This is a genomic window from Streptomyces sp. CB02261 (assembly GCF_001905665.1).
In the GTDB taxonomy this organism is placed as follows: domain Bacteria; phylum Actinomycetota; class Actinomycetes; order Streptomycetales; family Streptomycetaceae; genus Streptomyces.
The window spans coordinates 114331-345016 of the sequence record NZ_LIVX01000006.1; the positions used below are offsets into that span (position 1 = coordinate 114331).

The window sequence follows — 230686 nt, forward strand, 5'->3', positions numbered from 1 at the left end:
ACAGCCCCAGGGCCAGCCCGTTACCGACCTGGTAGAAGACGATGCCGTCCAGATCGAGCAGGGGAACCCAGCCCAGGCCCTGGCTGTAGAACTGGCGGCTGACCTTCAAATCGCCGACACCCAATGTCACCAGGTTCACCTGCTGGCTCATGCATCGCCCCACCGGTAGGAGAACGCCATCTGGCCACAACGCTACCGCCAGGACAGGGCGAACGTTGCCTGATGCGGCACTAGCTAGGTCGAAACCTCATGTCGATCGGGGTTACGGCGGGGCAGCACGGGGACTCGCCGCAGTTCGAACCCGTGTCGGCAGAGGTTCGCGTGCCCCGCCTCGGGCCGAAGCTGCCACGCGTCCGCTTCCGGATCGCGGGCGCAGGCGAAGGCGGAGGCGGAGGCGGAGGCGGACAGCGCGTACGCCTCTCGCGAGAATTGCGCCCACCTGCGCCGCCGCAGGGGGTCACCGCGCTGTCGCTACGCGCCTCGGCGAACTCGCCGTCCGCTACGGGGCGATCGTCCTTGTCGCCGCCATCGACGAGTGCCTCTGCTCCTCGGGCGTCACGCGGGGGGATCCACGTTCCACGCCGCGGGCAGATCGCTGCCGCAGAAGACACAGACGAAGTCGTCCTCACGCACGATGTTGTGCTCCTGGCAGTCGGGGCACCGTCGGAACACCACCTGGTGCGTGAAGCCGGAAGGCCGCCGGAGTTCTACGGCGTCGAGAGAACGGGCGACCTCCGACCAGGAGCTGACATCCGGGCAGTACCGGGTGGACTGGTTGCTGACCTCGCTCACGGTCCACCGGTCTGCCTCGTGCGCGAAGCTGATCTCGCCTGCGCTCAGAACCATGCCTCCGGCGGCGCAGGCCACGTGCTCGCTGCGCCGTGGCGCCAAGCGAAGCACACCGTCCGTACCGACCACGAAGGCGAACGGTTCGGTCAGGTCCGCCGCCGATTGCTCCGCGATCCAGCCACCGAAGTCACTCGCCGAGGCGATCCGACGCCCGCCGTCACCAGACCGGACAGCAGCCTTCAGCTCGACCGGTCCTACATATCGATAACTCCGTCCCCACCCAGTCACGTCAGCCAATCTAGAGCGCCTCCGACATGCGCAGCGGGGGGACGGCCGACCTGGCGGCTTCCCCGGCAGCCCACGCCGCCGGGGAAGCTAAGGGGCCCCATTGCCGTCGGCGCGGCAAAGGCGCCGCGCCGACGCCGACTCTGAGGGCGGTGGTGATAGCGGCCCGCTGGTGGCGTCGGACCGTCCGGAGCGGGTTCACGGATGGTCCCCTGGAGAGGACGGTTCGGTCAGGCGAGGCTGGAGTAGGCGGTGCCCTCGCCCGGGCCGTCGTAGAGCCGCGTGCTCACTCGGGTGAAGGGCGTCTCCCAGCCGCCGGTCGCGCGGTAGAGGTAGGTGCCCTCGGCGCCGTAGCCGATCAGGTCGGGGCGGCCGTCGCCGTCCACGTCGCCGGCGCCGACGAGCTGGCTGAACATGTTCCAGCCGCCGCCGATGCGAGTGCGCGGTGCGAAGGTCCCGTCACCCTTGCCGAGGTGCAGCCACAGCACGCCGGAGGTGTCGCGGGCGACGAGGTCGCCGGCGGCGCCGCCGGCGATGTTCCCCACGGCGGTGATCTGGTTGTAGACGCCCCAGCCGCCCCCGAGACTCACCCGGGTGGCGTAGGGCTTTGCCCAGTCGCCGGTGCCCTTGTAGAGCCACGCGGTCCCGCTGCCGTCGGTCGCGACCAGGTCGGGCCTGCCGTCGCCGGTGAGATCGGAGCCACCCGTGATCTTGTTGTAGACCTGCCAGCCGTAGCCGACCTTCGTCCGGGGCGCGAAGGTGCCGTCGCCCTTGGCCAGGTGGCTCCACAGGTCGCCGTTGGCGTCGAGCCCGACGACGTCGCCGTGCGCGGCGCCGCCGATGTTGCCGACCGCCTCGATGTGCTTGTACGTCTGCCAGCCACCGCCGACAGCCGACCGGCCGGCCGACTTGTACTGCCCGTCCACCGGCCCGTCGAACAGGTCATCCCGCCACAGCGTGCCCGAGGAGTCCCGCGCGAGCAGGTCGGTCGATCCGTTGTCGTTGTAGTCGTGCGGGTTGGCCTGCCGGGTGACCTGGAACGTGCCGGAGGCGCGCGCGGCGCTGCCGATGCCGCCCGGGATGGCGACGAAGTGCCAGGTGTAGGCGCCGTTCGGAGCGCCGACGCCGTCGATGACGCCGTTCCACTCCATGACCGGATTCAGGGGGCGGTCGTCCGGGCCGGGCAAGGTGATCTTCTTGCCGGTGGCCACGTGCGTCAGCGTCACCATCGCGAAGGCCGAGCGCGAGATCGTCCACTCCCACCGCACCTTGGTACCCGGCTGCTGGAGGTCCACCGTCGTGGGAACCTTCGAGTCCAGGACGGTGACAGCGAAGTTGCGGCCCGTGCTCGCGACCTCGGTCACCACGGGGACGCTGCCCTGGACGCCGTCGAACAGCCGGTCCGGCGGCGAGGTCGTACCAGCCCTGGACGGCGAGGGCGTTGACGGGTGGGAAGTCGACGGTGACGACGGCGACGCCCTCGTCGGGGACGGAGGTGGAGACACCCATGAGGAGATCAGCTACCTTTCCACCAAACGTTACAGGCCATCGATGTCGTTCTTGACGCCACGCACGTGCACAGCGCCGTCCGGGGCGTGGGCGACGCTGGAGAAGCGCTCCAGCAACTTGTACGGCTGGGAGTCGGTCTTGTAGAGGTCCACGGCGTACAGCGGGTTGATCGAGTTGTCGGCCGCCTGGCCCGGGTCGCCGTACAGCAGCACGTCACCGACGATGCCGACGATCACGGCCTTCTGGCTGGAACTGTCGAGCCGGATCTCCTTGGGGAGCTTGCCGACCCTGTCGACGATGATCCTGTTGCCCTCGGCACGGGCCTCGACCCGGGCGATGTAGTCGTGGGTGAGGGCGCCGGAACCGTCCGTCACCAGCTTGCCGGTGTCCGTCTCGTGCTGGAGAGGCAGGCCATGGACGAAGTCGGCCAGCGCCAGCGAGTCCTGGTTGCGGAAGGTCACTCCCGACTCGTACCGGGTGGTGACCAGGACGAGCGCCTTGTTGCCTGCGGACGCGACGACCTTGAAGCTCAGGTGGTTGCCGGCCCCGGAGAGCTTGATCTTCCTGGTCTGCTCGCCGTTCGGGGTGTACAGCCACAGGTCGTGGTAGTTCCCTGCTCCAGGGACCTGTACGAACAGGTCCCTGCCGATCACACCGACCAGCTTGGCCCCGGCGGCGAACTCGGTGGCGAGGTCGACCGTGACGGGCGAGGCGGCGGGGGCCGTCATGTCCCGGACGGTGACCGCGCTGCCGCCTTCGCCCGTGACGACGAAGTCGGACGTGCTGTCGTAGCCGACACTGGCGCCGCTGACCGGCTCCACCGACCCGTCTGCCTTCCGCCACTCCAGGACGGTCTTGCCGTCGGAGTCCTCGCGGGACGTGAGATAGCCGGTGTCACCGACGCTGATGATGTCGGTGTCGACCGGCAGCGTCGCCACGTCGGCGGCCTCGGCACCGGGCGCGGGCACGGCGGCGACGGCCGGGACGGTGACGAGGGTCCCCGTCACGGCCGTGACCGTGGACAGGGTGAGAACCGCCGCGGCGAGCCGTCGGCCCGAGATGTGGTGCTTCACGTGTGCAGTGACCTTCCGAAGGTTGTTTCCTGAGGGAGCGGACGCGGGGGGGGCGTCCGCGCACACGGATGTGCGTGCGGCCGCTGGGTGTCCCCGCGCCGGGCAGAGCGTGCCCTTTCCTGCCACGTGCTTCGGAGTGCGCGTCCGTGAGGGCGCGGCACGGCAGGTCTCACGCGCTGTCGCCGACGTCGCCGTCTGCGACCACGCGAGTCCGCCGGAGGCGGCAGGAACGGTACGCCTGCCCGTGCGCACCGCCCGGTACGACTCCCCAGCCGCGCGGACGGTTTGTACGGGAAATCGAATCGTCTTCTGGTCGGCTTTCCCGCACCTCTTCAAGGGGGCGTTCCTGCGCGCAGAACTTGCTGCCCTCGTGGTCGGTGCATCGGTCGGTGCATCGGGACGCCCGGCTCGTCCGGTGTACGGCCCGCTCCGGGGCTACGAGCGACCGCGCACCTTCCGGAGGATCTCCTCGCGGAGCCTCGCGCGATCTGAGTCCCTTCGGAAGCGCATGCCTTTCTGCCTCTCCACTGTTTCAGCCAGCCTCCTGGCCTGACCCTGGTCGAGTTGGTCGGCCATCTGCACCGCGAGCAGCATGGCGTGGTACTGCTCGAAGGGGGTGCGCGGGTGCCTGATGGAGGCGAGGGTGGCTTCGAAGTTCCGGAGTTCAGGCCTGGCCTGCATCATGGCCAAGGCCGTGATGCGCTCCTCGTCCGTACCTTCCCGCAGCCAGCGCGCGACCTCGGCCGACTCGAAGGACTTCTCCTGCGCCAAGCTGCGCGCACGGGCGATCACCTCTTCCAGAGCCCGGGTGCGTGCGGCACCGGGGGGCATCGATCCGCGCACTGAGCCGTAGTCGGTGGCGATGGGTCCCGCAGCGTCCAGCAGTGTCCTCGCCTCCGCACGCAACTGATGCGCCGTGGCGATGTCGCCCAGACGTTCGGACTCCTCCGCCAGTGCGAACCTCTCCGCCGCGACGGCGCGAAGCCTCAGGGTGGCCCCTCCGAACTCAAGGCTCTCGACAAGACTGCCCAGGAGGGCGAGGAGAAGAAGGACGCCTCCGAAGACGATCAATGCGGCCGCACCGGTGCCGTTCTGGGTCGCGAAGACCGCAAAGGTCCCCAGTCCGAATGACCCCGCGCCGATAAGAGCGGTGAGCATGCGCAACGCCGGTGTGAACCAGACGGTCGCGGCTCTCGCCTTCACGGCCTCTCCACTTCTCTCTGGGGTGATGGGTCTGAAACTATCTGCGAACCAGGGCATACCAGGCACTCGGGGCTTCGTGTTGGGGTGAAGCGCAACCTGGACGGGCGCTCGTGCCGGCTTCTGACTGCAGGGCTTCCTGCGAGTGGGAAGCCCAGGGCGGGTGCCTCCCGTTCCACGGTCCATGCCACGCTGACGCGGCCCGCTCGGCGCTCGCTTGCTTGTCAGAGCTCGTAGCGGTGTCCGCAGCTCGGGGCCATGGTCTTGCCCCGGCCGGTGTGTAGCGGGTGCCGGGGCTGGCACAGGTGACGCTGGGGTCGTCGAACTCGGCCCACCACTTCTCGTCACCTGGAGGAGGCGTGGCGATTGCGCTTTCGACGCCCGTATCCGTACAGGGGGGTACGACCAAGGCTCAGCCTTCTGCGAGCCCCTGGAGAGACGGGGACCCCGCCTGCTCACGCATGGCTCCGTCGCCCTTCAGGACGGTTCATCACTGTCGACGGGTACGCCGAGTCGGGCGGCGATGCCGGTGAGGGCTGGGCCCAGCGGGAGTGCGACCCGGGTGAGGGCGTGCCGGTCGCCACGCGTCGGGTCCCGGTTGATGATCAGTACGGGGGTTCGGTCCTGGGCTGCCTGACGGACGAATCGGAGCCCTGACATCACCGTCAGGGAAGAACCCAGGACCAGCAGCGAGGTCGCGGCCCGGACCAGCTGGCGGCAGTCCTCGACCCTTTGTGGTGGGACGGCTTCGCCGAAGAACACCACGTCCGGTTTGAGGATGCCGCCGCAGAGCGCGCAGGGCACCACACGAAAGTCTCCGACCTGTTCGTCGCTGAGGTCGGCGTCACCGTCCGGATTGATCTCCGCCGGCATCGGCTCGAAGCCCGTGTTGGCCTCCTGGAGGCGACGGGCCAGTTCGCGGCGCGGGGTGAAGGCGCCGCAGGAGAGGCAGACGACGCGGGCCAGACTCCCGTGGAGTTCCACCACGTGTTCGCTCCCGGCGGCCTGGTGCAGGCCGTCGACGTTCTGGGTGATCACGCCTGACAGCAGACCGTGGCGCTCGAAGGCGGCCACGGCCCGGTGTCCGGCGTTGGGCAGCGCGCGGCCGAAGGTCCGCCAGCCGAGGTGGCTACGCGCCCAGTAACGCCGACGGGCCTGAACACTGCTGGTGAATTCCTGGTAGGTCATGGGGGTGTGCCGACTGAGGCTCCCGCCCTCACCACGGTAGTCGGGGATGCCCGACTCCGTGGAGATGCCCGCACCACTGAGCACCAGCACACCGCCGGCGCTCAAGGCATCGACGACTGGTTCCGGGTCCGTGGTGCCCGGCTCCGGGTCCTCGGCGGAACTCCAGCTCAAGGTGGGACGCATGCGCATGGTGCCAGGGTACGGAAACGGGGACGAATACCTTCGGCCCTTCGAGGCGGTCCCGCCCCGCTGTCCGATGCCTCGTGCAGCAGCCCCACGCCCCGCCGGGACGGCCATGACGTTGTGACGCTCACAACCGACTGCAGACAGCACAAGGCCACGAACGCACTCATGGACCTGGCGCAGACCCCCCGACCTGATCACGCTCTACAACGGGCGCGGCGGAGCGGTCATCGCGAGCCTGGGGTGGGCGGCCCGATGGCTCGAGGGAGAGCCGGCCTTCGATGCTCGTGGGCTCACTGGCGAGAATATTCGAACACATGCTCTAATCGAATGTATGAGGCATGCACGATTCCCCGACGACCTCGTCAGCGCCCAGGCGGCATGGACGCGAACGTACGAGGAGCTCGCCCGCCCCCGTGCCCCTGGGAGCGCGGGCATCACCACCCTGCGCAGGCGGCTCATCCGGCTCTCCGCACGGGTGTATTGCCACCCCTACTGGACGCGGTCGCAGCCGGGTGCCGGACGGGCCGACCTGCTCCGCGCCGTTCGACACGAACACGAGGAGGCGGCCTGACCGACGTGGGCGAGGACAGCGCGATCGGGCGCGTCCGATGCCTTCCCGACACCACCCCGGAGGGGTATCGCCCCGTCCCGGACCTGTTCGGCACCTTCGCCGCCGCGATGGAGCCGCCCGGCCCATCGAGCCCTCGCTCAGCTGCGGGGCGCCGGTACGTCCGGACGACCCGGCCCAAGGGGACACCCTGGTCAGCGAAGCCCGGTCCGCCAAGGCGAGTGGGAGGGCCCTCGCCGACGCGTGGCAGGCGTCGCGCCCCTACCTCAGGAAGCTCAACCGCACCTGGCGGTGGGCGTTGTCCTTGTTCGTGTCCACCAGGCAAACCGACTGCCAGGTACCAAGGGCCAGTTCGCCGTTGATCACGGGCAGTGTCGCGTGGGGTGGGACGATGGCCGGCAGCACGTGGTCGCGGCCGTGGCCTCGGCTTCCATGGCGGTGCTGCCAGCGTTCGTCGGCGGGGAGCAGGTGGTGAAGGGCTGTCAGCAGGTCGCCGTCGCTCCCCGCTCCTGTTTCGATGAGCGCGACACCCATGGTCGCGTGTGGCGCGAAGACGTTCAGGAGGCCGTCACCGCCCTCCGCCACGTCCGCCAGAAAGGACGCACACTCCTGGGTCAGGTCGTAGACCGTCTCTGAGACTCCGGTGGTGATGTCCAGGGTGCGGGTGGTGAATCCGTGGCTCATGCCTCCATGATGACCGACGCCGCAGGAGCCTTCCACATGATGGTGAGTCGGTGGGCGGACGGACGACGCGGCATACGCCGGCGGGACTGGTTGAGCCAGGCGCCGAAGCGATCTTCCAGTCGGTCGAGTCGACGCACCCCGTAGCGGGCGACAAGGCATCCAGCTCTCGGTGCAACCGAAAGCACATCGTGTTCCCCCCGCATGCGCTCATTCAAGCCGCGCAACGGCTGTGCCAGGCGTTCCAGTGCGGTGTGCACGTGTCGCGCGCCGTCCTCCAGGGCGAGGTCCGTGGCGAGCCGGCGGGCGCGGGTACCCAGCTCCGGGGTGCGCGTCGCGGTGACGATGGCTTCGGACAGCCGTTGCGCGGTCAGACGCTGGTAGCGCAGCGGGGGCGGGGACACACCCAGGGCGTGGAGGCGCGCCGCCCAGAAGTGCTGGTCGAGCTGGACCGGGACCGCGATGGCGGGGACTCCGGCGCGGATCCCGGCCGCGGTGGTTCCGGCGCCGGCGTGGTGGACGACGGCGGCGGCTTTTGTGAACAGCCAGGCGTGCGGCACCTCTTGTACGGTGATCAGGTCGTCCCCCTCGCCCCGGAGGCCGCTCCAGCCGGACTGAATGATGCCGCGTACCCTCGCGCGCCGGAAGGCGTCGGCGAGGAGGGTGCTGAGCCGTTCGGCGTCCGCGGCGACGAAGCTGCCGAAGCCGGCGAAGACCGGGGGCGGACCTGCGGCGAGGATTCGCCGTGCTCGCCGTGGCTCTGACGACGGGAGTGTTGCCCTGGTGGCGCACCTGGTGGACGACCTCACGCGATCGACCCACCGTCTCTCCGACGACGTCACCCTCGTCGTACTCACCCGAACCTGCCCCCCGCGGCCCGAGCGAGACGCGTCGAGCCGGGAGGACCGGCCCGTGCTCCGCGCGGACCGCCCGGCCCGCGCGAGGCGACGGGCCGCTACACCGTACGGGCCGCTACACCGTACGGAAGAGGATCTTGTTCCTGCCGGAGAAGAGGGGGTCGGCCCGGATGAGTTTGGCCTGGACGCACGCGCCGAGTTCGAGCTTGGCGCCGGACGTGATCCTGCCCATCACGGCGGGTTCGGCCAGGTGCACCGTGCCCTCCTTCGGCTTGCCGTCCTCCGCGTCGGTGTTGATGACCGTGCCGCCGAAGACCTCGTCCACCCGGTTGCCCAGCACCGCGGCCTCCACGAGGTCCACCGCCCGCCGATCCGCCAGCTTTCCCTTCCCCCGCGCCATGTCGCACGGCAGGCAGTACAGGGCGTCGAGCACCCAGGGCGGCGGGTCCTGGCCGGCGCACGCGGCCACGCACAGCTCACCGGTGTACCGGTCGATCAAGCGCCGCAACGGGGCCGTGCAGTAGGCGTACGGGGCCGCGATCGCCGCGTGGCCCGTGTGCTCCGGGATCTGGTGGTCGCGGAAGGTGGTGTACTCCGCCTTGAGCAACATGGCGATGGCCTCGCTGAGGAAGGCCATGTGCTTCTGGTCCGCCGGATTGAGGGAGTTGACGAGCGTGGCGTACGGGACTCCGGGCTTCCATTCGATGCCCAGGAGCTTCGCGATGTCGTGCACGCGCCGAACCACGTTCTGGTCGGCCTGCTCCTTCTGGGTCCTGAGGATGCCGGTACCGCTCTCCAGCATGATCTGGGCCGCGGCCATACCGGTCATGAGGGAGATCTGCTCGTTCCAGCCCTCCACGGGCAGTGCCGCCACGTAGCTCAGCCGGAACAGTCCGTCCTTCAGGGTGACCTCTTGGTCCGGCAGGTTCACCGAAACCCCACCGCGCGCGGCTTCGACCGCTTCCCGCAGCGTGCCGATCTCGCGCAGCAGGGCGACGGACTCCTCGGCCGTCCCGGCCTCGATGTCCTGCTGGACCCCCGCGTAGTTGAGCTTGGCCAGGCTGCGGACCCTGGCCCGGCTGACGGTCGAGTCGATCACGTTGCCGTCGGCGTCGAGGTCGTGCTGCCACAGCAGAGCGGGGACGACCTGGTTGGGCAGCAGGCTGGCCGGTCCCTCGGAGATCGAGGGCGGGTGCAGGGGCACCTTGAGGTCGGGGAAGTACAGCGTCTCGATCCGGTCGTGGGCCTCAGCGTCCAGCGGGCCACCAGGCTTGACGAAGGCCGCCACGTCGGCGATCGCGTAGTGCACGCGGTATCCGCCACCGGGCCGCCGCTCCAGGTGCATGGCCTGGTCGAGGTCCTTCGAGGTCGGTGGGTCGATCGTGAACAACGGCAGGTGGGTGGCGTCCTTGTGGGGCAGCTGGACCTCGTCCACGGCGTCCTCGGCCGCTTGGAGCACATGCGCGGGAAACTCCGTGGGGGCCTTCAGCTCCGCCCGGAGCTGCTGCAGGGCCTCGCGCAAGTGGTCCTGGGCGTCGCGGGACATGTGCATCTGGCGGCGTCGCATGTCCCGAGCGTAGGACGGCGACCACGGAGCGGCGCGGGGAGTGGTCCGGGCGGGGGAAGGGAGCAGCGACCGGAGGCAGCCATGTCCCCGGGACGCGGGGCAGTACGTCCCGGCCTCGGCCGGGGTGCATCCGAAGGCCTCCCCGCCCGGGCGGGGAGCGAGCCGCTCGCAGTGTCCGCGCGCCCCACCGGCGCGAGCCGACCGCCGTTGTTCCGACGTGCTGTTGTTCTTGCGTGCTCACCGCACCGGGTGATCACCGAGCCGTCGTCGCAGAAGCCGCGCCACCGCCCTGAACCGTCGAGACAACCATGGCGCTGGACAGGCCTAGCGGCGCCATATCCTTCCCGCCCCTCGGCTCGGCTCGCGCTGCTCGGCCGGGTCGAGGGTGAGTTCCCACCGGTGCCTGCTCTTGTCGATGGTGACCAGGAGGGGGCCGCTGGGGAGGGCGACCTTCTCCCGGACCCGGCGACCGTTCCACTCGTACACGAGGCGCTTGGCAGGACGCCGCAGGTCACTGGGGGTGTCGCCCCAGTGGTAGTGCATTTGGAACCAGCCCTTGTGGGGGTCGTCCGCCCGTACCTTCAGCTCGGCCGCGGGGCCGGTGCGGACGAAGACTTCCCGGCCGCTGCCCTCGATGGTGCCGAAATCCAGCGGCAAGGCCGCCGACAAGGGCAGGACGGTGAGCTGCCACGCCCCGGAGTTGCGTACCTTCAGCGTCACAGGGCCGCCCTTGCGGTTGGGCACCATCAGGGTTCGGCCGTAGTGATCGGGCAGGTCGGACATGAAGAGGTCGTCCTCGCGGCCGGGCATCTTGACGGAGATGTAGTTGTACTCCTCCGTCCGCGCCTCCAGGATCACCGGCTCCCCGTTCGGCGGAAACGGCAGGTCCACCGTGATCGTCTTCGCGCCCTTGCCACGGTAGACGCGCGGCTCGAACGCGAAGAAGTCGGCCGCCCAGGACGGGGCCTCGGAGGAGGTGCCGTCGGCCGGCGACCCGGCGGCGTACGCGGGCACGGACCCGGCGGGCGCGGGAACGGGCGATGCGGCTGCGGTGGAGTACGTCGCGGGTACGCCCGCCGGGCCGGGCCCGAGCGACGCCCCGTCCGCCCTGTACGCATCCGGCCCCGGCACCGACAGCGCCCCGGGAGCCACCGCCCCGGAGTCCGTCTTCGCCACTCCGGCAAGCGGCGCCGGACCTGACCCCGAGGACACGGCCGACGCCGGGGGGACCACCAGCTCCGGTCCGGACACCGCCGTCACCGCCCCCGCGCCGCCGACGTCCTGCGCCAGGCCTGCGAGCCCGGACTCGTAGCCCTGCCCCACCGCGCGGAACCGCCACGCCCCGTCTCGCCGGTACAGCTCACCGAGGACGAACGCGGTCTCGGCGGTGGCGTCCGTGACCGCGTAGTGGGCGACGATGGTTCCGTCGGGCGTGCTCAACTGGGCGTAGAGACCGTGGACCTGACCGAAGGTCCCGTCCGTGCAGGATCCGGCTATCAGTACGCGCTGGACGTCGGGTTCGACGCGGGGCAGGTCCAGCTCCAGCCATTCGGCGAGCTGTCCGGCGCCCTCCCCGGTGCCGACGTGCCGTACGGCGGCCGACGGGTGGACAGGCCGGTGGTGAAAGACGACGTCGGCGTCGCCGCGCACCGCGCCGGCCGCGTCCAGCAGTAGGGCAGCGGCTGACACCGTAGGCGCCCCCGGCACCCACTGCCGCCCCACGGCGACACGCAGCGGGACGGCGGGAACGGGCGTGTTCGCGCCCTTGATCATGTGCGTCATACGGCACATGGTGACAGCGGAGAAGACACCCGGTGAAGATCTCCGGCACGGAACATGAGGTTCCATCAAGGAAGTTCGTCACAGCGACCTTCCGACGCGGCGACCGGTCCCCGTAGGCAGCGCTCCTGCCCTCTCCGCCACCGTGTTGGCCCCGTGGTTACCGCGTCGCACAGCAGTCCCTATCCGCCGCCCGCAACACCACTGTCCCGCCCAGCCCGAGGCTTCACGTGGAGCTTCCAGACATCCAGTGGTCCAGCTGAGGCGTACCTGCACCCGGACGGCACGTGCCTCTACATCGATGCCGCCCTCGCCGAAGCTGCCCACGTCGCTTGTCTGTTCCGGGGCCATGTGCCTGATTCGATCGAAGTGATCTTCTGCGATGAGGAGTATTGCCGGGCCCGTCAAGCGATCACCGTCGATCCGTGGTGCTGGATCCGTCGAGCGATTCCCTGATGATGTCCGCGTGCCCTGCGTGCTGGGCGGTCTCCCTGATCAGATGCAGCAGGATCCGGCGCGCCGACCAGTGGACCGTCTCCGGCGGGGACCACGGCGTGCTGGGGAGCGGCACGCTTCGGTCCAGGTCCCGCAGGTCGGACACGGCCTGTGCGGTCGTCCGTGCCGCGGCCACGTACTGTTCGAGAAGCCCGGCGAGCGTGTCGCCGTCGGCCATACGGTACTGCCCCATGTCCAGCATGCCCTCGGGCAGCTTCCCATTCCCCGTGGTCATGATCTGCATCCACACCTGCTCGCCGCGCGTGAGGTGCTTGACGATGCCCCCGAGGGTGAGGTCGCTCGCGGTTGCACGCTGCGCGGCCTGGGCGTCGGTGATGCCGCGGACCGTGATCAGCAGCAACTCCCGCTGCTCCGAGAGCGCATGCAGCGGCTCACCGCGTTCGCCTTGAAGGACGGGGGTCGGGTCTTGCGTCGCGTCCGTCATGAGCAGACCGTAGAAGGCATATAGGCCAGTAGGTGTCCTCGATCACTCGGCATCGCCGCCTCACAGTCGAAGAGCGGCGGGCGGGGTGGGCGGCTGCCGTGGGCCGCGCCCCGCGGCCTTGATCGACCCAGCGACCGCGCGTTTGACGCTCCCACCGACGCCGGGCGATTCTGGCGTCGGTGGGGCGTTGACCAGTACGGGACCGCCGGCGCCGTTCGTCCGGATCGTCGGGCGAACGGCACCTGCTCAGATTTCGATGACGATCTTCCCTGCGGTATGGCCCTCCTGGCTGAGCTCGAAGGCCGCTCCGAGTTCGGAGAGCGGGAACGTCGCCGCGACATCGACCGAGAGCCGGCCTTCGTCCGACAGCCGGCCCAGAGCCTCGAGGTCCTCCCCCGACGGCCTGACCCACATCCACTGACCGCCCGCACCGAGCACGGCGTGGTCGGCGATGGACGCATGCCGCCCACCCTCGGCCAGGACGGCCAGTGTGGTCTCGAGGACCCCGCCCACGAAGTCGGCGACGACGGTGACTCCGTCCGGAGCCAGCGCACGGACCCGTTCTGTCAGCCCGTCCCCGTACGTGACGGGCTCGCAGCCGAGGCCGCGCAACCGGTCGTGGTTCCGCGGGGAGGCGGTGCCGATCACCCGCGCGCCGAGGGCGTGGGCGAGCTGGACGCCGAAGGACCCCACACCGCCGGCCGCGCCGTGCACGAGGACGGTGTCGTCGGCGGAGGTGTCCAGACGCGTGAGGAGTTGGTGAGCGGTGAGGCCTGCCAGCGGCAGTCCGGCGGCCTGCGCCCAGTTCAACGAGGCGGGCTTGGCGGCGAGAGCGCGTACGGGCACGCTCACGTACTCCGCGAAGGTGCCGCCGTGCACGTAGTCCTTGCGGGCGTAGGCCATCACCTCGTCACCGACCGCGAACTCGGGCACGTCGATGCCGAGCCGCTCGACGGTGCCGCTGACGTCCCAGCCCGGGACCGCCGGGTAGACAACGTCCATCAGGCTGTCGAGCCCGCCCGCCATGATCTTCCAGTCGACCGGGTTGACCGCCGCGCACCGGACCTTGACGAGGACCTCCCCAGGAGCGACCTTCGGCAGCGGCAGCCGGGTCTCGCGGAGCACCTCTGTGCCCCCGTAGGTTTCGTACGCCATGGCCCTCATGGTGTCCTCGGGCATCCCTGCAACCTTTCCCTGTGCCGTTCGCTCGCCGCCCCATCTGAGCACAGCGCAGCCCGGGCACTCCGAACGACTCGCGCGTGGAACACGGCCAAGGCCAGAACGTGATGGCGGCCCTGTTCGCAGGGCGGGCGGTCCGCGCCGCTCGACGGCCCAGCCCGTGCCCGGCCGGACGGCCGAGCGTGACGGTCAGGCCGGGGGCGCATGACCCGGGCCCGGCAGGTAACACGGCGGCAATGACGAACCCACTCGCGGCGGGGACCAGACCGGGCCGCCTGCTTCTGCTGCTGCCCGTGCAGACGGCTGTGGTCGCCGTGTTGGGGCTGCTGGTGACCGGGCCCCTCGCGCACCGCTGGCCGTTGTCGGCGGAGGAAGGCGTCAACCGCGCCGTCGCCGCCCGCCGTACCCCCTTCGGCACCGCGCTCACCGACAGGGCGTCCCTGCTGGCCGACACGCAGAGCGTGATCGCCCTGACCCTCATCTGTACGGCCGTCCTGCTCCTGATACCCCGTGTGCCGCGCTGGCGGGAGGCGACCTTCCTCGCCGTCTCGGTGGCCGCGCAGTCCACCGTCTTCCTGCTCGTCACCCTCGTCGTGAACCGCGAACGCCCTGACGTGCACCAGCTGGACCCGGCGCCGCCGACGTCCAGCTTTCCCTCCGGCCACGTCGGGGCCTCCGTCGCCCTCTTCGGGGGGCTCGCGGTCCTCGCGTCGCGGCGTCTGCGCGGTGTTCAGCGATACCTGGTGGTGGGACTGCTCCTCGCGGTCCCGCTGTTCGTGGCGTTCTCCCGCGTGTACCGAGGCATGCACCACCCCTCCGACGTGGTGGCAGGGCTGCTGAACGGCGCATGCACGCTGGCCCTCGTGGCGGCCGCTCTGCTGCCGCGCCCCCGTGAGGAGGCCGCACCGCCCGCTCCGGGCGCATCCGCCCTCAGCGCGCGGCGGGTCGTGGTGGTGCGCCACCCGCGCGCGTGCGACCACGGGACCGCCGATCGGGTACGGGGTCTGCTGCGCGACCACGGCTACACGGAGCAGCGGTGGACGGAGACGACACCCGAGGATCCGTCCGGTGCCCTGGCCTCGCGCCTCAGCGGGACGGACACCGATCTGGTCGTCGTCTGCGGCGGGGACGGCACCGTGCGCGCCTGCGTGGACGTGGTGGCCGGGACCGGGGTCCCCCTGGCGATCGTTCCCTGCGGTACCGGGAACCTCCTGGCCCGTAACCTGCGGTTGCCGACCGACCCCGTGGCCGCTCTGCGGGAGGCGCTCGGCGGGGAGGCCGTCGGGCTCGACGTGGGTCGGATACGGGGCGACGGGATCGCGCCGACCCGGTTCGCGGTCATGGCGGGGGCGGGGTTCGACGCCGCCATGGTCCGGGACGCCTCGGCGCGGTTGAAGGAGAGCCTGGGCTGGGCCGCGTACGTGGTCTCGGCCGTACGGCACCTGGGGGACGCCCGGATGCGGCTGACGATCCGGCTCGACGGGGGCGCCCCGCTGGAGCGGCGGGCCCGCATGGTCGTCATCGGCAACGTCGGGGCCCTCCAGGGCGGGCTGCCGCTCTTGCCGGATGCCCGGCCCGACAGCGGGCGGCTGGATGTCGTGCTGCTCGACCCGCGCGGGGTGACCGGGTGGCTCGCCGCCGCCGGATACCTCGCCTCGCGGGTACCGGGCGGGCGTCGGCCGAGCGCACCCGGTACGGGGGAACGGTCGCTCGCGCACGGCGCGCTGGAGTACTTCGGCGCGACGCGGATCGACCTCCGCTTCGCGCGGCCCCAGCCGCGCGAGCTCGACGGCGACGTCTACCCCGCGGGCGTACGGCTGATCGCGGAGGTCGAACCGGGGGCGCTGCGGGTGTGCCTGCCGGCGCCGGCCCGTGCGGGCGCTCCCACCGGGGCCGGAGAGGAAGGAGGGGTCCATGGGCACCGCGACGCGCGTACCGCAGCGCAGTGAGGTCGAGGCCGTGGAGGCCGAGCTGCGTCTGCAGGGGGACACCCTCTCGGGCGAGGAGGCCTGGGCCGCGCTCCGCCACTACGGGGGCTGGGCCCTCGTACGGGACTCCTTCGTACGCTTCCGCTACGCCGACGGGTTCAGTCACTCCCGGGCCCTCGCCCTGCAGACGGTCCTGGCGATCGTCCCGCTGGCCATCGCCGTCATCGGGCTGTCGGGAGCGCTGCACACCGAGGACATCGGGCGGATCGCCGAGCTGACGATCCGCCGGATCAGCGGTCCGAGTCAGGACGTGGTGGACGACGCCCTGCGCGAGAGCCGCCGGCACGCCGGGGACGGCGGTACCGCGGCTCTCTGGCTCGGCCTGCTGTTCTCCGTCGCCAACGTCACCACGGCCATGTGCCAGGTCGAGCGCGGCGCGAACCGCATATACGGCGTGGAGCGCGACCGGCCGTTTCTCCACAAGTACGTTCGTGGTCTGGTGATGGCGGTGCTGGCCGGTGTCCCCCTCGGGCTGAGCTTCTGCGTCACCGTTCTCGGCTCCGACCTGAACCGGGCCCTGATCGAGGTCTACGACCTGGGTCCGGCCACGTCCCGCGCGTGGGACCTGCTGCGCTGGCCCGTGGGGATCCTGCTGGCGGTGATCGCCACCAGCGCCGTCTTCCGCCGCTCGCCGCGGCGCGCCCAACCGGGTTACACCTGGCTCGCGTTCGGTGCCACCGTCCATCTGCTGCTGTGGCTGGGGGCGACGGGGGCGCTGAGCCTGTACGTCGGTTCCGGAGGTTCGTTCACCAGTATGTACGGGCCGCTGAGCGCGTTCGTGGCGCTGCTGCTGTGGTCGTACCTCACCTCGCTCTCGCTGTTCCTGGGCCTTTCCTTCGCCGCCCAGCTGGAGGCCGTACGGGCAGGGGTGACGGCACCGGTCACCGAGGACCCCGGAGTCTGAGCCGGCAACACCTCCCGGCTTCCCGAACGGAAAGGAACCGTACCGACCATGCCTGAGCGTTCCCCCCGTCCCTGGCGGCACCGTCTCGGACGGCTCGTGACCGGCCACGGCGGGCCCGACACGCGGTTCGGCGCGCGGTTGGTGGCGGGCACGGCCCTCACCGCCGTGGCGGCCGTGCCGTTCTCCCTCGCACTGGTGCTGGTGGAGTCGCACTGGGCCCCCTTGCACCGTCTCGACCAGGACGTGGCCGAGCGGCTGCACCGTTCGGCGCTCGGCAGCCCCGCCTGGGTGCGGGTGCTCGACTTCCTCACGCACGTCGCGTGGGGGCCGCTGACCATGCGGCTCCTGGTGGCCGGGGTGGTGGTGTGGCTCCTGTGGCGGCGGGCGTACCGTCTCGCCGCTTGGGCGGCCGTCACCGCGACCGCGGGCGGGCTGGTGGGACTGTTGGTCAAGAACGTGGTCGAGCGTGCCCGGCCGCATCTGCCGGATCCCGTCGCCGACGCGCCCGGCTTCTCCTTTCCCTCCGGGCACGCCATGACGGCCACCACCTCCTGCGCCGTACTGCTGTTGGTCCTGCTCCCCCTGGTCCCCCGTGCCTGGCGGCCCCTGCCGTGGGTCCTGGCGGTGGTCGCGGTGCTCGGTGTGAGCTACACGCGGGTCGCGCTCGGGGTCCACTGGGTGAGTGACGTGGTCGGAGGCTGCCTGCTGGGACTCGCGGTGGTGACCGCGACCACGCTGGCCTTCGAGGCGTGGCGCGGCGACATCGGCCGCTCCCGTACCAGCCCCGCCGAGGGCCTGGAGCCGGAGATCATGTCGGACACCCCGGAGCCGGTGGGGCGGCCCGGCTCGCGGTGACGCGGGGGGCGCTGGTGCCGTCGGTGCCGTCGGTGCCGTCGGCATCTTGGCGTCTCCGTATCAGAACTGTGGGCTCCGTCCTAGCCCTTGAGGTCGTTCACTGATGAGGTCGGCGGGTGATGATCCTCGCCCTCCTCATCGTCGCGGCCCTCGTATGCTTCGGGCTCGCCGGATACGGCTTCGGCCGGCTCGGGCAGATCGGGGTACGCCGGGCCGACCGGCAGACCCGGCTGCGGTGCGCGGCCGCGCTGGCGGGCGCGGCTGCCGTGGCCGTCTACGCGTGGGGCCTGCTGAACCTCGGACTGGCGGTGCTCACCACGGACGACAGCGGCACCGATGCCTTCCCGGTCCGGCCCTGCCGGACGGCGGACGCGCCGGAAGCGGCGGCGGACGTCGTGGGCCAGCGTGTCGAGTACCTGCCGCCCCGGTACGTCTGCCTGCGCCACGGCGGCGGGAACTACGTGACCGACGTCGTACCCGGCTTCGTAGGTCCAGGCGCTGCAGGCCTCGCGGCGACCGCGGCCGTCTGCGTCCTCCTCGCCGGTACGACACCGCCGACCTCGGGCCGAACGCCCCTCACGCGGTGACCCGGCTCGGCAGCCCGGCCGCGGTCATCAGCGGCCTCCCGGGGGAGCTGAATGAACTGGCTCCGAGGACCGCTCAGTCCTGCTCCCCCGCGAGGAGTACGAAGTCGGCGTTCGACGGGTCCAGGCAGACGGCGAGGCGGCCGACGCCTTCCACGTCCTCCGGGCCCATCTGTACGGTGCCGCCGTGCTCGACCACCTTGGCTGCCGCCGCGTCGCAGTCGGTGACGGCGAAGACGGGGTGCCAGTACGGACGGCCGCCGGTGAGGGTGAGGTCCTTCTCGGCCATCCCCATCAGGCCGCCGTGCATGCGGTCCTCGGGGAGTCCGGCCGGGGTGATGACGCTGTACGTACCTCCGCCACCGGGCATGTCCATGTCGCTGTACCACCAGCCGAGGACTCCGCCGTAGAACTCCTTCGCGGCCGCGGCGTCCGTCGTGTACAGCTCGGTCCAGGACAGCGAGCCCGGCTCGTCCACCAGGTCGACGCCCTTGTTCGTGCCCGGCTGCCAGACGGCGAACTGGCCACCCAGCGGGTCGGTGTACTGGGCCATCCGGCCCCATTCGTCGAGTTCCATGGGCGCGACGCGGACCGTGCCGCCCGCCTGCTCCACGGCCCGCGTCGTGGCGTCCGCGTCGGTGACGCTGTAATAGATCATCCAGGCGGAACGGGCGCCCTCCTCGGTGAGCTTCCCCAGCCCGCCGACGATCTTCCCGTCCTTCTTGAACATCCCGCCTTCCATGTCCTCGCTCTCGCCCATGGACTCGTACTCCCACCCGAGCACGGCGCCGTAGAAGTCGGCGGCGGCCGGGACGTCGGGGGCGCCGAGGTCGAGCCAGCAGGGGGAGCCGGGTACGTAGTCGGTGGTGATCATGGCTGTGGCCTTTCGCAGTTCAGGTACGTCTCAGCCTTGCACCGGAGACCGCCCCTCGCCCGTCGGCCGTGGCGGGGACGCCCGGGAGCCGGCGGGGCCGAGCGCCGACAGCGGGACGCGGTGCCGGGCGACGGAACTCGGCCTCGTGGCCGGGAGTCGGCGGCACGGACGGCGTTCGGCCGGTTCCCGGTGAGCCGTGGTCTGATGCGTACGCGCCAATAGCTCGGCCGCGCTCCGGGAGTCCGCCCGGTGCCGGTCCGGGCAACCCGCTCACCCGCCGCACCTGCCTCAGCGTGCACGGATGCACACCCACGGCTACCGTCACACTTCCCCCGCATCGCCTTCACGGGACACACATTTTCGGCCGTCGGTCGGTTCGGGCCTTCCCTCCGAGGCAGACGCCCGACCGACCCGGTACCTAGCCTCCCGGCCATGCGATCACAGTCAACGAGACGCCTGGGTCTCACCGCCGTCCTGGCCCTGCTCCTCACGCTCTTCGGCCTGGCCCCGTCCGCGAGTGCCGCCGACCCGGCCCCCGCCCAGCTGACGTTCACCACCGACGCCGCGACCACCACCCCCGGCGGCACGGTGAACCTGTCGATGACGCTGACGAACAACCGGACCTACGACGTCTGGTTCGTCTACCAGACGATCGACCCCACCTGGCTGACCACCCAGCGCCCGGACCTGAAGTACACGTTCGCCGGCTGCTCCCTCACCGGCCCCGGCAGCAGCACCCCCTGCTCCGGCACCGGCCCCGCCAACCTCGGCGCCAACTACGGAGCCACCATCCCGCCCGGCCAGAGCCGGACGGTGACCCTGACGCTCCAGATCGCCCCGGACTCCGGCTGCAACGGGAACATCGGCTTCTACTCGTACTTCTACGCCGAGTTCAGCGACAGCGCGAGCGTCAGCGGCGGCCCGGTCTACACGCCGGAGACCCGCGTCCTCTGCTCCTGACGGGCGAGCGCCGGACGGAGCACGGCCGGAAACCGGCCCCGGGCCCGTCCGCCGACCGGTCTGAACCAATGACACTTCCCTGACACCTCCACCGGCGGGCTCACGAGTCCGCCGGTGGACCTCGTCCCCCTTCCACCTGCGCGTCACCCCTGTGACACGCGGGGCGGGACGGCGGCGGGAGGGAACCGGGAAGACCCGCCGGGCTGCTCTTCGCGCCGGGACGAACGGTCCCGCGCGCCCGCGTTTTTCCGTCACCTTTCGCGGCGGCGCCACAGAAGCTCCACGGATACCCCACCATTTGACGCGACGGATGCGTGGACGACCGGCCTTCGAGGGGGATGCCGGCGTCGCACGAGGGGGTGCGTCCGCTCCTCGGAGCTGTACTCACCCCTGCTCCGGGAGGGACACATCACCGCATGAAGCGGATACTGGGCACCACCCCGCTGACCACGGGGCTCACCACGGGCGCGCTTCTCGCCGCCCTCGTCCTGCCGGGCACGGCGGCCCGCGCCGACGACGCGGCTCCACGCGTCGACCTGCGGGTGCTCGTCGTGACCGACGGCGGCCCCGCCACCGATGCCATCGCGGCCGAACTGGACGCCGCGGGAACGCCGTACACGGAGATCGACCTGACCCGGGCGGACCGGCCGGTGATCGACGCCGGGTACCTCGCGGACACCGTCGACGGCCGGAACCGGGCCAAGTTCCAGGCCGTCGTCCTGCCGAACGACAACCCGTTCCCCGTCAACTCCCCGGAGATGACGGCGCTCGCGCAGTACGAGCGGACCTTCGACATCCCGCAGGTCGACGCGTACACCTACGCCCGGCCCGAAGCGGGTCTCCAGTACCCGATCTACGGCGGCTACTCCGGGAGCGTCGACGGAACCCTGGCCCAGGTGACCTCCGCCGGCCGCTCGGGGCCGTTCGGCTATCTGGACGGAGCTGTTCCGTTCGAGGACAACTCAGCCTCCGTAGGCGAGAGTTACGCGTATCTCTCGACCCCGGCGGCGGGCGCGGACTTCACCCCGTACGTCGACGCCGCGATACCCGGGACGACCAAGCGCGGGTCCCTCGTAGGCGAGTACCGCCACGACGGGCGACGCGAACTGGTCGTCACCTTCGTCTACAACCAGTACCAGCAGCAGTTCCGCCTGCTGGCCCGGGGCATCGTCGCGTGGATGACCGGCGGGGTGCACCTCGGTGCCTCCCGGAACTACTTCGCCGTCCACGTCGACGACGTACTCGCGGCGGACGACCGCTGGAACTCCACGCTCAACTGCACGCCCGGCGACGTGGACTGCACCGACCCCCACGCCACGCCCGACCCCATCCGCATGACGTCCGCGGACGTGGACCACGCCGTCGCCTGGCAGGACACCCGCGGTTTCACCCTCGACCTCGCCTACAACGCGGCGGGCAGCGTCGACTTCCGCGAGGACAACAACGGCGCCGACCCGCTCGCGGACCGGCTCGTCGCCACCCGCGACGAGTTCCGCTGGATCAACCACACCTACACGCACGCCTTCCTCGGCTGCGAGCAGGACACCACCGTGGTCCCCTGGCGCTGCGCCACCCTCCCGGACGGCTCCGTCAAGTGGGTCTCCCGGCAGGCCGTCTCCGACGAGATCGCCCTCAACCGCGTGTGGGGACAGACGGCGGGACTGCCGCTGGCCGACGACGAACTCGTCACCGGTGAGCACTCCGGGCTGCGCGTCCTGCCCCAGCAGTCCGCCGACAACCCCCACCTGGGTCCGGCCCTCGCCGACAACGGCATCACCTGGCTGGCCTCGGACAACTCCCGCGAGCCCGGTCAGCGGCAGGTCGGTCCGGCCACGACGGTCCCCCGCTACCCCATGAACGTCTTCTACAACGCGGGACGGGCGGCCGAACAGGTCGACGAGTACAACTGGATCTACACCAGCCGCGCCCAGGGCGGCAGCGGGATCTGCGAGGACAACCCGGCCACCACGACGTGCCTGCCGGCCCCGCTCGACCCCGCCACCGGCTACGCGCAGCACATCGTGCCCCTGGAGCGGCAGATCGCCCTCGGTCACGTCCTCGCCAACGACCCGAAGCCGCACTTCATCCACCAGTCCAACCTGGCCGAGGACCGCATCGCCTACCCGGTCCTGGACGGCGTGCTCGACGGCTACGACGCCCTCTTCGCCGCGAACACCCCCGTGGTCAACCTCCGGATGAAGGCCATCGGTCAGGAGCTCCGGCAGCGGGCCGCGTGGCGCGCGGCCGTCCAGGGCGGCCTGATCACGGCGTACCGCGTCGGCGGGACCGTGACGATCGAGGGTCCGGGCGGACTGGCGGTCCCCGCGACCGCGCCCGAGGGAACCCTGCGGGCCGGCTCCGCCTTCGGCGAGTCGTACGCGGGCGTGCGGTCCGGCTGGACGTCCCTCACGGGCGCCGCGCTGACCCTGGCCCTGCCCTCCGCCGCCGTCCCTGCCACCGGCACGGGCGGCTCCGCCCCGGCCCCGGTCTCGGCCCCGGCCCCGGCCCCGGCCCCGGCAGCCCGTGTGCCCGGGGGCGTGGCCGACGCGGTCCCGCCCGGTTCGGGCGGCTGACCCCCGTACCGGCAGCGAGGTCCCGGCCGTCCAGCGACGGCCGGGACCGGCACCACCCCCACCACGGCCGCGGAGCACACATCGATGCACGTTCACCACGGCGCGCGGCGCCACGGCGCCCCGCGCGTCACCCTCCTGACCGAAGGCACCTACCCGCACAGCCACGGTGGTGTGAGCGTCTGGTGCGACCAGCTCGTCACCGGCATGCCGGACATCGACTTCGACGTCGTCGCCGTGACCGGCACCGGGCGGGAGCCGCTCGCCTGGGATCTGCCGGCCCATGTTTCCAGCGTCCTCTCCGTGCCCATGTGGGGTCCCGCACCGGTCGGTCGCCCGCCGCGCGGCAGATCCGGCCGACGGCTCGCCGAGGCGTACGAGACGTTCCTGACGGCGCTGCTCGACCCGGCCGCCGAGGGCGGTTTCGCTCCCGGCCTGCACGCGCTCGCGCGGGCCGCGGGGGACGGTCTGCTGGGACCGTTCCTGCGCGACGACACGGCGATCGCGGTACTCACCGCCGTGTGGCGGCGGCCGGGACTCGCCGTGCGTGAGGCGCGGCCGACCCTGCACGACGCGCTCACCGCGACGGCCCTGCTCGAACACGCCCTGCGTCCCCTGTCGGCGCCGCCGCCGGAGCACGGGGTCGCTCACGCGGTCAGCGGCGGGGTGGCCGTCCTGCCGGGCCTCGCGGCCCTCGAACGGCACGGCGTGCCGCTCCTGTTGACCGAGCACGGGGTGTACCTGCGCGAGCGGTACCTCGGCTACCGCACGGCTCCGTACCGCTGGCCGGTCAAGGCGGTGATCCTGGGCTTCTTCCGGCTCCTCGCGGAGGAGAGCTACCGCCGGGCCGCACTGATCACGCCGGGCAACCGCTACAACCGCCTGTGGGAGGAGCAGGGCGGCGCCGATCCGGCGTCGATCCGCACGGTCTACAACGGCGTCGACCCCGATGCCTTCCCGCACGCCGGGCCCGAACCGGAGGCCCTCACGCTCAGCTGGGCCGGCCGGGTGGACCCGATCAAGGACCTGGAGACGCTGATACGTGCCTTCGCACTGGTCAGGGAACGGCTGCCCGACGTCCGATTACGTCTCTTCGGGGGCACGCCCCGGGGCGGCGAGGCGTACCGGGACCGCTGCGAGGCCCTGGCGGCCGAGCTCGGAGCGGGCGGCGCGGTGACCTTCGAGGGGCGCGTCGACGACATCAAGGACGCCTACGCGGCCGGCAACGTCGTCATGCTGTCCAGCATCAGCGAGGGGTTCCCGTTCACCCTGATCGAGGCGATGTCGTGCGGGCGGGCGACCGTCTCCACCGACGTCGGGGGCGTACGGGAGGCCGTGGGCGACACCGGTCTGGTGGTGCCGCCGCGCGATCCGTCCGCGATGGCCGCCGCCGCGCTCGCCCTGCTCGGCGACCCCGGACGGCGCCGGGCGATGGGGGCGGCGGCCCGGCTGCGGGTGATCGAGCAGTTCACGCTCCGGCAGACCATCGACACCTTCCGCGCCATCTACCACGAACTGGCCTCGGGCGTGGGGCAGTCGCAGGTCCGAATCGTGCTGCCCGCCCCGGCGGTCAGCGGCACGGGAAGCCTCACCGGATGAGCGGCCCGATGTCCCTCGAACCCGGCGGGGCGGAGCAGGACACGCTCGCGATCCGGCTGGCCGCGCCGCGCCCCCGGCGTCGGTTCTCGGACGACCCCACCCTCATGATCCGGCGGCCGGCGGGCGCTTTCGCGCAGAGGTTCCCGCGGTCGCGTACGGCGCCCGACGAGGAGGCGGTCAGCGCGCTCGCCGCCGAGCTCGCCGAGAGTGTCGGCGCGGCCGTCCACCCGTACGAGGTGGCCGCACTCCTGGAGGCGGACGGTCTCTCCGCCGCCCTCATCAAGGAGCGGTACGGGTACCCCGACCTGTTCTCCCTGGCGGCGGCGCTGTACGAGCGCGTGCCCCGGGCGTTCCCCGAACCCGCCGCGCCCGCTGACCCCTGGCGGCCCGACACGGTGCGCTGCCTGCTGCGCGGCCTGCTGTTCGCTCTGCCGGCCCTGGCCTATCTGCTCACCGCCCCGCTGTGGCGGATCGACCGGCACGCCCCCGTCCTGATCGTGGCGGGTGTCGTCTCCTGGGCCTGGGGGCAGGGGCTGGGCCACCGTGCGCACCTGCGGCTCGTGACGGGCCGCCGGGAGGCGACACGCACCCTGTTGGCCGGCTCGGTGCTCGGGGCCGCCCTGGCCACGGGCCTCGCCGCGGTCCCCGCCGGTGGCGGCCCGGTCACCGCGGTGGCCGCGGCCCAGTCCCTCTATCTGGGGGCGGCGGGCATCCTCCTGGTGCTCGGCCGGGAGCGGCTGCTGCTCGCCGCGCTCAGCCCGCTGATCGCCGGCGCGGCGGTCCTGCCCTGGTGGGAACCCGGCGCTCAGCTGCGGCTCGCCCTGCCACTGCTCGCGCTGTGCGCCACTGTGGCCGCCGCGGCGCGGGCGCTGGGAGCGGGATTCGCCGTACCGGCCGCCGGTGGTCCGCGGCCGCGCGTGGCGCAGTCCGTGCCGTACGGCCTGTTCGGGCTGGCCGCGGCGGTGCTCGTGATGCTGGAGGGTCGACAGGACCCGTACGCGGTCATCGCGCTGACGCTGAGCATGGGCCCGGCCGAGTGGCTGCTCTACCGCTACCGGGGCTGGTCGGTCGCCGCGCTGCGGGCCAGCGCGACGCCCCGGGCGTTCCGGTTCCGCTCGGCCGGCGTCCTCGCGCTCTGCCTCTCCGGCTACCTGCTGCTCCTGCTTCCCCCGGCGCTCCTCACCGACTCCGACCCGGTCGCGCTGCTGGCCCTGGCGGCGGCGCTGTGGACGGCCCTCCTCCTCCAGGCCTTCGGTGTGGCCTGGCCGCCGGCCGCGATCTGTCTCACGGCGGCGGGCGCCGTGAGTGCGGTCGCCCTGGCGGCCCCCTCTCCAGCGCCCCCGCCGCTGCTGCCCGCCGTCCTCGGCGTGGCGGCGGTCTGTCTCGCGGCCTGTGCCGTCGCCGTCCTCGGCCGGCCGTCACCGCACGTCTGACCGGCCCGCTTGCCCGACGGGCCGCCGGCGCACGGCCGCCCCGTCGCCGTGACGCGGCGGGCCCTCGGCGCCACCGTCCGACCACCCGAACGTCCGCCGCCTCGATGCCGACCGCTTGATCGTCCGCCCCACTCGACGTCCACCGCCTCACCGCTTGACCCCCGTACCGCCGCACCGCCACACCGACACACCGACGAAAGGAACCAGAGAGTTGACCTCCGCACCGCTCGCCGCCGTCACCGGAGCAGAAGGCTTCATCGGCTCGCACCTCACGGAGGCGCTCGTCGCCTCCGGCCACCGGGTCAGGGCCATGGCCCAGTACAACTCGTTCTCCTCCTACGGGTGGCTGGAGACCCTCTCCCCCGACGTCCTCGACCATGTGGAGATCGTCCTCGGCGACGTCCGCGACCCCGGCTCCGTCCGTGGCCTGCTGGAGGGCGCCGACTGCGCCTACCACCTCGCCGCGCTCATCGCGATCCCGTACTCGTACCAGGCGCCGCACAGCTATGTGGACACCAACGTCACCGGCACCCTCAACGTCCTCGAAGCGGTCCGCGCGCTGGGGACGCCCCGGCTCGTCCACACCTCGACCAGCGAGACGTACGGCACCGCGCAGACCGTGCCGATCACCGAGGACCACCCCATCAACACCCAGTCGCCGTATGCCGCTTCGAAGGCGGGCGGCGACCGGCTCGCCGACAGCTACCACGCCAGCTTCGGCACCCCCGTGGTGACCCTGCGGCCCTTCAACACCTTCGGCCCCCGGCAGTCCATGCGGGCCGTCATCCCCACCGTGATCGGCCAGGTCGCGGCCGGGGAGCGCACCCTCACCCTCGGCGACCTGCGACCGACCCGGGACTTCACCTTCGTCGAGGACACCGCGCAGGCCTTCCTCGCCGTGGGAACGGCCCCGGCCGAGCAGGTCGTGGGCCGCACCTTCAACGCGGGGACGGGCGGCGAGATCTCCGTCGGCGACCTGGTCGCACTCATCGGGAAGGTCATGGACGCCCCGCTCGACGTCCGCGAGGACCCCGATCGGCTGCGGCCCGCCAACTCCGAGGTGATGCGCCTCGTCGCCGACGCGTCCCGGCTGACCGCCGCGACGGGCTGGCGCCCCGGCCACTCCCTGGAGGAGGGCCTCGCACGGACCGCCGAGTGGTTCGTCGACCCCGCCCATCTGTCCCGCTACAAGACCGGCATCTACAACATCTGACCCATCGGCACGTACCGCAGGAGGTTTGCCATGCACGCTGTGATCCTGGCCGGTGGTAAGGGCGTCCGGCTCCGGCCGTACACCACCGCCCTGCCCAAGCCGCTCGTCCCCATCGGCGACCAGCACGCCATCCTGGAGATCGTGCTGCGCCAGCTGGCCACCGCCGGCTTCACCCACTGCACCCTCGCCATCGGCCACCTCGGCGAGATCATCCGCGCCTACGTCGGCGACGGCTCGCAGTGGGGCATGTCCATCGACTACGCCACGGAGGAGAGCCCGCTCGGCACCATGGGCCCGCTGCTCAACCTCCGCGACCGGCTGCCGGAGCACTTCCTGGTCATGAACGGCGACGTGCTCACCGACCTCGACTACGCCGACGTGCTGCGCCGGCACGAGCTGTCGGCCGCACCCCTGACGATCGCGACCTACGCGCGCAAGGTGCACATCGACTTCGGCGTGCTCACCACGGACGCCAGCCGGGTGGTCGCCTTCACCGAGAAGCCCAGCATCGACTACCGGGTCTCCATGGGCGTCTACGGCGTCTCGCGGAGCACGCTCGACGCCTATACGCCCGGCCTTCCGCTCGGCTTCGACGAGCTGGTGCTCGACCTGCTCGCGGCCGAGACACCGCCGCACGCCTACGAGTTCGAGGGCTACTGGCTGGACATCGGCCGTCCTGACGACTACGACCGGGCCAACGCGGAGTTCACCAGCCGCAAGTCCCTGCTGCTCAAGGGAGCCTGAGTACCGATGCGGATCCTCGTCCTCGGCGCCGGCGGATACCTGGGCGGCCACGTCACCGAGCGGCTGCGCGCGCTGCCGGGCACGCGGGTGCTCGTCGGCGGCCGTTCCCCGGCGGCCGACGTCACCCTCGACCTCGCCTCCGACCGCCCGAACGTCCTGGCCGGGGTACTCGCGCGCGCCAGGCCGGATGCCGTCGTCAACTGCGCGGGCGCGACCGGCGGCGACGCCGTCACCCTCGCGGAGGTGAACGCGCGCGGGCCCGCCGCGCTGTGCGCGGCGCTCCGCGAGGCCGCTCCCACGGCCCGCCTGGTCCATCTTGGCTCGGCCGCCGAATACGGACCCGGCACACCCGGCCTGCGGGTGACGGAGACGGAGGCGTGCCTCCCGGCCGGGCCGTACGGCGCCACCAAGCTGGCGGGCACGGTGGCGGTGACGGCGTCGGGCCTGGACGCGGTCGTGCTGAGGGTGGGGAATCCGGTGGGCGCCGGGGCGCCGCCCACCGGCCTGCCCGGCCGGGTCGCCGCGCTGCTCGCGGAGGCCGAGGACGAGGCCGCGGGCGCTTTCGCGTCGGGGGGCGGGGCTGGACCACCCTGGGCCGGTCCGGGCGCGGGGACTGGCGGCGGTCCGGACGGCAGATCTGGCGGCGGACCGGGCGGCAGTCCGGGCGGCGACCCAGACGGCAGTCCGGGCGGCGGACCGGGCGCGGGGCCCGAGCTGCGGCTCGGGGATCTGTCCGCGTACCGCGACTTCGTGGACGTCCGTGATGTGGCGCGCGCGGTGGAGCTCGCGGTCACGGCCTCGGCGGCGCTGCCGCCCGTACTGAACGTGGGCGGAGGGCAAGCCGTACCCGTACGGGAGTTGGTACGCGGGCTCGCGGACGCGGCCGGGTTCCGCGGCCGGATCGTCGAGGCGGACGGCAGCGGATCGGAGCGGTCCGCGCAGGTGTCGTGGCAGTGCTCCGACATCGGCGCGGCCCGCCTCGCCCTCGGGTGGCGGCCGTCGTACTCCCTCGACGCCTCGTTGGAGGCCCTGTGGGCGGCGCGCCCCGTCCGGGTGGCGGCGCCGTGAGTCTGCTGATCCCGCTCTACGTCCATCCGGCCGAAGACCCGGACGCGTGGCGCCGGCTGATCGCCGGCGCGGCGCACACGTACGCCGTGGTGATCAACCCGGCCAGCGGACCGGGCGACGCTCCGGATCCGGCGTTCGCCGCGGCCGCCCGCGCTCTGCGGGCGGCGGGGGCCCGGCTGCTCGGCTACGTGGACACGGACTACGGCATGCGCGACCCGGATCGGATCGCGGCCGAAGCACTGCGGCACCGGGAGTGGTACGCGGTGGACGGCTGCTTCCTCGACCGGACGACGGCGGGGAGGGACGGGCTGCCGGAATGCCGACGGCTGGTGCGCGCGCTGCGCAGGGCGGGGGCCTCCACCGTGGTCCTCAACCCGGGGGTGCATCCCGCCCCCGGGTACGCCCGCCTCGCCGATGTGACGGTCACCTTCGAGGGCCACTGGTCGACGTACGTCTCGACGTTCAGCCGACCGTCGTGGTCGACCCGGCTGGCACCCGAACGGTTCTGCCATCTGGTGTACGGGGTGCCGGGTCCGCTCGTGCGGCTCGCCGTGCGCACCGCGCGCGAGCGGGGCGCGGGGGTGTGCGGGCCGGTGACGGGAGAACCGCCCAACCCCTGGTCCGTGCTGACCCCGGCACTGGCGGAGGCCGAGCGGTGAGGCGGCGCCGTCGGGCGTACCCCGCGGCCGCGCTGCTCCTGCCGATCCTCCTCGCCGCGTGCACCTCCGCCCCGGACCGGCGGGCCGACGGGCCGGCTCCCGGCGCGACCGGGCCCACGACCCCGCCCTCGGCCGGACCGGCCCGTACGCCCGACGCCACCACCGGACCGACCGCCGGGCCGACCGTCTCAGGGCCGACCGGCGCCGGGCCGACCTCCGAGGGGCCGGGGGCAAGGCCGACCACCGCCCGGCCGACCGGCGCCGCGACCGGCACCCCGGCCGGCCGGCGGTGGCAGCCGCGGCCGGGTCTGGCCTGGCAGTGGCAGCTCGACGGCACGGTGGACCCGTCCGTCGACGTCCCCGTCTACGACATCGACGGCTTCGAGAACAGCGCCGCCACCGTGGCGCGGCTCCACCGGGACGGCCGCAAGGTGATCTGCTACATCAACGTCGGTGCCTGGGAGGACTACCGCCCCGACCGGGACTCCTTTCCCCGTTCCCTCCTCGGCGGACCCAACGGCTGGCACGGTGAACGCTGGCTGGACATCCGCCGCGTCGACCTCCTGCGCCCCCTGATGGAACGCCGCTTCGACATGTGCCGGGACAAGGGGTTCGACGCGGTGGAACCCGACCTGATGGAGGGATACGCGGCCGACACGGGCTTTCCGCTGACGGCCGACGACCAACTCCGGTACAACCGGATGATCGCCGCCATCGCGCACGAACGCGGTCTGGCCGTGGGCCTCAAGAACGACCTCGGCCAGATCCCCGAACTGGTGCGGCACTTCGACTTCGCGGTCAACGAGGAGTGCGCGCAGTTCGACGAGTGCGCCCTGCTCGAACCGTTCGTCGCGGCGGGGAAGGCGGTCTTCCACGTGGAGTACGAGGAGCCCAAGGCCTCCTTCTGTCCGCACTCCCGTGCCCTGCGGCTGTCGTCGATGCGGAAGGGGTTGGAGCTGGGCGTCTGGCGCAGCCCCTGCTGAACCTCCTGCCGTTGTCGACCCGGACGGCACCTTCGACCGGGCCCCTATTCCGTCGGTTCCCAGGCTGCCGCGCACAGGGAGTCGGCCACGGCGGCCGTGTAGCGGGCGGATGCGAGCCAGTGGGTGGCGAAGCCGTCGGTGTCGGCGGGGAGGAGGCGCCCGAAGAGGTCGCGATCGCGTTGGGCCGCCGACGCGCACAGGGCGGTGAGGAGTGCGGCGGCCGTGGGGAGTCCCGCTCGGCGGATGCGGCGGGTCTCGGCGGTGACGTCGCCGAGCATGCCGAGCGCGGCGCGGCCGGCCAGCACCGTCTGTTCGACCCGGCGCTCCAGGAGGTACAGGGGCGCGCCGGACCCGTCGGGCTGTGGCGGGGCGGGGTGCACGGAGGCGGTCGGGTCCGGGAGGTCGGCGCGGCGCAGGCGGTCGAAGCCCAGGTCGATCGTGCCCTCGCCGGTGGGGTGCGAACAGGCGAGGAGGGTGAGCCGGGGGTGAGGGGCGGGCACCATGCGGCCGATGATCCTCAGCCGTGTCCCCGGCGCCGTGGCCAGCAGCATCAGGTTGTCGCGGTGGGCCAGCGCGGGGTCGTCGTCGACGACGGTGAGGCGGACGGAGATGCCTCCGTCGCACAGCGCGAGCAGGCAGGTGCCGCCCGGCTCCCTCACGGCGCCGAGGAGTTCGACGTCCAGGAAGAGCAGGTCGCTGCCGCCGCCGTCCGGGTCCGCGTAGCGGAAGGTGGACCGCAGGGCGCGGGCGGCCTGTTCGGACGGCGGTGTCTCCCACAGGGCGGCGAGGGGCGGCTCCGTCCACGCCGCGCCCTTGGCGGTGACGGCCTTGACGCCCTTCCCCGCGCCCAGTCTGCCGTCCGGCGAGACCGTCGCGCCCGAGACCGCGAGACCGGCCCGGCCCAGCTCCCGGTGGGTCAGCGCGCTGTCTCCGAGACGTACGGCGCGGTCGGCCACGCCCAGCGCGCGCCCGACGCCGCCCGGTGCGACGTCGCCGACCGTGCAGAGGCGGCCGTCGGGTCCGGCGACCCAGGTGCGGACGCCGCCGTGTCCCGAGTCGGTGACCACGGGTTCGGTGAACAGGCCGTACAGGCGCAGTGAGCCGTCCGGGCTGTAGGGGCGGCGCGCGCGGCCCCGTACGGCGGCCAGCTCCGCGCCGGAGGCCGTGCCCACTCGGTGTGCCGTGCCCAGGAGTTCGGCCAGGGCCGTGACGAGGTCGGCGGTGCGGTAGGACGGGTCGCCTGCGCGGGCCGCGCGCAGCAGGGTGACGACAGACAGCGCGGCGCCCGCGGCGCGCGGTAGCTGCCGGAGCCGGGCGGTGTGGGCGGCGCGGAGAAGGGCCGACTGGGTGACGGCGCCGGCGCCGTCGACGCCGGACTCCAGCACGGCGGCGCCCGCCGACCACAGGGCGTCGGCCGCGGCGCGCTGGGCCGGGCTCGCCACCTCGGGTGAGGAGGCGGATTCGTCGGGGGTGGCGTCCGAAGGGCAGGCCGGTTCGGGGACCGCCGGGGTGGGCTGGTCGGCGGGTTCCGGTGGGGGGTCCGCCGTGGGGGCGGCGCAGGCGGCGGCCGCGCGGTGGACGCATGCCGGGGCCAGGAGGCAGCCGCAGGTGATGGCGTCCGCCGTGGTCACCGCGCCGCCCGGGGCGTGCAGGCGCAACTCGGTCTCGTCGTCGACGTCGATCGTCACCGTGTCACCGTCGCGATGCGTCGGGCGGGCGCCGAGCTTGGTGACCGCCGCGTCCAGCCGCTTGCGCAGCCGGGGTGAGAGGTCCTCCACCAACGTGGCCGTGACATCCGGCGCGACGGGTGGCAACTGGGCGGCGGTCATGCGGTCTTCTCCCCTATCCAGCGGGCCAGTTCGAGTGGGCTGAGGGCCGCCACGGGCATTCCGGCGGCCACGAGCTGCCCGGCGACGCCCGTCGAGTAGCGGGGCCGGCCGGCGTCGTCGAGACTCGCGCACCCGAGGACGTGGCAGCCGGTGGACACCAGGGACCGCACCTCCGCCAGCAGTCCGCCGAGCGGCGCGCCCTCCTCGAAGTCGCTGATGACGACGACGAGGGTGCGGGCGGGCACGGTGATCAGGCTGCGGGCGTGCCGCAGCCCGGCGGCGATGTGCGTGCCGCCGCCCACACTCACCTCCAGGAGGAGGGAGAGGGGATCGTGCACATGGCCGGTGAGGTCGACGACCTGCGTGGAGAAGGCCAGGAAGTGGGTGCTGAGGGTCGGCACCCCGGCGAGTACGGAGGCGGTCAGCGCGGACCAGATCGTCGACGCCTCCATGGAGCCTGAGACGTCGGTGACCAGGATCAGGCGCCAGTCGGCCGACCGGCGGGCGCGGCTGCGGAACACCGGTTTCTCGGGGATGACCTGGACCGCTCCGTCGGCCGTCCTGCGGGCGGTGGCCAGGTTGGCGCGCAGCGTGCGCGGCAGGTCCAGGCGCCCGCCGGGGCGGCGGGTCGGCCGGGCCAGCATGGTGCCGGTGAGGGCGGGCCGCAGCCGGGTGGCGAGCTGCCGGGTCAGTTCGTCGACCAGGCGGCGGACCAGGGGCCGGAGCGCGGCGAGGCGCGCTTCGGGGAGACCGCCGGCGTACCGGAGGACCGTCCGGAGCAGTTCGACGGAGGGGGTGGCGGCGGCCGGGTCGATCTCGGCGAGGACGTCCTGCCGGCCGGTCGCGGCCGCGGCGGCGAGGACCTCCTCGCGGACGCCGGGGCCGAACAGCGCGGCCAGTTCCTCGGACCACTCGCGGACACCGGGGAACGACGGTTCCCGGCCGCCGCGCGGTCCGGAGCCGGGCAGGCCGCCGCGGGACCCCTCGCCGCGTCCCGCGCCGTAGAGCTCGTCGAGGGCGGTCGCCAGGCGTCCGGCACCGGACGGCAGTTGATCGGGCCGCCTGCCGAGCACGAGCCGCCACCGGTCGGCGGGCGCGAGGGTCCGCGCGGGTGCGGCCTCGGCGGAGGGCGCGGTGGCCGGTGGGCCGGTGGGGCGGGTCGCGGCGGGGTGGCCGGACGATGATGGGAGCAGGTCGTCGTGCGGGGGTGCCGGGACGGGCAGGCCGAGGGCGGTCAGGAGCTCGCGGGCCGCGAGGTCGGCGGCCGTACGGCGGGCCAGGTCGACCGGGTCGTCCGCGTCGAGCGTGCCCACCCGTTCGCCCAGCCTCTCCTCGACGGTGGCCAGCAGCCGGTCCCGGGCGGCCGGGCTGAGGGTGTCGAAGCCGCCGCGCAGGGCGGGCAGCCGGACCAGGAACGCGGTGTCGTCCAGCTCGACGACCCGGTGCAGCAACGGGTCGAGGGCGTCGACGCCGACGGTCAGGAGCGGGCCCGCCACGGTCAGGACGCCGGTGAGACGGGCGGTGAGCGCGGTTCGGGAGGTGCTGTCCACGGCTCCGTCCACCCAGGAGGCGACGCGTACCCCGAAGCTCTCGGCCTTTTCGTGGCCGGTGAGCACCCTGACCGCTCCGGCGGCCGCGGCGATCAGCGGGGTGCCGTCGGTGGCCAGCCGGGCGAGGGCGTCGGTGAGCCGGATGCCGCCCACCCGGTCGGCGCGCTGGGCCAGTTCGAGCAGCGCCCGGGCGTCCTCGGGATCCTCGGAGCCGGTGAGGCCGTCGACCTGGCGGACGGCAGCCGAGGTCAGGAGTTCGGCCGCGTGCGCGGTGCGGGCGGCAAGGGCGGAGGCGGTGGTGGCGGCGGTGGCGGTGGCGGTGGCATCCGGGGCTTTGGTGGCCGACGGCTCGTCGGATGCGGCGGCGGTGGCCTCGGGGGCGGAGAGGGCCGAGGGGTCGTCGGCTGCGGCCAGGCCCGGCAGGTGGCCGGCGTCGATGCGGTCCAGCAGGTCGAGCCCGGTGAGGAGTTCGGGAAGGGTGCCGCTGGCGGGGAGCACGGCCGCCAGTTCCGTCAGCCGTTCGTCGGCCGGGGCGGGGAGCCCGCACTCGGCGGCCTCCGTGAGGCCCCGGACGACCTGGGCTGCCGTCGGGCCGCCCTCCGCGCGCTCGGCCGCGTGCCGCTGGCGCAGCACGCCTTCGGCGGCCTGGGCCGGGGTGACGCCGCGGGCCCCGGCGGCGGTGAGCATCGCGGCCGTCGCCGGGGTCCACCGCACCTGCCAGCGTGTCGTGAGTCCCTCCGTGCCCGCCGCGCCGGTCACCCCCTGCTCCTGCGCGTACGGGATGCCGCACACCGTCAGCCTGCGCAGCAGCAGCTCGCGGCGCCGGTCCAGCGTGGAGCGGGCAGGGTCGAGCCGGAGGTCGCGCGGTGCCTTCTCGTGGGCGTCCTCCGGGCCGGGGAGGGAGAGCGCCGCCGCCTCGGCCTCGACTGCGGGGCCCAGTCCGCTGCGAGGAGTGGCGGGCGCGGGCCGTCCGGTGCGGGCTCCTACGAGTACACGTTCGAGGGCCTGGGCGACGGCGCGGCCCGTGCCGTAGGTCTCGCCGCGTCCGAGCACCGTCTGCACGGCCTCCAGGAGTTCGCCGCGGCCGGGGGCGGGCAGGTCGCGCAGGCGGGCCAGGTCGCCGGCGACCCGGACGACCTCCCGGCCGTCCGCCGGGCCGTAGGGGTGTCCCTGTTCGCGCAGGGCGGCGCAGACGCGGACCACGGTGCGGATCAGCGCCTCGTGCAGCGAGCCCGGATCCCCGGCGGCGTCCAGGACGGTGTGCTGCCACTCCGGATCCCTGATGCCGGCGGGGTAGCCGGACCGTGAGTCGAGCAGCGGGTACGTGTACGGGATCAGGGAGACGGTGCACGGTGGCGTCCCGGGAGCGCTGTTCCCGCGGTTGCCCGCGCCCGACGCGGGCGCGGCACCAGGATCGGACGCGGCACCCGGCACGGGCGCGTCACCCGGCGCAGGCGCGGCATCCCGCTCGTACGCGAGACCTGGCGCGGACACCGCGGCCGGAGAGGGCGCGGCGGTCTGCTCGGGCACTTCGTCCGGGCCGTACCCGGCGCCCGACGTCTCCAGCGCAGGGCTTCCGACGGCCCCCGCCGTGGACGGCAGCAGCGCCGGGGTGTGGAAGGCTCCCACCACCACGGCGGGTCGCCGCCCGCTCGCCAGGGCCTCGGCGACATGGGCGCGCATGCATGCCTCGCGCACCAGGTCCGTGCCGTCCACCCCGCCCCGCGCCTCGGCCTCGTACCGCAGCGCCCAGCCGGTGAGCAGGGCGGCACGGCGCAGCGCCTCGGGTGTCGAACCGGGGGCGGGGGCCTCCACCAGCCGGTCCCACAGGTCGTCCCCGTCTCGGCCGGTGAGCCGGGCCCGGAGCGCGGCGGACAGCCCGTGCCCCTCCCCCGGCACGGGTGCGGATGCGGCGCCGGGAGCGGGGACGGGGGTGTCCGGGCCACCCCGCGACCACGCCCGGTCGGCCAGCGGCAGATCGCAGGCCACGGCCGGGACCCCGTTCCGTGCTGCCCAGCGCAGGGCGACCAGTTCGGGCGAGAAGTCCGCGAACGGGTAGAAGGCGGGACCCCGTTCGGCTGCCGGGCCGGTCCCGGGACGCTCGGCGGGCACGGCGGCCAGCGCCACCGGGGCCTCGGTCTCCTCGTGGGCGAGCCAGTCCAGCCACGGCTGGAACTCGGCGGGCAGCTCGACGAGGAGGACGTCGGGGGCCGCCGCGTCCAGCAGCGCCGGAAGGACGGCCGCGAGCGAGGGCGCGTGGTGGCGCACCCCGATCAGGAACGGCAGCCCGGGTCCGGTCGCCGCGAGGGCCGCCACCGCTGCTTCCGGGGCGACGGGCCCGGCCGCCAGGCCCTGCGCCGGGGCGACGGCCGGCGCACCGGCGGTGGGTGACGTCTCGGCGGTGGACCGTGTCTCGGGAGTGGTCGACTGGCTCATCCGTCAGTTCTCCAGTACCGCGCGCAGGTCCCACAGGGCACGCCACGTGGCCGACCCCTGCTCCGCGCGCCTGCGCACCGGCCCGTCCCAGTAGCCGAGCAGGCGGGCCGCGTCGGCGGGGTCGTCCTTGCGGACGACGCCGAGCAGGTGGCCGGGCAGGAGGGAGAGCACGTCCCGGTCGCCGGGGAAGTAGGCGGCGGCCAGGCCCAGGGAGCCCGCGACGGAGACCGCCTCCGCCGTGCTCATCACCGTGGAGGGGCGTTCGACCTCCCAGCCCTCCACGGAGCGACCGTCACGCAGGTCCCGGAAGGCGGTGACAAGGGCTTCGAGGACCGCGTCGTCCACCTGGTAGGCGGCGCCCGCACGCTCGACGGCCGCCCGCGACTGGCTCCGTACGAGTGCGGTCTCGGTGTCCACGTCCCCGATGGGACCCACGGTCTCGAAGTTGAAGCGCCGCTTCAGGGCGGCGGACATCTCCGAGACGCCCTTGTCCCTCAGGTTGGCGGTGGCGATGAGGGTGAAGCCGGGGGCCGCGTGCAGTTGTGCGCTTTCGCTGCCCGCGAGTTCGGGGACGGCGATCCGCCGCTCGGAGAGCAGTGACACGAGGGCGTCCTGGACCTCCGGCAGGCAGCGGGTGACCTCCTCGACGCGGGCGACGGCACCCCGGGTCATGGCGGTGAGCACCGGGGAGGGCACCAGGGCCTGCTCGGTGGGGCCCTGGGCGAGGAGCAGGGCGTAGTTCCAGCCGTACTTGAGCTGGTCCTCGGTGGTGCCCGCGGTGCCCTGCACGGTGAGCGCGCTGGTCCCGCAGACGGCCGCCGACAGCAGCTCGGAGAGCATGGACTTGGCGGTGCCCGGTTCGCCGACGAGGAGGAGTCCGCGCTCTCCGGCGAGGGTGACCACGCACCGTTCGACCAGGGCGCGTTCGCCGACGAACTTCTGCTCGATCACCAGACGGCGCGGCACTCCGGCTCCGGGTCGGGCGCCCTTGGGCAGGCTGAGTGCCTCGCCCGCGCTGCCCAGGACGAAGGTGACGACGGCGCGCGGGGTGAGCAGCCAGCCGGGCGGGCGCGGCCCCGAGTCGTGGGCGGCGAGGAAGGCCAGCTCGGTGGCGTACCGGTCCTCGGGTGGCGTGACCTGGCGGGGCGCCCGGCCGGGTGCCGTCGCCTGGTCGGGGATGCCGCCCGTGCTGGTGTTGTCCATGGTGGTCGTGGTGTCGCTCGTCATCGGCGGCGGCCCTTCCGTGCTGCGCGGGTGTCCAGTTCTTCGAAGGCGGGGGCGTCGCCGCCGCGGACCCGTGCCCAGGCGGCTGCGAACAGCGCGGGCACGGGGAGGTGGGGCAGCGTCCGGGCGGAGCCTGCCACGGGGTACAGGCGCTCCTTCCAGGTCTCCAGCGGCAGTCCGGGGGCGCCGCGTTCGAGCCAGCCGCAGGGGAGGAACAGGGTGCGGCCGGCCCGGGAGCGCTTGGCCTCCACGACCAGGTCGGTGGCGGCGAGTTCCGTCCGGGCCTTCTTCACCCGTGCCGGCTTCCACTCGGTCCAGCGGACGCAGTTGCGGTCGGTGGGGTCGGGCAGGGCGAGCAGCATCAGGTACAGGGCGGCGGCGTCCGCGCTCAGGCCGAGGGCGTCGGCGGCCTCGGTCACGAGGTCCGGCACCGCACGCGTCGGGTCCTGGGCCGGGTGGTACACGGAGCCGTCGGGGGCGCCCGCCGAGACCAGCGCGTCGGTCTCCTCGCCGAGCAGTGCGCGCAGGGCGAGCAGATCGCCGGTGCCGTACTGCCCGACGGTTCCCCCGACGAGACCGAGCGCCGGGTCGTCCGGGCCTGCCAGACCGGCCGGGCGGATCAGCAGCTTCTCGTTGCTGCCGTTACCCGGGGCGAGGAGCAGCGCCGTACCGGCTCGGACCAGACCGTCGGCGTCGGCGCCTCCGGACTCGGGGAGGCCGTGGGCTGCACGGATCGTGGGGCCGATCGAGACCCCCGACTCGGTCCAGTCCAGGCCGAGGTCCAGCACCAGGTCCGGGTCGGTGAGGCGGCCGCGCAGGGCCGCGAGTCCGCGGGGCAGGTGCGCCCGCAGGGGGTGCCCGTACGGCAGCGTGTACGCGAGGGTCTGGAGAGCGGTCAGGGCGGAGGAGACCGCACCGCGTGCGGACACCCGGCGCAGGCCCGGGCGGCCGGTGACGTCCGTGCCGTGGGCGAGCCAGGTCCGGGAGCCGGTGTTGAGGATCAGGTCGACGGCGCCCGGGGTGGTGCCCGACAGGTCGAGGTCGAGTTCCTCGGGGACGCGCACGAGGGAGGCCAGGCGCTCCTGCCAGACCTCGGCGGCGGCCTTGACGTCCGGGCCCGTGGACCACAGCTCGGCCGGGTCCTCGGGCAGCAGTGCTCGGAGCAGGGCGCGGCGGTCGTCGCGGGGCAGGTAGTTCACCGCTGCCTGGGCAGCTTCGAAGACGCGTGTCTTGGCCCCGAGCAGGGTCAGTGCCTCGGCGCCGGGCTCCGCTACGACGGCCGACAGCAGGGCCACGGACTGGAGGGGTCCGATTCCGGTGGCCGTGTGGAACGCCTCGGCGGCCTCCGGACGCCAGGGTGCCGGGCCCCGCTCCCGCACCAGGGCGGTGAGCCGGGTGAGCCGTTCCCGGGCGACGCCCTGCCGGTGAACGTGCTCGCGGTCGAGGGTGAAGCCGGGGACGGGACCGAAGACTCCGGTGGGGTCGTGGTCCAGGGCGAGCCAGCACGCCGCGTCGCTCCGGGAGTTCCGGCCGCGGTCGGCGACGACCACGACGGTGCGGGCGCCCTTGCGCAGCACCTGGCCGAGCCGGTGCACGGCCTCCTGGTGTCCCTGCCCGGGGGTCGCGCCGCGGAGCGGCTCGATGAGCACCACCTGCCGGACGGTGCCCGCCGGATCGGCCAGGGGTCCCGCGGCCAGGGTGTCCAGCAGCACGAGGAGCCCGGCGCGGTGCTCGGGGGAGGTGGTCGCCGAGGCGGCCCGGTATGCGAGCTCGGGCAGCTTGTCGAGGAGGGAGGTCCAGGTCAGCGCGTCGCCGGGCACGGTGTACTCGTCCCGCTGCCAGCCGTCCACGGGGGTGAACGGGACCTTGGACGGCACGGGCGGGCCGAACGCCGGCTCGCCGCCGAGGACATGGTTGACGGCGAGGATCTGCCGGATCGTGGTCCACCGTTTGGCGGTCCCCCACCAGGCGCCGTGCATCCGCTCGGAGCCCCAGGCGGAGGCGTCCCTCAGGGTCGTGTCATCGCCGTGCTCGGGCGCGTGGTCGAAGAACATGCCCTGGGTGCGCGCGGTGTTCCGGGGCGTGGCCGGCTGCGCGGGCTGGGGCGGTTCCAGGTACCGGGCGACCGCGGCGGCCCGGTCCACCGCGTTCCGGACGAGGGCTGCGACGCCCGCGAGGAGCCGTGCGTCGGACACCTCGGGCAGCACCCGGGCGACGGCCTCCTCGCTCATCTCCCGCGACGAGGGACCGGTGTACTCCTTGACAGCCCGGAAGGCCTCCAGGTGCCGGGCGACCGCGGCGGCGACCTCGGTGCACAGCTCCCCCGCCCGGGCGTCCGTCAGGTTCCGCAGGGCGGCGGAGCCCCGCTCGTCCCGCGGGCGCAGGGCGTGCCAGTAGGCGACGGGAGGCACGAAGGGCGTACCGGCCGCGTCGTTCCCACCGGAGGAGTCGGGGGTGACGGACCACAGGCCGCCACCGGTGCCGTCCGTGTCCGCCGGGTGCGCCACGACCGAGCGGTGGTGCAGGGCCACGACCGGCCGTGCCCCGCCGGGCAGCGTGAGGGCGCCGAGCGGCACCGGGGAGCCGCCGCCCGGCAGCGGGTGCGGCAGGGTCACCGTGTGGCCGTCGGGGGTGCCGGCGACGATCCGGTGCCCGTCGGCGGGGGCTGCCGTGCCGGTCTCGGAGACCGTACGGCGGACCCAGCGGCCGAGGACCGTGCCGTCCGTACCGAACGGGGTGGTCTCCAGGCCGGGCTGGAGGGGCAGCACCTGGCAGTGCTCGGCGAGCAGCCGGGTGCCGTCCTGCACTCCGGAGCGGAGGAAGGCGGGGAGGGACGCGCGGCCGTGGGTGCCGGCGGCCGGGTCGTACTCCAGCCACACCCGCTGCGTGCCCTGGTGGCCTTCCCTCCAGTGTCCGGTGCCGTCGGAGATGACGGCGCGCTGAGGCGGGAGAGAGGTGTCGCCGGCGTGCAGGGCCTTGCCGCCGGTGGCGCGGCCGCCGCCGGGCAGCGGCAGGCAGACCTCGTCCGAGGTGCCGGAGCCGCCCCAGCGGGCGATCTGCTCGCCGCCGACGGTGAACACCTCCGCGGGACGGTGCGACCAGTAGCCGCGCTGCTTGCCGTCCTCCCACCAGATGACCAGCAACTCGCCGTCGACGTAACGGAACGCGGGAACCCGCCAGTGGTCGACGGTGGGGGGCAGCCGGAGGGTGTGGCGCAGCAGAACGCCTTCCGGGCCGACGACGACGGCCCGTTCGAGGGTGTTCAGGATCAGCGCGGGCCAGGCGCCGGTGACTCCGACGCTCTCCGACCGGTGACGCCGCAGGCGCGCCGTGTCGGCCTCGGCGGCCAGTTCGGCGTAGGTCTCGTCGAGCGCGGGCCAGCCCAGTTCGTCGAGGACGCCGGTGCGCAGGGTGGAGGCGAGCAGCGGCTCGACGTCGTGGCCCTTGAGGAGCCGTGCGGCCTCCGGGGCGACGTCCGCGACGACGGTGCGGAACGCGGAGAGCTTGTTGAGGGCGGTGTGCAGCCCGGGAAGTCCTCGCGCGGCCGTGTACTCCTCGGCGCAGGCTGTCAGCCATTCCCGCAGGACGCCGGAGAGCACCGGGTGTGCCGCCAGCTTCGCCATGTCGGAATCGCCCGGCCGCTGACCGCGCCCGCCGCCGAGGCTGCCCACGTTCCGGCTCAGCAGGGCGCGGAAGACCGGCTGTTCGGCAACGGCGGTGAGGTCCCGCGCGCCGGGCGCGGTGTCGGCGAGCCAGGGGCCGACCGGGAGGGTGACGAGCTGTCCCGTGCCCGTGTCCTGGTCGTCCGGCTCGACGACGGGAATGCCGGAGGCCAGGCAGAGGTCGAGAAGGTCCAGGTCGGCGGTGCGCTGCCAGCGGCCCTGGAACAGCTCGACGGGCCGCCCGTCGGCGCGCAGCCGGTCGGCCATCCGGGCGGCCAGGTCGAGGGTCTGCGGGCTGCGGCCCGCCGTGACCCGGTTGCGTCGGCGGTGTGCCTCCCAGCGGGCGAGCCAGTCCGCCGGGGAGACGGACGGCTCGGCGGAGTCGGAGGGGGCGTCGGCGGAGGCGCCCGGGAGGGCGGTCAGCAGGTCCTCGGCGCCGGACTCGGCCAGCAGGGCGAGCCAGCCGGGTTCGCCGTCATCGTCCTGACCGCTCTCGCTGAAGGTCTCCGGGAAGAAACCGAGGAGCCGGACCCGCACGCTCGCGTCCTGTCGGGCGAGGACGACGAGCGCGGAGCGGTAGGTGGTCCAGAACGAGGCGGGGGCGCGGACGACTCCCGGCGATCCGATCAGATCGGCCACCAGCTCGCGTTCGGCCGTGTCGCGGTCCAGCCCGGCGGCCTTGACCAGCGCGCGCACGTCCTGCGGCAGCGCCGCGTACGGCGGCATGCCGGCCGCGCAGCGCTCGACGAGCAGACGGCGGAACTGCGCCCAGGCGTCCACCGGTGCGAGCCGGGCCACCAGGTCACGCACGTACTGCCGCAGCGCCTTGACGGTCAGGGCGCCGGCGAAGGCGAACTCCAGGAAGACGGCCCGCTGCCGGTCCTCGTCCACGACCAATCCGTGCACGCGCTCGGCCTCGCGGGCCTTGCCGAAGAAGGAGGCGGCGTAGGTGGTGTTCTCGGCCTGGAGGAAGAGGCGTGCCACCTGCTCGTAGTAGGTGGGGAGGAAGTGGGGCACGGCCCTGCCGAGCTGGGTGCCGAGGGCGTCGAAGCCCTCCTTGGCCGCTCCGGCGCGGGTCTTGGCCTGCCGGCCGAGCCGCTCGATGTCCTTGACCAGGGCCAGGGCGTGGTGGCCGTTGGCGGGGTCGTTGACCAGCGCCCACGCCGGGAAGCCCAGCGTCTCGCGGCGCACCTGCCCCACGACGGGGGCCTCGGCGGACCGGGCCAGCCCGAGGAACTCCAGGGCCAGGTCCTCGGCTTCGCCGAGCGTGCCGGGCACGAGCCGGACCACCGGGCGGTCGCCGAGGGCGGTGTGCGTGTAGGTGCGGGCGGTCAGCGCGTCGGCGTCGTCCCGGTCCGTGGTGCCGGCCGCGAGGATCGCGCCCGCCTCCAGCAGCGCCGCCGCGCGGGCCTCGGCGGCGGGGGTGGAGGTGCCCTCGCCCCGGGCCTGGGCGGGGAGGAGGACCGCGTCCGCCGTCGTCGTGTTCGTGTGGGTGTTCGTCGTCGTGGTGCTCATGCCGTCCGCTCCTCGTCCTCTACGTCGCGGCCGGCGTAGAGCGCTGCCGCCATGCGCATGCCCTCGGACCACGCGACGGGGCCGACCTCGGCGGCCGTCAGCGCGCGCCCCGCGGGGTCGGTCCAGCCCAGGGGGCCCGTCTCGGTGTCGTACGCGTCATATCCGTCGTGCTCGCCGATCCAGATGTGCGCCTCGACGGTGGCGCCGTCCTCGACGACCGGGCAGACCGCGTATCCGCCGCGCGACCGGTACCCGAGCTGGGTGACGCGGCCGTGCAGGAACCGCAGTTCCTTGAACACGCCGCCGGCGTAGGTGTCCACGGAGGTGGTCTCGGGGGCGAGGCCCGGCGGGCGGTGCCACACCTCGCGGAACAACTGCTCCACGTTCTGGCGCACTTCCAGTTCGACCGCGAACTCCCGCAGCTCGTCGAGGTCGTCGAGGAGGACGGGGTGGGGCACGCTGACGACGTCGGGGGTGATGCGTACCGTGTCGCCGTCCAGGTCGACGAGGCCGAGACCGCGGTCGGGGTCGACATCGCGCAGGAACCCGGCGACCCCGCCGTCCGCGCCGGTGACCACCACGTCCCGCAGGGCCGCCTGCCACGCCGGGTCGGGCCAGACGCGGGCCAGCACGGCGGTGGGGACGGGCAGCGAACGCACCATCCACTGCTCGACGTCCGTCAGGCACTGTCGTTCGTGCCGTTCCAGCCACTCCGTCAGCTGCCGGAGTCCGACGACCGCGGGGTCGTCCTTCAATCGGGCCGGAACGGACTTCAGCCGCCGCCCCGTCCCGTTGCGGCAGACGACCTTGCCCGCCTCCAGGGCGACTTCGTAGTCGCCCGCCGGTACCCACCCCATGCGCTGTTCTCCCCGTTGTCCCGGACGGCCGCCGGACAGGCGGCACGCTGATGAAACCCGTCAGTGGCAACGCACTGTGACGAGTGGAAGAGACTCTAGGCGCCCCCTGTGACAATGAGCCCGGACCCCCTCCGCTTCGTCCCCCCGCCCACCCGCGTCCGCGCTGGGCCTCGCGCCGCCGCCCCCGCCGTCGCCGGCGCCCGCCGCCCCTCTCCGCAAGGGGCCCCCGCCGGCACCCGGCGCCCACCACCCTTCCGGGGCCCATACGCCACGGAACCGGCCGGCACAGCCGACGGAACGTCGGCTGTGCGAGCGCAGCAGTGCGGGCCCCCGGCCTGTCCCGGCCGGGGGCCCGCATGCATGTCGGAGTGGATCAGCTGGGCTGGTCGCCGGTGTACCGGTAGATCTCGGCGCCGCTGTTGATGTGCCACACGGTGCCGTCGGCACCGGCGGCGATGTCGATGGCGGTGCCGGGGATCTTGACCCACGGGTTGGTCCCGCTGGCGTCGTTGTTGGTGTACCGGTAGATGCTGCCGGCGGGATCGACGCCCCATACGTTCGTACGGGAGCCCACCGCGATGCGCTTGAGGCTGCCGGGGACGTCCGCCCACGGGTCCGAGGGGTCCTGGTCGCCGGTGTACCGGTAGACCCGGTTGGCCGTGTTGACACCCCACACCGTGCCGTCCGCCGCCGCACCGATGTCACTCAGCGACCCCGGGATCTTGATCCAGGGGTTGGCGTCGTGGTTGGTGTACCGGTAGATGGCGCCTGCGGAGTCCACACCCCACACGTTCGTCCTGGAACCCGCGTCGATGCGGACGAGGCTGCCGGAGATGCCCTTCCACGGGTTCGCGCCGTCGTGGTCCCCGACGTAGCGATAGATCTGGTTGCCGCCGTTGACTCCCCACACCGTGCCGTCTGCAGCCGCGCCGATGTCGACGAGGCCCCCCGGGATGTTGATCCAGGGGTTGCCGTCGTAGTTGGTGTACCGGTAGATGGCGCTCGCCGCGTTCACACCCCACACCGTCGTCCTGGACCCCGCCGAGATGGCCGTGAGAGCTCCCGCGACCTTCACCCAATCAGCCATGCCAATCACCCTTCCCCGAGCTGTTGCTGACCAGGTCATCCTTGACGGGGAAGCGGGGCGATAAGAGGGTGAATGTTTGCCCTAATATCAAACAAGCCAGAAAATGGGTGTTTAAACTCTTATCACCGCTGAAGTTGAGGGCCGACACATCTTGGTGGGCGCCGTTTCGACTGGAAGCGCTGTCCCACGCACTGGGGATCGACACGCTCACCGAGCCATGCTTCCCAGCAGGCGGACACCACCGGCCGACCGCCGGCGACTCCCCGGTCGACCGGCTGCGCGAGTGGCGAACGACCCCGGGGCGCGGACGGCAGGTCCGCGCCCCGGATCGTCAGGACGTGGTGCAGGCCGCGCCATTGAGGGTGAAGGCGGCCGGGGCCGGGTTCGTCGCGCCCTTCGTTCCGATGAACCCGACCGTGACAGAACCGGACGGGGCGATGGTGGCGGTGTAGGAGGCGGGTGTCACCGCGACCGCGCTGCCGGTCTGGGTGGCGGTGCCGCCCCAGGCCTGGGCGACGGTCTGGCCGGCGGCGAACGAGAATCCGAGCGTCCAGCCCTGGACGGCGGTGGTGCCGGTGTTCCGCAAGGTGATCTCACCCTGGAAGCCGCCCGGCCATTCACCGACGACGCGGTAGCCGACGGCGCATCTCGCGCCGGGGACGGAGGCTCCCTCGTCGGTGGTGACGACGACGGAGGCCGAGCGGGCGGAACGATTCCCCGCCGCGTCGCGGGCGTAGACGGCGAAGGTGTACGTGGTGTCGGCGGTGAGGCCCGTCACGATGACCCCGGGGGCCGCGGTGGACGCGACGGGGGTCTCGGTGGTGCCGCCGAGGCGGACGACGTCGTAGCCCGTGACTCCGGTGTCGTCGGTGGCCGCCGCCCAGGTCAGGGCGGCTGAGTCGGCGGTGACGTCCCTGGCCACGGGCGCGCCGGGGGCGGTCGGGGCCTGGGTGTCCGGGGAGCCGCCGCCGAAGACGGTCGCCTCTCGCGAGGTCTGAGCGATGCCGTTCGCGCCATGGAAGATGCGCTCGCCCCAGCCGCTGAGGCGGCTCGGGTCGAAGTCGACGGCGAGGTCGAGGACGGGGTCGGTGTTTCCGCTCCACGACCAGGCGAGATAGCCGAGGCGGAGCTCCTCGGCGGCGGCCATCATGGTGTCCTCGTCAGGGTCGCCCCACTGGTCGGCAGGTCCTCCGAACTCCCCGATGACGATCGGGAGCCGGGCGGCGGTGAACGCCCGCAGGTAGTCCCGGATCTCCTGCGCGGTGTCGAAGACGCTGTACATGTGGATGGAGAAGACCAGGTCGCCGGTGGTGTCGGCGGCGTAGACGGACTGCGCTTCGGCCTTCATGACGCCCTGCCAGTCCTGGCCCCAGTTGGGCGCGTCCACCATGATCGTGTGCGCGAAACCGGCGGCGCGCAGCTTCTTCACGGCGGCGATGGTGGGGGCGGTCCAGCCGGCCGGGTCGGCGTTGCCCCACGGCTCGTTGCCGATGTTGACGATGATGTGGTTCTCCTGGCCGGCGAGGACGCTCTTCAGGCCGATCCAGTAGTCGGCCGCCTGGTCCAGGGTGCCGGCGGCCGCCTCCTCGCCGTACCCGGTGGTGTCGTGGACCTCCAGGACGCAGATCAGCCGGTTGGCCTTGCAGTCGGCGACGACCGACTGGACGTCGGCGGGGCTGTTCGCCGACCAGCGGTGGCCGTTGGAGAGCACGACCCGGACGCTGTTGGCCCCGAGGGCCTTGATGTCGGCGAGCGACTGGGTCTCGCCCGGGTACCAGGTGTGGGCGTGATTGACGCCCCGCATCACGAAGTCGTTGCCGTTGGCCTCCAGCAGCCGTCCGTCGCGGACGTGGAGTCCGGTCGCCACGGCGTCGGTCCGGGCCTGCGCGGCGGTCGCACCGAGGAGGACGTACGCGAGGAGGGTCGCGATCCCGGTCACGAGGGCGAGGGCGGCACGGGGCGGGGGCGCTGCTCGGGTATTCACGGGGCCTCCAGTCGGCGCGCTGCTTCAGAGAGTGAGCGGTGGGAGCGCTCCCATGAAGTCATCGCGACGCCGGCACGTCAAGACCTGTGCACGTAAGTCCGTTAGCGAGAGGAAGTTCTGACGATCCATCAGTGACGACACCGTGCAGGCACTTCCGGAGCGCCAGGGGGAAATCCGGCACATGACCGGGCTTGGCGGGCGACAGGGTGCACCGCTCCGGGATCGGCGGACGCTCCAGGCACCCTCGCTCTGTCCCCGCCCCGCTTCCCGCCTCTGCGCCTCCGCTTCGACCACGGGCGGCGGGGCGGGCGTACGGCGATCACGGAGCTGAGAAACCCGTCGTTCCCCGGCACCGCACTGGTGCAGCCGGACTGCACAACCCCGGGCGCCGAAGTATTGGATGCGCCGAAGTGCGCTGGGAGCCACCGGAACAGCTCTGGTCATGGACCGCCGCCGTCACCCCCACCGACGAAGCCACGGCCATCTGACCTAGGACCGAGCTCAGGAGCCCGGTCTCCTGCTGTTCACGCTGCTTCGGCACGACGGTCCAGCGCCGAACCCACTGCGGCCGCCCTTCGAACGCCTCGCGGCCAATCGGGGGCGCTCGAGGATCCACTCGCCCGGACGCAGCCGGGCCCCGACCCGGGGACGGGTCGGGGCTGGTCCTGCACCGCGTTCGGTGGCCGGCACCTAGCGCCGGAAGTTGTCCTTGACGTCTTCCTTGGCCTCGCGGGCGTTGCCCTTGGCCTGATCGGCGCGGCCTTCGGCGGTCATGCGCTCGTTTCCGACGGCGCGGCCGACACTCTCCTTGGCCTTGCCCTTCATCTGCTCCGCCTGAGCCTTGCTCTTCTCCGTGCCCGACATGGGGACCTCCTTGTGACGTACCGGATAGGTCTTGACCCCCTCCTGCTCCCCATCCGCACACGTAAACCCCCCACATCACACACCCTGCGGCCCTCCTCGCGGTCCCGTCGCCCGACGAGCGTCCTCCCCGCCCTCTGGGAAGGCCGGCATCCGACCAGGGGTGTACGGTCCCGGCGAGGGGTGCGACCGTGGGGGGACGCGGTCCCGGGGCCGGGACCGTAGCGTCCCCGACATGAACAAACTGACCCATGCGGCCGCCGCCGTCCTTCTCGCCTGCGCCGTCGCGTTACCGGCCACCACCGCCACCGCCGTCGCCGCTCCCGCCTCGTCATACGCCCCCGCCACCACCCCCGACCGGTCGGCCGACGGCGTGCGGCTGCCGGCCCCCACCGGGCCGCACAGGGTGGGGAGTTCCGTCCTGTACCTCGTGGACCGCTCCCGCACCGACCCCTGGGTGCCCGAGGCCGACGGCCGGGAAATCATGGTCACCCTGCACTACCCCGCGGCTCGTTCATCGGCCGCGGGGCACACGCCGGGCCGCCCCGCCCCGTACGCCACACAGGAGGAGGCCCGGCTGCTGCTGCAGGGCGTGCCGGTCGAGGACCCGGCATCCGTGCGGCAGGTGGCGCGGGCCCGTACGCACAGCGCGGTGAATGTGCGCCCCGCTCCGGGCCGACACCCGCTGGTGGTGCTCTCGCCAGGCTTCGGCATGCCGCGCTTCACTCTCACCAGCCTCGCCGTGGACCTCGCCTCCCGCGGCTACGTCGTCGCCTCGCTCGACCATGCCTACGAGTCGTCCGGTACGTCGGTGCCGGGCGGGCGCACCCTGACCTGCGTCGCGTGCACCGCCATGGAGGAGAGCGGCTGGTCCAAGGGGCACCTGGTGACCGGGGCTCGCGCCGCCGACACCCGCTTCGTCCTGGACCGGCTGACCGGCCCCCGGTCCGCATGGCGGTACGCGTCCTCCATCGACCGGACGCGGATCGGCATGGCCGGCCACTCGATCGGCGGCGCGAGCGCCGTCAGCGCGATGGCCGCCGACCGGCGTATCGACGCCGGTGTGAACATGGACGGCTCGTTCTGGGACACGCTTCCTGCCGACGGGCTCGGCGGGCGTCCGTTCCTGCTGCTGGGCACCGACGAGTCCCACCGGCCGGGCGGCGAGGACACCTCCTGGGACACCACCTGGACGGCTCTGGGCGGCGAGAAGCACTGGCTGACCGTCGAAGGCGCCGACCACCTGGGCTTCTCCGACGCACCCGTGCTCCTCGGCCACTTCGGCCTCCCAGGCGGGGATCTGCCGGCCGAGCGCGCGGTGGCCCTCACCCGCACCTACGTCGCCGCGTTCTTCGACGAGCACCTGCGGGGCAAGGACCAACCACTCCTCGACGGCCCGGACGAGACCTACCCCGAGGTGCGGTTCCACCGCCCTGAGTGACCCGGGGCACCGATGGCTCGCGTACGTCTCCCGTCGGCGATGAGAGCGGCCCGGAGGGACACCGCACGACCGCGGCGAAGACCTGACCCCCGGACCCGTGGGGACAGGGACCACGGCTGCGGTGTCAGTCGGCCCACGTATCCTTCCCGGCACCGCACACCGACTGGGAGGATCCGGAGAATTGACCGGCCTGTCCGCTTTCCCGCTGCCCTTTCGTGCTTCCCGTTCCCTGTCGTTCGCGACACCGCGAACGCTGAGGGAACTTCAGATGATGCAGTGCAGCGCACACATTCGGGCGAAGCCGGAATGGTTCGAGAAGATGCACGATGCCGACATCGTCGCCAGGTGGACGCGGGAGGCCCTCGCCCAGGGCCTCACCGAAGCGCAGGTTCGTCATGTGCTTGCCGAACTCGTGCATTACGCCGGGTTGCGGGACGGAGGGACCGGCGTCGAGGTATCCGCAGTCGACGGGGTGTGGCAGTCGGACACGCTGGTCGACGACAAGCTCAGGTCCCGACTGCGCGAAGCCGTGCGGGTTCTGGAGCAGGTCCCGGAAGCAGAGCGGGACTGGCATCCCGGATCCGACGGCCAGGTACTCGATCTGGTTCATCCCTCACTGTTCTGCCTGGTGAGGGGTGTGAGCGGTGCGCCGGACCGGGCGTGGCAGAACCCGGCGGACCGCTATTCGAAGTATGAATTCTCCGAGAAGTTCCAGTGGCTGCCCACGGACGTCGACGTCAGCGATGACGGCGACGTCGCCTTCCGCTCGTACATCAACAACGTCCACCCCGAGATCCATCACGAACTGGCGTCTGTCCTGCCGGACGTGTTCGCCCGCTTCCGCCCGCTGCTGGAGAACGTGCTCACGGATCTGCGCCATCCGCGACCGCTGCGGATCGAGGCCGATCCCTACGGGTGGTACGACTCGGAGCCGGAGTATCCGGACAGGTCCTCATACAGTGAGGACGGGGCCTACGCGGAAGCCGTCCGTGCGTGGGAAATGGCTCAGGACGACTGGTGGGAGAACCGCCGCCCGGTCGTCCCGGACGCGCCGGCCTTCACCGCGCCCGAGTTGCCTGATGAATCCGCCCGGGTCGACCTGCGCGGCCGTCGTCTCCAGGTCATCGTCAAGCTCGCCACCATTCATCTGACCCCGGACAAGCCTGATTACCCCGGCGGTTCCTGGCATGTCGAGGGGATGATGAACGAGCGCATCGTCTCGACCGGCATCTACTACTGGGACAGCGAGAACATCACCGAGAGCCGGCTGAGCTTCCGGACGGCACTCGACGACCCGTCCTACGAGCAGAACGACGACAACGGCCTGCGTGAGGTCTACGGCCTGGAGGACGAAGACGCACTGAACCAGGTACTCGGAGCGGCATCGACGCCTGCGGGCCGCTGCCTGGCGTTCCCGAACATCCTGCAACACCGCGTCGGCCCGTTCAGCCTCGCGGACCCCGCCCGCCCGGGACACCGTAAAATTCTCGCGTTCTTCCTGGTCGACCCGTCGGAAACGATCGTCTCGACATCCGAGGTGCCGCCGCAACAACCTTGGTCCGAATCCTCGACCATGACGCTTGACGAAGCCAAGGACTACCGCGAGCAGCTCATGCAGGAGCGCAAGTTCTTCGTCGACGAACACAACGAGCAGCTCTACGAACGAGAGTTCTCCCTCTGCGAGCACTGAACCTCTCGAATGCCGCAGGCGCCGGTACCCCTCGCTCCGTCGACGGGGCAGCGGGGGTACCGGCGTCCGCCCCCTCCCAGGGTCAGCACGCGTGCGCGTGCGGCGGCGGGGATGCTCTGTCGCGTCAGCTCTTGACGCGGATGCGGTTGAGGGGTGCGGGGGAGATCGTCTTGTGGGTCTTGAGGTACTCCACGAAGCTTTCGTGGTCGGCGCCGTTGCGGACGGGTGCGGTGTAGCCGGCGAAGGCCCCGTATCCGTCGGCTCCGACGACCGTGTAGGCGAGAGCGGCCACCCGGTACGTTCGGGCGGGATCGAGAGGCCGGCCGTTGATCACCACGTCGCGGGGGGAGACGCGGTCACCGACGGGCCGGGCCGCGTCGTAGCTGTACGAGACGTTGCGGGACACGGCGAGCGGCGCGTACTTCACCGAGCCGTCGGCCTGCTTCTGCCACTGCTGTTCGAGGATCGCGTCGAGCTGACGTCCTCGTACGCCGACGGTGAGGACCGGGTTTCCGTAGCCGTACGCGTTCCAGGACTCGCCGAACAGGATGCGTCCGTCCGCGTCGGCGGGGTGGCTCCCCTTGCCGAACGGCAGGTCGCCCCGTACGGCGTTGCTGCCCTTGGCTGGCCGCGCGGAGATCAGCGCCAGATCGGCCTGCCCCGCGCGGGTGCGGTTGGCGTTCCAGTACTGCACGTCGGCGTACAGGTCGGCAGCCGTGCTCTCCCCCGCCGCGTTCGGTGTACGGGTGAAGGAACCCGTCTGCCGGGCCAGCGGCTCGGCGAACCGTCGGGCTCCGCGCGCGACCCAGTAGTCGACGATCTTCTGGACGGCGCTGTCCGGCGCCACGTCACGCGTCACCGCGTGGTTCACGGACCGGGTGCGGTCCCTGAGGACATCGCCGGTCCTCGGATCGAGAGACAGGTTGATCTCGTTGATCACAGCGCCGTGGTTGCCCGCTTCCACGATCGGCCGGGGTACCCCGGCCGGGTCGGGCACCATGCAGTTGAAGCGCCAGTGCCAGTCTCCCGTGACGATCGCGTCGATCTCGGCGGGGACCTTCTTCGCCAGTTCGAAGACCGGGCCGAATACGGAGTCGCACGCGTTGTAGCCCGCGGTGGCGGGATCCGTCGGCGAACCCCCTTCGTGCACGTTGAGGACGATGGCCTCGACGCCGCGCCGCTTGAGTTCCTTGGTGTAGCGCTCGATGGTCCGTGCCTGGTCGAGGGCGCGCAGCTGCGGCTGGAAGGACGTCGAGTTCGTGACGGAACCCTCCACCGTGGTGCTGATGAAGCCGACCGGGATCCGCTTGCCACCGGCGGAGCGGAACCACTCGATGCGGTACGGATCCACCACCGGCCGCCCGGTCCGCGCGTCGACGATGTTGCCCGACTGGAAGTCGAAGTCGGCGCCGTGGAAGCGTCGGCCGGTGCTGTCCGTGAAGCAGCTGTCCACGTCGACCTTGCCGAAGCACCGGCCCTCTTCCATGTGCTGAACCAGGAAGTCCGCGGAGACGTCGAGCTCGTGGTTGCCCATGGCCGAGAAGCGCACGCCCAGCTTGTTGAGGACCTCGATCGTCGGTTCGTCCTGGAAGGCGTCCACTTCGAAGGGCCAGCCGGCGAAGCTGTCACCGGTGGCGAAGGTGACGGAACGGGGGTGGTCGCCACGGAGCCGCTGGAGATGGGTGGCGATATAGGCGGCGCCGCCGACGGTGACCGAGGTACCGCGCCCGGTGGGGATGGAGCCGCCCTGCCCGGCCGTGGGCGGCTGCAGATAGCCGTGGAAGTCGGTGATGCTGAGGAGTTGGACGTCGACGATGTCGTCTGCGGCTGCCGGTGAGACGGACAGTGCGCCGCCGAGAAGGGCGGTGCCCGTGGCGATGACGCCGATCCGGCGAAGGAAGTTTCTCAAGGCGATGACTCCTTCGGAGTGGGACGAGCGAACTCATCCCACTCCGCGTCGGTGTCATGGCCATGAACGAGGTGCTGCGCTCCAAGGCATGGGGAATGACCTCTTCAACGACGCCCCTCATGGAGGGCAAGTCACAGAAACGCAGGTTGGCCGATGCGCCAACTGCCGTGATCCCAGAGCCGACCACGGGCGGCGGCGACGCTTCCGGCCGCCCGGCCGGCCTCTCTTCAGCGGTTGCGTTCCGCAGACCGCGTTCCTGGGGTGCAGCCCTAGGTATGCGGCGACGAGGTCCAACCGCCGTACGGCACCGTGATCAACTCGAGGAGATGACCCACCGGGTCCACGAAGTACACCCCGCGGCCGCCGTCGTGGTGGTTGATCGCGTCCGGCTGCTTCCGGTGGGGATCGGCGTAGTGCTCGATACCACGGTGCAGGATCCGCGCGTACGCCGCCTCGAATTCCTCCTCGGAGACCAGAAAGGCGTAGTGCTGGGGGGTGATCGTCTCCGGCGGAACGGCGGCGAAGTCCAGTGTGACCCCGTTGCTCAGTTGGACAGGGCCCCACTCGGCGGAGGTCTCGAAGCCGCATTTCATCACCCGGCCCAAATGGCTCTCAAACATTGGGATTTGAGCAAGGGGCAGGCATCCCGCTCCCGCACAGGTGATACGCAACCGGGCTTGGACAGCTGCCCGTTCTCCGACATACGGGTCCTGATGCCGTCAGGCGACAGCAGTGCCTCTTCCGAGAGGAAGGCGGGCCCGTCGGTCGGTCGTGGAGTTACCCGGCGCGGTCTGGTGCCTTGGCTGTCTGCGCAGCACGCAGGCATCCTCTAACGAGTGTTGTGGGCCGTTCCACCCGAATGCGGGGTTGTGGCGAGTAGCATCCGGCAGCAGTACCGATCCCGAAAAGGAGTGTGGATTGCATGGCCAACGAGCCGGTCAACACCTCGATCCAGAACAAGTACGCGGAGCAGCTCGCCTCTGATCTCGCCTCCAACCAGGCGGAACAGGCGACGCTCACAGTGCGGCTGAGTCAGCTTCAGGAGGAGGAGAAGTGGCTCACCAAGACGCTGGAGTCTCTGCCGACGGCCGTCGAGGGTGAAACGGCTGCAGATGTCGAGTCGGTGGGCAGCACCGCTCCGGTTGCCGCTGGCACGGAGGCGGCGGCCGTTCCGCAGCCGAGGGCGGAGAAGACCGGGGGCACCGCTTCGGTGAGGAAGTCGCCGGCGAAGAAGGCCACGGCGGCCAAGCGTGCCACCGCGAAGGCTCCGGCCAGTAAGAAGGCTCCCGCGGCCAAGAAGGCTTCGGCCGCCAAGGGGGTTCCGGCCGCCAAGGAGGCTCCGGCCGAAAAGGCGCCGGCCGCCGAGAAGGCTGCGGTCGAGGAGACTCAGGGAGCGAAGAAGGCTGCGTCCGGAAAGGCGCCGGCGGCCAAGAAGACGGCCGTCAAGAAGGCCACGGCGGCTTCGGCCAAGAAGACCGTGAAGTCCGTGGGCCCCACGCTCGGCGAGCTCCTCAAGGAGCTTCTGGCCCAGCAGCCCGGTGAGCCGAAGAAGGTCAGCGAGATCGGCTCCGAGCTGAAGGCGGCCCACCCCGAGCGCACGACGTCGGACCAGGTTGTCCGCAACACCCTGGAGAGGCTGGTGGTGAAGGACGGTCTGGAGAAGGACACCCGGCAGGGGGTCGTCCTCTACACCTGGCCCACGCCCGAGGCCCACGCCCCTGCCGCGGCGCAGGTACGAGACGGAGAGCCCGCCGAGGCGGCCACGGCCGGAGTCTGAGCGGCGCGGCCGTAGGGGCTGCCACCGCAGGCGTGAGCGCCACCAGCTGGCCGGACGGCACCGGAAGCCGTTCGTAAGCTGCCTCCTACGGCCACATATCCGACTGGCCCACGCGCGCTTGGCGCGTGTACTTGCTGCCGCAGGCCTCCCGGCGAATGTGCGCGGGGGCCCTGCGGCAGCAAGTACAAGAATGGCTGTTGGTGTCGTCAGCAGCGGTCTGCGGGTGTCGCCGAGAGCAAGGCCGACCGGATCGCTGGCCGGCCAGCTTGTCGTGCCGTGCCGTGCCGCGCCGTGCCACTGCACCTCACCGGACGCGCCTGTCGGCCCCGGCTGGCTGGCTGGCTGGCTGGCTGGCTGGCTGGCTGGCTGGCTGGCTGGGCAAGCATCCCGGCGTAGAGATCACCTGCCGCAACCGGACGGCACTTTCACCGAGTGTCGCCCACTCGATGGCGACACCGGCCGAGCCGGCGCGCGGGCGCCATCACGGTTCTCAGCACCGTCCGTCGGCCGGGCATGCAGCGGCGTCCTCCACCGTCGTACGCACCTTCAGGATGGTGTCGACTCCGGTGATCTCGAGGATCCGTTGCAGCTGTGGTGTCGGCGCGGCCAGGCGAAGGTCGGCCTCCTTGCGGGTGAGGATCAGCAGGTTCAACAGCGCCGAGTCCGCGAAGGTGATGCCGGAGGCGTCCAGGACGATCGGCCGGTGCTCCGCGGACGCGGCGGCCAGCACAGCTGCCAGAGGGTCGATCGACTCCATGTCGTAGGAGCCACGAGGGACGACGACGCACGCGCCGTGTCTCTCGTACTGCGTCACCGCAGCCCGCTCCAGGACGCTCACGACGCCCTGCTCACCTGCTCGGTCCCCGCCCGCACCGTCCGCGCAACGTGGTGTGGTGACGGCATCGCCCAAAGGCATCTTCGGACCCCTCCTGTGGCTCTCACGCGGAATCATGCCATCCGTTACGCGAAAAGTATGTCATGTATGAGGTGTCCGGCAAAGATGTTCCGTAGAATGAGGTCATGGTCGGAGTGCCTGAATCACACAACGGATGGACGTTCGTCACCAACCACGCACGCGTGCTGGCGGTGATCGCCGACAACCCGAACGTCCGGATCCGCGACATCGCCGCCCACTGCCGGCTCACGGAGCGGGCCGTCCAGCGGATCATTTCCGATCTCGAGCAGGACGGTTACCTCTCCCACACCCGCGACGGGCGCAGCAACACCTACCGCATCGAGCCCGGCAAAGTGCTGCGCCACCCGGCGGAAGCGGGCCTGCCCGTCGCCTCCCTGCTCTCCCTGCTCGTCCAGGACGAGACTCACCGGGCCCAGAAGGCGCAGGCGCAGTCGCCGCGTCTCGCGGACACCACCGCGTAAGGCAGAGCGGTATCCGGGGCGACTGCGGCGGATCCCGCGGTGTGTGGGGTCGGTAGGCGGTTGCGGGCCCGACGTATGCGTACAGGCCGGACCTGTGGGGGGTCGGCGGAACGGGGGCTCGGTGGTTGCGGTACCGGAGAAGCGGGCTGGGGCGTGTGCGTACGAGGACATGACCCCGAACCAGCGGATGACCAACCGGTTCCACCTCTCCTGCCTGGCGACGCTGATCCCGTACCACCAGCGGCCCGCCGCCCTGGAGGCCTGGTTGGACATCGACCCGACCCTGTTCTTCATGGGGTTCGACCCGCCCGCCCCCGTCGTGGAGGCCGTCCTGCGGCTGGGCGGCACAAGGCTGCGGGCCGCCCTCGCGCACACCGTCGGAAACGAAGGCACCCAGCGGGCCCTGTTCGACCTCGACGTACTCGAGGTCGACGCGGCACTGCTGGGCAACCACCGGCTGGGGTACGCGACGCTGTGCCTGTTGCGGGTACGGGATCCCATCGCCGCCGCGACCAGCCGTTCGTACCACCAGGGCCATCATCGGCGGGCCCTGTTCTCGAGCGACGCCGCCCTTGCGGCGGCCGCCCTCCTCGACCTGCGTGGCGAGCACCCGCCTACGGCTCGCGCCACCGCCTGGGAGACCGTACGCGCCGCGGGAGGAACGGCACGAGTACGAGAACTGGCCGGACTGCTGCCCGGCCGCGGCGGTCCGACAGATGCCGACGCCGATGTCGTCGCGGCCTGCGCCGAGGCCGATCCGGAGCCGTTCCTCGACTGCGCGGCCGAGCGACGGCTCGGGACGGGCGCGCTGCTGCGCCGCCTGCGCGCCGCGCATCGCCCGGACTCCCCGCCATGGAAGGTGCAACAGGTCATGCGGTCGATCCTTGAGGAGCCGTACCGCATCGATTGGCGCCTGGTCGCGGCGGCCCGCCTAGGCCATCGGCTGCCTCGTACGGCAGCGGAAGTCCTGCGCTCGCGCCCCGAGTGTCCGCCCGAGGTCGCAGTCGTTCTCAGGACCGGCCGACCGGCCGTCCCCGGTCGCCCGTTGCCGCCGCCCGCTCGCGAGGCAGAGGTACGACAGCCGCCCCGGCGCCCCGACAGCCACTGGGTCCCCCCGTGGCAGCCGCCCGGCGACACGGGACCGTTCGGCGACACCGCCGCCTCGGCCCGCCAGGCGCTGCGGACGATGACCGTCGTCTACGACGCCCACCGGGACCCGGATGCCCCCCACCTCGGCCATCTCAGCGCGGTTCTCGAACGCGGGCAGCTGTCGGCGGCGGAGGCGGTCCCCCTGATGCGTCCCGCGAGCCTGCTGACCTCGTGGGTCGGACAACACTCCGGCTGGGCCGACGTCTCGCGCGCAGCCTGGAGCGGCCGTGCAGCCCTCCACGTGGAGACGGCCGCCCTGCTGGCCTGCTGGAGCAACGGTGGTGTCCCCGCCGAGTGGTGGGCAGCGCTCCTACCCCGGCTGTGGCACTTCCCGGGCACGCTGCCCGACCTGCTGGCCGAGGTGTCGGGCTCGCGCTCGGACGGACGGGAAGAGTCCGGCCCGGAGGATTTCGACGAACCGGAGCGATAGGACGGACCGGAGGGATGGGACCCACCGCAGGGGCCCGGCCGGGAGGAAGCTGCGGGCCTCCCCCGACACTGACGTCGGCTCGCATCCGCCCCTTGGCGCGCCCGGCCCATGACGAGGAGGGGGCGAGGCCGCGCCAAATCGGCTCGGGCACTCGAGACGGTTCCGGTGGGTGCGACAGCCCCCGCACGACTGTCGTCGCGCTCGGTCAGCCCCCTCTCGGAGTGAGCCGCAGTCGGATCCCTTGGGCACGGCTCGCCGGCGCCGTGGCTAGGTGCCGGCGGCCCTGCTGTCGCAGAGCTGTCTCATCTCGTGGGCCAAGCCATGTTCAACGGCAACGGATCAGGTGTTGGCGGGCTTCGAGTAGGGCCGTGAGGCGTCGGACCCGAGGCGTACGGCCTGCCGGGCGCGTGCCGCCGTCTCACGCAGCAGGAGAGCGGCGGCTGCCGGTGCCGGTGGGCCGGAGCTCCTCGTCGCAAGGGACGCGCCCGCGCGGCGTACCGCGTTGAGCCGGAGGTGCTGGACGCCTACGAGCGCCCGGAGGAAGGGCCGATACGCAAGGTCGACGACATCCGCGAGGGGACCGGCCGCCGCCAGGTCGGTGGCGGCCCGGTCCGCCTGCTCCTCGACGAGCCGGCCCAGCCCGGCGCCGGGCCGGGAGAGGTCCGCGCCGTGGCGGGCCACCGCGTCGGCGGGGATACCTGGCCGGCCCGCGCGCACGTCCTCCGGGAGGTCCTCCAGGAAGTCGATGCGCTGCATGGCGCGGATGAGCCGATGGCAGCCGTCCACGAACGCGGCCCGTTCCGACGCGTCCGCCGGCGCGAGGAGGCAGGCCGTGAGCATCAGCGCGGGCAGGCAGTACTCCCGTACGTACTCCTCCAGCTCCTCGTCGTCCGCGATGCTCCGCCACGCGACCTCACGCTCGCAGCCCTGCAGGAACTCGTCCACGTAGGCGCGTACGTCCGGGTGCTGCGCGGCGGTGTGCACCAGACAACGGAGCGCGGGCAGTTCGGAGTCGCCTTCGGCAAGGGCCTTCCGTACGAGCGCGTCCCATTCCGCGAGCGCGGCCGCCCGTTCCTGCGGCGCACCGCGGTCGATCCGGTCGTCGGTGTCGTGCATGAACGCGACGGCTGCCACGACATGCGGCAGCAGCGCGGCTGGAAGCAGCAACCGCGCGGCCGCGTACTCCGCGGTCCTGTACCTCCGCACCTGCCGCCGCTGCTCCGTGTAGTCCCGCCGTAACCGCCGCTCGTTGACCCCGGCTCGGTCGAGCGCCCGCTTCCACATGCCGATCTCCTGTCGTCGTCGGCTGTGAGCCTACGGGCGCCCGGGCCGGAAGTCCGGCTGAGCTCCCGATACCTTCGTCGGCTCGCCGTGGGCCGACTCCTTGCGGGTCGCCTCTGTACTCGGCCTGGACGCTCCCGTGTTCGGGTCGTCGAGCGCCTCGCTTCTCAGGGCGCTCTTGCGGTTATCGTGCCTGGGGCCCCCGTCGGGGTTGGAGAAGGGACGGGGAACGTGGACGAGGCGTCTGACGCCGTGGGACAAGCGCTGTGCTGCGCCGCAGCCGTCCGGCTGGGCGGAGCGGTGCAGGTGCTGACCGAGCGGGACGGCCTACTTGATCACTACATCCCGATCATGGCGGGAGTGGAGAGCATCACGGCATTTCTCAACGGCCACGAACTCGACGACGGCTTGCTCGGCGCCGCGTTTGCCAGGAGCTGGTACCTGGATGCCAGGTACCAGACAGGGCTCCCGGGCTATGCATTCGTCAAGGACTGGACGTCTCTGGTTTTCGGCACAGCTGTGCTGACCAGGCCGGAACAACGGAACATCCTGGCCGAGCAGACGCTGGACTTCGCCTCGAAGGCGGCGGCAGCCTGGCCGTCCGCCGTCCGTGTCAGCTCCTTCGACAGCCTGGCCCGCTTTGAACTGGCCTACCAACAGGAGGCGGAGGACCGGCTACGGAAGGACGGCCTGCCTGCTCTGTGGAAACTGACGGAAGTCCGGTCGAAGCCGCATCGCCAAGTGGCGGAACAGCTCATCGGGTAGTCAGCGCCTCAGTCGTTCGCGCCGGCCGTGCCCAGGGACGGCAGAAGTCCCTTCCGGTGGTTGGAGATCATGTGGCTTCGATCCCCACGTGCCGCAGCCGGTCGGACTCGGTCCGGTCGGTGGCCTCCCCTTTGGCCGACGTCGCTACGAAGAGCCGACTGGGGGGCTTGACCAGGGAACCGGCCGACGCGCCGGCATGAGACGAACCGGCGGGCGCTCGGCGCGCTTTCGGTATGGCGGCCGGCAGGTGCGCGGCCCTCCCCCTCGGTTGCCGCGGGGGGAGGCACGCGGCCGCCTTCGCCAGCCACGGGTGGCGCGCCGGCGCGCGCCATTGGTCCGCCGACCGCCGGCGGGCGGGCATCCGAAGGAGCTTTCGCGGATGCCCCGGTCACATCCGAGCCCCGATGCCGGCTTCTCAACAGCGGCAGGGCTGGGCCGGTTCCGCACCCACAGGGCCGTCGTCTAGCTGATGTGCTGCTTGACCTGCTCGTATACCGCTGCGTCGGCCTGCAGCTCGCTGTGGCCGAGGCATCCGGTCGTGCTGTTGACCGCACCGGCGAGGGCGACGCTGTCCCCGGGGCTGATGACCAAGTCGCACGGGGAGCGCCAGGTGGCGTAGCGGGGGGAGCCGGGAGTCTCGTCACCGGAGTTGAGGGCGTTCAGGAAGAGGGACCCCGGTCGCATTTCGACGCACGGATCGCCGCCGCACAAGCGTGCGGCACCGGTGCCGTGGTTGGGCCCTGCCAGGGAGACCCACGCGTCGACCTTGGAAGTGCCCCCGAGGTTCTTGAGGTAGTAGCGGGAGGACAGCCCGCCCATCGAGTGGGTGACGACGTCGACCTTGGCCGCGCCGGTGCGCGCCAGGACCCGGTCGATCTCCTCGGCCAGCCGCGCAGCGGTTGTGGCATTGGACTGCGTGGCGTCATAGGTCCACTGATCCAGGTGGTCGAGCGGCCAGCTATCTGCTTGGAAGCGGCCGGCCATGGTCCGCCAGGTCGACCCGTCAGAGTTCCAGCCGTGGACGAAGACGACGGGGTCGGGGCGGACGGCCTCGGCCCCGCGCCGGCCGTCGGCTGCGGAGGCGGGTACGGGCGAGAGGGCCACGAGCGCGAGGAGGAGCGTGCACAAGCTCCTCGACAGATTCCTGATCATGCCCGGTTTGTAATGCTCAGGGGGCCCGTGCCAACAGGTCTGGACGCATAGCCTCACCCGCCCGGAGGCAGCATTTCACCGCAGAAACGTGACAGCCCGAGGCCGGACACATAAGTGGACGATATCCAGGTCGACACCAGACACCATGACATCGGGGCAGAACCCAAGCGGCGCTCTCTCCGGGCGCCAGCCCTTTTCACCCTCACGGCACCCCTGGTCCCAGCTCCGGGGGTGACCGCGGGGCCCGTCGAACCGGGTACAGCGCGGTGGGGGCGGAACCGCAGCTGGCTGTCGTCCCCGTCTGGCCGGGGTCGAAGCGTCACGACGGGGTAGCCGAACTCGTACCGCCAAGAAGGTTGCTGGGGACAGACGAACGGGGGAACGAATGTCGGTCGACCTCGTCGGATTCCTCGGCGTCGTGCTGGTGGCGTATGTGGTCCCCGGCCCGGACTTTCTCGTCGTGGTGCGGGCGGCGGCGGAGGCCCCGTCGAAGGGGCGGGCCGCTGCGCTGGGTGCGCAAGCCGGCCTGTGCGTGCACATGTTCGCTGCCGCCATCGGTCTCGCCGTCGTAGCCTCCCGCTATCCCGTCGTGTACGACACGGTCAAGCTCCTCGGCGCTGCTTATCTGATCTATCTCGGCGTACGGGCGGTTCGCGCCGCCAGGCGGGCCGTGCAGGAGCAGCGGCCCGGTGACGCGGCGGCACCTGGCGGACCGGACGTCGGCGACTGTCCTGCACGTCGTCCGGCCGTGGAGGGCAAGGCCGCTGCAAGGCGATGGCGTTCCGGCTTCACCGAGGGGCTCCTCACGAATGTCCTCAACCCCAAGGCTGCGCTGTTCTTCCTGAGCGTCCTGCCGCAGTTCGTCGACAGCAATGGTTCGCTGTGGCGGCAGATCCTCTTTCTCGGGATTCTCGACGTGCTCATCGGCGTCGCCTACTGGTTCGTCCTCGTCCTGATCGCCGCACGGCTGCGAGCTTTGCTGGCCCGGCCGAAGGTGCGGTATCGCTGGGAGCTGACCACGGGCTGTCTGTTCATCGCCATCGGTGTCGGCCTCGCCACCGCCGCCTGACCCGACCGGCGCACGGCGCTGTACGAGTCGTAGGCGACCGCTCAGCTCCACCGCCTGCTCCACGGGTCGGGTCGGATCGGATACTCGGCTGCGGCTGGGGCGGGGCGGGGGCACATCGCGGGGAGGGTTCCGGTGCTTGTCATGCCTGGTCGGCAGGCTTCGGCGATGGGGCTGTTGGCCGTTGAGGCTGTGGGGCGGGGAATGACGGTCCTGGCGGCGGAGGAGATCAGTGCGACCGTGGGGCCGGCGGGCCGACGGCGGGGGCACGGCTGGCGGGACAGGTTGGGTTCGCGTTGCTCGAGCCGCCGGATGCCTGGCTGTCGTGGAGATCGCCGACGTCGTCGACCACCTGGTGGCTGCGGCGGGGGCCGCCATGCCGAGCACCGCCGTGGTGGACGTCGGGCAACTGCTCGACCCGTACCGGGCGGCTACCGGTGGGCCGTGGTGGAGGCCAACAGGGCGTAGTTCTCCCCTGCGTATGCCGCTGACCCGGCGCGAGGGCTGGACGTGGTGCTCCGGGCCGGGCCGCGCGAGCGGGTAAAGCCGCGGGACTTGCCGTTCCTGGGGTGCTGAGCATGTCGTCGGAGCTGGCGGGGCGCTCACTGGGTGAGTACTCACGCCTCGTTGTCGATCACCGTGTTGCTCCCCCAGCAACGTCTCCGTGTGGTGCTGGCTGTGGGGGCGCCGACGAGCCCTCCGCCCTGCAAAGTCATCAACCCCGCATCCACGTCACCGTCGTACGTCGTGACGTAGGTCCATGCGGACCCGCCCCGGGGTGCCCTCCAGACCGATGGCGGCTGGAGGGCACCCCGGGGCGGGGGTGTACTTCGATGCAGGGCTACCCCCTCGCGTGGCGGGAAGTCTTACCCGTCATCACTCAGTGGGCCCCGCTGGCCGCGACTACGCGGGGGTTCGAGCGGCTGTCGCGGCATGGTGTCAGGAGCGCCGTCTACCGCTCCGGCCGGCGCCTATGCCCGCAACCTGCAGAGCCAGGGCCGTGAGCCCGAGCAGCATCAAGTTCGTCGAGGAGAACGCCTCATTGGTGCTGATGTCCGCCGCGTTGATCAGGAAGGCGATGAAGAACAGCACCGCCGCAGCTATGCCAAGCATGAACAAGCTCCTCTCGAAGGGTGCTGTCCGTATGCCCCCGCATCATCCTTGTAAGCCGATACCGGACGACTCCCTGGCGTGTCGGAGATGTCAGAGGTCGCTGTCGATGCCGGTGACGGCCGGCTGGCCGAGCGGGGCATCGGCTTCCGCGATTCCCGCCTCCTTCAGCGCGGTCGAGACCAACTTCGTGGCATCGAGTTTGGCCTCGTATCGGTCGGCGGCGTCGACCTCGAGCCTGATGGCGAAAGTGCCGTCCTCGTTCAGCGTGAGGAGGTTCACGCCTTCGCTCTCGCTCACGTCTGTGTGCTGGGGGGCCAGCTTCCGTTCGAGAGCGACCCGCTCGGACTCGGTGATGTCCGAGGTGAATGTGCCGGGAACGGTGATGACGAAGGTGGTCATGGCGACTCCTCGCATGGAACGGAGTGTGAGCGTCGTTCTGCTTCCCTCATCCTCCGTGATGAACCCCGCCTAGAGGGTTTCTGACATGGCATCGGACCGCGACGAGCCCTGGTGCGTGGAGGTCCGGGATTCAGGCGCTCGCGTGACGTGGAGCGGCTACGCGTCGCGGGGCGGCGTGATGTGCGGGCCTCCGGGCCGGGGTGGCCTTGAGACGCCGTAGCCAGACGGACGCCGTGGCGAGGAGGCCGGCGAAGACCGCCATGAGGAGAAGGGAAACCCACATCTGCCGACTCCCGGGATGCGTCCATCCCGTCCACGTCGCGGCTGCCGCCCACAGCAGGGCGCCGGCCGTATAGAAGACGCGAACCCGGCTCAGCTGCCGTACGGCCCGCAAGGACATGAGGCTTTCGGTCTTCGATGGCATGCCCGTCGTGTACCCCGATTCGCGAGACCAATCAGCGGATTGTCGGGAGCCGCTGCACGGTCCGCGCTTCCAAGCACGGGTCTGCAGACCGGTCACCCGGCGCGCTGGGTCGTCTCCCCCGCTTGGGCGGGTACGGCGGGCAGGGGGGCGGTGCAGGAGGCGCACCGGCGGGCCTGCGCGGGGACCGGGCTGAGGCATTCGGGGCAGTCCCGTTTGGGCGCCTGGACGTCGTGGTGCGGGGCGAGGCGCTCGTGCAGCTTGTTGATCGGCAGGACGACCAGGAAGTACAGGGCGCTGGCGAGGAGGAGGAAACTGATCGCAGCGTTGACGAAAGCGCCGTAGGGGAATTGGGTGCCGCCCAGGGTGAAGCTCTTGCGACTCATGTCTCCGGTGACACCGGTGGCCAGCCCGACCAGGGGGGTCAGAAAGGCGCCGACGAAACCGTTCACGACGGCGGTGAACGCGGCCCCGATGACGATACCGACGGCCAGGTCGACCACGTTGCCTCGCAGGATGAAGCTGCGGAAGCCCTTCACCTTCTCACTCCTCAGCCTCTTCGATGTCGACGGGCGGATCCCGCGGGCGCGGTGAAGCCGCCCCCTTTCCGGTTGCCCCGCCACTCCCGACCAATGCCCGTGCGACGCAATCCGTGGCTTGGCCTGTCGGCATGCTGATGCGGGGGCGCGCCAAGGCTGATCACCCGGCTTGGGAGTTCGGCTGCGGCGCGCTGAGGGAGCCGGTGTCGTATGAGCTGATCAGCCAGGCGTACGAGGGCTCCGGCACCGGTGGTGGCGAGGGCCGTCGGCGGGTGGCTACGGGCCGTACGACACCGATGCTGCAGACGGCTCAGCACCCCGCGCATGAAGCCCACGCATCGCCCCGCTCCTGGTCGGGTCGGGTCGGGCTCTTTCGCGTGGCGATGGTCTTCGAGCCGACGAACGCTTCCGCCAGTGTCAGCTGACGGCTTGTCGGAGCGATCGGTTGCCGTCGTGCGGCTGCCTCTCGTATTCCATGCGCGCCGCGTCCAGCAGGCGCCGCCACGACGTAACGGTGGGCCGTCGGCGCAGCAGGGCACGCCGTTCCCTGTCCGTCATTCCGCCCCACACGCCGTGGTCGATGCGCTGATCGAGGGCGTGAGCCAGGCATTCGGTGCGGACGGGGCAGCCGGTGCAGAGCGCCTTGGCCTGGTTCTGGGCGGCTCCGTCCACGAAGAGTTCGTCGGGGTCAGCGGTCCGGCACAGCGCTCGCGCGCTCCATGTCTCCTGATCGTGTCCAGCCACCCGGCGTCGTCCTCTCCCCTGTTCGGCCCGCCGCACTACCCTGGCCGGGCACAGTTCGCACACGGTACGGCGGGGACGCGCGCTGCCTGGTTCGTGTCCACGCTTCCGTAGCTCTTTCGAGTGAAGGAGATGTGACGGCCAGGGTGCCGCGCTCCGCCGACGCTCGTTCCTTTGCCCGGGATCCGGAGTTCGAAGCAGGCGAACCGATACGAGAAGCGCGGGAGTGACCGGGTCGGCAGTCGTCGGGCTGGGGCGGGGCTGCTCACCGCCGACGCCGAGCCGGCCCGCGTACCGGCGAGGAGGCTGAGCCCGGGGGTGCCGCCGCCAATCCGGCGCCCGAGGTCGGTCGGTTCGCCAGGGTCGGCTACGCGGAAGGTGAGTACGCCGTGCCCGCGCAACACGCATCGGGCAGGTGCCGCCACCTCCGGCAGGGGGACACCCAGACCCGCCGCAGGGCACCGCTGACACGTCAGCACGGCGGGGCCCCCACCCCATATACCCATCAGAACGATTACTCATTTTTTTGAGTACCATGTACTTTCGGATGCGGTACAGGAGTGTCAGGGAGAGACGGACGGCCCATGAGGAACGGTCAGTACCTGCGTTACGTCGCGCTGGGCGACAGCCAGACGGAGGGGGTCGGCGACGGCGACGACACCATCGGGCTACGTGGTTTCGCGGACCGACTCGCCGAACGGATCGCGGTGGTGAGCCCTGAGGTCCGTTACGCCAACCTGGCCGTCCGGGGCCGGCTCGCCGGACAGGTTCGCGCGGAGCAGCTCGGCCCCGCGCTCGCTCTCCGGCCCGACGTAGCCACCGTGATCGCCGGGGTCAACGACCTGCTGAGGCCCCGGTTCGACCCGGACGAGACCGCCGCCCACGTGGAGGCGATGTTCGCCGCGCTCACCGCCGCGGGGGCACGCGTCGCGACCGTCACGATCCCGGACATCACCCGAATCGCGCCCATAGCCCGACCCGTGGCACCTCGGATCGCCGCCCTCAACGACCGCATCCGGCTGGCGGCGGCGCGGCACGACGTCGCTCTCGCAGAGACCTCCCCGCACGCCGCTGCCACTGATCCACGCTTCTGGGCCACGGACCGACTGCACGCGAGCCCGCTGGGTCACGACCGGATCTCCGCCGCGCTCGCACACGCGCTCGGCCTACCGGGCAGCGACGACTCGTGGACCCAGGCGCTGGCGCCCTCCTCGTCCACGACCGTCGGCGCGATGCGCACGGCTGCGACCGAACTGCGCTGGGCCGCCGGGTTCCTCGGCCCCTGGCTGCTGCGACGCCTTCGCGGCCAGTCCTCCGGCGACGGCCGCGCCGCCCGACGCCCGGAGCTGTTGCCTGTCGGGGTGCCGCCGGTCGGCATATGAACATCTGAGAGGAATAGGCGCCGGGAGAGCTCGCCGCACTCGCGGTGGCAGGTAAGAACGAGGCGTAGCACTAGCCGCTGAACGCGCAGCCGGACGACGCGGGTGTTCTCTTTCCGGCGGGGTGATTCCTCCGCGCTCGGCCACACCTCGGAGCGGCTGCGATGCCGACGGGATTCGAACCCGCGAGACAGACAGGGGCAGGGCCACCCCGTCTCCGTCACTCGCCGTGGAGGGGGCCTCCCCCACGGCGATCGCAATAGACCACTCTGCCACGGCACGCAACCTGCGGGACCACGCGCAGTCCCGCTGCGGCCCAAGATAGAGAAATCGTTCGCCGTGCACGAGTCCATTTCTGTGACGTGGTGAAGGCTGTCGTGGGGCCACAACAGTCGTGCGAGGACCGTGATCTGACTCCCCGCCGAGCAGTGACCGCTCGGCCGTGCACCCGGTCCGTCTGATTCGGAACCGTCAGCCCCCTCTTCACTGTCAGCATGTTCACCGGGTCGATCGCGCAGCGGGACCAGTTCAGCTCGTGGTGAGCGCCGAGTTCGTCGAAGACACGACGCGTAAGACAGCAGCTGTCACGTGCGTCTGGACGTGGTCACGAACGCGATCCCGGCCAGCACTTCCCGGGCGCCGTGCCGACGGCGACCGCACCCCTCAGGGGCGCTCGAAGAATTGGAGGACGCCCCCGAGCGAGAAGCACAGCGCGCCCGTCAGCGTTCCCCAGTTGGCGATGTCGGTGTTGATGAGGCTTCCCGTGTCCGGGCGGGTGAACGCGGCGAGGGCCGAGATCATGAAGAGCACCGAGCCGAACTGATTCACGGCGACGACCCACCAGCCGAGGCTGCGCGAGCGGACGCAGGGCCAGCGCCGATGGCAGATCTCGGCGAACGCGAGATGCCCGGAGACCAGGAACAGCACGCATCCGATCACATCGGGAGTCCAGATCAGCCGGTTGATCTGCTGGACGGTGAGCCCCTGCAGGAAGGAGTCCAGCAGATTGACGGCGAACACGAGAGTCCCGACGAACAGGACGAACGTGCTCAGCCAGTCCAGACGCATCGGCTCGTACGCCCACCACCGCCAGCCGGCCGTCACCAGCGGACCGCCCTCTTGGGAGTGGCGAGGCGCGTTCATCACCTGGAGGAGCGAGGTGTAGCCCCCGAGGTTGAAGAACAGGCCCCCCGCGAAATAGATCGAGGCGCTCTCGGCGGCGCCGCCCGAGCCGAACTGGGAGACGGCCGCCCCGAGAGCGAACAGCGCTCCGCCGATGACGAACGCAGCCGAGGCCACGGCATTGAGTCTTCGAAGGCGGCCGAGGGCCTCCGCGTCGGCCACGGCGTACGTGCTGACCGCGTCACCCTGACCGCGGACCGACATCGCTCCCCGCCTGCGCGCGAGCCGCGAATCCCACACCACCGTTTCCCCTGCAGGGCGCTTCCACGTGAGCCGGGTGGTGAACGGTCCTGCACCTTCGGCGCGCTGCTCAGGCTGTCCCACGGGCCGAGCCTAGTCCCGCGTGTGATGATCGACGAACAGCGAAACGTACCTGTTCTTACTTTTTGATCGCCTCGGTTCCCTCGGCGGGCGGGCGTAGCGCGGGCTCCCTCGGTTGCTGGTTCTGGTCGGCTCACTGTGTTCGGATGGAGACAGCCTCTCGCCCGTTCCTGGTCGCCCGCAGCTTCGCCGTCAGACCCGGCAGCCGTACGGCAGCAGCCGGCTCCTGCAGTCCATCCGGGCCGCCGTCCGTGCGCCGGATTCGACGACGAGGTCCCGCGCCACCGCGGGCGTCGTACACACGCTCCCCGCTGCTCTCGGCCAGCCATCGCAGCAGGTGCGGGACCAGTGCAGGCGACGCGATCAGTGGCGGAAGCCGCCCTTCGCGCTCTCCTTTGTCGCTCGGGCCTTGCCCCGCGCCTCCAGTGCCGCGCCCTTGGCGGCCGTGGTGTCCTTCCCCATCGCATGGGCCACCTTTCGCACCACCTTTCCGACGACCTGCTCGGTCGTGGCCTTCGTCTTCTCCTTGGCACTCATGACGGTCCCTTCATCGACGCCTGTCGTGCGCCTGCCCGTGCGCCGCAAGGGGAAACCAGTCCGGAAGGTGAGCACGCCAGGGCGCGGTGGGTCCGGCGGCGGCGGATCGATCCGGTGGGGGCGGCGCGCCGCCCGCCACGCGGCGAGACGCCCGCCGGGCTTCCGCGGCCAGGTGTCAGGGGGTGGCGGGGCCGCTCGTCACGGGCTTCCAGTTGCCGGCGTTCACCTCGTACACCGTCAGTCGGCGGTGGACCGTGTCGCCGTTCTCGTTGAAGGCGACGCGGCCGGTGACACCGTCGAAGGCCAGCCCGGCGACGGCCTGCGGCAGCTTCGCCCGGGCGTTGTCGGGGAGAGTGCCGCCGTTGGCCGTCACGACGGCCTTCACCGCCTCGATGAGGGCCCAGGTCGCGTCGTAGGCGTAGGGGCCGTACCAGCCGGCCGGCTGCGGGTAGCCCGCTTTCCCGTACCGGCTCAGGAAGTCCCGCCCTGCCGCCGTCTCCTCGGCGGGTAGGCCGATGTTGGTCGCGAGGTCGCCTTCGGCCTGCGGGTTCCCCGTGACGTACTGCTGGTCGAGGATGCCGTCGCCGCCCATCAGGGGGACGTTCACCCCCGCCTGCTTGAGCTGCTGGGAGAGGGGCACCGCGGTGTCGTAATAGCCGCCGAAGTACACGGCTTCGGCGCCCGAGGACCGCACCCGCGCCGCGAGCCCGGCGAAGGCGCGCTCCGCGGGATCGACCTGCTCGGTGCCGACCACGGTCCCGCCGAGCTTGGTGAACGCCGCTGTGAGACCGGAGGTGAGGGCCGTGCCGTGGGCGCTCGCGTCGTCGATCACGTAGAGCCTGGTCTTCTTCGCCCCATGCAGGTAACGGGCGGCGAACGGCCCCTGGTCGACGTCCGTGGCGATGGTACGGAAGTAGGTGGAGTGCGGGCGCGACCTGGTACCCGAGGCCCAGTCCGGGCCCAGGGTCAGGACGGGATCGGTGTTGCCCGGTGACACGTTGACCACGCCCGCCCGCGCGAGCGGCGGCACCAGGGTCCGGGCGACGCCGGAGTTGAGAGGGCCGACGACCCCCAGCACCTTCTCGTCGGAGACGAATCCGGCGGCGTTGGGCGCGCCCTTGGCGGGGTCGGCCACGTCGTCCAGGGCCTTGATCTCGAACGTCACGCCGGGGACGTGCCGGGATTCGTTGGCGGTCCTGACCGCCAGGTCGGCGGAGTTCCTCATTCCGACGCCCATCGAGGACAGTCCGCCGCTCAGCGGTGCGGCCACGCCGATCACCACCGTGCGGGAGGAGCCCCCCGCACCGCCGCTCCCGGTTGCCCCGCCACGGGGTGCGTCCTCGTCGCGGTTGAGGGTCCAGGTCAGGACCGAGCCCGTGGTGAGCACGGCGAGCGCCGTGCCCAGGATCGCGGAGCGCCGGGTCAGGCCGCGACGCCGGGCGGACGCCTGCTCGCCGCCGTGGTCCGATGTCGCGGTCGAACCGAGCGTGACCGGGCTTTCGGCCGGGGGGACAGGGACGGGCGGGGATTGGGGTACGGGTGCGGGTGGGGCGGTCGGCCTGTCCGGCACCGGGCGGCGGCGCGGGGTGTCGGCGGCGGACCCGGGATCCAGGACCGTGGGGGTCGGTGATGACGGCGTCGGTGACGGCGCCTGCTTCGGCATCGTCGGAGCGGAGGCGTGGTCCGGCGTCGCGTCCGGTGCGGGTGTGGGTGTGGGTGTTGAGGGCACCCGGGGATCGGGCGTGGGGGTGGAAGCGGGTCCGGGTTCGGGCTCGGGCTCGGACTTGGCCTCGGGTTCGGGGCGGGGGTGGTGCGTCGGCCCGCGGCCGGTGGACGCGTCGGGCCCGGACGGGGACGACCGCAGCACGGACGCGAGCATCTCGGCCGCTTCGGCGGCCCCCACACGCTGCGCCGGGTCCTTGGTGAGGAGCGCGTCCAGTACGGGGGTCAGAGGACCGGCGTGGACCGGTGGCCGGTGCGGGCGGGTGAAGACAGCGATGGCGAGGGCGTGGAGGCCGTCCGCCTCGAACGGCGGGTGCCCTTCCACGGCGTGGTAGAGGGTGGCGCCGAGCGCCCACAGGTCGTTGGCCGCGGTCGGGCGCTTGCCCTCCAGTTGCTCCGGCGGCATGTACTGCGGGGTGCCGATCACGGTCCCGCTGTGACTCAGCTTGGTCGTGGCGTCCGCCAGGTGAGCGATGCCGAAGTCGGTCAGGACGACGCGGTCCTTCGTCAGCAGCACGTTGTCCGGCTTGATGTCCCGGTGGACGATCCGCGCCCTGTGCGCCTCGGTCAGCGCGTCGAGCACGGCGGCGCCGATCTCGGCGACGCGCCGCACCGGCAGTCGGCCCTGATCACGGATGGCGACGGCCAGGGACTGCCCGCGGATCAGTTCCATGATGATGACGGGGGCTCCCTGGTGCTCCACCACGTCATGGACGGTGATGACCCCGGGGTGGCTGAGAGTGACCGCTGCGCGGGCCTCGCCGGTGAACCTCCGCAGCAACGCGGCGCGGTCGGCGTCTTCCAGCCCCGGCGGGAAGAGGATCTCCTTGACGGCGACCTCGCGCCCGAAGAGTTGCTGGTCAAGGCCACGCCATACTCGGCCCATACCGCCTTGGCCGATCCGTTCGACCAATCGGTACCGGCCGGCGATGAGTTCGGGATTCTGCTCGGTCACGCGCACACTCTAGGTCCTGCTGAGCCGATCAGGTGGCGGAAAGACGGCTGGATCATGACTCCTCGCGCCCTCGGCGAGGAGGGCTCGGTGCGCGCCGGGCGAGGGGGCGGGGCCCGACTTGTCAGGAGCGCTCCTGTTGCGCGGAGGGGGCGATCCCGGTGGGGGCCGGTGGGGCGCTGGCTGGGCAGCGCGGCCGTACTGGCCTCTCCCCCTTACCGGCAGCCGCGAGGTATGGACCCGGTCAGCCTGCGCGACGAATCCGGATCGGGCCTCGGGCGTCTGTCGGCTCGATGGGGCGGCCGCCCTGGGTGATTTCCACTTCGCCGGCCGTGACCAGCCGTCGGGCGGCGCGCCGGGCCGGCTCCATGAGCGCGCGCCAGCCGTCGTCGTCCCCCCGGTACGCGGCTCTCGCGGCGTCGGAGGGGCAGATCGACGCGGTCGGGCCACGCCTTTCCAGCAGCTCCAGGATGGTGCGCTCCAAGCGCTGCTCCGTCTGCCGCCCGGTTTCCGTCATTCCTCCAGTGTCGCACCAGCCACGACACCAGCGAGGACTCCCGAGCGCCGCGCTGACTCGGATCTCCCGGACGGCTGTTCCGCGCCGCGGGCCCTCGATGCCGGGCAGGTGGACGGCATGGCACCCAGTGACACCGGCCCGCGCGGACGTACGCCCGCCCGGCTGGGGCCGAGCTTGGTCCGACATCACGGCGTCCCCCGCGGCTGGGCATGCCCCCAGCCGCAGCCGAATCTACGCGTGGGAAATGAGCGAGAAGACCGGTTCCATCCCGCGTGGGCTGCCGCGTGCTTGTCCGGCATGGGTGAGCGCCCGCCTCTCGGGGGGATGAAGGCGGGCGCTCGTGGGACATTCCCCTGGAGGCTCCGGTCCGGATGCAGTCCGAGCGATTCACTTTCAGGTCGTGTCGCCGGTGGACGAGGACGGCCGGGTGCGCGCATCCGGATCGACGGCGAGATCGCCATACACGCCGGCCCTCCCGTCAGCGGTGGGCGCGCACCACACGGCGGTACGGGCCGCCGTGCCCGGCCCGTACCGGCACCCTCTCAGCTGCCGTCGATGAGTCGTGCCGCGAATTCGGGCGAGAAGTCACCGGCCTTGTACTGCGGGCCTTCCGCCGGGCAGCGCGTGTCGTCGGCGTGGCGGCCGTCGGAGTCGCCGGGGTTCTTGATCCACAGGTAGTACGCCGCGCCGTCCTCGCCGACCCGGGAGGCGGAACCCAGCTTGCGCAGCGGCGGGTTGCAGAAGCCGACCTGCCCGCTGGTCTCGTCTCCGGGGATCTTGTAGGCGCCGTTGCCGTTGCGGGAGGTGTCCACGACCCAGGTCGTGTCGACGCCCAGCCGCTCCTTGACCCGCGCGGCGAGTCGTCGGGCGTAGTCGTTGGAGATGTCGGTCGAGTGGTAGTTGGCCACGTTCACCGCCACGCCGTCGGCGAGGTGGATTCCGGAGCGGCCCAGCATGTCGGCCATGTCGCTCAGCCCGATCCCGTTGTCCGCGGGGTCGTCCTCACGCCGCAGGCCCAGCGTCCACGTCGCGTTGCCGGCGTCCAGATACGTCTTGACGTACGGGCCCTGTGCGTCGAGGTGTTGGCTGGCGTACCAGAGCATGTCGAAGCGGGCCTCGCGCCGTTCCGGCGTCAGGCAGTTCTCCTCGACGTCGGCCTGGGCCACCGCGTCCGGTTCCAAGATGACGATCGCCGGCCTCCCGGCGATGCCGGCGACGAGACCGGCCATCCACTTCTTGTACGCCTCCGCGTCGGCCGCGCCTCCGCCGGAGGCTCCGCCGCAGTCACGGCCGGGGATGTTGTAGGCGACGAGTGTGGGCACCTGCCCGGCGGCCGTGGCCGCGCTGACGTAGCTGTCGACGTCTGTCTGCACGTCGGTGTTCCAGCCGCCGAACCACTTAACCGTGGTGCGGTCGGCTATCCGGGTGCGGATCTTGTCGGTACGGTCGTCGGTCGGGTGGGCGTCCACCCACGTGCGGGCGTTGGACCCGGGGTCGACGAAGAAGCCTTCGCGTGCGGTCGAGGTCGTCAGGGAGACGTTGTCGAAGGTGAAGTCCGTGGGGGCGTTCTGACCGCCGAGCTGGAAGGTGATCTGGGCGCTCGCACCGGCCGCCGTGTCGATCGTGGAACGGAAGGTCCACTGGTACCGCTTGCTCACGGGGTCCAGCGTGACGTCCTGCGCGAAGGGCGCTTCGAACGAACCGCTGGCCTGCTGCACGGTCGCCCGGACGGTGCTCGCGACGGAGGACCGGGCTTCGAAGGACAGCGTGTAGAGCGCGCCGGCGCGCAGCGCGATGCCGTCGCGTCCCAGCTGCGCGTCCCACCGGTTGTTCGTGCCGGTGGCCACGGAGGCCTTCAGCGTGCCGCCCGTGTGGTCGGGACCGCTGCCGGTGGACGACCACCAGGTGCCTTCCGGCGGCGCGGTGGTGAACGCACCTTCCGGGGCGAGTTCGCCGTACAGCAGCGGGGCGGGGCCCTGGGACGCCGCCTGAGCGGTGTGGACCGGCAGCGCGAGGGACGCGGCCAGCAGGGGGATCACGCTGCCGGCGTACAGCAGGGACGCGGTTCTCATCTGTGTCTGAGTCTCTCTCTTGTGATCGTGCGGACCAGTTCGGTGTGGGGCGGGGAGGGGACGTCGTACGGGATCCTGCCCCGTCGGCAGGCGTGAGTTGACGGCGGCGGTGTGGGCGGAGTTGACGAGGGCGAAGGTGACGGCCGGCCGCGGGCGGAGTCCGAAGGCGAGTTGCTGACACGCAGGTTCAAGCGTTGGGGGTGGACCATCGGGCTCCCGACCGTCGCAGGGGCCGTGACCATCGGGGTCCTGGGGCCGGTCGTCGCGGCGGTCATATTCGCGCTCGTCACCCCCTTCGGCCTGGGGGTCACCGGCTTCGGAGCCATGCTGTTGAGACTGACGTACGACATCTGGTGCCTCCCCCGGCACGGCATCACAGTCGAGGCGACGCGCAGCGGCGTGAGCTATGTGTACACGGACATGCGGGGCGTGATCCACAGGGCGGGTGGACTATCGGCAGCCCAGGGGCCGGGCAGCGCGCTCGGCGCACACGGTCGTCGCACTTGTCGGTACGGAGCCCGCCCGCCCGAAAGCCTTGGCGGCTCGGTGCATCGCGGCCCGCGTCACCCCTTCTCGATCGAGTCGTCCGTCAGTGCGGGTGAAGGAGATGTAATTACCGCCGCGTCCCCGGGAAGAAGAGGTCGATACCCAGGGAGGTTGCTATGGAGTGGGATCGGATGGGACTGGCAGAGGTTCTGGCAGCGGCAGAGAGTGCCGCGCCGGTGGCCTCACTCGATGTGGTCGCGCGTCACCTGCGCGACCGATTCGGCGCGAGGTCCGTATCGTTCCTGTTCATCGACGTCGTCGGCCGTTGCCTGCTGCGCGTCACCGAGACGACGGACACGCGCAAGGAAGAGCAGGCCGAACAGGTCCCGCTCGTCGACAGTGGTGCCTACGACGAGGTCCTGCGCACGCAGAAGCCGGTGCGGACGGCGCGGGGCGAGCAAGGCCACCGCGTGCTGGCCCCGGTCACCAACCGTGGCGACGCCATCGGTGTCCTGGAGCTCTTCCTGACGCGGGTCACACCGGAGGTCCTGGAGCAGGTGGAGGAGGCGGCGCACGCGCTGGCGTACATCGTCGTCACCGACCGCCGCTTCACCGACCTCTACCACTGGGGCCATCGCACCACCCCGGTCAGCCTGGCCGCGGACATCCAGCGTCAGCTCCTGCCGTCGGCACCTTCCTGCGAGGCCGCGGAGTTCACCCTGGCCGGCGCGCTCGTCCCGGCCTGCGAGATCGCGGGCGACACCTACGACTACAGCCTCGACCACGACACTCTGCACCTGTCCATCACCGACGCCATGGGCCACAACGTCGACGCCTCCCTCAACGCCACCCTCCTGATCAGCGCCTCCCGCGGTGCCCGCCGCACCGGTACCGACCTGGCCGAACAGGCCCGCCGGACCCACCAGGCCCTCCTCGACCACGGAAGACAGACCTTCGCCACAGGTCAGTTGCTCCGCGTCTCCCTGGACGGCACCAGTGCCCAGCTCGTCAACGCCGGCCACCCCTGGCCCCTCCGACTGCGCAGCGGCGTGGTCGATGAGCTGCGCCTGGCCGTCGACCTGCCCTTCGGGGTTGCGGGGCAGGGCCCGTACCGGGTGCAGGACATCGATCTGCGTCCCGGTGACCGGCTCGTGCTCTACACCGACGGCATGCAGGAACGCCAGGCTGCTTCCGTCGACCTTCCCGGACTCCTGCGCAAGACCTCGGCGGATCACCCGCGCGAGGTCGTACGTACCCTGGTCGCCGCGGTCAGCGACGCCAGCGACGGCCGGCCGAAAGACGACGCCACCGTCCTGTGCCTGGACTGGCACGGCCCGGAGGGACGCGCCGAGGGACGCCGAGCGGCACCCCGGTGACGACACCTGCTCCTGCTGCGGATCCGGTCCCCCGGACCGCCGGGGGGTGGTATTCGGGTCGTCGGCCTTCCCGTTCCGCTCAGGACATCAGGAGCCGCGCGGTACCTCGGCGTACGGAGTGAGGTCGGTGCTTCCGCCGGGGGCGGGGCGCGGCCGACCGGTCACGCTGCCCAGCCATCCCAGTGCGAAGCCGGCCGGGATCGAGATGAGGGCGACGGACTGGAAGGGGAGCCAGGCGAAGTCCGTGTGCGGGAGGAAGGAGGAGGGGAGACCGGACACCACGGGGGTGAACGTCTGGAGGACGACGACGCAGGCCGCGCCGCCGATGAGGGTCCACAGCAGCCCGCGTTCCGTGAAGCGGCGCCAGTACAGGCTGTAGACGAGGGCGGGCAGGAGGCTGGACGCTGCGAGGGCCAGGGCGACCCAGCTGAACATCTGGATGTTCCAGTCCAAGGCCGCGTAGGCGAGGGTGATGCCGGCGACGCTGACGGCGACGGCGCCGAAACGGGCGGTGCTGATCTCGACGCCCTTGTCAGGGCTCTCCGTTCGCCGCAGCACCTGGCGGTAGAGGTCGTGGCCGACCGCGGCCGACGCCGTCAGGGTGATGCCCGCGATGACGGCGAGGGAAGTCGCGAAGACCGCGGTGGCGACGAGGATGAAGAGTACGGTCCCGGCGATGGAGCCGGGGCCGTCCGTCAGGGCCCCGGTGGTGAGCATGAGGGCGCCGGTGCCTCCGGGACTGACCGCGGCCAGCTTCGTACCGCCGACGGTCGCCGCCGTGCCCAGGCCGATCAGCACGGCGGACGCGGTGACGGCCGAGACGACGACGAGGGCGCCGCGAACGGAACGGCGCGCCGCCGTGGGGCCGGGGGTTGCGTGCAGTCGCATCACGACGTGCGGCATGACGGCTGCGCCGAGAACGATGCTGAGCTGGAGTCCGACGAAGTCGAAGGTCCAGCTGGCGCTGGGGTTGGAGCGTTGCAGGAGGCCGGGGCGGAAGTACGCGGAACCGGCTCCGTTGTTGCTCTGCGCGGCGTCCAGCAGAGCGAGGGGGTTCCAGCCGAACCGGGCGAGGAGCACACCGACCACGAGGAGGAGGGCGACCAGGACGATGACGGTCTTCGCGGCCTGCAGGGCGGTCGCCCCGCGCATCCCTCCGACGGCGGTGGCACAGGCGATCAGGACACCGATCATCACGGCGATCGCCCGCTGCGCGCCCACGGTCTCCAGGCCCAGGAGCTGAGCGGTGACGAGGGCTACGGCCGAGAGCTGGACGACGAAGTAGAGCAGGCACACGAGGAGGGTGACGACCGCCGCGGCGATCCGGACCGCTGTCCCCGGTGCCCGGTCCGCGAAGACGTCGGCGATCGTGAACCGTCCACGGGCTCGCAGGGGTCCGGCGAGGAGGGAGAGGACGACGAGCGCGGCGATCGTGCTTCCCGCGACGAACAGGCCGTCGAATCCCATGAGGGCGACGGTCCCGGTCGTACCGACCACGGTGGCCGATGAGATGTAGTCGCCTGCAAGTGCGAGGGCGTTCCGCAGGCGCTTGTCCCGCCGCCGGCCGATGTAGAAGTTCTCGGCCTCCTCGCGTTGCGGCCCGAGCAGCAGGCAGGCGAACAGTGCGGCGACCACGATGAGGAGGAAGCTGATCAGGACAGCGCCCTGGGTGTCGTCCCCGGACATCGACAACTCTGTTGCGGGGAAGGGGTGGACGGTCACGGTCATGGTCTCCGGGGCGCTCGCGACGGCAAGAGGGCCTACGAGAGCACGGGGCGGGCCGACTGGTGAAGGCGTGCGCGGCTGAACGAGTCACGAGCACATCGGGAGGAGCGACGGCTGTGCTTCGTGACCAATGGTGTCCGGGGGTGGGTGGGGGTGGGGGTGGGGGCACCGAACCGGTGATCGGATGAACCGGATGCAGCCCGGTGGGGTGGAACGAGGCGGGTGCGACGGGGCAGGGTTGTTCGGGGGAACAGCCCGTGCGCGGATTCCTGTGCGTGAGACCCGGTCCGACGGGTATCGCTTGTCCGGCGCCGTGTGATCACGGTGAGGTGGGCCAGTGCGCCGCTCCGAGTACGACCCCGGAGACCGGCAGCCGTACGCCTGCTTCCCTCCCCCGTTCCTGGAGTGCTCCGATGACCTTGTCGCTCGCCGCCGTCCTGGCCGAGGCCGCCCGCCGCCACCCCGACCGCGTCGCGGTGGTGGACGGCGGAACGCGGATCACCTACGGGCGGCTGTGGGCCGAGGCACTGGCGCAGGCGGGCGCCCTACGTGGCCTGGGTGTCGGCCCCGGGGACAGGGTGGCGCTCATGATGCCCAACTGTGCGGGCTTCCCGCGCAGTTACTACGCGATCCTGGCCGCCGGCGCGGTCGTCGTACCCGTCCATCTGCTCCTGACGGCCGACGAAGTCGCGTACGTGCTGCGCGACAGCGATGTGCGACTGTTGGTCTGCGCGGAAGGGCTGATGGAGACCGCCGTGGCCGCCGCGTCCGCCGCGCGGGTGCCGGTGATCGGTGCGGGAGTGGTGGAGGAGAGCGCGGACGGGTGGGTGGACACCCTGGAGGCCGCGGCCGGATCGGCCGGCCCCCTCGCCTCGTACGAGAGCACCGATCCGGGCGACCCTGCGGTGATCTTCTACACGAGCGGGACCACGGGCCGCCCCAAGGGGGCGATCCTCACGCATCTGAATCTCGTCATGAACGCGACCGTCAACGCCTTCGACGTCATGGACATGAGTCGTGAGGACGTGGCACTGGGCTGTCTGCCGCTGTTCCACACGTTCGGCCAGTCCGTGTCGATGAATGCGCTGTTCCGGCTCGGCGGCACCCTGGTCATGCAGACGCGTTTCGATCCGCACCAGGCGCTCGACCTGATGGTGAAGGAGGGAGTGACCATCTTCCACGGGGTTCCGACGATGTACGTGGCGTTGCTCGCGGCGGCCCGCGCGCGGCCGTCCGGATCGCTGCCGAGGCCGCGCTACTGCGTCTCGGGCGGTGCGCCCCTGCCCGTCTCGGTCCACCGGGCGGTCGGCGAGGTGTTCGGCGCACAGGTTCTGGAGGGTTATGGGCTGTCGGAGACCTCCCCCACCGCGAGCGTGCACCACCCGGAGTTCGGGGTGCGGCCCGGGACCGTCGGGCACGCTGTGTGGGGCGTGGAGGTGGCGATCGCCCGCGCGGACGTCGAGGACACGGTCGAGCTGTTGCCCGGGGACACGCTCGGCGAGATCGTCATCCGGGGTCACAACGTCTTCGCCGGCTACTTCGGCCGGCCGGAGGAGACGGCGAAAGCCCTGGTGGACGGCTGGTTCCGGACCGGTGACCTGGGCACCAAGGACGCTGACGGGTTCATCTCGGTCGTCGACCGGAAGAAGGACCTCGTGATCCGGGGAGGCTTCAACATCTACCCCAGGGAGGTCGAGGAGGTGCTGCTCGGGCACCCCGCGGTGGCGCAGGTGGCCGTGATCGGTCTGCCGCATCCGGTCCACGGCGAAGAGGTGTGCGCCGTCGTCGTCCCGGAGGGGAAGGCGGACGACTTCGCGGAGGACGAGCTGCGGGAATGGGCGAGGACGAGGCTCGGCCGGCACAAGTATCCGCGGATCGTGGTGCGTGCGGACTCCATGCCGCTGGGACCGAGCCACAAGGTCCTCAAGCGGGAGCTGCGCCAACGGTACGGGCACCTGTCGCAGAGCCATGCCCCGTGAGATGGGGCCGAAGCACTGGCTTGCTGACGGTGTCGCCCCCCCGGCATATGGGTCAGCTCTCCGGCGGGGCGCGGATCTGGAGCGTCTGCTCTGGGGCGGCGAGGCCGGCGGCGTTCGTAGCGTCTGCCGGCCTTGGCGGCCTGGGTCGCGCGTCGGGCGCTGTTCTCAGGCGGCGATGCAGGGGGCCCGGGAACAGCGGCGGTGCAGAGGGCCCGGTGACAGGCCGCCTGGCGGGCTTGCTCGGTGAGCACCGACAGCCGGCTCCCCTCACCGCAGTCGGCACCGCCAGCCACCCGGACCGACCCGCTTCGGATCGACACCCCGTCCTGGGAGACCGACGGTGCCCGGCAGCCGGCCTCTGCGCGCCGCCGCGGGTGACGAGGGATTCCGCGCGGAGCCGAGGAACACCGGGTGCTTACGTCGCTTCTCTGGGCCCTGCAGGCGAGGTGACTTTTTCCTTTTCACATGTTTTGCGACGTTTAGCGAGGGAATCGAGCGGACGTGCCGGTCTCTCCCGGCGCGACCCGAGCCGCACAGGCACCGGAAGGACACATCGTGAGCAAGATCGGCGGAGCCTTCAAACTCATCCGCGGCAAGAAGCAGGAGGCCGACGGCAAGGCATTGGGCGACGCGCGCCTCCGGGACGCCGGCCGCCGACTCGCAGCGGACGGCCAGAGCGAACTGCGCCGACGTCGCTGACCTCGACGTTCGCGCAGTTGCGCGGGAACGTCGGCGCTGCGGCGGCCTACGCCCATGCGTACGCACTGCTGTCTGCGCATACGGCCTCGCAGCACGGCCCGATCTCAGGGCGGTCCCCGCCCTCGCCCCTCCGCCAGGCCGTCCCGCCTGTGGCGTCCTCCGGTCGACGGGGCGCCGACAGTGCCCAGGCCGACAGCGCCCAGGAGGTCAGCCACACCGCCGAATCGGACTCATTCCGTCCACTTCCTTTACGGATGGAGAGAACCCACCCCGCCTGTCGGCGACGCCCAGCACGCGCAACCGTCGCATCTTCTGGAGTGCTCTCCTGAGGGCGACCCGTGGCACCGCAGCAGACTCGCGTCACAGCACGACCGATACCGGTAGGTAGTCACACGCACCGTGGCACGCGATGCAGCCCGGTCAGGTCGAATCCCCGGCCTGACAGGTCGGGGATTCGTCGAGGCGGCGCCACGCCCGGCGGATCAGCCGCGGCGGCTGGTCTTGCGCCAACCGAAGGGGCCGGGGAGGTCCACCGAGGTGGTACGGCGACCAGTGGTGCTGTGAGTGCGGCGGGGACCGTATTTCCCTCCGCCGGTGGTGATCGACAACGACTTGCGGTTGATGTTCAGTCGGACGCCGGGCAGGATCCTGAAGCTCTTGCGGAATGTCAGCGGCATGACGTCTCGCTCCCTCGACGCAGTTGGTGGCGGTGGCCCGACTGCTTCTGCATGCAGGCCAGTTGACGTACGTGTGTCCGGCGCCGCCCGTCTCATGCACCGGCTGCAGGCTCAGGCACTCGGTGGAGTGGAGTCCGGTCCGGGAAGGCCGCAGTTCTGCGGCGAGCACCGCACCGAAGACCGTCAGGATGGCGATGCTGAGCCTGAGGGCGTCGGGAGCGCCCGGGGGCTCCACGGGTTCCGTCAGCCGGCGGACGCGCCGGTACGCCACCACGCTGGCGACGCAGACCACGACCACAGCCACACCCGCCACGATCAATACGGGCCAGAAGTCCGGCGCCTACCGACCGTTTCCCCGAGAGCTCTGGCGGCTGGTCGTACGGGTGCGCCCACAGCAGCGCCATGTCCATCCACGTCCGGTCGTGATGTGTCCGACAGGACCTTCGGGCTCCGTGTCGACGCCCCGGGCCGCGCTGGTGGTGCGTGTCAGTCGAGGTAGTCGGCCATGAGTTCGGCGAACGACTCGGGGGTGAGGGTTTCGACGCCGAGTTTCTGGGCCGTGGTCGCCTTGGAGCTCGGCTTGCCCGTCGGGGACGGGGCTGCGACGAGGTACGACGTCTTGGCGTTGACGCTGCTGCCCGCCCGACCGCCGGCGCGCTCGATGAGCTCGTTGAGTCGAGTGCGGCTGAATCCGTCCAGCCGGCCCGTCATCTTGCCGGTGACCACGACGGTCTTTCCCGCCAGCGGGCCCGCGCCGACCGTCGTGTCGCCCGTGTTCTGCTGCGGCTCGACCATGTTGACGCCCGCCGCGATCAGCTTGTCGACGACCGGCGCGAGTGCGGCGAGTTCGGCGACGACGATCGGGGCCTTCTCCGTGCCGATGCCCTCGACGCCGTGCATGTCCTCGGTGTCGGCCTCGCGGATCGCGTCCATCGTGCCGAAGTGTGCGGCGATCCTCCGCGACATGCTGCGGCCCGTCCCCGGGATGCCCAGTGCGCAGAAGACCCGGCTGAGCGGGCGGGTCCTGGCCAGTTCGAGCTGCTCGGCGAGCTTCGCCCCCCGCTTGGCGCTGCCCGAGGCCGTCGTGAGCTGTTCCTCGGTGAGGGTGAACAGGTCCGCAACGTCCCCGACGAGACCGGAGTCGATCAGGGCCTTGACGTAGGTCTTGCCGAGGCCGTCGATGTCGAGGATGTCGCGCCCGGCGGCGTACTCGATCAGGGGCGCGAGCGCGCACGCCGTGCCCTTCGCGCACCGCCACCGCTCCTGGCTCTTGTCGATCTCGCCCCCGCAGTGGGGGCACTCGGTGGGCAGCGGGACCGGCACCGCGCCCTCGGGGCGCAGCTCGATCACGGGGGCCTGGACACGGGGGATGATGTCGCCGGCCTTGTAGACGGTGACGGTGTCTCCGAGGTGCAGGTCTCGCCGGGTGATGTCGGCCGGGTTGTGCAGCGTGGCCCGGGACACGGTCGAGCCGTCCAGGTCGACCGGAGCGAGCACGGCGGTCGGGGCGAGGACGCCGGTTCGGCCTACCTCCCACACGACGTCCGTCAGGACGGTCTGCCGTTCCACGGCGGGCAGCTTGTAGGCGATGGCCCAGTACGGGAAGCGGCTTCCCACTCCGGCCGCCTCCTGGTCGGCGGCGCTGTCCGCCTTGATGACCACGCCGTCGATGCCGAACGGCAGGCCGGCACGCATCGCGGCGATCTCCTCCACCTTCGCCTGAGCCTCGGCGATCGTGCTCACCACATGCAGCCCCGCCGGCGTCCGCGCGGTCGTCTGTACGCCCGCCTCGCCGACCGCGGCCAGGACCTCGGCATGCGTCGCCCCGACCGGCAGGAACGATTCACCGTCGAGGTCGACCGCGCCGTACGCCCAGAACGTCAGCTCCAGGCGGTAGGGCCGGTCCTTCGCCCGCAAGGTGCCGGCCGCACCGTTGCGCGGGTTCGCGAACGGCGGCGCCCCGTGCGCGGTGCGCACCTCGTTCGCGGTCTCGAACTGGGCCTGGGTGAACAGGATCTCGCCCCGGGCCTCGAACGTGAGCGGGCGGTCGAGCTGCTCGGGCAGCCCGTGGACGGATCCGATCACGTGGCTGACGTCCTCCCCGTGGGTGCCGTCCCCCCGGGTGATGATCTGCACCAGCCGGCCGTCCCGGTAGCGTGCGGCGACGGCCGCGCCGTCGAGCTTCGGCTCCACGGTGAACCCGCCCTCGGCGTCGCGGCCCAGGCGTCTCTTCAGCGATGCTTCCCAGCCCGTCAGCTGCTCGGGGCTGAAGACGTTGTCGAGGCTGAGGAGGCGGGTGGTGTGCGGGATGTCTCCCCCGGCAGCGCCGTCGGCGACGAGGCCGGTCGTCGACCCTGCCGTGGTGTCGGGATGCGTCGCCTCCCAGGCGAGTACGGCACGGCGCAGCCCGTCGTACGAGGCGTCGTCCATGGGACTGTTCTCGCCGCCGTAATAGGCGCGCGACGCTTCACCAAGCTGGGCCAGGGCGGTCTCGTACGCGGTGGTCGAGGGCAGGGCAGAGTACGCCTCAACGGCGGGAAGTGCGGTCATGCACGCATCATGCCGTGGGGGTCTGACAACGCCTTGTGGCAGACTCCCGGCTCCAGCGCCTTCGCCGCCGCCGGGTGGCTGAAGCCGTGCGCCGACCGGGGCTTCGCTTCGGTGGCCGGAGCGGATCGGGGCGGCGGCGCCGTCTTTCGTGGCCGATCGGGGTCATGGCGCTGCGCCGGGACACCGTGCCCCTCCCCTCTTCGTACGAGAGTGAGGGCTCGTTCGGCCCCCGACCCGTGCGGGTTCGGACGTCGCCGGCGGCCGATGGCCTCACGGGCCGCGCCAGAGGTTGGCGAAGGCCGCGTTCTCGATGGTGCGCCGCTGGCGTACGGCCTCCAACTCCATCACCGCGTCGTGGGCCGCGGCCACGACGGTCGTCACCGCTTCGTCTTCGAGTCCGGGATCGTCGTCGGATCGTCCACCGTCGAGGCCCACGACCGAGGCGAGGGCGGCCAGGACGGGGTCCTTCTCCTGCCAGCGGTCGGCCGCCCTGCGGCGGGCGGGCGTATCGACCGGTTCCACGCGCTCCTTGCCGAAGGGCAACCGGCCGCTTCGCTTCCGCGTCAGCTCGCCGTCCTCTTCCAACGCGGTCTGGTACGCGGCCGAGAGGTCGCGGCCCCGGCGCCACAGCCAGTCCTCGATCCGCTCGTACGGCGGCTGCCGGGTGAGCTGTGCCGCGGCCTCTTCGAGGAGCCGGTCGTCCGGCGTCGACATGCCACCCGGCACGATGTGGTCACCGTCCACGGTCACGACCGCCGTACCGAGGAGATCGATCAGCTCGGCCGCCGCGAGTCCGAGCGACAGATCGCCCTGTCCCACGGCGTGCTCCGGGCTCGGGTCCATGGCGATGATGAACAGGTCTTTCGCCGTGGTCATGAACGGCTCCCCTCGGAGACAGCGTCTCGGAGACAACGTCGAAGGTGCACCCCACCGTCCCCGGCTCGCATCCGGAGCCGGCTCGGTGGCGGGGCGACTGTCACGATCATTATCTCCTCCGGCCGGGCGGAGCGAAGCCCTGTCCCAAGCCGAAATTTCTGCCACCGGCGTCATGAACGCGGATTTCGAGCGTCCCGCGCCCGCTTCCCACGACGTGATCCGAGAGGACCGCTGCTCTGTCCGACAGGGCGGGCAGCCCGGGCGGCACCCATGGGCAGGCCCGCCCGTACCGATGCCTCCGCATTGCCTCCGCCCACGGCCGCGTCCCGGATGCGGCCGCTGCCTTCGGCCCTCAGCCCTCAGTCGGGAAGGCGTCCGCCCGTACGTGGGGCATGGGGCTGCTGCTCACCCGGTACGGGTCGCCGGGCGGGCGCTCGGCCGGGGTCACACGTACCGTCAGCGGTCCTGCCCACTCGTAGCCCATCCGCTCCCCGTGGCGTGCCAGGTCGTCCGTCAACGCCTCGCCCACGTCACGCTGACCGCGGCGCATCAGCTCCTCGTGCACCTTGGCGTCGAGCTCCACCTCGTAGGCGTTCGGAACGACCACCCTGCTCTCGCTGCACACGACGGCGTGGTCGTCGCACTCGTGGTGCAGGGCGGCGACCAGTTCGACCTGTTCGCGGTGGCGGACCTTGGAGAGCAGGCGCTTCTGCCAGCGTTCCAGGGCTCGTTCCCATCGCGAGAGCCCCGACCCGGCCGAGTGCCTGCCCTCCGGCCTTGTCGTCACCGTCGCCCGCGCAGCCGCCCGAGCAGCCTGCGCGCCTGCTCCCGCTTCCGCGGGTCGGCGGCGGCGCGCCGGGCCGACGCGATCGTCCGCTGTCCCTGTGGGCTGCGGGTGAACTGCTTGATGCGGGTGATCAGTCCGGACATCGTTCCTCCTTGTGCGGCGGTGTACTGCCCGCGTGGGTCATGTACCCGTCGCCTACCCGGGGATTCCGCAACGATGTCCTTCACCCTCAGGCCGTCGGCCCGTGGACTCCGGAGGCCTTCTACGACTGCGCGGCCTCCTCCGCCTCCCGCTTCGCGTCCAACGTCTCACCGAGGGGCACGTAGTAGGACTCCCACCTCGACGGCCTCCGGTGCAGGTCGGTCACCATCATGCCGAGCAGGTCCGCATCGAAGGCCACCCCGTACAGGCTGCCCTCCAGCCAGTGGCCGTCGACGAGGAGGGAGGGTGTCCCCCAGTCGCTGATGTTTTCGCCGGCCATGTCGAAGGCGCGGTCCGAGGCGGTGACGAAGGCGCGGTACTTCATGGTCCTGACGGCCGCGTCGAAGGCCTCGCCGCGCAGCCCGGGGACCTGCGCCGCAAGCTTCAGCAGGCGGTCGGTGGTGAAGCCCCCGGAGGCCTCGACCGTGGCCTGGTTGTCGAAGAGCACCCGGTGGTACTCGACGAACTTCTGCTGCTCCAGGGCCGCGCGGAGCGCGTTGACCGCCCGCTTCGAGCCGTCGCCGCCGAGCCGTTCGTCCTTGAACGTGGCGAACGTGTACCGGGCGCGGGTCTGGCGGAGCAGCAGCGGCTTCTCGATGCCTTCGACGCCCGTCGTCTCGTACTCCTCGACCACCGGGCACCGCGGGTCCTCGTACACGTGGAGCGTGGTGGTGACCTCCCCTGATGAACGAACGGAGCCTATGCCTCCGCTCCGGCGTCCTCTGCATCCCTTTTCCTGGGAGGTCACCAACGCCCATCGAGGAGCCTCCGGGTACAGCGCTAGGGAGGAAGTACGAAGCCCTTCGTGGTGCCCGTTTCCGTACGTCGACCGTGTGCGCGTCGACCCGCACGCCGGGCATGCCTCGGCACCCACGTCGGCAGCGGTGACCCGGGCGGCACCCGCAGCGGACTCCTCCTCCCGAAGAACACGAAGGTCGGCGCACGTCAGGGCGCCCAGGAGGTGTCGTCATCGTGCCGCGTTCACAGCAGGAGTGAGGGTCACGGCTGCTGGTAGAACTGGGCCGTGCCCGCTCCGGAGCCGGCACGGATGACGTTCTTTGTCCGGCGGCCTTCCTCCTCCGCCCCGGCCTTCACCCTGGAGCCCGCTTTGCCCCTGCGGACAGGCACCACCCGCCCCATATCCCTGCTCCTGTCGACCGCGCTCGCCGCCGCAACGCTCACCGGCTGCGCGCTGCTGGAACTCGCCAGGGACTGCGAGGGGACCGACGACCGGGTGCGGGAGATGGCGGCGCTCGACATCCTCGACTCCCGGCCCGACGGGGCGACCGTCGCCCGGGGGTTCGAGGAGGTGGACGCCGGCTGCTGGGCGGACAGCGGCGACGTCGTGGTGTACGCCGGCCGGACTTACGCCTTCCCCGGTACACGGGCCGACGTGGCCGCGCACTACCGGACGGCCGCGGTACGCGACGGATGGATTCCTGACCCCGAAGCCCTGCCCGGCGACCTGAGCTTCACCAGAGAGGACATGACCCTGTGGATCGTCTTCCTCACCGCCGAGCGCCTCGCGGAGGACGGTCACGGAAGCCGCCCCGACCTCACCACCGGGGCCGGCTACTCGGTCAGCATCGACTCGTACGGTGGCGTTTGAGGCGAGGGGCTAGGCCCTGCCGCTCTGTGATCTTGACTGGTGGATCAAGGGCGGGTGGCACGTCGTCATGAACTGACCCCGGGCCCGTGCCGAGTGGACTTCGTCCGGCTGGAAGGTCCGGGCGGGGGTGGCTCGGCGGGGCGTGCCTACGCGGTACGGGTCGTCCTGGGCCCGCCTGCGCACCCGCTTCCGCCGCTGGTCGGCGGATGGCGGGCCACCGGGCGCGGCGTGGTGGCCGGGGCGGTCGCACGCCGGTCTTCGACCGACGACGCGGGCCGCGATGACGACGGCGTCCGCGGCTGGGACGCCGTCGTCCGGGAATCCCATGGCGCGGACCACGACCGGTACGTCGGTCTCGCGACGGGCGGCCTGACCCGGGACAGGGACGCCGATCGCGACGGCCGGCAGGGAGATCTCAGGGACGGCGGTGGCGACGCCGGTGATCGTGCCGTGGGCTGAACCGGGCGGCCGGGGCCCGCGCTGGTGTCGGCGGTACCCGCCGTCTGTGGCGCACCGACTCAGCCTTCGGCCGGCGGGGCGGCGGCTTCCGCGGCGCGGCGGTATTCGGCGTTGATGCGCTGCGCCTCTTCGAGCTGGTCTTCCAGGACGATGATGCGACAGGCGGCCTCGATGGGCGTCCCCTGGTCGACCAGCTCGCGGGCGCGGGCGGCGATGCGCAGCTGGTAGCGGGAGTAGCGGCGGTGGCCGCCCGCCGAGCGGAGCGGGGTGATGAGGCGGGCCTCTCCGATGGCGCGGAGGAAGCCCTGGGTGGTGCCGAGCATCTCGGCGGCCCGGCCCATCGTGTAGGCAGGGTAGTCGTCGTCGTCAAGACGGCCGTACGAGTCGTCTGCTGTCATTTGCACCTCTCTGAAACGCGGACAGGGGGCCCTGGTGCCGTACGGCACCAGGGCCCCGAAGGAACTGCTACACCATCTGCCGGTCCTGATACTGCGCCGGCTCATTGTTTCCGCAGACCCGACCGAGACGCTGTCGGGGGTGCGGGGATCGCGGTTGCTTGACCGGAGACCACCTCACTGTCGATGTCCTGCGGTACCCGGGTTCAGACTTCCGCCCGGGCGATCCTGATGGCGTTGGGCTCCTCCGTTCTTCCCTAGTGATCCACTACTTACCAGATGGGGCACTGCCGACCGCTCAGTGGATCCCCCACCGTCGAGCCTCCCGGTGCGCGCGTCCGCAGCCGACGCCTTCACCGGGGTCCTGCTCACTGACCTCACTGCTGGGTACTGCGTGTACTGCCTCCACGGGTACCGCCACTGCCATGACCGCGGTCCCGCTCACGGCGGCCCCTGATCACTGCGGGCCACCCGGTCCGGCCGCCAGTCCCGTCGCCGTCCTGCAACCACCCTGGCTTCGAGGCTCCGCCGCCGCACCGTCCTGCGTTGTGCCACTGCGTGTACTGCTGGGTACTTCCGGCCGGCAGTTCATCTCTGCCAGGCCCTGTCGTCTCTCTGGGCTACGAGAGAAACCATAGCGACGCCGCCACGCAATGTCTACTCTGGCCGACATAGATTTTCCTGCGTCCGGCGGTGAGGTATCCGCCCGGGGTGGTGACATGGGGGACGCGTCGGCTTCGCGAGAAGCGGGTAGCCGCCAGAGGGGAGGTCATCGTGGAGTACAGCGACTGGATGCTCACCGCGGGCCAGCGCGGGAACCGCTCGACCCGCCTGGACCGGCGACACGCCGACGGCGCCGCGTGGACCCGCGGCAACGACGTCCGACCGCTGGTCCACGGCACCGCGTACTTCGGTGAGCTGCTCCGGCGGGTGAGGGCGCAGCGGTCCGGGGATCTCCTGCTCTTCACCGACTGGCGCGGCGACCCAGACGAGCGCCTCGGCGGCGCGGGTACGGAGATCAGCACCGTCCTGGGCGAGGCGGCGGCGCGCGGGGTGATCGTGAAGGGGCTCGTGTGGCGCTCCCACCTGGACAAACTGCAGTTCAGCGAGAGGGAGAACCGTCACCTCGGAGAGGAGCTGGCGGAGGCCGGTGCCGAGTGTCTGCTGGACATGCGGGTACGGCCCGGCGGCTCCCATCACCAGAAGCTCGTCGTCCTACGCCACCCCGGCCGGCCGGAACTCGACATCGCGTACATCGGCGGCATCGACCTGTGCCACAGCCGCAACGACGACGCCTCCCACCACGGTGACCCCCAGACGGTGCCGTTCGCCTCGGCGTACGGCTCCCGGCCCCCTTGGCACGACGTGCAGCTGGCCATCCGCGGCCCGGCGGTCGGGGATCTGGAGGCCAACTTCCGCGAGCGCTGGGAGGACCCCTCGCCGCTCAGCCGGAGCCCACTGGTCCGGCTCCGCGAGATCATGCACCACGAGGACACCGAAGCCGACCCCATGCCGCCGCAGCTGCCCGATCCCGAGCCCTGCGGCAGCCACGCCGTGCAGGTGCTGCGCACCTACCCGAACCGGATGCTGCGCGGGTATCCCTTCGCCCCCGACGGCGAACGCAGCATCGCGCGCAGCTATCTCAAGGCCCTGCGCCGGGCGCGGTCGCTCATCTACCTGGAGGACCAGTACCTGTGGTCCCCGAACGTCGTCGGGTTCTTCGCGCGGGCTCTGTACGAGAATCCCGGTCTGCGGCTGATCGCCGTCATCCCCACCGTCCCCGAGCAGGACGGCCGGCTCGCCCTGCCGATGAACCTGGTCGGGCGGGTCACGGCACTGGAGAGGCTGCGCCGCGCGGGTGGCGACCGGGTGGCGGTCTATGGGCTCGAGAACGCCGACGGGACTCCCGTGTACGTGCACGCCAAGGTGTGCGTGATCGACGACGTGTGGGCATCGGTCGGCTCCGACAACATCAACCTTCGTTCCTGGACCCATGATTCGGAGCTCAACTGCGTGGTCCTCGACGACCGTGCGGACCCGCGGCCCCCGCACGACCCCGGTGGGCTCGGGGACCGCGCCCGCGGTTTCGCGCGGGACCTGCGGCTGGAGCTGTCCCTCGAACACGTGGGGGGCGGGGATCCGAACTCGCCCTCCTCGGCGGATGACCTGTGCGATCCGGCGCAGGCCTTCGACACCTTCGCCGCCAGCGCCGCCGCCCTGGACGCCTGGTACGAGAGCGGACGCCACGGCCGGAGACCGCCCGGCCGCCTGCGCGCGTACCGCCCGCCCGACATGTCCCGCGTGACGCGCGGCCTCGCCATGCCTCCGTACCGCCTCCTGGTCGACCCGGACGGACGCCCGGCCCGGCTCCGGCGGCGCAACGCGTACTAGGCCGTGTTCTGAAAGTCGGCTCTGCTCCGCGCCTCGCATCGTGATGATCGCGGTGTGGGGCGAGGGGATCTTTCTGACAGGCAGTGGGCGGTGCTGGAGCCGTTGCTGCCGGTTGCCGTATCGGGAAGGCCGGCGGTGAGTCGGCGGAGGCTGATCGATGGGATCCGGTGGCGAGTGCGGACCCGTGCTCTGTGGAGGGATCTGCCGCAGGAGTACGGGCCGTGGCAGACGGTCTATGGACTCTTCCGCCGCTGGCAGCGTGACGGCCCGCGAGATGATCAAGGGATGGTGTGGACTCTTGAAATCGTGCGGTGGCCGCGGGCCATGACGTAGACCCTGATCGATGGGGCCCTTGGGGAGGATCGGAACGGTCAGTAGCGACATCTGGCCGATCTTGATTCCGGCTCGATGACTGGCCCTGTTTCCGCTGATCAGGGCCCTTACGTTCCGGGTCATGCCAGTTGAATTTCTCTCTGATGACCAGGTCTCGCGCTACGGCCGGTTCGCTACGAGGCGCGGCGGCAGAGCCGGTATGAGCACGCGTGGGAGATCCGGGGCGCGTACGCCTACCGAGAGTTCCCGGCGGAGGCGGAGGTGCGCGGGTTTTTGGCGGCGCGGGTGTGGGCGTCGCTGGAGGGGCCGCGGGCTGGGTGCGCACCTGGTGCCGGTGTCGGTGGTGCCGGCGGCGCGGATGGCGGGGCTGGCCCGGTACGGGATGGGCTCGAAGGCGCCGGCCTTGCGGGAGCTGGAGGAGAGCCGGAAGACGGCGACGCTGCTGGCGACGGTGCGGCATCCGGAGTCGGCGAGCGGTTCATCCTCGACGCCCTCCACAGCCTCGACGGCGACCCCAAGCCCGAGACCGTGATCACGGACACCGCCCCGTACTCGGACATCATGTTCGGGCTGTTCGCGATCTGCGGCTACCACTTCTGCCCCGCGGATCGCCGACATCGGCGACGCCCGCCTGTGGCGCACCCACGCCAGCGCCGACTACGCGCCCCTCCAGGACGCCTCCCGGCACACGGTCCGCCTGGACCGCGTCCGCGCGCACCGGGGCGACATGCTGCGGGTGGCCGGCTCGCTGGCAACCGGTGAGGTCCGCGGCTATGACCTGCCCGCCACCGCCTCGCCCGGAAGATCTTCTTCGGACAGCGCGGTGAACTGCGCCAGCACTACCGCGAAATAATGGAGGACCAGCTCGGCGCCCTCGGACTCGCCCTTTCTGGGCGGTTCCTCCCACGGTAGGATACCCATGGGGGTATGTGAGGAGGTTGGTGTGCAACTCGACATGAGTGCCGAGGAACTGAAGGCGGCGCTGAACCGGCTGCGGCGGGCGCAGGGTCAGCTCGCGGGAGTGATAAAGATGATCGAGGAGGGTCGGGACTGCGAGGACGTCGTCACGCAGCTGTCGGCGGTCTCCAAGGCGCTGGACCGGGCAGGGTTCTCGATCATCGCGACGGGCCTGCAGCAGTGCATGACCAGCGAGGACCCGCAGGTACAGGACTCCGCGCAGATGCGCTCCCGGCTGGAGAAGCTGTTCCTTTCCCTGGCCTGAGAGTTTTCGCATCCCGTGGGGCCTGCCGCAAACGCACCGACAACGGGGCGTCCGCGGCTGGCCCCACGGGTCTTCCACAGCAGGACGCCGGTCGCCATCACGGCGGCCACGGTCAGCAGCAGCGTGCCGAAGACCCTCTGCAGGCCGGCGGGCTGGTCCTTCGCGGACAGCCGCTTGCCGTCGCAGGCGCCCAGGACCGCCGTCGCGATGAACGGCATGATCCAGGCTGACCTGGGTGGACGCGCGGGCCGAGAGGGCGACCGCCTCGTTGGCGATGATGACCGGCAGGCTGGTGCCGACGGCGGCGCTCATCGGTGCCGCCAGTGCCGCCACCAGGGCAGGGACGGCGAGGAAGCCACCGCCGACGCCGAGGAATCCGGTCACCGCGCCCAGCGCGGCCCCCGCTCCCGTAGCGCGGGGCGCCGACGCCGTCGCGTCCTCGGACGGTGTCCGCCGGCGCAGCATGCGCAGCCCGGCGAACATGGCGAGGGCTGCGAATGCCATGGTCGGCACAGCGGCGGGAATGCGTGCGGACAGCAGACCGGCCGCCGCGGCGAACAGCAGACCGGCCCGCCAGCGCACCATTCCCGCCCGGGCGGGAGCCAGCGGCGCGGTGAGCGAGGTGACGATCACGATGATCAGGCTGGCGGTAGTGGCCTCGGCCGGGCTGAAGCCGAGCAGGTAGATCAGGGCGGGGACGGTCAGGATGCTCCCGCCAGCCCCAAGTGCCCAGGGCGAGACCTACCAGAGCCCCGGCGAGCAGCACGAGAACGAACGCGGTCATATGACCGTGCCCGCCGCCCCGTGCGCGTCCTTCACGGGCAGACCCGGATCGGCCCAGGCGCACATCCCGCCCGTGACGTCGACCGCCGCAACACCGCTCTCGGCGAGCAGGTGCGCGGCCTGCTGGGAGCGGTTCCCGGAACGGCAGATCATGGGTGTTTCACGAGCGACCGCCTATGAAACAACCCGGGGCGTTGACCACCCGGCACCCGGGATTCCGTACGCGATTGGTCAGCGGTGCCCGCCGGTGCGCGGAGGCGGGGCACGGCGGCGGCTCACCCTACTGGACCCTTCGTACTCCGTCCGCCCGGCGCCTCGGCCAGGGCCGCCCCGAGGGGGCCCTGGCGGAACGTGTGTCGGTCAGGTTCGGGGGTGGTCGGTCATCCAGCGGGCGGCGAGGAGGCCCGAGGCCGCGGTGAGGACGGTGGCGGCGAGGACAGTGGCATCCAGGCCCAGCGCGTCGGCGAGGACGCCCGCCGTCAGGGCGCCGAGGGCGTAGCCCATGTCGCGCCAGAACCGGTAGGTGCCGAGGGCGTGGGCCCGCCAGGAGGGGTGGGCGTGGTCGGAGACGGCGGCGATGAGCGCCGGATAGACCAGCGCGGTGCCGAGACCCAGGCCGAAGGCGGAGAGGACTCCGGCGAGAAGAGGGCGGTCGAGGAGGAGGGCGAGGAGGAGTGCCGCCGCCTGGACCAGCATGCCCGTCACGACGAGCGGCTTGCGGCCGACCCTGTCGGCGAGGTGGCCGGCCGGGATCTGGCCTATGCCCCACACGAGCGGGTAGAGCCCCTTGATCAGGCCGATCGCGGCGATGCCGAGTCCGTGATCGGCGAAGAGAAGCGGAAAGACGCCCCAGGTCAGGCCGTCGTTGAGGTTGTTGACCAGACCCGCCTGGCTGGCACCACGTAGCGACCGGTCGCGCCATGACGTACGGGCGAAGGTCTCCTTGAAGGACGGCCTGCCGTTCTCGCCGCCCGGGGGCGCCGGGTGGCGGGAGAGTTCGAGGGCCAGGTGGGCGGCGGTGTCCTTGGCCAGGAGGGACAGTCCGAATCCGGCGGCGAGGAAGACCACGCCGATGAGCTCGGGGGCGGGGCGCAGCCCGTAATGGTTGGCGAGATAGCCGGTGAGCAGGGCGGTGGCACCGACCGAGACGTAGCCGGCGGCCTCATTGAGGCCGGTGGCGAGCCCCCGGCGGCCGGGTCCCACGAGGTCGATCTTCATATTGACGGTCATCGACCACGTCAGCCCCTGGTTGACGCCGAGCAGGACGTTCGCGGCCACGATCCACCACCACGAAGGCGCCCACGCGAGGACGAACGGCACGGGTGCGCCGATCAGCCAGCCCGCCAGCAGGAGCTGCCTGCGCCGGAAACGGGCGGTGAGCACACCGGCGGCAAGGTTCGTGAGCGCCTTGGCGAGGCCGAAGGCGACGATGAACGAGAAGACGGCCAGGTTCCCGGCGAGCCTGAAGACCTCGGTGCCGATCAGGGGGACCGTCGTCCGCTCCAGACCGACGAGCGCCCCGACCGCCGCCGTGACGAGGACGAGCAGGACGAACTGCGCCCGGTTCTCCCGAAGGCCCAGCCGCACGGCGCCGGGCGAGGGGGCGACGGGGGGCGAGCGCCGCCTCGCCGTGATCCCTCGTGTCATCTCGATCTCTCCTATCCACTCCGATATCCGCAGACCACCATACCCCCACGGGTATTTTCTCCGCCCCTTCCCGCAGAAGTGGGGACCGTGACGGGGGATACCCCTAGGGGTATTTGACTTCTCTCGCCGCCTCTGCCTACAGTCGGCGTCGTAAGTACCCCGGGGGGTATCCGAAAGGGTGACCTTCCATGCGTGAAGTGGATCTGGACGTCTTCGCCTCCGAACTGGCGGAGGGCGCCTTCGCCATCGACGTACGGGAACCGGACGAGTACCGCGCCGGTCACGTACCGGGGGTGCGCACCGCACCGCTCTCCGAGCTCGGCGCCCACCTCGCCGCGCTCCCCGCCGACCGGCTCGTCTACGTGATCTGCGCGAGCGGCAACCGGAGCGCCTGGGCCGCGGAGCACCTGGAAGCCGCCGGCCTCCGCGCGGTCTCGGTCGCGGGCGGCACCTCCGGGTGGGCCCGTGCCGGTCGCCCGGTCGTGCGCGGCACGGATGTCCGGGCCGCCTGAACGGCCGGCCGCCCACCCTCAGCGCACTTCTTCCCGTCTCGCGTGGCTTCCGCTCCGCGACCGCTTTCTCCGTCGAAAGGTTCGCCGTGTTCTTCGCCCAGTACTACCTCGACTGCCTGTCCCAGGCGTCGTACATGATCGCCGACGAGCAGACCGGTCAGGCGGTCGTCGTGGACCCGCGCCGGGACGTGTCGGAATACCTCGCCGATGCGCGGGCGCACGGGTTGACCGTGGTCGGCGTGATCAACACCCACTTCCACGCGGACTTCGTCGCCGGCCACCTGGAGATGGCCGACGAGACCGGCGCGTGGATCGGTTACGGCTCGCGGGCGGAGACGGAGTACCCGGTCCGTCACCTCGCCGAGGGCGAGCGGATCACCCTGGGCGATGTGGTGCTGGAGGTCATGGAGACACCGGGGCACACCCCGGAGTCGATCAGCGTCCTCGTCTACGAACACGCCGTCGACGCCGTCCCGTACGGGGTCCTGACGGGTGACGCGCTGTTCATCGGTGATGTCGGCCGCCCCGACCTGCTGGCGTCGGTGGGCGTGACGGCCGAGGAGCTGGGCGGAATGCTGCACGACAGTGTGCAGAACAAGCTGATGGGCCTCGCGGACGAGGTCCGGGTCTTCCCCGCCCACGGCGCCGGCTCGGCCTGCGGGAAGAACCTGTCGACGGAGAAGTCCTCCACGATCGGGGAACAGCGGGCGACCAACTACGCCTGCGCCCCGATGGGTCGGGAGGAGTTCGTCGCGCTGGTGACGGCGGGCCAGTCCGCCGCACCGGGCTACTTCGCCTACGACGCCGACCTCAACCGCAGGGAGCGGCCCCTGTACGACTCCGCAGCCACGGCCCGTCCGCTGTCCCTGGAGGAGTTCGCCGGACTGCGGGCAGGTGGCGCCGTGGCGGTCGACGCGCGTGATCCGCAGGAGTTCGCGGCCGGGCACCTGACCGGTGCGGTGAACGTGCCGGCCGACGGCCGGTTCGCCGAACAGGCCGGCACCGTCCTGGACCCCGCGGAGGAACTGGTGGTGATGGCGCCTCAGAACCGGGAGGAGGAGGTCGTCACCCGCCTCGCCCGCATCGGCTTCGACCGTGTCGTGGGCTACGTCCGCAATCCCCAGGACGCCCTGCGGGTGATGGAGGGTGAGGTCACCCCCGCCAGCCGCCTCACCGCCACCCACCTCAAGACCGTCCTCGCCGGAAACAACCCGCCGCTCGTTGTCGACGTCCGCACCTGCGGCGAGCGCGAGGCCAACGGCTTCATCCCCGAGGCCCTGCACATCCCGCTGAGCGAACTGTCCTCCCGGATCGGCGAACTCCCCACCGACCGGCCGCTGGTCCTGCACTGCGCGGGCGGCCACCGCTCCTCCATCGCCGCCAGCCTGCTGCGCCACCGCGGCATCGAGGACGTCTCCGACATCCTCGGCGGCTGGGCCGCCTGGGCCCTCGCGGCCGGATCCGCCGAGGTCTGACCGCCCGACCGCTCACCAACCGCCGACGGGCACGGAACATCCGGGCTTTTCCCGCCGTGCACCGCCGGCCCGCGCCGGAGCCGGGGGTGCGCTATGCCCCGCTCCTCCGCCCCGTCGCGGGCGGGGCCGCACTGCCCCGCCCGCGACCGGCCCCTCACCCCTGTCTGCCTGGGTCGTCGCCACGGCCCACGGTGTACTGCATACCCCCACCCGTATAAACCTTCCGGAGTCCCGCATGAGCGCCGAGCGCACCATCCAGTCGATCAGCCCCGCCGTCCTGCACCGTCTCGTCCAGGAGGGCCACGCCCCGCGCCTGCTCGACGTGCGCACCCCGGGCGAGTTCCGCACCGCCCACATCGCCGGCTCGTACAACGTGCCGCTGAGCACCCTGCGCGAGCACCGCGCGGAGCTGCGTTCGCACCTGGACGAGGAGGTGGTGCTCGTCTGCCGTTCCGGACAGCGGGCGAAGGAGGCCGAGCAGGCCCTCGCACAGGCCGGTCTGCCCAACCTCCGTGTCCTGGAGGGCGGGATCACCGCCTGGGAGGCGACGAGCGCTCCCGTGGAGCGGGGCCCCGAGCGGTGGGACATGGAGCGCCAGGTCCGCCTCGTCGCGGGCTCGGTCGTCCTGGCCACCGGCCTCATCGGCATCGCCGTCCCCGGTGCCCACCTCATCGGCACGGCGATCGGCGCCGGCCTGACCTACGCGGCGCTGAGCAACTCCTGCGCCATGGGCATGCTGCTGTCCAAGCTCCCGTACAACCGCGGCCCGCGCACCGACGTCCGCACCGTGATCGCGGAGCTGCGGAGCGCGTCGTGACCGCCCTCATCGTCGCGGTCTCTCTGCTCATCGGCGTCAGCCTCGGCATCCTCGGCGGCGGCGGGTCCATCCTCACTGTCCCGATCCTGGTCTACCTCGTCGGACAGGACACCAAGGAGGCCATCGCCACGTCGCTGTTCGTCGTCGGCGTCACCAGCCTCGCCGCCCTCATCCCTCACGCGCGGGCCCACCGAGTGCGGTGGAGGACCGGGCTGCTCTTCGGCGCCTTCAGCATGGCCGGTGCCTACGTCGGCGGCCGCGTCGCCGAGTACATCCCCGGCACCGTCCTGCTCATCGCGTTCGCGCTGATGATGCTCGCCACCGCCTACGCGATGCTCCGCAAGCCGCGTGACGGGGCGAAGAAGGCCCGGCCCGCCCACAGCGACCTGCCGCTGAAGCACATCGCGGTCGAGGGTCTCGTCGTCGGCGCCGTGACCGGCCTGGTCGGTTCCGGCGGTGGATTCCTCGTCGTTCCAGCCCTGGCCATACTCGGCGGACTGCCGATGGGCATCGCGGTCGGCACCTCGCTGCTGGTCATCGCGATGAAGTCCTTCGCCGGACTCGCCGGCCACCTCTCCGGCGTCTCCGTCGACTGGGGCATCGCCCTGACCGTGACCGTGGCGGCTGTGATCGGCAGCCTGATCGGCGCCCGCCTCGCCGGACGCATCCCGCAGGACGCGCTGCGCAAGGCGTTCGGCTGGTTCGTCGTCGTCATGGGCGTCTTCGTCCTCGCCCAGCAGCTGGACACCGCCGTCCGGACCCACCCCGCCACTTGGGCCGTCCTCGGAGCCGGGGTGACCATCGCGGTCGCCACCCGAATACGGAGGCGCTCAAGGACGTCCCGCCCTCGGCCGATGGTCCGTGTCCACCAGGATGCGGCATCGAAATAGTGTAAGACGCTTGCTTCAAGGCGTGCCTGGTGGGGGGCGAAGGGGGCGAATTCCGGTGCAGGTGGACGAAGAATCGATGCAGTCGGTCCTGAAACCGCCTCAGGCGGGCGCAGGGACAGCTGGCCGCCGTGATCGAGATGGTCGAGTCCGGCCGGGAGTGCGAGGACGTCGTCACTCAGCTCGCGGCCAGAAGATCAGCACCCACATCCGGGTCCGCCCCCAGTTCGAGGCCGCCCTCGGCGCCGCCCGCGAGGTCAAGGCGCATGCCCCGCACTGCCGGGTCATCCTCACCGTCTACGAGATGAAGCGGCTCGGCCGCGACGCCGCCGAGCTCACCGCGCTCGCCGACCACCTCACCGCCCCCGGCCTGGTCCTGGAGATACTCCTAGGCCGTGTATCGAAAGTGGATCTTGGGCTGTGAATGATCTCGGTTCATGGGGCGGGGAGATCTCACGGACGAGCAGTGGGCGGTGCTGGAGCCGTTGTTGCCGAAGGGCACGAAGGTGGGGCGACCGCCGGTCTGGCCTCGGCGGCGGTTGATCGATGGCATACGGTTCCGAGTCCGGACCGGTGTTCCGTGGCGGGACGTGCCCGTCGAGTACGGGCCGTGGGGCCGGATCTACGACCTGTTCCGCCGGTGGCAGCGGGCCGGCCTCTGGCAGCGGATCCTCACCCGTCTTCAGTCCCTGGCCGACGCGGAAGGTGCTATCACGTGGGACCTGAGCGTCGACTCCATGGTGTGCCGCGCTCATCAGCATGCGGCCGGGGCCCGGACGCGTGGTGACCTGCAGAAGGAACCGCCGGGCGGCGTGTCTACCGAGCCCGATGATCACGGACTGGGCCGCTCGCGCGGCGGGTTCACCACCAAGCTGCACCTCGCCGTCGAGCAGGGCCAGAAGCCCATGTCGATAGTGGTGACCGCAGGGCAGCGCGGGGACTCGCCGCAGTTCGAACCCGTGCTCGAAAAGATCCGCGTGCCCCGCATCGGGCCGGGCCGGCCACGCGTCCGCCCCGATCGCGTGCGGCTGACAAGACGTACGCCTCCCGCAAGAACCGCGCCTACCTGCGCCGCCGCGGGATCCGCTGCACCATCCCAGACAAGGCCGACCAAGCACGCAACCGCCAGAAACTCGGCTCCCGCGGCGGCCGGCCTCCGCACTTCGACCCGGTCGGCTACCGCGAGCGCCATGCGGTCGAGTGCGGGATCAACCGCAAGAGGAACCGCGCTGTTGCCACGCGCTACGACAAGCTCGCGGTCCGCTACGAGGCGACTGTGCTGGTCACAGCGATCAACGAATGGCTATGACCCTGTCTCACGCGTCATCACGTATGTGTTCCCGATGCCGGGATCGCCGTAGAAGAAGAGCAGCTTCAACTCGTCGTGCTGATCGCGGTCCACATAGAAGGACCACGCGTATGTCGATGGGGGTTCAGGAGTCGAGGCGTCAGTGGCCGTCGCGGGGGAACGGCTCTCCACTCGGGTCCGGGCTGTCAGCGCGAGTCGGACGACCTGTCCGCCGTCGTCGGTCAGTTGCCAGGTTCCCGTACCGGAGAGGCGCCAGCCGTCCTCGAAGTCGAAGTCCTGCCCGTCGAGCCTTTCGAAAAGAGCCGTTCCGTCTTTGCGAAGCACCACGCGAGTCCCCTCGACGTTTTCCCAGCCCCCAGCGACTTCGGCCGCCGTGGCGTCATGGATCCCTGTTCCCTCGTCGTACTGATAGGGGCCGGCACACGCCGTCAGAACAGCCAAAACCACCATCAAGCCACCGAGGTCCGCCACCCCCGCACGCAGCCTGCTTCCACCCGCCACCAGGACCTCCCGCCCTCAGCCCGCATCGACCAACCGATAGGAGTGGGCCGCGGAGAGATACCTTGTCAGACGCGTTGAACGTGTTCAATTCTGCGACTGGAGAGGTGGCGTGTGCCATCCCCGGCTCGTGCGTCCAGCGCTGCCCGCAGCCACCGATGAGCACCGCGAGCAGCGTTTTCGATACACGGCCTAGTACTGCAACGGTCTTTTTCGTGATGGTTTATCGGCTTGTGGTGGTGTGTGGCCGCGTCGTTTGTAGTGGCTGATCCGGGCTTGGTGTTGTCGTCGGCGGCGCCAGGTCGACCAGTGCAGGATGTGGTCGGCCGGGACGGGACGGCGGTGGGTGAGGCGGTGGATCAGACGTCTGAGTTCGGGAAGGCTCAGCGGGACGAGGCCGGAGGATCCGTTTCTGCTTTCCCGGCATCGAGCTCGCGGGCCCGCAGGACGGTCAGGCAGGCGTGGGCGGCCATGGCCAGGGTGATGTGCCGGTGCCAGCCGGGATAGCGCCGGACCTGGTAGTCGTCCAGACCGCACTCCTGTTTCGCGGTCTGGAAGCACTCCTCAACCGCCCACCGGCTGCCGGCAACATGGATCAGCTGGTCGAGCGTGGTCTCGGCGGGGCAGTAGGCGATGTAGTAGGAGATCTCCTCGGGCCGGCGGACACTACGGCGGGCGATCACCCAGTGCCGGCGGTCGTCCCGGTGCCAGGGCCGGACCTCGACCCGTGCCCAGTCGAACACCCGGGACCCGTGCGACCCGTTGCCTCAGGACCGGCGCTTCCACTTCTGCCGGGGCAGATCGTGGAACAGGTCGTGGACAGGGTGGTCGAGGGCCCAGCGGGTGACGACGGTGTCGTGGCGGGTGGTGGCCATGACGTGGAAGACGTCCGCCCGCTCGAGCTCGGTCCGCCAGCTCTTGGAGTAGCCGTAGCCGGCGTCCGCGGTCACCCAGCCGAACGGGATCTTCTCCTCGATCGCCCGGCGGACCATCGCCCGGGCCATCGCGACCTTGGTCTCGAAGACGACGCCGTCGCCGATGCCGGCCCGCCGGCACCTTTCCCGGTCGTCGGTCCAGGAGGCCGGCAGGTAAAGACGCCGGTCGATCAACGTGCGGCCGCGGCCGGTGGCATAGGCGAGGAACACGCCGACCTGGCAGTTCTCCGTCCGCCCGGCGGTACCGGAGTACTGCCGCTGGACCCCGGCCGACCATGTCCCCTTCTTCAGGAACCCGGTGTCGTCGACGATCAGCACCGCCTCCGGTTCGCCGAGTTGCTCCACGACGTACTCACGCACGTCGTCCAGGACCTCGTCCGCATCCCAGTCGATCCGGTTCAGCAGCCGGTGAATCCGGTCCGGACCCGCGTGTCCGGCCTCCTCCGCCAGCGTCCAGCCGTTCTTCCGCTCCAGCGGAGCGATCAGCCCCCGCATGTACGCGAGCGCCGACTCACGCGGCTCTGACCTGGCGAAACGATGCACGAACCGCTCATGCAGAGCCCTCAGTTCACCCGCCCACGACCGGGCATCAGACAGTTCCCCACCCATGACCAGACCAACGAACCATCTGCCCAACCGTCACGACAAAGACCGTTGCAGTACTAGGGGGTGTCGTGTCGATCAGGCCGCGTCGCGAGCCCGGCCTGATCGACGAGACGCCCCTGGGCCCGTACATCGCAAGTGGGTCTTGAGCGTGGCTGATCACCGTGCCCTAGTGCCAGGGGCGAGTGTCCTGCGCGGGCAGCGGGCGCGGTTGCGACCAGCGTTCAGCCTGCCGACGAGCGTAGCCTCGGGCTTCGCAAGCACGAGTGGGCCCCCTGCCCCCCCGACGCCACCCCTGGGGGACTCCCGACACGCCCCAAGGGCCTAAGGGTGAGTCGGCGGTCCCGATCGCCCCGCCGTACCCCGATGAGTTTCCTCCGTTTCTCGGGTCCTCCCTCTCAGCACATCCCGTCCGACGAAGGATGCGACGAAGGAGCAGCCGTGGCACAGGACGTCTGGTCGATGGTGCACGCGGAGCGCGCGGCGCTCATCGCGGACCTGGAGCGCCTCGACGACGCGCAGTGGGACCGGCCGTCGCTGTGTGACGGGTGGACCGTGCACGACGTGGTCGCCCATCTGGTCGACACGGCCCGCACGACCCGCCTCGGGTTCGTGCTGGGTCTCCTACGGGCGCGGTTCGACTTCGACCGGCAGAACGCCCTCGGGGTGGAGCGCGAGCGCGCGGTCTCACCGGAAGGGACCCTGGAGCGGCTCCGTCGGGTCGCGTCGCGGACGTCGACGCCTCCGGCGCCCCTCGACAGTCGGCTCGTCGAGGAGGTCGTCCACGGCGAGGACATCCGTCGGCCCCTCGGGCTGAGCCGCCCCTACCCGCAGGAGGCCGTCGTCAGATCGCTGCGGCTGCAGGCCCGTACCCCGGCGTCCTTCGGCGGGGCCAAGGACCTGCTGACCGGCGTCCGCCTCACGGCCACGGACGCCGACCTGGCCGTGGGGACCGGGTCCGAGGTCGAAGGGCCGGTCCTCTCGCTGCTCCTCGCCGTCTGCGGGCGGCCTGTGGGGCGCGACGAGCTCACGGGGCCCGGCGTGGGCACGCTGACGACGCCGGGCCGAGTCCGGGCCTGATGGCCGAGCGGTCGTACTCGGCCGCCGGTCCGTGGGAAGCCTGCGGACTCGGGTCGCCTCAGGTGAAACCCTCGCCCCACGCGCATGAAGTGCCCCGGAAGGGGTCAGACGCCGGGGCATGAGAAGGCGTGGCTCACAGTCGGTCCGAGGGCCGGTGGTCGTGGTCACCGGCGCTTCGAGCGGGATCGGGCGCGCGGTGGCGCTCGCCTTCGCCCGGCTCGGCGCCCGGGTCGTGCTCGCCGCGCGGAGCACCGTCGTCCTGGAGGACGTGGCCCGGCAGTGCGCGGCCGCGCATCCTTCGGCCGGCGCGCTGGCCGTTCCCACCGACGTCGCCGACTCCGGGGCCGTGGAGGCTCTGGCGGCCGCGGCGCTCGCGCGGTACGGCCGGATCGACGTCTGGGTGAGCGCGGCGGGCGTCGGCATCCTCGGCGGGGCCGACGGGACGCCCCCGGAGGACGTGCGCCGGCTCTTCGACGTGAACGTGATGGGTGTGGTCCATGGGGCGCGGGCCGCCCTCCCCGTCATGCGCCGCCAGGGCCACGGCATGCTCATCGACGTCTCCTCCGTCCTCGGAGGCGTCGTGCAGGCGCCCTACATGTCGGCGTACGCCATGTCCAAGGCCGCTCTGATCACGTTCGACAGCGCCCTCCGGCAGGAGCTGGCGCTCGCCGGGGCGCGCGGTGTCCGTGTGTGCAGCGTGCTGCCGGCGGGCGTGGACACCCCGTTCTTCCGGCACGCCGCCAACCACACCGGCCGCCGGCTGCGGACCCTGCCCCTGCTCATGAGCCCGGAACGCGTGGCGGAAAGTGTCGTCCGCGCCGCGCGGCACCGCAGGCGACGCGTGACCGTCGGAGCCCCCGCTCTCGCCCTCACCTGGGGGTACGCCGTGGCCCCCGGCCTCGTCCGCACCGTCATCGGCCGCCGTACGGGGCACCACTATCTGTCACCCCCCGGCGAGACCCCTCTCACGACCGGCACCCTCTACGCCCCGTCCGGCGCCACGGCGGCGCTGCACGGTGACGGTGACGGGTGACCGGTCACCCCCCCCACGAGCCACAGGAGGCCTCTCATGGCCGTGCGCCATCAGCTCATCCGCAAGCCCCCCGCCGAGGTCTGGTCGGTGCTGCGCGACGGCGACCTCTACGCCCGCTGGGTGGTCGGCACCGACGAATCATGGAACCGGGACGGGCGATGGCCCGCCGAGGGTTCGGAGATCGGTTACGCCGTCCGGCTGGGGCCGTTCGAGTACAAGAACCGCACCATCTCGCGTGTCTTCGAGCCCGGGCAGCGCCTCGAACTCGAGTCCATGAGCGGCAGGACGGGCAGCGTCCGCATCGCCATCAAGGTCCACTCCTGGGGTGAGGACACCCTCGTCGTCGTCGACGAACACCCGCTGAGCGGGCCGGTCGCGCGCCTGCACAACGTCTTGTTCGACGCCGCGATCCAGCTGCGGCACCGCGCCATGCTGGCCCGGTTGGCCCGGCTCGTGGAGTCCGAGCCGGAGACGGATCCGGCTTCGATGGCCGGCTCGGACGCCGAGGCGGGTCCGGGGCAGGGCGGTCCTCGTGTCGATGCCTGACGCGGTGGTCGTCGGCGCCGGCCCCAACGGGCTCGTGGCGGCCAACGTCCTCGCGGACGCCGGATGGCGGGTCGTCGTCCTGGAGGCACAGGACGAACCGGGCGGAGCGGTCCGCAGCGACCGCGGAGTCCATCCCGACTACGTGCACGACCTGTTCAGCGCGTTCTACCCGCTGGCCGCCGCCTCCCCGGTGATCCGGGCCATGCGGCTCGAGGAGCAGGGGCTGCGCTGGACGCACGCGCCGACCGTCCTCGCCCACCCGCTGCCCGACGGCCGGTGTCCGGTGCTCTCCCGGGACGTCGAGAGCACGATCGCGTCGGTGGCGGCGTTCGCCGCGGCCGACGGGGTGGCCTGGGAGCGTCTCCACCGCATCTGGCGGCGCGTCGGCGACGATCTGCTGGGGTGCCTCTTCACCCCCTTCCCCCCGGTGCTGTCGGGGCTGCGGCTCGTCGCCCGCACCGGCCCGTCCGACGGCCTCCGGCTGGCCCGGACGATGCTCCTGCCGGCCCGGCGGTTCGGCGAGGAGCACTTCGCCGGCGCAGGCGGCAGGCTGCTGATCGCGGGCAACGCCCTCCACGCCGACCTGGGGCCCGAGTCCGCTCTGGGGGGCGGCTTCGGCTGGCTCATGTCCATGCTCGGCCAGGCGTACGGGTTCCCCGTGCCCACCGGCGGGGCGGCGAGCCTCACCCGCGCGCTGGTCCGGCGGCTCCAGGCCCGCGGCGGGGTCGTCCTGTGCGGGCGTACGGTCACGCGCGTCGTCGTCCGTGGTGGCCGGGCCGTCGCCGTACGGACCGAGGACGGCAGCGAGGTGCCCGCGCGCCGCGCCGTGCTCGCCGACGTGCCCGCCCCGCTGCTGTACGGGCGCCTGATGGCGGCGGAGGACGTGCCGCCGGGGCTGCGGTCGGATCTGCGCCGCTTCCAGTGGGACTTCTCCACGGTGAAGGTCGACTGGGCCCTCGCCCGGCCGATCCCGTGGACGGCCGAGGGGGCGTACGGGGCCGGGACGGTCCATGTCGCCGACGGCGTCGACGCGCTCACCCGCTACGGCGCCCAGCTCGCGATGGGGCGCGTGCCCGACGTGCCGTTCACCGTCCTCGGCCAGATGACCACGGCCGACGCGACCCGCTCCCCCGCCGGTACGGAGTCGGCCTGGGGCTATACGCACGTGCCGCAGGAGATCCGGGGCGACGGCGGGGACGACGGTCTGCGAGGGGTGTGGGACGAGCGGGAGAAGGACGTGGTCGCGGCGCGTGTGGAGGCGGGCATCGAACGGCTCGCCCCCGGCTTCCGCGCGTCGATCCTGGCCCGGCGCGTCCTGGCGCCGCCCGATCTGGAGCGGCTCGACGCCGCCCTCGTCGGAGGCGCCGTCAACCAGGGCACCACCAGTCTCCACCAGCAGCTGGTGTTCCGCCCCGTCCCCGGCACCGGGCGCCCGGGGACCCCGATCCGCGGCCTCTATATCGCCTCGGCCACCGCCCACCCGGGCGGCGGCGTCCACGGCGCACCCGGTGCGAACGCCGCCCGCGCCGCCCTTCGCTCGCACCGCCCGGTCATGGCCGCGCGCCGGCTCCGGGCTCGTTCGCTGCGCTGAACGGGTTGCCCGGGTCTGCTCCCGTCGGGTGGCTCCCGGGTGGCGGTGGGTGTCCGGCGGTGGGTCAGGTCGTGGGTCGAATCCTGGTGGCCGGTCAGCCGGGCACGGCCCGAGCCGTGCCCCGGCCCTGACGGCCCGCCACCTGAACCGCGACGCCTGGGATCACGGAGTCGCTCATATCGGCTCAATCTCGTATGTTCGGGTCATTCGCGACGGGGCACATGTGGGAGAGCACGACATCCACCCGAACAGGAGCGTCTCCATGACAGCGAACCCGAACCCGGGTCCTTCTCCCGAGTCCGGCGTCCCCGGGCGGCCCGGGGCCAAGCCCTCGTCCCTAGAGGAGCCCACGCAGCCCCACGGCCCGCTGCCGCCCAAGCCCGACCAGAGCGGCCCGGAGACGGTCAGCCCCACGGGCCAGGCCACCGGGGAGGACCCCGCCCGGTCGGCCCAGAGCGGCGCGTACCTCACCACCGCGCAGGGCGCCCGGCTGTACGAGACCGACCACTCGCTCAAGGCCGGCAGCCGTGGACCCGTCCTGCTCCAGGACCACCACCTGCGCGAGAAGATCACCCACTTCGACCACGAACGCATCCCGGAGCGCGTGGTCCACGCGCGCGGTGCGGCGGCCCACGGCGTGTTCCGGAGCTACGGGACGGCGAGCCGTCTGACGAAGGCCGCGTTCCTCGCCGAAGACGTCGAGACGCCCGTGTTCGTCCGGTTCTCCACCGTCCTCGGCTCGCGCGGCTCGGCCGACACCGTCCGCGACACCCGCGGGTTCGCGACGAAGTTCTACACCGAGGAGGGGACGTTCGACCTCGTCGGGAACAACATCCCGGTCTTCTTCATCCAGGACGCCATCAAGTTCCCCGACGTCATCCACGCCGGCAAGCCGCATCCCGACCGGGAGATCCCGCAGGCGCAGAGCGCCCACGACACCTTCTGGGACTTCGTGTCGCTGCACACCGAGGCCACCCACCACACCCTGTGGAACATGTCCGACCGCGGCATCCCCCGCTCCTACCGGATGATGGAGGGCTTCGGCGTCCACACCTTCCGCCTCGTCGGCCACGACGGCACGACGACCCTCGTCAAGTTCCACTGGAAGCCCCGCCTGGGCGTGCACTCCCTGGTCTGGGAGGAGGCGCAGCTCATCAACGGCATGGACCCCGACTTCCACCGGCGGGACCTGTTCGACGCCATCGAGGCGGGTGCCTACCCGGAGTGGGAGCTCGGCGTCCAGACCTTCCCCGACACCCCTGAGCAGACCTTCGAGGGCATCGACCTGCTCGACCCGACGAAGATCGTGCCGGAGGAACTCGCGCCCGTGCAGCCGGTCGGTCTGCTCACCCTCAACGCGAACACCAAGAACTACTTCGCCGAGACGGAACAGGTCGCCTTCCACCCCGGCCACCTCGTGCCCGGCATCGACGTCACGGACGACCCCCTGCTGGCCGGGCGTCTCTTCTCGTATCTGGACACCCAGATCAGCAGGCTCGGCGGCCCCAACTTCGGCCAGATCCCCATCAACCGTCCGCACGCCCCGGTCAACGACATGCTGCGGGACGGGATGCATCAGACGGCCGTCCACACCGGTGTCGCGCCCTACCACCCCAACTCCCTGGACGGCGGCTGCCCGTTCCTCGCCGGTGCGGACACCGGCGCGTACATCGAGGCGCCCGTCCCCGTCCCGGCGTCGACCAAGGGACGTGAGGCGCCCCAGTCGTTCTCCGACCACTTCGGGCAGCCCCGGCTCTTCTGGCTGAGCATGACGCCGACGGAGCGGGAGCACATCATCGCGGCCTACACCTTCGAGCTGAGCAAGTGCTACGAACAGGCGGTGAAGGAGCGGGCCCTGACCGTCCTGGCCAACATCGACCCCGTCCTGTGCGAGGGCGTCGCCACGGGTCTCGGCCTGCCCGTGCCGCCGGCGACGGTGCCGTTCGCCGATGTCCGGCCCAGCCCCGCGCTCTCCCAGCTCGGCGAGACGTGGCCGCTCGACGGGCGTGTCATCGGCATCGTCGCCGACGAGACGGACGCGAGCGGCATGGAGGCGGTACGCGCGTTCCGCGAGGCCGCGCTCGCCGCGGGCACGGTCCCGCTGGTGATCGCCGCGACCGGGGGCACCCTCGACGCCGACGGAGAGGCGGTCGCGGTGCAGCGCACGTTCGCCGCGGCCCGGTCCACCGAGTTCGACGCCCTGTACGTCGCCGCCTGCCCCGCTCCGGGCCTCGACGCGCAGGGGGTACGGGACGCGAAGGCCGGCCACGTCGCGACCGACGCCCCGCTCCTCGACCCTCGGGTGTCGTTGCTGCTCACCGAGGCGTACCGCCACGGCAAGGCGGTCTGCGCGACGGGCGAGGGCGCGACGGCCCTGGAGGCGGCCCGGCTGCCCGCGGACGCGCCGGGGGTCGTCGTCGGTGACGACGCCGGGCAGGTGCTGTCCGAGCTCACGGGACTGCTCGCCGCTCACCGCGTGTGGCAGCGGTTCCCCGCGTCGGTCTGACGGCCGGAGAGCAACGGACAGGAGGACGAGGACAAGGAATGGACACGCAGCACACGGAGGGAGCGTCCGCCGTCCCCGGTGACCTGACCTTCCGGCCCCGCACCGCCCTGGTCACCGGCGGGGACTCCGGAATCGGGCGGGCCGTCGCCGTCCGGCTGGCCGAGCAGGGCCTGGACGTCGGCGTCACGTGGCACAGCGACGCGGAGGGCGCCCACGAGACCGCGGAGGAGGTGCGGCGGCACGGTCGCCGCGCCGTGGTGGAGCATCTGGACCTCACCCGGCTCCCCGAGGCGGCGGACGTCGTCGACCGGCTCGCCGACGCGCTCGGGAGCATCGACGTCCTCGTCAACAACGCGGGGACCGGCACCGCCACGCCGGTCCTCGACCTGGACCTGGCGACGGTCCGTCAGGTGCTCGACGTGGACCTGGTCGGTCCGCTGCTCTGCTCCCAGCGGGCGGCCCGGCGCATGATCGCCCAGGGCGGCGGCGGCCGGATCGTGAACGTCACGTCCGTCCACGAGCACCAGCCGCGCGTGGGCGCGGGGCCGTACTGCGCGGCCAAGGGCGGGTTGGGGCTCCTCACCCAGGTCATGGCCCTGGAACTGGCCGAGTACGGCATCACGGTCAACGCCGTGGCCCCGGGTGAGATCGCCACGCCCATGACCGGTCAGGAGGACACGGACGTGCGGCGGGAGTCCCGGCCCGGCGTTCCGCTGGGGCGCCCCGGGGACGCGCGGGAGGTCGCCGCCGTCATCGCCTTCCTGGCCGGTCCCGACGCCTCGTACGTCACGGGCGCTTCCTGGGCCGTGGACGGCGGCATGCTCCGCATGGGCCCCATGGCCGGGTCCCACCTGCGGGAGAACGACTGGCGACGCCCCTGACCGACGCCGGGCCGGGTGGTGGCGCCGGGCCGGGCCGGGAGGGCGGTGCCTTCGGGCATCGGCGTGGCGCACGGCGGGTCGGCCGTGCGCCACGTCGTCAGGGAGCCGTGCACGTCGGGTCGTCCAGCGCGCTCACGGTGTACGGGGGCCGGCCCGGCGGTGCGTCGAGCTGGCTGTTGACCACGTAGAGGCGGCAGCCGTGGCGGGCGAGGGTGGTCGGCAGGTCGAGGGGCCGGTCCGTGAGGCGGTGGGTGATGACGCCCGTGCGCAGTTCCTCGTCGAGGTGTGCGATGTAGACGCCGTGCGGAGCGCCGTGGTTCAGGACCGCGTAGAGCGTGCGGCCGCGCAGGACCATGCCGTCGGGGCCGAAGGACTGGTCGCCGAGGTCGAGGCGGTCGATCCGCCGGTCGTCGGTACCGATCCGCCAGACGGCCTCGGTCCCGTTGGACGCCACGAGCAGGGTGGTACCGGAGGCGTTCGCCACGATGCCGTTCAACAGCCAGTACCGGGCGGGGAACTGGGGGAACGCGCCGCGGACGTCGAGCCAGGGTTCGAGCGGTCCGATGCGGCCGCCGCGGATCTCCGCCCGGTGGATGACGGGGTTGGCCCAGTCGGTGACGTAGACGGCGTCGTCGGTCACGGCCAGGTCGTTGAGGTCGGGCGCGCCGAGCGGCCCGTCGGAGGCCGTACGGGTGGCGAGGAGGCGTCCGTGGCGGTCGTGGACGGTCAGGGTCGCGCCGCCCACCGACAGGACGCGGCCGCGCCGGTCGGTGTGGACGCCGAGGGTGCTGGGGCGCGTTTCGAGGCCGCTCGCGGGGAAGGGGCGGAGGTCGGGCCGGCCGATGTGGCCGCGGTACAGGGTGCCGTGGCCGTCCGATGAGACGTACATGGTGCCGTCGGGTGCGACGGCGATCCCTTCGGGGAGCACGCCGGGTGCCCGGGAGACGACATAGGTGTCGGGCAGGTGTCGGGCGGCGGCGGGTCCGGGGGCGGTGGCGAGGGCGGCGAGCAGCGTCACGGCGGTGAGGCATGCGGTTCGGACGGCGGGTGCGCGGCGCATCGGCGGAGCCTCCTGCGGGGGTCGTTGGGGGCGGACACCCGGGAGCCTGCTGGGTCCTGACGGGAAAGGCATGTCCTTTCATCCCTGGGTGAAAGGGTCCGGCGCGCCGATAATGGGTCGGCATGATCCGCCTTCACTTCACGGCAGCCGATCTGTGCCGGATCGTCCTCGCTCCGGCGGTCGACGCGCTGTCCGAGACCGCCCTGAGTCTGCGTCTGAGCCTGCGCCCGGGGCGTGGTCCGGGTGCCGCCGCCGGTCGCGGTGGGGTCCCCGGGCGTGGGGGGAGCGGCCGTGGCGCCGGGTGGCCGGAGCGGCCGCGGTCGGCCGCCCGGCAGTGGCACCGGTCGCTGCGGGGGGACGCGGGCGCCGGGGCCGGGGTGCTGGCGCAGCTGGTCACCGAGGACGGCTTCGTACCGGACTTCCTGTTGCAGCCCGGGGCGCACGGTCTCGCCGACGCGCTGGGGGCGGTGGCCGCCACGCCGGTGGAGCGGCTGGCGCGGGACCTCGGGATTCCCGAGGCGACCGGCTGGAACGGCGGTCTGGCCCGGCCGGGCCGGTGGGCCCGGGAGTTCGCCGACGGCTCCCCCGCCGCGGCCCGCGCCCTGGCCGGCGACACGCGCCGCTACTTCGCGGCGGCGGTCGAACCGGTCTGGCCGCGGATCCGCAGCGACGCGCTGACCGATCGGGCGCTGCGGGCCGAGATGCTGCTGCGCGGGGGCGTCGACGCCCTGCTGACCACGCTCGGGACGACGTGGCGGTGGCAGGCGCCGACGCTGCACCTGCCGTCCGGGTCGACGTACGACATCCCGTTGTGCGGGCGGGGGTTGCTGCTGGTGCCGTCGTGGTTCGCGACGGGTCCGCTGGTGATGTACCGCCCCGAGGCGGCGACGGTGCTCGTCTATCCCATGTACGACGGGGAGGTCGCGGGCCCGGAGGGAGGCGGGGAGCGCCCGGAGGCGCTGGCGGCGCTGCTGGGCCGTACCCGGGCGCGGGTGCTGGCGCAGCTGCGCTCCCCCGCCACCACCACGGCGCTCGCCGAGCGGGCGGGGGTGTCGCTCGCGGCGGCCAGTCAGCACGCGGGGGTGCTGCGGGGCGCCGGTCTCGTCGACACCGTGCGGACCGGTTCGGCGGTGCTCCACAGCCTCACCCCGCTGGGGTGGTCCCTGCTGGCGGGGGTGTGAGGGTGCGGCGGAGGCGCTACTTCTCGGTGCGGCCCGCGTGGCGGGCCCAGAGGATGAGGGGGAGCTGGAGGGGAAGCCGCGCGTAGGCGAGCGTCTTGGCGGGGGTCGAGCGGTTCCGCCAGTCGTAGGCCATCTTGACGTTGGCCGGGAAGACTCCCGCGAAGAACAGGGCCGTCGCACGGGCGGTCACCTGTCGGGTCGCCGGGATCGCGAGCCCCGCGGCCAGGGCGAGTTCCACCGCGCCGCTGGCCGCCGTCCAGGAGCGCGGTTCGCCCGGGAGAGCGCGCGGCACGATGGCGTCGAACTGCCTGGGGGCGACGAAGTGGGCGACGCCGGCCGAGGCGAGCAGACCGGCGAGGAGGAGCGCGGAGCGTGCGGGCGAGGGCATCGGATTCCTTCGAACGGGAGGGCCGGGCGCGGGCGCGGTGCGGCCGGAGAGCGGCCGAGCCGGTAGTTACTGAAGGGTAAGTATGCAGCAGCCCCCGGTCTCCTGTCCTGCCCTTCCGGTCTCGGAACCAGGACGTCTGCCGCCATGACCTCCCCGGGACCGGGTAGTCGCCCGGGTGGCCAGGCTCGGACGTCCCAGGCCCCTGGCCGGCGGCGTCCGGCATCGCGCAGGGAAGGATAATCTCCGATGCGGTTCCACGATCATCGACAGGCAGGGAAGGAACTCGCCGCCCGACTCGTCGACCGGGCGGCGGGCGGACGCCTCGCGGACCCCGTCGTACTCGCGCTGCCACGCGGCGGGGTGCCCGTCGCGGCGGAGGTCGCCCGGGCGCTCGGTACCCCGATGGACGTGCTGGTGGCACGGAAGATCGGCCTGCCCGACCGGCCCGAGGTCGGCGTCGGCGCCATCGTGGGCGAGGACGCGCCCGTGTTCGACGAGGCGAGCCTGGCGATGCTCGGGATGAGCGAGGACGAGTTCGCCTCCGAGGTCGCACGCCAGCGGACCGAGCTGCACCGCCGGGACGATCTGTACCGGCAGGGCAGGCCGGAGCCCGCCACGGCCGGCCGGAACGTGGTCCTCGTCGACGACGGGCTCGCCACGGGCGTCACCGCACGGGCCGCCCTGCGCCATCTGCGCGGCACGCACCCGGACCGGCTGATCCTCGCCGTCCCGGTCTGCTCCCCGGCGGCCCACGACGCCATGCGCCACGAGGCCGACGAGGTGATCTGTCTGCACCGGCCGGACTCCTTCCGGTCGGTCGGCCAGTGGTACGAGGAGTTCCCCCAGGTCACCGACAACGAGGTGATCTCGACCCTGCGCACCCCGAGGCTCAGCCCCGCGACCGCGCTGGGCCCCGGGAGCGACCTCGATCAGGTCTTCGAGCTGGCGCAGCAGCTGCGGGTGGACTCCGTGCGGGCCAGTACGGCCGCCGGGTCCGGGCATCCCACGTCCAGCCTGTCCGCCGCCGACCTCATGGCGGTCCTGCTCACACGCCACCTGCGCTACGACTGGGAGGCGCCCGACGATCCGGCGGCGGACCACCTCGTCTTCTCCAAGGGGCACGCCTCGCCGCTGTTGTACGCGATGTTCAAGGCGGCCGGGGCGATCGACGACGACGAGCTGATGACGACGTACCGCCGCTCCGGTCACCGCCTGCAGGGCCACCCCACGCCCGTGCTGCCGTGGGTGGACGTGGCCACCGGCTCGCTCGGGCAGGGCGTCGCGTACGGCGTGGGGATGGCCCTCGCGGGCCGCGACCTGGAGAAGCGCGACTTCCGGGTGTGGGTGCTGTGCGGTGACAGCGAGATGACCGAGGGGTCGGTGTGGGAGGCCCTCGACCGGGCGGGACACCATCGGCTGGCCAATCTCACCGTCCTCGTCGACGTGAACCGCCTCGGTCAGTGCGGTCCCACGGAGCTGGAGTGGGACACCGACGCCTACGCACGCCGTGTCGAGGCGTTCGGCTGCCGGCCGATCGTGATCGACGGCCACGACCTGGAGGCGATCGACCGGGCGCTGACCACGGCCGCCGACGGGCAGGGGCCCACCGTCGTCATCGCCAGGACCGTCAAGGGGCGCGGCGTGTCCGAGGTCGCCGACAAGAACGGCTGGCACGGCAAGCCGCTGCCCCAGGACATGGCGGACCGGGCCGTCGCCGAACTCGGCGGCGTACGCGACCTGAGGGCGCGCGGCCCCCGGCCGCCCGCCACACCGTCCGCGGACCCCGTCACCGCCGAGGCCCGCGACACGCGACCGCCGTCGCTCCCCCGCTTCGACGTCGGCGACGAGATCGCCACCCGTGTCGCCTTCGGCGCCGCCCTCGCGGCCCTCGGCGCCCGGCCCGACGTCGTCGCCCTGGACGCCGAGGTCGGGAACTCCACCCACGCCCAGGACTTCCGCGAGGAGCACCCCGAGCGGTACTTCCAGAGTTACATCGCCGAGCAGCAGATGATCGCCGACGCCGTCGGCATGGCCGTGCGCGGCTTCCGTCCGTACGCCACCACCTTCGCCGCCTTCCTCACCCGTGCGCACGACTTCATCCGCATGGCCGCGGTCTCACAGATCGGCATGTCCCTGTGCGGGACGCACTGCGGCGTCGAGATCGGCGCGGACGGCCCCTCGCAGATGGGGCTCGAGGACCTCGCCATGATGCGCGCCGTCCGCGGCTCCACCGTCCTCTACCCGAGCGACGCGACCTCGGCGGCGGCCCTGACCTTCGCCATGGCCGACCTGGACGGCATCTCGTACCTGCGCACGACCCGTGGGGCCTACCCCGTGCTCTACCCGGACGGGGAGACCTTCCCCGTGGGCGGCGCCAAGGTCCTGCGCCGGAGCGAGGACGACCGGGTCACGCTCATCGGTGCGGGCGTCACCCTCCACGAGTGCCTCGCCGCCGCCGGGCGGCTGGCCGAGGACGGCATCCCGGCGCGTGTCGTCGACCTGTACTCCGTGAAACCGGTGGACGTCGACGTCCTCACCGCCGCGGCCCGGGAGACCGGCGCTCTCGTCGTGGTCGAGGACCACCGTCCGCAGGGCGGGATCGGCGAAGCCGTGCTGTCGGCCCTCGCTCCGGACGGCCACGTTCCCGCCTTCGCCCACCTGGCGGTCACCGGCCTTCCGGGCTCGGGCACCACGGACGAGTCGCTCGACGCGGCCGGCATCTCCCGCACCCATGTCGTCGGGGCCGCCCGCCGGCTCGTCGGGCGGCGGTGACTCCACGCCGGCGCCGCTGCCCGGCTGGAGGGGAAGCGTGCCGAGCAGCGGCATCCGGCGGCTGCCCGGCGGCAGGACGCCCATGCGCGATCGGTTCGCCGCAAATGTACGAATCCGGGGAGTAGGGCCATCCGGCTCGGGTACCCGCCCGACCGGGCTTCGGATGGGCGCATCGGGGCACTGCGGCCCGGCCCGGGACAGACGACGGGAAGGTGGCAGCGATGAAGGCCGTCACATGGCAGAGCAGGCGGAAGGTCTCGGTGGAGACCGTTCCGGACCCGACGATCCAGGAACCCACCGACGTGATCGTACGGATCACCTCGACCGGGCTGTGCGGGTCCGACCTCCATCTGTACGAGGTGCTGGGACCGTTCCTCGATCCGGGGGACGTGCTGGGGCACGAGCCGATGGGGATCGTCGAGGAGGTGGGCCCCGAGGTCCGGCGGCTCCGGCCCGGCACACGGGTCGTTGTGCCGTTCAACGTCTCCTGCGGCACGTGCGCGACGTGCGCGGCCGGATTGCAGTCCCAGTGCGAGACGACACAGGTGCACGCCTACGACACGGGCGCGGCGCTGTTCGGGTACACCAAGCTGTACGGGCAGGTGCCGGGCGGACAGGCCGAGTACCTCCGGGTGCCGTTCGGCGACACGCTTCCGGTGCCTGTGCCGGAGGGGCCGCCGGACGACCGTTTCGTGTATCTCTCGGACGTCCTGCCCACGGCATGGCAAGCCGTCGACTACGCGGACGTGCCGCCCGGCGGCTCGGTCGCGGTGATCGGCCTCGGTCCGATCGGGGACATGGCCTGCCGGATCGCGCTCCACAAGGGAGCCGGCCTGGTCATCGGCATCGACCCGGTGCGGAAGCGGCTCGCCCGCGCCGCGGCCCGCGGCGTCCACGCGCTGGATCCGTCCGGGGCCGACGGCGAACTCGTCGCGCGGGTGAAGGACCTGACGGACGGCCTGGGTCCGGACGCGGTCATCGACGCCGTCGGCATGGAGGCCCACGGGGCGCCTGTCGCCCAGGGGCTCCAGACGCTGGTGGGCCATCTGCCGGACGCCGTGGCGCGGCCCCTGATGCGCCGCTACGGCGTCGACCGGCTCTCCGCACTGCACCTGGCGGTCGAGCTGGTGCGCCGCGGCGGGACGGTGTCGCTGGCGGGCGTGTACGGGGGCGCGGTCGACCCGATGCCGCTCTTCGTGATGTTCGACAAGCAGATCCGGCTCCACATGGGGCAGGCGAACGTGCTGCGCTGGGTCGACGAGCTGCTGCCCCTGCTCACCGACGACGACCCGCTGGGCGTGGACGACTTCGCCACGCACCGCCTGCCGCTCGCGCAGGCACCGGACGCGTACGACATGTTCCAGGCGAAGCGGGACGGCGCCGTGAAGATCCTCTTCACACCGTGAGGCGCCGGGACGGCACCCCGGCGCGGCGAGTGCCGGTTTCGGCGGCGAGTAGCCGCTGCGAGACGCACGAACCGAGGAGGTGGTGGGAGATGCCCCCCAGGACCGAACGAGGAATCCCGGGCCGACGGCGCCGGTCCGCGCCGGGCGCCCTGGTGGCCTTCGGCGCGGCGGCCGTGCTCGCCCTGGCCGGATGCTCCGACGACGGGGCCGACGGCGCGGCGGAGGACCGTGCGGACGCCACGGCGGCCTTCTGCGAGGAGCTGACCGACCTCCGGGAGCACAGCGGTGAGATGCGGAACATCGACCCGTCCGAGACGGTGCAGGGCATCCAGGACGTCCGGGCCGACATGGTGGACGACTTGGGAAGCATCCGGGAGGCAGCCGCTGACGCCGGGGTGAACACCGACGCGCTCCAGGCAGCCTTCCAGAAGCTGGACGTCGCCATGGACCACCTGGACCGGAACATGACCGCGCCGGCCGCGCTCGAACAGGTCGTGCCCCACCTGAACACGCTCGACAAGGAGATCACGAACACGGAGGACCTCGCGGGCTGCGTCCGCCAGTGACCGTCTCCTGTCGCAAAACCTTGTTGTCTCCGGGCGGAGGGACTGTGGAGGCCGCTCGCACCGGGCCGGGAGCCGGCCGCCGACCGCGCGGCGGACTCTCTCCGCTCGATGTCACCGCATCCGGCGTCCCCCAGGGGGCCCCAGGGGGAGGGTCGACCCGTGCGGGGTACGCGCCCGGTGGCGTGATCCTGGTCCGGGGACGCGTCCCCACCGCTCAGGGAGTCGGTCCCGGGGTCCAGCGGAGAACGGCGCCGAGGCCGCCGGCCGGGCCTCGCATGCCCTCGGGGATGACCAGGACTTCGGAGTCGGCGGCCACGCACGCGCGGAGCAGGGCGTCGTCGGCGCGGGCCTCCTCCGTCCCGCCGTACCCCCAGCCCCGGGCCTCGGTGCGGCCGAGGGCGATGTCGTACGCGCCGGAGCCGACCCACACCGGTCGCCCGGCGTCGGAGGCCTCGCGGCCGAGGAGCAGGGTGGCGACCTGGTGCTCCCTGGCCGCCTCCACCACCGCCGGCACTCCCTCGGCGGCGGGGCCGGGGCCGGTGTCGACGGTCGTCTCGCGATGCTCACCGGGCCGGCCGCGCCCCGCGTGGAAGGCGTCGAGCGCGTGCCGTACCCGTTCCCGGGCGAACCGGTCACGGGCCGCGTCGACCTCCCGGGCGAGGTGCTCCGTGGACCCGCCCGAGGCCCGGCTGCCGTGTTCCACCTCGACGGTGACGCTCGCGAGACCCTGCGGAAGCCGTTCGCGCACGGCCTTGCGCTCTCTCGCGTCCCCGGCGAGGACGAGGAGGGTGCTGCCGTCCTGCGGGCAGCGCCGCGCGAGTTCGGCGGCGATGACGTCGGCCGTCTCCTCCCAGGCGTCCTCCACCTTGTTGCTGTAGTGCCACGCGTACCGGTCCTGGGGCATGCTGCGGTGGCCGCGGCCCTGCCACTCCTCCCCCTCGACCTGGCCCGCGGGCTCCCTGCCCAGGGGGCCCCACTCTTCGAGGTCGGCGCCCGTGCGGTCGATCAGGGCGACCCGGCACCGCGGTTCGTCACCCCGCAGGAAGATCAGGGGCGCGATGTGCGGAAGGCCCGTCCAGGTCACCTCGGCAGCGGGCGGAGCCACTCCGAGGGGAAGGTCGAGCACGACCGCCCCGTCCGTCGCGAAGAGGGCGCGCCCCGGAGGGGCACCGGAGGCGGGCTCGGCGCCGAGCCGCTGGGCGAGTGCCCTGAGGGTGGCCGGATCGGCGCCCTCGTCGACGAGCTGTCCGAGTACGGCACGGTCGCGCAGTTTCTGGATCTTGGCACCGTCCTCGGTCGCCCGGCCCGTCTCGACGAAGACGGAGGCCCATGGGCCGGGGTGGGCGAGGAGAGGCTTCAGGAAGTCGAGGTCCATGGTGTCCCCAGATGCTTCGGAACGGGCGGAAGCGCCGGAGTCCTCGCTCCGGGCGGCGCGGTCTCGTCTCGTCTCACACGCCGTGGCGCCTCTTCGTCTCCTGCTGCTCGTCCTCCTCCCCGCGCTCGCCCTCCGCCTGGGAGGGGGTGGTCTGCCGCATGACGTCGTCGCCGTCCGACGCGTGCTTGCCCGGCTCGTCCCCGCGGTCCTTGCCGCGTTCGTCCAGGCGGTCGTTCCTGCTCTCGCTCATGGGGTCCTCCATTCCGTCAGGGGGCGTCGGAGGGTGTGTCCTCGACCCCGTCCGCCGCGGTGTCCACATGCATCGCGGCCTCTTCCGCCGGTGCGGAGCCGTCGTCCAGGCCGACGTCCCGGGCGACCGCGCGGTCGTGGCGGCCCGGTGGCGCGTCGACCGGTGCGAGGCGCCCGGCCCGGGTGGCGCCCGCCTGCTCGTCCACGGGCTCTCCGTCGCCGTCCGGGAGGTCACCGATGCCGTCGCCCTCCAGGGGCGGCACCTCCGGCAGCTCCTGGGCGAGCCTGCGGTCGAGCGGTTCGCCCTCCCGCTGTTCCCGCTGCGTGGTGCCGTACCGGTCGACGCCCCGGGGGCGCTCCGGCGGGGAGTAGCCGGGAACGGCCATGTCGTCGAGCGGGTCGGTCACGATCGCGTTGTCCGGGTCGAGGTCACCGGAGGGCCGGTTGTCCGCGTCGGAGTGGGTGGGCTGGTACACGTCGTCGCCGCGGGCCTCGTCCGGATCGGACTCGTTTCGGGTCATGGCAGGTTCCTTTCGTCTGGGTCTCGTGGAGGTGTCGCCGGGGCCCGGTCAGTCGACCGCCAGGATGATCGCGTACGCGAGGAAGAACAGGGCGCACAGGATGACCACCGCCCACAGGAGCACGAGGGGGCCCTTGCCCCAGCCCTTGCGGAGCGGGCGGTAGGGCCCTGTCCCGGTGCCCGTGCCCGATTCCGCCGGCGGTGTCTCGCCCGGGCGGATGGTTCCGCCGTCGGGGAGGTCCTGGGAGGCGGGGAAGTCCCGGGGGTCGGGGTCGGGGTTGCTCGGTCTGGTCATGACGTTCATCTCCCTGCGAGGTGCGAGGTGCGACGGGCCGGACGACCGAGGGGCCGTACGAGCGACCGCGACGACCTGACGGGTCCCCGGGGCCTTACATGGCGCGGAGTGCGGGAAGGAGCTTCGTCTCCGCCCAGCGGAGGAAGGACATCTGGTGCGCGCCGCCGACCTGGACGAGGGCGAGGTCGGTGAACCCGGCCTCGGCGTACGGGCGGACGGCTTCCACGACGGCGTCGACGTCGTCCCCGCAGGGGACGCTCTTCGCCACGTCCTCCGGGCGGACGTACTCGGTGGCCTGGGCGAAGCTCGCCGGCAGGGGCAGCTCGGCGTTGAGGCGCCAGCCGCCGACCGACCAGCGGAACTGCTCGTGGGCGCGGGCCACCGCCGCCTCGCGGTCGGTGTCGTAGCACAGGGGGAGCTGTCCGATCCGGGGCTTGCCGGCGCCGCCCTGTGCGTCGAACGCGTCCACCAGCTCGCGCTTCGGTTCCGTGGCGATCAGGAGGTCGCCGTGGCGCCCGGCGAGCGCGCAGGAGCGGGGTCCGGACGCGGCGATGCCGACGGGGGGCGGCGTGTCGGGCACGTCCCAGAGCCGGGCGTCGTCGACCTGGTAGTGCCGGCCGTGCCGTGTCACGTACTCCCCCGTGAAGAGGGCGTGGATGATCTCGGCGGCCTCGTCGAGCATGTCGAGGCGGACGCGTGCCGAGGGCCAGCCCTCGCCGACGACGTGCTCGTTGAGGTTCTCGCCCGAGCCGAGACCGAGCCGGAACCGGCCTTCGGAGAGCAGTTGCAGGGTCGCCGCCTTCTGCGCGACCACCACGGGGTGGTAGCGGAAGTTCGGGCAGGTCACGAAGGTCATCAGCGGAATGCGGGAGGTCGCCTGCGCGGCCGCTCCGAGGACGCTCCAGGCGTACGGTGCGTGCCCCTGCTCCTCCAGCCAGGGGAAGGAGTGGTCGGAGATCACGGAGAAGTCGAAGCCGACCCGCTCCGCCTCCACCACGTGCCCGACGAGCTCACGGGGCCCGGCCTGCTCGGTCATCATCGTGTATCCGATGCGCATCATGCCCCGCGACTTGCCACGGGGGGCGTGCCTGAAACGGGCCATTCGCCGGATACTCACCGGGGCGGCGGCCCGACCGGGGCGGTCCGTCCCCTCGTCCCCGGGCGTTCCCGGGGCCCCGGTGCCCGCGTCCGTACCGCCGCGAGGTCTCGGATGGCGCGTCGCGGGCGGGCCGGTAGCGTGGACGCCGGGGGACCCACCGGGCCGTACCGACGCGGCCGGCCGGAGAACCGGGAGTCGGCTTTGACGACGCACGCGCTCGTGGTCATCGACATGCTGAACACCTACCTGCACGAGGACGCGGACCAGCTCGTGCCATCGGTGGGGACCGCGCTCCCCGGCATCGTCGATCTGCTGGGGCGCGCCAGGAAGGCGGGGGTCCCGGTGGTCTACGCGAACGACAACTTCGGCCGCTGGCGGTCCCACCACGGACAGATCCTCGACATGGCGCTCTCCGGCCGCCACCCGGAGCTCGTCGAACCGGTCCGGCCCGACGACGACTCCCTGTTCGTGGTCAAGGCCCGCCACTCCGTCTTCTACGAGACGCCGCTCGAGTACCTGCTGCGGAGTCTGGACGTGGACGCGCTGGTGCTCACGGGGCAGGTCACCGAGCAGTGTGTGCTCTACTCCGCCCTGGACGCGCACATCCGGCACTTCGACGTCACGATCCCCCGGGACGCGGTCGCCCACATCCACGGGGACCTCGCGGAGGCCGCTCTACGGATGGTGGAGCGGAACATGGGCGGGCGGATCGTCGACGCCGCCGACATCCCCTGGTGAGCCGGGGAACGCTCCGCCGCGTCCCCCGGCGGCGTGACCGCCGGGGGACGCAGCCGAGCGTTCGGTGCGGCTAGTCGTCGGCGCTGGGGACGTCGAGCGGGTTCGCCGGCGCGTCCTTCCGGGCCGCCTCCATGCGGTCGCCCAGTTCGAGCAGCTGGTTGCGTCCCATGGCCTTGCGCACGTCGGGGAACCAGTCCTTCTCCTCCTCCTCGACGTGGTGGCGCACGTTCTCCATGAGGACGGCCATCTTGGCGTCGAACCGCTCGTCGTGAGGATCGAGCCCGGCGAGTTCCGAGAGCATCCAGAGCACGACGTGGTGCTCCTCGACGCTTTCGAGGACGTGATCGGTGGTGTCCGGGGCGGCGTCCCGGGCGGCGGGGTAGAAGACCTTCTCCTCGATCCACGCGTGCGTGGTGAGTTCCCGGATCACCTCGTCCGCGATCTCCCGCTTCCGCTCGTACGCGTCGTCGTCCGCCCGTTCGAACTCCTTGAACAGCTTCTCCACGGTCTTGTGGTCGTCCCGGAGCAGTACGATCCCGTCCATCACGGGCCCCTTCCTGTCGTCGGCCACCAGGCCGGTGGGTTGCGGTGGGCGGTCCGGTGCGGATGTGTCACCCTTCCGGCCGCCTGTGGTTCAGGATTCAGGTGAGTCCGACGAGACCGTCTCGACGAGGTCGCCGACCTGTCGCTCGGGCAGGGCCCGGGCGACGTCGGCCTGGGGCGACGATGCCGACGAGGACGTGACCGTCGATGACGGGGACCCGGCGGATCCGGTGCCCGCTCATGACGCTCAGCACCTGCTCGACGCTGTCGTCCGCCTGGACCGTGACGATCTCGTCCTGCGCGCACTCGGCGACCGTGCACCGGTTCGGGTTGCCCTGGGCGACGATCTTCACGACGATGTCGCGGTCGGTGAGCATGCCCTTCAGCTTCTCGTCGGGGCCGCAGATGGGCAGTGCCCCCACGTCCAGCTCGACCATCTTCCGGGCGGCGTCCACGAGGGTCTCGGACGAGCGGACACAGGTCGCGTCGGGGGTCATGATGTCGCGTGCGGTGGTCATGGCTATCGCCTGCGTTCGCGGTCGTGATGGCTGTGTCCCACAGGCGGTTGCCCGGTACCGGTTCCGTCATTCCTCGTCACGGGCTGCAATTGTCGTCGGCCGCGAGTGTCCGCGCCCCCGGCGGCGGTCCGCCAGGGGTGCGGGGCGCGGTCGGCGCGTCAGCGCGGTCTCGTCATCCCCGGTCGGCGCCGCCGTCGAGCGCGTCGACGATCGCCGCCGCGAAGGCGTCGAGGTCGTCGGGCTTGCGGGAGGTGATCAGGGGATGGGTCCCTGAGGTGTCGACGACGACCTCCTGGTCCACCCACTGTCCCCCCGCGTTCTCGAGGTCGGGGCGGAGCGACGGGTAGGACGTCAGCTTGCGGTCCCGGGCCAGCCCGCTGTCCACCAGGAGCCAGGGGCCGTGGCAGATGGCGGCCACCGGCTTGCCGGCCTCGGCGAAGGCCGAGACGAGGCGTCGCGCCTCGTCGTCGGTGCGCAGCTGGTCGGCGTTGAGGGTGCCGCCCGGCACGACGACGGCGTCGAACCCGTCGGCCGTGGCCTTCGTCAGTGTCGTGTCGGCCTGGACGACGGCGCCCGGATGGCGGTCCGAGACCAGGGTCTGGACGGGCTCTTCCTTCTGCGCCGCCACCGTGACACGGGCGCCGGCCTCCCGCAGGGCTGCCACCGGCTTCTTCAGTTCGTCCTGCTCCGTCCCGTAGTTCGTGGTGAGGACGAGGACGTTCTTCCCGTCGAGGACGTTCTTTCCGTCGGACGACACGACATGTTCCTTTCGTGCGAGCGAACCCCCCGTCATCCCTGCGGCTGACCGCCGTGGTCGTCGCTCAAACCTGCCGGAGGGAATCGGCGGGGATCGGCGGGATCGGCGGGAAGTGGGGTTGCGCTGCGCACATGATCGGTGAAGTCGGGGGCAACCGCCCGGGGGACCGAGGGCTTCGCGCCGAGGACCGGCCGGCCCCTGAGGCAATGGAGGTGCCGCCATGGTTCCCCTTCTTCTCGTCCTCCTCGTGATCCTGATCCTTTTCGGCGCGGGCTTCGCGCTCGAGGTCCTCTGGTACATCGCGATCGCCGTGCTCGTGCTGTGGCTGCTGGGTTTCCTCATGCGGAGCGGCGGTGGCCGCTGGTACCGGTGGTGAGGCGGGGATCCCTCGCGACGGAAAGCGCCCCGGACGATGTCCGGGGCGCCGTCGTGCGCGGGCACGATACGCCCCGGGGCGCGGATGCAGTAGTGGCGGCGGCACACATGCGCGATGTGCCGCAGAATCGTGTCAAATGACATCGAAACGGGCATCCTCCTTCTAGGACGCTCGACTGACGGGACCCCCGCCGCTCGCTTCCGGGCCCGCGACGCAGGCCCACCGCCACCGTCGAAGGAGCTTTCATGTCCACCGTCGGAGACCGCTCGGTCACCTCGCACCTCGCGCCGGAAGCCGCTGGTTCGCCGGCGGCCGTGACGCGCCGGGCGGCGCTCGACGGCCTGCCCGAGCCGACCCGCCCCACCGCCGTCTCCACGGACGACGCCCGGACGCTGTCCGTCGCCCTCTTCGAGCGGCTACGGGTCCTCGAGGAGGGGACGCCGGAGCACGCCTACGTCCGGAACACCCTGGTAGAGCTCAACCTGAGCCTGGTCAAGTTCGCCTCCCGCCGGTTCCGGAACCGCGCCGAGCCCGTGGAGGACATCATCCAGGTCGGCACGATCGGCCTGATCAAGGCGATCGACCGCTTCGACCCCGAGCGCGCCGTGGACTTCTCCGCCTTCGCGCTGCCGACCATCGTCGGCGAGATGAAACGATTCTTCCGTGACACCAGCTGGGCGGTACGGGTGCCCCGACGCCTCCAGGAGATGCGGATCGACCTGGCCAAGGCGGCGGACACCCTGGAGCAGGGCCTCGGCCGACGCCCCAGCCGCGCGGAACTGGCGGCACAGCTGCACCTGACGGAGGACGACGTCACCGAGGGCCAGCTCGCGGCGCACGGCTACGCCGCCCGGTCCCTGGACGCCCCCGCGGGCGACGAGGAGTCGGCCCCCGGCGCGAGCCCGCGGCACCTCGCCACCTGCGAGCCCTCGTACGAGCTGATCGAGTCCCTCACGTCGTTGCGACCGCTGCTCGACCGGCTTCCGGAGCGCGATCGGACCATCCTCGAACTGCGTTTCGGCGAGGAGCTCACCCAGGCGGAGATCGGTCGGCGGATCGGCCTCTCCCAGATGCACGTCTCGCGCCTGCTGACCCGGATCCTCCAGGAACTCAGGACGGGTCTCCTCCAGGAGGACTCTCCTGCGGACGGGACGGACGGCTGATCTCCAGCCACACCACCTTGCCCGTCGCCCCGCTCCCCCTGTCCTCGCTGCCCCAGTCGCCGGCCAGCCGGTCGAGCACCATCAGCCCGTGACCGCCGGGCAGCGCGGGCGACCGGGCCTTCTGGACGCGGGGGTGCTCGGGGCTCGGGTCGGCCACCTCGACGCGCAGTCCGCCCCGCCCGTGCCGCAGGACCAGCTCCTCCGGTCCGCCGGCGTGCAGACACGCGTTGGTGACGACCTCCGACACCAGGAGCAGCACGTCCTCGACCCGCTGTTCCGCCTCTTCGGTCTCCGGGGGGATCCAGCCCCAGTCCGTCAGCGCGGCGGCGGTGAAGTCCCGACAGCGCGACACCACGCCCCGGGTCCCGTACAGCGCGAGCCGGCGGACCTGCTCCGGGGGGCCGTCAACACTCTCGGACATGACGCCCGCCGCCTTCGTGGCCGGGCGCGGAGAGTGCCTCGTCCGTGCTCTCGTACACCTGGAAGACGCCCCGAGCTCCGGTGATGTCGAACATCCGGTCGACCGGTGGCCGCAGTCCGGCGAGGTCCAGCCTCCCGCCCGCCTCCACGATCCGCATACGGGCTCTGAGCAGCACATTGAGTCCGGAGGAGTCGCAGAACCCGAGGCCGGAGCAGTCGACGATGAACCGCTCGCTGCCGTCCCCCTGCTCCAGGGCCTCCCGCAGCGGCTCGACGCCGTCGCGGTCGAGCTCGCCCGCCAGCACCAGCACGACGGCTTCCCCGCCCGGCGCGGGCCGGACGTCCACCTCGAACCGGCCGGTCAGGTACCCCTCCCCCGGCTCCATCCGCTCCTCGTCCACCATGCGCTCACCAGCCTTCTCGTTACCTTTTGCCCTTTCTACACCCACGCCATGCCCCCGCCGTCTCCGCTCCGCCCGATGTGAGCGGCGGCGCGTGGCGCACGTGCCGTGGCACGCAGACGGCGCCCGTACGAGGTGCGGGCGCCGTGGAAGCGGGATGCGCTGGGCCGGGGTCAGCCGCGGACGATGTTCTCCGCCTGCGGGCCCTTCTGGCCCTGCGTGATGTCGAAGGTCACGGCCTCGCCCTCGGTGAGCTCGCGATAGCCGTTGCCCGAGATGTTGGAGTAGTGAGCGAAGACGTCCGGTCCGCCTCCGTCCTGGGCGATGAAGCCGAAGCCCTTCTCGGAGTTGAACCACTTCACGGTGCCGCTGGCCATGCTCGTCCTTCTGGTCAATCCGGCAACGGCCCACGCATCGGGCCGCTGCGGAGCCCTCTTGCGGGCGTCCACTCCAGTCCTCCCCCGCACCGCCCGTCCCTACACTCTCCATTCCGATCTTCTTACAGCTCTTCTGGCGGCTGCCCCGTGGCGCTGTTCTCGGCGGCCCCGCCGAGCGCGGCGAGCGTCACTCCACCGACTCCCACCACGCCCCGCCCCGGGCCTCCCCGGCTCGCGGCAGGTCGGTCACGCCCTCACGGAGGGCGAGCCGGGAGACGATGCGATAGCGGTCGCCCCGGTACAGCGAGCGGACGTACTCGACCGGCCTGCCGGTGGTGTCGGAGGTCGTGCGGTCGAAGAGCAGGGCGGGCGAGAGGACCGGCACGTCGAGGAGGGCCGCCTCCTCCTCGCTCAGCACGGTCGGCTCGATGGACTGGACGGCGTGCGCGGCACGGATGCCGCGCTTCTCGCGCAGGTGGGCGTAGAAGCCGCCCTCCATGTCGGCGGCGGTGAGCCCGGGCACGAGGTCGGCCGGCAGATACAGGTGCTCCAGGGCGATCGGAGCGCCGTCGACCCGGCGGAGGCGGGTGACGTGCACCAGCTCCGCCGCCGGGGAGAGCGTCAGCTTGCGGCCGATCCGCGCACCGGCCCGTACGGTACGGAGTTCGAGGACCGAGCTCGTCCAGGCGCCCCGGCCCCGGGGTGCCCCGGCCGTGTGGTGCTCGGCGACCAGTTCCTGGGTGATCTTGTCGGGTGCCACGAACATGCCCCGTCCGTGCTCCCGTACGAGCAGGCCCGTGGCGACGAGTTCGTCGACGGCCGCGCGCAGGGTGGGGCGGGAGACCCCGAGGGTGGCGCAGAGGGTGCGCTCGGAGGGGATGGCGTCGCCGGGGCGGCGTCCGTCGATCACGGTCAGCAGATGCTGCCGCACCCGCTCGCGCTTGAGTTCCATCGCGTCCCCTCCCCGGTGTCAGTATGCATCTCCCTCGGTCGAGGAGGTCACGAGGCCGTCGCGGGTGAAGTCGAGCCGGGAGACGATGCGGTAGCGGTCGCCGCGGTAGACCGAGTGGACGTACTCGACGGGGCGGCGGGCGGTGTCGAGCGTGAGGCGTTCGATCAGCAGCGCGGGCGAGAGGACGGGGACGTCCAGGAGCGCGGCCTCGTCCTCGCTGACGACGGTGGGCTCGATCGACTGGGTGGCCTCCTGGACGTGGACCCGGTGGTGCTCCCTCAGGTGGTCGTAGAGGTCGCCGGCTTCGAGTTCCTCGGGGGTGAGCGCCGCTCCCACCAGGTCCGCGGGGATGTGGAGGTGCTCGATGGCCATGGGGGCGCCGTCGACCAGGCGGAGCCGTGCGACGTAGAGCAGTTCGGCGGCGGGCGAGAGCCGGAGCCTGCGTCCGATGCGGGCGCCGGCCCGGATGGTGGCGGACTCCAGGACGGTGCTCGACCAGCTGCCCGAGGCGCGCGGGACGGTGAAGGCGGCGTCGTCCGGGGCGAGCCGCTGAGTGATCTTGGCGGGGGCGACGAACATGCCGCGGCCGTGCTCCCGCACCAGCGCGCCCGTGGCGACGAGTTCGTCGACGGCCGCGCGCAGGGTGGGGCGGGAGACCCCGAGGGTGGCGCAGAGGGTGCGCTCGGAGGGGATGGCGTCGCCGGGGCCTCCTCCTTCGATCAGGCCCAGCAGATGCTCCCGAACCCGCTCCCGCTTCAGCACCCCGCTGGAGGAGCCGTCCTTCATGCCACTCTCCTGACTGGTCAACTGGTAAGTCCGATACTAACGGCCTCCGTTGCGCTGTGGATGAGTGAACAGCTCATGTTTTTCAAGGGATTGACGGCTCCACCGGTCCATGCCACCTTCTGGTCACACACCTGACCACTTGACCAATTGGTCAACCATGCATCGAGGTGCCCGTGAAGACACGCCCCCTCTCCGGCCCCGTCGCCCTCGCGGTGGCCGTCGCACTCGCCGCCACGGCCTGTGGCGGTCCCGGCGACCCGGTGACCTCCGGCGGACCGGAGAAGGTCACCGTATGGATCATGAAGGACAGCGTCACCGACGCCTTCCTCGACCGCTTCCGTTCCGGTTTCGAGGCGGAGCACAAGGACATCGACCTCGACATCCAGATCCAGGAGTGGGACGGCATCGGCGAGCGGGTCACGGCCGCCCTCGCCAGCAAGGACGCCCCCGACGTCATCGAGGTCGGCAACACCCAGGTCGCGCAGTACGCGGCGAGCGGCGGTGTGCGCGACCTCAGCGACAAGACCGCGGAACTGAACGGCGCCGACTGGCTCCCCGGCCTCGCCGAGCCGGGGAAGGTGGACGGCCGGCAGTACGGCATCCCCTGGTACGCGGCCAACCGTGTCGTGATCTACCACAAGGACCTGTTCGCCCGGGCGGGCGTCACCGCGCCGCCGAAGACGCAGGCCGAGTGGCTCGCCGTCACCGCGAAGCTCGACCGGGGCACCACCCAGGGCATCTACCTCCCCGGCCAGAACTGGTACACCCTGTCCGGCTTCGTCTGGGAGGAGGGCGGCGACCTCGCCGTCCAGGACGGCACCACGTGGAAGGGAGCGCTCGACACCCCGCAGGCTCTCGCCGGCATGGCCTTCTACGGCCGGCTCCAGGCGCTCGGCAAGGGCCCCAAGGACTCCGACGAGGCCAAACCCCCGCAGGCGGAGGTCTTCGCCAAGGGCGACGTCGCGCAGATCATCGCCGTCCCCGGCGGCGCGAAGATCGTCGAGGAGATCAACCCGGCGCTCAAGGGCAAGCTCGGCTTCTTCCCCGTCCCCGGCAAGTCCGCGGCGAAGCCCGGCGCGGTCTTCACCGGCGGCTCCGACCTCATCGTCCCCGAGGCCTCGACCCACCCCGACGCCGCCTACCAGGTGGTCAAGGCGCTGGCGGGCGAGAAGTGGCAGACGGACATGGCGCGGACCATGAGCTACGTCCCCAACCGCACCTCCCTCGCCCATGTCATCCAGGACGACGAGGGCACGGCTGCCATGGCCGCCGGCGCGGCCCAGGGCCGGGCGACGCCGAACTCCCCGCAGTGGGCGGCCGTCGAGGCCACCAACCCGATCAAGCAGTACATGACCGCCGTGCTCACCGGCACCGATCCCGCGCGGGCCGCCGCGACGGCGTCGCAGAACATCACCAAGACCCTCGGCTCGTGAGACGGCCGCACGGGCCGGCCCTCCGGCCCTACCTCCTGGTCGCTCCCACCGTCCTCGGCGGAGTACTCCTCCTCGGATACCCCCTCGTCCGCAATCTGCTGATCTCCTTCCAGGAGTACGGCATGGGCGAACTCATCCGCGGCGGCGCCGGGTTCGTGGGGCTGCGCAACTACCGCACGGTCCTGACCGACCCCGAGTTCTGGGAGGTCGTGCGCCGCACCTTCTGGTGGACGCTGGTCAACGTCACGCTGATCATGGCGATCGGCACCCTGGTCGCCCTGATGATGCAGCGGCTCGGCCGGTGGATGCGCGTCCTGGTGACGAGCGGGCTCGTCCTCGCGTGGGCGAGCCCGGTCATCGCCACCACGACCGTCTTCCAGTGGCTCTTCGCCTCCCGCCTCGGGGTGGTCAACTGGGTTCTCGTCCGGCTCGGGTTCGAGTCCTTCGAGGGGTACTCCTGGCTGGCCGACGGTCCCGCCGCGTTCACCGTCCTGGTCCTGCTCGTGGTCTGGCAGTCGGTGCCGTTCGCCGCCATCACGCTGCACTCGGCGCTGCTCACCGTTCCCGCCGAGCTGTACGAGTCGGCCCGGCTCGACGGGGCCGGCGCCTGGCGGATCTTCCGCTCGATGACCCTGCCCCTCCTGCGGCCGATCTTCGGTCTCGTCCTCTGCCTTGAGGTCATCTGGGTCTTCCGCTGCTTCGCCCAGATCTGGGCCGTGACCAAGGGAGGGCCCGGCGAGGCGACGACCACCCTGCCCGTCTACGCCTACCAGGTCGCCAGGTCCCTGCACCGGTACGACCTCGGGGCCACCGTCTCCACCCTCACCGTCCTCCTGCTCGTGGCCGTGCTCCTCGCCTACTTCCGCCAGATGCTCCGACAGGAGGCCGACCGGTGACACCGCGCGCCCTGCGCCGACTCCCCCTGAACACCGCCGCGGCCCTCGTCTTCGTCCTGGCCGTCTTCCCGGTGTACTGGATGGTCCTCACCGCCTTCCGGCCCACCCGCGACATCCAGTCCGAGACCCCGAGGTTCCTGCCGGGCTCCGTCACCCTGGAGCACTTCCGGAACGCGGTGGCGGCCGACGGCTTCTGGGTCTTCTGGCGCAACAGCCTGCTCGTGACCGCGGGGTGCGTCCTGCTCGCGCTCGTGGTGGCGCTCGCCGCCGCCTTCGCCGTCGCCCGGATGCGCTGGCGCGGTCGGCGCGGGTTCATCCTCATGGTCTTCGTCGCCCAGGTGGCGCCGTGGGAGGCGCTGTTGATCCCGATGTACGTGATCGCCCGGGACGCCGACCTGCTCGACCGGCTCGCGACCCTCAGCCTGGTCTACTTCATGATCACCCTGCCGTTCACCATCGTCACCCTCCGCTCCTTCCTCGCCGCCGTCCCGGCCGAGCTGGAGGAGGCCGCGCAGGTCGACGGCTGCACCCGGGCCACGGCCTTCCGGCGGGTCACCCTCCCCCTGCTCGCGCCCGGTCTGCTCGCGACCTCGCTCTTCGGCTTCATCACCGCCTGGAACGAGTTCGCCTTCGCCAACATGCTGATCATCAAGAACCAGGACGACCGCACCCTGCCCGTATGGCTCTCGTCCTTCTCCAACGTCTTCGGCACCGACTGGGGCGCCACCATGGCCGCCTCCACCCTCTTCGCCCTGCCCGTCCTCGTCCTCTTCCTGGTCCTGCAAGGCCGGGTCGCCGCCGGAATGACCGGCGGAGCCGTGAAGGGATAACGCCCCGCGATGCCCCTGCCCCGACTCGTTCCCGAACCCACCCACCTGTCGTCCCTGCCCGGCACGTTCACCTTCGACGCCACGACCGCGCTCAAGGTCTCGCCCGGCGCCGGCGCCGCCGCCGGACTCCTGCGCGCCCTCCTCGGACCGGCCACGGGGCTGCCGCTGCCCGCGCGCCCCGACGGCTCCGTCGTCCTGGCCGTCGACCCCGCCCTCACCGGCCTCGGCGAGGAGGGCTACGGCCTCACCGTCGGCGCCGAGGGGGTACTGCTGCGAGCAGCCCGCCCGCAGGGCCTCCTCGCCGGCGTCCAGACGCTGCGCCAACTGCTGCCCGTCGAAGCCCTCCACGGCGCACCGGTGCCCGGCGTCGCCTGGTCCGTCCCCTGCGTGCAGATCACCGACGTCCCCCGCTTCCCGTGGCGCGGCTCCATGCTCGACGTGGCCCGCCGCTTCCGTCCGGTCTCCTACCTGCGGCGCTACGTCGATCTCCTCGCCCTCCACAAGCTCAACGTGCTCCACCTCCACCTGACCGACGACCAGGGCTGGCGCATGCCGGTCGCCGCGCTCCCCCGGCTCACGGAGGTCGGCGGCCTGCCGCACGGAGGGGCGTACACCCGCGCCGAACTGACCGGTCTGGTCGCGTACGCGGCGGAGCGCGGTGTCACCGTCGTCCCCGAGATCGAGATGCCCGGTCACGTCCGGGCGGCGCTCGCCGCCTACCCCGAGCTCGGTAACCACCCCGGCCGCACCTATGACGTCTGGGACCGGTGGGGCGTCTGCGACACCATCCTCGGCGTCCACGACGAGGCCCTCGACTTCTGCCGCACCGTCCTCGACGAGGTCATGGACGTCTTCCCCTCCCCGTACGCCCACATCGGCGGCGAGGAGTGCCCCACCACCGAGTGGCACACCTCCCCCGCCGCCCTCCGCCGGGTCGCCGAGGAGGGGCTGCCGGGCCCCGACGCCCTGCACGGCTGGTTCATGGAGCGGGTCGGGCGCCACCTCCGCGACGCCGGCCGCGTGCCGCTCTCCTGGACCGAGAACGGAGCCGACCTCCCGCCGTACTTCACGGTGATGCCCTGGCGGGACGCCGACCACGGCCGCATCGCCGTCCGCCGGGGCCACCGGGTCGTCATGGCACCCCACCGGACCACCTATCTCGACTACCCCCAGTCGGCCAGCCCGGCGGAGCCGCCCGGCCAGGCCGGCGAGGTCGTCGACCTGCGCACCGTCCACGGCAACGACCCGGCGCCCGCCGACTGGACGCCCGAGGAATCCGCCCGGGTCCTCGGCGCCCAGGCCCAGCTGTGGACCGAGTACGTACCCACCGACGCGCACGCCGAGTACCTCACGTTCCCCCGGCTCTGCGCCCTGGCCGAGGTCGTCTGGACGGGCCGCCGCGACTGGCCCGGCTTCCAGGAGCGCCTCCGCCACCACAGGACCCGGCTCGACGCCCTCGGGGTGCCGCGCCGGCTGTCCCCCGCGTCCCCGTGACCACCCCCCGTACCCCCGCTCCACCCCACCCAAGGAGAGGAATCCCCATGAGCGACCCGACGAGGACCAGGAAGCTGCGGCTCCGCGCCGCGCTCGCCGTCGCCGCGGTGACCGGGCTCGGCGCCACCGCCCTCACCGCGCTCCCGGCCGCGGCGGCCGGCGAGACCGTCACCGTCCAGTACCGGCAGAGCGCCACCGGGAGCGACCAGGTCGAGCCCTGGCTCAAGGTGGTCAACACCGGTACGACGAGCGTGCCGTTGAGCCAGGTCAAGGTGCGCTACTACTTCAAGGCCGACGCGGGAGCCTCGTACACCTACGCCTGCTCCTGGGCCGTGAAGGGGTGCGCGAACCTCACCGGCACCTTCGGCACCCTGGCCAACCCCACCGCGACCGCCGACCGCTACCTGGAGGTCGGCTTCACCGCCGGCGCCGGCTCGCTCGCCCCCGGCGCGGACACCGGCGACATGCAGCTGCGCTTCCACCGCTCCAACTGGCAGCCGCTCAACCAGAACGACGACTACTCCTTCGGGCCGGACCGGACCACGTACGCGAACTGGTCGAAGGTCACCGCGACCGTCGGCGGCGTGCCGGTCTGGGGCACCGCCCCCGCCGGCAACGAGCCCACCCCCACGCCGACGGACCCGACCACACCGCCGCCCACCGGAGGAGCGGCGCTCTTCGACGACTTCGACTACACCGGGCACACCGACCCCGCGATCAACGCGCACGGCTGGAGCGTGCGCTCCAACTCCGGCGGCCCCGGCGTGCCCGGCGCCACCTGGGCCCCCGAGAACGTCACCTTCGCCAAGGAGGGCACGAACTCGATCATGAACCTGCGGACCTCGACCGCCGGGACCGGCGAGTCGACCCGCCACACCGAGATCCTCACCCGGGCGACCAAGTTCAAGAACGGGACGTACGCGGCGCGCGTCCGCTTCTCCGACGCGCCGCTGTCCGGCCCGGACGGCGACCGCGTCGTCCAGACCTTCTTCACCATCAACGACCTCAAGGCCCCGATGGCCGACGACTACGCCGAGTACGACTTCGAGTACCTCCCCAACGGCGGCTGGGGCGAGCCCGCCAACATCCTCTACACCACGTCCTGGGAGACCTACCGGCCCGACCCGTGGGAGGCCGTCAACGCGCACTCCGAGGTACGGGCCAGCTACGCCGGCTGGCACGACCTCGTCGTGACCGTCGACGACACGGCGATCGTCTACTACGTCGACGGCCAGGAGTTCGGCCGGCACGACTCCCGCTACATCCCGGAACGCCCCATGTCGATCAACTTCAACCAGTGGCTGATCGACCTGGCCGGGCAGACGTCGACGACACCGCGCGCCTACGACCAGAAGGTCGACTACGTCCTGCACGTGAAGGACCAGGTCCTGACGCCGGCCCAGGTGGCCGCCAAGGTCAGCGCGTACCGCTCGGCGGGCACGAAGTTCGAGGACTCGGTGCCGGCCGCGCAGTAGCGGGACCGGTACGGCGGACAGGCAGGCAGGGGCCGGGCCACGGGACCACCGTGGCCCGGCCACCCGTCAGCGGGTCCACTCCTTCAGGACGGCCGCGACCCCGCGGACGTCGATACGGCACTCGGCCACCCGCTCGACGAGGTCGATGGCCTCCTCCGCCGTCACAGCGACCGGGAAGCCGGAGGCGTGGAGGTAGGCCGCCGCGACGACGACGCCGTACAGCTCGTTGGAGTGCTCGAGGGCCGGGACGCGCACGAACTGCTCCAGGAGCGCGGCGGCCCGGTGGTGCGGCTGGTCGTAGACCGGGATGTCCATCACACGGAACACGTGCCGGGCGCGGGCGGCCTCGAACGATCCCCAGTCGGCGATCTCCGGGTCGCCGGGAATCTCCGACTGGGCGACGTCGAGCAGCCAGGACAGATCTATCCGCAGCAACGGTCCGGACCCCGGCTCAGGCGGCGTCGGCGCCGCCCCGCGCGGGGCCGCCGAACCGCTCCGCGAAGGCCTTGCCGTGCTGGTCGACGAAGGAACGGGCGCCTTCGACGAACCGTGCGCGTGTCAGGTCGGCGTCCAGGACCCGGCCCGCGTAGTCCTCGGCGGGCACGTGCCGCTCGGCCGCGGCCCGCTCCAGCGCCTCGTACGCCTCGTCGCTGATCTCGATCCTGATCTCCCGTGCCATGCCACCACGGTAGCGGTCCGCCGCCGGGCGCGGCAGGGGGCGGACGACGGCCTGTGATCGGATAGGGCCATGGATTCTCGGACCCTGTACCTGTTCAGCAGCGCGGCCCCGCCGGTCTTCGACGTCGCCCGGGTCATCGAGGAGGCCCAGGCCGACGGCTGGGACGTCTGCCTCGGTCTCACACCGACGGCCGCCCGCTGGCTCGCGCACTCCCTCGACGGCCTCGCCGTGCTCACCGGCCACCCGGTGCGCTGGGACTACGGATTCCCCGGCGATCCGGACCCGTGGCCACGCCCGGACGCGATCGTCGTCGCGCCGGCCACGTTCAACACGGTGAACCAGTGGGCGCTCGGGATCACGGACAAGTGGCTCGTCGGGGTGGTCGCCGAGGGCATCGGGAAGGGGATCCCGATGGCGCTGATGCCGTGCGTGAACGCCGCCTTCACCGCGCATCCCCAGTTCGAGCGCTCCGTCGAGACGCTCAGGGGCGCCGGGGTGCGGGTGCTGTACGGCGAGGGCGCGTTCTCGCCCCACGGCCCGGGCCAGGGAGACCCGGCGACGTTCCCGTGGCGCGTCGCCCTGGACGCCGTGATGGACGTCCTCGACGTCTCCCCCTGACATCACTCCCCCCGCCGGCGCCCCGAGGCGGATCAGTCATCATTGCCGCAGAACAGACCGGACCGGGGGCGGTCGCTCCACCGCGGACGGTGAAGGGCCCGCCGCCCGGTGGATCCACGGGGGCGTTGATGCGGGGAAGCGACGAGACGGTACTGCTGGACGTCCTGGCCGGTGCGGCCGGGGCCGCGCCCGGCCAGGTGATCGTCCATGTGGCGGGGGACGGCGGTGAACGGGCCGTCACCCTTCGCGCGCTCCTCGCCGACGCGCTGAGCGTCGCCGGAGGACTCCTCGACGCGGGGCTCGCGCCGGGGAGCCACGTGCTGGTGCCGGCCGAACGGAGCGAGGAGTTCCTGCCCCTGTTCTGGGGCGCCGTTGCCGCCGGTCTCGTCCCGGTTCCGCTCGCCCCCGACGTACGTCGGGTCCTGCCCGTCTGGGAGTTCCTCGGCCGGCCGCCGGTGGCCGTCGGCGCGTCCACCGCGCCCCTGCTCGACGCCCTGCCCGAGTCCGTACGCCCGCTCACGCTCGGCGCCCTGCGGGAACACCCCGCTCCCCCGCGGCTGCCCGAACGCGCTCCCGACGACGTGGCGTTCCTGCAGTTCTCCTCGGGCAGCACGGGGGCGCCCAAGGGGGTCGAGCTGACCCACGCGGCCGTCCTCGCCAACCTGGCGCAGATCCGCGCCGCGGCGGGCATCACCGCCGAGGACGTCCTCGCCACCTGGATGCCGTACTTCCACGACATGGGGCTGATCGGCACCCATCTCGTGCCGCTGTCGGCGCGGATCAAGCAGGTGCGGATCGAACCCCTCACGTTCGCCAAGCGGCCCGTACGGTGGCTGGAGGCGGCGGAACGGCACCGGGCGACGCTGCTGTCGGCCGCCAACTTCGCGCTCGCCCTCGTCGAACGGCGCGTCCCCCAGGATGCGCTCGCGCGCCTCGACCTGACACATGTGCGGATGATCCTGGTGGGCGCGGAGCCGATCTCACCGGCCGTGTGGCGGAGCTTCGTCCGGCGGATGGAGCCCACGGGTCTCGCGGCGGACGCGCCGCAGCCCGTGTACGGCCTCGCGGAGGCCACGCTCGCCGTCACCTTCCCGCCCCCCGGAGAAGTCGCGCGGCCGCTCGCCCTGGACCGGGCCGCGCTCGGCGAAGGGCGAGCGGTGGACACCGTGCCCGGGCCCGGCGCGGTGGAGCTGATGGACGTCGGCCGTCCCGTGCCGGGGTGCGCCGTGCGGATCACCGACGACACGGGCACGCCCGTCGGGGACCGCCGCGTCGGCCACATAGAGGTCCGGGGCCCGCAGGTGGCCCGGGGTTACCACCGCGCTCCGGAGGCGACGGCGGAGGCGTTCGGGGCGGGGTGGCTGCGCACCGGCGACCTGGGTTTCCTGCGCGGGGGGCGGCTCTGCGTGACGGGCCGCTCCAAGGACGTCGTCTTCGTCGACGGGGGTACGTTCCACTCCGCCGACCTGGAGGAGGTGGCCGCCGGCACACCGGGGCTCGGGCGGGGCCCGGTCGCCGTCGTGGGCTCCACCGGTCCCGGCGGCGACGGGGAACGGGTGGTGGTCTTCGTCGCCCCCGGCCCCGGGCCCGTGTCCCCGGATCTCCTGCGGGAGGTCGGTAACCGGGTCCGTGGGGCTCTGGGCCACGACGACGTGCGGGTTCTGGCGCTGCCCGCCCGGGCGTTCCCGCGCACGACGAGCGGCAAGCTCCGGCGCGGGGTGCTGCGCGACCGCTTCGAGCGCGGGGAGTACCCGCAGATCTCGGAGCGGGGCGCGACGGGGTCCGGGGGCGGGGTGGTGGGAGTCGGGGTGGTGCCGGGGGCCCGGGCGGCGGGAGTCGGGACAGCGCCGGGGGGCGACGCGGCTCCGGAGCACCGTGGCCGGCCCGGGCGGTCGGCGCGGCAGCCCGTACCCCGGTCCCTGTCCGAGGTCGAGACCGTCGTCCTCGGGGTCTGGGCCCGGGTCCTGGGGCTCCCCGCCGAGGAGATCGGGCCCCACGACGACTTCCGCGCGCTCGGGGGCTCGTCGCTCAAGGCCATGGAGGTCCTCGCCGGACTGGAGGACGCGTTCGGCGTGGCGCTGCGTCCGGCCGACATACGCGACCACGCAACGGTGGCCTCGCTCGCCGGGATGCTCGTCACGGCCGTCCCGTCCGACGGACCGGCCGACGGCGTGTCCGACGGCTCGGCCCACAGCTCAGCCGGCAGTTCGTCCCGCAGCTCTCGCGACGGCTCTCCCGACGGCTCGGTCGGTGATGTGTCCGGCGGCTTCCCCGACGGCTCGGTCGGCGGCTTCACCGGCGGCTCGGCCGACAATGCGTCCGGCACGTCTCGCGGCGGCTCGTCCGACAGCTTTCCCTGCGGCTCTGTCGGTGATGTGTCCGACGGCTCTCCCGACGGCGCGGTCGGCAGCTTCACCGGCGGCTCGGCCGACGATGCGACCGGCGGCTCGTCCGGGGGCTCGGCCGACGGGTTCGTCGGCGGCTCTGGCGGTCAGCCCTCCGGCGGGGTCCCGTCGTCTCCCTCCCGCGGCAGGGCCGAGCCCGTGGTCGCCGTGTCCGCGGTGGCCTGTCGTTTCCCCCGGGCCGACACCCCCGAGGCGTTCTGGGAGCGGCTCGCCGAGGGCTATGACGCCGTCACCGGCGTGCCCGCGGGGCGGTGGCCGGACGCCGCGGACGGGGATGGCCGGTGGGGCGCCTTCCTCGACGACCCGGCCGGATTCGACGCCGAGTTCTTCGGCATCGGGGACGAGGAGGCCCGGACGGCGGACCCCCAGGCGCGGATCCTCCTGGAGCTCGCGCACGAGGCCCTGGAGCGGGCCGGGTACGCGGGACCGCGACGGCGGGGACGCCGGGTGGGTGTCTTCGTCGCCTCAGGGGACAGCGGCTACCGGAAGATCCTGGAACAGGCATATGGCGAGCGGGAGTTGCCGGTCTCCGCACTCACCGGAAACCTCCCCAACATGCTTGCCGCCCGGGTCGCGCACTGCCTCGACCTGACCGGGCCCGCGCTCGCGGTCGACACCGCCTGCTCGTCGGCGCTGGTCGCGTTGCACCTGGCGCGCAGGAGCCTCCAGGCGGGCGAGTGCGACGTCGCGGTCGTCGGCGGCGTCCACCTCAACCTGACTCCCGGCGGGTACGCGCTCCTGGAGAAGGCGCAGGCGCTCTCCCCGACCGGGCGGTGCCACGCGTTCGGCGCGGCGGCCGACGGCTTCGTCCCCGGTGAGGGCGGCGCGGCGCTGGTCCTGACACGTCTCGACGAGGCGGAGAAGGCCGGTGATCCGGTCCTGGCGCTTCTCCGCGGCACCGCCGTGAACAACGACGGCCGTTCGCTGAGCCTGATGGCTCCCAACCCCCTGACGCAGGGGGACGTCATCACGCGGGCGTACCGGGACGCGGGCGTCGACCCCGACAGCGTCACCTACGTCGAGGCGCACGGCACGGGTACGCCGGTCGGTGACCCCGTCGAGGTGCGCTCGCTCGCGCACGCCTTCCCGCCGCGCGCCGACGGGCGGCCCCGGCTGCTCGGCTCGGTCAAGACCAACGTCGGGCATCTGCTGAACGCCGCCGGCATGCCGAGCCTGGTGAAGGTGGTGCTCGCCCTCGGACGGCGCCGGCTGCCTCCGTCCGCGCATGCCGCGGCCCGCGCGCCCGCACTCGACCTGGCGGGTTCCGGCTTCGCCCTGCTGGAGGAGGAGCGGGACTGGGTGGCGCCCGGCCCGCTGGTCGCGGGGGTCAACGCGTTCGGCTTCGGCGGCACCAACGCCCATGCCGTACTGGAGGAGGCACCCTCCCGGCCCCCGTACCGTCCGGCGGCAGCGGTGTCGTGCGGACCCCGGCTGCTCACCCTGTCGGCGCACGGGCGTGACGGGCTGCGCGCCGCCGCGACGGGGCTCGCGGATCATCTGCGGGCCCATCCGCGGCTCGACGAGGGCGACGTCTGCGCCACCGTCGCCGCGGCCCGCGACGAAGGACCCGACCGTCTCGCCGTCGTCGCCGACGGCGACCTCGCCGCCCGCCTCGACGCCGCTCCGCTCGACGCCCCGGTGCGGTCGCGGGCACGTCTGGTGGTTCTCCTTCCCGGGCAGGGCGTACGGCCGCTCGGTCAGGCCCGCGCCCTGTACGCGGACGCACCCGCGTTCCGGGAGGCGCTCGACGAGGCGTCGGGGCACGCCGGGCTCATCCGTGGCCGCAGCCTTGCCGCCTGGTGTCTCGACACCGACGTCCCGCCCGGCGCGCTCGCCGGTACCGAGGTCGCGCAGCCGCTCCTCGTCGCCTACGGCGTCGCGCTCGCCCGCCAGGTCCGGGCGTGGGGCATCACACCGGACGCGGTGGCGGGACACAGCGTCGGTGAGATCACCGCCGCGTGCGTCGCCGGGACGCTGTCGGTCGCCGACGCCGTGCGGTTCGCCGCCGAACGCGGCCGGCTGATGACGGAGCTGTGCGCGCCCGGTGCCATGGCGGCGGTCCGCTGCGACGAGGACGCGGTCGCCCGGCTGGTGGCCGACGCCCGGGGCTCGCTGAGTGTGGCCGCGGTCAACGGACCCGACCAGCTCGTCCTGGCCGGGACGGACGCGGCGGTCGACGGCGCCCTCGCGGAACTGGCCGCCCGGGGGATCGCGGCTCGCCGCCTGGACGTGTCCAGGGCCTTCCACTCCCCCCTGATGGATCCGGCGCTCGGCCCGCTCGCCGACGCGGCGCGTGGCCTCACGCTCCGGCCGTCGGAGACACCTCTGCTCAGCACGGTGACGGCCGCGTGGGGACCAGCCCTCGACCCGGCGTATCTGAGGGACCACGCACGGCGCCGGGTCCGCTTCGGCGCGGCCGTGGACCGCCTGCTGACCGAGGGGTACGACACGTTCGTCGAGCTCGGCTCCACCTCTCTCCGTGGATCCGTGCGCGCCGTCGGGGCGGCGCATCCGCGCCGAGCCCGGGTGCTCGCGCTCACGGCGGGGGACCGGGACGGCGCGCGGGGGCTGCTGGAGGACGTCGGCCGACTCTGGCAGCGGGGCGTGCCTCTGGACCGTACGGCCATGGACACCGGGCGGGCCCGGGTCACCGTACCCACGTATCCGTTCCGGCGGCGCCGCCACTGGCCCGCCGGCGTCCCCGGCTCCCGGCCGTTGCTGCACCGGTTCGGATGGGACGACGCCCCGCTGACGCCCGGTCCCGGACCGCGCACCGTCCTCCTGGCGGGGCCGGACTCGCCGCTCGCCCGCGCCTTCGCGGAGCGGCTCGCCGGCAGGGGTGTCACGGTGCGACGGGCCGGGGACCCGCTGCCCGAGGGTTCTCCGGCTCCCGAAGCCGCCGTGCTGCTCGCCGGTCCGGCCGTGGCGCCGGACTCCGCGTCGGCGCTCGACGCGGCCCACCGCGCCATGGTGACCGAACTGCGGGACCTGCTTCCGGAGCTGGCGCTCCACCGCCCTCGCGTGCTCGTCGTCACCGAGGACGTCCATGCCACCGGTGCCGCACCGGAGCGCCCGCGCCCGGCCCAGGCGGTGCTGACCGGCCTGGCCCTGGCGCTGCCGCAGGAGTTGCCCGGTGTCGAGGCCCACGGCGTCGACCTGTCCTCCCTGGACGACGTCGCGGTACGGCTGGACGCGCTCGACCACGAACTGTCGGCGCGGAGCGTGCCGCCGGGCGGTGACGGGGGCGGGTTCCGGCCGGCGCCCGCCGTCGCCTGGCGTGTGGGCCGCCGTCTGGGCCTGACCAGCCGACCGGTCATCGCCGGGGCCGGGGCGGGGGAGGCGCTGCCGGTCGACGGCGTGTACCTGATCACCGGAGGAGCCGGCGGCGTCGGTGGCGCGCTCGCCCGCGACCTCGCCCGGCGGGGGCGGCCGACGCTGGTCCTCACAGGCCGCTCGGCGGTGCCGCCCGCCGGGCTCCTCGCCGAACTCCGTGCGCTCGGCGCCACCGTGGAGTACCGCGCCGCCGACGTGTCCCGCGACGCCGACGTCGACGCGCTCCTCGCCGGTCTGCCGCGCCTGGACGTCCTGATCCACGCGGCCGGTACGGTCCGCCCGGGCACGCTGCGGGCCAAGTCGGCCGACGACGTGGCCGAGGTGCTGGCGGCCAAGACGCGGGGCACCCTCCTGCTCGCGCGCGGGCTCCTGGCGCACGGGTTGCGCCCCGCCGTGTGCGTGGCCCTCTCGTCGGTCGCCTCGGTTCTGCCCGGCCTGGCCGGGGCGATCGGTGACTACGCCGCCGCCAACGCGTACCTCGACGCCTTCGCCGCGGCCGAACGCGCGGCCGGCCGCCCCTGGCTGGCCGTGAACTTCGCCGCCTTCGCCGATACGGGACTGATGGCGAGGAGCGGCGCGCCGGCCCTCGGCACGGGTGTCGCGGGAGGCGCGCCGGCGTTCGGGACCGGTGGCGGTGCCGGCACGGCCGGTGGCGCGTCCGGCTTCGGTGTCGGTGCCGGGCGCGGGCCCGTGCCGCTGGAGACCGGGGACGCGCTCGACGCGTTGCGCGCCGCGTGTGGCGCCGACGCGGGCCGGATGATGGTGGCCGACCTGGAACCGGGCGGCGCTCCTCGTCGTATCCCGGCCGCCGCCGCCGTCGTACCTCCGGCCCCCGAAGCAGGGACGGAAGGGGCCTCCGCCGCCGCCGCCCAGGAGACGGGGCCTCGCCTCGACGGGGCCGGCGAGCTGCCGGGCGTGCTGCGCCAGTTGCTGTCCGAGGCGCTGCACGTGCCCCTGGACGACCTCGGGGACGACGTACCGCTGCTCGGCCTGGGGCTGGACTCGCTCATGGCCGTCGATCTCGTCAAGCGGCTGGAGACGGAGCTGGACCGTCCCCTGCCCATCACCCTGTTCTTCGAACACCGGACGCTGGGGGAGCTCGCCCGCCGGCTCGGAACCGAGGACGTCCCCTCCCCCACCCCCGGCCCCGGCCCCGGCCCGGACGCACGACCGGCGGGAACGGTCGGAGACGGCGTTCCCTTCTCCCTGACACCGGTCCAGCTCGCCTTCCACACCCTGGGTGAGATGTACCCGGACGTCGCCGCCTACGGGTACGTGACGCAGGACGTCCGTGGACCGCTCGACGCCGACGTGCTCGGTCGGGCACTCGGCCTGCTCGCCGAACGGCACGCGATGCTCCGTCTCCGGATCAGCCCCGGTGAGACCGCGCCCGCGCAGGTCGTCGTCCCGTCCGGCCACGAGCCCGTCCCCGGCTGGTACGAGGTACGTGACCTGCCGGGCGACAGTCCTGCGGAGGAGCAACTCGCGCGGCTCGAAGAGGACTTGCGCAACCGGCCGTTCGACCTCACCGCGCAGGCCCCGATCCGGGCGCTGCTCGCCCGCACCGGGTTCGCCGACTCGGCCCGTCTGATCATCGTGGTGCATCACGCCGCCGCGGACGGCTTCAGCCTGAACGTCCTCGGCGAGGACCTGTGGACGCTCTACACGGACCTTGCGCAGGGCCGGGCTCCCGAACTGCCGCCGCTCGCCACGCACTTCGCCGCCTACGCCGCGCACGAGCGGGCGGAACGGTCGGAGACCGCCCTCGCCGAGGACAGGGCGTACTGGCGCGAGGTGCTCGCCCACCGGGGTGAGCCTCTCGCGCTGCCCTACGACGGGGATCCGCTGGGGACGCCCGCTCCCCCGCTCCTCGCCCACCAGGTGACCCCTGCGCCCGGCCTGTCGGCCGCGCTGCGCGGGGCGGCCGCCGCGCACGGCGTGTCGCTGTTCCACCTGGCCCTGGCGGCGTACGCGCGCTGCCTGTCCCGGTGGAGCGGGGACCGGGAGGACGTGTCGGTCAACGTCGCACGGGCCCGCCGCGAGACCCGCCTCCCCGGCATCGACCGCCTCGTGGGGCCACTGGCCGACACCCTGCCGATCCCTGTCCGCGTGCGTCCGGACGACTCCGTACACGCGCTCGCGGTGCGCTTGCGCGACGCGTGGCCCGAGGGCGAACGGCACGGTCGGCTCACCAGCGCGGATATCGTCCGGCTCCTGCCCGTGGACGGGGCGGGGCCGCGTACCGCGGGGCCCGCGTCGTTCAGCTTCGCGCGGTTCCCGGTCTCCCTCGACCCCGCGTGCCCGGTACGGGTGCGCCCCACCTCGGCCGGAACGGCCTCCGCCGCCACCCGGCTGAGTCTGCTGTGCTGGGAGTCCGACGGGGAGCTATCGTTCTCGTGGAACTTCCCGGCCCGCCTGTTCGAGCGGACCACGATCGACCGGCTCGCCCGGGAACACCTGGCCGAACTCGAGGAAGCCGCCGGGCTTGTGAGGCCGGACGGGCTCGCGGAGACCGAGGGACTTACGGAGCCGGACGGGCTCGCGGAGACCGCTGGGCTCACTGAGCCGACCGGGCTCGCGGAGACCGCCGGGTTCGCGGAGACCGCCGGGCACACCGAGCCGACCAGGCTCGCGGAGACCGCCGGGTTCGCGGAGACCGCCGGGCACACCGAGCCGACCAGGCTCGCGGAGACCGCCGGGCACACGGAGCCGGACGGGCTCGCGGAGACCGCCGGGCACACGGAAGTCGCCGGGCTCACCGAGCCGGCGGCCTGCCCCGGCGTCGTACCCGGGCATGCGCCCTCGGACCCGCGTCCGGACGTCGTCGACCGGCTGTGCGCGCAGTTCCGCGCGACGCCGGACGCGGTGGCCGTCGACGCGGGCGACACCACCCTGACCTATGCCGAACTCGACCGGGCGTCCCGTGCGCTCGCCGGGCGCCTGCGCGCCGACGGCGTCGCCCCTGGTGACCTGGTGGGGCTCCTGACCGCCCCGGGCGCCGACACCGTGACGGGTGTCGTGGGCATCCTGCGGGCCGGAGCGGGCTGGGTCCCCCTGGACGCGGCCCATCCGCCCGCGCGCCTGGCCGACCAGCTGGAGCGGTCCGGAGCCCGTACCCTCGTCTGCCACGCGGAGACCCGCACATCGGCGGCGGACCTGGTCACGGCCACCGGCGTCACGCTCGTCATGGTCGACGATCCGGCGCCCGAACCGTCACCCCGTCCCGCGGAACTCCCCGCCCCGGGTGCCGACTCGCTCGCGTACGTGATCTTCACCTCCGGCTCCACCGGGCGCCCCAAGGCGGTGCCGATCACCCGGCGTTCGATGACCGGCTACCTCGACTGGGCGCTGGAGACGTTCGCGTACGGCCCGGGCGACCGGCTCGCGCAGACGGCGTCGGTCTGCTTCGACGCGTCGGTACGCCAGCTCCTCGCGCCCCTGCTCGTCGGGGCGACGGTGGTCACCCTGCCCCGGGAGCTGCTCCGCGACCCCGAGGCGCTGCTCGGCCACGTCGAGCGGGCCCGGATATCGGTGTGGAGCTCGGTCCCGAGCCTCTGGTCGCGGCTCCTCGAAGCCGCCGAGGCCCGGGTGCGGGAGGGCGCACCGCCGCCGGACCTGTCCGCCCTGCGCTGGGTCCACGTCGGCGGCGAGGCGCTTCCGCCCGCCCATGTGCGGCGCTGGTACGACCTGTTCGGCCCGGGGCAGCGGATCGCGAACCTGTACGGGCCCACCGAGACGACGATCAACGCCACGTGCCACATCATCGACCGCCGGCCCTCCGACGACGTGCGGATCCTGCCCATCGGCACACCCCGCGCCGGTACGGAGGTCGATGTCGTGGGGGCGGACGGCCGTCGCTGCGCACCGGGTGAGCCCGGCGAACTGCTCATCGCGGGCGCGGGGCTCACCCCCGGCTATCTCGGCGCACCGGAGCTGACGGCCGCCGCGTTCGTCGAGCGCGACGGGCGCCGGTGGTACCGCAGTGGTGACCGGGTGCGGCGCGACGGGGACGGTGTCCTGGAGTTCCTCGGCCGGCTGGACGACCAGGTGAAGGTCCGCGGGCACCGGGTGGAGCCGGGCGAGGTCGAGTCGGTGCTGCTCGCCCACCCGGCGGTCGCCCGCGCGGCCGTGGTCCTCCGTCAGGAGCGGCTGAGCGCATTCGTCGAGCGCCGGCCGGGCGAGCCGGCTCCGGAGCCCACGGCCCTGCGCGCCCATCTGGCCAGGACGCTGCCGGACTACATGCTCCCGGGCCGCATCCACGTCGTCGAGGACCTGCCGCTCACGGGAACCGGGAAGATCGACCGCGCCCGGCTCGGGGCACCCGGAACCGGGACCGGGTCGGATGCCGGGTCCTATGCCGGGGCGGGCATCGGCCGCGATGCCGCTTCGGACGGGCCCGTGGGCGGCGCGGTGACGGGGACACCGCCCTCGACGCCGACCGAGGTCCTGCTCGCCCGCGTCTGGTCCGAGCTCCTCGACAGGGACGAGGTACGGCGGGAGGACGACTTCTTCGAACTCGGCGGCGACTCCCTGCTCGTCCTCCAGGTGTTCGCGCGGCTGCGTGACGACATTCGGTCCCTGCCCAGGCCCACGGTCGTGTACGCCCACCGCACCCTGGCCGCTCTCGCCGCCGTCATCGACCGCACCTCCGAGGACACGGACGCCGGCGACACTGCGGGACCGGCTGCCGGGGACGGCGCGCACGGTCCTTCACCGTTCCCGCTCACCCCGTCCCAGCGCGGGTTCCTGCTCGCGGAGGCGATGGCGCCCGGCACGGACACGGCGTGGCTGTCGTGTCTGCGGATCGACGGGCCGCTGCGGCGCGAGGCGTTCCAGCGGGCCGTCGACGCCTGTGTGGTGCGGCACCCGATGCTGCGGACGGTCTTCCCCGCCGGCGCTCGCCCGCCGGTCCAGCAGGAGCTGCCGCCCGCGCTGCGGCTCCCGGTCGACTTCGAGACCCTCGCCGAACCCGGCCTCCTCGCGTCACGGATCGCCGAGGAGCGCGGGCGCCGCTTCGAGCCCTGGGCCTGGCCGCTGCTGCGCCTGCGACTGCTGACCCTCGGGCCCGGCGAGCACGCGCTCGTCGTCCACGCGCACCATCTGATCGGCGACGGGTACAGCGTGGCACTGCTCGGCCGGGAGCTGCTCTCCGTCTACGACCGGGTCGTACGGGGTGAGTCCGCCGAACTCCCGCCTCTGCGGGGCACGTTCCGGGACCATGTGGTCCTTCAGGAACGTCTGGCGTCCGCCGCCACGGTCAGGGCCCGGCTCGACGAGCCCTATCGGCGCCCGGTGCTCGGGGGCGGCGGCGGGGCGGGGCCCCGGGCCCGCGCCGGCACGGCACCGCCGTACCGCTCCACGGGGTTCACCCTCGACGCGGAGCAGGTCGCCGCCCTGCGCGGGATCGCCACCGCCGCGGGTACGACGCTCTTCGCGCCGGTCCTCACCGCGTACTACCGGACGCTGGCCGACACGACCGGGCAGGACGACCTGATCCTCGGTCTGGCCGTCTCCGGCCGGGACGAGGCGCTGCGCGACGCCCACGGGGTGTTCGGACCGTACGCCTCCGCCGTGCCGCTGCGGCCGGGTCCGCCGCGCGGTGCGGGAGGGACGGGCCGCACGTTCGCCGAGGACCTGCGGGCGGTCGTGCGGGAGGTCGAGGCGGCACGTACGGTGGGAGCCGGGGTCTCCCGGGGGGACGGCGGGCTGCCGCCGGCCGCTCAGTTCTTCTTCACGTTCCTGGACTTCTCGTCCCTCGGTCCGCTGGGCGGCGACACGCTGCGCCTGCGGTGGGACGACGGTGACGCGGTCCTCGCGCCTCCTCCGGTGGGCACGGACACGTTCCTCGCGGTGCGGCCGGTCGGTGCGGGAGAACTGCGGGTGACGCTTCGCGCGTCCACCGACGCCTTCCCCGACGAGGCGGGCTTCGACGCGTTCGCGGGCGCCCTGCGGAGCGGGATGACGGTGGGCGTCCGGGCCACGGTGGCTTCCGTGCCCGTGCCGGTGCCGGCTCCGGGCCAGGGCTCCGCCGCTCGGGCCGCGGTGACTCCGGTGCCACGGTCGGCGGCGGGTCCGGGCTCCTCCCTCGGTGCGCCCTCAGGCTCCGCTCTCAGGGCGTCCCTGGACCCCACTCCCGGCGCCTCCCTGGACGCCGCCCTCGTGGGGTACCTTCCCCCGCCCGGTGCGCTTGCCGCACTCGGCGGGCCGGGGGTCGGGGCGGCATCGCGTGAGGAGCTGCGGCGGCTGCTCTTCCCCGGTGGGCGTCCCCGGCTCGTGGAGGACATCGGCACGCCATTGGGGCGGTCGGGATTCGTCTGCCTCCCGCTGTTCGCCGACGAGCTGGCGTCGACGCCCGACCTGGCCGCGCGCACGGCCCGAGCCGTCGAGCACGCGGCGGCGCTGGGGGCCCGGTGTGTCTCCCTCGCGGGCATGATCCCGTCCCTCACCGCGTACGGCTTCGGCGTCCTGCGCGAGACGGACGGGCCGACCGCCGTCACCACCGGGCACGCGGCGACGGCGGTGTCCGTGGTGAAGACCGTCCGTGCCGCGCTCGCGCGGACGGGCCGTGAACTCGGTGAGCTGGTCGTCGCGGTGGCCGGTCTGGGCTCCATCGGCGGCTCGTCCCTCGAACTGCTCCTCGCGCAGGCCGCCGGGCCTCCCCCGCGGCTGCTCCTGTGCGACGTCACGGGCAGTGCGCCGCGGTTGCGGCGCCTGGCCGACGACCTGACCGCCAGGGGTCTGGCCCGGAACGTGGAGGTCCATGAGGCCGGTCCGGCGCTGCCGGCCGCCCTGTACGAGGCGGATCTGCTGGTCACGGCCGTCAGCGGGGGCGGGACGGTGCTCGACGTGGCGCGGCTCCGGCCGGGCTCGATCGTCGTCGACGACTCGTTCCCGCACTGCTTCGACGCCCCGGCGGCTCTGGCGCGGATGCGGGAGTGGCGGGACGTGCTGATCGTCGGCGGAGGTCTGCTGTCCGTCGGGACGGTGGAGCGCCGCACGGCTCCGGGGCTTCCGCCCGCCGTCGCGGCGGGGTACGCGGCGAGGTCGTGGCTGCCCGGCACGATCGCCTCGTGCCGGCTGGAGTCACTGCTGCGCGCCGCGCGTCCCGAACTCCCGCTGGTCCACGGACTGGTGGACGGCGGGATGGCGGCGGCCCACTGGCGGGTCATGGAGGCGGCGGGCGTGGAAGCGGGCCCGCTGCACCTGCTCGGGCACGCCGTGGGCGTGGAGGACGGCGATCGGACCGTCGTGTAGGCGGCCCGGCGCTCCCCTCACCGCGGCCCGGAGCAGCGCCGGGAGGGTTCGTACGACGGGGGGCAGGCTCTCGCTCGGGCCTGCCCCGTCGACGGGTCGGCTACTGCCCCACCCGGCCGTCGACGCACTCCCGCAGCAGGTCCGCGTGCCCGCAGTGCCGTGCGTACTCCTCGATCCGGTGGACCCACAGCTCGCGGACGGCGGTGCCGTCCTGGATCACCCGGGCGCCCAGGTCCGTGCACGCCTCCAGTGCCGCGTCGGTCGCGGCCTGTTCGCGTGCGAGGTCGGCGAACGCGCCCTCGACGACCGCCTGCTCCGCCACGGCTCCCTCGAAGTCGCCGTCCGCGTCCCCGTACAGCTTCGGTTCCGGGTCTCCCGGCAGGATCCAGCCGCGCCAGTCCCGCTCCACCTCGGCGAGATGGCGGACCAGTCCGAGCAGGGACATCGTCGACGGCGGCACCGACCTGCGGGCCAGCTGCTCCGGGTCCAGCCCCTCGCACTTCATCAGCAGGGTCAGCCGGTAGCCGCCGAGGAAGTCCTGGAACGTCGCCAACTCCCCGTCCGGGCCGGGTCCGTCACTGTGGCGGGGATCCGTGTCGGGGTCCGCCCACATGTCGGGGTAGACGCTGGCCTGGGTCCACCGCTCGGGTGCTCCGCTCTCCGTACTCACGGTGCCGAGGATGCGGCGCGGCGGCCTCGGCGCACAAATGATTAATCGTGCCCTTTTCAAGGAGGAGTCCGCGAGAACGCGTGTGCGGCGTGGAGGCGATGCGGAGAGACCATTAAGAAACCTTGTTGAAAAAGCCCGAACCCCGGTTTCGCTCTTGATTTGCTCCTGCCAACCCGCACAGGGTTCTCTCGAACGTTTGACGCCCCACACGTCAACACGAGGAGAGAACCCCTTTCATGGCAACTCACAAGCGATCCCACGGTCTTCGTCACGCGGCCATAGCCACAGGTGTGGCCGGTGCCGTCACCGCGGCACTGCTCGCGGGCAACATCGCGGGGGCGGCCGCCCCCGCCGAAGGGACCGTGCACGGACTCGGCGCCCCGGGCGCCGTGGCCGGCAGTTTCGTCGTCATCCTCGACGCATCCGCGAACAAGGCGGAGCTCGCGAAGAAGTACGGCGGCACCCTCGAACGCGCCTACGGCTCCGAGGTCAACGGCTTCTCGGCGTCCGGCCTCACCGTCGACGAGGCCAAGCGTCTGGCGGCCGACCCCTCCGTGGGGACGGTCGTGCAGAACAAGCGCTTCAGCATCAACGCGACACAGGAGAACCCCCCGTCCTGGGGCCTGGACCGGATCGACCAGGCCGACACCGCCGCTGACAAGAAGTACGCCTACCCCGACAACGGCGGGGAGGGCGTGACCGCGTACGTCATCGACACCGGCGTGCGCGTCTCGCACCAGGACTTCGGCGGCCGGGCGACCCACGGCTTCGACGCCGTGGACAACGACGACACCGCGGACGACGGCAACGGCCACGGCACCCACGTCGCGGGCACCATCGCCGGCACGTCCCACGGCGTCGCCAAGAAGTCCAAGGTCGTGGCCGTGCGCGTCCTCGACGACAACGGCTCCGGCACGACCGAGCAGGTCGTGGCGGGCATCGACTGGGTGACGCAGAACCACTCCGGGCCCTCGGTCGCGAACATGAGCCTCGGCGGTGGCGCCGACGAGGCGCTCGACGCGGCGGTCAAGCGGGCCATCGCCTCCGGCGTGACCTTCGCCGTGGCGGCGGGCAACGAGTCCTCCGACGCCGGGCAGGGCTCGCCGTCCCGGGTGACGGAGGCGCTGACCGTGGCCTCCAGCACCAAGGACGACCAGCAGTCGGACTTCTCGAACTTCGGCGCCGTGGTCGACCTGTACGCCCCGGGATCGGAGATCACCTCGGCCTGGAACGACAGCGACACCGGTACGAAGACGATCTCCGGCACGTCGATGGCCGCGCCGCACGTGGCGGGCGCCGCCGTCCTGTACCTGGCGGCCAACCCGTCGGCGACCCCCGCCGACACCGCCGCCGCGCTGACCGGGGCGGCCACGGCCGACGCGATCAAGAACCCCTCCTCCGGCACCGCGAACAAGCTGCTGAAGGTGACGCCGTAGCCCCGTCGCTCCCCACCTCGCACCACCGACCGGCATGACGGCGTTGCCGTGAGCCGGACGGAAGGCGGCCCCTCCGCACCACGGAGGGGCCGCCTTCTCCGCTGCCGGTGGACGCGGCGGCCCGACGCTCCCCGGCCGCCGCACCGCGCCCGGCTCCTCGACCGCGACGAGACGCTCCTGGCCGCGGCCGGTCTGACGCGGCCCCTCGGCGCACCCGTGAGTGCTCTGCTCGCCCGGCGTCACCGTCCGTTTCGGCGGCCCGCCGCGGCTGCCGCGGACCGCACCGGTCCCACGCCCCCGGGACGACGGCGGCTGAGTCTCCTCACCCGCCCGTCGGGCGGGCGTCCCACCGGCCGATCACGCCGGGGAGTTCGACCCGGGACCGGATGCCCAGTCTGGCGAAGACGCTCCGGAGGTGGTGGTCCACCGTCCGGGGGCTGAGGGTGAGGCGGTCGGCGACCTCCCGGTTGGTGGCGCCTCCGGCGACGAGGCGGGCGATGCGCTGCTGCTGGGGCGTCAGCCGTCCCAGCGCCGCCGGGTCCGTGACCCCGCCGGTGGTGCCGCCGGTGGCGCGGAGCTCGGAGCGGGCGTGCTCGGCCCAGCCCTCCGCCGCGGCCCGCTCGAAGGTGACCAGGGCGTCGCTCAGCGGACCGCGGGCGTCGCCGGGCCGGCGGCGGCGCCTCAGCCAGGTGCCGTAGGCGAGGAGCGTACGGGCGCGTTCGAAGTCGTTGCCGCAGCTGTCGTGGCGGCGGACCGCCTCACCGAACCAGTACGCCGGCTCCTCGCCCGGCGCGAGCAGCGCCCGGCAGCGCGCCAGTTGGGCCGGAGCCGTGCGGTCGATGCCCTGGACGGCCCAGATCGCGTACTCCTCCGCCGCTTCCCGTGCCTCCGCGCGCCGGCCGGACGCCACGGCCGCCTCCACGAAACAGGGCACGACCAGCATCCGCAGCGCGAAGTGGCCGCTCCGCGGACCCTGCCGGACGAGAGGGAGGAGCCGCGCGGTCGCCTGGGCCGCGAGCCCCTGCCCGAACTCGGCCCGGGCGAGCGCCCATTCGGCGAGGGTCGCGGCCTGGACGAGACCGTGCGGCCGCGCGGTGTCCAGGGCCAGTCCCGCGTGCTCCGTCACGGTCCGCGCGTCGCCCGCCACCGAGGCCACGAGGGCCAGGACGGCGTGCTGGTGGGCGGCGACATTGCGCTGCCCGGTCTGCTCGGCAGCCCGCAGTCCCTCGTGCGCGGTGCGCGCGGCCCTGCTGTAGCGGCCCGCCCGGAGTTCGGCGTAGGCGAGGTGTTCCAGGGCCCGGGGCACCAGGGCGGTCCGGTGCTCGGCGCGGGCGCGGGCGAGCGCACGGGCGTGGACCCGGGCCGCCGCCACGGTGTCGCCGAGCACGAGCGCGGCGGAGCCCGCCCGCAGGAGCAGGCGCGGGTCGTCCTCGGCGCCGTCGCGCGCGACGACCCGGGCCAGGGCGGAGCGGGCCTGGTCGAGGCGGATGTCGAGGGCGGCGCGCAGCCCTTCGACGAAGTCGCGTTCCGTGCCCCGGGCGGCCTTCCCCGGGTCGAGGGCGACCAGGCACGCGGAGACGTCGCCGCCGGCCCAGGCGGCCTCCATCGCGAGGAACCGGGCGTCGGACGCCTCGGCCGGCTCCCGGTCCCCGAGCAGCTCCGCCGCCTGCAGCAACGCCTCGTGGGCGTCCATGACCGGGCCGCCCGCGAGCGCCGCGAGACCGCGGACGAGCTGCGAGCGGCCGCGGACCACGGGAGCGAGGGCGCGTACGGCGGGGGGCGGGCCGAGCCGGTCGGCGCGGTGTCCCTCGCCGCGGGCGAGCGTCGGGTCCGCCGGGGCCGCGGGAGGGGCCTGGATGATGCCGGTGGGTGCGGAGGCGAGCGCCGCCCGGCCGAGGAACGGGTCCTCGAAGCGGAGCGCGTCGCCCCTGCGACGCAGCAGTCCGCCCGCGACCAGGCCGTCCAGGGGTTCGACGGACGTGCGGGTGGCCCGTGCGGTGGCGAGGACCGCGCCGAGACCGACCTCGTACGCCTGGGGCGGCTGGTCCGGCTCACCGGGCCCGGGGAGTTCCGGCGGTTCGCCGGCGCCGGTGCGGCCGGTCAGGGCGACCACCGCGAGGAGGCGTCGGGAGTCCGCGGGAAGGCTGTCCACGAGACCGCCGTACACCTCGGCGAGGACGGCGCCGTCGACGAGGGGCCGGGACGGGCCGGTGGCTCCGGTCACGGGGGCGGACGCGAGGTGCCGTACCGCCGCGGCGAGGACACCGGGGTGCCCGGCGGTCTCGTCGAGCAGCCGCTCCACGAGCCGGTCGGGCGGCGGCGGCGCGCAGAGGTCGTCCAGGAGGGCACGTGCGCCGGCTCTGGTGAGCCGCCCCAGCCGTACGGTCTCCGCGTCCGGCACCTCGGGGAGGCAGTGGTGGCGTGCCGCCGACACGAGCCAGACCGTGCCGCCCGAGCGGCTCGCGGGCTCCCGCCAGGCGGTGGTGAGCGCGGCACGCGAGTGGGCGTCCCACAGGTGCAGGTCGTCGAGGCAGATCAGGGCGGGGCGGCCGGAGGTGAGGCCGGCGACGGCCGCGGCGAGGCCGTCCTCGCCCCGTGCGAGCCGCAGGGCGCGGCGCCCGGCGGGCGGGTGCGGCGCGAGGGCGGAGCACAGGGACCGCACCCCGCTCCAGGGTCCCCGGTGCGGGGGTGCGGCAACGCTGTGGGCGGTGCCGGGGAAGTCGTGGGCGGCCCGTGCGAGCAGCGCCGTGCGCCCTTCGCCGGGGTCGCCGGTGACGAAGAGGACGCCGGTCGTTCCGCTGCCGGCCCGGGTCGAGAGCCGGGCCACCGCGGCGAGTTCGGCCGTACGGTCGTACAGCCGTGGGCCGGGGGCGGCGGCTTGAGTCGCTCCGCTCACGGCCGGCACGTTACCGACCCGTAGGTATCGGGGGAAGGCTCCCGGGCCCGGGCGTGGGCAGGGGCCCAGGCCCGGGAGCCGTGTCCTGTGACGGCGCACAGAGCGTCCGGACGCCGGCCGTCGGTCGTCAGGAACCGAGCGGGCAGGTGCCCCGGTACTCCTCGATCGTCAGGCTCGGCCGCGGCAGCGGGCAGAGGAACTGGTCGTAGCGGGTGTCGTTGTCGATGAAGCGCTTGAGCCAGGAGATGCTGTACTTCGCGATCGTCGTGTTCGACGTGTTCGGGGTGAAGTGCGTGGCGCTGTTCAGCTCCAGGTACGCCTTGTCGAGCGAGCCGGGCAGGCTCTCGTAGAACGGCTCCGAGTGGGTGGCGACGGGGGCGACCGTGTCGCCGTCCGCGCCGATGACCAGGGTGGGCGTGCTGATCTCGGGCCAGGTCTTGTCCGTGTTCCACCCGGTCAGGGGGATCGCGGCCTTCAGCGAGGGCCGGCTCTTGGCGGCTTCGAGGGAACCGCCGCCGCCCATGGAGTGACCCATCACGCCGAGGCGGGACGTGTCGATCCTGCCCCGGACGGAGCTGCGCTGGGTCAGGTGGTCGAGCGCGGCCAGGAGCTGACGCCCGCGGCTGTCGGGCTGGTCGAGGGTGGTGAGGGTGTCGATGGTGAACACCACGAAGCCCTGCGAGGCGAGGCGCGGTCCCAGCCAGGCGATCGACGACTGGTAGGCGGTGAAGCCCGGCGAGATCACCACCGCGCCGAACGTCCCGTCGCTCGTGGAGGTGGGGTAGTAGATGGTGCCGCCGCCGAAGCCGCTGGCGACGAGGGAGGAGACGCTGGTCTCGGAGACGGCGTACGGGCCGCGCAGTGCCTCGATGCTCGACTGGCTGGGCGCGGGGCCGCGCTCGTACGGGTTGGCGGCCGCGGCCCCGGCGGAGCTGACGCCCGGGGTGACGAGCAGGGTGAGGCAGGCTGCGGTGGCGGTGGCGGCTGCGGCGATGTGTCGTTTCACGACGGAGTCGTCCTCTCGTGTCGTGTGACGGCCGTCCTCCGGCGGGACCGGGGACGGCGTCCTGGACTGGCCCGGTCACTGTCGACGCGGCACGACGCGGCGGCATCGGCAGAACCACCGGTCTCACGTCGGGGGCGGTCCGGTCGGGCCCACGTCGCGCGCCGCCGGGCCCGGTACCGCGGGTCGGGGGCCGTCAGGGCCGGTCCCCCGTGGGTGCCGTCGCGCCCGGCCTCCCGCCGGGGGCCGTCGGGCCCCCTCGGCGAGCACGGCGTACCCTCGCCTCGGTACGGCGGCGGTCGCGCGACAGCGGTGGAGCCGGCGAGGGACATCGGGTCCGGTGCGACGCGGATCGCGGAACGTCGGACGCAGGGCGAGCGGGGAACGGACGATGACGCAGGTGCGCGGGCAGGGGACGGGGCCCGGCGGGGACGAGCAGGAGCAGGACCGGGCGGCGACCGTGCGCGTGTTCATCGCCCTCGCGCCGCCCGACGAGGCGAAGGACGAACTGGCGCGGGAGCTGGGCGCCGCCTACGACGCGTACCCGCGGCTGCGGTGGAACCGCATCGAGGACTGGCACATCACCCTGGCGTTCCTCGGCGAGCTCCCCGCCGCGACCGTGCCGCTCCTGCGTCCGCCGCTCGCGGACCTCGCGGCCTCGCGCGGGCCGGTCGAACTGGCGCTGCGGGGCGGCGGGCACTTCGACGGGCGGGTGCTGTGGAGCGGGATCGACGGAGACCTGGCAGGGCTGCACCGGCTCGCCGACGGCGTCCGCACGGTGGTCGCGGAGTGCGGTGTCCCGCTCGAGGACCGGCCGCTGCGCCCCCATCTGACGCTGGCCCGCGCCCGCCGCGACGATCCGTCGAGCGTGGTGGACATCGCCTCCGGTCTGGCCGGCTTCACCGGCCGTGGCTGGCGGGCCGAGCGCCTCCACCTGGTCGGCAGCAACTTCGGCCGGGGCCCCGGGCCGATCCGGTACCGCGACATCGAGGCCTGGCCCTTCGACGGGCGCTGACGTGCTCCCGGTCGGTACGGGTCGCAACCGGTAGGAGCCCCTGGCACGTGTTCCCCTGTGCAGTGATCGCCACGGAAGGGAATCACGTTGTCCGTCTCAGGTCTCACCCCGTCCCGCCGCACCGCTCTCGCCCTCGGCGCCGGTGCCGCGCTCGCCTCCACCTCGGCGCTCGTCGGGCCGGCTCACGCCTCCTCCGGGAGAGGGGCGGGCGGGAAGCGTCTCGTCGGGCGGCTGCGGGAGCTGGAGCGGCGGCACTCCGCCCGGCTCGGCGTGTTCGCCCACGACGTGCGGACGGGGCGCTCGGTGGCGTTCCGCGCCGAGGAGCGCTTCGCGATGTGCTCCGTGTTCAAGACCCTCGCCGTCGCGGCCGTGCTCCGCGACCTCGACCACGACGGCACGTTCCTGGAGCGTCGTATCCGCTACACCGAGGCGTACGTCGAACGGTCGGGGTACTCCCCCAGGACCGAGCTGCCGGAGAACCTCGCCCACGGGATGACCGTCGCCGAGCTGTGCGACGCCACCCTGCGCCACAGCGACAACACCGCGGCGAACCTGCTGCTGCGCGAGCTGGGCGGTCCGACCTCGGTCACCCGGTTCGCCCGGTCGGTCGGTGACCTTACGACGCGGCTGGACCGCTGGGAGCCCGAGCTGAACTCGGCGGAGCCCTGGCGGAGGACCGACACCACGACGCCCCGCGCCATCGGCCTGACCTATGGGCGGCTGCTGCTCGGCGACGCGCTTCCGCGCGAGGACCGGAATCGGCTGACCGGCTGGATGCTCGCCAACACCACGAGCGGCGAGCGGTTCCGCAAGGGGCTTCCGGCGGACTGGCTCCTCGCCGACAAGACCGGCGGTGGCCGGTACGGCGGCAACAACGACGCGGGTGTCACCTGGCCGCCGGACGGCGGCCCGATCGTGCTCGTCGTGATGACGACGCGGTTCGAGGAGGACGCCCCGCCCGTCGACGCGCTGGTGGCCGACGCGGCCGCCCTCGTCGCCTCTGAACTGCGCTGACGAGGGCCGCGGAAACTGCTCGAATAAATCGCTTGAGCGTCGTCCGCGCCTTTCCTAGGCTGTGGGCACACGCTGAAAGGAGGTGATCCGAGAACATGGTTTCTTTTCGGATTCGTGAGGTGACTGCGGGCTAACGGCCTGCCGTCGCACTCTGTGCACCTCGGCAGGCCACCTGCCGAAAACCACGCAGTCACCCGACCCGTGGGCCGCCGGTAATCCGGCCGGCTCCCGTCCGAACTCGAGCGGACGGGACCAAGGCCCACGGGTCGTCCGCGTTCCCGGCCACGGACACCGGGCAGCAAGCACCGAGCACCGGCCACGGACACCGGGCACGGGCCCCGGCTCACCGACTCCGCCAACGCCCGGTCGCCGATCCTGGGCCGCGCCGCGGTCATCAGGCCAGGCTCAGCGCGCCCGTCCTCCTCGCCCGGGCCTCGCCCACCCGGAGGATCAGCGACGCCGCCACGAGCAGCAGCGCGCTCAGCGCTCCCAGTCCGAGCAGCGTCGGGGCGAGTTCGCCGGCCGTGCGGTGTTCGAGCAGGGCCCCCCGGACCGCGAGCAGACTCCCGGTGAGCGGGAAGACCGCTCCGACCACCTGGACCACGGTCGGCAGGGCGAAGTGCGGGAGCCGGACGCCGGAGACGAACCAGAGCGGCTCGTCGAGGATCGTGTAGAGGAACGCCGAGTCCCGGGAGAACACACGCAGGCTGTTGAGGAACGCTCCCCACGCGACCGCCGGCACCAGCAGGGCCAGGAGGACGATCCCGTACATCCACCAGGCCGCGACGGACGGCGTCCCGAAGCCGGTGAGGGCGGCGACGGTGAAGCAGGTGAGCAGCCAGGCGTTCTGGAGGAGCGCCCCCGCCCCGTTCGCGATCATCAGGGTGAGGCGGCCCGCCGGGGAGAGGAAGAGCAGCTCCAGGGTGCCGGTGGTGCGCTCGAAGGAGAGGTGCCAGGCGCTCTGGACGAGGGAGAAGAAGAAGGCGTATGCGAGGGTGCCGGTGGCCAGGAAGGCGAGGAGGCGCTCGGGGTCGGCGGCGAGCGGCCAGTTCTCGGCGGCTCCGGAGGCCGTGGCGACGGGTCGGATCGTGTAGTAGGTGGTGGCCAGTTGGAGGACCGGCCGGACCGGCATCGAGAAGACGACGAGCGGCTGGCCGAAGAGCCGCCGGTGCTGCTTGAGCGTTTCCGCGGCGAAGACCCGCAGGGCGTGGCGGAGGTGGTTCACCGGGCGGCGCCCCTGGCTCCGGAGGCCGGCACGAGTGCCGCCTCGCCGGTCTCGGCGAGGGCCAGGATGGCGGTGGTCGGTGCCGGCGGGTCCATCGGCGGCCTGGAGATCGCCGAGGCCAACCTCGAGGACGCGGTCGGTCGGGTCGGTGACGGTGAGGCGGATGGTGCGGTGGCTGCCGGTCGCGGCCTTCCGCCACCAGCGGGCCGGCCATGTCGTCGGGATGGCGCAGGGTGATCACCTCTCCGCCGTCGGGGAGGGTCTCGCGGACGGCTCCGAAGGTGTCGGCGACGGCGCGGGTGCTTCGGCGGTGCTGCCCTGGGCGAGGTGGCGGCCGGCGGACATGACGTACACATGGCCGCAGAGTTCTTCCACCTCGGCCAGGTAGTGCGAGGTCAGCAGCACTCCGGTGCCGTCGTGGGCGGCCAGGTCGGCGACGACGCGCCGCAGGTCGCGGGCGATCGGAGTGACGGCCGCTCCGGAGGAGAGAGGAAACAATCTTGCGTTCACGTCACCGTCATGGTCCGATGTCCTGTCTTTCTCATGATCATCACAACGGGGGCAGAATGACCAGAGGTATGGACCGGCGTTCCGTCATGCGCGGACTGGCCACGGCCGGAGCCGGCGTGACGGTGGGGGCCGTCGCGATGGGGGGCGGCACGGCGTACGCGGCGGGTTCCGGGGACGACCCGTACAGCGTCGACGTCATCAGCAAGGGCGCCGACCCGACCGGCGCCACTCCCAGCGACGCCGCTTTCCGCGCGGCCGCCGCCGAGGTGCTGGCCTCCTTCCAGCCCGGCCCCATCTCGGGAGCGATCCCGAAGAAGGTCCTGGTCATCCCGCCCGGCACCTATCTCCTGACCCAGCCGGACTCGCTGCTGCCGAACGTCAACGGCGAGGGCAACGGCGGCATCGTCGACGGCGTGTCGATCACCGGCTACGGCAAGCGGCTGTCCCGGATCGTCTACTCCCCGACGGCCGACGACACCACGCTGTGGACGAACCACCAGCGCTACAAGAACATCCGGATCTCCGGTCTCACCTTCACGAGCACCAATGCCACGTCGAGCTTCAACTACGCGTACTCCTCGGCCGACTACGGCGTCCAGGACACCTGGTACACGGACGTCGAGTGGCGCGGCAGCTGGAAGCGCGGCATCGGTCTGGACGGCCCGGCCACGACGTCCAACCTGAACAGCGAGATGGGCTGGGACCACTGCCAGGTCGGCGGCTCCTACTCCGACGCGTTCCTCGTCATGGGGATGACCCCGGCGGCGACGCAGCAGGACCAGTTCCTCAACTACTGGTTCCGCGATTGCAAGGTGGAGTACCAGTCGGGTGTGTTCGTGAAGAACAACCGGGGCGGCTCGATGAACTTCATCGGCGGCTCCTACATCCTCACCGACGCCGCGTCGAACGGTACGTTCTTCCAGCTCACCGCCGACGCGACCACCCGCGCCGACTCGGTGACGCGGCTCTATGCCCAGGGCATCCGCTTCGAGCTGCGCGGCGTCGGCCACAAGGTGATCGACTCCCGCTGGTACAAGGGCAGCATCACCTTCGAGTCCTGCGACGACACCGCCCTCAGCTTCAAGTCCTGGGCGCCGAACGCGGTCACCCACGTGTACGACTTCGACGCGAACGGCGCACGCGGCCCGATGGTGCGTTACGTGGACTGCGGACTCATGGGCTCGCACCAGGTGACGACCGGGTCCACGGCGACCGCGGCGGGCAAGCTGCTGTACGACGGGTGCCGCTTCATCGACATGACGGCCGCCACCGGAGCGAGCGGGTTCCTCCGCTGGACCGGGACGGCCGCACCCCGCTACGAGGTGCGTGACTGCCTCGGCGGCGCCACCTACCTGGCGGACGTGAAGAACCCCGCCTGATCACCGACGGGCACGCCGCGCGGGCCGCGACACGTGTCGCGGCCCACGTGGCGGTTCACCGCCCGTACATCTGGACTTCCGGCCTCCGGCCTCCCGGCGGCGCCGGGCCGACACGGAGGGGCAGCACGCTCACGCAGGACCGACCACCCCCTGCAGTAGGAGAGTTGCGTGACTCGCCCCATCACCGCCAGGTCACTCGTGCTCGTCATGACCACGGCGCTCGCGGCAGCGGCCCTCGCCGTTCCGGCCCAGGCCCATCACCGCTCCTCCGACAGCCCGCTGCCGACCGTGACGCCCCGCGCGGAGACGCCGGTCCTGCACGACGACGAGGCGGGCGGCAACGCCGACGCCGACGACCCGGCCATCTGGCGCAACGCGGCCGCCCCCGGCCGCAGCCTCGTCATCGCGACCGCCAAGGAGGGCGGCCTGCGCGTCTACGACCTGGACGCGCGACCGGTGCAGTCCATAGCCGCGCCGCCCGCCGCCGGCGAGGACGACGCCCCGGGCCGGTTCAACAACGTGGACCTCGTCCAGGGACTGCGGCTCTCCTCGGGCCGGGCCGACCTGGCCGTCACCAGCGACCGGGGCAACGACCGGCTGCGGTTCTACCGCATCGACCGTGACCGCGCCGGCGGCCCCCTGACCGACGTCACCGACCCGGCCGCGCCCCCCGTGTTCTCCCGGGACCAGGCCGAGATCAACGACCAGCGGACCGCGTACGGTCTCGCCACCTGGACGGACCCCGCGTCCGGGAAGTCCTTCGCCCTCGTCAGCCGTCGGGAGCGCACCAGCATCGCGCTGCTCGAACTGCTCCCGGCCGCCGGCGGCAAGGTCACGTACCGCAAGGTCCGCAGCCTGGACCTGCCCTCCTCGTTCCGGCTGCCCGACGGCACCTCGTGGTCCCCCTGCGGCGAGCCCGGTGAACTGCCGCAGGTCGAGGGCATGGTCGTCGACCCCGCCGACGGCACCCTCTACGCAGGCCAGGAGGACATCGGCATCTGGCGCCTGCGCGCCGACCTCACCGGCACGCCGAAGCTCATCGACACCGTCCGTGAGTACGGCGTCCCCGGGGTCTACGACGAGGAGACCGAGGAGTGCGCGCCGGGCGCCGACCCCGGCTTCGGCGGCACCAAGGTCTCCGCGGACGTCGAGGGCCTGACCCTGGTCACCGAGTCCGACGGCGACGGCTACCTCCTCGCCTCCAGCCAGGGCGACGACACCTTCGCCGCCTACGACCGGGAGGTCGGGGACGACAACGAGTACGAGGGCGGCTTCCGGGTCGCTCCCGCGCACAGCGCCCTGGACGGCTCCGAGGAGTGCGACGGCGCCGCCGCCCTGAACGCCCCCCTCGGCGCGAAGTACCCGAACGGGCTCCTCGTCGTGCAGGACGGACACGACGCCCCCGGGGACGGCGACCGTCCGGCGACCAACTTCAAGTTCGTCGACCTCGGCACCGTCCTGGACGCCCTCGACGACTGACGGTCCCCTCCCGACCGGCCTTCCCGGGCCGGCCGCCGAGGCCTGCGGGCCCGGCGGCCGGCCCGGTGTCACGGGGCCGTGAGGAGCGCCGCCGCCGCGTGGGCCGTCGCCGGGTGCCGGGCGGTCAGGGCCGGGGAGCCGGCCTCCGCCGCGGCCGGGGCCCAAGGGTCGCCGCCGCCCAGGAGTTCCGCCAGCGCGTCGCTCGTGGCCCGGTGGGCGAAGAGCAGCGCCGCACCCGCCGGTCCGGTGGCCCGCCCCTCCGCCGGTGCCCAGGGGTCCGCGCGGCCCAGGAGCCGCGCCAGGGCGTCGCACGTCTCCGGGTGCGCCGGGAGCAGCGCCGCACCGCGCGGCCCTGCGGCCTGCCGGACGGGCTGCAGCTCCGGTGCGGCGCGCCACGGCGGGACCCAGGTGTCCAGGGCCGCGAGGCGTGCCGGGAAGACGCGGCCCGCCTCCCGGATCAGCAGCGGGGCCAGCTCCGCGGCGTTCGACCGCAGGGTGGTGATGAGGCTCGGCAACCACGGCAGCAGGACGGCGTCCGGCAGCCGCCCGAAGGCGTTCGACACCGCTTCCACCACCACGTCCGCGAGCCCCGGCACCGGTTCCAGCGCGTGCACGAAGCCGCTGAGGTAGCGCGGATAGGAGGGCACCACCAGGGGGTTGGCGAGGAGTTCGTCGCAGCGTGCGCGCAGCTCACCCCGGGACAGGGTGCCGAGCTGCACCTGGGCGGCCCACAGCAGCGCCGTCTTCGCCGGGTCCCCCGGGTGCGACTGCGCCACCGCCAGTTCCAGCTGCGTCCGGTCGCAGCCCAGTGACAGGGCCAGGCTCTCCATGCTGAACAGGAAGCCCAGCATCGCCGCCACCTGCCCCACGGTCGCGTCCTCGTCGCGGAACGCCGTGGGCAGCAGCGTGCAGTAGTGGGCGTACCCGGTCCTGACGAAGGACTCGATCCACGGCGGCAGCACCGGCTCGCTGGTGCGGTAGTACGCGAGGAGGCCGCGGACCCGGCGCAGCACCTCCGGGGCCCCGTCCACGGTGCGCTCGCCCGACAGGACGTCGAGGGCGCGGGTGCCGAGCTCGTCGGCGAGGCGCCTGCCGCCGAGGTACAGCGTCGCGTCCTCGACCGCCGCGAGCACCTCGGCCGTCGTGGCCCGGTCGCCGTAGGCGGTGCGGCGCAGGCGCTGCTCGAGTACCTGCTCCAGGCTCACGCCCTCGTAGCCGAGCTCGATCAGTGCCCGTTGGTGGGTGCCGAGCGACAGGTCCCATGATTCCTGGATCGACCGCTCGCCGAGCCGCCGCTCCCCCATCACCGTGCGAGCGGCGCCGGGCGGAAGCAGGCGGCGCAGCATCCACAGGACGTCCGAGCAGGCCCGCAGCTCAGGCCGGGAGGCCATGTCGAGGAGGGCTCGGCGGACGCCGCGCTGCTGGAGGTTCAGTGCGAGCGGTGCCAGCCGGTCGTGCACGTCGCGGGCGAGCGGGGGCAGGGCTTCGTAGCCGACCTGGCCGATCCGGTCGCCGCCCATCATGATCTCGACGAGCCGGCGGACGTCCCGGCGGCCGGGGACGGTGTCCTTCTCGATGCAGGTGACCGCCGCGTCCTGGAAGTCGTACGGCGTCGGCTTGGCCCGGTCCCGCATAGCGGCGAGCAGGATCGACGTCTCGAAGACGGCGATCGCGTCGGCGGTGGAGGCGAGGTAGCCGCTGCGGCGGGCGGCGCGGACGATGTCCACGGACCAGCCGAGGAGTTCGGCCTCGTCGAGCGTGTGGAGGGCGGGGGGCTGCCGGAGGAAGCCGGTGAGCCTGTCCTCCGTGGGCACGGGCGCGGGCGCGGCGGCCGTCGGCGCCGTCCTCGCCGGGCGCGGCTTCTTCGTGCCGGCCTGCCCCGCCAGCCGGTACGGCTCGGTCCGGGTGCGCCTGAGGTTCTTCGCCCATTCCGTCGCGGCGATGGACACGGAGCCCGGGGCGAGGCCGAACTGCGCCTCGATCGCCGTGTGGCTCGACGGGATCAGTCCGTACTGCCAGGTCGTGGCGGTCCGGGGGGAGATGACGAAGTCCCCGGTGCCGTGCACGCCGAACTCCTCGACGCGGCTGGCCGCGTGGAAGGCGCCGCACACGTAGAGGCAGTCCGCCGGGTCGGTGCCGGTGGCGGCCAGGTGCTCGCGCATCCGGGTCCACATGTAGCGCTCGCGGTCCTCGTCGACGCGCACCCGCTCGCCCCGGCCCGGGGCGAGGCGGCGGAACAGGCTGCCGATGAGGAACATGACCTGGCGGTAGGTGTCGTGGTCGCTGTCGCCGAGCGGGACCTCGACGTACTGGTGCCACCACTCCGACCAGTGCCGCACCTTGCCGTGGCGCAGCAGGTGCTCCTCCAGTTCGGCGAATCGCGGCCGCAGGTCGCCGATCTCGACCCCGACGGCCTCGCCGTGCAGCGTGTCGGCGTCCCCGGCGGCGCGCTCGGTCTGCTCGTGCCGGGTGTCCCACTGGAAGACGTGGTCGGAGGAGCGGTCCACGAGGACCAGCTCGACGCCGGGTGTGTCGAGGGCGTAGGCGATGGCCTGGTATTCGGCGGAGGCCTCGGTGACGGGTGCGACGACGGACAGCGGGGCCCAGTCGGGCGGGAAGCCGTCGATCTCGCTCGCGAAGGCCTGCACTGCGACGGGCAGCCGGCAGTTGCGCAGCTCGGTGAGGAGCGGCGTCATGTCCTCGCAGAGTTCCAGGTAGACGACCTTGGGCTGCTTCTCCCGCAGCCGGCGGGCCATGGCGAGGGCGGAGGCCGGCGAGTGGTGGCAGACGGGGAAGATCTCCAGGGGTTCGCCGACGGCGCGGTCGACGTCGTCGACCATGCCGAGGAGGATGTCTTCCAGGGCGTCCTGACCGCCCGCGAACTCGGCCGCCGCGTCGTGGAGTTGCCCGCGCAGCGCGGCGAAGGTGGCTCCCGTCGCCTCGGACGAGGGGGGTGCGGGGGCGGCCTGGGTCTCGGGGGCGCCGGTCATGACAGCTTGGCGATCGCGTCGCGGCCGCCCTCCAGGAACTCGGGCCAGGAGCCGCCCTCCTCCTTGCCGCGCGGCTCGACGACGCCGTGCAGGTACTTGTTGAGGATGGCCAGGTCCTCGGGCTCGCGGCGGGCGAGCGTGCCGATCAGCGAGGAGGCGAGGGCGCGGGCGGTCAGGGTGCGCTCGCCGAAGAAGTCGCTGTGCAGGACGGCGTCCTCCAGTACGCCGATCTGCTCGGCGGTGGAGAGGGCCGACTCCAGCTTCTCGTCGTCGCTGCCGGCCGCTGCGGCGGAGGCCCGCAGGTCTGCGAAGCTCTGGAGGAGGACGTCGAGGAGGGTGGGCGGCACGTCCAGCTCGATGGCGTGCCGGCGCAGCAGCTCCTCGGTGCGGAAGCGGACGATCTCCGCCTCGCTCTTCTTGTTCGTGACGACGGGGATGCGGACGAAGTTGAACCGGCGCTTGAGCGCCGAGGACAGGTCGTTGACTCCGCGGTCGCGGCTGTTGGCGGTGGCGATGACCGAGAAGCCGGGCTTGGCGAAGACGATGTTCTCGCCGTCGGCGCTGTCGAGTTCGGGGACGGAGATGTACTTCTCGGAGAGGATCGAGATGAGCGCGTCCTGGACGTCGCTGGTGGAGCGGGTGAGCTCCTCGAAGCGGCCGATGGTGCCGGTCTCCATGGCGGTCATGATCGGTGACGGGATCATCGACTCGCGGGACTGTCCCTTGGCGATGACCATGGACACGTTCCAGGAGTACTTGATGTGGTCCTCGGTGGTGCCGGCGGTGCCCTGGACCACCTGGGTGGAGTTGCGGCTGATCGCGGCCGAGAGGAGCTCGGCGAGCCAGCTCTTGCCGGTGCCGGGGTCACCGATGAGGAGCAGCCCGCGGTCGGAGGCGAGGGTGACGATGGAGCGCTCGACGAAGCTGCGGTCGCCGAACCACTTCTGCGACACCTCCCGGTCCAGGCCGTCGGCGCGCTCGGAGCCGAGGACGAACAGGCGGACCATCTTCGGGGAGAGGCGCCAGGAGAAGGGCTTGGGGTTGTCGTCGATCGACTCGAGCCAGTCGAGCTCCTCGGCGTACTTGATCTCGGCGGGGGCGCGGAGCAGGTCGGACATGAGGAGGGCCTTTCAGGTGAGGAAGGTCTTGAGTTCGTGCACGAGCTTGTCGATGTGGCCGGAGATCACCGGGGTGCCGAGCGCCTTGAACCGCTCCCGGAACCAGGGGTTGACCTCCTGCCGTCCGGAGCTGGTCACCGAGCCGACGGGGATGAAGCGGACTCCGGACCGGTGGACGGCCTCGATGCCCTCGAACAGGGGCTGCGACCGGGAGAACTCGTAGAAGTCGGAGATCCACACCATCGCCGTGTTCTTGGGTTCGGCGATCTTCGGCCGGGCCATGGCCATCGCGACCGGTCCGTCGTTGCCACCGCCGAGGTTGGTGCGCAGGAGGACGTCGAACGGGTCGTGCACCCAGGGGGTGAGGTCGATGGCCCGGGTGTCGTACGCGATGAGGTGGACGTCGACCTTCGGCAGCCCGGCGAAGATCGAGGCGAGGATGGTGCAGTTGACCATCGAGTCGACCATGGAGCCGGACTGGTCCACGACGACGATGAGCCGCTGGGGTGTGGTCCGGCGGGTGGTGTGCCGGTAGTAGAGGCGGTCGACGTAGAGCCGCTCCTCCTCCGGGCTCCAGTTGGTGAGGTTCTTCCAGATGGTGCGGTCGAGGTCGAGGTTGCGGAAGACCCGCTTGGGCGGGACCGAACGGTCGAGCTCCCCCACGGTGGCCTTCTCCACCTGGGTGCGGAGCACCTGGGCGACCTCGTCGACGTAGCGCCGGATGAGGGACTTGGCGTTGGCGAGGGCGATGCCGGACAGGTTGCCCTTGTCGCGCAGCAGTTGCTCGATCAGCGACATGCTGGGGGTGAGCCGGGCCGCGAGCGCGGGGTCGGCCAGCACCTCGCGCAGGTGCATGCGGCGGACGAGTTCGGCCTCGAGGGTGCCGAGTTCGGCCCCCAGACCCCCGGCGAAGGCCGCTCCGCCCTGGCCGCCGCGCAGTCCCCCGGGCGGACGGCCGAGCGCCCGCTCCAGCCAGCCGGCGTCCGACTGCCAGCGGGCCAGCTGACCCGCGGAGACCGTTCCCGATCCGGTGGCGAAGACGTTGAGCAGCAGCTTCGACGCGAGCGCGGCGCGCCGCACCTCCGCCGCCCGGTCGCGTGCGCCGTCCGGCTCGGGCTCCGGTGTCATCAGCCCGTCGAACTCGTCGGCCAGCTCCGGATGCCGCTGCACGACGGACTCGACGGACGCGCCCGGGTCGAGCAGTGCCGACGGCAGTCCGATGTCCTCGACGACGGCGAGGCTCGACGCTTCGAGGGCCGCCTGCTCCTCCGGGTCGAAGAGCCGGGCGAGAAGGCGCCAGTAGAGAACCTGACGCCGGTTGTCGTCGCGGTCGGGGCCGTCCGGGGCGGGGAAGGCGGGCGGGGCGCCGGCCGGGGCGGTGGTCGCGTCGCGGGGCGGGGCGGTGGGCGCGTCACCGGCCGGGGCCGGGGCGGACGGCGTGTCGCCGGCCGGGGCGGTGGGCGTGGCGGCGCGCCGCCGGGGCGTGGTGTCGGTCATGCGCGCAGCAGCTTTCCGGCGCGTTCCCGCAGGACGGTGACGGAGTCCGTGGCCGCCTTCTCCGCCCGTACGCCGAGCTTGTCGGTGGTGCCTCCGGCCCACGCGCCCGCGTGGACGGCGACGGTCTTCTTGCGGACGGTGGTCTCGACGGCGAGCGGCTGGAGGACGAACTCCCCCGCGTCCCAGCGGAGCAGGCCCAGGCACGCGCCGGAGGCGGCGACCGCGTCCGGGGTGAGCGGGCCCGCCGTGGGGACGCGGTCGGTGTCGACGGCCAGCCGGTGCCCGGCGACGGTGAACGTCAGCGTCCCGCCCTCCTCGTGCTCCGCCCCGTACCCCTCCAGGAGCACGGGGACGGCGATCCGTGCGGGGTGGCGGTCCAGGGGGGTGGTCACCGGGTCGGTGGCGGCGGACAGGACGACCCGGGCGGTGGCGAAGGCATCGGCCGGCTCCCCGGGGCGCGCCCGCTCGTCGTCCCAGACGAGGTCGCCCTCGGCGGTGACGGGCATGGCGTCGAGTTCCATGGCGCGGCCCTCACCCGCCGCGCCGAGCAGGGACATCCGCGGCCGCAGGAGCTGCCACAGGCCCGCGCCGACGACGGTGTCGGGCTTGGGCGCGGACACCGCGGCCCGGACGAGGCGGGGCGCCGTCCCGTCGGAGGGTTCGAGTACGGCGTGGACCTGGGCCTGCACGGCGGTCGCGTGCTCCTGGACGTCGACGCCCAGCGGCAGCAGGCGTCCGGTCACGGTGGACGGCGTGGGGGCGGGGGTGGCGCCCGGCAGGGTCAGGAGCAGCGCGCGCGTCCACAGGTCGGCCCAGCGGCGCACCGGGACGCGGTCCAGGGTGGCGCCGGGGCAGGAGGCGGCGAGTTCGGCCGCGAAGCCGTCGAGCAGGGTCGCCTGACGGCGCAGCCGGGTGTCGGGCAGCATCGCGGAGACCACGGGGGCGGCTGCGGCGACCAGGTCGTGGTCGATGCCGTGCCAGCCCGCGCGGGCGAGGTCGCACAGCCAGGCGCGGGCGGCGGCGAGGACGTTCGCTCCGGGGCCGTCGCCGGCGGTGGTGTCGGTGTCCGGGGTGCTCCACTCGGCGCGCGGCCGGCCGGTGACGTCCGCGACGCGGTCCGTGAGGGCGTCGTGCACGGCGCCCATGAGGGCCGTGCGGGCTGCGGCGAGCGCGACGAGGTGGTCCTCGCCGGCGGCGCCGGCCGCGGCCTTGTCGGCCGCCTCGGCGACCAGCGAGGCGAGCGGCGTCCCGGCGACGGCGCCCGCGAGGGCCGCGAGTCCGGCGGCCTGGGCGGGCTGCGGTCGGAGCAGTCCGGCGACGAGCGCCCGGTCGAAGGCGTCGACGGCGCCGAGTGCCTCGTCGAGTCCGTCGACGGGGTCGGTGAGCAGGTCCGTACGCATCAGGCGACCGTCCTCGTCGGCGGGAACCACTGCATCTCGGGCAGCGGCGCGGTGGTCGGCTCCAGTTCGAGGTAGGCGAGGTGCCGGAGGAACCTGCTGAACACCGGGGCGGCCGCCGAGGTGTCGCCCTGCTCGGGGCGGGTGGCGGTCATCACCGAGACGAGCCGCGGGGCGTCGGGCTCTCCTTCGGGAGTGTCGGCCTTCAGGTAGCGGGCGACGCGCTCGGCTCCGTACTGCAGGACCGCCTCGCCGACGAGGGCGCGGATGTGGTTGCAGAAGGTGCCGCGCGCACCGCCGCAGGGGCGGTTGTTGTTGGTGCTGCACGCGAACGCGTAGGTCGCGGTCGCGATCGAGGACACGTACACGCGTCCTGCGTCGGACCCGCTGGACACGACGCCCTGCAGTCGTCCGTCGGCCAGCTCGACGAACGGCACCTTGGCGAGTTTCCGCGGTCGCGCGGGCGGGACCACCCGCGCCGTACTCGACCTCTCCCAGACCGGCAACGTACCTCTCCCATGCACGTCGAAGGGGCGCTCTCGCCGTTGCGGCGGAACAAGATCGAACCTATCCCCGCCCACTGACAACGCCCCTCGGTCGGGAACCGAGGGGCGTTCGCGGGCGGTTCGGGGTGCCGGTGGGCCGGTGGGCCGGTGGGCCGGTGGGCCGGTGGGCCGGTGGGCCGGTGGGCCGGTGGGCCGGTGGGCCGGTGGGCCGGTGGGCCGGTGATTCAGGGGGCCATGTGGGAGAGGCTGCGGTGGAGGGTGCTGTCGGGGCGGCCGGTGAGCTCCTCCCAGGTGCCCTCCTCGGCGATGCGTCCGGCTTCGAGGACGGCGATGCGGTCGGCCCGCCGGATCGTGGCGCGGCGGTGGGCGATGACGATCGTCGTACGGCCTTCCTGGCGGAGCGCGGCGGCGAGCCGGGCGTCGCTCGCGTTGTCCAGGTGGGCGGTGGACTCGTCCAGGATGAGGACGCGCGGTTCGGCCAGGAGGGCGCGGGCGAGGGCGATGCGGGCCCTCTGGCCGCCGGAGAGGGTGGAGCCGCGCTCGCCGACCGGGGTGCTCAGCGGGGCGATCCGGTCGACTCCGCACAGGCGGGCCGTCTCGGCGAGGAGGTCGTCGTCGGCGTCGGGGGCGGTGAGCCGCAGGTTCTCGGCGAGGGTGCCGTGGAAGAGGGGTGTCTCCTGTCCCACGAGGGCGACGGCGCGGCGGAGTTCGGCGTCGTCCACCTCGCGGAGGTCGAGGGGGTCCCCTTCGGCGGGGATCAGCTGGACCTGGCCCGCGGAGGGGTCCCAGAAGCGGGCCAGGAGGTGGGCGCAGGTCGACTTGCCGGCGCCCGAGGCGCCGACCAGGGCGAGCGTCTGACCCGCGCCGACGGTCAGCTCGACGCCGTCGAGGACGGGACCGCCGCCGTAGTCGAACCTCACCCGGTGCAGCCGGACGCCCAGCGGGCCGGGGGGAAGCGGGCGGGGTGCGGTGGGCGGCGGGGCGAGCGCGGGAGCCTTGACGGCCGCGCCGACGCGGGCGGCGGCGGCGCGCAGGGACACGGCCTGGCTCAGCGACCGGGCCGACTCCGCGACGGGGCCGAGGACGGCCAGGGCGAGCGCCGTCGCCGCCGGAGCCCACGCGCCGTGCAGCCGTCCCGCCGCCGTGGACTGCGCCGCCGCGGCCACCACTCCGAGAACCGCGACAACGATCAGGAGGTCGCGGACGGCGGCGGTGACGGCCTCCCACGTGGCCTCGGCGCGCTGGGCGTCACCCACCTGCCGTCCGCGCTCGGCCAGTCGGCGCCGGCGTGTGGCGAGGGTGCCGAAGGCGAGCAGCTCGCGCAGTCCGTCGACGACCTCCACCGTGTCGGCCGACAGCGTGGCGACGGCGGTCCGGGTCCGGCCGCCGCGTACCGCACGTCCGCGCGCGTCGGCGAAGGGAGCCACGGCGAGCAGGGCCGCGACCGGCAGCACGGCCGCGAGCAGCCACGGGTCGAGCGTGGCGAGGACCGCCGCACCGCCGGTGAAGACCGTCCCGGCCGCCAGGAGCTGGGCGGTGGTGTGGGCGTAGAAGAACTCCAGTGCCTCCACGTCGGCCTGGGCCGTGGCGGCGAGGTCGCCGCTGCGCCGGCCGGCGACGCGGGCGGGTGCGCTGCGCGCGAGGCCGTCGAAGACGCGTACCCGCAGGGCGGCGAGGACCCGGTAGGCCAGGTCGTGGGAGAGGTCCATCTCGCGCCAGGTCGTCAGCGCTCGTACGACGACGAGGGCGACGAGGGCGGTGACGGCGCCGGACGTCGGGGCCGTTGCCTCGATGACGGCGGTGCCCACGGTGTGCGCGGCCAGTGTGACGAGCGCGACGAGGGAGCCCTGTTCGAGCAGGGCGGCGGCGCAGGTGCGGACCGTCATGGCGCGGTGCTCGGCGAGGGCGGGAAGGAGGGCGCGCAACGCGCCGCGTTCGGGCACGGCGGCTTCGGTCGTGGCGGTGTCGTTTGCGGTGGCGGTGTCGACAGCGGTGCCGGTGGTGGTGCTCATGCGGCGAGTTCTCCTGGGTCGGTACGGCCGGCCTCGACGAGGTGCGCGTAGACGCCGCCGGCCGCGACCAGGCCGGCATGGTCGCCGACGGCGTCGACCCGCCCCGCGTCGAGGACGACGATGTGGTCGGCGTGCCGGACGGCGGCGAGCCGGTGGGCGATCACCAGGACGGTGCGGTCGCCGGTGGCGTTCAGCAGTTCGCGGACGATGTCCGCCTCGCGGCGTTCGTCGACCGCGCTCGTCGCCTCGTCCAGGACGAGCACCGGGGCGTCCGCCAGGAGGGCCCGGGCGAGCGCGACCCGCTGTCGCTGGCCGCCGGAGAGGGTGGCGCCGCGCTCGCCGAGGACGGTTGCGTAGCCCTCGGGGAGGGCGGTGATCTCGTCGTGGACACCGGCGGCGCGCGCCGCCGCCGTCAGCTCGTCGTCCCCGGCGTCCGGCCGGGCCGTCCGAAGGTTGTCGGCGATGGTGGCGTGGAAGAGGTACGTGTCCTGCGACACCACGGCGATACCCCGCCGCAGCGAGTCGAGGGAGTATCGGGTGGTGCCGCGCCCGTCGAGGGTGATCCGGCCGGCGTCGGGGTCGTGGTGGCGCAGCAGCAGGGCGAGAAGGGTGGACTTGCCCGCGCCGGACGGGCCGACGATCGCGGTGGTGCGTCCCGCCGGTGCGGTGAAGGAGACGTCGCGGACCGTCGGACACGAGGCGCCTTCGTAGGTGAACGAGACGTTCTCGTAGCGGAGTTCGGGCGGGGTCGACCAGTGCGCCGAGTCCTGTCCGGTGTCGCGGACCGCGGGTTCGGCGGTACGCAGTGCCGCGATGCCGTCCGCGGCCGAGACGCCCAGGTATCCGGCGTGCCACTCGCGTGCGAGGTCGCGGACGGGCCGGAAGCACTCCGAGGCGAGGAGCAGGACGAGGTAGGTGCCGGTCGCCGTGGTGGATCCGCTGACGGCCGACCAGCAGGCGAGGAGCGCGGCCGCGGCGGTGCCTCCCTGGATGGCGAGGTCGGTGATGCTGGTGTCGACCAGGGAGACGCGCAGCTTCGCGACGGTCGCCCGGTGCAGGGCCGCCGAGCGCTCCTCCAGGCGCTCGCGGGTGCGGCCGACCGCACCGGCGGCGCGCAGGGCGGGCATGCCCTGGAGGGCTTCCAGGTAGTCGGCGCCCAGTCCTTCGTAGGTGTCCCAGTGATCCTTGCCCCGGGCGGCGAGCAGACGGTCCCAGGCGCGGGGGCCGCACAGGGCGAGCAGCAGGGCGGGGACGAGGCCGAGGAGCACGACCGGTTCCACCACGGCGAGGGCGGCGAGCACCAGGGGTGGCACGGACAGGGTGATCAGGAGCTGGGGCAGGTAGCGCGACACGTAGGCGTCGACACCCTCGACCCCGTCGACGACGGTGGTGCGTACGGCTCCGGCTCGTGCCGTGGTCAGGTGGGCGCTCCCCAACCGGCCCAGGTGGGCGAGGAGTTCGTCTCGCAGGGCCACCCTGACCTCGGCCCCGGCGCGAGTGGCGACGCGTCGCTGCCAGGTGCCGAGTCCCGCGCGGGCGGCGACGGCGGTGAGGACCGCGGTGAGCAGCCAGGGGAGGTGCCCCGTGGTGCCGCGGGCCAGGTCGGCGAGCGCGAGGGCGAGCAGGGCGGCCTGTGCCAGGTGGGTGAGGGTGACGGCCGCTTGCAGGAGGGTGGCGGTGAGCAGGGGGCGCCGTGCGCGTCGGGCGGCGCGGCGCAGTTCGGGGTGGACGATCATGCGGTGTTCTCCTCTGCGGCGTGGAGGGTGCCGAGGGCCAGTCCGTGGACGATCCAGTCCTGGCCGGGTGTGGCGCCGAGCGCGGCGCCGAGGTCCGCCTGCTGCCAGGAGCCCACGGGCCGGGCGGCGAGGCCGTGGCGGAGTGCCGTGAGGTGGGCGAGGTGAACGGCGAATCCGGCCCTCAGGTGGGCGCGGCGGATGTGGGACGCGTCGGCGTCCGAGGGGCAGCCGCGGGCGAGCAGGACGGCGCCCGCGTCCGCGATCCAGGCCTGACCCGCCGCCCAGGCCGCGAGGGTGGGGCGGGCCTCGCCCGCGGCGGACCGGCGCGGTGTCGTGGTGTCGGGGGCCGGTTCCATCAGGCCTGGCCGTGGGGGGCCGACGGCGGCGCACCACCGCAGGTCGCCGCCGCCGGCCTGCGCGGCGGTGGTGAGGACCGCCCGCAGGGCGTACGCGTCCGGGGTGCCCGGCATCGGTGGCGGGGTGCTCCGGCGGGCCAGAAGTTCCTCGGGCGTGAACACGCTCGTGGACAGCCGGGGGCGCCGGGAGCCGGCGGCGGCCAGGGGGATGCGGACGGCGGCGAGGGTGCTCTCGGAGCGCCCGTCCAGGTGGGGCTCGGGCTCTTCCACGCCCAGGGAGCGGGCGGCGAGGAAGAGCGCGGCGGCGGCGTGTCCGGTGTCGAGGAGCAGGAGGGGCCAGGCGCGGTGACCGTAGTGGGAGGCCGTGCGCCGTGCGGTGACGGAGAGTTCGGCGGTCGCACCCGGTGGCGTGCCGTCGGGTTGCCGGCCGAGGTGGTGGACACGGTGGCGCAGTGGGTCGTAGCCGTAGCGGCCGGGCGGCAGGGAGCAGCCGGCGCCGACGACGAGTTCGGTGTCCACCGGGTGCAGCGCGCCGGCGGAGGGGGTCGGGCGCAGCCGTCCCGTGCCGTCCGCGGCGGCCAGGGAGAGGTGCAGCAGGGCCCGCAGATCGAGCTCGGCCGGGCGGGCTTCCGGGATCGGCAGTGGTCGTCCGGGCCAGGCCGGGACGGTCGGCCCGGCGGGTGTGTCGGGATCGGGTCGCCGCGCGGAGCGTGCGCGCCCGAGAGCGGCGGGGAGGTCCACCGGACAGCCCTTTCCGGTCGCCGGGCGGTCGTGGTCGGGATGTTCCACGGCGGTCCTCACATGTGGGGCGGTGGCGCCAGCGTGAAGTCCTCGGGTGCGTGCGGCGCGGTCGTCCGCCAGCCCCGGCGCACGGCGGCCTCGGCGAGTCGCGGGCAGCCGAAGTAGCCGAAGGCCGCCGGGGCGTTGGGGAGGAGGCCGGAGACGAGGACCCGGGCCACGCGCAGGGACGTTTCAGCGACGTCCTCGGTGGTCAGGTCGAACGTCATGACGCGGTGTCCGCCCGCGCGCAGCGCTCCCTCCAGCCGCTCGCGGCTGCCGGGCTCGACCACGTCGACGGGCACGGCCCCGTGGGCGGGTTCGGTGAACCGCCGCGCCTCGGCCGCCATCCGTTCGTCCAGCCAGACCTGCACGTGCGCGCCCAGGTCCCGGACGTGTTCGAACCGCCGTCCGCACGCGTCGAGGTACCGGCCGTCGGCGCGGTGCTCGAGGTAGAGGCCGCGGGCGAGCAGTCCGGCCTCGACGGCCTGGAAGACCCAGCCGTCGGAGGCGGTCAGACCTTGGGTGAAGACCCAGGTGTGGACCGCTTCGAGTACCGCCTTGCGGGCCGCGTCGGCCGGGTCGTACTTGCAGGCGAAACCGGCCGCGTACAGGCCGAGAGCGGGGTCGTGGACGAGTGCGGCCATGCACGGGGCGAACTCGGAGGGCATCTCGACCAGGTGGACGTCGAGCCCGGTTCCGGCGAGGTCGTCCAGGAGGCCGGGGACACTGGCCGGGTCGATGCCGCGGGTGGGTCCGTCGAGGTGCCACCACAGTTCCAGGGCGTCGCGTTCGACGATCTCCAGCAGGCCTCGTTCGGCTGCGTCGTCGAAGCCCTGCCCGGTGGCTATGCCGGCGTAGTTGAGATGGTGGGTACGGGGCAGCTCGCGCAGCTCGCCCTGGCGCCAGTTGAGGTGGGTGAGGGCGACGGGCGCCCAGACCTCCGTCGCGCGTCCGTCGGACAGCCGCTCGCTGCCGCGCGTCCACAGGGCGGGGGTGTCGGCGGTGAGGGGGCGGTAGGGGAACGCCTCCCGGCTGTACTGCCAGGGCGCGTAGCGGGGCAGGTCGTCGGGGCCGTAGAGCCGCAGTCCCTTGTCCGCGAGTTCGGCGGCGGTCGCGCGCAGGGGGGCGTCGCGGTGGCCGGGCGGGGGCACGCGGTTGCCGCAGTACCGCTCTATCCCCTCGGCAATGGCGGCGACGCGTGCCTGTTCGGGGTCGCCGAAGGTGGTGCCGAGGGAGACCCGGTCGGCGGGCCACAGACCGAGTCTGCGGGCGTCGGATATCTCGGCGGTGTACGCGGTGTAGCGGGGTGGCGCGCCCGCGGGGTGGTCGACGGGCTTGACCTCGCGGACGATGCCGCAGACGGGGTCGACGAGTGCTTCGAGCGGCAGCGCCGTCATCGCAGGATCTCCTTGGCCGGGTCGGTGGGGGTGGGGCGGGAGGGAAGGACGTGCAGGGTCAGCGTCACGCTCGCCGGGTCGACCTCTCGTCGGGAGGCGAGGAGCCGGTCGGCCGTGACCGGGTCGGCTCCGTCGTGGGGGTTGCGGGCGTGGGCCGGGAAATGGTGTCCGGCGATCTCGAGGCGCAGCCGCGTGCCGGCCCGCAGCCGGCGGGTGAGCCGGCCGAGTTCGACGGTGAACTCGGCGTGCCGGCCCGCCGATTCCTCCCTCCGCAGGACGCCGACTGCCAGGCGCTGGGCGACCCCGTCGGGAGTGACGGCGACGAGGCGGGCGGCCCAGTCGGCGGACGGGGTGTCGGCGGTGGCCCGCAGCCGTACCCGCACGGCCCCGACGGCATCGAGCGGGCGCGGGAGCGGCCGGGTTGCCAGCAGGCAGCGGTCGGGCTCCTCGCCGGTGGGCACGGTGAGGTCGTCGGAGCGGACGGGCCGGTCGGGGTCGGCGGTGAAGCGGGAGCCGTGCAGCAGCCGCAGCCGCTGGGTGCGCGGTACGCCTTCCACGCCGGCGGACAGCCAGAGGTCGCCGTCGCCCAGCGCCTGCGCGCCCTGGGGGCCGGCGGCGAGGCCGCCGGTCAGGGCGCGGCGGGCCCAGCTCGCGTACAGCTCGCCGAGGACCAGCCGGTGGGCGGGGCCGGCGTCGGGTCCGGGCGCGGCGGCGAGACCGTGACCCCAGGGGCCGAGCAGCAGGCGCGCCGAGGGTCCGCCCCAGGAGCGCCACAGGGCGAGGGTCTCCTCCGCGAAGGGGTCGTGGTGGCCCCCGACCGCGAGGAGGGGCACGTCGGCGAGCGTCGCCCGGGAGGCAAGCCGGCCGCGCTTGCGGTGCCGCCACAGTCCCGCCCAGGAGGGCAGGTCCCGGCCCAGCCGCTCGGGCAGACCGGTGAGGGGCAGATGTGTGAGCAGGCCGGGGTCCGCGGCGAGGGCCTCGTCCAGCGCGCCCTCGTCGGAGTCCGGTCGGTCGCCGTGGGCCGCCCACCAGCCGGCACGGGCCAGCAGCCGTTCCACGCCGGAGGGTTCGCGCGCGGTCTCGGCGGCGCCCAGCGCGGGAACGGCGGCGATGACGGCGTCCGGCCGGGCCTCCTCGTGCGCTTCGAGGGCGAGGACGAGGGCGCAGTGGGCTGCGTAGGAGGCGCCGACGGCGACGTACCGGCCGTCGCTCCAGTGCTGTCGCCGGATCCATCGGGCCGTCGACGCGCCATCGGCGGTCTCGTTCTCGTACGGGTGCCACTCCCCCGCCGAGGCGAACCGGCCCCGCACGTCCTGGACGACGGCGGCGAACCCGCGGCGGGCCCAGCCGCGCGCTTCGGCCGCGTGCCGCGCGCGGTCGTACGGGGTGCGGATGAGGACGGCGGGGAAGGGGCCGGCGCCGTCGGGGAGGCGCACGTCCGTGGCGAGACCTCCGACTGCCTGGTGGACGTGCGTCATCCGCCCTTCCTCGGTGTCGGTGCGACGGCGGGGACCGGCAGGACGGGGTGCTCGGTGACGATCAGCGTGCGCAGGTCCACGTGCCGGAGGCGGCGCCGGGCCGGGAGGCCGGCCGTGTCGGGGGCGCCGGTGGCCCACCGGGCGAGATCGTCGGCCAGCAGGGCGGCGAGGAGCGCGGCGGCGGGAACGGTGAGCGGGACCGGGGCGCCCGATGTCCGGGGCCCGTCCCAGTAGGCGGCCAGTTCGCGGTGGGCGGGGGTAGCGGCGAGCCGGCGGGCCCGTACGTGCGCCGCCGTGACGTCTCCGGGTGCCGCGGCGAGGGGTTCGACGTACGCCTGCCAGCCCTCCCGGTGGCAGCGCAGCCAGGCGACACCGTGTTCGGGCAGCCGGTCCGCGACCTCCCACCACCCGTCGGGTACGGGCCCGTCGAGGCACCACACGACGGCGGCGGGGTCTCCGTCGAGCAGGTCCCCGATCGTCGCCGGCGTCGTGCCGGTGGGGGTGGTGCGGGGTTCGGCGCCCAGGGCGGCGAGGTGTGCGGCCAGGGGCCGGGTCAGTGCCGTGTCGCCGAGGAGTCGGATGTCGCGGCGGCCGGCGGGCCACCGGGGAGGCCGCGGCTCGTCCGCCAGGTATCCGGCTTCCTCGAAGGCCCGGACGAGACGGGCCAGTTCTTCGTCCGCCGGGGCCGTGTGGGCGTCGGACAGCAGGGAGAGCAGGGCGCTCTCGTCCGCGTCTCGCGTCCTGACGCTGAGGAACTCTCCGTCGGGGGTGCGGACGGCGAGACCCCGCCCGGGCACGGCGACGATTTCGACACCGGGTGAGAGCCGGCTGCGGGACACGACGTTCTCCTGACGAGGGTGGCGGGATGGGCGTGGGCCCGCCCGAAAGGCGACGGGCGGGCCCACGGTCGAGGGTGAGTCCCTCGCTTACTCCTGGGTGTCGTCCTCGAAGGGGTTCTCCACGAGGGCGTTGGAGTGGCTGGCCGAGGCGTGGGCCAGCTGACCCGGGTCGGCGATGGGGGCGAAGATCTGCTCGTTGTCCATGAACTCTCCTAGTTCGTAAGGGAGATGAGGCGTTCGGTCGAGCGCCGTGATCGACACTAATGGAATTGGTTTTCATTTTCTAGTTCGGACAGGGGGTGATCTGGGTAACACACGGGCCAGCCGCCCTCGGGGTCCCGTCCCACCCGGCCCGCGACCTTCAGCACGTCGGCGAGCAACCCCGGCGTGACGACCTCCTTCGGTGCACCGTCCGCCACCACGCGGCCTTCGCGCAGGGCGACGACGCGTTCGGCGAACCGGGCCGCGTGCGCCAGGTCGTGCAGCACCATCACCACCGTGAGCCCCCGTTCCTCACGCAGGCGGACCACCGTCTGCAGCACGTCGAGCTGGTGGTGGAGGTCCAGATAGGTGGTCGGCTCGTCGAGCAGGAGCACACGGGTGTCCTGGGCGAGCGCCATCGCCAGCCGCACCCGCTGCCGCTCGCCCCCGGACAGCGCGTCGACGTCACGGTCGGCCCACGCCTCCACGCCGACGTCGCGCAGCGCCCTGCGCACGACGGGATCGTCCCCCTCGCGCAGCATGCCCAGCGGGCCCCGCGCCGCGTACCGCCCCTGCCGCACCAGGTGGCGGACCGTCATCCCCGGCACCGCGGGCGCGGACTGGTGCAGCAGCGCGACTCTCGCGGCCGTGGCGCGCCGGGAGAGCCCGGCGAGGTCGTCCCCGCCGAGCCGTACGCGCCCCCGGTCCGGCCGCAGCAACCCGGCCGCGAGCCGCAGGAGGGTCGACTTGCCGCAGCCGTTGAGTCCGATGAGCGCGGTCAGTTCACCCGGCCGTACGGTCAGGTCGACGCCCCGCAGCACGGGGCGCTCGGGGTAGCCGAAGTGGACCCCCTCGACGTGTATTCCCAGGGGTTCGCTCAGGGTCATGCTCGGTCCTCCGTCGACTTTCAGAACGAACTGCTCGGCGCGCGGCGCACGATGACCAGCAGCAGGGCGGCGCCCAGGCAGGCGGTGAGCGCCCCGACCGGAAGCGTGAGGCGCTCGGCGTCCAGCGCGTGGGCCAGCAGTCGCGACGACAGCTGCGCCGCCGCGTCCGCCCCGCACACCACCACCGCGCCCGTCAGGGCGGCGCCGGGAAGGCTCGCCCGCAGGTCCGCGCCGAAGAGGGCGACGGCCACGTGCGGGACGAGGAGCCCCACGAAGCCCAGCGCTCCGACGGCGCCCACCGCACCCGCCGACAACGCCACCGCGCACAGCAGGGCGAGGGTGCGGGCCCACCGGGCGGAGAGCCCGGCGGCCAGGGCGACGTCGTCGCCGCAGCGCAGCAGGGTCAGCACCCCGGCGAGCAGCCAGGCCGCGGCCCCCCAGACCAGCGCCCACGGCCACAGCAGGTGCCAGTGCTGCCACACCCGGCCCTCCGTGGTGCCCACCAGCCACTGCACGACGCTGCCGAGTTCCCCCGGCTCCACGAGCAGCACCATGGCGGTGAGTCCGCCGAGGACCGCCGACACCAGCACGCCGTGCACGGCGGTCCGGGCGGGGTCGCCGCCCCCGCGGCCGGTGAGCAGCCAGAGCAGCAGCGCTCCGGCGCATCCGCCCGCGCACGCGGCGAGCACCACGGCCAGCGGCGAGTCCCAGCCGGCGAGGCCGAGGGCCGTCGCGGTCACGGCCCCGAGGACCGCCCCCGGGGTCACCCCGGTCACTTCGGGTCCGGCGAGGGGGTTGCGCAGCGCGGACTGCAGGATCAGCCCGGCGACGGCGAGGGACGCCCCCGCCCCCAGGGCCACCAGCATCCTGGGCAGCCGTAGCTGCAGGAAGATGTGACGTTCCGTCGCGTCACCCCCGCCGGCCAGCACGTCCCAGACCGCGCCCGGGGACATGCCGCGTCCGGCCACCAGTTCAGCCCCCGCGCACACGACGCCCAGCGCCACGAGCCCCGCGAATCGCCGACTCACCGTTCGTCCTCCGTTCCGGTCTTCTCCACGGGCGGCGGGAAGGCGCGGCGGCTTTCGGGGACGCCGTGCCTGCGGACCCCGGACACGCCGTCGGGCCCCCGAGACGCGCCGGGGGCCCCGGGCGCGCCGTCAGACGCCGGCCGGGTGCCGCAGGTCCCTGGCACGCCGGAAGGCTCCGGAGAGGCCCCGGGCGCGCCGCCGGGCCCCGGAGAGGAGCCACCGGTCCCGGGCGCGCCGTCGGGCCCCCGAGAGGAGGCGGGAGCGCCGGGCACCCCGTCAGGCACCCGCCCACGCGCCGAACCTGCCGCCCTCCGCCCTCCGTTCCTGCCACGGCGGCCGCCCGATCGCATCAGGGCGACCCCCGCTGGGACGCCCAGCAGCGCCGTCCAGGCACCGGCCGGCGTCTCCACCGGGGCCAGCGCCAGCCGGGCGGGGACATCGGCGACCGTCACGACGACCGCGCCCCACGCGGCGGACCACGGGAGCCAACGCACCGCTCCCGACGAGGGGTCGAACCACCGGGCCAGGTGCGGGGCGAGGAATCCCACCCACGCGACGGGCCCGCACACGGCCGTGACGGGCGCGATCAGCACGACGGCGATGGCCAGCGCGAGCAGCCGGGCCCGCTGGGCGCGTACGCCCAGCGCCTCGGCGTCCTCGTCACCGAGTCGCATCACCGACAGCACCGGCGCGCAGAGCACGAGAGCGGGGACCGCGACGAGCAGCCACGGCCACAGCGCCGTGACGTCGTCCCAGGTCCGTGCGGAGAGGGACCCCAGCAGATAGCGGTAGATGAGCTGGAGGTCGAGCTGGTCCGCCATCACCATCAGGACGAGCAGCGCGGCCTGCAACGCGGCCGCGACCGCGGCGCCGGTCAGCAGCACCGCGGACGGGCTGCGCCCGAGACCGGCGGCGAGCAGCGTGAGCCCGCCGCCGAGCGCCGCTCCGCCGAGGGCCAGCACGGGCTGGACCGCGGCGGGCAGCGACAGGGCCAGCACCAGCGGCGCGGCCACGCCCAGGGCCGCCCCCGAGGAGACACCGAGCATCTCCGGCACCGCCAGGGGATTGCGGAGCGCTTCCTGGAGCACGAGCCCGGCGGCGCCCAGGCAGGCTCCGGCGATCAGCGCCAGCACCACGCGCGGGAGGCGCAGTTCGGCGACGACGATCCCGGCGAGTGTGGTGTCCCCGTCCAGCACCGCGCCGGGGAGCCGGTGCGGCGGGACGTAGGGGGTGCCGAGGCACAGTGCGCAGGCGGACGCGGCGAGCAGTATCCCGATCACCAGGTGGGGCTGCCACCTCCGGGCGCGGGGCGGGGGCCTTCGGGCCCCGGCCGCCGGGACGTGTGCCGCGTCGGACGCCGAGGAGAGCGCCGTCACCGCAGCGCGGCCGTGGCCTCGTCGAGCACGATGCCCATGGACCGGGTACCGCGCCCCTTGGCCCACACCTCGGAGTTCACCTCGTGGACGTCGCCGTTCCCTACGGCGGGGATCTTGCTCCAGAGAGGGTTCTCCGCCAGCTTCTCCGACAGCTTGCCGTCCGCGCCGCCGAAGCTCATCGTCTCGACGAACAGCACGTCGACGCCCTGGGCGAGTATCTCCTCGAGGCTGTAGCTGCCCTCGACACCGCGGGACTTCCACGGGTACGCGGCGATCTTCGGGAACAGGCTGGCGGTCACGTCACCGTCCGGGGTGGCGACGCCGAAGTTCTCGTCGCTGCCGTAGATGATGAGGGCGGTCTTGTCGCTCGGGGCCTTCTCGGCCTTCGCGAGCTTGGCCCGGAAGGCCCGTTCGGCCTTCTCCCCCTCGGCGGTGCGGCCGGTGAGGGCCGCGGCGTCGCGCAGGTAGCCGACGCTGTCCTCCCACGTCTCGGGCTGCATGGGCCAGAACGTGGTGGCGCCCTTCAGCGCGGGGGCGAGCTTGCCGTGGGTGTCCCCCAGGCCGATCACGAGGTCCGGCTTGTGGGAGAGGATCGCCTCCACCTCCGGGGCGATGAACCCGCCGGGGACGACGGCGACCTTCTCGGCCCCGGCCGCACCGAGGAAGCCGGGGTGGGCGAGCAGGGTGCTGTTCGTGGCCGTCGGGACGAGGCCGAGTTCGGTCAGGATGTCGTCGCAGAGCGCGAACAGGCAGACGATCCGCTTCGGCTGCCTCTCCAGGGCGATCTCGACGCCGTTCACGTCGGTCAACGCGTTCGCCGCCTTGATGGGTTCGACGGTGACCTCGGTCTTCGTCGTGAGCGGAGCGGGCTTGCCGTTCGCGGGCTTGTCGGGGGCCGAGCCGCAGCCGGCCAGGACGGAACCCACCACGGCCGCGGTGAGACACCTGCGGACGATTCTGGACGGTGCGCGCAGCATCGACGCCCTCACTTCTTCTTCGGGGATCTGGAACACAGCGAACATACATGATAATCGTTTTCACTAAACACCCCTGGAGGATCCATGAACGCCGCCGCTGCCGCGCTGCTCGTCTCCGACCACGTGGCCGGCGCCGTGTACGCGCTGACCCTGCCGGACGGCACCGTCACCGGACGCCTCACCGGGCGTCACCTCTCCGAGCACGCCGGATTCCTGGCGCTCCCGCGGGGGCGGGTGGCGTGTGTCGACGACCGCCGGGGCGAGCTGCTGGTGCTCGACCCGTTCGGCGACGAACTGGTGGAACTCGCGGTCCCGGTCGCCGTGCCCGCCGAGCACCTGGCCTGCGATCCGTCCGGCCGCCGACTGGCCGTCACGACCGGCCTGGGCGAGAACGAGACGCCGTGGTCGGACCTTCTGACGGTCGTCGACCTGGCCACCGGGGAGGCCGCTCGGGTCCGCACGCGCGTCGGCGAGCCGGGCGTCACGGTGCTGGACGGCGGCGAGCCGCTCGTCGTCCTGCGGCACCGGGAACCGGGCGCGCTGGCGGTCCACCGGTTCGCGGACCTCCTCGCGGCTCCGCCCGGCTGCCCCGCGGTCGCGCCTCACGCCCTCCTGCCCCTGCCGGACGATGGTCATGGTGACGCGCAGGACCCCGACTCGGGGCGGTTGTTCGTGGCCACGGGTACGGGAGTACACGTCGCCCGACGGAAGGCCGACGTACTGGTGGCGGATACGGTGATCCCCTGGAAGTCACCCGCGCGCGGCTGGTACCTGCGCCTCGACACCCGTCGGCGAGCCCTGTGGTCCACGCTGCGCGGGGGCCCTCAGGACCCGCTGCGGTGGCCGGACTGGACGAATCAGGCCTGGTGCCACGAGCTCGGAACGGGCCGCACGCTCGTCACCGAGCTCGGCCCCGGTCTGGTCTTCCGGCTGGCGCTCGCCCGGAACGACACCGCGTTCACCCGCGTCCACCCCGACGGCGACGAACTGGTGCTGCTGGGCGCCGACCGCACCCTTCGCCGCGTGCCGCTCCCCGCCATGGACGGCGCGCCGCGGCGCGGCGGCACCCCGTGGGAGGGCGTGGAACGCCGGGCGGTGGCCGCCTCGCCGGGCTCCGACCAGGTGGCCGTCACCCGCGGCGGTCACGGCGAAGTACACCTGATCGACGCGGAGTCGGGACACGAGGCGAGGCGGCTGCGACTGAGCACTCCTCTGCACCACGGCGGCCACCTGATGCTGCTCAGCCGGGACGACGGCGCGGAGGGCGATCCCGTCGGCCGTTGACGAGCCGGCGCCGAGACCTCCCCCGGCGGGCCACGGTCGACCGCGTCGAGACGCCGTGCGCGAGACCTCCGGCCGACCCGGCCGTCGGCCCTTCTCCGCACCGACCGTCCGGAGAGGAGTCACTAACGGTCGGGACACGGGCGCGACACGCGGCGGAAACGGTCCGTCCCTAATTTCTGTCAACCGACAGGAATTAGCTGGACCTCGCCTCCGCGACAGGGGACCGCCATGACCGTGACCACCGATCCCACTCCACCGGCCCTTCCCCCGTCCGACGCGGTGGGCGACCCCGCGCCGGACGGCGCGCCGGACAGCTCGCTCGCCTCGTTCGGCTATCCGCAGGAACTGCGGCGCCGGATGGGGCGGTACGCGTCCTTCGCCGCCGGGTTCTCCTTCATCTCCGTGCTGACCACGGTCTTCCAGTTCTTCTCCCTGGGTTACTCCTTCGGCGGGCCGCTCTTCTTCTGGACCTGGCCCGCCGTCCTCGCCGGCCAGCTCCTCGTCGCCGCCTGCTTCGCCGAACTCGCGGCCCGGATGCCCATCGCGGGTGCCATCTACCAGTGGGCGAGCAGGCTCGGCACCCCGGCGTTCGGCTGGTACGCGGGCTGGATCATGGTGATCGGACGGATCGTGGTCGTGGCGGCCGCCGCCCTCGCCCTCCAGGTCGTCCTGCCCGCCGTCTGGCCCGGCTTCCAGATCGTCGGGGGCGACCCGTCTCCCACGACGACCACCGGCGCCGCCAACGCCGCCGTCCTCGGACTGGCGCTGCTCGCGCTCACCACGCTGCTCAACGTCCTCGACAACCGCGCGCTGTCGGCCGTCAACACGCTCGGCGTCACCGCCGAGATCGCCGGCGTCGCCCTCATCGTCACCCTCCTCGCCACCCACGCGGAGCGGGATCCCGGCATCACCCTGCACACCGGCGGCGAGGGCGGGCTCATCACGGCGCTCCTCGTGGGTTCGTTCACCGCGGCGTACGTCCTCATCGGCTTCGAGAGCGCGAGCGAGATGAGCGAGGAGACCGTCAACCCCCGTCGCACGGCGCCCCGTACGACGCTCGGCGCCCTCACCACCTCGGGCGTCTGCGGCGGACTGCTGCTGCTCGGCGGGCTGCTCGCCGCGCCCAGCCTCACCGATGGACGCCTGGCGGCGGAGGGCCTCGGATACGTGCTCACCAGCACCCTCGGCGACGACCTCGGCAGGGTCCTGCTCGCCGACGTGGCGGTGGCCATCTGCGCGGCCACCCTCGCGATCCAGACCTCGGCGACCCGCATGCTCTACTCCATGGCCCGTGACGGCGTCCTGCCGCGATCGGCACGGCTGGCGCGGGTGCCGCGGCGGACCGGCATGCCCGGTACGGCCGCCGTGGTGGTCGGCGTCGGCGCCGCGCTGCTGCTCCTGCTCAACCTCGCCTCCCCGCAGGCGTTCCTCGCCATCGGCACCACCTGCATCGCCATGGTGTATCTGGCGTACGCGATGGTCACCGCGCCGATGCTGGTGCGGAGGCTGCGGGGCGAGTGGCCGCCACCGGCCGACGGAGCGCGCGACGAGCTCGGCAGGCCCCTGTTCTCCCTCGGCCGCTGGGGACTGCCCGTGAACGCGCTCGCGCTCGGTTACGGGCTCCTCATGACGGTCAACCTCGCCTGGCCGCGCGCCGAGGTGTACGACCCCGAGGGCGGCCACTGGTACTTCCGGTGGTTCACCGTCCTGGTCCTCTGCGCCACGGTGGCGACGGGTGCGGCGTACCGCTGGTACCGCCGTCGCGGTGCCGAGGTCGACGCCGACGCCGTGCGCGCCTGACGCGTCGGGCAGCGCGCCCGGTCAGTCCTGTGCCGCGAGGAGGTCCTGCCCCTCGCGGCGCAGGCGTGCCAGGGACCGCTGCGGCACGCCCGCCACCCGCAGCGCCGCGTCGGCCGTCGCCACCGCCAGGGTGCGCGGGTCACGCGCGGGGTCCGCACGGCGGATGAGGATCACGCTCTCGGTGAGGCCGAGGAGAAGGTCCGCGCGCAGCGCCAGGCCGTCCGCTCCGAGTGCCGCCCCCGGCTCGGTGGCCGCCAGCAACTCCGAGTAACAGGACCTGAGTTCGGAGCGGATCCGATGGAAGTCGGCGAAGCGCTCCGTCTGCACCTCGGGCAGCAGGTACAGCGCGCCGAGGTTGTGCGGGCCCCCGCACAGCAGTGCCGCGTCGGAGTGGCACAGCGCCCAGAGACGGGCCTCCGGGGTCGCCTCCGTACGGGCCGCGAGGCCGCGCGCCACCTCGCGCGAGGGCAGGACGGTGCCTTCGAGCAGCTCCGCGAGGATCGCTTCCTTGCCGTCGAAGTAGTGGTACAGGGACGCCTGCCGCAGGCCCGCCCGTTCGGCGATCGTGCGGGTGGAGGTCGCCGTGTAGCCACGGGTGGTGAACAGCTCGGCCGCCGCGGCCAGGACCTCGTCGCGCGGCTCCAGGCCGCTGGCGGGACGGTCCTGCGCCCGCGGGCGGCCGACTCTTCTGCTGGGGGGCGTGCTCACTCCGCGATCCTCGCACAAGGCCACAGGTCACCTCGGGGCCGAACCCTCGGGTGAGTTTCCGGTAACCGACCCGAAACGCCCGGGCAACGGCGGCGAAGCGCCCCCTCCCTAATTTCTGTCAAGCGACAGAAATCATGTCTCGACCGGAGGTTGGTCCATGGCGACACCGTCAGTCACCGCCACAGCGACGACGTACAGCGCGCGGGACCACGCCCGCGCCCAGGAGGGCACGACGGTCGACGCCATGCCCGTGCTGCCCGCGCGCAGCTGGCCCGCGCCGCCCGAGGGCGTCGCCGCCGCGGACGTCGTCTGGGCCGAGACGGTGGCGGGCGGCAACTACACCCACAAAGTCCTCGCCCGTGGCACGGAACTGCGGCTGACCGACCTCACCGGCGACGCCTGCGCGCACCTCCTCCTCCACTGCGCCGACCGCCCCTGGGAGCGGCTGAACGTGGCCGACACCGTCAAGGTGCTCTGGAACGCGTACCTCGGCGAGGGTCACCTCCTCCTCTCCGACCAGGGCCGGGTGCTCGCCTCCGTCGTCCAGGACACCTCCGGCCGGCACGACGCCCTCACCGGCACGTCCACGCTGGGGCGCAACACCGCGCGGTACGGCGACGGGACGCCGCAGTCCGCCTCGCCGGCCGGGCGCGAGCTGTTCAAGCTCGCCGCCCTCAAGAACGGCCTCGCCCCCCGCGACCTCCCCCCGTCCGTCTCCTTCTTCCAGGGCGTACGTATCGCGGAGGACGGCACGGCCGAGTTCACCGGCTCCGCCGGACCCGGCGCGAGCGTGACGCTCCGCGCCGAGCAGGACGTCACCGTCCTCCTCGCCAACGTCCCCCACCCGCTGGACCCGCGCCCCGCGTACACCTGCGGACGGCTCGAAGTCCTCGCGTACCGGGCCCGGCCGACCGCCCCGGGCGACCCCCTGTGGGACGCCACCCCCGAGGGCCGCCGCGCCTTCCTCAACACCGCCGACCACCTCACCGCCAGGGGGATCGCATGACCGCCACCCGCCCGCCGGGCCGCGCCGGTTCCGACGACACCGCTCCCGTCCGTCCCGGCCGTGTCGTCTCCGACGACACCGTCCCCGCCCGTGCCGCCTGGTCCGCGGTCGTCCGCAAGGGGCAGCTGCTGACCGTCACGGATCTGCACGGCAACCAGGCCGCGGACTTCCTCCTCTACGACGCCCACGACACGTCCGTGCGCTACAGCGCCCCCGACACGATCCAGGCGCGGGGCGGTGTCTTCCTGTCCACCGGTTCGGTGCTGATGTCCGACGAGCACACGCCGCTGATGACCGTCGTCGAGGACACCTGCGGACGGCACGACACCCTCGGCGGCGCCTGCTCCAAGGAGTCCAACACCCTTCGCTACGGCCACCACACCTGGTCGCAGCACGCCTGCGTGGAGAACTTCCTCGCCGAGGGCGCCCGGCACGGACTCGGCAAGCGCGACCTCGTGTCCAACATCAACTGGTTCATGAACGTGCCGGTCGAGAAGGACGGCACGCTGGGCATCGTCGACGGCATCTCGGCCCCGGGCCTCAGGGTCGTGCTCCGCGCCGAGACGGACGTGCTCGCGCTGCTGTCCAACTGCCCGCAGATCAACAACCCCTGCAACGGCTTCGACCCGACGGCCGTACGGATGACGATCACCGAGCCGGACGCGAGCCACGACGGCGACGCACACGACATGGGCGACCACGGCGACGAGGACGGAACCCGATGACGTTCGACACCCTGCTCGTCGCCAACCGCGGCGAGATCGCGGCCCGGATCATCCGCACCGCCCGGCAGCTCGGCCTGCGGACCGTCGCGGTGTACTCCGACCCCGACCGCGGCGCCGAGCACGTCCGGCTGGCCGACGAGGCCGTCCGGCTCGGGCCGGCCCCCGCCAAGGAGTCGTACCTCGACGCCGGCCTGGTCCTCCAGGCGGCCCGGGACACGGGGGCGGGCGCCATCCACCCCGGGTACGGATTCCTGTCCGAGGACGCGGGCTTCGCCCGCCGCTGCGCCGACGCCGGCATCGTGTTCGTCGGCCCCACCCCCGAACAGCTGGAGCTGTTCGGGGCCAAGCACACCGCGCGCGCCGCCGCCGAGGCGGCGGGCGTGCCGCTCGCCCCCGGCACCGGGCTCCTCCCGGACGTCGACGCGGCCCTCGCGGCGGCCGAGGGCATCGGGTACCCGGTGATGCTCAAGGCGACCGGCGGCGGTGGCGGCATCGGCATGCGGGCCTGCCGCGACGCGGCCGAGCTCACCGACGCCTGGGACCGCGTGCAGCGCGTGGCCGCCGCCTCCTTCTCCTCCGCCGGTGTCTTCCTGGAGCGGCTGGTGGAGCGGGCACGCCACGTCGAGGTGCAGGTCTTCGGCGACGGACGGGGCAAGGTCGTCACCTTCGGCGACCGCGACTGCTCGCTCCAGCGCCGCAACCAGAAGGTCCTGGAGGAGGCCCCGGCCCCCGGCCTCCCGGAACACGTCCGGCGCGGCCTCGCCTCGGCCGCACGGGAACTGTGCGCCTCGGTGGACTACCGGTCCGCGGGAACGGTGGAGTTCGTGTACGACGCCGCCCGCGAGGAGGCGTACTTCCTGGAGGTCAACACCCGCCTCCAGGTCGAACACCCGGTCACCGAGGCGATCTACGGCGTCGACCTCGTCGCCTGGATGCTGCGGCTCGCGCAGGGCGACACCGGGGTCGTCACCCGGCCGCCGGCGCCCACCGGCCACGCCGTCGAAGCCCGCCTCTACGCGGAGGACCCGTCCCGCGACCACCGACCGAGCGCGGGCCTGCTGACCCGCGTCGCCTTCCCCGAGGGCGTCCGCGTGGACGCCTGGGTCGAGACGGGTACGGAGGTCACCACCGCGTACGACCCGATGCTCGCCAAGGTCATCGCCCACGGCGCCGACCGCGCCGAGGCACTCGACCGGCTCGACGCGGCGCTCGCGGCGACCCGCGTCGACGGCATCGAGACCAACCTCGGCCTGGTCCGCGCCGCGCTCCGGGACGCCGACGTCCGTGCCGCCGCCCACTCCACCGCCTCGCTCGGCGGCCTCACCGACCCGACACCGCGCATCGAGGTCGTCGCCCCCGGCACCTTGACGACCGTGCAGGACTGGCCCGGGCGCACCGGCTACTGGCAGGTCGGCGTGCCCCCGGGCGGGCCGATGGACGACCTGTCCTTCCGGCTCGGCAACACCGCGCTCGGCAACGACGAGGGCGCCCCGGGGCTCGAATGCACCCTCCAGGGGCCCTCCCTGAGGTTCACCCACGCGACCACCGTCTGCGTCACCGGCGCCCCCGCCCGGGTGACGGTCGACGGCAGCCCCGTGCCGCAGTGGGAGCCGGTCACCGTCGAGGCCGGTGGGACCCTCGCCGTCGGGGCACCCGACGAGCGGGGCCTGCGCACGTACGTGCTGTTCGCGGGCGGACTCGACGTACCGGAGTTCCTGGGCAGCGCGGCCACCTTCACCCTGGGCCGGTTCGGCGGGCACGGCGGCCGCGCCCTGCGCGCGGGCGACGTCCTGCACGGCGGCGAGGCCCGCCACGAGACCTCCGTGGTCCCGCTCGACGAGCGTCCCGTGTTCGGCGCCGTCTGGCGCGTCGGGGCGGTCGAGGGCCCGCACGCCGCGCCCGAGTTCTTCACCGAGGACGACGTCCGCGACTTCTACGCGGCGGACTGGAAGGTGCACTTCAACTCGGCGCGCACCGGTGTCCGCCTGGTCGGTCCCAAGCCGCGCTGGGCGCGTACGGACGGCGGCGAGGCGGGGCTGCACCCCTCCAACATCCACGACACGCCGTACTCGGTCGGCGCCGTCGACTACACCGGGGACATGCCCGTCCTCCTCGGCCCCGACGGCCCCTCCCTCGGCGGCTTCGTCTGTCCGGCGACGGTCGTCACCGGGCAGCGCTGGAAGCTCGGCCAGCTCCGTCCCGGCGACATCGTCCGGTTCGTGCCCGTGACGACGGACATGGCCGCGCGGCTGCGGAAGGAGCCCGCCGCCGAACCGCGCGCCGACCGTGGGGCCATCGTCGACGGCGGGATCCTCGCCCGTCTGGCGGAGACGGCGGCCCGTCCGTCGGTCACCTACCGGCGCAGCGGCGACGACAACCTGCTCATCGAGTACGGCCCGATGCAGCTCGACCTGGCGCTGCGCATGCGTGTCCACGCGCTGGCGGAGGCGCTGGCCGAGCGGGGGCTTCCCGGCGTCGTCGACCTCACCCCCGGCATCCGCTCGCTCCAGGTCCGGACGGATCCCGACGTGCTGCCGCAGCGCGAACTCCTCGACGTCGTACTGGGCGTGGAGGAGCGGCTGCCCGCCACGGACGAGCTGGTGGTGCCCAGCCGGATCGTCCACCTGCCGTTGTCCTGGGACGACCCGGCGACCCGTGAGGCCATCGCCCGCTATGTCGCCGGCGTCCGCGACGACGCCCCGTGGTGCCCCTCGAACATCGAGTTCATCCGGCGCGTCAACGGCCTGGAGACGGGCGACGACGTGTACCGGACGGTCTTCGACGCCGAGTACCTCGTCCTCGGTCTGGGCGACGTCTACCTGGGGGCGCCCGTCGCGACGCCCCTGGACCCGCGGCACCGCCTCGTCACCACCAAGTACAACCCGGCCCGTACGTGGACCGCGGAGAACTCGGTCGGCATCGGCGGCGCGTACCTGTGCGTCTACGGCATGGAGGGACCCGGCGGGTACCAGTTCGTCGGCCGCACCACGCAGGTGTGGTCGGGCTGGCAGCAGCGCGGCGCCTTCGAGCCGGGGAAGCCGTGGCTGATGCGCTTCTTCGACCGGATCAGGTGGTACCCGGTCGACGCCGGCGAACTCCTGGAGCTGCGTGCCGACATCACCTCCGGGCGCTTCGTACCGAGGACCGAGGAGGGCACCTTCTCCCTCGCCGCGTACCAGGCCTTCCTCGACGAGAACGCCGGGTCGATCGCCGCCTTCCGGGACCGGCAGGGCGCGGCGTTCGGCGCCGAGCGCGCCGCCTGGGAGGCCGCCGGCGAGTTCGCCCGCGCCGAGGCGGCCTCGGAGGTCGCCCCGCCGACCGCCGACATCGAGGTGCCCGAGGGCGGGCGTCTGGTCGAGGCCGAGTTCACCGCCTGCGTCTGGCAGGTGAACGTCGAGGCCGGCGACCGGGTGTCGGCGGGTCAGCAGCTGCTCGCCCTGGAGGCGATGAAGATGGAGGCCCCGGTCCCGGCCCCCGCCGACGGCATCGTCGCGGAGGTCCTGATCAAGCCGGGCAGCCAGGTGGAGGCGGGCACCGCGCTCGTCGTCCTCGCCCCCGTCGCGACCATGGAGGTGGCGGTGTGATCACCGCGTCGGAGCGGGTACGGGCCGCGTACGCCCGGATCGCCCAGGTGGACCGGCCCGAGGTGTGGATCGCCCTCCGCCCGCGGGAGGAGGCGGAGGTCGACGCCGCCGCGATCGACGCGCGGTCCGCCGCCGGCGAGCGGCTGCCGCTCGCGGGGACGGTGTTCGCCGTCAAGGGCAACATCGACGTGGCCGGGCTGCCGACCACCGCCGGCTGCCCCTCGTACGCGTACGAGCCGGAGGCCGACGCCCCGGCGGTGGCGCGGCTGCGGGCGGCGGGCGCCGTGGTCCTCGGCACCACGAACCTCGACCAGTTCGCGACCGGTCTGGTCGGCACCCGGAGCCCGTACGGAGCGGTCCGCAACGCCGTCGACCCGTCGTACGTCTCGGGCGGCTCCTCGTCCGGCTCGGCGGTGGCGGTGGCCCTCGGCGTCGCGGACTTCGCGCTCGGCACCGACACCGCGGGCTCGGGCCGCGTCCCGGCGGCCTTCAACGGCGTCGTCGGCCTCAAGCCGACCCGCGGCCTGGTCCCGGCCGAGGGTGTCGTCCCGGCCTGCGCGTCGCTCGACTGCGTGACCGTCTTCGCCCGGACGCTCCCGGAGGCGGAGCGGGTCCTGGCCTTCATGGCGGCGCCGCCGGGGCGCGGTCTCCCCGCCCTGGAGCAGCGGCGCCCGGGCCCGTGGCGGATCGCGGTCCCGCGCCTCGGGCAGCTCGGTGAGCTGGACGAGGGCTGGGCCGAGGCGTTCGCGTCGGCAGCGGCGCGGCTGGAGGACGCGGGCGCCGAACTGCTGACGGTCGACCTGGCACCGTTCACGGAGGCGGCCGCCATGCTGTACGAGGGGGCGTTCGTCGCCGAGCGGTACGCGGCCGTCGGCGCCTTCGTCGACGCGCACGCGGGCGCGGCGGACCTCGACCCCACGGTGGCCGGGATCATCTCCCGGGCCCGGGACATCCCGGCCCACCGGCTCCACGCGGACCTGGAGAAGCTGTCGGTCCTCCGCGGCAGGGCCCTGGCGTCGCTGGGCGACGCGGACGCGCTGCTCCTGCCGACGACACCGGGGCACCCGACGCTCGCCGAGGTCGAGGCGGATCCCCTGGGCGCGAACGCCCGGCTCGGCCGGTTCACCAACTCCACCAACCTGTTCGACCTGGCGGCGGTCGCCGTCCCGGCGGGCGAAGTGGAGGGGAGGCCGTTCGGCGTCATGCTGATCGGGCCTGCGTTCACCGACGAACGCCTCGCTCGCGTCGCCGGCCTGCTCACGGCCCCACCGCTCCGCCTCGCGGTGGTCGGCGCACACCTGTCCGGGCAGCCGCTGAACGGGCAGCTCCTCTCCCTGGGCGGCCGCCTGATCCGTACGACGGCCACGGCGCCCGCCTACCGGCTGTACGCGCTGGACACCGTTCCTCCCAAGCCGGGTCTGGTCCGGGCCCGTACGGGTGGTGCCGCGATCGAGGCCGAGGTGTGGCAGTTGCCCGCCGAGGGCCTCGGCGCACTGGTCGCGGCGCTCCCCCGACCGATGGCGCTCGGCAGCGTGGAACTCGCGGACGGCGCGTTCGTGACCGGCTTCCTCTGCGAATCCGAGGCCCTCGACGGCGCCGAGGAGATCACCTCGTACGGCGGCTGGCGTGCCGCTCTGCCCTCGCTCGCCCGCACCGAGGGACCGGGGTTGTCGAGCGTCCCGCCAACCACCCACGGGTGACCGCGGCTTCGACGCGTTCAAGCCATGAGCGTGGGCATCCCCCCACACGCCCCTCGCGTCCCGCGCCCGAGAAAACGCACGCCGCACCCCCTGAGGGGGGTATCCGATAAACGAACACGCGACCTCGCTGAGCGTGCGGTTTCCGCCAGTTCACGCAGGGGGAATGACATGTTCACGTAACCATGGCAGGCTTCCGCGCAGTTCGGTGCAGCATACGCGTCCACAACGCGCATGCGGTGTCCGGATGTTCGCTGTGTTCGTCCTTGATCGGCTCTGCCCCGGGCGGCTCCCCTCCGCCCGGTCCCCCCATCGGCCGGGTCACCGGCCGTCGCCCAAGGAGTTCCGTTGAGACGTCCCCCCCGCAGGACCATCGCCGCGACCGCGCTGATAGCCGGCGCCGCGATGGTCGCGGTCGCCTTGCCCGCCACGACCGCCACCGCCACCGTCGGCGGCGCCTCCGCCCCGGCTCCGGCGGCCGCCGCCGAGGCGGCACCCCGCGCCGGCGCGCTGCAGGTCCGGCTGAGCCCGGCCGAGCGGGCGGCGCTACTGGCAGACGCCCAGGCCGCGCGCGCCACCACCGCGAAGGCCCTGGGCCTGGGCGGGAAGGAGGCGCTGCTGCCGAGGTCGGTCCTGAAGGACGCCGACGGAACGGTGCACACCCGCTACGAGCGCACCTTCGCCGGGCTGCCGGTCCTGGGTGGTGACCTGGTGGTACACACGGGCGCGAACGGCGCGGTCAAGAGTGCGGACAAGGCGACCGATGCCACCCTCACCGTCGCCACCACCGTCGCGGCGAGGACGGCCGACTCGGCGAAGTCCTTCGCACTCGGCCGGGCCAAGGCCGAGGGGGCGAAGGCCCCGAAGGCCGACCTGGTCCGCAAGGTGGTCTGGGCCGCCTCCGGCAGCCCGGTGCTGGCCTGGGAGTCCGTGATCGGCGGCTTGCAGCACGACGGCACCCCGTCCGAGCTGCACGTCGTCACCGACGCCGCCACCGGCGCCGAGCTCTTCGAGTACCAGGGCGTCAAGCACGGCATCGGCAACAGTCAGTACGCGGGCCAGGTCTCCCTCGGCACCACCGGATCCGCAGGCAGCCACAGCCTGACGGACCCCACCCGTGGCGGGAACAAGACCTACGACATGGGTCACTCGGACGACGACAACACCTACCCCGGCACCCTGTTCACCGACAGCGACGACACCTGGGGCACCGGGAACCCGTCCCACAACCAGACCGCGGCCGTCGACGCCCACTACGGCGCCCAGCTGACCTGGGACTACTACAAGAACGTCCACGCGCGCACCGGGATCAAGAACGACGGCGTGGCCGCCACCAGCCACGTCCACTACGGCAACGCCTACGTCAACGCGTTCTGGTGGGACTACTGCTTCTGCATGACCTACGGCGACGGCGAGTTCAACGCCAACCCGCTCACCTCCATCGACGTCGTGGCGCACGAGATGACGCACGGCGTGACCTCCCACACCGCGGGCCTCAAGTACAGCGGCGAGTCGGGCGGCCTGAACGAGGCCACCTCCGACATCATGGGCGCCGCCGTGGAGTTCTGGGCGAACAACTCCGCCGACCCCGGGGACTACCTCGAGGGCGAGAAGATCAACATCAACGGCGACGGCACCCCGCTGCGCTACATGGACAAGCCCTCCAGGGACGGCGACTCCGCGGACTACTGGCACTCCAACCTCGGCTACCTCGACGTCCACCACTCATCGGGGCCCGCCAACCACTGGTTCTACCTGGCCTCCGAGGGCAGCGGCGCCAAGCTCGTCAACGGCGTCAACTACAACTCCCCGACCTACGACAACAAGCCGGTCAACCCGATCGGCCGCGACACCGCCGCGAAGGTCTGGTACCGCGCGCTCACCACGTACATGACCACGACGACCGACTACGCCGGCGCCCGTACCGCCACCCTTCAGGCCGCCGCCGACCTGTACGGGGCGAACAGCGTCGTCTACAACAACGTGGGCAACGCCTGGGCCGCGGTCAACGTCGGCCCGCGCATGGTCCAGGGCGTCACCCTGACCAACCCCGGCAACCAGGTCACCCAGACCGGCACGGCGGTGTCCCTGCAGGTCCAGGCCGTCACCGGGAACACCGGGGCTTCGCTGACCTACACGGCCACCGGGCTGCCCGCCGGTCTGACCCTCAACGCCTCCACCGGCAAGATCACCGGCACGCCCACCACCGTCGGTGACCACACCGTCACCCTCACCGTCAAGGACTCCACGGGAGCCCTCGACATCGTGACGTTCTCCTGGCTCACCTACGCCCTGGGCGCCTGCACCACGACGCAGCTCCTCGGCAACCCCGGCTTCGAGTCCGGCAAGACCGTCTGGAGCACCAGCAACTCCCCGTACATGATCACCAACGACAACGCCTGGCTGCCGGCGCGCACCGGCACCTGGAAGGCGCTGCTGGGCGGCCACGGAAGCTCCTACCCCCACGACACCCTCTCCCAGACGGTGTACGTCCCCTACGGCTGCAAGGCCACCGCGTCCTTCTGGCTGCGTGTCGTGACCAACGAGGGAACCAAGACCGTCCCGTACGACAAGCTGACCGTCACGGCCGACGGCACCACCCTGGCCACGTACTCCAACCTGAACGCGTCCACCGGATACGTGCAGAAGACGATCGACCTCGCCCCGGTCGCCGGCAAGTACGTCACCCTGAAGTTCACGAGCATGGAGGACACGGCCGTCCCGACCTACTTCCTGCTCGACGACACCGCGTTCACCATCCACAACTGACCCCCCACCGAGGCCCGACGGGCCGAGGTACCGCACGGAGTCGAGGCCCGCGCCCCGGAGGGCGCGGGCCTCACCCTGTGGCCACGCCACCCGGGGACATCAGCTGGTGGCGGCGAGGTGGGCGAAGACGACGAGGTTCTCGGTGTAGTCCCTGGCCTCCCGGTCGTAGTCACCGGAGCAGGTGATCAGGCGTACCTCGGCGCGCGGGGTGTCCTCGTAGACGCGGTCGTCGGGAAAGTCGGCCTTGCTGAAGCTCTTCGTGTCGTCGACCACGAAGGTGGCCGTGGTGCCGTCCTGGCGCCGGACGTCGAAGCGGTCCCCCGCCGTGAGCTCCGCGAGTCTGGCGAAGACAGCCGGGGCGACGGCCGTGTCGACATGGCCCGCGATGATGGAAGTGCCCCGCTCACCGGGGGAGGTTCCCGCGGCGTGCCAGCCGACCAGGTTCGTGTCATCGGCCGGGGGCGGGTCCAGGGCGCCGGAGGAGCCGATCCGCAGGTCGGTGAACGGAGCGTCCACACCGATCTTGGGAATGCTCAGGCGTACGGGGGCCGATCTCTCCATGCCGGGGCCGACCGGCGCGGCGGCGCTCGGCGCGGGCGGGCGCGAGGCGCGCTCCGGCGCGGCGGCCGGGATGTTCCCGGCCGGGGAGGAGGCCGCGGGACGGGGCGGTGCGGTCGCGTCCTCCGTGAACGCCCCCGGGCCGAAGACGGCCAGGAGCACCACCAGCACCAGCGTCCAGAACACGGTGGGCACGAGCCACCGCGCGGTGCGCCGGCGTACTCCCCCGCCGGCGGGGTCTGGCCGGGTCTTCACCACAGGCACCTTTCGACGTGACGGGCCGGTTCGGCGACCGGACGGGACGTGCGCGGCCCGGACCCGCGAGCCGCCGTCCGCACGGACGGCTCGCGGGTCCGGGCATGCGTCACGCGTTCGCGCCCGCGGCCTTCTTGCGGCGGTGGAGGACGAAGGCGGCCAGGGCGCCGGCCAGCAGCACGCCACCGGTCACGTTCGTGCCGCTGTTAGCGAGGCCGCCCCCGCCGGTGTGCATGCCGCCCTTGGGCTTCTCGTGGTCCTTGCCCCAGTCCTTGCCGTGGTCCTTCGTGTCCGACCCGGCCTTGGACCAGTCGTCGGCGTTCACCGCCGTGAGGGCGCCGCCGCCGGTGTGCACGCCACCGTGGGGCTTGCCGTACTCCTTCTTGCCGTGCTCGTCCTTGCCGTGGTCCTTCGTGCCGTGCTCGTCCTTGCCGTGGTCCTTGGACCAGTCGTCCGCACCGACCAGGGAGAGGGCACCGCCGCCGGTGTGCACGCCACCGTGGGGCTTGCCGTACTCCTTCTTGCCGTGCTCGTCCTTGCCGTGGTCCTTCTTGCCGTGCTCGTCCTTGCCGTGGTCCTTCGTGCCGTGCTCGTCCTTGCCGTGGTCCTTGGACCAGTCGTCCGCACCGACCAGGGAGAGGGCACCGCCGCCGGTGTGCACGCCACCGTGGGGCTTGTCGTGGTCACGCTTCTGGCTGTGGGCGGAGTCGTCCTTGCCCCAGTCACCGGTGGTGAGAGCGTGGGCACCGGGTGTGGTGACGGCCAGTGCGGCGGCCGTGGCGGTGGCGGCGAAAAGAATGCGGGCAGAGCGCATCGCTGACTTCCTTCCGTATGCCGCGCCGGCCGACCCACTGCCAGCTCTTCATGCGCGGCAACATGGCCCACCGTCAGCCGCCGCCCACCGGCTTGCCACTTGAGCTGGTACATCCGGGAACCCGCGGCGCAGCTGTAGAGCCGAAAGGGCGTCACTTCCGCGCACGGGCGGCCCACGCGTCAGCACCCGCGTCCCCCGCCGCACCACAATCCAGATCACACCCATTACCTGCGTTTGCATATATGGCGCGCATGCAACTATTGTCGATGCAGGTAAAGAGATCGCTCAAGCAATGAAGGAGAGGGGCGCACCATGCCGCTCGCGCTGCTGGCTCTCGCAGTCGGGGCCTTCGGTATCGGCACGACCGAGTTCGTGATCATGGGACTGCTGCCCGAGATCGCCGCCGATTACAGTGTCTCCATCCCCGCCGCAGGCCTCCTGGTCACCGGCTATGCCCTCGGTGTCGTCGTCGGCGCGCCGCTGCTGACCGTCCTCGGGACCAAGGTCAGCCGCAAGCGGATGCTGATGCTGCTCATGGGACTGTTCGTGCTCGGCAACCTGCTGTCCGCGCTCGCCCCGAGCTTCGGGCTGATGCTGACCGGCCGCGTCGTCGCCTCACTCGCCCACGGGTCGTTCTTCGGCATCGGCTCGGTCGTGGCCGCCGAACTGGTCGCGCCGGAGAAGAAGGCCGGCGCCATCGCCACCATGTTCACCGGCCTGACGGTCGCCAACATCGTCGGCGTGCCGCTCGGTACGTTCATCGGGCAGGCCGTGGGCTGGCGCACCACCTTCGCTGTCGTCGCCGCGCTCGGCGTGATCGGCCTGCTCGGCATCGCCAAGCTCGTCCCCGCCACACCCCGCCCCGAAGGCGCCCGTCTGCGCGGCGAGCTGATGGCCTTCCGCAACCCGCAGGTGCTGCTCGCGATGGCCATGACCGTGCTCGGCTTCGGCGGCGTCTTCGCCGCGATCACCTACGTCGCGCCGATGATGACCGAGGTCGCCGGCTACTCGGACGGCGCGGTCACCTGGCTGCTCGTGCTCTTCGGCGTCGGCATGTTCCTGGGCAACCTGCTCGGCGGCCGCTTCGCCGACCGCGCGCTGATGCCCCTGCTGTACGCCACCCTCGGCGGCCTGGCGCTCGTCCTCGCGCTGTTCACCGTCACCGCGCACCACCGGATCCTCGCCGCGATCACCATCCTCCTCGTCGGCGCGCTGGGCTTCGCCACCGTGCCCCCGCTCCAGAAGCGCGTCCTCGACCAGGCCCACGGCGCGCCGACGCTGGCCTCCGCCGTCAACATCGGCGCCTTCAACCTCGGCAACGCCCTGGCCGCCTGGCTCGGCGGCATCGTGATCTCCGCCGGCTTCGGCTACACCTCCCCGAACTGGGTCGGCGCCGTCCTCGCCGCCGCCGCTCTCGTCCTCGCCGTCTGGTCCGCCGCGCTGGAGCGCAGGAGCCCCGTGCGGGAGTCCGTGGCCCCCGCCGCTGCGGTGCCCACCCCCGTACACCACTGATCCCCTCCTCCCCACCCGTACCGAAGAGAAGGCAGTACCACCCATGTCCCACCCCACCGTCACCCTCAACAACGGCGTCACGATCCCGCAGCTCGGCTTCGGTGTCTTCCAGGTGCCCGACGAGGAGACCACCACCGCCGTCGGTCACGCCCTCCGGGCCGGCTACCGCTCCATCGACACCGCCGCGATCTACGGGAACGAGGCCGGGGTCGGCCGGGCCCTCGCCGCCTCGGACGTCCCCCGCGACGAGATCTTCGTCACCACCAAGCTGTGGAACGCCGACCAGGGCTACGACTCCACCCTGCGGGCCTTCGACGACAGCCTCGCCAAGCTCGGCCTCGACCACGTCGACCTGTACCTCGTCCACTGGCCCACCCCGGCCCGTGACCTGTACGTCGACACCTGGCGCGCCCTCGAGAAGCTGGTCGCCGACGGGCGGGTCCGTACCGCAGGCGTCTCCAACTTCCAGCCCGCCCACCTGCGGCGGCTCCTCAACAGCAGCGACCTGGTGCCGGCCGTCAACCAGATCGAGCTTCACCCGGCGCTCCAGCAGCGGGAGCTCCGCGCCCTGCACGCCGCTCACTCCATCGCCACCGAGGCGTGGAGCCCGCTCGCCCAGGGAGGCGTTCTCGCCGACCCCGCCGTCGTGGAGGTCGCCGCACGGCACGGGAAGTCCCCCGCCCAGGTGGTGCTGCGCTGGCACCTCCAGCTCGGGAACATCGTGATTCCGAAGTCCGTCACCCCCGAGCGCATCCGCGAGAACATCGACGTCTTCGACTTCGCGCTCTCCGACGAGGAGATGGACGCGCTCGGCGGGCTCGACCGCGGTCTGCGCACCGGGCCCGACCCCGACACCCTCAACTGAGCACGGGAAAAGGCCCGTTCGTCAGACCCGTACGCGGCGCAGGGCGCCGTCCGCGCGGAGGTCGGCGAGCGTGGGGTAGCCGTCGACGGCCATGATCAGGTCGGCCTCGGCGAGGAGCGAGCGGAGGACGTGGACGACGCCGTCGGTGCCGCCGAGGGCGAGCCCGTACGCGTAGGGCCGACCGACGCCCACCGCCGTGGCGCCGAGGGCGAGGGCCTTGACGACGTCGGCTCCGGTACGGACGCCGGAGTCGAAGAGGACGGGCAGCCCCTCGGCCGCGGCGACCACCTCCGGGAGGGCGTCCAGGGCGGGCAGCCCGCCGTTGGCCTGACGGCCGCCGTGGTTGGAGCAGTAGACGCCGTCGACGCCGCCGTCCCTGGCGCGCCGGACGTCCTCCGGGTGGCAGATGCCCTTGAGGACGATCGGCAGGTCGGTGAGCGAGCGCAGCCAGGCCAGGTCGTCCCAGACCAGCGGCCTGCCGAAGACACCCGCCCACTCCAGGACCGCCGCGCGCGGGTCCTCCTCCGGGGGCTTGGCGAGACGGGCCCGGAAGACGGGGTCGGAAGTGTAGTTCGCGAGCGCGTGGCCGCGCAGCTGGGGAAAGTTGCTGGTGGCGAGGTCGCGGGGGCGCCAGCCGGTGATCCAGGTGTCGAGCGTCACGACGATGCCCCGGAATCCGGCCGACTCGGCCCGGTGCACGAGGCTTTCGGCGAGGGCGCGGTCGGTGGGCGTGTAGAGCTGGAAGAAGCCAGGGGTGTCACCGCACGCGGCCGCGACCTCCTCCATCGGGTCCTCGGAGAGCGTGGAGGCGATCATCGGGACGCCGGTGCGCGCCGCGGCGCGGGCGGTCGCCAGGTCGCCGTGACCGTCCTGGGCGCAGAGCCCGACGACTCCGACGGGAGCCATGAACAGCGGGGAGGGCAGCGTGAGTCCGAACACGTCGACGGACGGGTCGCGGTGGGTGGCGCCGACCATCATGCGGGGCACCAGGCCCCAGTTCCGGAACGCGGCCACGTTGGCCTCCTGGGTGTACTCGTCGCCCGCGCCGCCCGCCGCGTACGACCACACCGAGGGCGGGAGCGCCGCCTTCGCCTTCCTCTCCAGTTCGGCGAAGGTCATCGGCAGGGTGGGGAGCACCCCGAACAGCCCGTCGAAGTAGATCTCGTGCTGGTAGTCGCCGTAGTGCTGGGGCATGGAGAGGCTCGTCCCTTCGGAAGGCTGCCGACCGGTTCGGCGTTCGCTGGGCGCGCCGCCGAGGTGCCCCATGGTGCCCGTCACACGCGCGCGTGACCATGCTCGGGCGTGATCCGCCGGACACGCCCCTCGGACCCTTCCGGATCGCGCCGATGGCCGCCCCTCGCCGCCCGGAAGGCACCCCGTCTCCACACCTGTGCTGATCCGGGGCGCGAGAAGAGGGCAGGTTGCCAGCGGTCGACGAGGTGAGGGATGGTTGTTTGAAGGCAACATTCCGTCTCATTGGTGAGGTGAGGGATTCGCGCAGCGAGTCCTCGACATTTGGCTGCATCCAAAGCACACACCGTCACAGCAGCGGAGCAGGACTTCCCTTGGGGCCGTGCTCCGTATCCCGTTCTGGTCGCTGACGCCCGGGGCACCGTCATACGACGCAACGATGCCGCCGGTGTGCTCCTTCCCCGGGCGAAGCCCGGGACGTCCCTCGCGGATGCGGCCCCCGGCTGGCTCTCCGCGGCGCACGACGCCTGCCAGGATCCCGACCACTCCACCGGTGAGAGTGGCACACCGCACCACGGTGCGATCGGCGGACGCCTGTTCGAGGCACACCCCAGCGTGCGGGAGGACGGCACGGTGGCCTGGTGGCTGGTCGACGACACCGATCACCAACTCGCCCGGGAGGCGCTGCACATGGAGCGGGAGCGGACCGCCTTCCTCGCGAAGGCGTCCAGCTCCCTGCTGTTCTCGCTCAATCTGGGGCGCTGCATGGAGGTGACCGCGCAGATGGCGGCGGAGAGCCTCGCCGATGTCGCGCTGACCATCGCGCCCGCCCGGGGGCACCGGCTGCCGGTGGTGACCTGCGTGCGCGGCGGCTCCCCCGTCCTGTCGCAGCAGACGGTGGACCCGGACGACGTGCCGGGCCTCGGAGAGGCGCTGCGCGGATTCCCGCCCGTGCCCTCGCGCTGGATCGACCCGTCGGCGGCACCCGAGTGGATGGTGCCCCAGGGTCTTGGACCGGTCGGTTCCCTCGTGATCACCCCGCTGCCCGGGCACGGCGTCCCGGCCGGCGCCCTGGTGCTGCTGCGCCGGGCGAAGAGTGCCGCCTTCACCGAGGAGGAGGAGGTCTTCGCCCGCCTGTTCGCCGCGCGTGCGGGGGCGGCGATGTCGGCCGCCCGTCTGTACGCGGAGCAGACCGCCATCAGCGACATCCTCATGCGGGACCTGCTGCCGCCGACGCTGCACCAGGTGTCCGGGGTGGACTTCGCCGGCGGATACCGGCCTTCCGCGGACCACGAGCGCGTCGGCGGGGACTTCTACGACGTGCACCCCGCGGCCGTCGACGGCGAACCGTCCCTGGTCACGCTGGGGGACGTGTGCGGCAAGGGCCTGGAGGCCGCGGTGCTGACGGGCAAGATCCGCAACACCCTGCACGCGCTGCTCCCCCTCGCGGACGACCACACGCGGATGCTGAACCTGCTGAACAAGGCCCTGCTGAACTCCCATCACACCCGGTTCGCGACCCTGGTCCTCGCCTCCGCCGTCCGCCGGGGCAGCGAGGTGGACCTCAGGCTGACCAGCGGCGGCCACCCGGCCCCGCTGATCATCCGCGCCGACGGCACCGTGGAGGAGGCCGACACCCGGGGGACGCTGGTCGGAGCCATGCCCAGCGTCTCCGCCGCCACCGCCGCGGTCTCCCTCTCGCCCGGGGAGGCCTGCGTCCTGTACACCGACGGCATCACCGAGGCCAGGGGCGGCCCGCTGGGCGATGCCCTGTTCGGTGAGGAGCGCCTCATGCGCGCCCTGGCCGAGTGCGCGGGCATGCCGGCCGAGGGCATCGTGGAACATGTCCTGATGCTGGCCGCGCACTGGCTCGGCGACCGTCGGCACGACGACATGGCCGTCGTCGTGATCGCCGCGCCCCGCGCCCGTCATCTGAGTGCGGTGAACGGAGGCAGCCGGGGTAGGTACACCGGATGAGCACGAGCACACCGCCCCGCCTGCCGGACGCCGCGCACTGTGAGTGGCTGGCGGAGTCCCTGTGGGACGCCGTCTCCGTCGGCGACGAGTACACGGCCACCGCGCTGGTGCTGGACGCCCTGGACGAGGGGGTCGATCCGGAGTCCGTGCTGCTGGACGTGATCGCGGTGGTGCAGGGCCGGGTCGGCGAGGAGTGGGCGGCCGACCGGATCAGCGTCGCCCAGGAGCATGCGGCGACCGCCATCAACGAAAGGGCCGTCGCCGCCCTGGCCGTGCACACCGCGGCCCGCACCACCCCCACCCGGGGACGGATCGCGGTGGCCTGTGTCGACGGTGAATGGCACGCCCTGCCGGCCCGGCTGCTGGCCGAGGTGCTGAGGCTGCGGGGCTGGCAGGTCGACTTCCTGGGCGCGCAGGTTCCCTCCCCGCACCTCATCACCCACCTCCACCACACGCGCGCGGACGCGGTCGCCCTGTCCAGCTCGATCGCCACCAGGCTGCCCGCGGCCCACGCGGCGATCACCGCGTGCCAGGCCGTGGGGGTGCCCGTCCTGGTCGGGGGCGCGGCGTTCGGACCCGACGGGCGGTACGCCACCCTCCTCGGCGCGGACGTCTGGGCGCCCGATGCCCGTACGGCGGCCGACCACCTCGCGCGGGGGCCGCTGCCCCGCCCGCAGGTCGAGCACCAGCAGATGGACGATCTGCCGCACCTGACCGACCAGGAGTACACGCTGGTCTCCCGTAACCGGGCCGCGCTGGTACGGGCGGTCCTGTCCGCGCTGGAAGAGGCGTTGCCCGCCCTGCGCGACTACACCGACCATCAGCGGGAGCGCACGGCCGAGGACCTCGCGCACATCGTCGAGTTCCTCGCCACCGCCCTGTACCTCGACGACGAGGAACTCTTCGTCCGGTTCATCACCTGGACCGCGCGGATCCTCGTCGCCCGGGGGGTTCCAGCGCGGTGCCTGCCGCCGGCCCTCGGCCTGCTCGTCCGCGAACTGAAGGACTTTCCGCGGGCGACGCGCATCCTCCGGCGCGGGACGGAAGCGCTCACCACCGACGACACCACTGCTGCCGGGAACCCTGGATGACCACGTCACACCCCGATCACCTGCGTCTGACCACGGTCGACGCCGAGGACAGAGTCCGCATAGAGCTCCATGGCGATCTCGACTTCGACAACGTCGACCTCCTCCTGAGCGAGGTGACCGCCCTGGTGAGCGGCCGGCCGCACCTGAACGACCTGCACCTCCACTTCGGCGGGGTCGGCATGGTCGACTCGATGGGCCTGAGCGTCCTGCTGATGATCGGCCGCCGCACCGCCGAGGCGGGGGTGCGGCTGCACCTGGAGGACCGGCCCACGGCACTGGACCGGCTCCTGGACCGCACCGGTACCAGTGTGTACTTCGCGTCGTCGGCCCCCGGCGGGACCGCGGAGGTCTCGGGGGCGGCGGGGAACAGGGCGTCGGCCTCCTCCATGGGCCCGGACGAGGCCACCTGACCCCTGTCCGGAGGCCGTGCCCGACAACGCATCAGCCCTTCAGGAGCGCGTCGCGGTCCCGCACCCGTCCGAGGCATCCATCGCCTCGTCGATCGCCGTACTGCGGTCGTACGGGTCGACGGGGGTGTCGTCGGTCGGGCCGGCCTCCCGGGCGGTGCCGAACTCCGGCATGAAGGAGCCGGTGTGGTTGTCGCAGCCGCCGTTGGTCATGTCGACCTTGTACGAGACGAGGGAGAAGGTGCCGGGTTCGGTGATGGTCTTCGAGGGGTCGTCCCAGTTCAGGATCACCTCGCGTCGCACGATCGTGCGCACGACCTCGTCGCCGCCGCCGGCCGGTGCGACCGGGTACACATAGGTGACGTCGGCGGTGACCTGGAGGGCGCCGCGCCCGCCCTCCCGGTAGGTGAGCCGGCCCCGGGTCTTCACCACGTCGCCGACCAGGCGCGCGCGTGACGTGTCGAACCGGCTGAAGAGCATGAGCGGGTCGTCGTCCTCGCTCGGCGCGCGGAACGCGGCGGCCAGGTAGTCCTTGACGTCCCGCTGGTGCGGGTTGATCAGGGCGATCGCCTTGGTGGGGTGTGAGCCGCCCAGCACGGCCGGGTCGAGATGGGCCGCGGTGAGGAAGTCGCGGGTCCGGCGGAGGGCCTGTTCCACCTGCGCGGTGCTCATCCATCCGGTCGCCCGGGCGGCCGGTACCGTGATCCCGGCCGTGCCGTCCGCCCAGCGCGCGGCGGGCGAGCCCCTGAACGGCTCGTCGAGCGTGGGGCGTCGGTCCGGCTCCACCGGCGGCGCGCCGGTCGGGCGCTCCGCCTCCTGGGCGAGCGGCGCCTGGCGCCCCTCCCCCTCGGACGAGCCGATCATCTGCCACGGGTCCAGTGCCACGACGAACAGGCCCACCGCGGCCAGGAGTCCGACCACGTACCAGCCCTTCTTCCGCCGGGGCCCGGGCGGCGTGTACGTACGCCATCCCTCGGCCTCCGAGGGGGCGTCACGCAGCCGGTCCGCCACGATCCGGGCGCGCGCCGACGGTTCCTTGGGCGCGTCCGCCACGCCCTCCACCGATTCGCGCAGGAACCGGTCCCACACGTCGTCCGGCACCGACGACCCGTCCCGTTCCCCACCCGCGTTCACACCGCACCCCTCGTATCCTCTGCTCGATTCCGCCCCTCCCCCGGGGCCACCGCATGATCGCATGCGGCGGCCACGTGGGGCCGAGCGGCCGTCAGCCGGCGGCGGGGGTCCAGCCGTCGAGCCAGAGCGCGGTGTCCTGGGCGGCGGCCTGGGCGGGCGTCAGGTGGGGGCGGTCCGGGTGGGCGGGGCCGGAGCCGGGGCCCGTGTTGCGGTACTCGGCGAAGCGGTCGGCCTTCCAGGAGAAGCCGCCCATGTCCGTCCAGGGCGTGGTCCGGACGGCGCCGCCGAGGTAGGTGTCGCGGACGGTCGTCTGCGGGTCGAGGCTCGCGTCCCCGCCGGCGTGCCAGGGGCGTCCGAGGTGGAAGCTGCCCGCGGTGACGTCACCGTTCACGGTGGAGCGCGTGATGAGGAAGCCCTTGCGGCCCGCGGGGGTGCTCGGTGCCGTCACGTATCCGGCGGACGTACCGTCCCAGCGCTTCTTCAGGGTGAGGACGGACCTGTCGATGACGGCCGTGGCGCGGCCGAAGACGAAGTCGACGTTGCCGATCACATAAGAGCCGGTGACGTACACCCGGCCGGTCCTGTCCTTCGCGGCGGTGTCGAGGAGAAGGGTGTCCTGGTCCCCGCTGATGATGACGGAGTCGAGGAGGATCCGGTCGGCGGCCGTGCGCAGGGCGACGGCCTGGTGTCCGTTCAGGTTCCGGTTCGCGGCCTCGTCGAAGTCGTTGGAGAGGGTGAGGTTGCGCGCCTGGAAGTCGTCCGCCTCGACGGCGACGGTGGCGCTGCCGCCCGTGCCGTAGGTGCCCGAGCCGTCGGGCCTGGTCATGCCGGAGGCGTGGCCCTCGACGATGACGGTGTCCTTGCGGCTGCCGCCGGTGCCTTCGATGGTGACGTGGGGCTTGTTCGACGGGATCTTGACCGTCTCGCGGTAGACGCCGGGCGCGACCCGGATCACCACGCGGGAGGTGTTCCCCGCCGGTACGGCGTCGACGGCCTTCTGGATGCTGGTGAACCGGCCGCTGCCGTCCTTGGCCACGGTCAGGACGGTGGCGGCGGGGGCGACGGCCGTCGTCGGGGTGGTGCCGAGCGAGGAGCGCGGGCCGGCGCCGGACCTGAGCAGCGCGGGCACGGCGGCCGCCGGGTCGGGGGTGTACGGGTAGAAGGTCCTGGGGTCGAACGCCGTCCCGCCGCTCTCGTTGCGGCCGGTCGTGCCGGAGAAGATGTTGCCGCGCTGGACGAGGGCGGCGGTGCCGTCCTTGGTCACGGGGTTGTTCACGCCCTGGAAGTAGCTGTTCTCCAGGACCATCCGGGTCCTGCCGCGCGCGTAGTTCCCGTAGGACGAGGTGATGTTCGTGCCCGCGTCGTCCTGGAGCAGGTTGTTGTAGAGGTGGGCGTGGGCGACGTTGTCGGTGGAGGGGTTGCGCTGTTCGGTCTCGCGGATCCAGTTGTGATGGATCGTGAGGTCGGCGGTGACGTTGTCGGTCCAGCCGATGCCGAAGGTCTTGTTGTTGTTCCCGAGCCTGTTCCAGGACACGGTGACGTACGTCGTGTCCTTGCGGCTGTCGATGAGGCCGTCGGCCATGTGCCGCAGGTCGTTGTGGTCGATCCACACGTGGTGGGCGCCGTCCATCTGCACGGCGTCGAAGTCGTGTTCCTTGTCGTTCCAGACGCCCTGGTACGTGTCACGGATCGTCAGGTTCCGGATGATCACGTTGTGGACGCCGGGGCCGAGGTAGAAGCCGCCGCCGACGATGTGGCCGGAGGTGCCGGAGCCGATGACGGTCTTGTCGGAGGCGACCTTGATCTCCTTGCCCGTGGGGTTCACGGTGATCGTCCCGGCCACGACGATGACGTACGGCTCGGGCGCGGCCGCGTACTTCTCCAGTTCGGCGAGGGTCCTGACGGTGACGGTCCTCCCGTCGCGCCCGCCGTACGTCCCGTTCTGTCCGAGCGCGTCGACCGAGGCGAAGCCGTCGGCGACGGCGCGGGCCCACGCGGGCGCGGGGGTGTCCGCGGCCTTCGCCTCGGGCCGGGCGTCCGTGCCGAACACGCCGAAGGCCGTGCCGTACGCCAGGGTCCCGGCCGCGGCGAGCGCCGCGGGGACGCCGAGCACCAGGGCCCTTCCTCGCCTGCGGTGCCTCGCCCTGCCTCGGGTCTCGGTCATGTCGTGCGTCCTTCCGTCCGTGGGGGTGCCCGCCCCGGGAAGGGGCGGGCGGACGGTAGTCGCCGCGGCGCGCGGAAAGGTTGCCGCCGTCCTGCCGCCGGTCAGGCGTAGGGGTCGAACGGGATGCCGGACGGTTTGGCCTTGGCCAGGTGGGAGGCGAGGTTGCCGTCCTTCAGACCGAACACGGCGCTGCCGAAGTCGGCCGCGCTGAGCTTTTCGCGCAGGCCGGCGGGGTAGCCGTTCCAGCCGACCAGGCTCGGGAACTGCCAGGTGTGCTGGTGGTTCTCGGGCGGTTCGTCGTTGCTGTTCGCCGGCCGGAAGCAGTGCGTGCCGATGCCGTCCTTGTGGTAGACGATCTTGGGATGGGTGCCGTCCCAGCGGATCCGGTCGCGGCCGTGGATGTCGAAGTCGCCGTGGGCGGAGGTGGAGACGTACTGCGCCTGGTTGTTCTGCACCCACACGACGACGTGTTCCCAGTCGTGGCGGTGTCCCCCGAGGCTGGTGCCGGGCAGGGCCTGGTCCTTCTCGAAGTACAGGCCGTAGATGATGGCGCACCAGCCGTTGTTGCACTTCGCGCGGGCGTATCCGTTGGTCTGGGTGAGGTCCCAGGAGTCCCGGCACTGGCCGTTGAGCGCGCCGGACGGGTTGAGGCCCGGGTTGATCGTGCCGTCGGGCCCGATGGCGGCGGTGGGGTAGCAGCCGTCGGTGTCGTAGTCGTAGGCCGGCTGGAACGTCTGCTCCAGGCCGTCGGCGTTGGCGGGCAGCGCCGGGGGCGGAGCGGCGAAGGCGCTGCCGGGCAGAGCGATGATCAACGTGAGGGCGCCGGCGAGCGCGAGGGCGCCCCGGGCGGCGTACGCCTGTGTCTTCACTGTCTCCCCTGGGTCGGGCGGCATGGTGCGACGGACGGACGCCATCTTGGCATGCACAGTTCATGACTGGAGGAACCGTGCGTGAACTCGTCGCGCCAGGGCCGGGGCTGGACGCGGCGGCAAGCGACCCTTCCCGAGTCGAGCGGTAGACGATACGTATCGTCTCGTCTATGGTGGGCGTCATGACCACCACCGCGTCACCCGCGCACATCGCCATGTTCTCCATCGCCGCCCACGGCCACGTGAACCCCAGCCTCGAGGTCATCCGCGAGCTCGTCGCCCGGGGCCACCGCGTCAGTTACGCCGTCCCCGCCTCCTTCGCCGAGAAGGTCGCGGAGACCGGGGCCACGCCCGTCGTCTACACCTCGACCCTGCCGACCGACGACGACCCCGACGCCTGGGGCACGGAACTGATCGACAACATCGAACCGTTCCTCGCCGACGCCGTGCAGGCGCTGCCCCAGCTCGCCGCGGCCTTCGACAAGGACCGGCCGGACCTCGTGCTCCACGACATCACCGCCTATCCGGCGCCCGTCCTCGCCCACACCTGGGGCGTCCCCGCCCTCTCCCTCTGGCCGAACCTCGTGCCCTGGGAGGGATACGAGGAGGAGGTCGCCGAGCCGATGTTCGCCGAGCTCAAGGCCTCGGCCCGCGGCAAGGCGTACTACGCGCGGTTCGAGGCCTGGCTCGGCGAGCACGGCGTCGACACCCATCCGGACCGGTTCATCGCGCGCCCGCGCCGCGCGCTCGTCCTCATCCCCAAGGCGCTCCAGCCGCACGCCGACCGCGTCGACGAGTCCGTCTACACCTTCGTCGGCGCCTGCCAGGGCGAGCGTGCCGCGCAGGGCGAGTGGCAGCGGCCGGCGGACGCCGAGAAGGTCGTCCTGGTCTCACTCGGCTCCTCCTTCACCAAGCAGCCCGGCTTCTACCGGGACTGCGCGGAGGCGTTCGCCGGGCTTCCCGGCTGGCATGTCGTCCTCCAGATCGGGAAGTTCGTGGACCCGGCCGAGCTCGGCGATCTGCCGGCCAACGTCGAAGTGCACTCCTGGGTGCCCCAGTTGGCGATCCTGCGGCAGGCCGACGCGTTCGTGACCCACGCGGGCGCGGGAGGCAGCCAGGAGGGCCTGGCCACGGCCACGCCCATGGTGGCCGTTCCGCAGGCCGTCGACCAGTTCGGGAACGCCGACATGCTCCAGTCCCTGGGCGTGGCCCGGCACCTGCCGATGGACGAGGTCACCCCGGAGCGCCTGCGGAAGGACGTACTGGCCCTGCTCGACGACCCCGAGGTGGCGCGCCGCGCACGGCGGATCCAGGAGTCGATGGCCCGCGAGGGCGGAACGCGCCGGGCCGCCGACCTGATCGAGGCCGAGCTCGCGGGTACGTGACCGGGACGGACGGCCCTCAGCCGATGGCGCGGTACGAAGCGGACGGACGGCCCGCCACCCGTCGTACCGGTGGAGCGGTACGGAGCGGGTGACGGGCCGCGTCGTGGGGTCAGACCACGGCGCCCGAACGGTCCCGTTGGACACCGGCCCGCGGCCGTGGCCCGGGGGCGCCACCGGAGGCGGCGGCCCGGGCCGGGCTCCTCGTCTCCAGGGCGACGGCCAGCGGCATCGCGGTGAAGACGGTGGACGCCATGCCCAGGACCACGCCCGCGAGCAGCGCGACGGAGAAGTCGGTGAGCGAGTCACCGCCCAGGACCGCGAGCGCCACCAGGACGAACAGCGCGCCCATGCCGGTGTTGACCGTACGGGGCAGGGTCTGGGCCACGGCCCGGTCCGCGAGGTCCGGGAGCGGCACTCCCCCGCCACGGCGCCTGAGCTCCCGCAGCCGGTCGAGCACGACCACGGAGTCGTTGACCGAGTAGCCGACGACGGTCAGGAGCGCGGCGAGGAAGACGCTGTCCACCGGCTTGCCGAGCCAGGCGAACAGGCCCACGACGAGCAGGACGTCCTGGGTCATGGCGGCCACCGCCGCAGTCGCGTACGTCCAGCGGAACCGTACGGTCAGATAGAGCAGTTGGGCCGCGACCGCGAGTCCGAGCGCGAGCAGGGCGTGGGTGCGCAGCTCGCCTCCCAGGCTGGGGCCGATCAGGTCGTCGCGCTCCACCTCCACCGGGCCCGCGACCCGGGCGAGGGCCTCCCGGATCTCCCGCTGCTCACCCTCACCGCTCTCCCGGACGCGTACCGACACGTCGCTGTCACCGGTCGTCTGGACGACGGCGTCCGGGAAGCCCGCCTTCGCGATCGCCGCGCGCGCCGCGTCCGCGTCGACGGGCCGTTCCGCCGTGTACCGGACGACCCGGCCGCCGGTGAACTCGACGCCGAACTCCAGGCCGCGGACGCCGATCCCGGCGAGTGCCACCATCAGGAGTCCGGCGCAGGACAGCAGCCAGCGGCGCCGGCGGACCATCAGCCGCGGGACGCGCCGGGTCAGCCGGGTGCGCAGCCGGCCGAGTCCCGCCATGCCGGTGACTGCCGGCCGTCGGCGCACGGCGGGCAGACGCAGGGCCAGATCGGCGAGGAGACGGGTGATCACCATCGCGGTGAGGAGCGAGGTCACCACGCCGATCGCGAGGGTCACGCCGAAGCCCTTGACGGGGCCGGTGGCGAAGACGAACAGCAGGCCGGCCGCGAGCAGGGTGGTGACATGGGAGTCCGCGACCGCGCTCCACACCTTGCCGAAGGCCCTCGCCAGGGGCCGCCGTGGATCCGGCCGGGTCGTCCGGCCGAGCGCCGCGTACTCCTCCCTCGCCCGTTCGAAGACGAGGACGTTCGCGTCGACGGCGATGCCGATGGCCAGGACGAAGCCGGCGAGGCCGGGCAGGGTGAGCGTGGCCCCGAGGGCGACCACGGCGGCGTACGAGATCAGCCCGTAGAGGAGGAGGGCGGCGGTCGCGAGGACGCCGAGGAGCCGGTAGACCACCATGACGAAGACGCCGGTGCAGGCGAGACCGATCACCGCGGCCCAGGCGCTGGCCCGGATCGCCTCGGCGCCGAGCGTCGGTCCCACGGTGCTCTGCTCGACCGTCGTCACCGGGACCGGCAGCGCGCCGCCCTCCACGAGCGCGGCGAGCTCGCGGGCCTCCTGCGCGGAGAACCCGCCGGTGATCTGCGCGGAGCCGCCGCCGATGCCGGCGCCGCACGGGACGCCGGCCTGCATGGCTGGGGCGGAGACGACGCGGTCGTCGAGCACGATCGCGACCCGGCGCGCCGGGTCCGCGGGCGCCGCGCAGGCCGCGTCGCCGGTCAGCCGGGCCCAGGTGTCGGCGGCGCCGTCGCGGAAGGAGAGGTCGACGGTCCAGCCCAGGCCCCGGGTGGTGTCGAGGACGGAGTCGGCGCTCTTGACGCCGTCGCCGGTGAGCGCGGGCGCCGCCAGGGTGAGGAAACGTCCCGGCGCGTCGGGGTCGGCGAGGACACGGGTGCCGTTCGCCGCGGCCGGTCCGGCGGGGCCCCCGGTCGTGCCGGTGACGGCGTGGAAGGTGAGCTGCGCCGTGCGGCCGATGGCGTCGGCCGCCTGGCGCGGGTCGCGCAGGCCGGGCAGTTCGACCACGATGCGCCGTTCGCCCGAGCGGGCGAGGGAGGGTTCGGCGACGCCGAGGCCGTCCACGCGCTTGCGGAGCACCTCCAGGGCGCGGTCGGTGGCGGCGGCGTCGGCCCGCGTGGCGGGTCCGTCCTCGGTCTGGAGGACGATGCGGGTCCCGCCACGGAGGTCGAGTCCGAGCCGGGGCGGGGTGGTCAGGGTGATCCAGAGGGAGAGCGCGACGACGGCGAGCGCGAGCAGCGCGCGCCAGAGCGCGGAACGAGAGGACACGGGTACTCCACGGGCAGCGCACGGCGACGGCGCGCGTCCACGCGGAGGGTGGGAACGCTCGTCGGCCGTGCCGGACGTACGGTCGGATACGCGTCGGGGACCGGTCCGAGGACATGCCGAAGGCCCGGAGGGCGACGCGGAGGAACGTCAGCTGTACCGGGTGGAGGGAGGACCGCGCGGGGCGCGGGGGCCGTGGGGGCCGGCGGGCGGCGCACGCTCGCGGCGGGGGTCGCCCATGAGTACGCCCCGCGCCGGAACGGGCGGTTCGGGCGGAACGGTGCCGGTGGTGGCGGGCGTGACCGGGATCCGTACGGGGTTCTCGACGGCCGCCGGGAGCCGTACGAAGGCGGTGGGCGCGAAGTGCGGCTCGGGCGACGAGACGCGCGGGGCGGCGGGGCGGGGACCATGGGTGGTCCCGGTGGCCTGCGCGGCGGCCGCGGGGGCCGTCGCTCCGGACGGCTGTGCGGCCGGGAGCACGAGGAGGGACCACACCGCGCAGAGGATCGCGGGCAGGAGGGCGGCGAGTCGCCGCGCGGAAGTCGCCACCGTGTCGCCCCTCCCCTGGTGTCGTGGGCCCTGCTGTGCCGCGCCCAGCGTAGACCGGACGGACACGCCTGGTGCCGCCGGGCCCGGCGCGGGCCGCGTGAAGTGGGCCCGGTGGGGCGCGCGGTGGGGCGCCGCGGCAGCCGTGGCCGAGTACGACAGCTGAGTACGCGTGCTCATGTGGGGGCGGGGCGGCGGGCCGCACGATGTGGGGGTCAGCGCTTCGTCCTCGGACCCAGGGGGCCCGCCCGTGCTCAGCCGTCTCGCCGCCCATGTCGTGCCGTTCTTCGGACGGCTGTCCGTCACCACCGACCCGGAGACCCGGATCGAACCCGGCAGCATCCTGGTCGTGAACCACACCTCGACGGCCGACCCGGCGCTCGTCCTGGCCGCGCTCCGCAAGCGGCTGGCCGTCGAGCCCGTCCTGCTCGCCACCTCCGGCCTGTGGCGGGTCCCGCTGCTCGGCCGGATCCTGACCCGCGAGGGTCATGTGCCCGTCCACCGCAACACCGTGCGCGCCGCCGCCGCCCTCGACCGGGCCGCGGTCGCGCTCGCCTCCGGACGGCACGTCATGCTGTACGCGGAGGGCCGCATCCCGCCGCGACCGGACTCCGCCGAGAACCCGCCGGAGGCCTTCCGCACCGGGCTCGCCCGGCTCGCCGGGGCCACCGGGGCGCCGGTCGTACCGATCGGCCAGGCCGGTGCCCGCCGGATCACCTCCGGCGGCCGCGTGAAGCAGATCGCGGGGGTACTCACGGCGCCCGTCCGCAGACCGGACCTGCACGTCCACATCGGTACGCCGCTCCGGCTGCCCGACGACGTGGCCACGGCGACGACGCTGGCCCACCGGGCCGTCACGGAGGCGTGGCGGACGGCCGCGGGAGCGCTCGGTGAGACGGCGGCGCACCGGTGACGGGCGTCCGGCCTCGTTCGTGAGCGACGGGCGTTCACCCCGGGGCCGCACGGGAGTCACGCCGGGGACTCCCCCTGTTCCCGAACGGCGTTCTACGATGCGAGGGTTGTACGTGCACACGTATGGCGGGCGTCAGGGGGAGGCGCGATGGCGGAGCGATCCGTGCGAGCGAAGGACCCGGTACCGGAGGACATGCCGGGCGGGGTGCCGCGGGACCTGCCCGGTGGGGTGGAGCTGTACCACCTGAGGCCCGACGGCGGCATCCTGCTCGCCGACCGTGAGGGGCGCCGGGAGCTGGGGCCCGAGCGGGAGTTCCTGCGGTTCATCGACGACGGTCAGTTCGCCCACTACCTGGTGGGGGACGCGGCCACCTCGCCCGAGCGTCCGTCCAACGCCACGGTCAAGCTCGGGGTCGTGGGCCCGCGCAGCGCCTTCACCCCGCACGCGCACGGCGGCGAGCACTTCGTCCTCAGCCTCGGCCACGCCGCCTGCGGGCTCTACGACGAGGCCCGGGCGCGCGTCGTCGACGTCCCCCTCGCCCCGGGCATGCTGATCCGGATCCCGGAGATGATGCCGCACTCCTTCGCCAACCGCGCGGACGTCCCGCTGACCATCCTCGCCGCGAACACCGGCTACGGGATCGACCACGAGGACTACGCCATCACGGCGGCCGAGGCCGAGCGGCGGGCCTCGGCGCCCGTCGGCGGGCCCGGCGGTCACACCGCACTGGCCGCCGGAGCGCTCACGGACCACAGGGCCCTGGCCGCCGCGCTCCGCGACATCGAGCGCGCCCAGCGGGTCCACGGCATCGCCGCCACGACGGTCCGGGAACGGCTGGCCGCCCGGCTGCGTCGGATGGCCACCGCGCTGGAGGTGCCCCGGTGATCTGCCCGCACTGCGAACACAACCTGCTCCGCAGGGAGCGCCCCGGCAACCGCTGCTCCCGCTGCGGGCGGCAGTACGCGCTCGACCCCAAGACCAACCCGCTCCGTCTCAACGACCTCCGGGTGCGCCGCGTCACCGCCGCCCTCACCGAGGAGGGCCGGATCGGTGTCGTCCCGGACCAGCTGTGGTACGCCCTGTCCCGCAAGCGCCTCCGCGACGGCGAGTTCGCGTCCGGCTGCCTGGGCGCCGCGGCCCTCGTCGGCGTCGTCGCCACCGTCGCCGCGCTCGTCAGCGAGATCCCGCAGCTGCTGCTCGTCACCGCCGCCATGCTCGTCGTCGGCCTCGGCGTCGCGGTGGCCCGGGCGTCGGGTGCGGGTCAGGGCATCCCGCCCGTCGCCCGCGAGGCCTTCCCCGCGCAGGTGCTCGCCCCGTGGCGGCAGGTGTACGGGGCGCTGCCGTCCGGTGTGCTCGACACCCGTGGGCCCGCCGGAGGTCCGGCGCCGGGGACGGGTGCGGGCCCCGTGAACGGGGTGCTGGTCTGCCCGGACCCCGCGGTCGTCGCCTTCCTCGTCGCCGCCGGCCTGCCCGCCCGGTACGGCCTCGTCCCGGCCCGGACGCCCGAGGAGGCCCGCGCGGTGCCGTCGAGCGGCCCGGTACTGGTCCTCCACGACACCGACGCGTACGGCGAACTCCTCGTCCTCCAGGTCCGGGACGCCCTGCCGGGCCGCACGGTCGTCGACGCCGGACCGCCGCTGCGCACGGTGCGGGCCCTGCCGCAGGCCGTTCCCTACCGGGACCCGGCGCGGAAGCCCGGAGCGCAGCAGATGCGACTCCTCGCCGGACTCGGCACGTTCACCCCCGAGGACCTGAAATGGCTCGGGAAGGGCTGGCGGTTCCCCCTCGTGGGGCTGCCGCCTGCCCGGTTGCTCGCCGTCGTCGACCGGGTCGCGGGACAGGTCACCCGCGGGGTCGACGCCGAGCTGCGGCGCGCCGCCGACCTGGGATTCCTGACCTGGCCGGACGCGGCGGGACCGGACCGGGCGGGTGGCCGGTGACCTGCCCCCACTGCGCCGCCGCGCTGACCGCCAGGGAACGGACCGGGCAGGTGTGTGCGCACTGCGAGCGGCCCTTCGCACTGGACCCGAAGAGCCACGGCCGGGGCATGAACGACCTCAGGATCCGGCGGATCGCCGCGGCCGCCACCGACGACGGCCGGCTGAAGGTGACCGTCACCCAACTCTGGTACCTCACCCGCACGTACAGCGGCGCCTGGGGGCCCACCCCCGCACACGGGATCCGGCCTTTCGTCCGGTGGCTGCTCGCCCTGCCCCTCGCCCTCCCCCTCTTCCTCTGGTCCGCCTTCTCCGACGGACTGTGGGCGACGCTCACCGGTGCCGCCGCCCTCGCCGTCGTCGGCACGGCGGCCCTGGCGAAGCGGCGCACGCCCGGACGGTCCGGCGGTTCGCTGATCACTCCCGCCGAATCCCGGTTCCGGCAGCTGATGGACGACCGCTGGCGGAGCACGTACGGGCGGCTGCCGCCGGGGGTGGTCGACGACGGGCCGCGCGCGCCGGCGGTCCGCGAGTCCCCCGTGGGCCGCCCCGCCGCCGTCATCCTCTGCACCGACCACGCGGTCGCCGTGTTCCTCCGGGTCAACGGTATCCCCGCCCGCCTCCGGGCACGCCTCGTCGAAGCGGAACCGGCCGCCGCCCACGAGGCGCTGGTGGACGTCCCCGGACGACTCCCGGTGGTGGTCCTGCACGACGCGAGCGCCCTGGGCGCGTTGCTCGCGCCGCTGCTGCGCCTCGCCCACCCGGACCGGGTCGTACTGGACGCCGGTCTCCCCGTCACGGCCGTCCGGAACCGGCGGGGCGCCGTGCACCGGGTCTCCGCCGCGCCGCCCGTCGACGCCGACGGCCTCCGTGCCGTCGCGGGCCTGTCCGACGAGGACGCCGCGTGGCTGTCCGACGGGTACTGGAGCCCCCTCGCCGCCGTCCCCCCGTCCCGTCTGGAGTCCGTGGTCACGGCGGCGGTGAAACGGGCGCTGACCGCCCGGCCCGGCGCCCTCGGGGCCGCCGACGGCTTCCTGACCTGGCCGGCCGGGGAGCCGACACCGGCCGGTACGACGTCCCGAACGAAAGGCGCCCCGGCCGGATGAGCCAGCGACACCTCCCGCCCCAGGGCACGGCAGCCCGTCTGTCGGCCGTGGTGACCGGCCGGGCGATCGCCGTGGCCGCGGTCCGCGCCGCCTCGCCCGGCGGCCTGCGTTTCACCGAGCGCCAGCTCTACTACGAGACCTGCCGCGTCCTGAGCCCCGGCTCTGCCCTCCTCCGCCGGTTGCCCGGCACCCCCGCCCCGGTGCTGCGCCTTCGGGCGTTCACCCGCGCCCTGGACGCGCGCGGCCGGGAGACCGTACCGGGCCTCCTCCCGCCGCCCGCCGCACCGTCCGCCAGGCCCCTGGCGGGCGCCGGCGAACCGTCGGAGCCGGACCTCTACGACTACGGCCTGCCCCGCCTGCTGCTCTGTCAGGACCGGGCGGTCGCCGGGATGCTCCTCGCCAACCACGTCCACCTGGAAGCGGCCTGTCCGGTCCTCGCCGTCACCGACGCCCTGCCGCTCGATCCGCGCCTGCTCGGCGCCCTGGAACGGGCCGGCGGCGCCGTCGTGCACGTCCTGCACGACGCGAGCCCGGCCGGGGTCGCACTGCCGGCCGCGGTCCGGGCCGCGCTGGGGCCCGTACCCGGCGTCCGGGTGGTCTCGCTGGGTCTGGTGCCCCGGCACGCGGCCGCCCTGCGCCTGCCCACCGGCCGCGGCCCCGAACCCGGTCCCGCCGGCCTCGCGGGCCGACCCGCCGCCCTGCGGCCCCGGGAGGCCGACTGGCTGGCGAGCGGACGGTTCGCCGAGGTCGCGGCCGTCCCCCCGGCCCGTCTCGTACGGACGGTCCTGCGTCTCACCCGGGGACCACGGCCACCCCGCGACACCCTGTGGAACGGCCTGCGCGGACTGCGCGGAACCGGCTTCATGACCTGGCCCGCCGCGTGACCCGTCCCGGCGCTCCCTCCCACCGACCCGAGGTACGCACACCATGATCCGTCCCGAAGAGATCGGCTACGCGGACGAACTGCTCGCCGACGGCACCGTCCACCGCACCTACGAGGACGGCCTGGAGGAGTGGCGGAGCCGCACCCCCGGCCGGCCGCACCTCGTGCGCTGGCACGACAACCGCGGCTCCTCCGGCACCGACGAGCTGCTCGGCGGTCGCATCATCAAACGCACCCTCGCCGACGGCACCGTCACCTACGCCCGGGACATCGGTTACGGCCGCACCCTGTGGGCGCGCGGCGAGAAGGTCCTGGTCAACCGCAGTTCCTTCGGCGGCCGGATGGGCGTACTGCTGACCGGTCTGGGGGTGGCGACCCTCGCGATCACCGCCGCCCAGCTGCCCCCGCTGAGCATGTCCCCCGAACAGGAGGAGGCGCTGCGGCAGCAGCAGGCGCAGGCGTCCCAGTCCTCCTCCGGGAGCGGAGGAGGCGGCGAGACCGGCGGTGACGGCGGGTCCGGCGACGGGGACGACTGGGACGCGGACTGGGACGGCGACGAGGACGCCTGGAGCGACGACGACTTCGGCTGAGCCGCACGGGCCCGCCGGAGGAACGACACGAGGAGAAGGAGCCGTACGTGGCACGTCTGTGCGCCTGCCTGGCCGCCACCACCGGGCAGGCCCGCGCCCATCTCGACGCGATGGGCGCGCTCGGACCCGACCACGTCCCCACCGGCGTCCCCGGCGCCGAACTCTCGCTGCTGCCCGGTGAGACCGGCCGCGCCGAGGGCCCGTTCACCGCCTACGGGCGGACGGCGGTCGGGGAGGTCACGCTGCACAACCGGCCGGTGCTGCTCTCCGCTCTCGCGGAGCGGGCCGCCCCGGCGCCGGACGGCTGCCCGGACGGTGAACTGCTCCTGCGCTGCTGGGCGCTGCTCGGGGACGCGGGGGTGGCGCTGGCCGAGGGGATGTTCGTGCTGGCCGTGCTGGACGGCCGGGACCTGGTCCTGATCCGCGACCACGTCGGGGCCCGCACGCTGTTCTACGGGTGGGCGGACGGCGCCTGGGCCGCCTCCACCTCCCTGCGCGCGCTGCGCCGCTGGCCCGCGCTCGGCACCTCGATGGACCTGTCGGCGGTCCGCTCCTTCCTCACCTTCGCCTATCTGCCCGGGGAGGAGACCCTGCTGACCGGCGTACGGGAGCTGCTGCCCGGGCGGGTGCTGCGGCTGCGCCGGGACGGCACGTCCACCGAGACGGTCCACTGGGAGCCCCGGGAACGGCTCGAACAGCCCGCGCCCGAGGACCCGACCGGGCATGTCCTGGCACTGCGGGCCCTGTTGGAGCGGGCGACGGCGAGCCGGCTGCCCGTCGCCGAGCCGGCGGCCGTGCTCCTGTCCGGCGGGATCGACAGCTCGCTGGTCACGGCTCTGGCGGCGAAGCTCCACGGTCACCCGGTGCACACCTACTCCATCAGCTTCGGCGACGACCTGCCGAACGAGCTGGGGTACTCGGGCCTGGTGGCCGCGCACTGCCACACCCGCCACCGGGTCCTGAACGTGTCGGGCGGGACCGTGGCGGCGCGGCTCGCCGAGGCGGCGGCGCTCCTCGACAGCCCCGTGGGCGACCCGCTGACCGTGCCGAACCTGATCCTCGCCGAGACCGTGGCGGCCGACGGCGCCTCCGTCGTCCTCAACGGCGAGGGCGGGGACCCCGTCTTCGGCGGGCCGAAGAACCTCCCCATGCTGGTCCAGGAGATGCACCGGACGCCGGGGGCGCCCTGGGACGAGGGCCGGGCGACCGCGTACCTGCGCTCGTACCGCAAGTGCTGGACGGACCTTCCGGACCTGCTGACGGCACCGGCGCTCGACGCCCTGCGGGACGCCCCGCCCCTGGAGCGGCACGTGGCGCCCTACCTGACGGCGGACGGCGGCGGCCCGTACCGGATGGGGCATCTCCTCAACCAGCTGCTCCACTGCAACCTGCGGACCAAGGGCGCTCACCACATCCTCACGAAGGTGGAGCGGCTGACCTCCTCGCAGGGGGTGGAGGGCCGTTCGCCGCTCTTCGACCGGTCGGTCGTCGACCACGCGTTCGCGACCCCGCCCTCCTTCAAGCTCCGTGGCACGGCGGAGAAGTGGATCCTCAAGGAGGCCGTCCGGGACCTGCTCCCGGACACGGTGGTCGACCGTCCCAAGAGCGGGATGCGGGTGCCGGTCCAGCAGTGGCTGACGGGTCCCCTCCGTGACCTCGGCCGGGACCTCCTCCTCGGCCCCACGTCCCGGCAGCGCGGCCTGTTCCGGCCGGAGACGATCGGCGCCTGGCTGCGGGGCGAGGGCGCGCTGCTGCCCCGGCAGGGCGGCAAACTGTGGCTGGTGCTCACGCTGGAGCTCTGGCTGCGGTCGTACGACGTGTGAACCGCGCCCGACAGGCCGGTCCGTCCCATCGAAGCACCGATCCGTGAAAGGCCGTCATGAGCAGCAGCTTCCCGGCACCTCCCGTCGAACTGACCGACCCCCGGACGGGGGCGCCACGCGGCACGGCGGACCGGTCCCGGCTGCCCGAGGTCGGGGCCGCCGTGGCCGCCGCGCGGGCCGCCCTGCCCGGCTGGAGCGCGCTGACCCCGAAGGAGCGCGGGCGGCGGCTCGACCGGCTGGCGGGCCTGGTCGAGGAGCACGGGGCGGAGTACGCGGCCCGTGAACGGGCCGGGACGGGGAAGCCCGAGGCGGAGGCCGCGGGCGAGATCGAGCAGGTGGCCGACCTGTTCCGGTTCTTCGCGACGGCGGCCAGGACCCGCACCGCTCCGGCCGCCGGCCGGCTGGTGGAGGGCCACGAGAGCTGGGTGCGGTGGGAGCCGGTCGGTGTGGTGGGCGCGGTGGTGCCCTGGAACTATCCGCTGCTGATGGCGGCCTGGCGCTGCGCGCCGGCACTTGCGGCCGGGAACACCGTGGTCGCGAAGCCCGCCGAGACCACGCCCGACAGTCTTCTGCTCCTCGCCGAGCACGCCGCGTCGGCGCTCGGCGCGGACGTGCTCCGGTGCGTGACCGGCGACCGGGAGACGGGCCGGCTGCTCGTCGGGGCCGCGGTGGACATGGTGGCGTTCACCGGCAGCGGCCGGGCCGGTGCGGACGTGGCGGCCCGCGCGGGGATCCGGCGCGTCAGTCTGGAGCTGGGCGGCAACGCCCCGGCGATCGTGCTGCCCGACGCGCCCGCCGACACCTGGACGTCCCTCGCGGAGGCCGTCACGTACAACGCGGGGCAGAGCTGTGCGGCTCCCGCACGGGTCATCACCCTGCCGGAGAACTACGAGACAGCCGTCGAGGGTCTTGCGGCGGCCCTGGGCTCCCTGGTGGCCGGCCGTGACTTCGGGCCGCTGAACAACCCGGAGCAGGCGGAGCGCTACGACCGTCTGGTCGCCCGCTCCGGGGCGAAGCGGAACCTCGTGTCGGACATCGCCCCGGGGCCGGGTGAGGAGGCGGGGCACTGGCGGCCGGCCCGGCTGCTCGCGGACGTCCCGGACGACGACCCGGCCGTCACCGAGGAGGTGTTCGGCCCGCTGCTCACCGTGCAGCGGGCCGAGGGAGTGGGGGCGGCCGTCGCCCTGGCGAACGGCGTCCCGCAGGCGCTGGCGGCGAGCGTGTGGACCGGGGACCTCTCGGCGGGTCTGGAGCTGGCGGCCGCCCTGGACGCGGGTGAGACCTGGCTCAACTGCCATCTCGTCCAGACGGCGGAACTCCCGCACGGCGGCCGGGGCGCCTCCGGGCACGGCACCGACCTGAGCGTGCTGGCGCTCCAGGAGTACCAGCGGCCGAAGACGGTCACGGTCCGGCTGGGGTCCCGGGCCGGGCGTTAGCGGTCGGGCGGGTCCCACACGCCGTCCGCGGCTTCCCGGTCCTCACGCGCCGGCCGCGGCTCCCCGGTCCTCCGCGGCCTCCGCGGCCTTCCGGGCGGCGGCGAGTCCGAGGTCGCCGCCGGGCGGCGGGGTGAAGTAGCGGGCGACGGCCTCGTCCGTGACCTCGGGGAGCGTCGGCGGGGCCCAGCGGGGGGCGCGGTCCTTGTCGACGACCTGGGCGCGGATGCCCTCGACCAGGTCGGGGGTGGTGAGGGCGGCGCAGGACACCCGGAACTCCAGGTCGAGGGCCTCTTCGAGGGTGGCGAGGGCGCGGGAGCGGCGGAGGGTGGCCAGGGTCGCCTTGAGGGCGGTCGGTGACTTCGTGAGGAGGGTGGCGGCCGCCTCCTTGGCGGCGGGCACGCCGGCGTCGAAGAGTCGCTCGACGACGGCCTCGACGGTCTCGGCCGGGTAGCAGGCGTCGATCCACTCCCGCTGCTCGGCGAGGACGCCGGGCGGGGCGGTCGCGGTGTGGCGGGCGACGGCCTCCGCGGCGGGCAGCAGGGTCAGGTCCCGGGCCAGGGCGGGCAGTTCGGCGGAGGCGACGAAGTGGTCGGCGAGGCCGGTGAGGATCGCGTCGGCGGCGCCGACGTGGCCGCCGGTGAGGGCGAGGTGGGTGCCGAGTTCCCCGGGGGCGCGGCCGAGGAGGTGGGTGCCGCCGACGTCGGGGACGAACCCGATGCCGGTCTCCGGCATGGCGACCCGGGAGCGTTCGGTGACGACGCGGACGGAGCCGTGCGCGGAGACGCCGACGCCGCCGCCCATGACGATGCCGTCCATGAGGGCGACGTACGGCTTCGGGTAGCGGGCGATCCTGGCGTTGAGGCGGTACTCGTCGCGCCAGAACGCCTCCGAGGCGGTGCCACCGGCGCGCGCGTCGTCGTGGATCGCGCGTATGTCCCCGCCGGCGCAGAGGCCGCGTTCCCCGGCGCCTTCGACGACGACGGTGGCCACGGCGGGGTCGTGCTCCCACGCGGTCAGCGCGGCGTCGACGGCGAGGACCATGGCGTGGGTGAGCGCGTTGATGGCGCGGGGGCGGTTCAGGGTGATGAATCCGGCCCGGCCCTCCGTCCGCAGGAGTACGTCGGCGGTTGCGGTCGGCACGATCACTCGGTCCCTTCGGGTGGCGCGGCTCGCTGTCGCGATCACCGTAGTGGAACCACCGCTCCGGTGGGGGCGCGGGCGCCCGCCGGAGCGGTGGCGAAGGGCTCTCAGGCCGGGAGCAGGTCCTGCGGGACGCGCACCTGGCGGGGGGTGGACATGCGGAGTTCGACGATGTCGCGGACGGTGGGCCATTCCTCGTCGAGGATCGAGTAGAAGGCCGTGTCGCGGACGGCTCCGTCGAGCCCGCGGGAGTGGGCGCGGCGGACGCCTTCGCAGCTTGCCCCGAGGCGCTCGATCGCGATTCTGGAGCCGGTGTTGCGGGCGTCCGCGCGCATCGTGATGCGGCGGACGCCCCAGGTTTCGAAGGCGTGCCGGAGCATGAGGTACTTGGCCTCGGTGTTGATGCCCGTGCCCCGGGCGTCACGGGCGATCCAGGTGTTGCCGATCTCGGCGGCGTCCGGCACGGCGGTCAGCGGATCGCCGTGGGGCATGCCGGGGACGGGCGGCCAGACCAGCGGCCCCCGCCAGTAGTCGAGTTCGAGGAACCGGGTCGAGCCGATGACTCGCTCGTCGGCCGTACTGACCAGGGCGAAGGGCAGGGAGCGTCCTGCCGCCTGATCTGTCAGGGCACGGGCGATGTAGTCGAGGGCCGATTCGAAGCCGTCGGGTACGGGGGTGAAGGCGTAGGCCGATCGGTCCGCCCCGCCGGCCCGGGCGAGGGCTTCGGCGTGCCGCATCGCCAGCGGCTCCAGGCGCACGGAGCGCCCGGTCAGGAGAACAGGTACTGGCACGGAACCTCGGGTCTTTCACGGGCAGGGAAAGCTTCCGCCGAGGGGTGACCGCGGCGGCAGCAGGAGGGAGGTTCTCGCCGGGTGCCGATCGCGTCGTGAGAGCGACAAATGAGCAGGTAAAACGGTTCGTCACCGGTGCGAGGAGGAACAGTATGCAGCCACAGGCGCTCGGAGAACAGAACCCCCGGCGAACCCGGATACACGCGTGGGTGAAGGCTCACGCGTGCCCGGGCCGGCCGGTCTCAAGCAACGGACGGAGCCGCCCGCCTGTCGGACGGCGGAGGGCTCAGACGCAGGTCGGATGGCCCCAACCGTCGGGGTTCTTGGCGATGGTCTCGCCCTTGTCGTAGGCCTTGCCGCAGCGGCAGCGTCCGGCGAACCTCGCCTTGAGCGTGCCGCCGGACGGGCGTGTCCGACGCGCGGACGTGCCCCCGCCGGAACCGCCGGAGGAGCCGGACGGCGCGGAGGAGCGCGCGCGGGGCGCGGAGGCGCGTGTCGGGGCTTCCGGCGGAGGCAGCGGGGCCCCCTCGGCCGAGCCGGTGGGCTCCTGCGTACGGGCGGTGTGGCTGGCCGCGCGGTCGGCCGCGTCGTTGAGGGGGTCGCCGTCGACCTGGTGCGCGGGCACGTAGACGAAGTCGACGTCCCTGCCGGTGAGGAGGGCGTCGATCCGGACGACCAGCTCCTTGTTGGCGACGGGGCTGCCGGAGGAGGTCTTCCAGCCCTTGCGGCGCCAGCCCGGAAGCCAGGTCGTGACCGCCTTCATGGCGTACTGGGAGTCCATGCGGACCTCGGCCGGCACCCCCGGGTCGAGCGCTTCGAGCAGGCGTTCCAGGGCCGTGAGTTCGGCCACGTTGTTCGTCGCCCGGCCGAGCGGGCCCGCCTCCCAGCGTTCGATCGCTCCGTCGGCCCGGCCGATGACCCATGCCCAGGCCGCGGGGCCCGGGTTTCCCTTCGACGCGCCGTCGCACGCCGCGATGATCTTTTCCACCATCCCACGATCCTGACACGGCGGCGGGGGTGGGCCGTCCCACCCCCGCACCGCCGGACCCCGGCACCGGTGGCCGTGCGGTCAGAAGGCCCCGTAGTTGACCTGCCAGGTGGGCAGGCCCATGCGGCGCCACAGGGCGACCACGCGGTCCCGGTCGTCGAGCGAGACGCGGACGGCGTAGCGGTGGCGTACGTGGGCGTCGAAGAGCTCCGCCTTCACGAGGTCGTCGCCCCGGCCGTCGCCGGAGGCGCGCATCCACAGTTCGTCGTAGGGCACCTCGTGGCGGGCGAGCCAGCTCTCGGTGAGGGCGCGGTGGTCCTCGCTGCGGCCGGACAGGAGGACGATCCGGTCGCGCTCGGCGTGCCGGAAGGCGCGCAGCGCGTCCCGTACCGAGACGTTGAGCAGGTCCCGGTCGCAGCGGGTGAAGTCGTACGGACCGCGGTCCACGCGCAGGGCGAGGGTGCCGTCGATGTCGCACATGACTGCGGTGGGGAGGCTCGGGTCGGCGACGTAGGGCTCGACGGGCGCCTGGTCGTTGAGCCAGTCCGCGGTGAGCCGCCAGCCGCCCCGGGTGGCCTTGGCGTGCTTGTCGGCCAGGATGCGGATGATCTCCTCGCCCACGGGCCGCTCTCGGGCAGCGTCGCGGCGCACGCACTCGTCGACGGGCACGTCGGTGAAGTCGTGGACGGCGAAGGTGGCCAGGCCCGCGACGGCGGCCTTCAGCCGCTTGGGGATGTGCGGGGTCAGATGGGTGTTGTCGACGACGACGTCGAAACCGTCGTCGACGGCCGCGCGGACGGCGGCGTCCTGGATGCCGAGCACGGTCTGCTCGTGCGCGCGGGAGTGGCCGCGGTCCGCCGCGGGGAGGTCGAGCATGGCGCGGAGGTCGTCGAGGTTGACGCGGCGTACGCGTCCCTCGGCGGCGGCCTGGAGGGCGCGGGCGGCCGTCGTCTTCCCGGAGGCCGGGAGGCCGGTCATGACGTGGACGACAGGCACGGTCAGTTCTCCTGGTCGGTGGCGAAGGGGTCGGTGGCCTCGGGGCGCAGCTGCCGCCATACGAGGAGGTCGACGGGGCGTCCGTCGAGGCGCAGGAACAGCGCGGCACGCAGGCCCCGGTCGGCCACGCCGGCGGCGGCGCGGGCGAAGGCGGCACGGTCGCCTGCGAGGTGGGCCAGGCGGGTGTACGCCTCGTCGACGGCCCGCTCGCGCTCGGCGGCGGCCTCCTCGAGGCGGGCGATCACCTGCCGCACCCAGGCGTCGAACTCGTCCGGCACCTGCTCCAGGAGGGCGTCGAGGGGCTTGCCTCCGGAGGCCTCGACCTCGGTGACGGCGCAGCCGAGGCCCTTCGCCAGCTCGGTGGCGGGCAGGGCGGCGAACCGCTGGATGCCGTGGCCGCGCCAGATGTCACGTTCGGTGACACCGGTGAGCACCTTGTGGAGGCGTACGTACTCGGCGAGCTTCGCCTTGGCGCGCAGGCCGGACGCGAAGCGCAGGACGAAGCCCTCGGCGTCGGTGCCGGTGGCCCGCAGGCCGCCCGGGAGGGTGTTGGACTCGGTGAGGGCGACGAGCTCGTCGACGCTCATGGCGGGCCAGGTGCGGACGACCGAGCCGACGGGCTCCCATCCCACGGCGGCCTCGGTGAGCGGGAGCTCGGCGCCGTCGCGGTGGAACGCGGCGAGCAGGACGAGGTCCCGGCGCTCGCCGTAGTTCACGACGATGCGGTTGCCCGGGTAGAGCATCTCGGCGAGGTAGGTGACGCCCGGCGTCAGGCCCGTGGTGTCGGCGGCGTCGAGGCGGCGCTGCGCCCAGGTCGCCTGCGCGCTGGTGAAGGAGCCCTTGGAGGCGACGTGCCAGCGGTCGTCGTAGTGGAAGACCACGGCGAGGCTGCCGTCGACCTTGTCGTACACCTCGAACGGCTCGTCCGGCAGCGGCGGCGCGTAGGGGCGGTCGCCGGCGTGTTCGGAGAGGTTGAAGAACTTGGGGAGGGGGAGCGCGACGATCCGCCCGGTGGCGTCGTCCGCGACGAGTCCGCGGCAGCGTGTGGTCGCCCGGTTCCAGTACTGGGTGTACTGGCACGCGCGCGTGTACGTGTAGATCGACAGCGGCAGCTCGGGGTGCCGCTTGCGCGTGACGTGCCCGTCCGCGAGTGCGGAGGCCAGCTCGTCGGACGGCATCAGGTCGTGCAGAGTCAGGGTCGCCTGGCTCATGGGGTCCCTCCCGGGTGTTCGATGATCCATTCTCGGCCGCCGTGGCCCGGGAGGACAGCGAATATCCGGACCCCACGGATCCGTGGGGGCGGTGCGCGGCTCCCGATCCGGGGCGTGTCGGTGGTGCCCCGTAGACTCGCCGTCTCCCCGTCGGTGAAGTGACCGGCGCAGACGAAGGAAGCGAGCCCCATGAACCACGCGGACGGCACGGCACCGATCTACGCCGAGCTCATACGGGAGCGGGGGGATGTTCCGGGTGACGTCCGCCAGGTCGCGGAGGAGGTTCTGCGGGACCTGAGCCGGGTCATCCAGGTGCCGCCACAGGGTGTCGCGGGGCCGCAGGGCGCCGGCCGGCACCCGGGCCAGCACCCCGGTGCAGGCGGCGCGATGGGGACCGGTGGACAGATGGGTGCCGGTGGGCAGACGGGCGTCGGTGGCCAGATGGGGGTCAGCGGTCCGATGGGCGTCGTGGGCCAGGCGGGCGCCGTCCTGCCGCACCGGCCGCTGCGCTAGTCCATGATTCTCAGCCCGGTACCCACGGCCTGCCGTCACGACGGCCGGGGCCTCGGGTTCCGGGCGTTGTCAGTGCCGTCGGCCATGCTGTGTCCCGGACGGCCCGTGCCGTGGTGGGGCGGGCTGCGAACGGTGATCAGGGGATGACGACATGGCCGAGGTTCTGCTGTTCCATCACGCGCTGGGGCTGACGGAGGGCGTCGGCGCGTTCGCCGACGAGCTGCGCCGGGCAGGACACACCGTGCACGTGCCCGACCTGTACGAGGGGCGCACGTTCGCCGACCTGGAGGCGGGCGCGGGGTACGCCCAGGAGATCGGCTTCGACACGCTCGTGGCGCGGGGCGAGCGCGCCGCCGAGGGGCTGCCGGAGGAGATCGTGCTCGTCGGGCTCTCCCTCGGTGTGCTGCCCGCCCAGAAGCTGGCACAGACCAGGGCCGGGGCGCTCGGCGCCGTGCTGGTGAGCGCCTGCGTGCCACCGTCGGAGTTCGGCGGGGCCTGGCCGGAGGGTGTGCCCGTGCAGGTCCACGGGATGGACGCCGATCCGTTCTTCGTCGACGAGGGTGATCTGGCGGCGGCCCGTGCGCTGGTGGCGGACGCGGCCGACCGGAGGCTGTTCCTGTATCCGGGCCGTGCGCACCTGTTCGCGGAGCGCGGCGCGCCGTCCCATGTGCCGGAGGCGGCGGCCCTGTGCCTGGAGCGGGTGCTGTGCTTGCTGGACGGTGTGAAGCGCTGAGGTTTCCCGGCTGACCGGACGGCCGGCCGCGGCCCGCGGGTCCGACGGGGGCCGGGCCCGCGGGGTCGACCGTTCGGTGGACCCCGGTGTCGTCCGTCCCGCTGCCGGTGGGGGGCCGCCCGGCGGACCGTACGGGCGCGGCCGCGGGCGGAGGATCGGAGCGGGGTGCGGTGCCGTCCGCCGGTGGCGCCGCCCGTGTCCGCCGTCCCGAGGAGTCCGACATGACGAAGTTCCGCCGTGCGTCCCGTTCCACCCGCGTGCTCGTGCCCGCCGCGCTGGCCGTGGCCGCGCTCGCCGGGTGCGCGCAGGGGGCGGGAGGGGCGCCCTCCGCGTCGGGGACGGCACCGGCCGGAGCGTCCCCCACTGCCCGTTCCTCCGTCACCGTGACGCCCGCCCCGGCGGGCGAGCCGGCGCCGGGCTCGCTCCTCGTCGCCGACTTCGGCTCCGACACGGTCACCTTCGTCGATCCCGGGCGGGGTGCCACGGGTTCCGTGCGGGTCGGCACCGCGCCGTACGGGCTGGCCCTCGGTGCGGACGGGCGGGCCTGGGTGGCGACCGCCGAGGGCGTGGCGGTCGTGGACACGGCGACCCGGCGGCGGCTCGCGCTCGTTCCGTACGAGACGGACACCGGGCCGGTGACCACCGGCGAGTACCGGGGCGGCGGCATGGGCATCGCTCTCGCGCCCGACGGACGACGGGTGTACGTGGGGGTGAACGTGCCCGGTGGGAACGGCGCCCTCGAGGTGATCGACACGGCGAAGCTGCGGGTCACGGACACCGTCCCGGTGGGCCGGCGCCCGTTCGACGTGGACGTGTCGCGGGACGGCGCCGAGGTGTACACGACGAACCACGACTCCTTCGACGTCACCGTCGTCCCGGCGGGAACGCTGGAGCCGCACCGGGTGGAGGTCGCCCCGTACGGCACGGAGGGCGGCCTCGGTTCCTGGCTCAAGCCGCACTACGCGGCCGTGCGGCCCTCCGACGGGAAGCTGCTGCTGCCCTTCGAGGGGGAGCGGCTCGCGGTCCTCGACCCCCGGACGGGCCGGACGACGATCGAGCCGATGACCGCGAACACCCATCAGCACGGCGCCACGGTGACCGCCGACGGGACGCTCCTGGCGGTGGGCACGGGGCCGATCGACCCGGACGTGGACCGCGGGCCCTCCCTGACCGTCCGGTCGCCCGGCGGGGCCGAGCGGGTCTACCCCCTGGAGGGGCCGCACGAGGACGTGGCCGTGTCCGAAGACGGGCGGACCGCCTACGTGACCGGCGGGTTCACCAGGGACGGCTCCTGGGACGGCCTGAGCGTCGTCGACCTCGGATCGGGCGAGACCCGTCGGCTGGCCGCCGGCTCCCGGCCGCTGGGGATCGTGGTCCTCTGAACGGCCCCGTCCCGGGGAAGGGGCGGTGAGATCGCCGCGAGGGGGTAGCCGAGGGCACAGGCCCGCCGCCGAGGCAGGGGGACCCCCGCCGAAGAGCGATACGGCCGTAATAAGGATAAAAAGGGTGAATCACGGATAGTCAGCGACACATTGATCGATGGGTTTGCACGCTCCAACGGAAGGGCGGACAGCGTGACGCGACCGAGGATTCTCGTGGTGGGCGCCGGATTCGCCGGCGTGGCCTGCGTACGGCGGCTCGAACGGCGGCTCGCGGAGCGGGAGGCGCAGATCGCGTTGCTCTCGCCGTTCTCGTACCAGCTGTACCTGCCACTGCTCCCCCAGGTGGCGGCCGGGGTGCTGACCCCGCAGTCGGTCGCGCTGTCCTTGCGGCGCAGCGAGCGGCACCGCACCCGGATCGTGCCGGGCGGTGTGGTCGGGGTGGACACGGCGGCGAAGGTCTGCGTCGTGCGGACGATCTCCGGTGAGTACGTCACGGAGCCGTACGACCATCTGGTGCTCGCGCCCGGGAGCGTGACCCGCAGCTTCGACATCCCGGGGCTCGCCGAGCACGCGCGCGGGATGAAGACGCTCGCGGAGGCGGTGTACATCCGCGACCACGTCATCGCCCAGCTGGACCTGGCGGACGCGAGCACCGACGAGGAGGAGCGGGCCGCGCGGCTGCGGTTCGTGGTGGTCGGCGGCGGCTACGCGGGTACGGAGACGGCGGCCTGCCTCCAGCAGCTCACCTTCAACGCCGTCAAGCGGTATCCCCGGATCGACCCGAAGCTGATCAAGTGGCATCTGGTGGACATCGCGCCGAAGCTGATGCCGGAGCTGGGCGACAAGCTGGGCGCCGCCGCGATGAACATCCTGACCCGGCGGGGCATCGAGGTCTCGCTCGGGGTGTCGGTGGCCTCGGTGGACGAGAAGACGGTCACGCTCACGGACGGGCGGGTGCTGCCGAGCCGGACGCTGATCTGGACCGCCGGGGTGGCGGCGAGTCCACTGATCGGCACGCTCGGCGTGGACACCGTGCGGGGCCGGGCCGTCGTCTCGGCCGAGATGGCGGTGCCGGGGCTCGACGGCGTGTGGGCGCTGGGTGACGCGGCGGCGGTGCCCGATCTCGCCAAGGGCGAGGAGGGCGCGATCTGCCCGCCCACCGCGCAGCACGCGATGCGGCAGGGGAAGGCCGTCGCCGACAACCTCGTCGCGACGCTGCGCGGCGAGCGGATCCGTCCGTACGCGCACAAGGACCTGGGCCTCGTGGTCGATCTCGGCGGCATGGACGGGGTGTCGAAGCCGCTGGGCGTGGAGCTCCACGGCATGCCGGCGCAGGCGGTCGCCCGGGCCTACCACTGGGGGGCGCTGCGGACCAACGTGGCCAAGACCCGGGTGATGACGAACTGGCTGCTGAACGCGGTGGCCGGGGACGACTTCGTACGGACCGGGTTCCTGGCCTCGAAAGCGGGCACCCTGCGGGACTTCGAGTACACCGACGCGTATCTGACGCCCGACCAGGTCCGCAGCCACACGGCCTCGTTCCGTGGGGCCGTCGGCACCGGCGGGAGCTGAGCGCCCTCCCCCGTGCCCGGGCGGTCAGCGCGCGAGCACGGGGGCCGGGCCCATGACGACGACGGGCTCCCTGGAGGGGTCGAGGGCACGCAGCAGCTCGCGCAGGTCCTCGCGCGCCAGGGAGACGCAGGCGTGGGTCGGTCCACCGTGGTCGACGTGGATCCAGACGCCGCCGCCCTTCCCGGCCCCGAGCGGACGTTCCTTGTCGAGGGGGGTCCGGCCGGGTACGCGGTTGTAGTCGATGGCGATCACATGGTCGAAGGAGCCCTCGAGGGATTCACCGAGGAAGCCGGTGCCGCTGATGGCGAACTCCTCGTCCTGGTCGTAGGGGAGGCGGGCGCCGGGATCGGGCAGCCGGCCGCCCGCGTCCCCGAGCCGGAAGACTCCGATCGGGGACCGCAGGTCACCGGCGACGTGGTCGTCGGTCCAGCCCCGGAGCGCGTTGTGGGCGGCCCACGGTCCGGCGGCCACGGTCCAGCGGCCGCCGGTGCCCCTTTCGTACAGCGTCGCGGTGGACGTGCTGGCGTCGGCGGTGGCTCCGGTGACGACGAGGGCCTGGGTGGTGCCGTCGGGGACGAGGCCGTGGGTGACGGGGCCGAGGCCGGGAAGCCGGGGCGCGGGGACCGGGGCGGAGGAGACGCTGCTCGCCGGACCGCCCGCACCGGCCGCACGGGGTGGCGCGCCCTCGGGGCGGGAGTCGCCGACGGCGGCCGGGGCGCTGGTGGGCGCCCCCGCGGGGGCGGACGGCGCGGTGTTCGCGCAGCCGGTGAGCAACAGGGCCGTGCACAGTGTGCCGGCGCTCAGCAGGGCGGGGGCGCCCTTGCGGACGGACATGGAAGGGATCCTCCTGGCCGGGGGCGGTGCGTCGATCCGTACCCGTTCGGCGGGCGGCCCTGCGGCGAGTCCGGTGCCCTCACCCGTACGGCCGCGTCTCCCCGGGGTGCGGTCGTGTTCCCGGCCGCACCTCATCTGACGATTCGTCAGCTCGTGGTGTCACGGGTCTGGGAACCTCCGGTGCCCGGCGCTACCCTCCGCGCATGATTCGGACGGTGGTGTGGGGTACCGGAAATGTCGGGCGCGCGGCGATCCGCGCCGTGGACGCCCATCCAGGCCTGGAGCTCGCGGCCGTGCTGGTCTCCGACCCGGCGAAGGTCGGGCGGGACGCGGGCCGGCTCGCGGGGCTCGGTCACGACCTCGGGGTGGTGGCCGTCGACGACGTCGGGGCGGTGCTCGGCGGGCGGCCGGGGGCGGTGGTGTACGCGGCTTCCGGCGACACCCGGCCCGACGGGGCGCTCGACGACGTCGCGCGCGCGGTACGGGCGGGCGCGGTGGTGGTCACACCGGCGCTCTATCCGCTGTACGACCAGCGCAACGCGCCGCCGGAGTTCCGGGATCCGGTGCTCGCGGCCGTCGCCGAGGGGGGCGGTTCGCTGTTCGTGTCGGGGGTCGACCCGGGCTGGGGCAACGACGTCCTGCCGCTGCTCGTGAGCGGGCTCGGCAGCACGGTGGACGCGATCCGCTGTCAGGAGATCTTCGACTACTCGACGTACGAGCAGGAGGAGTCGGTCCGGGACCTGATCGGGATGGGCCGGCCGATGGGGTACGAGCCGCCGATGCTGCTGCCGTCGGTGCCGACGATGGTGTGGGGCGGCCAGGTACGGCTGATGGCCCGCGCGCTCGGCGCCGAACTCGACGAGATCCGCGAGACGGTGGACCGGCGCGCGCTGGAGTCCACGGTGAAGACCCGGACGATGGGCGTCTTCGAGGCGGGTACGCAGGGTGCGATCCGCTTCGAGGTGCAGGGGATCGTCGGCGGGGAGCCCCGGATCGTGATCGAGCACGTGACCCGCATCCATCCGTCCTGCGCGCCGGACTGGCCGGTGCCTCCGGACGGCGCGGGGGCGCACCGGGTGATCGTGGAGGGCAGCCCCCGGATCGAGGTGACGGTGGCGGCGACCGCCGAGGGCGAGAACCGGTCGGCGGGCGGGAACGCCACGGCGGTGGGCCGGCTCGTGGGGGCGATCGACTGGCTGGTGGCGGCGGAGCCGGGACTGTACGACGCGCTGGACGTGCCGTTGCGGCCGGCGGTCGGGAAGCTGGGAAGGAGACCACGGTGATCATCGACATTCCCGAGGGCCAGGAGCCGATCGGGTACGTGTGGGGCGACATGGTCCCGGAGATCGGGACGGCGGCGGCGAACTTCTCGCTGTCGGTGTACGCCCATACGACCCTCGGGCTACGCGAGTTCGAGGCGGCGCGGCTGCGGATCGCGCAGATCAACGGCTGCGGCTTCTGTCTGGACTGG

Annotated in this window: 182 protein-coding genes, 1 tRNA gene and 11 pseudogenes (2 of these 194 running past the window's edge); 91 read left to right on the forward strand and 103 right to left on the reverse strand. The window is 72.9% G+C overall.

Features of this window, described 5'->3' with window-relative positions:
- The 7 genes and pseudogenes from AMK29_RS20835 to AMK29_RS20860 form a co-directional block, all read right to left on the reverse strand.
- On the reverse strand, positions 1–151 hold the 5' portion of the coding sequence (locus AMK29_RS20835; protein WP_073815086.1) for a VOC family protein. Its footprint begins 296 nt before the window's first position; 151 of the gene's 447 nt are visible here — the first part of the coding sequence; the start codon lies at positions 149–151; its stop codon lies beyond the left edge, outside the window.
- Between the two features lie 404 nt (positions 152–555).
- Complete coding sequence (locus tag AMK29_RS20840; protein ID WP_079197053.1) at positions 556–1032, reverse strand: hypothetical protein; 477 nt, start codon at positions 1030–1032, stop codon at positions 556–558.
- A 272-nt stretch (positions 1033–1304) separates the two neighbouring features.
- Positions 1305–2438 (reverse strand): FG-GAP repeat domain-containing protein, encoded by a 1134-nt coding sequence (locus AMK29_RS20845; RefSeq protein ID WP_241845592.1) that lies wholly within the window; start codon positions 2436–2438, stop codon positions 1305–1307.
- A 40-nt stretch (positions 2439–2478) separates the two neighbouring features.
- A pseudogene (locus AMK29_RS37325) lies at positions 2479–2583 on the reverse strand (enoyl-CoA hydratase); the annotation flags it as partial.
- Positions 2584–2612: 29 nt separating this feature from the next.
- The gene (locus AMK29_RS20850; protein WP_073815091.1) at positions 2613–3656 is read right to left on the reverse strand and encodes a hypothetical protein; all 1044 of its coding nucleotides are present in this window, start codon (positions 3654–3656) and stop codon (positions 2613–2615) included.
- Between the two features lie 435 nt (positions 3657–4091).
- A complete protein-coding gene (locus AMK29_RS20855; RefSeq protein WP_073815093.1) occupies positions 4092–4859 on the reverse strand; it encodes a hypothetical protein in 768 nt (255 codons plus the stop codon).
- A 474-nt stretch (positions 4860–5333) separates the two neighbouring features.
- Positions 5334–6233: an NAD-dependent protein deacetylase gene (locus AMK29_RS20860; protein WP_073815096.1), complete on the reverse strand. Its 900-nt coding sequence runs from the start codon at positions 6231–6233 to the stop codon at positions 5334–5336.
- 328 nt (positions 6234–6561) lie between these two features.
- Between AMK29_RS20860 and AMK29_RS20865 the strand changes: the two genes are divergently transcribed.
- Positions 6562–6801, forward strand: coding sequence for a hypothetical protein (locus tag AMK29_RS20865; protein WP_073815098.1), 240 nt, complete (start codon positions 6562–6564; stop codon positions 6799–6801).
- A gap of 258 nt (positions 6802–7059) precedes the next feature.
- On the opposite strand, the gene AMK29_RS20870 is transcribed toward AMK29_RS20865, so the two are convergent.
- The 6 genes from AMK29_RS20870 to AMK29_RS20895 all read right to left on the reverse strand — a co-directional run bounded on the left by AMK29_RS20870 (position 7060) and on the right by AMK29_RS20895 (position 13786).
- Complete coding sequence (locus AMK29_RS20870; protein WP_073815100.1) at positions 7060–7482, reverse strand: YjbQ family protein; 423 nt, start codon at positions 7480–7482, stop codon at positions 7060–7062.
- Positions 7479–8336, reverse strand: coding sequence for a glycosyltransferase (locus tag AMK29_RS20875; protein WP_338012737.1), 858 nt, complete (start codon positions 8334–8336; stop codon positions 7479–7481). The genes AMK29_RS20870 and AMK29_RS20875 overlap by 4 nt, the downstream gene beginning before the upstream one ends.
- A gap of 115 nt (positions 8337–8451) precedes the next feature.
- Positions 8452–9903, reverse strand: coding sequence for an RNB domain-containing ribonuclease (locus AMK29_RS20880; RefSeq protein WP_073815105.1), 1452 nt, complete (start codon positions 9901–9903; stop codon positions 8452–8454).
- A gap of 324 nt (positions 9904–10227) precedes the next feature.
- Entirely contained in the window at positions 10228–11685 is a 1458-nt protein-coding gene (locus AMK29_RS20885) for a TerD family protein (protein WP_241845594.1), read from the reverse strand.
- Between the two features lie 409 nt (positions 11686–12094).
- On the reverse strand, positions 12095–12622 hold the full coding sequence (locus AMK29_RS20890; RefSeq protein ID WP_073815111.1) for a DinB family protein: 528 nt from the start codon (positions 12620–12622) through the stop codon (positions 12095–12097).
- Between the two features lie 246 nt (positions 12623–12868).
- Positions 12869–13786, reverse strand: coding sequence for an NADP-dependent oxidoreductase (locus AMK29_RS20895; protein WP_073815807.1), 918 nt, complete (start codon positions 13784–13786; stop codon positions 12869–12871).
- A 251-nt stretch (positions 13787–14037) separates the two neighbouring features.
- Here AMK29_RS20895 and AMK29_RS20900 point away from each other — a divergent pair, with 251 nt between their 5' ends.
- The 4 genes from AMK29_RS20900 to AMK29_RS20915 all read left to right on the forward strand — a co-directional run bounded on the left by AMK29_RS20900 (position 14038) and on the right by AMK29_RS20915 (position 18135).
- Positions 14038–15750, forward strand: a complete 1713-nt coding sequence (locus AMK29_RS20900) for a diacylglycerol kinase family protein (RefSeq protein WP_073815113.1) — start codon at positions 14038–14040, stop codon at positions 15748–15750.
- Complete coding sequence (locus tag AMK29_RS20905) at positions 15716–16693, forward strand: YihY/virulence factor BrkB family protein (protein ID WP_073815116.1); 978 nt, start codon at positions 15716–15718, stop codon at positions 16691–16693. The genes AMK29_RS20900 and AMK29_RS20905 overlap by 35 nt, the downstream gene beginning before the upstream one ends.
- Before the next feature lie 48 nt (positions 16694–16741).
- Positions 16742–17548 carry a phosphatase PAP2 family protein gene (locus AMK29_RS20910; RefSeq protein ID WP_107422656.1) on the forward strand — a complete coding sequence of 269 codons (807 nt, stop codon included), beginning with the start codon at positions 16742–16744 and terminating at the stop codon, positions 17546–17548.
- 119 nt (positions 17549–17667) lie between these two features.
- Positions 17668–18135, forward strand: a complete 468-nt coding sequence (locus tag AMK29_RS20915; RefSeq protein WP_073815118.1) for a hypothetical protein — start codon at positions 17668–17670, stop codon at positions 18133–18135.
- 73 nt (positions 18136–18208) lie between these two features.
- Here AMK29_RS20915 and AMK29_RS20920 read toward each other — a convergent pair whose 3' ends face one another.
- A complete protein-coding gene (locus AMK29_RS20920) occupies positions 18209–19006 on the reverse strand; it encodes a VOC family protein (RefSeq protein ID WP_073815121.1) in 798 nt (265 codons plus the stop codon).
- Between the two features lie 432 nt (positions 19007–19438).
- On the opposite strand from AMK29_RS20920, the gene AMK29_RS36520 reads away from it, so the two are divergent.
- The 9 genes from AMK29_RS36520 (at position 19439) to AMK29_RS20970 (ending at position 30235) form a co-directional block, all read left to right on the forward strand.
- On the forward strand, positions 19439–19966 hold the full coding sequence (locus AMK29_RS36520) for a hypothetical protein (RefSeq protein WP_073815123.1): 528 nt from the start codon (positions 19439–19441) through the stop codon (positions 19964–19966).
- Between the two features lie 416 nt (positions 19967–20382).
- Entirely contained in the window at positions 20383–22539 is a 2157-nt protein-coding gene (locus AMK29_RS20930) for a hypothetical protein (protein WP_073815126.1), read from the forward strand.
- Between the two features lie 84 nt (positions 22540–22623).
- Positions 22624–24135 carry a GT4 family glycosyltransferase PelF gene (pelF, locus tag AMK29_RS20935; RefSeq protein ID WP_073815128.1) on the forward strand — a complete coding sequence of 504 codons (1512 nt, stop codon included), beginning with the start codon at positions 22624–22626 and terminating at the stop codon, positions 24133–24135.
- Positions 24132–25568, forward strand: a complete 1437-nt coding sequence (locus AMK29_RS20940) for a hypothetical protein (RefSeq protein ID WP_073815131.1) — start codon at positions 24132–24134, stop codon at positions 25566–25568. The genes pelF and AMK29_RS20940 overlap by 4 nt, the downstream gene beginning before the upstream one ends.
- Positions 25569–25779: 211 nt before the next feature.
- Positions 25780–26781, forward strand: a complete 1002-nt coding sequence (locus AMK29_RS20945; protein WP_073815134.1) for a GDP-mannose 4,6-dehydratase — start codon at positions 25780–25782, stop codon at positions 26779–26781.
- A gap of 30 nt (positions 26782–26811) precedes the next feature.
- On the forward strand, positions 26812–27525 hold the full coding sequence (locus tag AMK29_RS20950; RefSeq protein WP_073815137.1) for a nucleotidyltransferase family protein: 714 nt from the start codon (positions 26812–26814) through the stop codon (positions 27523–27525).
- Between the two features lie 6 nt (positions 27526–27531).
- Positions 27532–28593: an NAD-dependent epimerase/dehydratase family protein gene (locus AMK29_RS35865; RefSeq protein ID WP_107422657.1), complete on the forward strand. Its 1062-nt coding sequence runs from the start codon at positions 27532–27534 to the stop codon at positions 28591–28593.
- Positions 28590–29252 (forward strand): spherulation-specific family 4 protein, encoded by a 663-nt coding sequence (locus tag AMK29_RS20965; protein ID WP_073815813.1) that lies wholly within the window; start codon positions 28590–28592, stop codon positions 29250–29252. The genes AMK29_RS35865 and AMK29_RS20965 overlap by 4 nt, the downstream gene beginning before the upstream one ends.
- Positions 29249–30235: an endo alpha-1,4 polygalactosaminidase gene (locus tag AMK29_RS20970; RefSeq protein WP_073815139.1), complete on the forward strand. Its 987-nt coding sequence runs from the start codon at positions 29249–29251 to the stop codon at positions 30233–30235. The genes AMK29_RS20965 and AMK29_RS20970 overlap by 4 nt, the downstream gene beginning before the upstream one ends.
- A 44-nt stretch (positions 30236–30279) precedes the next feature.
- On the opposite strand, the gene AMK29_RS20975 is transcribed toward AMK29_RS20970, so the two are convergent.
- The 8 genes from AMK29_RS20975 to AMK29_RS21010 all read right to left on the reverse strand — a co-directional run bounded on the left by AMK29_RS20975 (position 30280) and on the right by AMK29_RS21010 (position 47243).
- Entirely contained in the window at positions 30280–32064 is a 1785-nt protein-coding gene (locus tag AMK29_RS20975) for a hypothetical protein (RefSeq protein ID WP_073815141.1), read from the reverse strand.
- Positions 32061–36050, reverse strand: coding sequence for a vWA domain-containing protein (locus tag AMK29_RS20980; protein WP_073815143.1), 3990 nt, complete (start codon positions 36048–36050; stop codon positions 32061–32063). The genes AMK29_RS20975 and AMK29_RS20980 overlap by 4 nt, the downstream gene beginning before the upstream one ends.
- A 3-nt stretch (positions 36051–36053) precedes the next feature.
- Positions 36054–37277: an ATP-binding protein gene (locus AMK29_RS20985; RefSeq protein ID WP_073815146.1), complete on the reverse strand. Its 1224-nt coding sequence runs from the start codon at positions 37275–37277 to the stop codon at positions 36054–36056.
- Entirely contained in the window at positions 37274–42451 is a 5178-nt protein-coding gene (locus AMK29_RS20990) for a hypothetical protein (protein WP_073815148.1), read from the reverse strand. Before AMK29_RS20990 ends, AMK29_RS20985 begins: the two co-directional genes overlap by 4 nt.
- Complete coding sequence (locus tag AMK29_RS20995; protein WP_073815150.1) at positions 42448–43308, reverse strand: DUF4132 domain-containing protein; 861 nt, start codon at positions 43306–43308, stop codon at positions 42448–42450. Before AMK29_RS20995 ends, AMK29_RS20990 begins: the two co-directional genes overlap by 4 nt.
- Before the next feature lie 373 nt (positions 43309–43681).
- On the reverse strand, positions 43682–44395 hold the full coding sequence (locus AMK29_RS21000) for a tectonin domain-containing protein (protein ID WP_073815152.1): 714 nt from the start codon (positions 44393–44395) through the stop codon (positions 43682–43684).
- A 331-nt stretch (positions 44396–44726) separates the two neighbouring features.
- Positions 44727–46379 carry a cellulase family glycosylhydrolase gene (locus AMK29_RS21005; protein WP_073815155.1) on the reverse strand — a complete coding sequence of 551 codons (1653 nt, stop codon included), beginning with the start codon at positions 46377–46379 and terminating at the stop codon, positions 44727–44729.
- A gap of 690 nt (positions 46380–47069) precedes the next feature.
- A complete protein-coding gene (locus tag AMK29_RS21010) occupies positions 47070–47243 on the reverse strand; it encodes a CsbD family protein (protein ID WP_073815157.1) in 174 nt (57 codons plus the stop codon).
- Between the two features lie 232 nt (positions 47244–47475).
- Here AMK29_RS21010 and AMK29_RS21015 point away from each other — a divergent pair, with 232 nt between their 5' ends.
- Entirely contained in the window at positions 47476–48681 is a 1206-nt protein-coding gene (locus AMK29_RS21015; RefSeq protein WP_073815158.1) for an alpha/beta hydrolase family protein, read from the forward strand.
- Positions 48682–48862: 181 nt separating this feature from the next.
- Positions 48863–50371: a DUF4246 domain-containing protein gene (locus AMK29_RS21020; protein WP_073815160.1), complete on the forward strand. Its 1509-nt coding sequence runs from the start codon at positions 48863–48865 to the stop codon at positions 50369–50371.
- A gap of 124 nt (positions 50372–50495) precedes the next feature.
- On the opposite strand, the gene AMK29_RS21025 is transcribed toward AMK29_RS21020, so the two are convergent.
- Positions 50496–52280 carry a bifunctional metallophosphatase/5'-nucleotidase gene (locus AMK29_RS21025; protein ID WP_073815163.1) on the reverse strand — a complete coding sequence of 595 codons (1785 nt, stop codon included), beginning with the start codon at positions 52278–52280 and terminating at the stop codon, positions 50496–50498.
- A gap of 269 nt (positions 52281–52549) precedes the next feature.
- Positions 52550–52873 carry a VOC family protein gene (locus AMK29_RS21030; RefSeq protein ID WP_241845596.1) on the reverse strand — a complete coding sequence of 108 codons (324 nt, stop codon included), beginning with the start codon at positions 52871–52873 and terminating at the stop codon, positions 52550–52552.
- A gap of 329 nt (positions 52874–53202) precedes the next feature.
- Here AMK29_RS21030 and AMK29_RS35870 point away from each other — a divergent pair, with 329 nt between their 5' ends.
- Entirely contained in the window at positions 53203–54057 is an 855-nt protein-coding gene (locus AMK29_RS35870; RefSeq protein WP_073815168.1) for a hypothetical protein, read from the forward strand.
- Between the two features lie 490 nt (positions 54058–54547).
- Here AMK29_RS35870 and AMK29_RS21040 read toward each other — a convergent pair whose 3' ends face one another.
- Positions 54548–54895, reverse strand: coding sequence for an STAS domain-containing protein (locus AMK29_RS21040; RefSeq protein WP_241845599.1), 348 nt, complete (start codon positions 54893–54895; stop codon positions 54548–54550).
- 182 nt (positions 54896–55077) lie between these two features.
- Here AMK29_RS21040 and AMK29_RS21045 point away from each other — a divergent pair, with 182 nt between their 5' ends.
- Together AMK29_RS21045 and AMK29_RS21050 are read left to right on the forward strand one after the other, a co-directional pair.
- Complete coding sequence (locus AMK29_RS21045) at positions 55078–55434, forward strand: helix-turn-helix transcriptional regulator (protein WP_073815174.1); 357 nt, start codon at positions 55078–55080, stop codon at positions 55432–55434.
- A 169-nt stretch (positions 55435–55603) separates the two neighbouring features.
- Complete coding sequence (locus tag AMK29_RS21050) at positions 55604–57013, forward strand: hypothetical protein (protein WP_073815177.1); 1410 nt, start codon at positions 55604–55606, stop codon at positions 57011–57013.
- Positions 57014–57352: 339 nt separating this feature from the next.
- On the opposite strand, the gene AMK29_RS21055 is transcribed toward AMK29_RS21050, so the two are convergent.
- Positions 57353–58297, reverse strand: coding sequence for a squalene/phytoene synthase family protein (locus AMK29_RS21055; RefSeq protein WP_073815180.1), 945 nt, complete (start codon positions 58295–58297; stop codon positions 57353–57355).
- 228 nt (positions 58298–58525) lie between these two features.
- On the opposite strand from AMK29_RS21055, the gene AMK29_RS21060 reads away from it, so the two are divergent.
- Complete coding sequence (locus tag AMK29_RS21060; RefSeq protein WP_073815183.1) at positions 58526–59059, forward strand: hypothetical protein; 534 nt, start codon at positions 58526–58528, stop codon at positions 59057–59059.
- 462 nt (positions 59060–59521) lie between these two features.
- On the opposite strand, the gene AMK29_RS21065 is transcribed toward AMK29_RS21060, so the two are convergent.
- Positions 59522–60211 (reverse strand): esterase/lipase family protein, encoded by a 690-nt coding sequence (locus tag AMK29_RS21065; RefSeq protein ID WP_073815186.1) that lies wholly within the window; start codon positions 60209–60211, stop codon positions 59522–59524.
- Between the two features lie 385 nt (positions 60212–60596).
- Between AMK29_RS21065 and AMK29_RS21070 the strand changes: the two genes are divergently transcribed.
- A complete protein-coding gene (locus AMK29_RS21070) occupies positions 60597–61280 on the forward strand; it encodes a LysE family translocator (RefSeq protein WP_073815189.1) in 684 nt (227 codons plus the stop codon).
- Between the two features lie 936 nt (positions 61281–62216).
- On the opposite strand, the gene AMK29_RS36770 is transcribed toward AMK29_RS21070, so the two are convergent.
- From AMK29_RS36770 to AMK29_RS21100, 4 genes are all read right to left on the reverse strand, one after another.
- Positions 62217–62390, reverse strand: a complete 174-nt coding sequence (locus tag AMK29_RS36770; protein WP_198942298.1) for a hypothetical protein — start codon at positions 62388–62390, stop codon at positions 62217–62219.
- Positions 62391–62480: 90 nt separating this feature from the next.
- Positions 62481–62789: a hypothetical protein gene (locus AMK29_RS21080; RefSeq protein ID WP_073815194.1), complete on the reverse strand. Its 309-nt coding sequence runs from the start codon at positions 62787–62789 to the stop codon at positions 62481–62483.
- A 516-nt stretch (positions 62790–63305) separates the two neighbouring features.
- Complete coding sequence (mscL, locus tag AMK29_RS21090; RefSeq protein ID WP_073815199.1) at positions 63306–63749, reverse strand: large conductance mechanosensitive channel protein MscL; 444 nt, start codon at positions 63747–63749, stop codon at positions 63306–63308.
- Positions 63750–64166: 417 nt separating this feature from the next.
- Positions 64167–64493, reverse strand: coding sequence for a WhiB family transcriptional regulator (locus AMK29_RS21100; protein ID WP_073815203.1), 327 nt, complete (start codon positions 64491–64493; stop codon positions 64167–64169).
- 581 nt (positions 64494–65074) lie between these two features.
- Here AMK29_RS21100 and AMK29_RS21105 point away from each other — a divergent pair.
- Positions 65075–65872 (forward strand): SGNH/GDSL hydrolase family protein, encoded by a 798-nt coding sequence (locus AMK29_RS21105; protein ID WP_073815206.1) that lies wholly within the window; start codon positions 65075–65077, stop codon positions 65870–65872.
- Between the two features lie 159 nt (positions 65873–66031).
- Here AMK29_RS21105 and AMK29_RS36525 read toward each other — a convergent pair.
- The 6 genes from AMK29_RS36525 to AMK29_RS21130 all read right to left on the reverse strand — a co-directional run bounded on the left by AMK29_RS36525 (position 66032) and on the right by AMK29_RS21130 (position 73172).
- Positions 66032–66150: transfer RNA gene (locus tag AMK29_RS36525), tRNA-OTHER, on the reverse strand.
- A gap of 382 nt (positions 66151–66532) precedes the next feature.
- Entirely contained in the window at positions 66533–67375 is an 843-nt protein-coding gene (locus tag AMK29_RS21110; RefSeq protein WP_073815209.1) for a hypothetical protein, read from the reverse strand.
- 360 nt (positions 67376–67735) lie between these two features.
- Entirely contained in the window at positions 67736–67909 is a 174-nt protein-coding gene (locus tag AMK29_RS36775; protein ID WP_198942299.1) for a hypothetical protein, read from the reverse strand.
- Positions 67910–68084: 175 nt separating this feature from the next.
- Positions 68085–70586, reverse strand: coding sequence for a bifunctional serine/threonine-protein kinase/ABC transporter substrate-binding protein (locus AMK29_RS35245; protein WP_143202937.1), 2502 nt, complete (start codon positions 70584–70586; stop codon positions 68085–68087).
- A gap of 241 nt (positions 70587–70827) precedes the next feature.
- A complete protein-coding gene (locus AMK29_RS21125; RefSeq protein WP_073815212.1) occupies positions 70828–71100 on the reverse strand; it encodes a DUF3253 domain-containing protein in 273 nt (90 codons plus the stop codon).
- A 542-nt stretch (positions 71101–71642) separates the two neighbouring features.
- Complete coding sequence (locus AMK29_RS21130; RefSeq protein ID WP_073815214.1) at positions 71643–73172, reverse strand: glycoside hydrolase family 6 protein; 1530 nt, start codon at positions 73170–73172, stop codon at positions 71643–71645.
- Positions 73173–73834: 662 nt separating this feature from the next.
- Between AMK29_RS21130 and AMK29_RS21135 the strand changes: the two genes are divergently transcribed.
- The gene (locus tag AMK29_RS21135; RefSeq protein WP_073815216.1) at positions 73835–75034 is read left to right on the forward strand and encodes a PP2C family protein-serine/threonine phosphatase; all 1200 of its coding nucleotides are present in this window, start codon (positions 73835–73837) and stop codon (positions 75032–75034) included.
- An 87-nt stretch (positions 75035–75121) separates the two neighbouring features.
- Here the strand turns inward: AMK29_RS21135 and AMK29_RS21140 are convergent, their stop codons facing one another.
- A complete protein-coding gene (locus AMK29_RS21140) occupies positions 75122–76762 on the reverse strand; it encodes a sodium/solute symporter (protein WP_073815217.1) in 1641 nt (546 codons plus the stop codon).
- A gap of 410 nt (positions 76763–77172) precedes the next feature.
- On the opposite strand from AMK29_RS21140, the gene AMK29_RS21145 reads away from it, so the two are divergent.
- Both AMK29_RS21145 and AMK29_RS36530 read left to right on the forward strand, forming a co-directional pair.
- Positions 77173–78738, forward strand: coding sequence for a long-chain-fatty-acid--CoA ligase (locus AMK29_RS21145; RefSeq protein WP_073815219.1), 1566 nt, complete (start codon positions 77173–77175; stop codon positions 78736–78738).
- Between the two features lie 555 nt (positions 78739–79293).
- Positions 79294–79437, forward strand: coding sequence for a hypothetical protein (locus AMK29_RS36530; protein WP_158071349.1), 144 nt, complete (start codon positions 79294–79296; stop codon positions 79435–79437).
- 482 nt (positions 79438–79919) lie between these two features.
- Here the strand turns inward: AMK29_RS36530 and AMK29_RS21150 are convergent, their stop codons facing one another.
- The 6 genes from AMK29_RS21150 to AMK29_RS21170 all read right to left on the reverse strand — a co-directional run bounded on the left by AMK29_RS21150 (position 79920) and on the right by AMK29_RS21170 (position 85186).
- Complete coding sequence (locus tag AMK29_RS21150) at positions 79920–80114, reverse strand: DUF4236 domain-containing protein (RefSeq protein WP_073815221.1); 195 nt, start codon at positions 80112–80114, stop codon at positions 79920–79922.
- A 486-nt stretch (positions 80115–80600) separates the two neighbouring features.
- Positions 80601–82664, reverse strand: coding sequence for an NAD-dependent DNA ligase LigA (ligA, locus tag AMK29_RS21155; RefSeq protein WP_073815223.1), 2064 nt, complete (start codon positions 82662–82664; stop codon positions 80601–80603).
- 270 nt (positions 82665–82934) lie between these two features.
- The gene (locus tag AMK29_RS21160) at positions 82935–83540 is read right to left on the reverse strand and encodes a GOLPH3/VPS74 family protein (protein WP_073815225.1); all 606 of its coding nucleotides are present in this window, start codon (positions 83538–83540) and stop codon (positions 82935–82937) included.
- Between the two features lie 352 nt (positions 83541–83892).
- Entirely contained in the window at positions 83893–84327 is a 435-nt protein-coding gene (locus tag AMK29_RS21165; RefSeq protein WP_073815227.1) for an FhaA domain-containing protein, read from the reverse strand.
- Positions 84324–84470, reverse strand: a complete 147-nt coding sequence (locus AMK29_RS36780; RefSeq protein ID WP_198942300.1) for a hypothetical protein — start codon at positions 84468–84470, stop codon at positions 84324–84326. The genes AMK29_RS21165 and AMK29_RS36780 overlap by 4 nt, the downstream gene beginning before the upstream one ends.
- Positions 84471–84589: 119 nt before the next feature.
- Positions 84590–85186: a DsbA family protein gene (locus AMK29_RS21170; protein WP_241845602.1), complete on the reverse strand. Its 597-nt coding sequence runs from the start codon at positions 85184–85186 to the stop codon at positions 84590–84592.
- 390 nt (positions 85187–85576) lie between these two features.
- Between AMK29_RS21170 and AMK29_RS21175 the strand changes: the two genes are divergently transcribed.
- Positions 85577–86137, forward strand: a complete 561-nt coding sequence (locus tag AMK29_RS21175; RefSeq protein ID WP_241845604.1) for a hypothetical protein — start codon at positions 85577–85579, stop codon at positions 86135–86137.
- Positions 86138–86655: 518 nt separating this feature from the next.
- Here the strand turns inward: AMK29_RS21175 and AMK29_RS21185 are convergent.
- On the reverse strand, positions 86656–86994 hold the full coding sequence (locus AMK29_RS21185) for a MerR family transcriptional regulator (protein ID WP_073815233.1): 339 nt from the start codon (positions 86992–86994) through the stop codon (positions 86656–86658).
- Positions 86995–87765: 771 nt separating this feature from the next.
- On the opposite strand from AMK29_RS21185, the gene AMK29_RS21190 reads away from it, so the two are divergent.
- The 6 genes and pseudogenes from AMK29_RS21190 (at position 87766) to AMK29_RS21210 (ending at position 90937) form a co-directional block, all read left to right on the forward strand.
- Positions 87766–89382 carry a phospholipase D family protein gene (locus tag AMK29_RS21190; protein ID WP_198942301.1) on the forward strand — a complete coding sequence of 539 codons (1617 nt, stop codon included), beginning with the start codon at positions 87766–87768 and terminating at the stop codon, positions 89380–89382.
- A 54-nt stretch (positions 89383–89436) separates the two neighbouring features.
- Positions 89437–89649: pseudogene (locus tag AMK29_RS21195) on the forward strand (transposase); the annotation flags it as partial.
- Positions 89650–90000: 351 nt separating this feature from the next.
- Positions 90001–90300, forward strand: a pseudogene (locus AMK29_RS37980) (hypothetical protein); the annotation flags it as partial.
- A gap of 22 nt (positions 90301–90322) precedes the next feature.
- Positions 90323–90475: pseudogene (locus tag AMK29_RS37985) on the forward strand (Tn3 family transposase); the annotation flags it as partial.
- A 32-nt stretch (positions 90476–90507) separates the two neighbouring features.
- Positions 90508–90627, forward strand: a pseudogene (locus AMK29_RS37990) (hypothetical protein); the annotation flags it as partial.
- A 31-nt stretch (positions 90628–90658) separates the two neighbouring features.
- Positions 90659–90937 carry a metal-sensitive transcriptional regulator gene (locus AMK29_RS21210; protein WP_073815237.1) on the forward strand — a complete coding sequence of 93 codons (279 nt, stop codon included), beginning with the start codon at positions 90659–90661 and terminating at the stop codon, positions 90935–90937.
- Between the two features lie 77 nt (positions 90938–91014).
- On the opposite strand, the pseudogene AMK29_RS21215 reads toward AMK29_RS21210, so the two are convergent.
- The 3 genes and pseudogenes from AMK29_RS21215 to AMK29_RS21225 all read right to left on the reverse strand — a co-directional run.
- A pseudogene (locus tag AMK29_RS21215) lies at positions 91015–91721 on the reverse strand (TSUP family transporter); the annotation flags it as partial.
- Positions 91718–91873 carry a rhodanese-like domain-containing protein gene (locus AMK29_RS21220; protein ID WP_382616135.1) on the reverse strand — a complete coding sequence of 52 codons (156 nt, stop codon included), beginning with the start codon at positions 91871–91873 and terminating at the stop codon, positions 91718–91720. The gene AMK29_RS21220 and the pseudogene AMK29_RS21215, both read right to left, overlap by 4 nt.
- A 207-nt stretch (positions 91874–92080) precedes the next feature.
- Entirely contained in the window at positions 92081–93367 is a 1287-nt protein-coding gene (locus AMK29_RS21225) for an MFS transporter (protein WP_073815240.1), read from the reverse strand.
- Positions 93368–93555: 188 nt separating this feature from the next.
- Here AMK29_RS21225 and AMK29_RS21230 point away from each other — a divergent pair, with 188 nt between their 5' ends.
- From AMK29_RS21230 to AMK29_RS35265, 6 genes and pseudogenes are all read left to right on the forward strand, one after another.
- Positions 93556–93879, forward strand: a complete 324-nt coding sequence (locus AMK29_RS21230) for a rhodanese-like domain-containing protein (protein ID WP_073815243.1) — start codon at positions 93556–93558, stop codon at positions 93877–93879.
- Positions 93880–93965: 86 nt separating this feature from the next.
- Positions 93966–95354, forward strand: a complete 1389-nt coding sequence (locus tag AMK29_RS21235; protein WP_073815246.1) for an MBL fold metallo-hydrolase — start codon at positions 93966–93968, stop codon at positions 95352–95354.
- Positions 95355–95589: 235 nt separating this feature from the next.
- Positions 95590–96171, forward strand: coding sequence for a rhodanese-like domain-containing protein (locus AMK29_RS21240; RefSeq protein ID WP_073815249.1), 582 nt, complete (start codon positions 95590–95592; stop codon positions 96169–96171).
- Positions 96168–97061: a sulfite exporter TauE/SafE family protein gene (locus AMK29_RS21245; protein WP_073815252.1), complete on the forward strand. Its 894-nt coding sequence runs from the start codon at positions 96168–96170 to the stop codon at positions 97059–97061. The genes AMK29_RS21240 and AMK29_RS21245 overlap by 4 nt, the downstream gene beginning before the upstream one ends.
- Positions 97062–97180: 119 nt before the next feature.
- Positions 97181–97261, forward strand: a pseudogene (locus AMK29_RS37995) (metal-sensing transcriptional repressor); the annotation flags it as partial.
- A gap of 234 nt (positions 97262–97495) precedes the next feature.
- Positions 97496–98367, forward strand: a protein-coding gene (locus tag AMK29_RS35265; protein ID WP_198942302.1) for an IS5 family transposase whose coding sequence is annotated in 2 segments (ribosomal slippage) — positions 97496–98084 and positions 98084–98367 — 873 coding nt in all. Because the reading frame shifts where the segments join, the coding sequence is not laid out codon by codon here.
- Here the strand turns inward: AMK29_RS35265 and AMK29_RS21270 are convergent.
- On the reverse strand, positions 98362–98868 hold the full coding sequence (locus tag AMK29_RS21270) for a hypothetical protein (protein WP_073815254.1): 507 nt from the start codon (positions 98866–98868) through the stop codon (positions 98362–98364). The two genes, AMK29_RS35265 and AMK29_RS21270, sit on opposite strands and share 6 nt — an antisense overlap.
- 380 nt (positions 98869–99248) lie before the next feature.
- Positions 99249–100409 (reverse strand): annotated as a pseudogene (locus AMK29_RS21280) (IS701 family transposase).
- A 456-nt stretch (positions 100410–100865) separates the two neighbouring features.
- Between AMK29_RS21280 and AMK29_RS21285 the strand changes: the two are divergent.
- From AMK29_RS21285 to AMK29_RS21310, 6 genes are all read left to right on the forward strand, one after another.
- On the forward strand, positions 100866–101483 hold the full coding sequence (locus tag AMK29_RS21285; RefSeq protein ID WP_073815826.1) for a maleylpyruvate isomerase family mycothiol-dependent enzyme: 618 nt from the start codon (positions 100866–100868) through the stop codon (positions 101481–101483).
- Positions 101484–101637: 154 nt separating this feature from the next.
- On the forward strand, positions 101638–102516 hold the full coding sequence (locus AMK29_RS21290) for an SDR family NAD(P)-dependent oxidoreductase (RefSeq protein WP_073815257.1): 879 nt from the start codon (positions 101638–101640) through the stop codon (positions 102514–102516).
- Between the two features lie 36 nt (positions 102517–102552).
- Positions 102553–103062 carry an SRPBCC family protein gene (locus AMK29_RS21295; RefSeq protein WP_073815260.1) on the forward strand — a complete coding sequence of 170 codons (510 nt, stop codon included), beginning with the start codon at positions 102553–102555 and terminating at the stop codon, positions 103060–103062.
- A complete protein-coding gene (locus AMK29_RS21300; RefSeq protein WP_073815263.1) occupies positions 103055–104653 on the forward strand; it encodes a phytoene desaturase family protein in 1599 nt (532 codons plus the stop codon). The genes AMK29_RS21295 and AMK29_RS21300 overlap by 8 nt, the downstream gene beginning before the upstream one ends.
- 262 nt (positions 104654–104915) lie before the next feature.
- Positions 104916–107159: a catalase gene (locus tag AMK29_RS21305; protein WP_073815266.1), complete on the forward strand. Its 2244-nt coding sequence runs from the start codon at positions 104916–104918 to the stop codon at positions 107157–107159.
- A gap of 38 nt (positions 107160–107197) precedes the next feature.
- Positions 107198–108040: an SDR family oxidoreductase gene (locus tag AMK29_RS21310; protein ID WP_073815269.1), complete on the forward strand. Its 843-nt coding sequence runs from the start codon at positions 107198–107200 to the stop codon at positions 108038–108040.
- Between the two features lie 97 nt (positions 108041–108137).
- Here the strand turns inward: AMK29_RS21310 and AMK29_RS21315 are convergent, their stop codons facing one another.
- Positions 108138–109100, reverse strand: coding sequence for a hypothetical protein (locus AMK29_RS21315; RefSeq protein WP_073815272.1), 963 nt, complete (start codon positions 109098–109100; stop codon positions 108138–108140).
- A 122-nt stretch (positions 109101–109222) separates the two neighbouring features.
- On the opposite strand from AMK29_RS21315, the gene AMK29_RS21320 reads away from it, so the two are divergent.
- Positions 109223–110281 carry a winged helix-turn-helix domain-containing protein gene (locus tag AMK29_RS21320; RefSeq protein ID WP_073815274.1) on the forward strand — a complete coding sequence of 353 codons (1059 nt, stop codon included), beginning with the start codon at positions 109223–109225 and terminating at the stop codon, positions 110279–110281.
- A 16-nt stretch (positions 110282–110297) separates the two neighbouring features.
- Here the strand turns inward: AMK29_RS21320 and AMK29_RS21325 are convergent, their stop codons facing one another.
- Entirely contained in the window at positions 110298–110669 is a 372-nt protein-coding gene (locus tag AMK29_RS21325; RefSeq protein ID WP_073815277.1) for a DoxX family protein, read from the reverse strand.
- A gap of 246 nt (positions 110670–110915) precedes the next feature.
- Between AMK29_RS21325 and AMK29_RS36790 the strand changes: the two are divergent.
- From AMK29_RS36790 to AMK29_RS21345, 4 genes and pseudogenes are all read left to right on the forward strand, one after another.
- Positions 110916–111452: pseudogene (locus AMK29_RS36790) on the forward strand (phosphoribosyltransferase); the annotation flags it as partial.
- A 90-nt stretch (positions 111453–111542) separates the two neighbouring features.
- Positions 111543–113441, forward strand: coding sequence for a transketolase (locus AMK29_RS21335; protein ID WP_073815829.1), 1899 nt, complete (start codon positions 111543–111545; stop codon positions 113439–113441).
- A gap of 221 nt (positions 113442–113662) precedes the next feature.
- On the forward strand, positions 113663–114847 hold the full coding sequence (locus AMK29_RS21340; protein WP_073815280.1) for an alcohol dehydrogenase catalytic domain-containing protein: 1185 nt from the start codon (positions 113663–113665) through the stop codon (positions 114845–114847).
- A gap of 89 nt (positions 114848–114936) precedes the next feature.
- A complete protein-coding gene (locus AMK29_RS21345) occupies positions 114937–115413 on the forward strand; it encodes a hypothetical protein (RefSeq protein ID WP_073815283.1) in 477 nt (158 codons plus the stop codon).
- Between the two features lie 214 nt (positions 115414–115627).
- Here AMK29_RS21345 and AMK29_RS21350 read toward each other — a convergent pair whose 3' ends face one another.
- The 5 genes from AMK29_RS21350 to AMK29_RS21370 all read right to left on the reverse strand — a co-directional run bounded on the left by AMK29_RS21350 (position 115628) and on the right by AMK29_RS21370 (position 118912).
- Complete coding sequence (locus AMK29_RS21350) at positions 115628–116788, reverse strand: baeRF2 domain-containing protein (RefSeq protein ID WP_073815286.1); 1161 nt, start codon at positions 116786–116788, stop codon at positions 115628–115630.
- Between the two features lie 73 nt (positions 116789–116861).
- Positions 116862–117038: a hypothetical protein gene (locus AMK29_RS36535; RefSeq protein ID WP_158071350.1), complete on the reverse strand. Its 177-nt coding sequence runs from the start codon at positions 117036–117038 to the stop codon at positions 116862–116864.
- A gap of 16 nt (positions 117039–117054) precedes the next feature.
- Entirely contained in the window at positions 117055–117558 is a 504-nt protein-coding gene (locus AMK29_RS21360; protein ID WP_073815292.1) for a DUF5709 domain-containing protein, read from the reverse strand.
- Between the two features lie 48 nt (positions 117559–117606).
- Positions 117607–117852, reverse strand: coding sequence for a DUF6480 family protein (locus AMK29_RS21365; protein ID WP_073815830.1), 246 nt, complete (start codon positions 117850–117852; stop codon positions 117607–117609).
- Between the two features lie 94 nt (positions 117853–117946).
- Entirely contained in the window at positions 117947–118912 is a 966-nt protein-coding gene (locus AMK29_RS21370; protein ID WP_073815833.1) for an LLM class F420-dependent oxidoreductase, read from the reverse strand.
- Positions 118913–119152: 240 nt separating this feature from the next.
- Here AMK29_RS21370 and AMK29_RS21375 point away from each other — a divergent pair, with 240 nt between their 5' ends.
- The gene (locus AMK29_RS21375) at positions 119153–119689 is read left to right on the forward strand and encodes an isochorismatase family cysteine hydrolase (protein ID WP_073815295.1); all 537 of its coding nucleotides are present in this window, start codon (positions 119153–119155) and stop codon (positions 119687–119689) included.
- Between the two features lie 70 nt (positions 119690–119759).
- On the opposite strand, the gene AMK29_RS21380 is transcribed toward AMK29_RS21375, so the two are convergent.
- The 3 genes from AMK29_RS21380 to AMK29_RS21390 form a co-directional block, all read right to left on the reverse strand.
- Positions 119760–120233, reverse strand: a complete 474-nt coding sequence (locus AMK29_RS21380; protein ID WP_073815298.1) for a hemerythrin domain-containing protein — start codon at positions 120231–120233, stop codon at positions 119760–119762.
- Positions 120234–120330: 97 nt separating this feature from the next.
- Positions 120331–120750, reverse strand: a complete 420-nt coding sequence (locus tag AMK29_RS21385; protein ID WP_338012738.1) for a CBS domain-containing protein — start codon at positions 120748–120750, stop codon at positions 120331–120333.
- A gap of 172 nt (positions 120751–120922) precedes the next feature.
- Positions 120923–121543: a type 1 glutamine amidotransferase domain-containing protein gene (locus AMK29_RS21390; RefSeq protein ID WP_073815301.1), complete on the reverse strand. Its 621-nt coding sequence runs from the start codon at positions 121541–121543 to the stop codon at positions 120923–120925.
- Positions 121544–121727: 184 nt separating this feature from the next.
- Between AMK29_RS21390 and AMK29_RS21395 the strand changes: the two genes are divergently transcribed.
- Both AMK29_RS21395 and AMK29_RS21400 read left to right on the forward strand, forming a co-directional pair.
- Positions 121728–121883 (forward strand): hydrophobic protein, encoded by a 156-nt coding sequence (locus AMK29_RS21395; RefSeq protein ID WP_073815304.1) that lies wholly within the window; start codon positions 121728–121730, stop codon positions 121881–121883.
- A gap of 245 nt (positions 121884–122128) precedes the next feature.
- Positions 122129–123046: a SigB/SigF/SigG family RNA polymerase sigma factor gene (locus AMK29_RS21400; protein ID WP_079197026.1), complete on the forward strand. Its 918-nt coding sequence runs from the start codon at positions 122129–122131 to the stop codon at positions 123044–123046.
- Here AMK29_RS21400 and AMK29_RS21405 read toward each other — a convergent pair.
- The 5 genes from AMK29_RS21405 to AMK29_RS21425 all read right to left on the reverse strand — a co-directional run bounded on the left by AMK29_RS21405 (position 122994) and on the right by AMK29_RS21425 (position 125982).
- A complete protein-coding gene (locus AMK29_RS21405; protein ID WP_073815307.1) occupies positions 122994–123467 on the reverse strand; it encodes an ATP-binding protein in 474 nt (157 codons plus the stop codon). The two genes, AMK29_RS21400 and AMK29_RS21405, sit on opposite strands and share 53 nt — an antisense overlap.
- A complete protein-coding gene (locus AMK29_RS21410; protein WP_073815310.1) occupies positions 123451–123870 on the reverse strand; it encodes an STAS domain-containing protein in 420 nt (139 codons plus the stop codon). Before AMK29_RS21410 ends, AMK29_RS21405 begins: the two co-directional genes overlap by 17 nt.
- Positions 123871–124040: 170 nt before the next feature.
- Positions 124041–124244: a cold-shock protein gene (locus AMK29_RS21415; protein ID WP_030213732.1), complete on the reverse strand. Its 204-nt coding sequence runs from the start codon at positions 124242–124244 to the stop codon at positions 124041–124043.
- 187 nt (positions 124245–124431) lie between these two features.
- Positions 124432–125196: a GntR family transcriptional regulator gene (locus AMK29_RS21420; protein WP_073815311.1), complete on the reverse strand. Its 765-nt coding sequence runs from the start codon at positions 125194–125196 to the stop codon at positions 124432–124434.
- 18 nt (positions 125197–125214) lie between these two features.
- Positions 125215–125982, reverse strand: a complete 768-nt coding sequence (locus AMK29_RS21425; protein ID WP_073815313.1) for a GntR family transcriptional regulator — start codon at positions 125980–125982, stop codon at positions 125215–125217.
- A 173-nt stretch (positions 125983–126155) separates the two neighbouring features.
- Here AMK29_RS21425 and AMK29_RS21430 point away from each other — a divergent pair, with 173 nt between their 5' ends.
- The 5 genes from AMK29_RS21430 to AMK29_RS21450 are packed head-to-tail and all read left to right on the forward strand — an operon-like array spanning position 126156 to position 132110.
- Positions 126156–127415: an extracellular solute-binding protein gene (locus AMK29_RS21430; protein ID WP_073815315.1), complete on the forward strand. Its 1260-nt coding sequence runs from the start codon at positions 126156–126158 to the stop codon at positions 127413–127415.
- Complete coding sequence (locus tag AMK29_RS21435; protein ID WP_073815318.1) at positions 127412–128311, forward strand: carbohydrate ABC transporter permease; 900 nt, start codon at positions 127412–127414, stop codon at positions 128309–128311. The genes AMK29_RS21430 and AMK29_RS21435 overlap by 4 nt, the downstream gene beginning before the upstream one ends.
- Entirely contained in the window at positions 128308–129141 is an 834-nt protein-coding gene (locus tag AMK29_RS21440) for a carbohydrate ABC transporter permease (protein WP_073815320.1), read from the forward strand. The genes AMK29_RS21435 and AMK29_RS21440 overlap by 4 nt, the downstream gene beginning before the upstream one ends.
- A gap of 9 nt (positions 129142–129150) precedes the next feature.
- A complete protein-coding gene (locus AMK29_RS21445) occupies positions 129151–130635 on the forward strand; it encodes a beta-N-acetylhexosaminidase (protein ID WP_073815322.1) in 1485 nt (494 codons plus the stop codon).
- A gap of 47 nt (positions 130636–130682) precedes the next feature.
- The gene (locus tag AMK29_RS21450) at positions 130683–132110 is read left to right on the forward strand and encodes a cellulose binding domain-containing protein (protein WP_073815324.1); all 1428 of its coding nucleotides are present in this window, start codon (positions 130683–130685) and stop codon (positions 132108–132110) included.
- A 66-nt stretch (positions 132111–132176) separates the two neighbouring features.
- On the opposite strand, the gene AMK29_RS21455 is transcribed toward AMK29_RS21450, so the two are convergent.
- Together AMK29_RS21455 and AMK29_RS21460 are read right to left on the reverse strand one after the other, a co-directional pair.
- Positions 132177–132545 (reverse strand): fic family toxin-antitoxin system, toxin component, encoded by a 369-nt coding sequence (locus tag AMK29_RS21455; protein ID WP_073815326.1) that lies wholly within the window; start codon positions 132543–132545, stop codon positions 132177–132179.
- Positions 132546–132561: 16 nt separating this feature from the next.
- Entirely contained in the window at positions 132562–132789 is a 228-nt protein-coding gene (locus tag AMK29_RS21460) for a hypothetical protein (protein WP_073815328.1), read from the reverse strand.
- Positions 132790–132858: 69 nt separating this feature from the next.
- Here AMK29_RS21460 and AMK29_RS21465 point away from each other — a divergent pair, with 69 nt between their 5' ends.
- Positions 132859–133407 (forward strand): flavoprotein, encoded by a 549-nt coding sequence (locus AMK29_RS21465; protein WP_073815330.1) that lies wholly within the window; start codon positions 132859–132861, stop codon positions 133405–133407.
- A 128-nt stretch (positions 133408–133535) separates the two neighbouring features.
- Complete coding sequence (locus AMK29_RS21470; protein WP_073815332.1) at positions 133536–146399, forward strand: hybrid non-ribosomal peptide synthetase/type I polyketide synthase; 12864 nt, start codon at positions 133536–133538, stop codon at positions 146397–146399.
- A 100-nt stretch (positions 146400–146499) separates the two neighbouring features.
- Here the strand turns inward: AMK29_RS21470 and AMK29_RS21475 are convergent, their stop codons facing one another.
- Positions 146500–147012: a DinB family protein gene (locus AMK29_RS21475; protein WP_073815335.1), complete on the reverse strand. Its 513-nt coding sequence runs from the start codon at positions 147010–147012 to the stop codon at positions 146500–146502.
- A gap of 293 nt (positions 147013–147305) precedes the next feature.
- On the opposite strand from AMK29_RS21475, the gene AMK29_RS21480 reads away from it, so the two are divergent.
- On the forward strand, positions 147306–148505 hold the full coding sequence (locus AMK29_RS21480; RefSeq protein ID WP_073815337.1) for a S8 family peptidase: 1200 nt from the start codon (positions 147306–147308) through the stop codon (positions 148503–148505).
- Between the two features lie 322 nt (positions 148506–148827).
- Here the strand turns inward: AMK29_RS21480 and AMK29_RS21485 are convergent, their stop codons facing one another.
- Positions 148828–151401, reverse strand: a complete 2574-nt coding sequence (locus AMK29_RS21485) for a helix-turn-helix transcriptional regulator (protein ID WP_073815837.1) — start codon at positions 151399–151401, stop codon at positions 148828–148830.
- Between the two features lie 127 nt (positions 151402–151528).
- Entirely contained in the window at positions 151529–152407 is an 879-nt protein-coding gene (bdeA, locus tag AMK29_RS21490; RefSeq protein WP_073815339.1) for a bis(hydroxyethyl) terephthalate hydrolase, read from the reverse strand.
- Positions 152408–152795: 388 nt separating this feature from the next.
- Here bdeA and thpR point away from each other — a divergent pair, with 388 nt between their 5' ends.
- Both thpR and bla read left to right on the forward strand, forming a co-directional pair.
- On the forward strand, positions 152796–153419 hold the full coding sequence (thpR, locus tag AMK29_RS21495) for an RNA 2',3'-cyclic phosphodiesterase (RefSeq protein WP_073815342.1): 624 nt from the start codon (positions 152796–152798) through the stop codon (positions 153417–153419).
- An 87-nt stretch (positions 153420–153506) separates the two neighbouring features.
- Complete coding sequence (gene bla / locus AMK29_RS21500; protein WP_073815345.1) at positions 153507–154433, forward strand: class A beta-lactamase; 927 nt, start codon at positions 153507–153509, stop codon at positions 154431–154433.
- 394 nt (positions 154434–154827) lie between these two features.
- Here the strand turns inward: bla and AMK29_RS21505 are convergent, their stop codons facing one another.
- Together AMK29_RS21505 and AMK29_RS37815 are read right to left on the reverse strand one after the other, a co-directional pair.
- Positions 154828–155658: an ABC transporter permease gene (locus AMK29_RS21505; protein ID WP_073815348.1), complete on the reverse strand. Its 831-nt coding sequence runs from the start codon at positions 155656–155658 to the stop codon at positions 154828–154830.
- A 237-nt stretch (positions 155659–155895) separates the two neighbouring features.
- A complete protein-coding gene (locus AMK29_RS37815) occupies positions 155896–156168 on the reverse strand; it encodes a hypothetical protein (RefSeq protein ID WP_338012739.1) in 273 nt (90 codons plus the stop codon).
- 68 nt (positions 156169–156236) lie between these two features.
- On the opposite strand from AMK29_RS37815, the gene AMK29_RS21515 reads away from it, so the two are divergent.
- The gene (locus tag AMK29_RS21515; protein ID WP_241845611.1) at positions 156237–157547 is read left to right on the forward strand and encodes a hypothetical protein; all 1311 of its coding nucleotides are present in this window, start codon (positions 156237–156239) and stop codon (positions 157545–157547) included.
- Between the two features lie 207 nt (positions 157548–157754).
- Complete coding sequence (locus tag AMK29_RS21520; RefSeq protein ID WP_107422671.1) at positions 157755–159026, forward strand: phytase; 1272 nt, start codon at positions 157755–157757, stop codon at positions 159024–159026.
- A 68-nt stretch (positions 159027–159094) separates the two neighbouring features.
- Here AMK29_RS21520 and AMK29_RS21525 read toward each other — a convergent pair whose 3' ends face one another.
- From AMK29_RS21525 to AMK29_RS21595, 16 genes and pseudogenes are all read right to left on the reverse strand, one after another.
- The gene (locus AMK29_RS21525) at positions 159095–162016 is read right to left on the reverse strand and encodes a DUF5682 family protein (RefSeq protein ID WP_073815358.1); all 2922 of its coding nucleotides are present in this window, start codon (positions 162014–162016) and stop codon (positions 159095–159097) included.
- Positions 162013–163134 (reverse strand): ATP-binding protein, encoded by a 1122-nt coding sequence (locus AMK29_RS21530; protein ID WP_073815360.1) that lies wholly within the window; start codon positions 163132–163134, stop codon positions 162013–162015. Before AMK29_RS21530 ends, AMK29_RS21525 begins: the two co-directional genes overlap by 4 nt.
- A gap of 12 nt (positions 163135–163146) precedes the next feature.
- Positions 163147–164631 carry a VWA domain-containing protein gene (locus tag AMK29_RS21535; protein WP_079197027.1) on the reverse strand — a complete coding sequence of 495 codons (1485 nt, stop codon included), beginning with the start codon at positions 164629–164631 and terminating at the stop codon, positions 163147–163149.
- Entirely contained in the window at positions 164628–166031 is a 1404-nt protein-coding gene (locus AMK29_RS21540) for a hypothetical protein (RefSeq protein ID WP_198942303.1), read from the reverse strand. The genes AMK29_RS21535 and AMK29_RS21540 overlap by 4 nt, the downstream gene beginning before the upstream one ends.
- Complete coding sequence (locus tag AMK29_RS21545) at positions 166031–166534, reverse strand: hypothetical protein (protein WP_073815365.1); 504 nt, start codon at positions 166532–166534, stop codon at positions 166031–166033. Before AMK29_RS21545 ends, AMK29_RS21540 begins: the two co-directional genes overlap by 1 nt.
- Before the next feature lie 224 nt (positions 166535–166758).
- Positions 166759–168546 (reverse strand): ABC transporter ATP-binding protein, encoded by a 1788-nt coding sequence (locus AMK29_RS21550; protein ID WP_107422660.1) that lies wholly within the window; start codon positions 168544–168546, stop codon positions 166759–166761.
- Positions 168543–170282 (reverse strand): ABC transporter ATP-binding protein/permease, encoded by a 1740-nt coding sequence (locus AMK29_RS21555; RefSeq protein ID WP_073815368.1) that lies wholly within the window; start codon positions 170280–170282, stop codon positions 168543–168545. The genes AMK29_RS21550 and AMK29_RS21555 overlap by 4 nt, the downstream gene beginning before the upstream one ends.
- Positions 170279–171427, reverse strand: a complete 1149-nt coding sequence (locus AMK29_RS21560; protein WP_079197059.1) for a hypothetical protein — start codon at positions 171425–171427, stop codon at positions 170279–170281. Before AMK29_RS21560 ends, AMK29_RS21555 begins: the two co-directional genes overlap by 4 nt.
- A gap of 8 nt (positions 171428–171435) precedes the next feature.
- The gene (locus AMK29_RS21565) at positions 171436–172815 is read right to left on the reverse strand and encodes a YcaO-like family protein (RefSeq protein ID WP_073815370.1); all 1380 of its coding nucleotides are present in this window, start codon (positions 172813–172815) and stop codon (positions 171436–171438) included.
- Positions 172812–174293, reverse strand: coding sequence for a CocE/NonD family hydrolase (locus AMK29_RS21570; RefSeq protein WP_073815372.1), 1482 nt, complete (start codon positions 174291–174293; stop codon positions 172812–172814). The genes AMK29_RS21565 and AMK29_RS21570 overlap by 4 nt, the downstream gene beginning before the upstream one ends.
- Positions 174290–175132, reverse strand: a complete 843-nt coding sequence (locus AMK29_RS21575; RefSeq protein WP_073815374.1) for a hypothetical protein — start codon at positions 175130–175132, stop codon at positions 174290–174292. The genes AMK29_RS21570 and AMK29_RS21575 overlap by 4 nt, the downstream gene beginning before the upstream one ends.
- Positions 175133–175219: 87 nt before the next feature.
- Positions 175220–175336, reverse strand: a complete 117-nt coding sequence (gene amiA / locus AMK29_RS37355; protein WP_241845613.1) for a streptamidine family RiPP — start codon at positions 175334–175336, stop codon at positions 175220–175222.
- 56 nt (positions 175337–175392) lie between these two features.
- Positions 175393–176220 (reverse strand): ABC transporter ATP-binding protein, encoded by an 828-nt coding sequence (locus tag AMK29_RS21580; RefSeq protein ID WP_198942304.1) that lies wholly within the window; start codon positions 176218–176220, stop codon positions 175393–175395.
- Positions 176221–176240: 20 nt separating this feature from the next.
- A complete protein-coding gene (locus tag AMK29_RS21585; protein ID WP_073815376.1) occupies positions 176241–177248 on the reverse strand; it encodes a FecCD family ABC transporter permease in 1008 nt (335 codons plus the stop codon).
- Positions 177249–177523: 275 nt separating this feature from the next.
- Positions 177524–178516: pseudogene (locus tag AMK29_RS21590) on the reverse strand (FecCD family ABC transporter permease); the annotation flags it as partial.
- Positions 178517–178620: 104 nt separating this feature from the next.
- Complete coding sequence (locus tag AMK29_RS21595; RefSeq protein WP_198942315.1) at positions 178621–179601, reverse strand: ABC transporter substrate-binding protein; 981 nt, start codon at positions 179599–179601, stop codon at positions 178621–178623.
- Positions 179602–179685: 84 nt separating this feature from the next.
- On the opposite strand from AMK29_RS21595, the gene AMK29_RS21600 reads away from it, so the two are divergent.
- Together AMK29_RS21600 and AMK29_RS21605 are read left to right on the forward strand one after the other, a co-directional pair.
- Positions 179686–180885 carry a hypothetical protein gene (locus AMK29_RS21600; RefSeq protein WP_073815378.1) on the forward strand — a complete coding sequence of 400 codons (1200 nt, stop codon included), beginning with the start codon at positions 179686–179688 and terminating at the stop codon, positions 180883–180885.
- A 228-nt stretch (positions 180886–181113) separates the two neighbouring features.
- The gene (locus tag AMK29_RS21605; protein WP_073815380.1) at positions 181114–182685 is read left to right on the forward strand and encodes an amino acid permease; all 1572 of its coding nucleotides are present in this window, start codon (positions 181114–181116) and stop codon (positions 182683–182685) included.
- A gap of 21 nt (positions 182686–182706) precedes the next feature.
- On the opposite strand, the gene AMK29_RS21610 is transcribed toward AMK29_RS21605, so the two are convergent.
- Positions 182707–183393: a TetR/AcrR family transcriptional regulator gene (locus tag AMK29_RS21610; RefSeq protein ID WP_073815382.1), complete on the reverse strand. Its 687-nt coding sequence runs from the start codon at positions 183391–183393 to the stop codon at positions 182707–182709.
- Positions 183394–183550: 157 nt separating this feature from the next.
- On the opposite strand from AMK29_RS21610, the gene AMK29_RS21615 reads away from it, so the two are divergent.
- The 5 genes from AMK29_RS21615 to AMK29_RS21635 all read left to right on the forward strand — a co-directional run bounded on the left by AMK29_RS21615 (position 183551) and on the right by AMK29_RS21635 (position 193174).
- Positions 183551–184399, forward strand: a complete 849-nt coding sequence (locus AMK29_RS21615; protein ID WP_073815385.1) for an urea amidolyase associated protein UAAP1 — start codon at positions 183551–183553, stop codon at positions 184397–184399.
- Positions 184396–185124: an urea amidolyase associated protein UAAP2 gene (locus AMK29_RS21620; protein WP_079197028.1), complete on the forward strand. Its 729-nt coding sequence runs from the start codon at positions 184396–184398 to the stop codon at positions 185122–185124. The genes AMK29_RS21615 and AMK29_RS21620 overlap by 4 nt, the downstream gene beginning before the upstream one ends.
- Positions 185121–188708 (forward strand): urea carboxylase, encoded by a 3588-nt coding sequence (uca, locus tag AMK29_RS21625; protein ID WP_073815387.1) that lies wholly within the window; start codon positions 185121–185123, stop codon positions 188706–188708. The genes AMK29_RS21620 and uca overlap by 4 nt, the downstream gene beginning before the upstream one ends.
- On the forward strand, positions 188705–190408 hold the full coding sequence (gene atzF, locus AMK29_RS21630) for an allophanate hydrolase (protein WP_241845614.1): 1704 nt from the start codon (positions 188705–188707) through the stop codon (positions 190406–190408). Before uca ends, atzF begins: the two co-directional genes overlap by 4 nt.
- A 345-nt stretch (positions 190409–190753) precedes the next feature.
- Positions 190754–193174, forward strand: a complete 2421-nt coding sequence (locus AMK29_RS21635; RefSeq protein ID WP_241845616.1) for a M4 family metallopeptidase — start codon at positions 190754–190756, stop codon at positions 193172–193174.
- 99 nt (positions 193175–193273) lie between these two features.
- Here the strand turns inward: AMK29_RS21635 and AMK29_RS21640 are convergent, their stop codons facing one another.
- Positions 193274–193987, reverse strand: a complete 714-nt coding sequence (locus AMK29_RS21640) for a class F sortase (RefSeq protein WP_382616060.1) — start codon at positions 193985–193987, stop codon at positions 193274–193276.
- A 109-nt stretch (positions 193988–194096) separates the two neighbouring features.
- The gene (locus tag AMK29_RS21645; protein WP_073815391.1) at positions 194097–194801 is read right to left on the reverse strand and encodes a hypothetical protein; all 705 of its coding nucleotides are present in this window, start codon (positions 194799–194801) and stop codon (positions 194097–194099) included.
- Between the two features lie 312 nt (positions 194802–195113).
- On the opposite strand from AMK29_RS21645, the gene AMK29_RS21650 reads away from it, so the two are divergent.
- Both AMK29_RS21650 and AMK29_RS21655 read left to right on the forward strand, forming a co-directional pair.
- Entirely contained in the window at positions 195114–196313 is a 1200-nt protein-coding gene (locus AMK29_RS21650; RefSeq protein WP_073815393.1) for an MFS transporter, read from the forward strand.
- A 43-nt stretch (positions 196314–196356) separates the two neighbouring features.
- Positions 196357–197178, forward strand: coding sequence for an aldo/keto reductase (locus AMK29_RS21655; RefSeq protein WP_073815395.1), 822 nt, complete (start codon positions 196357–196359; stop codon positions 197176–197178).
- Between the two features lie 21 nt (positions 197179–197199).
- Here AMK29_RS21655 and AMK29_RS21660 read toward each other — a convergent pair whose 3' ends face one another.
- Positions 197200–198372: an alpha-hydroxy-acid oxidizing protein gene (locus AMK29_RS21660; protein ID WP_073815397.1), complete on the reverse strand. Its 1173-nt coding sequence runs from the start codon at positions 198370–198372 to the stop codon at positions 197200–197202.
- A gap of 423 nt (positions 198373–198795) precedes the next feature.
- Here AMK29_RS21660 and AMK29_RS21665 point away from each other — a divergent pair, with 423 nt between their 5' ends.
- Genes AMK29_RS21665 through AMK29_RS21675 form a run of 3 tightly spaced genes read left to right on the forward strand, consistent with a single transcriptional unit; the run spans position 198796 to position 201847 of the window.
- Positions 198796–200346, forward strand: coding sequence for a PP2C family protein-serine/threonine phosphatase (locus tag AMK29_RS21665; RefSeq protein ID WP_073815857.1), 1551 nt, complete (start codon positions 198796–198798; stop codon positions 200344–200346).
- Complete coding sequence (locus AMK29_RS21670) at positions 200343–201437, forward strand: cobalamin B12-binding domain-containing protein (RefSeq protein ID WP_073815399.1); 1095 nt, start codon at positions 200343–200345, stop codon at positions 201435–201437. The genes AMK29_RS21665 and AMK29_RS21670 overlap by 4 nt, the downstream gene beginning before the upstream one ends.
- Complete coding sequence (locus tag AMK29_RS21675; RefSeq protein ID WP_073815401.1) at positions 201434–201847, forward strand: STAS domain-containing protein; 414 nt, start codon at positions 201434–201436, stop codon at positions 201845–201847. Before AMK29_RS21670 ends, AMK29_RS21675 begins: the two co-directional genes overlap by 4 nt.
- Before the next feature lie 39 nt (positions 201848–201886).
- Here the strand turns inward: AMK29_RS21675 and AMK29_RS21680 are convergent, their stop codons facing one another.
- The 3 genes from AMK29_RS21680 to AMK29_RS21690 all read right to left on the reverse strand — a co-directional run bounded on the left by AMK29_RS21680 (position 201887) and on the right by AMK29_RS21690 (position 206035).
- Positions 201887–202978 carry a hypothetical protein gene (locus AMK29_RS21680; protein WP_073815402.1) on the reverse strand — a complete coding sequence of 364 codons (1092 nt, stop codon included), beginning with the start codon at positions 202976–202978 and terminating at the stop codon, positions 201887–201889.
- A gap of 91 nt (positions 202979–203069) precedes the next feature.
- Positions 203070–205142 (reverse strand): pectinesterase family protein, encoded by a 2073-nt coding sequence (locus AMK29_RS21685; protein ID WP_073815404.1) that lies wholly within the window; start codon positions 205140–205142, stop codon positions 203070–203072.
- Between the two features lie 101 nt (positions 205143–205243).
- Positions 205244–206035: an NPP1 family protein gene (locus AMK29_RS21690; protein WP_079197062.1), complete on the reverse strand. Its 792-nt coding sequence runs from the start codon at positions 206033–206035 to the stop codon at positions 205244–205246.
- A 106-nt stretch (positions 206036–206141) separates the two neighbouring features.
- On the opposite strand from AMK29_RS21690, the pseudogene mgt reads away from it, so the two are divergent.
- Positions 206142–207396, forward strand: a pseudogene (mgt, locus tag AMK29_RS21695) (macrolide-inactivating glycosyltransferase); the annotation flags it as partial.
- Positions 207397–207505: 109 nt separating this feature from the next.
- On the opposite strand, the gene secD reads toward mgt, so the two are convergent.
- Together secD and AMK29_RS35905 are read right to left on the reverse strand one after the other, a co-directional pair.
- A complete protein-coding gene (gene secD / locus AMK29_RS21700; protein ID WP_073815409.1) occupies positions 207506–209824 on the reverse strand; it encodes a protein translocase subunit SecD in 2319 nt (772 codons plus the stop codon).
- Positions 209825–209971: 147 nt separating this feature from the next.
- On the reverse strand, positions 209972–210370 hold the full coding sequence (locus tag AMK29_RS35905) for a hypothetical protein (protein ID WP_073815411.1): 399 nt from the start codon (positions 210368–210370) through the stop codon (positions 209972–209974).
- 247 nt (positions 210371–210617) lie between these two features.
- On the opposite strand from AMK29_RS35905, the gene AMK29_RS21710 reads away from it, so the two are divergent.
- The 8 genes from AMK29_RS21710 (at position 210618) to AMK29_RS21745 (ending at position 219055) form a co-directional block, all read left to right on the forward strand.
- Positions 210618–211280 carry a lysophospholipid acyltransferase family protein gene (locus AMK29_RS21710; protein ID WP_073815413.1) on the forward strand — a complete coding sequence of 221 codons (663 nt, stop codon included), beginning with the start codon at positions 210618–210620 and terminating at the stop codon, positions 211278–211280.
- A 147-nt stretch (positions 211281–211427) separates the two neighbouring features.
- Positions 211428–212165 carry a cupin domain-containing protein gene (locus AMK29_RS21715; RefSeq protein ID WP_079197032.1) on the forward strand — a complete coding sequence of 246 codons (738 nt, stop codon included), beginning with the start codon at positions 211428–211430 and terminating at the stop codon, positions 212163–212165.
- Positions 212162–213220: a hypothetical protein gene (locus tag AMK29_RS21720; RefSeq protein WP_073815415.1), complete on the forward strand. Its 1059-nt coding sequence runs from the start codon at positions 212162–212164 to the stop codon at positions 213218–213220. The genes AMK29_RS21715 and AMK29_RS21720 overlap by 4 nt, the downstream gene beginning before the upstream one ends.
- A gap of 107 nt (positions 213221–213327) precedes the next feature.
- Positions 213328–214323 (forward strand): hypothetical protein, encoded by a 996-nt coding sequence (locus tag AMK29_RS21725; RefSeq protein ID WP_143202938.1) that lies wholly within the window; start codon positions 213328–213330, stop codon positions 214321–214323.
- Complete coding sequence (locus AMK29_RS21730; protein WP_079197033.1) at positions 214320–215207, forward strand: hypothetical protein; 888 nt, start codon at positions 214320–214322, stop codon at positions 215205–215207. The genes AMK29_RS21725 and AMK29_RS21730 overlap by 4 nt, the downstream gene beginning before the upstream one ends.
- Before the next feature lie 43 nt (positions 215208–215250).
- Complete coding sequence (locus AMK29_RS21735; RefSeq protein WP_073815418.1) at positions 215251–215796, forward strand: hypothetical protein; 546 nt, start codon at positions 215251–215253, stop codon at positions 215794–215796.
- 47 nt (positions 215797–215843) lie between these two features.
- A complete protein-coding gene (locus AMK29_RS21740; RefSeq protein ID WP_073815420.1) occupies positions 215844–217619 on the forward strand; it encodes an asparagine synthetase B family protein in 1776 nt (591 codons plus the stop codon).
- Between the two features lie 56 nt (positions 217620–217675).
- Positions 217676–219055 carry an aldehyde dehydrogenase family protein gene (locus AMK29_RS21745; RefSeq protein ID WP_073815421.1) on the forward strand — a complete coding sequence of 460 codons (1380 nt, stop codon included), beginning with the start codon at positions 217676–217678 and terminating at the stop codon, positions 219053–219055.
- A 42-nt stretch (positions 219056–219097) separates the two neighbouring features.
- On the opposite strand, the gene AMK29_RS21750 is transcribed toward AMK29_RS21745, so the two are convergent.
- From AMK29_RS21750 to AMK29_RS21770, 5 genes are all read right to left on the reverse strand, one after another.
- Positions 219098–220201: an enoyl-CoA hydratase/isomerase family protein gene (locus AMK29_RS21750; protein ID WP_073815423.1), complete on the reverse strand. Its 1104-nt coding sequence runs from the start codon at positions 220199–220201 to the stop codon at positions 219098–219100.
- A 101-nt stretch (positions 220202–220302) separates the two neighbouring features.
- Entirely contained in the window at positions 220303–220986 is a 684-nt protein-coding gene (locus AMK29_RS21755) for a GNAT family N-acetyltransferase (RefSeq protein WP_073815425.1), read from the reverse strand.
- Positions 220987–221272: 286 nt separating this feature from the next.
- Positions 221273–221977, reverse strand: a complete 705-nt coding sequence (locus AMK29_RS21760; protein ID WP_073815427.1) for a ribonuclease H family protein — start codon at positions 221975–221977, stop codon at positions 221273–221275.
- A 78-nt stretch (positions 221978–222055) separates the two neighbouring features.
- Positions 222056–222970 (reverse strand): phosphatase domain-containing protein, encoded by a 915-nt coding sequence (locus tag AMK29_RS21765; RefSeq protein ID WP_073815429.1) that lies wholly within the window; start codon positions 222968–222970, stop codon positions 222056–222058.
- A 2-nt stretch (positions 222971–222972) separates the two neighbouring features.
- Positions 222973–224181, reverse strand: coding sequence for an RNA ligase (locus tag AMK29_RS21770; RefSeq protein ID WP_073815431.1), 1209 nt, complete (start codon positions 224179–224181; stop codon positions 222973–222975).
- Between the two features lie 189 nt (positions 224182–224370).
- On the opposite strand from AMK29_RS21770, the gene AMK29_RS21775 reads away from it, so the two are divergent.
- The 4 genes from AMK29_RS21775 (at position 224371) to AMK29_RS21790 (ending at position 228381) form a co-directional block, all read left to right on the forward strand.
- Positions 224371–224694 carry a hypothetical protein gene (locus AMK29_RS21775; protein WP_073815433.1) on the forward strand — a complete coding sequence of 108 codons (324 nt, stop codon included), beginning with the start codon at positions 224371–224373 and terminating at the stop codon, positions 224692–224694.
- A 151-nt stretch (positions 224695–224845) separates the two neighbouring features.
- The gene (locus AMK29_RS21780; RefSeq protein WP_073815435.1) at positions 224846–225427 is read left to right on the forward strand and encodes a dienelactone hydrolase family protein; all 582 of its coding nucleotides are present in this window, start codon (positions 224846–224848) and stop codon (positions 225425–225427) included.
- Positions 225428–225648: 221 nt separating this feature from the next.
- Positions 225649–226809, forward strand: coding sequence for a YncE family protein (locus AMK29_RS21785; RefSeq protein WP_073815865.1), 1161 nt, complete (start codon positions 225649–225651; stop codon positions 226807–226809).
- Between the two features lie 192 nt (positions 226810–227001).
- Complete coding sequence (locus AMK29_RS21790) at positions 227002–228381, forward strand: NAD(P)/FAD-dependent oxidoreductase (protein ID WP_073815436.1); 1380 nt, start codon at positions 227002–227004, stop codon at positions 228379–228381.
- Positions 228382–228405: 24 nt separating this feature from the next.
- Here AMK29_RS21790 and AMK29_RS21795 read toward each other — a convergent pair whose 3' ends face one another.
- Positions 228406–229215 (reverse strand): L,D-transpeptidase family protein, encoded by an 810-nt coding sequence (locus AMK29_RS21795; RefSeq protein ID WP_073815438.1) that lies wholly within the window; start codon positions 229213–229215, stop codon positions 228406–228408.
- Between the two features lie 203 nt (positions 229216–229418).
- Between AMK29_RS21795 and AMK29_RS21800 the strand changes: the two genes are divergently transcribed.
- Together AMK29_RS21800 and AMK29_RS21805 are read left to right on the forward strand one after the other, a co-directional pair.
- A complete protein-coding gene (locus tag AMK29_RS21800) occupies positions 229419–230498 on the forward strand; it encodes an NAD(P)H-dependent amine dehydrogenase family protein (RefSeq protein WP_073815439.1) in 1080 nt (359 codons plus the stop codon).
- Positions 230495–230686, forward strand: partial view of a carboxymuconolactone decarboxylase family protein gene (locus AMK29_RS21805; protein WP_073815441.1) — the start only. The gene runs 297 nt beyond the window's last position; only the first 192 of its 489 coding nucleotides appear in the window; it begins with the start codon at positions 230495–230497; its stop codon lies beyond the right edge, outside the window. The genes AMK29_RS21800 and AMK29_RS21805 overlap by 4 nt, the downstream gene beginning before the upstream one ends.

Excerpts from the sequence above, each read along its gene's own strand:
- AMK29_RS20860 (WP_073815096.1), bottom strand. The coding sequence starts at position 6,233 with ATGCGCATGCGTCCCACCTTGAGCTGGAGTTCCGCCGAGGACCCGGAG.
- AMK29_RS20865 (WP_073815098.1), top strand. The coding sequence starts at position 6,562 with ATGAGGCATGCACGATTCCCCGACGACCTCGTCAGCGCCCAGGCGGCA.
- AMK29_RS20870 (WP_073815100.1), bottom strand. The coding sequence starts at position 7,482 with ATGAGCCACGGATTCACCACCCGCACCCTGGACATCACCACCGGAGTC.
- AMK29_RS20880 (WP_073815105.1), bottom strand. The coding sequence starts at position 9,903 with ATGCGACGCCGCCAGATGCACATGTCCCGCGACGCCCAGGACCACTTG.
- AMK29_RS20885 (WP_241845594.1), bottom strand. The coding sequence starts at position 11,685 with ATGACGCACATGATCAAGGGCGCGAACACGCCCGTTCCCGCCGTCCCG.
- AMK29_RS20890 (WP_073815111.1), bottom strand. The coding sequence starts at position 12,622 with ATGACGGACGCGACGCAAGACCCGACCCCCGTCCTTCAAGGCGAACGC.
- AMK29_RS20895 (WP_073815807.1), bottom strand. The coding sequence starts at position 13,786 with ATGAGGGCCATGGCGTACGAAACCTACGGGGGCACAGAGGTGCTCCGC.
- AMK29_RS20900 (WP_073815113.1), top strand. The coding sequence starts at position 14,038 with ATGACGAACCCACTCGCGGCGGGGACCAGACCGGGCCGCCTGCTTCTG.
- AMK29_RS20905 (WP_073815116.1), top strand. The coding sequence starts at position 15,716 with ATGGGCACCGCGACGCGCGTACCGCAGCGCAGTGAGGTCGAGGCCGTG.
- AMK29_RS20910 (WP_107422656.1), top strand. The coding sequence starts at position 16,742 with ATGCCTGAGCGTTCCCCCCGTCCCTGGCGGCACCGTCTCGGACGGCTC.
- AMK29_RS20915 (WP_073815118.1), top strand. The coding sequence starts at position 17,668 with ATGATCCTCGCCCTCCTCATCGTCGCGGCCCTCGTATGCTTCGGGCTC.
- AMK29_RS20920 (WP_073815121.1), bottom strand. The coding sequence starts at position 19,006 with ATGATCACCACCGACTACGTACCCGGCTCCCCCTGCTGGCTCGACCTC.
- AMK29_RS36520 (WP_073815123.1), top strand. The coding sequence starts at position 19,439 with ATGCGATCACAGTCAACGAGACGCCTGGGTCTCACCGCCGTCCTGGCC.
- AMK29_RS20930 (WP_073815126.1), top strand. The coding sequence starts at position 20,383 with ATGAAGCGGATACTGGGCACCACCCCGCTGACCACGGGGCTCACCACG.
- pelF (WP_073815128.1), top strand. The coding sequence starts at position 22,624 with ATGCACGTTCACCACGGCGCGCGGCGCCACGGCGCCCCGCGCGTCACC.
- AMK29_RS20940 (WP_073815131.1), top strand. The coding sequence starts at position 24,132 with ATGAGCGGCCCGATGTCCCTCGAACCCGGCGGGGCGGAGCAGGACACG.
- AMK29_RS20950 (WP_073815137.1), top strand. The coding sequence starts at position 26,812 with ATGCACGCTGTGATCCTGGCCGGTGGTAAGGGCGTCCGGCTCCGGCCG.
- AMK29_RS35865 (WP_107422657.1), top strand. The coding sequence starts at position 27,532 with ATGCGGATCCTCGTCCTCGGCGCCGGCGGATACCTGGGCGGCCACGTC.
- AMK29_RS20975 (WP_073815141.1), bottom strand. The coding sequence starts at position 32,064 with ATGACCGCCGCCCAGTTGCCACCCGTCGCGCCGGATGTCACGGCCACG.
- AMK29_RS20980 (WP_073815143.1), bottom strand. The coding sequence starts at position 36,050 with ATGAGCCAGTCGACCACTCCCGAGACACGGTCCACCGCCGAGACGTCA.
- AMK29_RS20985 (WP_073815146.1), bottom strand. The coding sequence starts at position 37,277 with ATGACGAGCGACACCACGACCACCATGGACAACACCAGCACGGGCGGC.
- AMK29_RS20990 (WP_073815148.1), bottom strand. The coding sequence starts at position 42,451 with ATGAGCACCACGACGACGAACACCCACACGAACACGACGACGGCGGAC.
- AMK29_RS20995 (WP_073815150.1), bottom strand. The coding sequence starts at position 43,308 with ATGGGGTGGGTACCGGCGGGCGACTACGAAGTCGCCCTGGAGGCGGGC.
- AMK29_RS21000 (WP_073815152.1), bottom strand. The coding sequence starts at position 44,395 with ATGGCTGATTGGGTGAAGGTCGCGGGAGCTCTCACGGCCATCTCGGCG.
- AMK29_RS21010 (WP_073815157.1), bottom strand. The coding sequence starts at position 47,243 with ATGTCGGGCACGGAGAAGAGCAAGGCTCAGGCGGAGCAGATGAAGGGC.
- AMK29_RS21015 (WP_073815158.1), top strand. The coding sequence starts at position 47,476 with ATGAACAAACTGACCCATGCGGCCGCCGCCGTCCTTCTCGCCTGCGCC.
- AMK29_RS21030 (WP_241845596.1), bottom strand. The coding sequence starts at position 52,873 with ATGAAATGCGGCTTCGAGACCTCCGCCGAGTGGGGCCCTGTCCAACTG.
- AMK29_RS35870 (WP_073815168.1), top strand. The coding sequence starts at position 53,203 with ATGGCCAACGAGCCGGTCAACACCTCGATCCAGAACAAGTACGCGGAG.
- AMK29_RS21045 (WP_073815174.1), top strand. The coding sequence starts at position 55,078 with ATGGTCGGAGTGCCTGAATCACACAACGGATGGACGTTCGTCACCAAC.
- AMK29_RS21050 (WP_073815177.1), top strand. The coding sequence starts at position 55,604 with ATGACCCCGAACCAGCGGATGACCAACCGGTTCCACCTCTCCTGCCTG.
- AMK29_RS21055 (WP_073815180.1), bottom strand. The coding sequence starts at position 58,297 with ATGTGGAAGCGGGCGCTCGACCGAGCCGGGGTCAACGAGCGGCGGTTA.
- AMK29_RS21065 (WP_073815186.1), bottom strand. The coding sequence starts at position 60,211 with ATGATCAGGAATCTGTCGAGGAGCTTGTGCACGCTCCTCCTCGCGCTC.
- AMK29_RS21070 (WP_073815189.1), top strand. The coding sequence starts at position 60,597 with ATGTCGGTCGACCTCGTCGGATTCCTCGGCGTCGTGCTGGTGGCGTAT.
- AMK29_RS36770 (WP_198942298.1), bottom strand. The coding sequence starts at position 62,390 with ATGCTTGGCATAGCTGCGGCGGTGCTGTTCTTCATCGCCTTCCTGATC.
- AMK29_RS21080 (WP_073815194.1), bottom strand. The coding sequence starts at position 62,789 with ATGACCACCTTCGTCATCACCGTTCCCGGCACATTCACCTCGGACATC.
- AMK29_RS21105 (WP_073815206.1), top strand. The coding sequence starts at position 65,075 with ATGAGGAACGGTCAGTACCTGCGTTACGTCGCGCTGGGCGACAGCCAG.
- AMK29_RS36775 (WP_198942299.1), bottom strand. The coding sequence starts at position 67,909 with ATGAGTGCCAAGGAGAAGACGAAGGCCACGACCGAGCAGGTCGTCGGA.
- AMK29_RS21125 (WP_073815212.1), bottom strand. The coding sequence starts at position 71,100 with ATGACGGAAACCGGGCGGCAGACGGAGCAGCGCTTGGAGCGCACCATC.
- AMK29_RS21130 (WP_073815214.1), bottom strand. The coding sequence starts at position 73,172 with ATGAGAACCGCGTCCCTGCTGTACGCCGGCAGCGTGATCCCCCTGCTG.
- AMK29_RS21135 (WP_073815216.1), top strand. The coding sequence starts at position 73,835 with ATGGAGTGGGATCGGATGGGACTGGCAGAGGTTCTGGCAGCGGCAGAG.
- AMK29_RS21140 (WP_073815217.1), bottom strand. The coding sequence starts at position 76,762 with ATGACCGTGACCGTCCACCCCTTCCCCGCAACAGAGTTGTCGATGTCC.
- AMK29_RS21145 (WP_073815219.1), top strand. The coding sequence starts at position 77,173 with ATGACCTTGTCGCTCGCCGCCGTCCTGGCCGAGGCCGCCCGCCGCCAC.
- AMK29_RS21150 (WP_073815221.1), bottom strand. The coding sequence starts at position 80,114 with ATGCCGCTGACATTCCGCAAGAGCTTCAGGATCCTGCCCGGCGTCCGA.
- ligA (WP_073815223.1), bottom strand. The coding sequence starts at position 82,664 with ATGACCGCACTTCCCGCCGTTGAGGCGTACTCTGCCCTGCCCTCGACC.
- AMK29_RS21160 (WP_073815225.1), bottom strand. The coding sequence starts at position 83,540 with ATGACCACGGCGAAAGACCTGTTCATCATCGCCATGGACCCGAGCCCG.
- AMK29_RS36780 (WP_198942300.1), bottom strand. The coding sequence starts at position 84,470 with ATGTCCGGACTGATCACCCGCATCAAGCAGTTCACCCGCAGCCCACAG.
- AMK29_RS21175 (WP_241845604.1), top strand. The coding sequence starts at position 85,577 with ATGACGTTCTTTGTCCGGCGGCCTTCCTCCTCCGCCCCGGCCTTCACC.
- AMK29_RS21185 (WP_073815233.1), bottom strand. The coding sequence starts at position 86,994 with ATGACAGCAGACGACTCGTACGGCCGTCTTGACGACGACGACTACCCT.
- AMK29_RS21220 (WP_382616135.1), bottom strand. The coding sequence starts at position 91,873 with ATGATCTGCCGTTCCGGGAACCGCTCCCAGCAGGCCGCGCACCTGCTC.
- AMK29_RS21225 (WP_073815240.1), bottom strand. The coding sequence starts at position 93,367 with ATGACACGAGGGATCACGGCGAGGCGGCGCTCGCCCCCCGTCGCCCCC.
- AMK29_RS21230 (WP_073815243.1), top strand. The coding sequence starts at position 93,556 with ATGCGTGAAGTGGATCTGGACGTCTTCGCCTCCGAACTGGCGGAGGGC.
- AMK29_RS21240 (WP_073815249.1), top strand. The coding sequence starts at position 95,590 with ATGAGCGCCGAGCGCACCATCCAGTCGATCAGCCCCGCCGTCCTGCAC.
- AMK29_RS21285 (WP_073815826.1), top strand. The coding sequence starts at position 100,866 with ATGGTGCACGCGGAGCGCGCGGCGCTCATCGCGGACCTGGAGCGCCTC.
- AMK29_RS21295 (WP_073815260.1), top strand. The coding sequence starts at position 102,553 with ATGGCCGTGCGCCATCAGCTCATCCGCAAGCCCCCCGCCGAGGTCTGG.
- AMK29_RS21300 (WP_073815263.1), top strand. The coding sequence starts at position 103,055 with ATGCCTGACGCGGTGGTCGTCGGCGCCGGCCCCAACGGGCTCGTGGCG.
- AMK29_RS21305 (WP_073815266.1), top strand. The coding sequence starts at position 104,916 with ATGACAGCGAACCCGAACCCGGGTCCTTCTCCCGAGTCCGGCGTCCCC.
- AMK29_RS21310 (WP_073815269.1), top strand. The coding sequence starts at position 107,198 with ATGGACACGCAGCACACGGAGGGAGCGTCCGCCGTCCCCGGTGACCTG.
- AMK29_RS21315 (WP_073815272.1), bottom strand. The coding sequence starts at position 109,100 with ATGCGCCGCGCACCCGCCGTCCGAACCGCATGCCTCACCGCCGTGACG.
- AMK29_RS21320 (WP_073815274.1), top strand. The coding sequence starts at position 109,223 with ATGATCCGCCTTCACTTCACGGCAGCCGATCTGTGCCGGATCGTCCTC.
- AMK29_RS21325 (WP_073815277.1), bottom strand. The coding sequence starts at position 110,669 with ATGCCCTCGCCCGCACGCTCCGCGCTCCTCCTCGCCGGTCTGCTCGCC.
- AMK29_RS21340 (WP_073815280.1), top strand. The coding sequence starts at position 113,663 with ATGAAGGCCGTCACATGGCAGAGCAGGCGGAAGGTCTCGGTGGAGACC.
- AMK29_RS21345 (WP_073815283.1), top strand. The coding sequence starts at position 114,937 with ATGCCCCCCAGGACCGAACGAGGAATCCCGGGCCGACGGCGCCGGTCC.
- AMK29_RS21350 (WP_073815286.1), bottom strand. The coding sequence starts at position 116,788 with ATGGACCTCGACTTCCTGAAGCCTCTCCTCGCCCACCCCGGCCCATGG.
- AMK29_RS36535 (WP_158071350.1), bottom strand. The coding sequence starts at position 117,038 with ATGAGCGAGAGCAGGAACGACCGCCTGGACGAACGCGGCAAGGACCGC.
- AMK29_RS21360 (WP_073815292.1), bottom strand. The coding sequence starts at position 117,558 with ATGACCCGAAACGAGTCCGATCCGGACGAGGCCCGCGGCGACGACGTG.
- AMK29_RS21365 (WP_073815830.1), bottom strand. The coding sequence starts at position 117,852 with ATGACCAGACCGAGCAACCCCGACCCCGACCCCCGGGACTTCCCCGCC.
- AMK29_RS21370 (WP_073815833.1), bottom strand. The coding sequence starts at position 118,912 with ATGATGCGCATCGGATACACGATGATGACCGAGCAGGCCGGGCCCCGT.
- AMK29_RS21380 (WP_073815298.1), bottom strand. The coding sequence starts at position 120,233 with ATGGACGGGATCGTACTGCTCCGGGACGACCACAAGACCGTGGAGAAG.
- AMK29_RS21385 (WP_338012738.1), bottom strand. The coding sequence starts at position 120,750 with ATGACCACCGCACGCGACATCATGACCCCCGACGCGACCTGTGTCCGC.
- AMK29_RS21390 (WP_073815301.1), bottom strand. The coding sequence starts at position 121,543 with ATGACGGGGGGTTCGCTCGCACGAAAGGAACATGTCGTGTCGTCCGAC.
- AMK29_RS21395 (WP_073815304.1), top strand. The coding sequence starts at position 121,728 with ATGGTTCCCCTTCTTCTCGTCCTCCTCGTGATCCTGATCCTTTTCGGC.
- AMK29_RS21400 (WP_079197026.1), top strand. The coding sequence starts at position 122,129 with ATGTCCACCGTCGGAGACCGCTCGGTCACCTCGCACCTCGCGCCGGAA.
- AMK29_RS21405 (WP_073815307.1), bottom strand. The coding sequence starts at position 123,467 with ATGTCCGAGAGTGTTGACGGCCCCCCGGAGCAGGTCCGCCGGCTCGCG.
- AMK29_RS21410 (WP_073815310.1), bottom strand. The coding sequence starts at position 123,870 with ATGGTGGACGAGGAGCGGATGGAGCCGGGGGAGGGGTACCTGACCGGC.
- AMK29_RS21415 (WP_030213732.1), bottom strand. The coding sequence starts at position 124,244 with ATGGCCAGCGGCACCGTGAAGTGGTTCAACTCCGAGAAGGGCTTCGGC.
- AMK29_RS21420 (WP_073815311.1), bottom strand. The coding sequence starts at position 125,196 with ATGGAACTCAAGCGCGAGCGGGTGCGGCAGCATCTGCTGACCGTGATC.
- AMK29_RS21425 (WP_073815313.1), bottom strand. The coding sequence starts at position 125,982 with ATGAAGGACGGCTCCTCCAGCGGGGTGCTGAAGCGGGAGCGGGTTCGG.
- AMK29_RS21445 (WP_073815322.1), top strand. The coding sequence starts at position 129,151 with ATGCCCCTGCCCCGACTCGTTCCCGAACCCACCCACCTGTCGTCCCTG.
- AMK29_RS21450 (WP_073815324.1), top strand. The coding sequence starts at position 130,683 with ATGAGCGACCCGACGAGGACCAGGAAGCTGCGGCTCCGCGCCGCGCTC.
- AMK29_RS21460 (WP_073815328.1), bottom strand. The coding sequence starts at position 132,789 with ATGGCACGGGAGATCAGGATCGAGATCAGCGACGAGGCGTACGAGGCG.
- AMK29_RS21465 (WP_073815330.1), top strand. The coding sequence starts at position 132,859 with ATGGATTCTCGGACCCTGTACCTGTTCAGCAGCGCGGCCCCGCCGGTC.
- AMK29_RS21470 (WP_073815332.1), top strand. The coding sequence starts at position 133,536 with ATGCGGGGAAGCGACGAGACGGTACTGCTGGACGTCCTGGCCGGTGCG.
- AMK29_RS21475 (WP_073815335.1), bottom strand. The coding sequence starts at position 147,012 with ATGTGGGCGGACCCCGACACGGATCCCCGCCACAGTGACGGACCCGGC.
- AMK29_RS21480 (WP_073815337.1), top strand. The coding sequence starts at position 147,306 with ATGGCAACTCACAAGCGATCCCACGGTCTTCGTCACGCGGCCATAGCC.
- thpR (WP_073815342.1), top strand. The coding sequence starts at position 152,796 with ATGACGCAGGTGCGCGGGCAGGGGACGGGGCCCGGCGGGGACGAGCAG.
- AMK29_RS21515 (WP_241845611.1), top strand. The coding sequence starts at position 156,237 with ATGGACCGGCGTTCCGTCATGCGCGGACTGGCCACGGCCGGAGCCGGC.
- AMK29_RS21520 (WP_107422671.1), top strand. The coding sequence starts at position 157,755 with ATGACCACGGCGCTCGCGGCAGCGGCCCTCGCCGTTCCGGCCCAGGCC.
- AMK29_RS21525 (WP_073815358.1), bottom strand. The coding sequence starts at position 162,016 with ATGACCGGCGCCCCCGAGACCCAGGCCGCCCCCGCACCCCCCTCGTCC.
- AMK29_RS21530 (WP_073815360.1), bottom strand. The coding sequence starts at position 163,134 with ATGTCCGACCTGCTCCGCGCCCCCGCCGAGATCAAGTACGCCGAGGAG.
- AMK29_RS21535 (WP_079197027.1), bottom strand. The coding sequence starts at position 164,631 with ATGACCGACACCACGCCCCGGCGGCGCGCCGCCACGCCCACCGCCCCG.
- AMK29_RS21540 (WP_198942303.1), bottom strand. The coding sequence starts at position 166,031 with ATGCGTACGGACCTGCTCACCGACCCCGTCGACGGACTCGACGAGGCA.
- AMK29_RS21550 (WP_107422660.1), bottom strand. The coding sequence starts at position 168,546 with ATGAGCACCACCACCGGCACCGCTGTCGACACCGCCACCGCAAACGAC.
- AMK29_RS21555 (WP_073815368.1), bottom strand. The coding sequence starts at position 170,282 with ATGATCGTCCACCCCGAACTGCGCCGCGCCGCCCGACGCGCACGGCGC.
- AMK29_RS21565 (WP_073815370.1), bottom strand. The coding sequence starts at position 172,815 with ATGACGGCGCTGCCGCTCGAAGCACTCGTCGACCCCGTCTGCGGCATC.
- AMK29_RS21570 (WP_073815372.1), bottom strand. The coding sequence starts at position 174,293 with ATGACGCACGTCCACCAGGCAGTCGGAGGTCTCGCCACGGACGTGCGC.
- amiA (WP_241845613.1), bottom strand. The coding sequence starts at position 175,336 with ATGGACAACGAGCAGATCTTCGCCCCCATCGCCGACCCGGGTCAGCTG.
- AMK29_RS21580 (WP_198942304.1), bottom strand. The coding sequence starts at position 176,220 with ATGACCCTGAGCGAACCCCTGGGAATACACGTCGAGGGGGTCCACTTC.
- AMK29_RS21595 (WP_198942315.1), bottom strand. The coding sequence starts at position 179,601 with ATGCTGCGCGCACCGTCCAGAATCGTCCGCAGGTGTCTCACCGCGGCC.
- AMK29_RS21600 (WP_073815378.1), top strand. The coding sequence starts at position 179,686 with ATGAACGCCGCCGCTGCCGCGCTGCTCGTCTCCGACCACGTGGCCGGC.
- AMK29_RS21605 (WP_073815380.1), top strand. The coding sequence starts at position 181,114 with ATGACCGTGACCACCGATCCCACTCCACCGGCCCTTCCCCCGTCCGAC.
- AMK29_RS21615 (WP_073815385.1), top strand. The coding sequence starts at position 183,551 with ATGGCGACACCGTCAGTCACCGCCACAGCGACGACGTACAGCGCGCGG.
- AMK29_RS21620 (WP_079197028.1), top strand. The coding sequence starts at position 184,396 with ATGACCGCCACCCGCCCGCCGGGCCGCGCCGGTTCCGACGACACCGCT.
- uca (WP_073815387.1), top strand. The coding sequence starts at position 185,121 with ATGACGTTCGACACCCTGCTCGTCGCCAACCGCGGCGAGATCGCGGCC.
- AMK29_RS21645 (WP_073815391.1), bottom strand. The coding sequence starts at position 194,801 with ATGCGCTCTGCCCGCATTCTTTTCGCCGCCACCGCCACGGCCGCCGCA.
- AMK29_RS21650 (WP_073815393.1), top strand. The coding sequence starts at position 195,114 with ATGCCGCTCGCGCTGCTGGCTCTCGCAGTCGGGGCCTTCGGTATCGGC.
- AMK29_RS21655 (WP_073815395.1), top strand. The coding sequence starts at position 196,357 with ATGTCCCACCCCACCGTCACCCTCAACAACGGCGTCACGATCCCGCAG.
- AMK29_RS21660 (WP_073815397.1), bottom strand. The coding sequence starts at position 198,372 with ATGCCCCAGCACTACGGCGACTACCAGCACGAGATCTACTTCGACGGG.
- AMK29_RS21670 (WP_073815399.1), top strand. The coding sequence starts at position 200,343 with ATGAGCACGAGCACACCGCCCCGCCTGCCGGACGCCGCGCACTGTGAG.
- AMK29_RS21675 (WP_073815401.1), top strand. The coding sequence starts at position 201,434 with ATGACCACGTCACACCCCGATCACCTGCGTCTGACCACGGTCGACGCC.
- AMK29_RS21685 (WP_073815404.1), bottom strand. The coding sequence starts at position 205,142 with ATGACCGAGACCCGAGGCAGGGCGAGGCACCGCAGGCGAGGAAGGGCC.
- AMK29_RS21690 (WP_079197062.1), bottom strand. The coding sequence starts at position 206,035 with ATGCCGCCCGACCCAGGGGAGACAGTGAAGACACAGGCGTACGCCGCC.
- AMK29_RS21715 (WP_079197032.1), top strand. The coding sequence starts at position 211,428 with ATGGCGGAGCGATCCGTGCGAGCGAAGGACCCGGTACCGGAGGACATG.
- AMK29_RS21725 (WP_143202938.1), top strand. The coding sequence starts at position 213,328 with ATGAACGACCTCAGGATCCGGCGGATCGCCGCGGCCGCCACCGACGAC.
- AMK29_RS21730 (WP_079197033.1), top strand. The coding sequence starts at position 214,320 with ATGAGCCAGCGACACCTCCCGCCCCAGGGCACGGCAGCCCGTCTGTCG.
- AMK29_RS21735 (WP_073815418.1), top strand. The coding sequence starts at position 215,251 with ATGATCCGTCCCGAAGAGATCGGCTACGCGGACGAACTGCTCGCCGAC.
- AMK29_RS21745 (WP_073815421.1), top strand. The coding sequence starts at position 217,676 with ATGAGCAGCAGCTTCCCGGCACCTCCCGTCGAACTGACCGACCCCCGG.
- AMK29_RS21760 (WP_073815427.1), bottom strand. The coding sequence starts at position 221,977 with ATGGTGGAAAAGATCATCGCGGCGTGCGACGGCGCGTCGAAGGGAAAC.
- AMK29_RS21770 (WP_073815431.1), bottom strand. The coding sequence starts at position 224,181 with ATGAGCCAGGCGACCCTGACTCTGCACGACCTGATGCCGTCCGACGAG.
- AMK29_RS21775 (WP_073815433.1), top strand. The coding sequence starts at position 224,371 with ATGAACCACGCGGACGGCACGGCACCGATCTACGCCGAGCTCATACGG.
- AMK29_RS21780 (WP_073815435.1), top strand. The coding sequence starts at position 224,846 with ATGGCCGAGGTTCTGCTGTTCCATCACGCGCTGGGGCTGACGGAGGGC.
- AMK29_RS21785 (WP_073815865.1), top strand. The coding sequence starts at position 225,649 with ATGACGAAGTTCCGCCGTGCGTCCCGTTCCACCCGCGTGCTCGTGCCC.
- AMK29_RS21795 (WP_073815438.1), bottom strand. The coding sequence starts at position 229,215 with ATGTCCGTCCGCAAGGGCGCCCCCGCCCTGCTGAGCGCCGGCACACTG.
- AMK29_RS21800 (WP_073815439.1), top strand. The coding sequence starts at position 229,419 with ATGATTCGGACGGTGGTGTGGGGTACCGGAAATGTCGGGCGCGCGGCG.